The sequence below is a fragment of the Nocardia sp. NPDC052566 genome, from assembly GCF_044547285.1.
Taxonomy (GTDB): Bacteria; Actinomycetota; Actinomycetes; order Mycobacteriales; family Mycobacteriaceae; genus Nocardia.
In genome coordinates this window covers 114,634-344,055 of record NZ_JBIUAF010000003.1, presented here as the reverse complement: position 1 = coordinate 344,055, position 229,422 = coordinate 114,634, and the positions used below count along the sequence as shown (strand labels likewise).

Sequence of the window (229,422 nt, the reverse complement as noted above, 5' to 3'; positions counted from 1 at the left end):
CCTGCGTTGAGCTTCAGCGCCAGCCGCGCTCGCTGAAGTGCGGCCCGTGCGGATAGGCGCGGATACCGGCGAAGGAGTAGGCGATGATCGACTCGGGCAGCGCGTGCAACGGGAACCAGCGCAGCTCCCAGCACTTGTCGGGCTCACGATTGACCGGTTCGCCCGCCCAGCGGACCGCCTCGAAGAACAACCCGAGGCGCGATTCGTGGCCGGAGCCCACCACGTGGGCGGTGTGCAGATGGCGCAGATCGTCCGGATCGATGACGATCCCGAGTTCCTCGTGCGCCTCCCTGGCCGCAGCCGCGGTGGCGGACTCACCGGATTCCAGCTTGCCCGCGGGTAAGTGCCAGCGCCCGTCGAACTCGTCCTCGCTGCGCCGCTTACTCAACAGCAGTTCACCGTCGCGGACGAGCACGACGTGCACATCGACGAGGTGCCGGTCGCTCATGTAAGGCTCCTCCTTCACCCTCTGCCTGCCGCTCCAACCTACGCCCGAATCCACCGGCGGGACATCGGCCACCTGCACCGATAACCAACCGAGACGAGTCCCAGCTGGACGGCACGCTGGGCAGCCCGCCTACCTCTCCCTCTCTCTATCGAGCGCAGTCGAATGGCCCCCGGATACGGCGTGTCACAGGGCCATTCGACTGCGCTCGACGTTGCTGCCTGGGCATGCGACTACAGCCGGATGTCGGTTACTCGCCCCCTCTGGCGCACGGGCATGTAGCCACCACGCGGGCCGGACTGCCAATGCGGGCGACGACGCCTGGTGTGCCGAGCGCAGTCAATTGGCCCTCGATTGCGGCGTGTCACAGGGCCATTCGACTGCGCTCGGCGGGTTCGGCTAGTTGGCGCTGAGGATGAGGCCGGAGGTGGGGACGCCGGTGCCCGCGGTGACGATGATGTTCTGGGTGTCGGGTACCGGGTTGACCGAGGTGCCGCGGATTTGGCGGACGGCCTCGGCGATGCCGTTCATGCCGTGGATGTAGGCCTCGCCCAGCTGGCCGCCGTGGGTGTTGAGCGGTAGGCGGCCGCCTATCTCGATGGCACCGTCGGCGATGAAATCCTTTGCCTCGCCGCGGGCGCAGAAGCCGAGTTCCTCCAGCTGCATGAGGACGAACGGGGTGAAGTGGTCGTAGAGGATGGCGGCCTGCATGTCCTCTGGGCGCAGACCGCTTTGCGCCCAGAGCTGTGCGCCGACCAGGCCCATTTCCGGCAGGCCGGTCATCGCGTCGCGGTAGTAGCTGGTCATCACGTACTGGTCGGCGCCGGAACCCTGTGCGGCGGCAGCGATTACGGCGGGGCGCTGCGGCAGGTCACGGGCGCGTTCGGCGCTGGTGACCACGATGGCGACACCGCCGTCGGACTCCTGGCAGCAGTCGAGCAGGTGCAGCGGTTCGGCGATCCAGCGCGAATTCTGGTGATCCTCCAGCGTGATCGGCTTGCCGTAGAAGAAGGCGGCCGGATTCACCGCGGCGTGTTTGCGATCGGCGACGGCGACGCGGCCGAAATCGGCGCTGGTCGCGCCGTATACGTGCATGTAGCGCCTGGCGACCATGGCCACCTGAGCGGCGGGCGTGCCGAGGCCCTGTGGATAGGCCCAGCCCGCGTCGATGCCGGAGGAGGTGGGCGCGGTGGCCAGCGCCGTGGAGAACTGGCCGAAGCGCGAGACGGACCGCTCGTTGAAGGCGCGGTAGGCGACCACCACATCGGCGACTCCGGTGGCCACCGCCATGGCCGCCTGCTGGATGGTGGCGCAGGCCGCGCCGCCGCCATAACCGATGTGGCTGAAGAACTTCAGCTGCGGTATACCCACCGCGCGGGCGACCGCGGCCTGGGTGTTGGTGTCCATGGTGAAGGTGGTCAGCCCGTCCACGTCGGCGGGTGTCAGCCCCGCATCGGCCAGCGCCGCGGTGACCGCCTCCGCGGCGAGGCGCAGCTCGCTGCGCCCGGAATCCTTGGAGAAGTCGGTGGCGCCGATGCCGACGATAGCGGCGCGGCCGGACAGAGTTTGCTCACTCATGTGAACTCCGGTAGGCGATAACGGCTTTCGCCGTGATGTGGGCACCGAGGCTGTCGTTGCCGACCACATCGATGTGGATGTCGTCGCCCTCGACGGCGGAGACTGTTCCGGTCATCGTGAGGGTGTCGCCCGCATACAGCGGTACGCCCAAACGCAGCGAGATCGACTTCACGATGGCGCTCGGCCCGGCCCAGTCGGTGACGAAGCGCTGCACCAGCCCGGTGTCGGTGAGGATATTGACGAAGATGTCCTTGGAACCGCGCGCGACCGCCTTGTCCCTGTCGTGGTGCACATCCTGGAAGTCCCTGGTGGCCAGGGCCGTACTGACCACGAAGGTCGGATCGGCGTGGATGACCAGCTCCGGGAGTACCGTGCCCACCTGCACCCGCCCACCCGTCGCCCGACCACCACCCCTCACGGAATCGCTACGCGATGCTGTGCTCATTGGGAAACAACCTTCCAGTACGGCAGTGTGGCGTCGTCGTCGAGCTTCTCGAACGCGACCTCGACGGGCAGGCCGACGCGCACCTCGGCCGGGTCGATACCGCGCAGCTCGCCGAGCATGCGCACGCCTTCGTCGAGTTCCACCAGCGCCACCACGAACGGCAGCTGCCGCCCCGGCACTTTCGGCGCGTGGTGCACGACGTAGCTGAACACCGAGCCACGCCCGCCGGAGACGACGTAGTCGGTCTGCTTCGCCTTGTCCTGCCAGATGGCCGGGATCGGCGGATGCCGCAGCGTGCCGTCGGGCAGCCGCTGGATCCGCAGCTCGCCGAGCTTCGTTCCCTCCCAGAAGAATTCGGTATCCCAGGAGACAAGGGGTTTGACCCGCTCCCCCGCGGTGGCCTTCGCCGCGGTCCCCGGCGCGAACTTCAGCAGCCGGAACAGCATCTCGGCGACCACCTCGTCGCCGACCTTCCAGCTGGTCTGGAAGGTGACGAACCAGCCGTCGCCCAGCGCCGTGCGCTTGGGACCCTTGATCTCGGACAGCCTGCTGACCACCGAAACCTCTTCGCCCACTTCGAGATAGCGATGGTAGGTCTGCTGGCAGTCGGTGGCGACCACCGAGGTGAAACCCGCGGCGTCGAGCAGTTCGGTGGTCGCGCCCATCGGATCGTCGTCCGGCCGGGCACCGGCGAGCCCGAACATGGTCCACACCTGCGCCATGGCGGGCGGCGCGACGATGCCGTTGTGGCCCGCGGCTTTGGCGGCGGCCTCGTCGACGTAGATCGGGTTGGTGTCGCCGAGCGCCTCGACCCAGTTGTTGATCATCGGCTGGTTCACCGGATCCCGCCCGAAGCGGGGCGCGCAGTCGCCTGCCGCCTTGATCTGCTCGGCGGCGGCGATGATGGCTTCCGGATCAATGGTTTCCGGCACGCGTTGCTCCTTGGTCATCGGGGTACTCGCGGCAGCCGCAGCCCGGCGGTGGCGATGAGCTCGCGCATCACCTCGTTGACGCCGCCGCCGAAGGTCACCACCAGGTTCTGCTTGGTGCGCCGGTCCAGCCAGACCAGCAGGTCGGCGGTGGCCGGATCAGCCGGATCGCCGTAGCGCCCGATGATCTCCTCGGCCAGCCTGCCCGCCTCCTGCAGCGATTCGGTGGAGAAGACCTTGGTGGCCGAGGCATCCGCGATCACGGTGGACTGATCACCGTCGGACGCCGCGGCGTGAGCGCTGGGCCCAGAGGCGGTAGCGGAGCTTGACCACGCAGGGCCCCGGGAACGCCGCAAATCAGATGCAGCCGCGACCTGCCAGTTCAGCAATTCGTTGAGCCGGACCATGGCGTGGATGCGGCCGAGCGAACGGCGCACATCGGCCTCGCCGAGCACACCGTTGCGCTGCGCCCATGCCCTGGCCCGGTCGTAGAGCTGCTCGATCTTGCCGGACGGGCCGAGGCTGACCCGCTCGTGATTGAGCTGGGTGGTGATCAGCCGCCAGCCGCCGTTCTCCTCGCCGACCACCATGTCCGCGGGCACCCGCACATTGTCGAAGTAGGTGGCGTTGGTGTGGTGCGCGCCGTCGCAGGTGATGATCGGCGTCCACGAGTAGCCGGGATCGGTGGTGTCCACGATCAGGATGGTGATGCCGCGGTGCCGCGATTCGACCGAACCGGTGCGGCAGGCCAGCCAGATGAAATCGGCCTCGTGCGCGCCGGTGGTGAAGATCTTCTGCCCGTTGACGACCCAGTCGCCCGCGGCGTCGCGCACCGCGCTGGTGCGCAGCGAGGCCAGATCGGTGCCCGCCTCCGGTTCGGAGTAGCCGATCGCGAAATGGATATCACCGGAAAGGATTCCGGGCAGGAAGCGCCGCTTCTGCTCCTCGGTGCCGAACTGTTGCAGCGTCGGCCCCACCGTCAGCAGGGTGACCAGCGGCAGCGGCACGTCGGCGCGCACCGCCTCGTTGAAGAAGATCTGCTGCTCCATCGGCCCGAAACCCTGGCCGCCGAACTCCTTCGGCCAGCCGACGCCGAGCTTGCCGTCGCTGCCCATCCGGCGCACCACCGCGCGGTAGGCGTCGCCGTGCCGGTTGACCGCCATCTGCGCCTCCTCCTCGGGAGTGACGAGATCGGCGAAGTACGAACGCAATTCGTCGCGCAGTGCGCGCTGCTCGGTGGTCAGATCGATGAACATCTCGCCCCCAGCCTGTCGAGTCGGAACGCCCCGCCGCCGAGCCAGCGGGCGAGGTCCTTGGCCTGTGAGTAGTAGCGGTGCATCGGATGGGTCACATCGACGCCGAGACCGCCGTGCAGGTGATGACATTTCTGCATGGCGACGGGCAGGTCGGTGGCGACGGTGTAGGCCAGGATCTCCAGGTCGTCATCGACCCGTTCCTGGTGCTTCGGATCCGTATCCGCCTGCGCTAGCGCCCAATTCGCCGACAGCGTGGCGGCGTGCAGCGTGCGCGAGACCACGTAGAGGTCGGCGATCTGCTGGGCCACCGCCTGGAATTCGGCCAGCGCCCTGTTGAATTGCCTTCTGGTGCGCACATGTTCGGCGGTGAGCGTGATCGCGCCCTTCAGCAGCCCGTCCGCGACGGAGCCGATCGAGGCGAGCGCGAGCCGGTGCAGCTGCCCGAGCGCGCCCGGCATGAACTGCTCGGCCGGGATTTCGACCCGATCGAGCCGCACGCTGCACTCGGGCATGCCGCCCGATACCGGCGACGGCGTCTTGGTCAGCCCCGGCGCCTCCGAATCGATCAGGGCCACACCGGAATCGGTCGGGATGAGCAGCCAGCGCGCCTGTTCCGCGTACGGCACCGCGACCTTGTGGCCGGTGACGCGCACGGAGTTGCCGTCGGATACCGCATGCGTCTCCGGCTTGACCGCGAACGGCGCCGCTGGTTCGCTCAGCGCAGCGGTGAGCACCGCACCCGCCGCGACCTCGGGGAACACCCGGGCGGCAACGCTGTCCGGCAGCGTATCCAGCAGGGGAAGCACCCCGAAGCCGAGGGTCGGCAGCGCGGGCGCCGCCACCGCGTCGGTGGCCAATTCGGTGAGCAGCACCGATATTTCGGGCAGGCCCATCCCGTCGCCGCCGAAGCGCTCGGGGAGGGCCACCGATAGCAGTCCGGTCTCGATCAGGCTCGGCCACAGCTCGATATCGCGCGCCGGTTCCCGTTCCAGCAGGCTGACAACGACTTCGGCGACGGCGTCCTGGCCTTCGTCTCTGGTGAAGTCCACGCTTATCTCCCAGTACTTGGTCGGCTAGCTGTCGTCACGTGGCAGTCCGAGAATCCGCTCACCGGCCACGGTGAGCAGGATCTGTTCGGTGCCGCCCGCGATCGACAGACAGCGGGTGAGCAGGAATTCCTTGACGACGTCGGACTCGCGCGCGCCGGCGGCGCCCGCCGCCTCGACGGCGAATTCGGCCACCGCCTGCCGGTGCCGGACACCGACCAGCTTGCGCACACTGCTCTGCGCGCCGGGATCACCGCCCGCCAGCATCTTCACCGCCGCCCGCTGCTCGAGCAGCAAGCCGCCGATGGCCTCGGCGACGAAGGCGCCGAGCCGATCGTTGTTCAGCTCCGAACCAGGGCCGGTGGCGGGCAGCTTGGCGATGAGCTCCTCGAGCTCAGGGCCGATACCGTTGCCGCCCATGGCCACCCGCTCGGTGGACAGGGTGGACCGCGCGATCTTCCAGCCGCCGTTCAACGCGCCGACCAGGCAGTCGTCCGGCACGAAGACGTCATCGAGGAACACCTCGCTGAACCGCGCCTCGCCGGTGATCTGCACCAGCGGACGCACCTCCAGGCCCGGACTGCGCATATCGACCAGGAAGTAGCTGATGCCACGGTGTTTCGGCGCGTCGGCGTCGGTGCGGGCCAGGCAGATACCCCAGTCGGCCTTGTCGCCGAGCGAGGTCCACACCTTCTGCCCGCTGAGCCGCCAGCCGCCGTCGACCTTCTTCGCGCCGGCGCGCAGCGCGGCCAGGTCCGAGCCCGCTCCCGGCTCACTGAACAGCTGGCACCAGACCACCTCGCCGCGCACCGTCGGCCAGGCGAAACGTTCGATCTGCTCGGGTGTTCCGTACTGCAGCAGGGTCGGCACCGCCCAGCCGCCGATGGCCAGCTCGGGGGCGGCCAGTCCGGCGCGGCGCAGCTCCTCCGAAATCACCAGTCCCGTCATGGGATTCGCGCCGCGGCCATAGGGCGGTGGCCAGTGCGGCATGATCAGCCCGGCCTCGGCGAGCGCGTCGCGCTGCCGATCGACGGGCAGTGCGGCGATCGCGGCCACCTCGGCGGCCAGCTCGCCGGCGCTGGACTCGGCAACGGGGGCAACACCTTCGGCGGCGAAAACCCGATCCGCGCCGGTGCTCCGGCGCAGGCCGGCCCTGGTCAGCTCGGTCACCCTGGCCCGCCAGCGCGCGGAACCGCCGAGCAGCTGGCGCAGCGCGGTGGCCCTGCGCAGGTAGAAGTGCGCGTCGTGCTCCCAGGTGAAGCCGATGCCGCCGAGCACCTGGATACAGTCCTTCGCGGTCTCGACCGCGGCATCCAGCGATGTCGCCGCGGCGATCGCGGCCGCGATCGGCAGTTCGGCGCCGCCCTCGTCCACCGCGGCCGCGGCGTCGGCCGCGACGGCGCGGATCAGCTCGGTGCGGCACAGCATCCACGCGCAAATGTGTTTGACCGCTTGGAAAGATCCGATCTTCCTGCCGAATTGCTCACGCACCTTGGCGTATTCGACGGCGGTCTCCAGGCACCAGCCCGCAACACCGGCAAGTTCGGCGGCGGCGAGCGCGGCGATCAGATCGAGAACGTCGTACGCCGGAGCGAATACGCGCTCGGCGGGCACCGCGACTTCGGCGCACTGCACCCTGGCCAGCGGGGTACTCGGGTCGAGCGGCGCGAGCGTTTCGATCCGCAGGCCAGGGGTGTCCGCCGGAATCAGGCACCAGCGCAACCCATTCGGCGTCCGCGCGGGCAACAGCACCGCGGTGCCGGGTGCGGCGCCGAGCACCGATTCCCAGTCACCCGTGAGCAACACCGCATCGGCTGCCGATCCCGGCGCGACGGAGGGTACGCTCACTGCGGATTCGACAGCGCTGTCGAGACCGGGAAGCGCGATACCGCACGCGACACCCTCCTCGAGGCTGCCCGCGGTGACCAGATCGGCCACGGCGGTGGCGAGCACCGGCCCGCCGACGAGATCGTGTGCCGCCTGTTCGATCAGCACGGCGAGGTCGGCGACCGTCCCACCCGCGCCACCGGCGTCCTCGGCGACGGCGACGCGGAAGATTCCGATATCGGCGAGCCCCGGCCAATAGGCGCGCCAGAACTCGGGGGCATCCTCGCGCATTGTTGCAATTGGGTGGACCGATCCTGCCCACCCGCGCATCGACTCCTGGACGGCTTTATGCTCGTCAGTGGTGGCGATGGTCACACTCCATACCGCCTTTCCGGCGTGACTCCTGCACCTAGAACATGTTCTAATATCGTTCTAATATCAACGCTGGGCGGAAGTCAAGAGACCCTCCGCTCGGCGGACTCGGGTACGCCGCCGCGCAGCCGACGAAACGACGTTTCAGGAAAGGACTTTCACCGATGGCCAGTCCCTCCCGATCGCAGCCCGCCGATTCGAATGCCGCGGCGCGAGCGACGGCGACGGTTACGACGCTCAGCGAGGACGATCTGAGTTCGGCCGCGCAGCGGGATCGCCGGAAGCGAATCCTGGACGCGACGATGGCGCTGGCCTCCAAGGGCGGCTACGACGCGGTGCAGATGCGCGCGGTCGCCGAGCGCGCCGATGTCGCCGTCGGCACGCTCTACCGGTACTTCCCGTCGAAGGTGCACCTGCTGGTTTCGGCGCTGTCACGCGAATTCGAGCAGATCGAGGGCAAGCGCAAGCCGCTGGCCGGCCAGTCACCACAGGAGCGCATGCATCTGCTGCTCACCCAGATCACCCGGATGATGCAGCGCGATCCGCTGCTCACCGAGGCCATGACGAGAGCGTTCATGTTCGCCGACGCCTCGGCCGCCGCGGAGGTGGACCGGGTCGGCAAGGTGATGGACCGGGTGTTCGCCCGCGCCATGAACGATGGCGAGCCCACCGAGCGTCAACTCGCCATCGCGCGGGTAATAAGCGATGTGTGGCTGTCGAATCTTGTTGCGTGGCTGACCCGGCGTGCCTCGGCGACCGATGTCACCGAGCGCCTCGAACTCACCGTCGACCTGCTGCTGGGCGAGCGCAGCTAGCGGCGCGAGCGACGAGCCCGGAGGCACAACTCAGGGGCCGACGACGCCGCGCTGCGCAAAGTAGGCGCGCACACGCAGGGCTCCGGGAGCGCCGCGGATCAGGCAGAGCTACCGAAGGGCCACGCGGACAGCGGATTTCCGGCAAATCCGGCACGCCCGGAGACCTGGGCCACGCCGGAGGCAGAATGCGAGCCAGCACACGCTGGCGTTGTGCGCGACGGCGCGAACAGGGAAGATCGAGTTCCGCGCCGCTGCGGGCCCCGTGCAATCGTGCGCACGCATACCGGCGCGGGGATGTGCGGCAAATTCAACACAGTATTGTTTTGCCCGCCCCTGAAAAAACTCCTCCGATCACTAGGTTGGATGCGTGAGCGCACAGGATCTGCCACTGGAACTTCGCCGTGCATTGTCGACGGTCGCGCGCGTGCCACGGCTCTTGGTCGCATCGGATTACGACGGGACGATCGCGCCCATCGTGTCCGATCCGGCCAAGGCTTATCCCCATCGGGAATCGGTGAACGCGCTACGCGCACTCACCGGACTGACCGGCACGACGGCCGCCGTGATCTCCGGCCGCGCGCTGCGGGATCTGGCCGCGCTGTCCCGGCTTCCGGTCGAGGTACAACTCATCGGCAGTCACGGGTCGGAATTCGATGTCGGCTTCGTCCATGCCATCGACAACGACGCCAAACATCTGCTGCAGGAGGTGACCACGGCGCTCACTCGGATCGCCGAGGAGAATCCCGGCGTCACGGTGGAGACGAAACCGGCGAGTATCGCGCTGCACGTGCGCAATGCGAGTCCGGAGATCGGCCGCCGCGCGCTGAACACCGTCCGGCAGGGCCCGGCGTGCTGGGTCGGCGTGCAGGTGACCGAGGGCAAAGAGGTCATCGAACTCGCGGTGGTGCCCACCGACAAGGGTTCCGCGCTCGACACCGTCCGGCACGAGGCAGGGGCATCGGCCGCGGTGTTCTTCGGTGACGACGTCACCGACGAGAAGGCGTTCCGCGTGCTCTCCGGTCCCGATGTCGGTATCAAGGTCGGTCCGGGCGAGACGCTGGCCAAGTTCCGGGTGGACAGCACCGAGGCCGTGTCCTGCGCGCTCGCCTTCCTGCTCGAAGAGCGGCGCACCTGGCTGGCAGGCGCGAGCGCGCCGCGGATCGAGCGGCTGACCATGCTGGCCAGCCCGCGCTCGGTGGCGCTGCTGACGCCCGACGCGACCGTCACGTGGTTCTGCCATCCCGAGCCGGATTCCGCGGCGGTGTTCGCCCACCTGCTCGGCGGACCGCAGGCCGGGCACTTCACCATCGCGCCGGAGCGACCGGGCCTGCCGCTGTCGCAGCGCTACGTCGACTGCACCATGACCGTCGAAACCCGTTGGGCCAGCCTGCAAGTCGTCGACTACCTGCCGCACGACGTGGCGCCGGACCGCACCGACCTGACCCGCGTCATCACCGGTGACGCGAAGGCCGTCGTCACCTTCGCACCGCGTCCGGAATTCGGGCAGGTGCCGGTGACCATCAAGTGCGGGCCGACCGGACTGCGGGTACTCGGCACCAACGATCCGATGGTGCTGCGCTCCCCCGGCGTCGAATGGGAGATCATCGACGACGGCGTGCACCACTCCGCGCGCGCGGTCGTCGATCCGTCCAAGGGCCCGGTCGTGCTGGAAATGCGCTGCGGGACCGCCGATCTGGCGCCCGCGATGACCAGCGAGGCGGATCGCCGCCGCGAGGCCGAGCTCTACTGGTCGCAGTGGGCGGGCACGCTCGATCTGCCGCCGCTCAAGCCCGATCTGATGAAGCGCTCCGCGCTCACCCTGCGCGGGCTCGTGCACCGGCCGTCCGGCTCGATCCTGGCCGCCGCGACCACCTCGCTGCCGGAAGACCTCGGCGGCGTGCGCAATTGGGACTACCGCTACTGCTGGCTGCGCGACGCCTCGCTCACCGCACAGGCTCTGGTCTCGCTCGGCTCGCTCACCGAGGCCGAGGAATTCCTCGACTGGGTGCACCGGGTGCTGGAGACGCTGCAGGGGCCGGAGCGGCTGCACCCGCTGTACACCATCTACGGCGAGACGCTGCCGCCCGAGGCATCGATCGATCAGCTGCCCGGCTACGCGGGCTCGCGCCCGGTGCGCGTCGGCAACGCCGCGAATATGCAGGTGCAGCTGGACGTCTTCGGCCCGATCGTCGATCTCATCGCGAGCCTGGCGCACGGTCGCGAGAAGAAGGGCATCACCGATCCCGCCAAGGCGCTGCCCGACGCGGACTGGGAACTGGTGCACGCCATGGTTTCCGCGGTGCAGCGGCGCTGGCAGGAACCCGACCACGGCATCTGGGAGATCCGCGGCAACCCGCGCCACCACGTGTACTCGAAGGTGATGGGCTGGCTGACCGTCGACCGCGCGCTGAAGCTGGCGCGCCGGTTCGAGCGGGCGGCCGATCCGGAGTGGGAGCTGCTGCGCGAGACCATCGCCGACGAGGTGAAGACGAAGGGCTGGAACGACGAGGTCCAGTCCTACACCGCCGCGTACGACGGCATTGATCTGGACGCCGCGACCCTGCACATCGGGTTGAGCGGGCTGATCGATCCGTCCGATCCGCGCTTCGCGGCGACCGTCGTCGCCACCGAGGCCGAGTTGCGCAGCGGTTCCACGGTGTACCGGTACCACCACGACGACGGGCTGCCCGGCGGCGAGGGCGGCTTCCACCTGTGCGCCGCCTGGCTCGTCGAGGCCTACCTGCTGATCGGCAAGCGCTCGGACGCCGAGGCGCTGTTCGCACAGCTGGTCGATGTCGCGGGGCCGACCGGGCTGCTGAGCGAGGAGTACGACCCGGTCGCCGAACGCTCGCTCGGCAACCATCCCCAGGCCTACAGCCATCTGGGTTTGCTGCGGTGTGCCCAGCTGCTCGGCAAGCCCGTCGAGGCGCTGCTCGTCTGACCTGACCGACCGGATGCCCACGAACGCATGCGTTCGTGGGCATTGTCGTCTGTCCCGGCTTTTCGATGGAGTTGGCTACTGCTAAAGTGAAACGGAAACGATTTCCATTATGATGTAGAGCACTGCCAGGAGTACGCGCGTGAGAACCCGATTCGCCATCAGAACCGCCGCCATCGTCGCGGGGGTGGCGACCGCGCTGACGCTCACCGCCTGTGGCAGCGCGAAGGATTCGGATCGGCCGACGGTCATCGCGTCGACCAACGTGTGGGGCAATATCGCCGCGACCATCGCCGGGCCCGACGCGAAGGTGGAATCGATCATCAGCGATCCCGGCGCCGACCCGCATTCGCACGAGACCTCGGCCGTGGAGTCCGCCAAGATCAGCGATGCCGACCTGATCGTCTACAACGGCGGCGGCTACGACGAATTCATCGAGAAGGCGGTGGCGGGCCGCAAGAAGCGCACCGTCGACGCCTACGACTCCCGGGCCGACCAGAACGGAAAGAACGAACACGTCTTCTACGACGTGAACACCGTCGGCGTGGTCGCCGACCGGATCGCCACGGCGCTCGGCGAGATCGATACCGCGCACGCGAAGAACTACACCGACCGCGCCGCCGCCTTCAAATCCCAGCTATCCGGCATCACCGCGATCACCGCGAAGTTCGCCGCCGACCACCCGAAAACCCCGGTGCTGCAAACCGAACCGCTGGCCTACTACCTGCTGCGCGCCGCCGACGCCCAGGATTTGACACCGCGCGAATTCCAGGAGGCAATCGAGCAGGAGACCGACCCGGCACCCGCCGCGGTGGCGGCCACCCGGGATCTGCTGACCGGCAAGAAGGTTCGCGCGCTCGTCTACAACGTGCAGACCCAGGACAAGATCACTCGCGACCTGCGCGGCGTGGCGCAGTCGGCCGGTGTACCGATCGTCGAGGTCACCGAAACACTGCCCGCCGACACGGATTACGTGCAGTGGCAGACCAAGAATGCCCAGGCGCTCGCCGCCGCGCTGAGCTGAGTTTCCATGATGAGGGACATGCCGAGAACTGAATCCACCGTGCCACGGCCGGGCTCCGATCGGAGTTCGGCCGTTCGGCTGGACGGTGCACGACTGGCGTTCGGCGACCGAACACTATGGCAGGGACTGGATCTCGATATCGCGCCCGGCGAGTTCGTCGCGGTACTCGGGCCGAACGGGTCAGGAAAGACCTCGCTGCTGAAGGTGCTGCTCGGTCAGCTCGGGCTCAGCGGCGGCACCGCGACCATCGCCGGATCACCCGCGCGGACCGGTAATCCGGATATCGGCTATGTGCCGCAGCAGAAGACGATCGATGCGGGCGTGCAACTGCGCGGTGTCGACCTGGTCGGGCTCGGCGTCGACGGGCACCGCTGGGGACTCGGGCTGCGCGCGCGTGCCGAACGCAAGCGCAAGGTGGCCGCCGCCATCGCCGATGTCGGCGCGGAGAAATTCGCCCATGCGCCACTGGAATCCATGTCCGGCGGCGAACAGCAGCGGCTGCGGGTCGCGCAGGCATTGGTCGGCGATCCCAAGGTACTGCTCTGCGACGAACCGCTGCTCAGCCTCGATCTGGCCAACCAGCGCCTGGTCGCCGAACTGATCGACAAGCGCCGCCGCACCAGCGACACCGCGGTGCTCTTCGTGACCCACGAGATCAATCCGATTCTGCCGCTGGTGGATCGGGTGCTGTACCTGGTCGACGGCAAATTCCGGATCGGCACCCCCGACGAGGTGATGACCTCCGAGGTCCTGTCCGAGCTGTACCGCACCGAGGTCGATGTCCTGCGCGTGCGCGGCCGCCTGGTCGTCGTCGGCACCGGCGACACCATGGACGCCCTCGGCGAAGCGGGCGCCCACTGCCACGGCAACCACGGACCCAACGGATACGGTCCGCGCACGATGACCGAAACAGCGCCCGAAACCCTCAGCACACCTGCCGAATCCGGCGTGCGGCGCGACGCGAACGGGGTGCGGGCGTGATCGACAAGCTTTCCGATGTCTTCTCGAAGATGCTCGACTTCTCCACGACGGCCAACCTGCTGTCCTACGACTTCGTGCAGCAGGCGGTGCTCGCCGCGGCGCTGCTCGGGTTGCTCGCCGGGGTGATCGGGCCGCTGATCATCAGTCGGCAGATGTCGTTCGCGGTGCACGGGACCAGCGAGCTGTCGCTGACCGGCGCGGCGGCGGCGCTGCTGGCGGGCGTGGGGGTCGGGCTCGGCGCGATCGCGGGTTCGGTGGTCGCCGCCGTGCTGTTCGGCGTGCTCGGAACCCGTGCGCGGGAACGCGATTCGGTGATCGCGGTGGTGCTCTCGTTCGGACTCGGGCTTTCCGTGCTGTTCCTCTGGCTCGGCCCGGATCGGGCGGGTTCGAAGTTCTCGCTGCTCACCGGCCAGGTGGTCAGCGTCGGCAACAGCGGACTCGCGCTGCTGATCACCTGCACGGTCGCCGTGCTCGCGGTCCTCGCGATCGTCTACCGCCCACTGCTTTTCGCCAGCTCCGACCCGGAAGTCGCGGTCGCCCGCGGTGTTCCGGTGCGCGCGCTGTCGATCGTGTTCGCGGTCATGCTCGGCGTCACCGCCGCCTTCGGCGTCCAAATCGTCGGCGCCCTCCTGGTGCTCGCCCTGCTGATCACGCCGGCCGCAGCGGCCGCCCAGCTCACCGCGAACCCGGTCCGCGCGACGGTTCTGGCGGTGGTATTCGCCGAAACAGCCGCGGTCGGCGGCATCCTGCTGTCCCTCGCTCCCGGCGTCCCGGTCTCCACCTTCGTCACCGCCATCTCGTTCACCATCTACCTGGTCGCCCGCGTCGTCGGCGCCCGCCGCCGCCAACTCGCCCGCACCCGCTGACCCGCCCTCCGCCGTGTAGCGATTTCGGCGCCGCGCGCTCCTCCAGGCCGCCACTCGCACGACGGTAAGACCATTGTGGGCGGGTGCCTTCAGTTGGGTGGGTCACGTTTCGTATGCTCGGGGGACGCGAACGACGAACGAATGGTGACCAACGATGATCGACTTCTCGATTCCTGCCGCACTCGCCGCCGAACGCGATCGCGTCCGGCAGTTCGTGATCGACAAGATCGTGCCCTTCGAGCGGGATCCGCGGCTCACGTCGCACGGGCCGACCGATGAGCTGCGGCAGGAACTGGTCGAGCTCGCGCGGGCGGAGAAGCTGCTCACCGTGCAGGCGCCGGAGGCATTCGGCGGGCGCGGGCTGACCCACGTCGAGCAGGCGGTGATCTACGAGGCGGCGGGCTGGTCGACGCTCGGCCCGGTCGCGATGAACTGCGCGGCGCCGGACGAGGGCAATATGTACCTGCTCGGCAAGATCGCCAACGCCGAGCAGATCGAGCGCCATCTGCTGCCCGCCATCCACGGCCATCAGCGCACGGTCTTCGCGATGACCGAACCCGACGGCGCGGGCTCTGACCCGAATCAGCTGGCCACCGAGGCCGTTTTCGACGGCGAGAACTTCACCATCAACGGCCGCAAATGGCTGATCACCGGCGCGAACGGCGCCAAGACCTGGATCATCATGGCGCGAGTCGCGCCGAATCCGCACCTGCCGGAGGGCCCGACGCTGTTCCTGACCGACGGCGACCGGCCTGGCATCATCGTCGAGCGCACCATGAACACCATGGACCGCAACTATGTCGGCGGTCACGGCGTCGTGCGCTTCGAGAATCTGACGCTGCCGAAATCGGCACTGCTCGGCGAGACCGGTCAGGCGCTGCGCTACGCCCAGTTGCGGCTGGCGCCCGCCCGGCTCACCCACTGCATGCGGTGGCTCGGCGCCGCCGAGCGCGTGCAGAGCATCGCCGCCGACTACGCCAAGACCCGCACCGCGTTCGGCAAGCCGATCGGCGAGCACGAAGGCGTCTCGTTCATGTTGGCGGACAACGAGATCGCGCTGCACCAGTGCAGGCTCACCATCTGGCACGCCTGCTGGCTGATGGACCAGGGCGAGAAGGCGCGGCACGAGAGCTCGATCGCCAAGGCCTTCGTCTCCGAGGAGCTGTTCAAGGTCACCGACCGCTGCGTCCAGGTGCTCGGCGGCATCGGCATCAGCGATGAGACGGTCGTCGAAATGATCTTCCGCGATATGCGCGCCTTCCGCCTCTACGACGGCCCCACCGAAGTCCACAAGTACGCGATAGGCCGCAAAATCTTGCGGTAATTCGACCCACGCCGCGCTCGACTTGGCCCCGATGAGCACACTCAGGCGCAACCGCCAAAGCACCGCGCACCCCGTCCGGAGCGAGTCTTACGAGCGACCGTTGGCGGCCCGTCTCGCATCCGAGCGGCCGAAGCGCATGCGCCGCAGGCGCGAGTCTCGGCCGCTCGGATGCGAGACACAGGGGGCCGCCAACACGCAGCGCCGCAGGCGCTGCCAATTAGACACAGGAGGCGGCGCAATTGAACACATACGCGACTACGATCCGTGGCATGAGTTCGGAATTGCTCGTCGATGTCTCCGCGGGCATCGCCGTGCTCACGCTCAATCGGCCCGCACAGCAGAACGCCTTCACGCCCGCGATGGCGGCGGAGTTGAGTTCCGCGCTACAGCGGTGCGATGCCGAGGACACCATTCGCGCCGTCGTGATCACCGGGACGGCGCCCGCGTTCTGCGCGGGCGCCGATCTGTCCAACCGGGTCGGCGATGTCAGCGCGACGATCGATCCGCCGCCGTGGCGGGTGCGTAAACCGGTGATCGCGGCGGTGAACGGCCACGCGGTCGGCATCGGGCTCGCGCTGGCACTGCAGTGCGACCTGCGCTATATGGCGCGCGACGCGGTGTACGGCCTCAACCAGGTGCGCCGCGGCGTACTCGCCGACGGCTACGCGCACTGGACGCTGCCGAGGCTGGTCGGCATGGCCAATGCCGCCGACATCATGCTGACCGGGCGCACCTTCGACGGCGAGGAGGCCAAGGCGATGGGGCTGGCCAACGGCTGCCTCGCCGCCGGTGAGGTGCTGCCGACCGCGCTCGCCATCGCACACGACATCGTCAACGGCTCGGCGCCGCTGCCGGTCGCGCTGTCCAAGCGGCTGCTGTGGGAGGGCATCGAGATGAGCCCGGCCATGGTCGGGCAGTTGGAAACCGACCTGAACGAGCACGTCAGCAAGAGCGTCGACGGCGACGAGGCGATGGCGGCGTTCCGCGATCGCAGGCAGCCGAACTGGACGGGCAGCATCAGCGAGGAATGGCCCGCCTGGGACAGCAAGCCCGAGCGGCCCAGCCTGGACTGACCCGGCTTGGCTCAGGCCCGGCCGCCGATCAGGATCAGCAGGAACAGCACCGCGAGCACGATCATCAAGATCGTGCCGATGACACCGAGGGTGTATCCGACGATCACCTGGGTCCGGCCGCCGTACGCGCCGCCGGACTCCTCGATCTGATCCAGCGCCCGCTTGCCGAGTGCCCACGCCACCGGCCCGAGCACACCACAGCACAGCAGGCTGGCCGCCCCGAGAAACAGCACGGCCGTCGCATTGGGATGCTCGACCGGCGGCCCCGGCGGCTGGTTGGGTATGACCACGAGCCGAATTCTACGGGGATGTAGTCGATTTGCCGCCTAACAGCCGCGGCCGATTCGGGTTCGACGTCGCCACCGGCCTCAGCTCCGCCATCGCGGAGCGCTGAACACCGAATTGCGTTTCGCGACGACTGATTTCGTGAGCACATGGGTAACTCACCGGGGACGCCCAAAGCTCGGCACGCAGCCGACCGCCGGCCGCGAACGGCGGCCTGGCGGCACTCGGTCTGGCCTAGATACGCGGGGAGGCGGGCGAGCGACGTTGGCGAGCGATCTCCGAGAGCACGACGCCCGCGGCCACCGAAGCGTTCAGCGACTCCACCGGACCGGCCATCGGAATGCTGAGGATCGAGTCGCAGGTTTCGCGGACCAGACGGGATAGGCCCTTGCCCTCGGAGCCGACCACGATGACGGTGGGTTCGCTGCCGTCGAAATCGTCGAGGGTGGTGTCGCCGCCCGCGTCGAGGCCGACGACCTGGATGCCCTGGCTCGCCCAATCCTTCAGCGTGCGAGTCAGATTCGTGGCGCGGGCAACCGGGAGCCGAGCGGCGGCGCCCGCACTGGTGCGCCAGGCCACCGCGGAGACGCTCGCGCTGCGGCGCTGCGGGATGAGCACACCCTGCCCGCCGAAGGCCGCCACCGAGCGGATCACCGCGCCGAGGTTGCGCGGATCGGAGATGTTGTCCAGCGCGACGAGCAGCGCGGGCTCGGCCGAGCCGCGGACCCGGTCGAGCAGATCGTCCGGATGGGCGTAGCGGTACGGCGGCACCTGCAGCGCGAGGCCCTGGTGCATTCCGTTGGCGCTCAACCGATCCAGGTCGCCGCGCGGCACCTCGAGGATGGAGATGCCCGCATCGGCGGCCATCTTCACGCTCTCGGTGAGCCGCTCGTCGTTCTCGGTGCCGACGGCGACATACAGCGCCGTCGCGGGCACACCGGCGCGCAGGCATTCGACGACCGGGTTGCGGCCGAGCACCATCTCCGGGCTGTCGTCGCTCTTGCGGGTCGCCGTACGCGCACCGCCGCGCGGGTTCGAACGGCCCTGTGCCTGTTCGGCTTTCGCCTTCAGCTTGGCACGCTTGGCGGCAGGGTGCTTGGTCCGCGCCTCGGCGGGCGGTGTCGCACCGCGACCTTCGAGGCCGCGCCTGCGCTTACCACCCGAGCCGACAACGGCACCCTTCTTGGTGCCGCCCTTGCGAATAGCTCCTTTTCGCTGCGAATTCCCTGCCATCAGTCCGCCTTCCGTGTCTGTTGACGGCGTCCGCGGGGCCCTTCGTGGTTACGCACGCTGCCGCCTCCTGGCCCGTCGCTCCCGCCGTGTGGAGTGCCCAGCGACCACTCGGGACCGTTCTGGGTATCGGTCACTTCGATTCCGGCGGTCTGCAACCGGTCCCGCACCGCGTCGGCGGCGGCCCAATCCTTGTCCGCGCGCGCCTGCTGGCGGCGGTCGAGTTCGGCGCGCACCAGCACATCGAGTGCGTCCATGGTGTGCGAGGAGTCCTGCTCGGTGTGCCAGTGCGGGTCGAGCGGGCAGACGCCGAAGATGTTCAGCATGGCCCGCACCTGGCCGCACAGGTCGCGCGCGGTATCGAGATCGCCCGCGTCGAGCGCCTTGTTGCCCTCGGTCATCACGCGGTGGATCTCGGCCAGCGCGCGCGGCACCGCGAGATCGTCGTCGAGCGCCTCGGCGAAGGCGTCGGTCCACTTACCGACCGGCACCTCGCCCGCCCGCTCGATCACCCGGTGCACGAATGCCTCGATGCGCTGGTAGGACTGGGCGGCGTCGTTGAGCGCCTTATCCGAGTACTCCAGCATCGAGCGGTAGTGCGCGCTGCCGAGGTAGAACCGAAGTTCAACGGCGCGAACACGTTTGAGCACATTCGGCACCGAGAGCACATTGCCGAGCGACTTGGACATCTTCTCGCCGCCCATGGTCACCCAGCCGTTGTGCATCCAGTAGCGGGCGAAACCGTCACCGGCGGCCTTGGATTGGGCGATCTCGTTCTCGTGGTGCGGGAACACCAGATCCATACCGCCGCAATGGATGTCGAATTCCGGGCCGAGGTAGAACTCGGCCATGGCGGAGCATTCGAGGTGCCAGCCGGGGCGGCCGGGCCCCCACGGCGACGGCCAGGTCGGCTCGCCGGGCTTGGCCGCCTTCCACAGGGTGAAGTCGCGCTCGTCGCGCTTGCCCTCGCCGAGGCTGCGGCTCTCGCCCTGGTGCACGTCGTCGAGCCGCTGGCCCGAGAGCTGGCCGTAGGCCGGGTAGCTCTGCACGTCGAAGTAGACGTTGCCCTCCGAGGCGTAGGCGTGGCCACGCTCGATGAGGCGCTGCATCAGGTCGACCATCTGGGTGATGTGACCGGTGGCCCTCGGCTCCGCGGACGGCGGCTGCACGCCGAGCAGGTCGTATGCCTTGTCGAAGGCGCGCTCGTAGGTGGCGGCCCACTCCCACCACGGCCTGCCCGCCTCGGCGGACTTGGTCAGCACCTTGTCTTCGATATCGGTGACGTTGCGGATGAACCAGACGTCGTAGTCGTGCGCCTGCAGCCAGCGCCGCAGCACATCGAAAGCGACTCCGCTGCGCACATGGCCGATGTGCGGTTCACCCTGAACCGTTGCGCCACAGAGGTACACCGATGCGCGGCCGGGGACCAGTGGCGCGAAGTCGCGCAAGGTCCGCGTGTCGGTGTCAAACAGGCGCAGAGTCACGGAAACCCATCCTAGCTGGTATATGTACCGCACTTGCGCCCCGGCCGACGTCCGGGACAGCAGTGCGGTATACGACAGGAATCGAGTCGCGACGTACGAACACCGGGCGCCGCGACACGCGTATTTCGCACGCGGCGGGGCCCGGCGTTAACCCTGTCTATCCGAGAACGGGGAAATTGGCGCGAATCACATTGTGCGGATCGCGGGCGCGCTTGATCGCGCGCAGCCGATCCAGCGTCGCCGGATCGAAGGCAGCGGCGGCGCTCTCCCCCGGCGCCAGGAAGGTGTAGGGCTTCGATCCGGTGATGTGCGCGCCGAGATCGTCGACGATTTCGGCGAATCTGGCGCGGGCGCCGTCGGCCAGCGGCGGCAGGCCGGGGCCGAGCAGGTACAGCGCGTACGGCTCCGTAATCGGCCCGCGCGCACCGCCGTCCGCGCGGGTTTCGGCGAGCGCGCCACCGAGGCCACGGATCTGGATGTTGATCAGCGGCGCCACCGGTGCTTCGATCAGCGTCTTGACCACGGCATCACCGAGATCGGTGAGCAGCTCGCCGCGCGAGAGCGACGGGGTCGGGTCGGTGGGTTCCGCGGTGATCTTGCCGATCTGCGCAGGGGTCAGCTCGCCGCGGGTATCGGCGAGCACGCCGTCGATCGCGTCGAGACGGGCGGTCCGCGCCCGGCCCTCCTCCGGATCGCCCAGGTAGGCGAAGTCGATGGCGACGGACGGCGCGAGGCCGGGAATCTGGTAGCGCTGCAACCACACCGAGAGTTCGTTCGGCGCGTCGGCGGTGAGCTCGGTGAACAGCTCGAACACCGCGCGGGTGCGCTCGGCGGGCCACATCACCCGCCCGCCGTACAGGCGCGGCAGCTCGACCAGATCGAATTCGAGCGCGGTGACCACGCCGAAATCACCGCCGCCGCCGCGCAGCGCCCAGAACAATTCGGAATCGGACTCGCCGGTGATCCGGGCCCGGCGGCCGTCGGCGTCGACGATCTCGAAGGCGCGCACCGCGTCCGAGGCCCAGCCGTACTTGCGGGCGAACCAGCCGAAGCCGCCGCCGAGGGTGTAGCCGGTGATGCCGACCACCGGGTTGCTACCGGATCGCCCGGCCAGTCCGTGCGCCGCGGCCGCGGCCTGCACCCTGCCCCACTGCGCGCCGGTGCCGACGCGCGCCACCCGGCGCTCGGCATCGATCTCGATACCGTCGAGGCGGCCGGTGCGGATCAGGATCGCGTCATCGATATCGCCGGTCGCGCCGTGCCCGGTCGGCTGGGTGACCACTCGGCGGCCGGTCTGACGAGCGTGCTCCAGCGCGACGGCCACATCGAAGTCGTCGGCGACCTCGACGACCGCGGCGACCGACTGCGAAATGGCCAGGTTCCAGGGGCGCGCCGCCTGCTCGAATCCGTCGTCACCCGGCAGCAGCACCACGCCGTGCACCGCGCTGCGCAAACCCTGAATACTCATTACCCGCACCCTCGATCGCTGTTGTCTTCGTCGTTGCTACCTGATTGACGCAGCAGGACGGACAAGTGTGACACCGCGATTCGCGCGGGCGGATTCTTCCGGGGCAGGAAAGTCAGGAACGCGCGTTCAGCAGCGCGGTCGCGATCGCCGCGACCCCTTCACCGCGACCGGTAAGGCCGAGCCCGTCGGTGGTGGTGCCGGAGACCGAGACCGGCGCGCCGAGCAGATCGCCGAGCACCCGCTGGGCCTGTTCGCGGCGCGGCCCGATCTTGGGCCGATTGCCGATCACCTGGACGGCGGCGTTGACGATGTCGAAGCCTGCCTCGTCGAGCAGCCTGCGCACTTCCTTCAGCATGGCCGCGCCGGAGACGCCCGCCCATTCGGGGCGGCCGGTGCCGAAGACCGCGCCGACGTCACCGAGGCCCGCCGCCGAGAGCAGCGCGTCGCAGAGCGCGTGCGCGGCGACGTCGCCGTCGGAGTGGCCCGCGCAGCCGTCGTCGCCGTCGAACAGCAGGCCCGCCATCCAGCAGAGCCTGCCCGGCTCGATCGGATGTACATCGCTGCCGATGCCTACCCGCATGGTCATGATCGCACCGCCGTCGCGTCGGGCCGCAGGCCGTTGCCTGCCCGGCCGTTGTCCTGCGCCCGGCGCTTCGCCAGCACGGCCTCGGCCAGCAACAGGTCGAGCGGAGTAGTGATCTTGAAAGCCGATGGCTCTCCGGCAATGGTGCGCACCTCGGCGCCGAGCCGCTCGACCAGGCCCGCGTCGTCGGTGGCGTCGATCTCGGCCGCGTAGGCGGCGCGCAGCAATTCCGCCGCGAAACCCTGCGGGGTCTGGATGGCGCGCAGACCGGCGCGATCCGGCGTGCCGGTCACCGCACCGCGCGGGTCGACCGACTTGATGGTGTCGACGACCGGCAGCGCGGGCACCACGGCGGACTGCCCGGCGCGCAGCTCCGCCGCCACCCTGGCGATGAGCTCAGGGGGCGTGAGCGCGCGTGCGGCATCGTGCACGAGGAAGTAGGAGGCGTCGGGCGCGGCGGCGATACCGGCACGCACCGAATCGGTGCGCTCGGCGCCGCCGACAACCACCTGGACGGCCTTCGCCGACGGCAGCAGGGCAACTGCCGTCTCGACGAACTCGGCGGGGACTACGACGATGATCCGATCGACCGCCCCCGAGGCGATCAGGCCGTCGACGGCCAGCCGGACCATAGGTGTGCCGCCGACCGCGACGAACGCCTTGGGCGTGTTTTCACCCAGGCGAACGCCACGGCCGGCGGCAGGCACCAATGCGACTACATTATCGGCAGCGACACGGGGGCCGCTGTCAGAACTGTTCACGGTCAGGAAGCCGCGGCGAGAACCTCATCCAGCAGGATCTCGGCCTTGCCATCGTCGGTGCCCTCGGCAAGCGCGAGCTCTCCGACGAGAATCTGACGGGCCTTGGCGAGCATGCGCTTCTCACCGGCGGACAGGCCGCGGTCCTGTTCCCTGCGCCACAGATCGCGGACGACCTCGGCCACCTTGTTCACATCGCCGGAGGCGAGCTTCTCCAGGTTGGCCTTGTAGCGGCGAGACCAGTTAGTCGGCTCTTCGGTGTGCGGCGCCCGCAGCACCTGGAAGACTCGATCGAGACCCTCCTGGCCGACGACGTCACGCACGCCGACGTATTCGGCGTTCTCAGCGGGAACGCGAACAGTCAGGTCACCTTGGGCGACCTTCAGGACCAGATACTCTTTTTGCTCACCCTTGATGGTGCGAGTCTCGATTGCTTCGATCAGCGCCGCTCCGTGGTGGGGGTAAACGACGGTGTCTCCGACCTTAAAAATCATGTGTCCCGTGCCCCTTTCGATGTTCACAGTTTAACATGCGACTCGGTAACGGCGCGATCAACTGTGCAGGTCAGGGCCACAACGAGGCCACCGCGGGGGTTGACAGAACCCTATCGGTGTGCATTACGTTGTGCCAGAACGTGTTAGCCGCCGACCAGCCCCGACACACCGGCGGACGCCACGACCAGCAGCGCCCCCGCAACCCCACCGCCACCCGACCGAACCGTTATCCAACAGATGCCGAGCCCAATGTGGTGTCGTGCCCCCTCGACATATCCACACCCACGAAGGCGTGCCACCGCGACGACGCGGGGCCATCGAACACGCCGCGCGCGGGCGCGGCCGTCCCGACACAAGCCGCCCGCGCGTCTGTCGCGATACGGGAACTACTACGCTCCCTAGTTACTACTCTCCCTAGTGGAGTGAGCCCGGTCGACATGGAGGACAACCCGTGACTGCCCTGAAAGCTGTGACCGCCTCGAAGGTGGCGCGGACGCCGAAGCTGCGGCGTCGCATGGTGCCGGTTGCCGCGCTCGCCGCGGGCGCCGCACTCGCACTGTCCGGCTGTGGTGCGGGCCAGATCTCGCAGACGGCCGATCAGGTCGCCGCGGTGAACGGCAACGCCGCCAATGTCGGCCGGATCTCGCTGCGCAACGTGCACATCGTGTTCCCAGAGGCGGACGCGGGCGAGCACAACAACTCCAAGGGCGGCAAGGCCGTCATCGCGCTGTCCATCATCAACAACAGCGAGACGACGGCCGACGACCTCAAGAGCGTCACCACCGATCTCGGCACCGTGGTACTGACCCCGGCGCCGGGCAAGTCGTCCATCGAGATCGCGCCGCAGCAGACCGTCGTCGCCGCGGCCAAGGCGCCCGCGCACGCCGCCGCGCCCGCCGCTCCGGCCGCGGACAACCACGGCGCGCCCGCGACCGGCCACGCCGCGCCGTCCAATGACCCGGAGGCCAAGCCCGCGCTCATCGAGATCACCGGGCTGACCCGCGACATCACCCCCGGCCTGACCTACAACGTGCTGTTCAACTTCAACCACGCGGGCAGCGTCAGCGTTCAGGTGCCGGTCGACGCCGGCAAGTCCGAGCGCAAGGGCGGCGAGAAGTCCGCGAGCGCCGAGGGCGAGCACAAGGGCGGCGGGCACTGAGCCCCGCGTAACTTCAGACGAACGACCGTCGCATCCACGGATGCGGCGGTCGTTTTTCTTTGTGCCGCAGCCGGATTGTCGGTCGCGGTCCGTAAGGTGCGCGTGTGGCCAAGACCAAGCAGATCTTCCGCTGCTCCGCCTGTCAGCACGAGGTGCCCAAATGGGTGGGTAAATGCCCCGACTGCGGTGCGTGGGGCACCGTCGACGAGGTGGCGATGGCGGCGGCGCCCGCGGGCGCGTCCGCGGGGCGGCGGGCGATGCTGCCGAGCACGGCCGCCGCGCCGATCTCGCGCATCGATTCGAAGGTCACCCAGGCCAGGCCGTCGGGCGTGGACGAACTCGACCGCGTCCTCGGCGGCGGCGTCGTGCCCGGCTCGGTGGTGCTGCTTTCCGGCGAACCCGGCGTCGGCAAGTCGACCCTGTTGCTCGAGGTCGCCTACCGCTGGGCGGCCCAGCGTGAGGAAAAGTCGCTCTATGTGACCGCCGAGGAATCGGCGGGCCAGGTGCGGCTGCGCGCCGATCGCACCGGCGCGGTGCACGAGCGGGTCTATCTGGCCGCCGAATCCGATCTGTCGATCCTGCTCGGGCATGTCGAACAGGTGCGCCCGACGCTGCTCGTCGTCGACTCGGTACAGACCATGATCGCCCCGGATGCCGAGGGCGTGATCGGCGGCGTGACCCAGGTGCGCGCGGTGACCGCCGCGCTCACCTCGCTGGCCAAGGCGAGCGGTATCGCGGTGCTGCTGGTCGGGCACGTCACCAAGGACGGCGCGATCGCGGGCCCACGCACCCTGGAACATCTGGTGGATGTGGTGCTGCAATTCGAGGGCGACAAGAACTCGACCCTGCGGATGGTGCGCGGGATCAAGAATCGCTTCGGCAGCGCGGACGAGGTCGGCTGCTTCGAACTGCGCGGCGACGGGATCGTCGGGGTGGCCGATCCGTCCGGGCTGTTCCTGCACCACCGCACCGAGTCGGTGCCAGGCACCGCGGTCACCGTGGCGATGGACGGCAAACGCCCACTGGTCGCCGAGGTGCAGGGGCTCACAGTGAAGACCGAGATCCCCTCACCGCGCCGCGCGGTGAGCGGGCTGGAGTACAACCGCGTCGCCATGGTGCTCGCGGTGCTACAGAGCCGCTGCGGCGTATTTCTCGGCAAGAGCGATATCTACGCGGCCACCGTCGGTGGTATGCGGCTGAACGAGCCCGCCGCCGACCTGGCGGTGGCGCTGGCCATCAGCAGCGCGGCGAAGGACAAGGCGCTGCCCGCGGGCTGGGTGATCATCGGCGAGGTCGGCCTGGCGGGCGAGGTGCGCAGGGTGACCGGTATCGGGCGCAGGCTCGCCGAAGCCGAGCGGCTCGGCTTCACCACCGCTCTGGTGCCGCCAGGCAGCGACACCAAGGGCATCAAGATGAAGGTGCACGAAGTGGGCGACGTGGCTTCGGCGTTGCGCCTGGCTCGAATCGGCAAGGGCCGCAAGGACACCGGCAGGCACACCGACGCCGAGAAGGTACCGGTGGACGAGCTCTCCGTGGACGAGCTCCTGGCCGGGCACGGGTTCGGCACCTCCGGCCGCCATCTCGGCGTGCCGGACGAATCCGACGAGCCCGGCGATCCCGATCTACCGAAATTCGCCACCGACCCGGCCGAGATGGACGAGTTCACCGCGCGCAAAACCCGCAAGCAGCTCCGGCAGAGCGATTAATTACGCGATGTTGAACGGCTCGGCCGCGCTGCGGACCGTACCCAGCTGTGCGACAACGGCATACGCGCCGGGCGGCACCTGAACGCGCTCGCCCGCGCAGCTCGGCTGCGAGGTGGAACCCGACCAGGTGACGGTGAAGGCCGCCTGCTCACCGCGATTCAGCGTGCGCACATCGGGCTGGCCGTCCGGGTAGCAGTCGGTGCTCGACCACAGCCTGCGCTGGCCGTCGAGACTGTGCACGGAAACCTGCTGCAGGCCGGAACCCATGTCGCGGGCGCAGGACACCGACGAGATATTGGTGATGACGATGCCGAACACCGGCTGCTCACCAGTCTTGTACGTGGGCTGCTCGACCGTCACCTTCACGGCGAGCGACTGATCGGGACACTGACCCGGCGCGGCCGCCGAGGTTGCCGTCGCACTGCCGGAGGTCTTGGACGCGCTCGACTCACCGCTCGCCGACGGCTTGCTCGCGTCGGCGGGCTTGTTCGCCGACGTATCGGCGGGCTTCGACGAGGACGACGACGAACTCGACGCGGCAGCCTTCGTACTGCCGGGCGAGTCGCCTCCGCGCGAGACCATGATCGCCAGCCAGATGACCAGCGCGAGTGCCACTACCAGGGCTCCGATGGCGAAAGCACGGCGACGCCAGTAGATCTCCGGAGGCAGCGGTCCATTCGGTTCCAGCACGCCTCAACGGTAAGGGCACGGTCGGGCGCAGCGTCTCAGGGTCTCGGCGTGTCGGGTCGGAGAACGCTTCTGTGGCGGGTAAATTGCGGGCGGCACGCTGGGTGAACGCACCGGCCCGCCGCTAGCGACTGCTTGCAGGTCGCTCGAAACAACACCGCTAGCGACTGCTTGCAGGTCGCTCGAAACAACACCGATTCAGGCCAGCTCGCCGATGTTCCCGACGACACGCTGCAGCTGCACCTTGCCCTCGGCGAGTTTGTAAGTGACGCAGGCGATCGCGCATTCACCGGTCGCGACGCGCTGCGAAATGATCATGGAGCGCTGCATGAGCAGCCTGCTGGTCTCCACCACATGCCTGGCCTCTAGCTCGTCGACCGTGGTGAGCCCCTCGCGGCGGCCGACCAAGATCGACGGGGTGACCCGCTCGACCACGCTGCGAATGAACCCGCCGGGCACCTCGCCACCGTCGAGCGCGTCGATGGTCGCCTTCACCGCGCCGCAGCTGTCGTGGCCGAGCACGACGATCAACGGCACGTTGAGCACCTGCACGCCGTACTCGATGGAGCCGAGCACCGAACTGTCCACCACATGACCCGCGGTGCGCACCACGAACATGTCGCCGAGGCCCTGATCGAAGATGAGCTCGGCGGCCACCCGCGAGTCACCGCAGCCGAACAGGATCGCGGACGGGTGCTGACCGCTGACGAGCTTCGCTCGCTGGGCCGCCCCCTGGCTAGGATGCAGCAGCGTGTCGTTGACGAAACGCTCGTTGCCCTCGCGGAGGGATTTCCAGGCGCTGATCGGGTTGGAACCAGGCATAGCGTCCATTGTGCACAGGGCATTGGTTACCAGCGAGTCTGTTTCGTTACGGGTCGGCAAATATCGCCTGGCCGTGCACTGAGAACCAGCGTGAGGGGACCCGGGCGCGGCGCCGCGATGATCGCGAAGAAGACTGCGACAGCAACCGCGGGCACTGTGCCGCGACAATCGCGAGGGAGCTGCGTCAGCACACGCGAGCGCGGCAGCGAACACGAACGACAGTCGCGCGGGCGGCCGCGGCGGGCAATCCGCGACCATGCGGCGGAGACAATGCGGACGGCACAGCGGCAACCGCGAGCACGACGCAGAGACAACTACGAGGACACCGGAACAGCGATCACGAGCACAGTGCGGCGACAATCGTGAGAGACATGCATCAGCACACGCGAGCGCGAATCGCGCGGGACCCCGCGGCCGGCGACCACGAAGCGGAGACAGTGCGAGGACGGCACAGCGACCGGCGTGCGCGGAACTGACGCGGCAAACGCAAGCACGGCAGGGCGGCAATCGTTAGCACGGCACGGCAGGAGTGGTGAGGACAGTGCGGGACAGGGTCGAGGGCATCGACGCGGATGTGCTGCTGGATTGGTATCGCGAGACCGCGCGCGATCTGCCGTGGCGGCGGGCCGAGGTGACCGCGTGGCAGATCCTGATGAGCGAGATCATGCTGCAGCAGACGCCGGTGGTGCGGGTCGAGCCGATCTGGCGGGAGTGGGTGGCGCGCTGGCCGGTGCCGTCGGCGATGGCGGCGTCCACTCAGGCCGAGGTGTTGCGGGCGTGGGGCAAGCTCGGCTATCCGCGGCGGGCGCTGCGGCTGCACGAATGCGCGCGGGTGCTCGCCGAGGAATACGGCGACGAGGTGCCTGCCGATGTCGATGTCCTGCTCGGCCTGCCGGGTATCGGCGCCTACACCGCCCGCGCCGTCGCGTGTTTCGCGTACGGGCAGCGAGTTCCGGTGGTGGACACCAACGTTCGCCGCGTCGTCGCCCGCGCGGTACACGGCAAGGCGGAGGCGGGCAATCCGGCCGCCAGGGACCTCGCCGAGACGGAAGCCCTACTGCCGCAACGGATCGACCGTGCCGCGACCTTCTCCGCCGCACTGATGGAGCTGGGCGCCGTCATCTGCACCGCCCGCACTCCCGGCTGCGACCGCTGCCCGCTCCCCCGCTGCGCCTGGGTGTCGGCGGGCAAACCGGTCACCGAAATCGTCCGCCGCACACAGAAATACGAGGGCACCGACCGCCAGGCCCGCGGCCGCCTCCTCGACGTCCTGCGCGCCGCCACCGGCCCCGTCGAACGAATCCGCCTCGACATCGCCTGGACCCGCGACCCGGGCCAGCGCGACCGCGCCCTCGACTCCCTCCTCGTCGACGGCCTCATCGAACAAACCCCCGACGGCCTCTTCGCCTTAGCCGGAGAAGGGCAATAGCCGCACAGTGCGCGGCGGCACAATCGGTGCGCGGTATTGCGATCGACGTGCGGGACCACAGTACCTGCGCAGCCAGGGCCGTCCGCGGTCGCGCTCCGAATACATTGCCGCGCACGGAATTCGCGCGCAATCACTGCGCGGGAGCGCAATTGGTGCGCGGGGTCAGGGGGCGAGGATGCGGCGGAGGAAGTGTTCCACTTCGATGCGGTAGCGGGCGGGTTGGTCGTCGTGGACGAGATGGCCTGCGTCGGGGATTACGACGTGGTGGGCGTCCGGGTGGACCTCCGCCATTTCGCGCATTTGGCCGGGCGGGGTGATGGTGTGCTCGCCTTCGATGAGAAGGGCGGGCATGTTCAGGGATTTCCATTGGGACCAGAAATCGCGGGTGCCCCATTCCTCCGAGATATCGCGGAAGGTGGCGACGGAGCCGTGCAGGCGGTAGCCGTCGGGGCCGTGTGCGAACGAGTTGAGGAAGTAGCGGCCCGCGACCGGTCCGAAGTAGGCGAGTACGGCGGCCGAATCCGGGAAGGGCTGCGGCCATGCCTCGATCATCGCGACCCAGTCGGCGGCGGTGCGGCCGGTGAAATCGGGCGCGATGTCCTCGACCACCAGCGCGCGGACCCGCTCCGGATATTCGGCGGCGAACACCCAGCCGTGCAGCGCGCCCATCGAATGCCCGATCAGCACCATCGGTTCGGTGATGACGGAGGTGGCCTCGACCAGATCGGCGACGAACGCCTCGGTGGTCAGTTCGGCGGGTGCGGGCCTGCCGTGGCCCGCCGCGTCGAAGGTGTAGACGTGGCCGTATTCGCGCAGCCAGTCCAGCTGATCGCGCCAGGTGCGGGCACTGCCCATCAATCCGTGCAGCAGCAGGATCGGCACCCCTGCTCCACCTTCGTCATGCAACATCGGATCCGACGATACGGACAAAGCGGCGGCGACCGACAGGCAGGCAGCGCACCGCGGCCGCCCGACCCACCACGCGCGTCCACCTGCGGACCGAGCGCGGCAAGACCGAGCCGCAACATCGGGATCGGCGATACGGACCAAGGCCCTGCCAGCCAACAGGCGGGCAGCGCGGGCCCACGCGGCGGCATCGGGCACGACGGCACGGACCAGCGGCGGCACCCGCAGTGAAGCGGCGCACGTCGAGCGGCGGCCCCCTCGATGTCCGTTAGGCGTACCTCCGCATTCGCTCCGGCCATGCGCAGGCTGAGGACGGCAAAGCCGGTTGCGCCCATTAGGTTGGATCGCATGGCTGTTGTGAAGATCAATGCGATCGAGGTTCCCGAGGGCGCTGGCCCCGAACTGGAGAAGCGGTTCGCGCACCGCGCGCACGCGGTCGAGGGATCGCCCGGGTTCCTCGGGTTCCAGCTGCTGCGTCCGGTGGCCGGGGAGAACCGGTACTTCGTTGTCACGCAGTGGGATTCGGAGGACTCGTTCGCGGCATGGCGGGACGGGCCCGCGCGGGCGGCGCACGGCGGTGAGCAGAAGCCGGTATCCACCGGCGCCTCACTGCTCGAGTTCGAGGTGGTGCTCGACGTGGCGGCCAAACCGGCCTCCTGAGCCGTATTTCGCCGCTACCAGGTGGAACGGAATCTCGCGCGGCACGCGCACACCGTGTCGCGTGTCCGTTCTGCCGTGTTGACGTTCCCCGCCTCCAGGTGTCACAGTTCGAGTGACAACACGCGACGGTGTTGCGGTAATTCCGGTGCGAATCCGGAGCGGTCGCGCCACTGTGTTCCTCGCACCGAGTCCCGGTGCCGGAAGAGCCAGACACCGGCATCGTCGCACCGAACTCGACGGGACGCGTATCCCTAGGAGGACTCGAATGGCCATCGCGCATTCACCGAGCCGGGCAGCCGATTCGCTCTCGACGCTGCTCGTCGCCGTAGGTGTCGTACTTCTCGCACTGCTCACGCTGTACCTGGTCGGCTTCGATCAGGGCGTCATCTCGCGCAGCGGGATGTACCTGCACGAGCTGATGCATGACGGACGGCATCTGCTGGGCGTCCCGTGCCACTGATCGGTTCGCTCAAGACCCTGCTGCTGCGCGGTCTGCTCGCCGGCCTCGTCGCCGGCCTGCTGGCCGCCACGGTGGGCTTCACCATCGGTGAGCCCAAGGTGGAAGCCGCCATCGCCATCGAAGAAGCGGCCAGTGCCAAGGAACAGGCGCAGGAACCGGCCGGGCACACCCACGGTGACGAAGAGGAACCGCTGGTGAGCCGCTCCGGGCAGAAGGCGGGACAGTTCCTCGCGCTCGGCCTGGCCGGGCTCGCGCTCGGCGCGCTGTTCGCCACCGCCGCGCATTTCGCCCGCAGGCACACCGCGCTGTCCGGCCCGAAACTCGCACTGACACTCGGCCTCGGCGGCTGGGCGGCCATCGTCGCCGTACCGTTCTTCAAATATCCGGCGAACCCGCCTGCGGTGGGCGATCCGGACACCATCAATCAGCGCACCCTGCTCTGGGTCGCGGCGGTACTGCTCGGCTTCGCGGCCGTCGGCGCGGGCGTTTTCGTCTTCAAGCTGCTGCGCAACCAACTGGAGACGGTCCGGCTCATCGCGGGTGTCGCCGCGTTCGTGCTGATCGTCGCGGTGGGCTACATCCTGCTGCCCGGCATCGACGAGGTGAAGGACGACTTCCCCGCCTCGCTGCTGTGGCAGTTCCGTGCCGCATCGCTCGCCGAGACCGCCACGCTGTGGGCGGCTTTGGCGCTGGGCTTCGCGGCGCTCACCGAATTCGCTTCGCGCGGTAGCACTCCGGTATCAGAACCGGTCGCTACCGCGGGCTGATCCCGAGCGAGACCGAAGAGGGCAGTGTCGGCGATATGACCGGCACTGCCTTTTTCGTTCCCGCCCGCCGCACCGTCGAAAACCAGCCACCGCTTGCGATTTCGGTCGCCTTCCTCGCCTTCGTCGCCGCACTGCTCGCCGGTGTCGGCGAGGCCATCGTCTATGTCACCAGGGCACTGACGGATGCCGACGCCGACGTCGGCGACCTCGTCCCCGGCCTGTTGATGCGGACCGGCATCTACCTGATCGTCCTGCTCGTCGCCATTCGCATGACGCACGGGGACCGTTGGGCCCGAATCGTTTTGACCATCGGCATCGGCGTGGTCGGCTTGGCTTCACTGATCATCGAGCCCATCGGGGCGCTCCTGTCCGCCGACGACTTCGGCGACCTGTTCGCCGGAATCACCGCCGACTCGGTGCTCATCGGCATCCTGCGTGGTATCCACATCGTCGCGGTACTCATCGCCATCCCGGCCATGTACCGGCCGGACGCCCGCGCCTACTTCGGCTCCCGTTCCGCCGCATGACCACTCGGCTCCCCGCACACCGGATTCCGGTGTGCGAAGAACCGGGCAGCTATGCGGGCCTTCAGCCTTCGAAGGTGGCGTCCAGGCTGATGTCGTCGACACCGGCCAGCGCCTTGCTCACCGGGCAGCCCGCCTTCGCGGCGGCCGCGGCCTCGGCGAACTGGGCGGCATCGATGCCTGCGGCCTTGCCGCGGACGGTCAGCTTGATGGCGCTGATGCGGAAGCCGCCCGCCGGGTCGGGACCGAGGGTCACGTCGGCGGTGACGTCCAGGCTCTCCGGGGTGCCGCCCGCGTTGCCGATCTGCGCCGACAGCGCCATGGCGTAGCAGGAGGAGTGCGCCGCGGCGATCAGTTCCTCGGGGCTGGTGGTGCCGTCGGCGCTCTCGGCGGAGCGCTTGGGGAACGACACGTCGTACTTGCCGACACCGGAGCTGGCCAGCTCGACCTGGCCCGAACCCTCCTGCAGGGAGCCGGTCCAAGCGGTGCGCGCGGTACGTGTGGGCATCACAGTCCTTTCAACGATGATCGATTCAGCTCGAACCTACTCCGCGCGGCTCAGTCGGTCGCGGTGGTTCGCAGATCGAGCTGCTCGAGCACCAGCGGCCAGGCCTCCCGATGCCGGTCGCGCGCCGCCTCGCTGGCAAACCCGCTGTGCGTCAGGCGAAGTCGGGTTCCGGCGCCCTCGGCGATGAGCTCGACGGTGACCACGGTTTCCGCGCCATCGGTGCCGTCGGCGCCGGTCACCCAGGTCAGCTCGACCAGGCTGTCCGGCTCCAGCCGCAAGAAGCGGCCGTAATGGGGGTGCCGGGCGCCCTCGAAATCGGTTTCGAAGAAGAAGGGTTCGTCGACCGCGCCGCGCATCAGCACCGAGCCGGGCGCGGCGAACCAGCGGTCGAACTGCTCGGTCCACGCCAGATACAACTCGTCGGGCGACGCGATCATCAACCGTTCGACGGCGAGACCACTCGGCTGATCGGCCATGGTCAGCACCCTACTACCGCCCGCGGCGGGCTCACTCGGGATTGGTGACCCGTGCGAGCACGATGCCGCCGAGGATCAGCGACAGCGAGAGCAGCCTGCCCGCGCTCAGCGGATCCTTGTTGATCACGATGCCGAGACCGATCGCGCCGATCGCGCCGATGCCGGTGAAGATCGCGTAGGCGGTGCCGACCGGCAGTGTCTGCATGGCGCGGGAGAGCAGGTAGACCGCGAGGCTGCCGAGCACGAAGCAGATCACGGTCGCCACCGGCTTGGTGAAGTTCTCGGTCGGCTTGATGCTCTGTGACCACACGATCTCCACCAGACCGGCGACCCCTAGGACCACCCAGTTCATCTCAGTACTCCTTTGCCAGATCGCGGACCGCCTGCAGTGCGGCGGCGTAGGACTCGTCGTGTGCGGTGCGCAGGTGCGCGAGGTTGGGATCCATCCGGGAATTGGCCAGCTCGGCGTTGACGAACACCGAGTCCTGCACTGCGAAGTGCCCCGCGAAGAAGTCGCGCAGATAGCGCTCCTGGTAGTCGTAGGCCGCCTTGGGCGCGCCGGGCGAGTAGGCGCCGCCGCGGGCGGTGGTAACCACGAATCGCCGGTGCCCCAGCGACATTCGCGGGAAGGTCACCTGATCGAGCCAGGCCTTCAGCACGGCCGGAATCGAGTAGTTGTACATCGGGGTGCCGATCAGGATGACGTCGGCGGCGAGCACCTCGCCGAGCAGCGGTTCGACGATCGCCCACGCGGCGGCCTGCGCCGGGGTGCGCACCAGTTCGGCGAGCCGGTCCAGATCCGTGGCGGGCAGTGCGAGCACGGCATCGCACAGCTCGGTCCACGCCTCATCGATGAACGGGACCGGCTCGGCCGCCAGATCGCGGTAAAGGTAAGCGCCGTCCGGGTTTTCGGCGCGCCAGACATCGGCGAAGGCGGCGCTCAGCTCGCGGCTGATGGCGGCCCGGCGGGCGCTGGCGTCGAGGTGCAGCAGTGTGGTCATTTTCCGGTCCTCCAATTAACTGGACAGTTCGTCCGTTTGGTTTCGAGACGACGATATCCATAACTGGACAGCTTGTCCACTTATTCCGGGATGGGCTACAGTCGCGGGCATGGACACCCGATCCGACCTGCTCACCGGCGATCCGGCACCGGCGCCCGCCGAGCGCGCGGACGCGGCACGCAACCGGGCCAAGGTGCTCGCCGCCGCCGCCGATCTGTTCGCCACCCGCGATCCGCGCACGGTGACGATGGACGACATCGCCAAGGCGGCGGGCGTCGGCCGCGGCACGCTGTACCGGCGCTATCCCGACAAGAACTCGATCGCCGTCGCACTGCTCGACGAGCACGAGCGGGCATTGCAGGACAAGCTGTTACGCGGCCCGGCGCCGCTCGGCCCCGGCGCGCCGCCCGCCGAGCGGCTGGCCGCCTTCTACACCGCGATGGTCGAATTGCTGGACGCGCACGCGGATCTCGTGCTCGGGGCGGAAACCGGCGGCGCGCGGTTCGCCACCGGCGCCTACGGGTTCTGGTATCTGCATGTGCGAGCGCTGCTGGTGGCGGCCGGAATTCCGGAGCCGGACGCACTTGTCGATCCGCTGCTCGCGCCGCTGGCCGCCGAGGTGTACCGGCATCAGCGCGAGCGCGGGCTCGGCTCGGCGCAGATCACCGCGGCGCTGGTGCGGCTCGGGCGATCCGTGATCGGCGGATAGAAACGCCGAAAACCGCTGGGGACTGTTGTCCACCAACGGTTTTCGATTTCCGGATCAGCGCTCACACCATATCGCGCCGTTTGAACAGCCACAGGGTGCCTGCCACGAAGACCGCCGCGTAGATGCCGAGGAAGACCAGCGATTCGGTGCGGGACAGGATATCCAGCACGCCCGGTGTCGCCGCGCCCTTCACCGACCGCATCGCACCCGCCATCGACCCCGCCGCCGTACCGGGCAGGTGATCGGTGATGGCTTTGATCGGCTCGAAGATGCCTGCCACCCCGCGAAGCAGGTTCTCCACCACCAGCACCCAGACCAGCCCGAGGCCGACCGCGAGCGCGGGCCCACGGGCGATCGTGCCGATCAGCGCGCCGAGCAGGGTCCACATGCCGAGAATCGCTATGCCGGTACCGATTCCGAGCATCGAACGACCCAGCGGCGGCAGCGCGAGCGCCTGCCCCTGGGTGGCCCCGATGATCGACGCGACCCCGACGTCGACGACGAACACCACACACACCAGCCCGACCACGACCAGCATCAGGCTGAGCACAACGGCTCCGATCGCGGAGAACCGCGACGGCCCCTGGGTGAACACGGTCTTCCATGTGCCCCAGCCGAATCCGCTGCCGACCACGAGCGCGCCGAGGATCAGCATCAGCGCGCCGCCGAACATCGCCATGCCCTGGGTGAACACCTCGGGTACGGCGGCGGGCAGCATCTGTTGCAGCAGTGCGTCTTTGGGCAGCCCGTTCGACATCCGGCTGGATTGACCCGAGGTGTAGGCCAGGTAGTTGAACAGGTAGGCGAACACCAGGTTCAGCACCACCCAGCTGCCGAGCACGGTCCAGAACGCAGGCCATTTGCGCAGCCGCAGCAGTTCGGCCCTGGTGCTCGCGAACAGGTCGCGCGCGATCATTTCACTTCCTCCATCTGAGTCATCTCGAAAAACACTTCCTCCAGCGACTTTTCGTCGATCCGCAGCTCGAGCAGATCGGCGCCCGCCGCGACCACCGCACGGGCCACCTCGGGTGCGGCAGAGGCATCGGCCTCGATCCGAATCCCGTTGGCGGTCAGCAGGACCGAGCGCTCACCCATCGCCAGCCGGACGGCGGGGAAGGCCAGCTCCATCGGCTCGGCGCGCAGCAGCAGCGATGAGCCGCCGCGCAATTCGGCGACGGTGGATTCGGCGATCAGCTTGCCCTGGGAGATCACGCCGACCCGGTCGCAGATCTGCTGCACCTCGCTGAGCATGTGGCTCGACAGCAGCACGGTGTGCCCGTCGTCGGCGAGAGTCGTGATCAGCTCCCGCATTTCGGCCATGCCCTGCGGGTCGAGGCCATTCGTCGGCTCGTCCAGGATGAGCAGGTCGGGGCGGCCGAGCATGGCGGCGCCGACGCCGAGCCGCTGCTTCATGCCGAGTGAGTAGGTACGGAACTTGTCGTCGGCGCGCCCGGCCAGGCCGACCCGGTCGAGCGAATCATCGACGGCGTCGCGGCCGAGCCCGCGGTACTTGGCGAGCACCCGCAGGTTGTCGCGGCCGGAGAGGTATGGATAGAAGCCGGGGCCCTCGATGAGCACGCCGATGCGGCGCACCACGGCCGGATCGCCCGGCGTATGCCCGAGCACGGTCGCGGATCCGCTGGTCGGCCGGATGAGCCCGACCAGCATCCGCAGCGTGGTCGTCTTCCCCGCGCCGTTCGGCCCGAGGAACCCGTAGATCTCGCCGGCCTGGACGCTCATGCCCACGCCGTCGACGGCGGTGTGTGCGCCGTAGCGTTTGGTCAGCCCTGCGGTGGCAACAATGGATTGGTGGCGCTCCCGGGGCCCTGCGTGGTCACGCTCCGCTACCGCCTCCGGGCCCTGAGCTCGCGCCGCTGGAATTGCATCGTTCATGCACTGAGAATCCGCCGCGGACCTGCCCCGGCACATCCGTCGCGCGGCGACATCGCGCATACGTAGCGCGGCGGACGACGAGAGATAAGCCTGCCTAATAGGCTGCACTGGTGCGGGCAGGGAACATGAGCAGGGCGACGGCCGGTTTCGACATCGGGGTGGCGCTCGTCGTCGCCGCGATCCAGGTCGTCGGGGGCACCTTCGCCAATATGAACCAGCCCGACGTGCGTTCGCTCGATATCGCCGGTTACCTGCTGCTGCTCGCGGGGCCGATCGCACTGGCCTGGCGGCGCTCCCAGCCGGTGCCCGTCTTCCTGTTCACGCTCGGCATCTGTGTCGCCTACCTGGTGTCCGGCTACGGATACGGGCCGATCTTCATCTCGCTGCTGATCTCCTTCTTCACCGCGGCGACCACCGGATCCCGCTGGTGGACTTACCCATTCGTCCCGGTCGGCTACCTGATACTGGTCTGGCCGCTGCCGACGCTGCTCGGCCGCGATGTCAACGCGTGGCAGATCTTCGGCCTGATGGCCTGGCTGGCGGTGATCCTTTCGGTGGCCGAGGGCATCCGGCAGCGCAAGGCGGTGCTGGTGGCGCGGCGGCAGCGGGCCGAGGCCGCCCGCCGCGACGCGGAGGCGCAGCGCGAGCGGCGCGCGAGCGAGGAGCGCCTTGCCATCGCCCGCGAATTGCACGACGTACTCGCACACAGCCTTTCGCTGATCAACGTGCAATCCTCGGTCGCGCTCGAGCTGTTCGAGAAGAAACCGGAACAGGCCGAATCCGCGCTCGCCGCGATCAAGGCCGCGAGCCGGGACGCGCTCGCCGAGGTGCACACGCTGCTGCACGCGATCAGGACCGGTGGCGGCGTCGCGGGCGAGGCCACCGGCGAATCGAATTTCCCTGCGGCCGAGCCCGATTCGGTCCGCCAAGGACGCAGGAGCTGGCGCGATTCGCTCGGCCGCGGCGCCGAGCGCACCGAGGCGGAGCTCCCCCGGGAAGCACCCGCCCCGCCGCCCGTCGCGCCGCGTGCACCGGCGCCGAGCATCGATGACCTGGACGGGCTGCTGCAACGCGCACGCGCGGCCGGGCTGACGGTGAACACCCGGGTACTCGGCACCGCGCACAAACTGCCCAGCGTCATCGATGTCGCGGCCGCGCGGATCATCCAGGAGTCGCTCACCAATGTGCTGCGGCACGCGCCGGGCGCGGACGCCTCGGTGACCGTGCGGTACACGAACTACTCGGTCGACCTGACCATCGACAACAGCAGGCCGACCGGGACACAATCGAGGTCCGGGTCCAGCGGGGGAAACGGCATCATCGGCATGCGCGAGCGGGCGCACGCGCTCGGCGGTCAACTGACCGCGGGGCCGCGCCCGAGCGGCGGATTCCGGGTCGCGGCCCGGCTCCCCGCGCAGCCGCCCGCCGCCGACTCGCCCGCCGAACCCGCACCGCACGGCAGCGATCAGGCAACGTAGACGTGACCTAGGAGGCGCTATGAGACACAATCGCGAAGCGCTCATCGCGCCGACGGGGTGCGGGACCCCCCGCAAATCACAGGAGGCGTTGTGAGCATTCGGGTGCTGGTCGCCGACGATCAGGCGCTGGTGCGGGGCGGTTTCGTCGCCCTGCTCGGCGCCCAGGACGGCATCGAGGTGATCGGCGAGGCCGATAACGGCGAACAGGCCGTGCGGATGACCCGCAGCCTCACCCCCGACGTGGTCCTCATGGATATCAGGATGCCGATCCTGGACGGGCTGGCCGCCACCAGGATGATCGCCGCCGACCCCAAGCTGGCCGAGGTGAAGGTGGTGGTGCTGACCACCTTCGAACTCGACGAATACGTGTTCGAGGCAATGCGTTCCGGCGCGACGGGCTTCCTGGTCAAGCACACCGAGCCCGCCGATCTGGTGCGCGCCGTGCGCGTCGTCGCCGCCGGTGACGCGCTGCTGTCCCCCGGCGTCACCCGCAGGCTGATCGCCGAATTCTCCGCACACGCCAAACAGCCACCGCCCGCGACGTTTTCCGAACTCACCGACCGCGAGCGGGAGGTGATGACGCTGGTCGCCGAGGGGCTGACCAATGCCGAAATCGGCGAGCGGCTGTTCATGAGCCCGGCCACCGCGCGCACGCACGTCAGCCGGATCCTGATGAAGCTCGACGCGCGCGACCGCACTCAACTGGTGGTAATGGCCTACGAATCCGGCCTGGTCCGCCCCGGCTGGCAGTAGTTCAGCTGTCCGGATTCGCCTCGCGCCGTTGCGCTTCGGTGAAGACCGGCCGCGGCGCGCCCGCGGGCGCCGCCTGCGCCTGCGCGGAGTACTCGGCCGCCGCGCGGAAGACCGCGCCGACACCGCGTGAACTCGCCGCGTAGGTGATGGCCTGGCCGGGTGCGATGCCCATGTCGACCCCGATGGCGACCGCGTCCATGTTGGCGCCGAGGAACAGGAAGGTCCAGTTGTAGGTGTCCTCCTGCTGCTTGATCAGCTTGCGCACGGCGTCGTTGGACCACTCCCTGCTGGAATTCTCGTGGCCGTCGGTGAGCACGACGACGATGACGGTGCCGGGCCGCTCGTGTTCGGGCCGCTTCGCCAGTTCCGCGCCGACCTCGGTGACCAGCTTGCCCACCGCGTCGTAGAGCGCGGTCATCCCCCTCGGCTGCAGTTCGAGCGGTGGCACCTCGGCGATCGGACGGTTCGCGTAGACCACCTCGTATTCGGTGTCGAACTGCGCGAGCGTCACCTCGGTCGTCTTCGGCACCTGCCGCTGCTGCTCGATATACGCGGCGAAACCGCCCTCGGTGTCGGTTTTGATCGACTGCATCGAGCCGGATCGGTCGAGCAGGATCGCGATCAATGTCAGGTCTGAATTCGTCATCTTCTACCCCCGGGCCATGGGATTGGACCTCCTCCACCGTACGCCGATCGGGCGGCGACACACCGGCCGCGCATATACGTCCGCATACGTATCCGAGGTCGCGCCGCGCGGCCGATGTCGCAGGTGAGCGACCCGAGCAGGCTTAGGGCATGAGCATGCAGTTCGGAATCATCCTCACCCCGCGTTCGGCGGCCGAATGGGTAAGCACGGTGCAGAACGCCGAGCAGCAGGGCTATCGGGCCATTCTGCTACCCGACACACTCAACACCCCGTCGCCCTTCCCTTCGCTGGCGGCCGCCGCCGCGGTGACCACGACGATTCGGTTGCGTCCCAACGTACTTGCCGCCCCGCTGCGGACCACGGCCGTGACGGTGCGCGAAGTGGCCGCGCTGCAACTACTTTCGGACGGCCGGTTCGAACTCGGCATCGGCGTCGGCCGCCCGGATGCCGCCGGTGAAGCCGAGAAGCTCGGCACCACTTGGGGTTCGGCGGCACAGCGGCGGGCGCGGCTGTTCGAGACGGTGGCGGCGGTGCGCGCCGAGGTCGATCCCGCGCCGCGGATCGTGGTGGCCGCCAACGGCCCGAAGATGCTCGCCGCGGCGGCCGAGGTCGCCGACCGGATCCTGCTGGCCGCCATGCCGCAGGCCACCGAGGAGGATCTGGCCGCGATGGTGCGGGTGGTCCGCGATCACACCGACCGCGATATCCGCTTCACCCACCAGCTGGTCGGCGTCGGCGATCAGCTGCCGTATTGGACCACGACCCGGCTCGGCCTGACCGCGGCGGGCCTGCGGGCGGGCGGCGCCGCCGGGCTGCTCGACGCCGACCCGATCGCGGCCGCCGAAGTACTCGAATATCGCAGGGAGAAATACGGAATCGACGAGCTGATCGTCGCGGGTGAGTCGGCCCGCGCATTTGCGCCAACCCTGGCCAGGTTCGCCACTTCGTCCTGAATTCCCCTACGGCACTTCACTATTGGATTGCCGATCGGCCGGATCGACACCGCCGATCCGGCCGAAATCGTCGGCCGTCGCTGATACATTCGGATCGAGGCAACGAAAAGCACTACCTGGGGGAAAGATTCACAATGGGGACCATTCTGTCATTCAGACGCGTCACACCGGAGGAACTGGACCGAGCGCTCATCGACTCGGCGGCATTGAGCGAAATCATCTGGCGGGAGCGCCCCAACGGCGAACCGAGCGGCTATCTCGACAAGGCTTGGGGCGGTTTGTATTTCCTTTTCGAGGCCGCCGCCGTCCCGGTCAACCTGGCCTACGACGGCAGCCCGATCGGCGACGAGGGCACGTATTTCGCCTGGCCCGCCGCCACAGTCGAACGGGTCGCCCGAGTATTGCGCAGCACGCCATTCGAGCGGCTCGCCGCCTATTACGACCGGGCGGTTTTCACCGAACGCGGCGTATACCCGAACATCTGGTACGAGGGTTCGGGCGCGCTCGACTATCTACGGCACCACTACACGAGCCTGACCCGCTTCTTCGACACCGCGGCACGCACCGGCTCCGCCGCCATCATGCATTTCGGCTGAACCGCACGAAAAAGGTTCGCCCCCACTGGATTCCAGTGGGGGCGAACCTTTGCGGAAACTTACTCGCCGGAGGCCGCGGCCTCGGTGGCGGCATCGCCCGCGGCGGCCAGCACCGGAGCCTTCTCCTCCGTGGCGGACGCCTTGGTCAGCTTCGCCTTGCCGGTGAAGGTGAACTTGGCGTCCTCGCCCGCGCCTTCGCCGTTCCAGCCCTCGACGTCGACCACGATGGTCTGGCCGGGGCCGATCTCGCCGAAGAGGATCTTCTCCGAGAGCTGATCCTCGATCTCGCGCTGGATGGTCCTGCGCAGCGGCCGAGCACCGAGCACCGGATCGAAGCCGCGCTTGGCCAGCAGCGCCTTGCCCTGCTCGGACAGCTCGATCTCCATATCCTTGTTCTTCAGCTGCTTGGCGACGCGGCCGATCATCAGGTCCACCATCTGCACGATCTGATCGGTCGTGAGCTGATGGAAGACGATCACGTCGTCGATGCGGTTGAGGAACTCGGGGCGGAAGTGCTTCTTCAGCTCGTCGTTGACCTTGAGCTTCATCCGCTCGTAGTTCGAGCCCTCGGCGTTGGACTGGGTGAAGCCCAGACCGACCGCCTTGGAGATGTCCGAGGTGCCCAGGTTGGAGGTGAAGATCAGCACGGTGTTCTTGAAGTCGACCGTGCGACCCTGACCGTCGGTGAGACGGCCGTCCTCCAGGACCTGCAACAGGGTGTTGTAGATCTCCTGGTGCGCCTTTTCGATCTCGTCGAACAGCACCACGGAGAACGGCTTGCGGCGCACCTTCTCGGTGAGCTGGCCGCCCTCTTCGTAGCCCACGTACCCGGGAGGGGCACCGAAGAGCCGCGACGCGGTGAAGCGGTCGTGGAACTCGCCCATGTCGATCTGGATAAGCGCGTCGTCGTCGCCGAACAGGAAGTTCGCCAGCGCCTTGGACAGCTCGGTCTTACCGACACCGGACGGGCCGGCGAAGATGAACGAGCCGGACGGGCGCTTCGGATCCTTCAGGCCGGCCCGAGTGCGGCGGATCGCCTTCGAGACCGCCTTGACGGCGTCCTCCTGGCCGATGATCCGCTTGTGCAGCTCGTCCTCCATGCGGAGCAGACGGGTGGTCTCCTCCTCGGTGAGCTTGAAGACGGGGATGCCGGTCCAGTTGGCGAGCACCTCCGCGATCTGCTCGTCGTCGACCTCGGCCACGACGTCCAGATCACCGGAACGCCACTGCTTTTCGCGCTCGGCCCGCTTGGCGACGAGCTGCTTCTCCTTGTCACGCAGCCGCGCGGCCTTCTCGAAGTCCTGCGCGTCGATCGCGGACTCCTTCTCCCGGCGCGCCTCGGCGATCTTGTCGTCGAATTCGCGCAGGTCCGGCGGAGCGGTCATGCGACGGATGCGCATGCGCGCACCGGCCTCGTCGATCAGGTCGATCGCCTTGTCCGGGAGGAACCGGTCGTTGATGTAGCGGTCGGCCAGCGTCGCGGCGGCCACCAGCGCGCCATCGGTGATGGAGACGCGGTGGTGCGCCTCGTAGCGGTCGCGCAGGCCCTTCAGGATGTTGATGGTGTGCTCGACGGTCGGCTCGCCCACCTGGACCGGCTGGAACCGGCGCTCCAGGGCGGCGTCCTTCTCGATGTACTTGCGGTACTCGTCGAGGGTGGTCGCACCGATGGTCTGCAGCTCACCGCGGGCCAGCTTCGGCTTCAGGATCGAGGCCGCGTCGATGGCGCCCTCGGCGGCGCCCGCACCGACGAGCGTGTGCAGCTCGTCGATGAACAGGATGATGTCGCCGCGGGTGTTGATCTCCTTGAGCACCTTCTTCAGGCGCTCTTCGAAGTCACCGCGGTAACGGCTGCCCGCGACCAGGGAACCCAGGTCGAGGGTGTAGAGCTGCTTGTCCTTCAGCGTCTCCGGCACCTCGCCGTTGACGATGCGCTGGGCAAGGCCCTCGACGACGGCGGTCTTGCCGACACCGGGCTCGCCGATCAGCACCGGGTTGTTCTTGGTACGGCGGCTCAGCACCTGCATCACGCGCTCGATTTCCTTCGAGCGGCCGATGACCGGGTCGAGCTTGCCCTCGAGCGCGGCCTGGGTCAGGTTGCGGCCGAACTGGTCGAGCACCAGCGAGGTGGACGGCGTACCCGCCTCACCGCGCGAACCGGAACCCTCGACGGGCTCCTTGCCCTGGTAGCCGGACAGCAGCTGAATCACCTGCTGCCGCACCCGATTCAGATCGGCACCGAGCTTGACGAGCACCTGCGCCGCCACGCCCTCGCCCTCGCGGATGAGGCCGAGCAGGATGTGCTCCGTGCCGATGTAGTTGTGGCCGAGCTGCAGCGCCTCGCGCAGGCTCAGCTCCAGCACCTTCTTGGCGCGCGGGGTGAACGGGATGTGACCGGACGGAGCCTGCTGGCCCTGGCCGATGATCTCCTCCACCTGGCTGCGCACGCCCTCCAGCGAAATGCCGAGCGACTCCAGCGACTTGGCCGCGACACCCTCACCCTCGTGAATCAGCCCCAGCAGGATGTGCTCGGTGCCGATGTAGTTGTGGTTGAGCATCCGGGCCTCTTCTTGGGCCAGGACAACGACACGCCTCGCGCGGTCGGTGAACCTCTCGAACATCGCTCCCTCACTCTCCTGCTCCGACATTCTGGCGTCCGACGCTTCAGATCGACTGTGGCGTCAGCCTGCCATGAAGCCCGGGGGTTGCGGCCCCCGCCTCCACTCTAGTTGGCAGGGGATACGGCCGCCTCCAGTCCACCCTATTGGTGACCAGCGACAGCACGGTCATTCACTCATAACGTGAGCGTTGCAGCATTCGTTTCCACCTAGGTTTTGCCTAGAGCGAACACTGATTCTGGCCGCCGTACCGACTGTCAACCCGTGCCTGGTCTGTCGCATTCCGCCGATTCGCGCCGGTACGCGCGGTCAGCCGGTGAACGGCGGCACGAACTCGCACGGCACGGGCCGCGCGTTGGCCGGGTCGAGCGCGTTGAGGACGTAGGCGGCCGCGCGCGGGCTGCCCGCGATGGCCATGTGCTCGGAGAAGTCCTGCGCGCAGCCGTCCTGCACGACGATGTTGGTGGTCTTCGGCCCCGGCACCACGGCGGAGGTGTGCGGTACGACGATCTCCTCCAGGCTGCCCACGATATTGGTGTAGGTGAGGTCGGGGTGGTAGATACCGTCGGCGTTGATCGACCGGAAGTAGTCCGCGTCGCGGTACACCTGGCCGCAGGCCTGGCACAGCGAGCCTGCGATCGCGTCGAATGCGGGCCCGGCGCCCAGCGCCCTGCTGAACACCGCGATATCGGAGATCCCGAAGGCGTTCGAACCGAGCCACGGTGCGGCGATGCCGACCATCTTGTCCACCTTGGCGGCGCCGTCCAGCCGTTTCACGTAGTAGTTGCCGACCAGCGGGCCCTGCGAGTGCCCGACGAAGTCGACCTTGGCCGCGCCGGTCGCGGCGAGGACACGGTCGACGAAGGCGGAGACCTCCCCCGCGCTCTGCTCGATCGGGCGCATGCCGCCGATCGCGGAGATGGGCCACGGCAGGTTGTACGCGCCGTAGGTCAGCGAGTAGACGCAGTAGCCCGCATTGGCCAGCAGCGGGGCGTACACGCCCCAATTCGTCTGTGCGCCACCGCCGGTGCCGTGCAGCAGCACCACGGGGTTGGGATGGGCCGCGCTGGGGCGGCACGACCAGTCGTTGGATCCGGGCAGCGAGCCGCCGGGATCGAGCAGTTCATTGGGGATGCCCGCGAAGAAGTTGTAGTCGACCGGATACTCCGCCCGCGCCGGGGCGGCCGCGCCCGCCCAGAGCACGGCGAGCACCGCGATGATCAGTGCGGATCCTGGAACACGCCGCATGAGCCCTCCCAAATTGAAACGTGTTCCAGAAAGCTAACGCAGAGATGGCGGCGGCACATCGGAAACCGGCCAGTAGGACCGGAACTGGCGGCGATGGTCAATCGGCGCGAGAATGCCCGTCCACCTGCGGAATTCGTCCGGTGATCGGCCGAGAGGCGGTGCGGCGCCACCGGATACGGAACAGCCCGGAGCGTCGGCCGGCGCTCCGGGCTGTCGATCATGCGGTGTGGACTACCGCGGCGGGTTGTGCGGGAACTGCTGGCCTGCCTGCGGCGTACCGGCCTGCGGTGCGCCGTACTGCGGACCACCCTGCGGCACACCATATTGCGGTGCGGCCTGCGGTGCGAACTGCGCACCGGCGGCCACCTGCCGCGCAGCGGCCGAACCCGACGCCTGCGCCTTGCCCTGCTGGATACCGCTCACGAACAGGGCACCGCACAGGACGAGGAAGGCCAGTGCGTGCAGCACGCCGCGGACGATATTCCAACGGACCCAGGTCGATTCGAAGTCGGCGCGCACCTTGGCCAGATCGGCGATCGTCGCGGGATCACCCGCGGCGGCGAGCTGATCGTTCAATGGCACGTTCAGGCCCGAGGTGACGGCGAACGCGATGATGTTGAGCACCAACGCGATGCCGATCCAGATCAGCGTGGCGCGGTGTTCCTTGCCGAGGTGCAGCGCCGCCGCGAGGATGGTGAAGCCGACCGTCCCCATGAACCCGATCATGAAGACCGGGTTGATGATCACGACGTTGATCTTCTGCATCACGTCGATCATCGTGCGATCGTCGGCCTGGTTCAGTGCGGGCATCACCGAGTTGGCGTAGCCGTAGAACAAGCCTGCGATCAGACCGGTGGCCACGGTGGCCAATACCAGGGCGACAAGTCGCGTTGCGGACATGAGGTCCTCCTCCAAGCTCTACCGGGGCCCTCATCGCTCCGGTTTCATACCTCTTAGTCAACCGCCCAGCGAGGCACCAGAACATGGCCCAGACGCTCGGCCGGCTAAGCGATCGTCTACCGCATTGCGGCAGTCGGCAACCGGAGGGCTACAAATCTCGGTCGGAAATCAGACCGCTCTGCATGGCCAGGCCCGCGAGCCGCACCCGCTTCTGGTTCTGCGGCAGGTCTTCCACGCCGAACTTGGCGAACAACGCGCGCAGATGGGTCTTGATCGCGTCGACGCTGAGGAAAAGTTCCTCGGCGATCTGCTGATTGGAGGCAGGCGTCGCGAAACCCGCGCCGTGCTTGTACGGACGGCAGAGCGCGATCAGCACGGAGCGCTGCGTCTCGGTGAGCGAGCGCAGCGTCGGGATGGAACCGGTGGAGGTGCGGGTGGCGTCGTCGACGACACCGCCGAAATCATGGAAGGAGACCAGCGAGGTGCCGACCCGGATCCGGTCGCCCGCCATCAGCCTGCGCCTGCCGACAAGTCGCTCGCCGTTCACGAAAGTGCCGTTGCGCGAAAGGCCGTCGTCGACGATCGTCCAGTGCGCGCCGAGGTACTCGATCGCGGCATGCAGGCGCGACACTTCCGCGTCCCAGCGCAGGGCCAGATCCGCCTGCGGGGAGCGCCCGATGGTGACGCGCTGTTGTTCCGGACTGAGCAACAGCTCTTGCTGACGGCCCGCGTCATCGGTGAATCGCAACAATGATCCGACGAATCCAGTCACTGTGCCGATACCTCGCCTCTCCAGACCACCAGTGACCTTCGCACGTTTCCATGGTGCCGCGTCGGGGTACCGACAGCAAGATCGAGACCGGACGACCGTCCGGCCTGCTGTGCGCGCAGCGGTTACCTGATCTTGCTGCTATATCGAAGTCCTATGAAAACAAGACCGCCGCCCGGGCCTCGCACGTTTAGCCCGAGCGGCGGGAGCAAAAAGAAAACTAGCCCTTCGCGGCCTTGTTGTACGCATCGGTGATGTCGGCGGAGATACGACCGCGTGCGGACACCTTGTGCCCATTCCGGCGTGCCCACTCACGAATTGCCGCGCTTTGTTCGCGATCGATCGAGACCCGGCTCTTCGGCGCACCCGCCGCGGCTACCGCTGCCTTGACCCGGCGCCGGCCACTGACCCGGCGCGCACTCGAAACCCACTGCTCCAGACCGTCGCGCAGCTTCGCCGCATTTGCCGTCGACAGATCGATCTCGTACGACACACCGTCGATCGCAAACTCGATGGTCTCGTCCGCGATGGACTCACCGTCGACATCGTCGATCAGGCTAACGGTGACCTTCTTTGCCATGAGATGAACGTCCTCTCGAAATCGTGCGACCCGCATACTAGGTCGATTACCCGAGGCAAGAATACCCCGAATTCCAAAAATTCCAAGACGAGCCCTCCGCTATGCAAACGGAGTGCTCAGCGCGTGACCGGACGCACAATTGGGAACAGTATCGTTTCCCGGATTCCCAATCCCGTCAAGGCCATCAACAAGCGATCGATTCCCATACCCGTACCGGTTGTCGGCGGCATACCGTGCTCCATCGCGGCGAGGAAGTCCTCGTCCAGCGCCATGGCCTCGTCGTCACCCTGCGCGGCCAGTCGCGCCTGATCCACGAAACGCTCGCGCTGGATCACCGGATCGACCAACTCCGAATAGCCCGTTGCCAACTCGAAGCCGCGCACATACAGGTCCCACTTCTCGGTGACACCAGCCTTGCTGCGATGCTGCCTGGTCAGCGGTGATGTCTCCACGGGGAAGTCGCGCACGAAAGTCGGCGCGTACAGCTTGTCGCCGTACTGGTGCTCCCACAGTTCCTCGACCAGTTTGCCGTGGCCGTAGCCCTTGCCCTCCGGAATTTCCAGACCGACCCGTTCGGCGAGCGCGTGCAATTCCTCGATGGTCGTTTCCGGAGTGACCGGGACACCCAGCGAGTCCGACAGCGACGGGTACATCTCGACGGTCGCCCACTCGCCGCGCAGATCGTATTCGGTACCGTCGGCCAGCGTCACCACCTGGGTGCCGAACGCCTCCTGCGCGACTTCCTGGATCAATTCCCGGATCATCGTGGCCGAGGTGTCGTAGGTGCCGTACGCCTCGTACGTTTCCATCATGGCGAACTCCGGCGAATGCGTGGAGTCGGCGCCCTCGTTGCGGAAGTTCCGGTTGATCTCGAAGACCTTCTCCAAACCGCCGACCACGCAGCGCTTGAGGAACAGTTCCGGCGCAATACGCAGGTAGAGGTCCATATCGAGGGCATTCGAATGGGTAACGAACGGCCGCGCCGCCGCGCCGCCGTGCAGCGTCTGCAGCATCGGCGTCTCCACCTCGAGGAAACCGCGGCGCTCCATCGCGTTGCGCAGCGCGCGCATCACCGCGACCCTGGTGCGCGCCATTTCCCTGGCTTCTGGGCGGACGATCAGATCGACATAGCGCTGGCGAACCCGCGACTCCTCGTTCATCTCCTTGTGCGCCACCGGCAGCGGCCGCAGCGACTTGGCCGACATCGCCCAGGAATCGGCCATGACGCTCAATTCCCCGGTGCGCGAGGAGATGACCTCGCCGTGCACGTATACGAAGTCGCCGAGATCGACATCGGCTTTCCATGCGGCGAGCGCATCGGCGCCGACGCCGTTGAGACTGATCATCGCCTGCAGCTTGGTGCCGTCACCCTCCTGCAGCGTCGCGAAACATAGCTTGCCGGTATTACGAGTGAAAATGACGCGGCCGACGATGCCGGCCTGCAGGCCGGTCTGCGTGTCCGGCGCGAGGTCTGGATAGGCGGCACGAATTTCGGCGAGAGTATGCGTGCGCGGCACCACTACCGGATAGGGCTCACCGCCCTCGGCAAGCAGTCGCTCGCGCTTCTCCCGGCGAATCCGCATCTGCTCCGGCACGTCGTCTACTTCGACGGGGCGGTTGGATTGCCCCGCAGGAGCCGAGCCCGCGGAGCTACCGGACGAAGGGGAGTTGGAAGCGCTCACATCCAACAACCCTAGCGTGCACCGGAAATCGTTTTGCGGGCCGCCCGCACAGTTCACACCAGTAACGAATCGGTATCAGTTCGCGGCCGGATTTTTCGCCATCCGGCAACCGCCCGAAAACCGGCGCACAATCGAAACCGACTGTGCGCCTATGTATTTCGAGATGGAAGCGTCTGGCAGCCTTTTACAGGGCCGCCAGCGCGGCCACCTCGCGCGCGAAGTGCGGCGCCCGGATTCCGATCGACAGCAGGCCCGCCGCCTTCAACGCGTGGAAGCCGCCGACCAGATCGGTGGCCCTGCGCAATCCGAGTTGTTGCAACGAGGCCGCCGCGAGGCTGGAGGTATAGCCCTCCGAGCACGCGATGATCCATTCGACATCGTGATCGGTGGCCAGTGCCAGGCGCGCCGAACTCGTCGGATCGAGGCGCCATTCCAGGACATTCCGCTCGATCACCAGCGCGCCGGGCAGCGCACCTTCTCTGGCCCGCTGGGCCTGCGGCCTGATGTCCACCAGAATCGCGCCCCTGGCGAGCGCCTTCGGCAATTCGAAGGCATAGATCCGGGTCAGCTGCGCCCGCGCGTTCTCGAGCATCTGGTCGATGGTCAGAGTCATTACATGTCGCCTTCGGGCTGGTCGGTGAGAACGGTTCGGGTACGGCGCAAGGTGCCGTGGCCGGTGACTTCGTAATACGACATGGCGGTCAGCGGCGGGGAATAGGCGTGCACGCTGAGCGTCGGCTCGAGCGGGCCGGTGGATTGCGCGGTGACATTGATGGAAGACCCGGCGGTGTCGATTGATTGGGCGGGCGCGCGCATCACGTCGTGCACCCAGCCGATCGGAAACGAGGCCTGATCGCCCGCGGTGAGTGTGCGCCTGCGTAGTTCGGCGCCGTTCCAGCGGAATTCCGACAGTGCGCCGCTGAGCACGGTCAGCGCGCCGAGCGAGCCCGCATGATCGTGCAATTCGGTCGACTTGCCCGGCGTCCAGCTGATCAGCCAGACATCGACCTCGTCGTCGGCGAGCAATCGGGTCGCCCAGCGTTCGTCACCCGGCCAGATACCGTCCTGCGGCAGCAGGTGGTCATAACGGCCGGTGAGTACGTCCTCGGCGCCCTCATCGGTCAGCCGGAGCAAATCCGCGGGGCGCAGCCGGGTCGGCAATGCCGAAGCGACGGCACGGTCGAGCGGCGGCACCGCCGAAAAAGCGTCACGTGCGGAAGAAAGGGAAAGAACAGAAGAACGCATCGGCGAATCTCCAGGAGTTGTGTATCAACGGTCGAGGGAAAAAGCTCAGCCTCGAACGGTCGAGGCAGGTCAGCCTCGACAACACTCCTGGGTGCTCACGCGGGAATACACGGCAGCGAGTCTAGCAGCGACTCAGCCACAAGCAATACCCGCAATTCCAGTGGACTGACTCACAGCAGCTCCGGCGGGAGGTTATGGCCCACTCGGCGCAGCAACCACGAAAGCACCACGCACCCCGCTCGGAGCGAGTCTTACGAGCGACCGTTGGCGGCCGTCTCGCGTCCGAGTGGTCGAAGCGCATGCGCCGCAGGCGCGAGTCTCGACCGCTCGGACGCGAGACACCAGGGGCCGCCAACACGCAGCGCCGGAGGCGCTGCCATCAAACACTGGCATTCTTCCTACGCTGATTGCGCTCGTAGACCAGGCGAAGGCCGGTCTGTGTGAGATGCGGCTCATGGTGGTCGATGGTCTCCGATTCGGGCACGATCAGCGCCGCGGTCACGCCGGTCGCGACCACCGCGACATCGTCGCCGGAGAACGCGTCGAATTCGTCGCGGATTCGATCGATCAGGCCGTCGACCAAACCGGCGAAGCCGAAAACCGCGCCGGACTGCATGCATTCCATGCTGTTCTTGCCGAGCACCGAGCGCGGCCGCGCCAGTTCGGCGCGGCGCAGCGCGCTGCGTTCCACCAGCGCCTCGGTGGCGATTTCCACACCCGGCGCGATGACGCCGCCGAGGAACTCGCCCTTGGCCGACACCAGGTCGACACAGATCGCGGTGCCGAAATCGACGACGATCGCGGCCGAGTTGAAGTGGTGGTAGGCGGAGAGGCAGTTGATGATGCGGTCGGCGCCGACCTCTTTCGGATTGTCGACCAGGAGCGGAATACCGGTGCGCACACCGGGTTCCACCAGCACGTGCGGGATGTTGCCCCAATACTTGGTCAGCATCACCCGCAGTTCGCGCAGCACCGGCGGCACCGTCGACAGCGCGGAAATGCCGATCACCTGGTCGAGCTGATCGCCGACCAGCCCGCGCACCTGCATGGCGAATTCGTCGGCGGTCAGCAGCGGATTGGTGTGGATACGCCAGTGCCGCACCAGTTTCGAATGCGCGCCACTGCCCGAGAACAGGCCGAGTTCGATGCCGGTATTACGAACGTCGATGGTCAGCAGCATCGGATCAGGCGTCGACGAAAGCGGTGAGTGAACGCGGGGAGGTGAGGCCGGAGCCTTCCGGCGCGTGCGCCGGGTCCGAACCGAGTTCGATCGGGCGGTTGTGCTCGTCGACGAAGACGACCTTCGGGTCGTATTCGCGGATCTCCCGCTCGTCCATCATTCCGTAGGCGATCAGGATGACGAGGTCGCCCGGGTGGACCAGATGCGCGGCGGCGCCGTTGATCCCGATCACACCGGAACCGCGCTCACCCGCGATCACGTAGGTCTCCAGCCTGGCGCCGTTGGTGATATCGACGATGCAGACCTGTTCGCCCTCGAGCAGATCGGCGGCGTCGAGCAGATCCTGGTCGACGGTCACCGAACCGACGTAGTGCAGATCGGCGTGGGTCACCGTGGCGCGGTGGATCTTCGACTTCATCATGGTGCGCAACATCGTTGTCGCCTTTCTAGACCGATGCCTGGGCGGGCTGGGAGCTGAGGTTCGGGTGGCCGTCGATCGGTGCGCCGAGCACGACGGCGGCGTTATCGATGAGCCGGGTGGTGCCGACCCTGGCCGCGACGAGCAGTCGCGCGTTGCCCGCGGCCGGGGCGGCGTCGAGGGTCGAGGAGCGCAGCTCGAGGTAGTCGAGCTGCAGGCCGGGTGCGGTGTCGAGGACCGCGCGGGCCGCGTCGAGCACCGCCTGCGCGCCGAGGCCGCCCGCATGCCTGCCCGCGGCAAGCGCCGCGGACAGCGCGAGCGCCGATTCGCGCTGCGCCGCATCGAGGAAGCGGTTGCGCGAGGACAGCGCGAGGCCGTCCGCCTCGCGCACCGTCGGCACCGGGACGATCTTCACGTCGAAATTCAGATCGCGCACCAGCTGGCGGATGAGCGTGAGCTGCTGGTAGTCCTTCTCCCCGAAGAACGCCTCGGTGGGCCGCGCGATCTGCAGCAGCTTGGCCACCACCGTCAGCATGCCCGCGAAATGGGTCGGTCGGCTTGCCCCCTCCAATTCGGCGCCGAGCGGGCCCGCGTGCACGGTGGTGCGCTGGCCGTCGGGGTACATATCGGAGACGCTCGGCGCGAACACCAGCTCGACGCCCTCGGCGCGCAGCAGTTCGACGTCGGCGTCCAGGGTGCGCGGGTACTTGTCCAGGTCCTCGTTCGCGGCGAACTGCAAGGGGTTCACGAAGATCGAGACGATCACGTGCTGATTGGTCCGCTTGGCCCGGCGCACGATCTCGAGGTGGCCCTGGTGCAGCGCGCCCATCGTCGGCACCAGTGCGACCGTGCGGCCGACCTTGCGCAGCGCACTGGAAACGGCGGCGATCACTTCGGGATCGTGATGGATGGTCAGTTCGCCCGGCCGGAAGGTGCCGCGCATTTTCGGATCGAGCCCACCCGTCGCCCGACCACCGCCCCCCATGGAATCGCTACGCGATGCTGGGTTCATTTTCCCTCCAGGAGGTCGATTAGGTTCGGATGGGAATTGACACGCTCGGCGGTGCGCAGCGACAGCGCGCGATAGCCGGCGGCGAGTTTGGGATCCACGGCTTCGAGCGCTTCCAGATGTGCCGCAACGGCATCCGCGTCACCGCGGGCGACCGGACCGGTCAGCGCGGACTGGCCGCGGCGCAGCGCGTTGTCCAGCGCCGCCGAGGCCAGCGGGGCGAGCAGGCGTTCGGCGAGGCCGTTCGGCTGCTCGTCGACGGTCTGCTGACCGAGCAGCCCGGGGCCCGACAGCGCGACCCGCAGCGCGGCCACCGCGTCGACGATGACCGTGACCAGGTGGTTGCTGCCGTGCGCGAGCGCGGCGTGGTACAGCGTGCGGTGCTCCTCGGAGACACGCACCGGTTCGCCACCCATCTCGATCACCAGCGATTGCGCGATGGCGTAGCCGACCTCGTCGGCGGCGGTGATCCCGAAACACGCGTTGGCGAGCCTGCTCACGTCCTCGTCGTGGCCGGTGAAGGTCATCGCGGGATGGATGGCGAGGCCGAGCGCGCCCTTCTCGACGAGCGGCGCGAGCACGGTGACACCGTTCGCACCCGAGGTGTGCACGACGATGGTGCCGGGCCGCACCACGCCCGCGCTCGCCAAACCGCGCACCAGCCCGGCCAATTCGGTATCGGGCACCGCGAGCAGCAGCAGTTCGCTGCGGGCGGCCACCTCCTCGATCGGCAGGATCTCGGAATCGGGCAGCCTGGTCCGCGCCCGGTGCACCGATGCGTCGGAGATGGCGGAAACGCCGAACACCACATGCCCGGCACGCTCCAAAGCGACGCCGAGTGCGGAGCCGACGCGTCCCGCCGAGACGATGCCTACCGTCAGGCGTGCGGGCGCGGGGTCGTTGTCGGAAGTCAGACTTCTCGAGGTCAACGGTGTCCTCTCGATTTCGTTCCAGTCCCGCACCGCGGGTACCAGACGTACGCCTAGAGGATATCGGCCTCGTCTTCGCCGATGCCATGGAGCACGGGGGTGATCTCCGCCGCAGTATCGATAACCTGCGGTTACGCCGATCGCTCAGCGGCGGTCGCGGCCGTTTTCCTCGGACTGCAGGTTGGCCATGATCTCGGCCACCGAGAGGCGGCGCGAGGAGGTGTCCTCCTCGGTATCGGCCTCGCGGCGGCGCCTGCGCGAGCTCGCGCTACCCATCGTCGGTGCATCGGGCGCCGACAGGCGCGGCGCTTGCGGCGGCGCGGCGGGCGCCGCGGTCTGCGGCGCCGGGCGGATCGGTTCGGGCGGTGTCTCGGCGAACGCGTCGGCCCAGCTACCGGAACCGCTGATCGGGCCGGTGTGGCGATCGTCGTCGATGTCGACGTCGGTGATCTCGGCGTCACTCTCTTCGTCGTATTCGGGCGAGACGGCCGAGGTTTCGGCGGTGACCGGCTCGTCGAAGGGGCTGGCGAAGAGCGGTGGTTCCGGATGATCGGACACGAAAACCGGCGTTACGGTGCTGCGGGTTTGCTGTGCGGTCGATCTCGACCAGGCCTCGGCATCCGCGGAGCTATTGTCCGACAGGTCGGCCGCCGCGCTCGGCAGCTCCTGGATCCTGGTCGCGTCGGCGCGCAGCGCCGGTCGATCCATCGGCAGATCACCGTCGAAGAGCCGCTGCAGACTCTGGCGCAGCACGGTCAATTCGGCGCGCAGCGCGGCCATATCGGAGGCGTCGGCGCCGACTTCCTCGCGCACCCTGGCCTCGACGCCCAATTCGTACTCGCGACGGGCCGTGACCTCGCGTTCCAGCTGCAATTCGTAGACCGTCTGCAGGTCGCGGACCTTGGCCTTGTCGACCGTGGATTCCTTGCGATATCTGGTCGCGGCCAACGCACCGATCGCGGCGGCCCACAGGGCGGCGACCAGACCGATCCGGACAAACTGCAAGCTGTCGCTGAAGACCAGGAAAACGCTGGCAACCAGACCGAGCAGAATCAACACACCGATGAAGAATTTTCCCGCGTCGTCCCGCCGTCGACGGGAAGTGCTGCTACGGGAGGGTGAAACCATGCCAGCCAGGGTAGCTTGCTTGCCGGGCCGCGCCCAGAACCCCGATCGGCAATTCGACGAGCAAAATTAGCTATGTGGTAGCTGGATCATCGGTTGGGTCATCGGGTGCGCGGCAGCAGTACTCGAGCCACAGTGCGGCAGCAACCAACAGCAGACCGGCGAGCAGTCCGACCGTCGCACCGGAGACATCCGCGGCGGCCGCGCGCAGCGTGCCCCGCTGCGGGAACACCCAGCACAGGAAGCCGAGCCAGACGCCCGCCGCCAGCGAACCCACCTGCGCCGAGGCCTTGGCCAGCGCGACCGCGCGGGCCGCGGTGATCGGATGCAGCTGATGCGGACCGTCGCCGATCCGGTGCTCGTTGATCCGATTCCTGATCACGAAGCCGAGAACCAGTTCGATCGCCGACACCGGATACAGCGAGGCGCCCGCGTAGATCGAGATCGGCGGGAAGGCGGAGTACATCATCCTGGTGCCGACCCACGCGATCAGCGCGGCGACAACCACATTGGCCACCAGATCGAGCACCCGCGTCGGCTTCAGCTTCACACCGCTCCCCCGGCGCTCGTCGAATCCCCTTGCGCTGCCGTCAGGCTCAGCTCGGTGGGCCGCACGCCCGCGCGCTCGGTCGCATCGATGGCGTCGAGCAGTTCGCGTGCCGTCCGCGCGGCACCGTCGACCTCCAGCACCGCGTCAGGCTCGACCTCGAGCCAGGGAATCAGCACGAAGGCGCGACGGTGCGCCTGCGGATGCGGCAGGGTCAGTTCCGGATCGGCGCTGCGCAAAGCGCGCAGCTCGCCGTTCTCGTGCTCGGCGCACCAGACCACGTCCACGTCGAGTGTCCGTGCGCCCCAGCGCACCTCGCGCACCCGATCGGCGGCCCGCTCCAGCCGCTGCCCCTCGCGCAGCCAGTCGTGACAGCCGAACGCCGGATCGTCCACCACCACAATGGCATTCAGGTAGTCGTCCTGCGGAACCCCGCCCCACGGCGGCGTCGAGTACACCGAGGACACGGCGCGCACCCGGTGCCCGAAACCGTCGACGACGCTGCGCAGATGGCCCAGCCGATCGCCGAGATTGGCACCGATCGAGAGCACCGCGCGAGTCATACCGCCGGCCCTCGGTGCCGTGCGGTGACCACGCGGACATCGGCGAAGGAATGCGGGATCGGCGCGGAAGGCTTGTGCACCACCACTTCCACCGACTGGATGCGCGGATCGGTCATCACGTCGTCGGCGATCTCGGAGACCACCTTCTCGATGAGATTGCGCGGCGGGCCCTGGATGATCTGCACCGCGCGCTCGGCCAGCGCACCGTAGTCGACGGTGGCGACCAGATCGTCGGAGGCGGCCGCGACCGAGAAGTCGACCCAGACGGTCAGGTCGACGAGGAACTCCTGGCCGTCGCGCCGCTCGTGGTCGAAGCAGCCGTGATGGCCGAACGCGCGCAGGCCGCGCAGCTCGATCCGATCGAGCCCGCGCCGCACCTGCGTTTCGGTGCCTTCGGCGTGCGTGTCGGTCATCGGACCTCCCGTGATCGTGCGGCGCGCTGCCAGGCGTCGGTGACCTCGATGGCGTCGAGCGAGGCGCGCACATCGTGCACGCGCACGCCCCACGCGCCGTGCGTCGCGGCCAGGGCGGACACCGTCGCGGTGGCGGTCTCCCTGCCGTCGGGCGGACGCGGGCCGGACTCGTCGGCGAGCAACGCGCCGAGGAAGCGTTTGCGGGAGGCGCCGATGAGAATAGGCAGCCCGCCCGCGACCAGTTCGGGCAGCGCGCCGAGCAGCGCCCAATTGTGTTCGGCGTCTTTGGCGAAGCCGAGGCCGGGATCGAGGATCAACCGGGCCGGGTCGACACCGGCCGCGACCGCCAGGTCGACCTGCACGCCGAGTTCGGCGCGCACCTCGGCGACCACATCGTCGTAGTGATCGGCCGGGCCGGTGTGCCGGTAGTCGGCGGCCGCCCGCCAATGCATGAGGATCCACGGAACCTGTGCGGCGGCAACGACTTTCACCATATCCGGATCGGCGCGCCCGCCGGAGACGTCGTTCACCACCGAGACGCCCGCCGCCAGCGCCGCCTCGGCGACGCTCGCGCGCATGGTGTCCACGCTGGTCGGCACGCCCGCGGCGACCAGCCCGCGGATCACCGGGACGACCCGATCGGCCTCGGTCCGCGGATCGATGCGGATCGCACCCGGCCGCGTCGACTCACCACCGATGTCGACGATGTCGGCGCCCGCCGCGTACAGCTCGACACCGTGCTCGATGGCCAGCTCGGGATCGAGGTAGCGGCCACCGTCGGAAAACGAGTCGCTGGTGACATTGACGACGCCCATGACCACACAGGAGCGTCCGCCACGCGGCTCGATCACTTCCGCAGAATGAGGTCGAGCGCCTCGGCGCGGGTGGTCGCGGAGGACTGCAGCAGGCCGCGCACCGCGGAGGTGGTCGTGCTCGCGCCCGGCTTGCGGATACCGCGCATGGCCATGCACAGGTGCTCGGCCTCGATGACGACGATCGCGCCGCGCGGATCCAGCTTGCGCATCACCGCGTCGGCGATCTGGCTGGTCAGCCGCTCCTGCACCTGCGGACGCTTGGCGTACAGGTCGACGAGGCGGGCCAGCTTGGACAGGCCGGTCACCCGGCCGTGTGTGCCGGGGATGTAGCCGACGTGTGCGACACCGTGGAAGGACACCAGGTGATGTTCGCAGGTGGAGTACATCGGAATGTCGCGCACCAGCACCAGCTCCTGATGCCCCTCGTCGAAGGTGGTGTTGAGCACCGCGTCCGGTTCGACGTAGAGCCCGGCGAACATTTCCCGGTAGGCGCGGGCCACCCTGGCGGGCGTATCGGTCAGGCCGGGGCGGTCCGGGTCCTCGCCGACCGCGATCAGCAGTTCACGGATCGCGTTCTCGGCACGGAGCTGATCGAACGGCTTACCGGTTTCGAGCGCGGTGAGCGCAGGCTTGGCAGTACCGTTCGACGCCTCGGGACCATGGGACACTTTGATCCCGTTGGATTCAGCGCTATCGGACCCGGCGAGCGTGTGACCACCGACGTTTTTGTTGGCCGACAATCGAGGACACCTCCAAATCTCGGGCGCCGACACTCACTCGGCACCCCGATGGTCGAGCCTAATCGCCACTACTTCAGTGACGACCGTTCGGTCCATCCCACTCGCGGCTCTCACCCTCGTCGTGCTGGCGACTCGGCTCCTCGAAGCCGTCGTAGCCACCGCCCTCGGCGGCAGGCTGGGCCTGACCGCCCTGCCACGGTTGCTGCTGCTGGTATCCGTGCCTCGGCTGCGGTGCGGTCCAGCCGCCAGTGCCGTATCCGGACTGACCGGACGCGGGCTGCTGCGGCTGATCCTCGCGCGGCGGCCAGCCCGGCGCCGACCAACCGGCCGGGGCGCCGTAATCCGGGCGCGAACCGTGCGTGCCCGCGGCACCCTGACGCTGGTAGCCGGGGCCAGGTGTCTGCGGCAGCGGATAACCACCCGCGGGCGGCGCCGGGTAGCCCGCGCCGTACTGCGGCGGCTGCTGGTAACCGGCGGGCGGATAACCGTTGGCGGGCACCGGCTCACGCTGTGGCAGCGCGGGCTTGACCGGCTCCGGCGGCGGCCACGGCTCGCCGCGCTCCAGCGCGAGCTCGCCCGGGGTCTTCACCGGCGGCTTGTCCGAGGGCACCCGATCACCGAAATCGTTGAATGCGGTGATCCTCGGCCGCTTCTCCACCGTCGACAGCAGCTCCTCGAGCTCCTTGCGGTGCAGGGTCTCCCGCTCGAGCAGCGCCGTCGCCAGCACGTCGAGCACGTCGCGGTACTCGTTGAGGATGGCCCACGCCTCGGTGTGCGCGGCCTCGATCAGGTTGCGCACCTCCTCGTCGATCTCGCGGGCGACCTCGTGCGAGTAGTCCGATGCCATGCCCATCGACCGGCCGAGGAACGGGTCGCCCTGCTCCTGGCCGTAGCGCACGGCGCCGAGGCGGGCGCTCATGCCGTATTCGGTGACCATCGCGCGGGCGATCTTGGTGGCCTGGTCGATATCGGAGGACGCGCCGGTGGTCGGCTCGTGGAACACCAGCTCCTCGGCCGCGCGGCCGCCCATCGCCATGACCAGGCGGGCGATCATCTCCGAGCGGGTCATCAGGCCCTTGTCGTCCTCGGGCACCGTCATCGCGTGGCCGCCGGTGCGGCCGCGGGCCAGGATGGTGACCTTGTAGACCGGCTCGATATCGGGCATCGCCCAGGCGGCGAGCGTGTGGCCGCCCTCGTGGTAGGCGGTGATCTTCTTCTCGTGCTCGCTGATGATGCGGCTCTTGCGGCGCGGTCCGCCGATCACCCGGTCGACCGACTCCTCCAGCGATTCGCCGGTGATCACGTTGCCGTTCTCGCGCGCGGTGAGCAGCGCGGCCTCGTTGATCACGTTGGCCAGGTCGGCGCCGGACATACCGACGGTGCGCTTGGCCAGTCCGTCCAGGTCGGCCTCGGCCGCGATCGGCTTGCCCTGCGAGTGCACGCGCAGGATGGCGCGGCGACCGGCCAGGTCCGGATTGCCGACCGGGATCTGCCGGTCGAACCGGCCGGGGCGCAGCAGCGCGGGATCGAGGATGTCGGGCCGGTTGGTGGCCGCGATCAGGATGATGCCGGTGCGGTCGCCGAAGCCGTCCATCTCGACGAGCAGCTGGTTGAGGGTCTGCTCGCGCTCGTCGTGACCGCCGCCGAGGCCTGCGCCGCGCTGGCGGCCGACCGCGTCGATCTCGTCGACGAAGATGATGCACGGGCTGTTCTGCTTGGCCTGTTCGAACAGGTCGCGCACGCGCGAGGCGCCGACGCCGACGAACATCTCGACGAAGTCCGAACCGGAGATGGTGAAGAACGGGACGCCCGCCTCACCCGCGACCGCGCGGGCAAGCAGCGTCTTACCGGTGCCGGGCGGACCGTAGAGCAGCACGCCCTTCGGGATCTTCGCGCCGAGCGCCTGGTAGCGCACCGGGTTCTGCAGGAAGTCCTTGATCTCGTAGAGCTCTTCGACGGCCTCGTCCGCGCCCGCCACATCGGCGAAGGTGGTCTTGGGCATGTCCTTGGACAGCTGCTTGGCCTTGGACTTGCCGAAGCCCATCATGCCGCCGCGGCCACCGCCCTGCATGCGGACCATCAGGAAGATGAACAGGCCGAGCAGCACCACCATCGGCAGCACGAGGAACAGGATCTGGCTGTACCAGGTCTCCGTCTTGACCACGGTGTTGAACGGCGCGCCCGAGTTCTTCACGGCATCGAAGACCTGGTTGGAGGTCTCGCTGCCGCCCGGATACTTCGCGATGATCTGGGTCTTGCCGCCGGTGGCCTCGTTGCCGTTCTTCAGCTCGATGCGCAGCTGCTGTTCTTTGTCATCGATCTGCACGTTCTTGACGTTGGACTTATCGCTCAGCTGGCTCAACGCCACCGAGGTGTCGACACTCTTCCAGCCGCGCGTGTCACTACCGAAATAGCTGAACGCAACGATCACGAGCACGATGCCCGCGATTATGGCCAGGGTGCGAAACACTGTCTTGCGGTTCATAGAGCGTCGGCCGCGCGGCCAGTCCTTTCCGGTGATTCCGGTTCTTGCCTAAGCGATGCAGCGGGTGCGTCCTTCGCCCCGTCGGGGTTTCGGATGCGGACATGCCACGTTACCGCGTACGGTCTAGTCGATACATCGCGCAGTTCGACTGCTGGTGCAGTTAAAGAGGTAAACGGCCGAAGAACGACGGTGGTTCCCGAAGTCTGCGGTCTGGCTTACTCCAAGTGGTCACAATCATGGCATGTTCGGCCTATCGTGAGCGACGACACAGCACTTGCGGGGCGAAGCGACGGGCCCAATCAGACAGAGCGCAGGGGGTATGGACATAGTCGAGCTACGGACACCCACGGCGATTGTGCGCCACGGTCGCGGGCGATTGATCGTCCTGCGGCCCGGTAGCGACGGCGAGCGCGTGCTCGACGTCCCGGTCTCCGATCTGCTGAAGGTGCGGCTCAACCGACGCGCGGACGACGCGGTGGTCATCGAGATCTATCTGCGCTATCCCACGCCGGTGCTCACCGGTGTGCCCGCCGACCGCACGCCGCTGCCGGTGCTCATCGCCGAGCACGACGTGCCAGCGGCGACCGAGATCGTCGACCGGATCAACGACCAGATCCTGGCCACCCAGCGCATCGATGTGGCCGCTCCCGATCTCAACGCCCCCGCTCCCGTCTGGGGTAAGAGCGGGCCGACCAGGGCCGACGTCGACCGCGCTGTGCGCAGGATGGCGCCGCGCCGCGAGGCCAAGGCCGCGATCGCCGCGCTGCACCGCTACGTCACCCCGGACGAATACGTGCTGGAGACCGCGATCGCCGTCGCCAACCTGCCCGCGGGCGCCGGGCCGGGGCTGCTTGCCGCGACCACCGGGCGGCTGCTGTTCATCTCGATCGGCAACGGCGCCCGCTACGCGCACGAGCTGCCGATTCCGGCCGTACTGTGGGCGCGCACCACCGAGGGCTCGGCGCCGACGCCGGGTGAGATCGGCGCGGTGCGCGGTGAGACCGGCATCGACGTGCACGACGGCTATATGACGCTGCACTTCACCGGTACCGATCGGGCCGATACCGAGCGCGTCACCTGCGCGGTGAACTTCGCCGTGCGCCGCGATTCCGCCGACGGCGCCGCCGGTCCGGCCGATCCCGGTGTGGCACAGCTGTATTCGGAGTGGGAGCTGCTCGTCGAGCGGCATTCGCTCGGCATGGTCGACGACGGCCAGTTCCAGCGCTACGGCCGCGGCATCCTGCGCTCGCTCCCCGACGGCGGATAAGCCGACGGGGTAGCCGCGGCTCAGCTGCTCGGCTGATCGCCGTTGGCCGGCACCGAGGGTGGTGCGGGGATCTCGTTCAGCGTGATGCGCCGCCACGGGCTGGTCGGGCGCATCCACAGGCGGACCAGTTCCATCCTGCGGTCGACGCCGCCGTTCTTCAGCTCGGCCAGATCCTCACAGGCCTGCCAGTAGGTCCAGCCGGTGAGGTAGGCGTCGCCGAATTGCCGCCAGTTCCGGTATTTGCGCTGGGCCAGCGGTAGCGCGCGCATCAGGTAGTCCCATGCCACGTCGGCGTCGAGATAGCCTGCGGTGAACGCCATTCTGGCCACCGCGACCACCCGCGCCAGATCCCAGGCGTGGATATCGCTCGGCAGCGGGCGGGCCAGATGGTCGGTGAATCCGATCTTGATCGCCTGTGACCAGATGTCGTAATCGCGGACGAGCGCCTCCGGATTGTCCATCCCGCGAAACGATCCGACCTGCCGCAGGAACGCGCGGTGCCGGTCGGCGCGCTCACCGAAGCGGTCACGCTCGCTGGCATTGATCGAGGCCATCACCAGCGGATGCACCATCGCGTAGAGCGGCGCGTGCATCCCTTCGAGCAGCTGCTCCATCGACGCCTGCGCCTCGGTGCCGTCGGTGATGCCCCATGCGCCGGTGAGCGTATCGATGGCCAGCTCGCGACGGTCACCGAGCGGATGCTCGCGCTCGGGGCCGAGCAGCAGCGCATCGTGGAAGGCGTCCCAGCGGGCCGAATAGAAGGCGCCGAGTGCCAGCGCCCGCAGCTCGTCATCGGAGACGGCGGCCCCCGACCAGTGGTCTTCCTCCCGCTTGTCCAGCTCCTCGTAGGGGAAGGTCGTCATGGTGGGTAGACCGCGGGCAGGCATGCACCCGATTCTTCACCATCGATCGGGACACGGCCCGGTTATCGCCGCCGCTGTGTTGGATCGGCGGCTCCCCCGCGGCCCGCCCGCAGTCGGTCGCGTGAGATTTTCACATCGAATCTTTCTTGCCCTGCCGCAGCACGCGACTGCGGGTTACTGTGCACCATGCGTGAAAACATCACCGTCCTGCGGGGTATGGAGCCTGCCGCCACCGAGCAGGAAATCTATGCTGCCGCACTGCAGTACGTGCGCAGGGTCGGTGGCGTGTCCGGCCTCAGCTCGACCACCAAGGTCGCCGTCGACAAAGCCGTCGCCGCGGTCGCCGCCGCGACGACCCAGCTACTCGCCGATCTATCGGAGCGCCAGCTACCCCCGCCCGCCGAAACCCCCCTGCGCCGGTAGTCGGCTAGAGCCCGTAGGCCACGACACAGACCAGCGCGATCTCCAGCGCCAAGCTGCGCGCTTCGATCGGATGGCCGAGCAGCTCTTCGATGCGCTGGATCCGGTATCGCACCGTGTTCTTGTGCACCCCAAGCAGTTTCGCCGTGGCCTCCGGGCTGCGATGGCTCCTCAGGTACGCGTGCAGCGTCTCGCGCAGCCGGGCGGTATTGGCATCGTCGGCGGCAAGCGCGCGCAGTTCACGGCCGATCAGGCCGCGCATGGCCGCCTCGTCCGCACCGGTCAGGTAGGCGATCTCCACATCCCGATAGGCGATGACCCGCGCCGCGCCCGCCGGGCCGCGCTCGGCGACATGCCTTGCCGCGACGGCCTCCCGGTGGCTCTGCCGGAAACCCACGACCTGCGCGCCGGGCATCCCGAACGCGACACGGACCGGGGCCTCCACCTGGTCGAGCGCGAGCCGCAGTGCGTCGTCGTCGAGGCCGTCACCACCGTCGCCGAGCCCGGCCCACGCCCACATCCCGCTGGCTCCGGACGGCACGGTGAGCACCCGCGCGCTGCCCATCGCGGTCGCGACCCTGGTGGCGACGCGCTCCAGCAGACCGATGAATTCGCCTTCGCCGCCCGCGGGTTCGGCATCCCGATCGGTCCACAGCACGAATCCCAGATGCGGCTGGGACAGCCGGTAGCCGAGCCGGATCGAGGCCTGCTCGGTATCCAGTTCGTCACCGGCGAGCAGGGCGCGCACGGTCTCGGTGCGCCGGTTGAGCGCGGCGCGCAGCACCCGCTCGCGCTCCTCCATATAGGTGGCGGTGAGCGTCTCGACCGAAATGCTCACCCACTTCGTCGATCGGTCGAAAAGCCGCAGCAGCACCGCCTTTTCGATCTCGTACGGCGCGCGGCGCTGGTCTACGGCCTCGGTCATGTAGTCGAGTACCGCCTCCTGCCCGATGTGATAGGTGCGCAGCAGCACACGCAGGTCCAAACCGCGCCGGGCGATCGTGCGCGCGAAGGCGTGCGCCTCCTCCGGCAGCGCGAATTCGAAGGTGTCACTTGTCAATCCGCTCAGCACGATCCTGGCGTGCGCGCGGGTGCTCGCCGCGAGGTCGCGGCGCATGTCGCGGTCGGCGAGTTCGGGGATGCCTGCGATGATCGCGTTGTCGAGCCGTTCCACCACCTGTTCGAGTGACGCGGTGCGCATGGTCTCGTAGACGTATTCCGCCAGCCAATCGCGGACCAGCTCGCTGTCCGGCGCCACCGCGGTGATCGGTGCGGTCGCCGCGGAGCGGTCCGGCAGTGCGGGTGTCACGACTCCTCCGAATCATCGACGGCAGATTTGGTTCCAGAGCACAAAAATCGCCGATTTCGTTGACAAACTGGGCCAAGAATGTGCTGCGCGCTTGTGTCACGATCATAGTTCAGTGAACTGATTCACAGTCAGACCTGCGCTGTACAGCACAACGTCCGTGGGAGAGCAGCAGTGACCAACACCGAACCAGCGCCGGGCGCCGCCAAGAAGGCCGCACCGCGCAAGACGACCCCCAAGGCCGCCACGAAGACGCCCGAGCCCGCCGCCACCGTCATCGAGGTGCGCAATCCCGGCACCGGCGCGGTCGTCGGCACGGTGCCGAACCAGACCGCCGACGAGGTCGCGGCGGAGGTCCGCGAGCTGCGGCTCTACCAGCCGGAGTGGGAGGCGATCGGTCCGGACGGCCGCAAGGAATGGCTGCTGAAACTGCAGGACTGGCTGATCGACAACATCGAGCACCTGGCCGACGTCCTGCAATCGGAGACGTCCAAGCCACGCGCCGACGCGCTGATCGACCCCGCGTTCGGCAGCGACCTGGTCGGCTACTACGCCCGCCGCGCCGCCAAGTTCCTCGCCGACGATCACCCGTCGCCGCACAGCCCGCTGGCCAGGGTCAAGAAGCTGACCACCACCTACCGGCCGTATCCGGTGGTCGGCGTGATCACCCCGTGGAATTTCCCGCTGGCCATGCCGGTGATCGATGTGATTCCCGCGCTGGCCGCCGGCGCCGCGGTGCTGCTCAAGCCATCCGAGGTGACGCCGCTGTCCGCGCTCGAATTGGCAAGGGGCTGGGCCGAAATCGGCGCGCCGCCGGTCTTCGCCGTGGTCACCGGCGCAGGCGCGACCGGCGCGGCCGTGGTCGGCAACGCCGACTACATCCAGTTCACCGGCTCCACCGCGACCGGGCGCAAGATCGCCGCGGCCTGTGTCGAGCGGATGGTTCCCTACAGCCTGGAACTCGGCGGCAAGGATCCGGCGATCGTGCTCGCGGACGCCGATCTGGACCGGGCCGCGCACGGCATCACCTTCGGCGGCATGTTCAACTCCGGCCAGGTCTGCATCTCGGTGGAGCGGGTCTATGTCGAGGCGCCGGTCTACGACGAATTCGTGGCCAAGCTGACCGCCAACGTCAAGGCGCTGCGCCAGGGCATCGACGGCAGAGAGGCGAAGTTCGAACTCGGCGCGATGGCCAACGAGAATCAGGCCCAGATCGTGCAGCGCCATGTCGACGAGGCCGTCGCGGCGGGTGCGCGGGTGCTCACCGGCGGCAAGCGGGCCGGTTTCGGCACCGCGTTCGAGCCGACCGTGCTCGTCGATGTTGACCACACCATGTCCTGTATCACCGAGGAGACCTTCGGCCCGACGCTGCCGGTGATGAAGGTGGCCGACGAGGCCGAGGCGATCCGGCTGGCCAACGATTCGATCTACGGGCTGTCGGCCTCGGTGTGGACCGGCGACAAGGCGCGCGGCGAACGCGTTGCGCGCCAGCTGAATGCGGGCGCGGTCAATATCAACGACGTCTTCGCCAACCTGTTCAGCTTCGCGCTGCCGATGGGCGGCTGGGGGCTTTCCGGTGTCGGCGCGCGCTGGGGCGGCGCGAACGGCGTCCGCAAGTACTGCAGGCAGCAGGCGATCACCACGCCGATGCTGCCGACCCAGCAGAAAGAACTGGTCTGGTTCCCGTACTCGATGCCGAAGCTGCTGTTCGCGCTCGGTGCCATGCGCGCCGCGGGCGCACGCGGCCTGCGCCGCTTCGATATTCCGGCACTGCTGAAACTCAAGGGAGACAACAAGTGACAGATTCGGCAAAGGTTCGCGGCAAGGTCGTCGTGATCACCGGTGGCGCGCGCGGCATCGGCCTCGCCACCGCGACCGCGCTCACCGCGCTCGGCGCCAAGGTCGCGATCGGCGATATCGACGAGGCCGCCGTGAAGGAGTCGGGCACCACCCGCGGTTTCGAGCTGTACGGCAAGCTCGACGTCACCGATCCCGTGTCGTTCGAGAATTTCCTCGACGAGGTCGAGCGCACCGTCGGGCCGATCGACGTGCTGATCAACAACGCGGGCATCATGCCGACCGGCAGGCTGGCCGACGAGCCGGACCAGATCACCCGCCGGATCCTCGACATCAACGTCTACGGCGTGATCCTCGGTTCCAAACTGGCACTTGCCAAGATGCTGCCGCGCCGGGCCGGGCACGTCATCAATATCGCCTCGCTGGCCGGCGAGACCCACATCCCCGGTCTGGCCACCTACAACGCGAGCAAGCACGCGGTGCTCGGGTTCACCGACACGCTGCGCGAGGAGTACCGCGAGCACGGCATCCGGTTCTCCTCGGTGCTGCCGACGCTGACGAATACCGAACTGGGTTCGGGCATCAGCGGGCCGAAGCTGTTGCGCCCGGCGGAACCGGAGGAGATCGCCGATGCCATCGTCGCGCTGATCGCGGCGCCGAAGTCGAAGGTCAGGGTGACGACCATCGCTGGCATCGTCTCGCAGGTGGTCGGGCTGCTACCCGAGGCGGTCGGCGACGGCATCGCGCGGGCGCTCGGGTCCGGCCACGCCTTCCTCGACGACGTCGATGCGGCGCAGCGCAAGGCCTACGAGGAGCGGGCGAGAAGCGTCTGAGAAACGGACCTACGCGACATACCAAAACATTTTGTGACCAACCTCACACTATGACGCGGTGCTGGTCGTCGAAGCCCCTAACGCCGATTCCCCGTCGGTCGCTACCGCGATCGACGGGAGTCGGGCGCATCGCAGCAATCGCGCGCGGGAATCCATAACACCTGGTCAAGCGTCCACAAGCCCCGTTCGGCGCATCACGGCTACCGTCTGCCGAAGATTCGCAGACTCGATGGTGCGCCGCACCATCACAAGCAATATGCTGTCCCTAACAAACCTATCGACTGTTTCGGCCAGCATATCCGGACTTTCCGGCCTGATAAGGGTGGAAATTCAGGACTGATTCTGATAGCAAGGGGCTATGGACCCGCATTTGCGCGACCTGCGGTATTTCGTCGCCGTCGCTGAGGAACTGCACTTCACCAATGCCGCACAGCGGCTGCACATCGCTCAACCCACCCTCTCGCGACAGATTCGCCAGCTCGAGCGCCAGCTCGACGTGGTCCTGTTCGACCGCAACCAGCGCAGCGTCGCGCTCACCGTGGCGGGCAAGGAGCTGCTCGAGGGCGCGCGCAAGATCCTGGAGCTGTGGGAGGTCACCAACGCCTCGCTGCAGGAGGCGGGTGAGGTGCTGCGCGTCGGCGTCCAGTCGGCGCTCGGGCGCGGACTGCTCAACGACCTGGAGAGCGCGAGCGGCCACCGCCTCGCGCTGCACGCCGCCTCCTGGACCGACCCGTCCAGCGGGCTCGCGGGCCGCCAGGCCGATCTGGCCCTGGTCTGGCTGCCGCTGCCCGATTCGAACCGCTACCGCTGGCAGGTGCTGCGCACCGAGCCGCGCTGGGTGCTGCTGCCGGAGAGCCATCCGCTGGCCGACCAGGAGAGCATCGACTTCACCGATCTGCTCGACGAGTCGTTCGTCGCGCTGCCCACCGAAGCCGGTGCGGTGCGCGACTTCTGGCTCGGCAACGACGCACGTGCGGGCCGCCAGGTGAAGATCGGCGCGGAGGCCGCGACGCCGGAGGACAAGCTCGAGGCCGTCAGCCTCGGACTCGGCGTCTGCCTGCTCGCCGAGAACAACGTGCCGATGTACCGCTGGCCCGGCCTGACCGCGCGCCCGGTGAACGGGCTCGCGCCGTGCGAGCTCGCGGTCGCCTGGCGCGCCGACGACAACCGGCCGACCATCCTGGAATTCGCGGGACGCGCTGTGGCGGGCGGCTTTTCGACGCTGTCGGGTTCCTGAGAGCTGAGCGGTTCGGCGACGCTAGCGATGCACGGTGCGCCGCCACGGGTGCAGCGTTTCCAGTTGCGCGGCGAGGCGCAGCACCGTGGATTCGCTGCCCGGCGGGCCTGCCAGCTGCGCGGCGACGGGGGTGCGGGAACGGGGGTGGGTGCCCATCGGTATCGATGCCGCGGGCCAGCCGACCAGGTTCCAGATCGGCGTGAAGGGTGAATACCTGGCGCTGGTGAGCGCATTCGCCAGCCAGCCGCCTGCGTGCCAGGCCCGCGCCCGAGGCGGTGGGGTGGCGAGCGCCGGCGTGATCACCACGTCGTAGCGTTCGAAGAATTCGAGCAGTCGGGTTTCCACCCGATCGATCTGAGCGGGGCGCACCAGCCGTAGTCGTTGGACGAGGCGGCCGAGCGCGAGATGCCTGCGGGTACGGCGTTGTAGTCGATCAGGATGCGGGAGGGTCGCGGCGTCACGGGTGCCCGTGGCCAGCCAGCGTAGGAAGAGGGCGAGCAAGGCGTCGCCGTAGGGCAGCGTCGTCGGTTCGACGAGGTGGCCTGCCGCGGCGGCGGCCGATCCCGCGGTGCCGGCCGCCGCGGTCCAGTGCCGGTCGACCCGGAAGAACCGGGACGGCGGGGCGACGGCGAGCCCGATGCGTAGTCGGCCCGGTGGGTCGACCTCGGCTAGGTCAGGTCGCGCGGCGAGCACCGACAGCGTCAGCGCCGCATCGGCGACCGTCGTTGCGAGCACACCGTTTTCGGCCATGCCCGACCACGAGTCGACACCGATCTCGGCGGGCACGGTGTGGCGCCCCGGCTTGATGCCGAACAGCCCGCAGCAGGCCGCGGGGATACGGACCGAGCCGAGCCCGTCGATGCCGTGCGCCACCGGAACCAGGCCCGCGGCCACCGCGGCCGCCGCGCCACCGGAGGAGCCGCCCGCGGTGCGCCCGACATTCCACGGGTTGCGGGTGATCCGGCCCTGGCTGTCGGTCATCGCCCAAAGTCCCTGTTCCGCAACGGTGGTGAGGCCGACGATCACCGCACCGGCCGCGCGCAGCCTGCGCACCACCGGATGGTCGGCGCCCGCGGGCGCGGTATCGGTGGCGGCCGAGCCCGCCAGCACGGTCTCGCCCTCGACCGGGATGTGGTGCTCGAGCGCGATCGGCACGCCCGCCAGCGGCAGCACGTCCAGATCGGAGCGCTGCTCGAGCGCGGCGGCCTCGGCGCGCGCCCGCTCGGCGCGAACCACGCTGAACGCGTTCACCTTCCAGTTCTCGGCGGCGATCAGGTCGAGCGCGGCGGCGACGGCCTCGGTCGGGGTCGTCGAACCGTCGCGCACGCTCGCCGCGATCACGGCGGCCGGGCCGCGTGGCGTACCCGCGTCGGCCGGGGTGTTCGAGTCGACTTCATGGACCACAATTGAACCGTCTGCTACCACTGCAGCGTCGTTGTACATGTGCTGATTCGCCCCCGTCGCTTCGTTGTCGAAATTCGGGTGATCCGCTGTTCAGCGGCAAGTTATCATTCCGAATACTGCTCGGGGGACGATGCCGTCGGGTGTGGCGGGATTTATTCCGGTGCACCGACCGACCAGTGCGGATTCTCTGGCGTCCGCCGAGCCACAAGGTCACGAATATGAACCCCAGGTCCGATAGAAGTCCCGAATCCGGTATGGGTTCCGAAGTCGATTCCCGGCCGATCCATACGGAATTCAGCGTGGTCGAAGCGTTCGCCGCCGCATGGGAAACCGCCGCGCGCCAAACCACGCTGGCACCGCCGGAGATCGCCGCCTACCTGCCGGACGCGCAGACGCTGCGCCGGGAAGCGCTGCTCGAATTGATCAGGGTGGACCTGCAGCACCGCTGGATTCGCCGGTCCCCCGCGCCGCGAGCGTTGGAGGCGGCAGCGGAGCGTGACCGCGAAGAGGCACGCGAACCGAATACCGTGCCCGCGCCGCGCAAGCGTTTGATCGAATACTGCGCCGAGTTCCCCGAACTCGCACCGGGTGACATTCCCGCCGGCCTGGTGTACGAGGAGTTCGTCATCCGCAGGCACAGCGGCGATCGGGTCGATCCCCGTGATTGCCTGCGCGAATATCCCGCACAAGCCACGGAACTGCGTGAGCTGCTCAATGCCGACGAGGTGGATCAGAGCACCAGAAGGGCCGCGCTCGACGAATCCACACTGGTCGGTTTCGCCCGCACCAGGACGGCGCTGTCCGGCGAACTGAACCGAACCACCGAGTCCGTTCGTAATACCGAAGTGACCCGCACGTCCGTCGACCTCACCGGCACGGCGACCGCGATCCCGACCACGATCGGTACCGGCCCCGGTCGCTACGACGCGCTCGACCGGATCGAGATCGGCCAGCGGATCGACGACTTCGACCTGCTGACCGGCCTGGGCAGCGGTGCGTTCGCGCGGGTCTTCCTGGCCAGGCAGCGCTCACTGCAGCGGCTGGTCGCGGTGAAGATCTCCGCCGACCACGGCACCGAACCGCAGACGCTGGCCCAGCTCGACCACGACTACATCGTGCGGGTCTTCGACCAGCGGCTGCTCGACGCGGAGGGACCGAACAGCAAGTCGGTGCGGCGGCTGCGGCTGCTGTACATGCAGTTCCTGCCAGGCGGGACGCTGCTCGGCGTGCTGCGCTGGGTACGCTCCACCCCGCCCGCCGAACGCAGCGGACAGCTGCTGCTCGACGCGGTGGACGCGGCCATGGAGGAGAAGGGCGAGATCCGCCCGACCGATTCCAGCGTGCGCGCCGAGATCGCCGGGCTCAGCTGGCCGGAAACCGTTGCGTGGCTTGGCCGCAGGCTGGCCGACGCGCTCGACTACGCCTCGACCCACGGTGTGCTGCACCGCGATGTCAAACCGGCCAATGTGCTGCTCACCGCCGAGGCGGTGCCCAAACTGGCCGACTTCAACATCAGCTTCAGCCGCAATGTGGCCGGTACCAGCCCGGTCGCCTACTTCGGCGGATCGCTGGCCTACATGTCACCCGAGCAGCTGGAGGCCTGCCATCCCGGCCGCGAGCGCACCGCGGCCGATCTGGACACCCGCGCCGACATCTACTCGCTCGGCGTGGTGCTGTGGGAGCTGCTGACCGGCGCGAAGCCGTTCGACGATTCCACCGCGGGCGCCGACGAACACGGCGACGACACCACGCTGGAGGCCATGCTGGAGCGGCGCAGCGCGGGCGTGGATCCCGGCGCGCTGCAACGGGTTCCGGCCAACTGCCCGGCCGCGCTGCGGCGGGTGCTGCTGACCTGCCTGGATCCGGAGCGGGCCAGGCGCTGGGCGAGCGGCGCGGTGCTGGCCAAACAGTTCGACCTGTGCCTGGACGCGCGGGCCAGGGAACTGGTCGATCCGGCCCCGCACAGCTGGCGGCTGCGACTTCGGTCGTGGCTCATTCCGGTGGTGCTGCTCGGCCTCGGCATGCCGAACGTGCTTGCCTCCCTCTACAACATCCAGCACAACCAGCACCTGATCATCGACCGGCTGCCACAGGACGCGCAGCACAGCTTCGTGATCATCACCGGCGTGGTGAACGCGATCTTCTTCCCGCTCGGCATCGCCCTCGTCGCGTACATGTCCCGGCTGTTGCTGACGGTGCCACGCGGGCTGCGCAAAGGCCGCCGCTACGACCCGGAGACGCTGCGCAAAGCACGGGCCGACTCGCTACTGCTCGGCGATCGCGCTGTCACCGTGGCGTTTTCGCTGTGGACGATCTCCGGCATCACCTTCCCGATCGCTTTGCAACTCGCGGCGGGCGGCATACCGGGCCGCGCGGTGGTGCACTTCCTCGCCTCGATCATCGTGTGCGGCGCCATCGCGGTGGCGTACCCGTTCTTCCTGGTGACCTTCTACATGGTGCGCTGCATCTACCCGATCTTCCTGCGGCACGGCGAGATCAGCGCCGAGGACGCGGTGTGGTTACGCGGGCTCGACCGCCGGTGCAACGGCTACCTGGCGGTGGCCGCGTCGGTGCCGCTGCTCGCGGTGGCCGGGGTCACCTTCCTGCCGCCCGGCGATATTCCGATGGTGATCGTCGCGGTGCGGGTGCTCTGCGCGGGCGGCATCATCGCGTTCGTCGGGTCCTATGTGCTGTTCCGAGCGCTGGAGGCGGATCTGCAGGCACTGGAACGGGTTGTCGCGCCGACTGATTCGTTAACACTCGACGAGGCGCCCGCGGAAACGCCATCGTGAGAACCACGCGTGCCGAGGCCGTCGCCGAGTTCGCCGCCGATTGGCAACGCAGTCTGCGCAACGAGCGGGTCAACCCGCCGCGACTAGCCGACTACGTGCCCGACAGCACCAGGGCGCGGATCGCCGTGCTCACCGATCTGGTGCGCATCGACCTGCGCAGGCGCTGGGATCTGGACGGGCTCGGCAAGCGGATCGCGGAGTACCGCAAGGAGTTTCCCGAATTCGACCAGAGCCCGGCGCTGGCCGAGCTGGTGTGCGAGGAGTTCGTCGCGCGGTGCGCCAGGGAACCGATCACGGTCGAGACCTTCCTGGCCGAATATCCCGAACTGGCCGACGAACTGCGCGAACGGCTCGATGCCTTGGCGGGCGCCGACGCGGGCACGGCCACCGCCGAGATGCCCGGCGCCGCCGCCGCGCTGGCGCCCGGCCGCCGGATCGACGACTTCGATCTGCTCACCGATCTCGGCGCCGGCGGGACCGGACGGGTCTTCCTGGCCAGGCAGCTGTCCATGCAACGACTTGTCGCCGTTCGGTTTTCCGCGGGCGCGGTCGGTGCGCCGCGCACCATGGCCAAGCTCGACCACCCGCATATCGTTCGCGTCTTCGACCAGCGGGTGCTGACCGGGGCGCAACCGGTGGCGCGGCTGGTCTACATGCAATACCTGCCGGGCGGCACCGCGGTGGAGGTGCTCGCGGCCCGCCGCCGAGGGCCGGAGACGGCGGGTGGGGCGCTGCTGCTGCGCGCCGTCGACGCGGCGATAGAGACCAAAGGCGAAATCCGGCCCGCGGATTCGCGGATCAGGGCCGAACTCCGCGCACGCAGCTGGCCCGCGACCGTTGCCTGGCTCGGTATCCGGCTGGCGCAGGCGCTCGATTACGCTGCCGGGCAGGGCATCGCACATCGCGCGATCAAACCGTCGAATGTACTGTTCACCGCCGAGGGGTCGCCCAAATTGGCGGACTTCACCGTCGGCACCGCGAGCGCACCACCAGCCGACGCCGACCTCGATGTGCCCCACGACGATTCGTTGCCCTACCGCGCGCCGGAAGAACTGGCGGCCGCTCTCGGCCACACCGCGGCGCGGCCGGATGCCCGCAGTGACATCTATTCGCTCGGCGCGCTGCTCTGGGAATTGCTGACCGGCGCGGCGCCGTTCGGTGACAACGACGCATCGCTGGAAACCGCCTTGGCCCAGCGTTCGCGCGGCGTCGAAAGCACCGCGCTCGAACGCATTCCGGCCGACTGCCCGGCCACCCTGCGCCGGGTGCTGCTCACCTGCCTCGAGCCGGATCCGGACCGGCGCTGGCACAGCGGCGCGATGCTGGCGCAGCAGCTGGAGCTCTGTCTCGACGACCGCGCACGCGAACTCGTCGACCCGGCCCCCGGCTGGCGAATACGGCTGCGGCGGTGGCGAATACCGCTGATCACCCTGGCCATCGTCGTGCCGAACGCCTTCGCATCCCTCTACAACATCCAGCACTCCACCAAACTGATCCACAGCAAGCTGAGCCTGCAAGCACAGCACCAGCTCGATATCGGTACGGCGGTGGTGAATTCGATTCTGCCCGCCGCCGCGACGGCGCTGCTGCTCTACCTGTGCCGCAACCTGATCATCGTGCCGCACGGCCTGCGGGCCGGGATACGCTACGGCCCTGAGACATTGCGCCGCGCCCGCACCGACGCGCTGCTGCTCGGCGACCGCGCGGTGTCGATCATCTTCACGATGTGGATGCTCTCTGGCATCTCGTTCCCGATCGTCATCCGGGGCGCCGGCGACGCCATCACCGCCAGCGACTACGCCCACTTCGTGATCGCGCACGCGGTCTGCGGCGCCATCGCGGTGACCTACCCGTTCTTCCTGGTGAACTTCTACGTCATCAGATACATCTATCCGATGTTCCTCAGCCACGGCGAGCTCAGCGTGCAGGACGCCGGACGGCTGCATCGCCTGCGGCGCAGATGCGGCGTGTATCTGATCGTCGCGGCGTCGATACCGCTGCTCGCGGTCACCGGCGCGACGCTGCTGTCGGAACTCGAACTGACGCAGATCATCGTCGTGGTGCGGGTACTGAGCATCGGCAGTGTGGTCGCGTTCGTGATCAGCTATGCCTTGTTCCGCACACTGGAGCAGGACATGCACGCGCTGGAGCGCGTACTGGCACCCACCAAATCGGTTACCCTACCCGGATGACCGCGCAGCGGCCGTTCGGACGGCTGGTGAGCCTGTCGCATGTGCACGACCCCGCGACGACACCGCTGTTCCCCGGCGACCCGGAATTCCGCACCGATATCGTGGCAACCATCGCCGACGACGGGTACTACCTGCGCTACATCCAGCAGGGCGAGCACACCGGAACCCATTGGGGCGCACCGATTCACTTCCACGCCGACGGCTTGGCCGCCGACGAACTCGACCTGGACGACTTGCTGCTGCCCGCGGTCAAGCTCGATCTGCGCGAACCCTGTTCGCGCGACCGGGATTACGCGATCAGCGTCGCCGACCTGCGCCGGTGGGAAACCGAACACGGCCGCATCCCCGACGGTTCCGCGATCGTCGCCTGGACCGGCTGGGATGCGCTGTGGGGCACACCGGAATTCATCGGCACCGGCGAATCCGCCGAGCACCAGCCGGGATTCGCCGTCGACACGGTCGAATGGCTGCTAGACACCGGACGTCTCGGCCGCCGCGGCGCGCTCGGCATCGACACCTTCGGCCCCGACCTCGGCACCGACGACACCTACACCGTCTCCAAACTCCTCTACCGCGACCACCGCATCAGCCTCGAATGCCTCGCCAACCTAGCCGCCCTCCCCCCGACCGGCGCCTGGATCCTAGTAGGCAGCCCCCTCTACCGCTCCGGCTCCGGCGCCCCCGCCACCATCTACGCCCTCCTCCCCTGACCCCTCCCCCGCCGAGCGCAGTCAAATGGCCCCTCCCGCCAGCGTGTCGAAGGGCCATTCGACTGCGCTCGGCAAGAGAGATATCGCAGCAGCGGGGCACGGCTCTGGGTGCACGGCAGCGGCCGAACTGTGCGCCGAGCGCAGTCGAATGGCCCCATGACACGCCGGTGAGTGGGGCCATTCGACTGCGCTCGGCGCGGGGTTAGACGGGGGTAGTGGGTGGGTCCTCGCGGGGTTGGGCGGCGGTGGCGGCTACGGCGATGACTACGAGGGTGATGCCCAGGATTTCGACGAGTTGGGGGCGCTGGGTGAGGAAGATGGCGCCGACTACGGCGGCGGTGGCGGGGAGTAGGGCGAGCAGGACGGCGAAGCGGGCCCGGCCGACTCGGCGCAGCACCACCTGGTCGAGTGCGTAGGGAACCGCGCTGGCCATGACGCCGACGCCGACGCCGAGCAGCCAGGTGCGCGGGTCGGCGAAAACCGTTGCGTCGACGGCGAGTTGCGGAACGACCACGAACGGTGCGAGCACGCCCGCCGCCACCGCCATGCCGACCGCAAGCGAATCCAGCCCCTGTCCCGCGTCGGCGACTCGCTTGCCGACCAGGATGTATCCGGCCCACATCACCGCGGCGGCCACCGCGAAGCCGACGCCGATCGGGCTCACGTCGAGTTGCACACCGGCGAGCAGGAATACCCCGGCGGCAACCAGAACCACCGCGAATATGTCTCGCGCCCTGCGTGATCCGAAGGCGGCGACGGCGACCGGGCCGAGGAATTCGATGGCGACCGCGGTACCGAGCGGAATCCGCGCGATGGCCTCATAGAACACGATGTTCATGACCACGGTGACGATGCCGAAAGCGGTGGCGACCAACACTTCTCGCCTGGTCCACGCGCGCCGCCACGGCCGCCGCCACAGCACGAGCGCCAATCCGCCTGCGGCCGCGCGCAACCAGGCGACGGTGGTCGGCTCGATGGTCTCGAACAAGAATACGCCGATCGCGGCGCCGATGTACTGCGAGGTCGCGCCGACGACGAACAGCAGCGGCATCGACCACGCCGGAATCGCGAAGCCGGAACGCCGGTTTCGCGTCGCTACGGAAGTCATTGCCCCGGACCGGAAGTCACAGCGGGGGCGGGATACGGCGCGACCGTCCCGAAAGGCAGCCGCGCGGCGACCGGCCTGGTCATCGCGATCGAACTCGTTGACGGGTCCGGGTATTCACCACTGCGGACATCGCCGGGTACCGATCCCCCGGCGAGCATTCGTAGGATCACACCCTGGAAAGTAGCAGGGCGGTCGCCGGGTCAGTTACCGCCGTAGACCTTCGGGTCCAGTGTGCCGATGTAGGGCAGGTCGCGGTAGCGCTCGGCGTAGTCGAGGCCGTAGCCGACGACGAACTCGTTCGGGATGTCGAAGCCGACGTGCGCGACATCGACATGGGTGCGCAGCGCGTCCGGCTTGCGTAGCAGCGTGACGACCTCGAGCGAAGCCGGGTTGCGGGTGGACAGGTTGCGCTTGAGCCAGGACAGCGTGAGACCGGAGTCGATGATGTCCTCGACGATCAGCACATTGCGGCCCGCGATGTCCTTGTCCAGGTCCTTCATGATGCGGACCACGCCGGAGGACGAGGTGGACGACCCGTACGACGAGACGGCCATGAACTCCATCTGGGTCGGGATCGGCAGCGCCTTGGCCAGGTCGGTCATGAAGAAGATCGCGCCCTTGAGCACGCCGACCAGCAGCAGATCGCCCTCGGGGGCGTCGGCCGGGTAGCGCTTGGCGATGAGCTCGGCCAGCTCGCTGGTCTTTGCGGCGATCTCTTCCTCGGTGATCAGCACCGACGCGATGTCGTCCCCGTACACGTCAGCTGATGTCCTTCCAGGCGGTGTCGATCCCGATCGGCCGATCCATTACATCAGCCGTCACTCATACGCAGTGTCAGCCTGCCATGTTCGCGCGCCGCAACCAACCTGCTGTCCGGCCTGCCGCCGCCGACCGCGACGCCACCTTGGCCACGCCAAGCCGTCACCAGTTCGTCGACGGCCCGTAAATGCTTGTCGGTCAGCGCTTTCGCACCACCCGCGAGCAGCCATGCTCGAATCGCCCGCCTGCGCAGTGCGGGCGGCGCAGTGGCGAGCGTCTCGATCGAGAGGTCCGCCCCGACGGCCGCGGTGTGCAATAGCTCACTCGCCAGCACGTCGAGTACCGCGCCGTCCTCCCGCAACTGTTCGGCGGTACGCGCGAGCGCCGCGGCGACCCCGCCACCGAGCACCTCCTCCAGCAGCGGCAGCACCTCGGTGCGCAACCGCACCCGGGTGAACTCGGGCGCCGAATTGTGCGGATCCTCGTGCGGCGCCACCCCCACATCCGCACACAACTGCCGGGTGACCTCGCGCCGCACCCCGAGCAACGGCCGCCCCCACGGCGCCGCGTACGCCGCCATCCCCTGGATGGACCGCCCGCCCGAACCACGCGCCAATCCGAGCAGCACCGTTTCGGCCTGGTCGTCAAGGGTGTGCCCGAGCAACACCGGTAAACCTGCGCGCGCCGAATCCAGCGCCGCATACCGCGCCCGCCGCGCCGCTGCCTCCATCCCCCCGTCACTCCCCACGGCCACCGCGATCACCCGGGCCGACCGACACCCGAGCCCGAGCGCCTGCGCCACCGCCTCGGCCGCCACCGCCCCCGACCCGGCCTGCAACCGATGATCAATCACCAACGCATCCACCGACTCCGCCTCGACCACCGCGGCCGCCGTCAACGCCAGCGAATCGGCGCCACCGGACAACGCGACCGCGACCCCACCCCCGACCGAATACTCGGCCAGCCAACTACGCACCGCCCGACGCACCTCGAGCACCGCCCCCGTCTCCGGCAACCGCCGCACCGGAGCACCTGCCTCCGGCCACGCACGGCGCACAGGCGGCGCGGAGTCCGTCCCCCGGCCATTCCCCACCCCTTGCACCCCACGGCTCATGCTCGGAGACTACCCACCGCCCCCGCCAGCACTATTCGACGTCCCGAACACCCGTCACGTGCGATTCGGACCAGACGTATGCGACGAGTCGCGGGCACAAGGCCGCCCCGATCGCTCACACCCCCCAGACGCACCTTCGCACCCGGAGCGCTCGGACGTACAGCCGCATACGGTTTGACTTGCCGCGCACCGTTTCGCATGCGATTCCCTACGCGGGCGATCAGATGGTGTGCGGCTGTGCGTGCCCGGAGCGCTTGGGCACCCGGCTGCTCAGCCGACCACGCGGCCGATCCAGCGTTCGGGTGTGGCGATTTCCTCTGGGCGCGGGAGGGTTTCGGGGTTGGTCCAGATGGCGTTGAAGTTGGACATGCCGACTCGGCCCACGACTTCGTCCACGAAGGCCTTGCCTCGGACGTACTGGGCGACCTTGGCGTCGACGCCGAGCAGGGCGCGCAGGAGGCGTTGCAGTGGGTTGGTCGGGCGTTTGCGGCGCTGGTCGAAGGCGGCGCGGATCTGGTCGACCGAGGGGATGACGGCGGGGCCTACGGCGTCCATGACGTGGTCGGCGTGGCCCTCCAGGAGCGTGCCGAGGACGAGCAGGCGGTCGAGTGCCTCGCGCTGCGCGGGCGGTTGGGTGGCGCGCAGCAGCCCGACGACGCCGCGCGCGTTCGGATCGTCGGCCGAATCGCCGCGGCGGCGCTCGCGCAGCTCGTCGACCAGGCGCGAGAGCATATCGGTCAGCGGTTCGTCGCCGACCTCGCCGAGCACGTCCACATTGCCGCGCATGTAGTCGGCGAGCCAGGGCGCCGAGGAGAACTGCACCCGGTGGGTCACCTCGTGCAGGCAGACCCAGAAGCGAAAGTCGGTGGGCGACACGCCGAGTGCGCGTTCCACGGCCATGATGTTCGGCGCGACGAGCAGCAGCGTCCCGTCGGGACCGGTGAACGGGTCGTACTGGCCGAGGATCGCGGTGGACAGGAACGCGAGCATCGCGCCCGCCTGCACGCCCGCGGGCTTGCCCGCGAGCAGCCCGCGCTCGGCGGTATCGGGTGCGGCGCCGGTGAGCTGGGACATGGAGTCGGCGGCCGCGGCGATCCAGCCGGGCCGGTCGACGATGCGCGCGGCGGGTACCGGCTTGTCGTCGAGCATCCGGCTGACCTCGCGCACCGGCCCCTCGGCCCGCTCCGATGCGGACGCCAGTTCGGCGACCACCTGTTCGGCGGCATAGCGCGAGGTCCGCGGTCCGGCGGGGACGAGCGCCGCGCCGGTACGCGCCGCGAGTTTCCAGTCGACGGCGGCGGAGAGCGCACCGCGCCGCCGCGTCTCGGCGACCACTACCTCCTGACCCGATTCGGCGGCGGTACCGGATTCGGCATCGCCCGATTGATCAGTGCCTCGGTTCATGGTCATCCACCCGTCACGAGCATCCACAGTTACGCAGCGTGCCCGCGATAGCATCCAGGGCGGGCCTGCTCACCTCCGGCGGCCGATCGTTCGACATCAGCGCGAAGGTCAACACCCGTCCATCGGCATCGAGCACGTACCCGACCAACGTGCTGGAGACCGAGAGAGTTCCGGTCTTGGCACGCACCCAGCCCGCCGCCGCCCGATCCCGGTGGACGTAGCGGCTGGTGAGCGAGCCCGTCGCACCGGCGACGGGCAGGTCGTCGAGCATCGGCGCCAGTGTCGCGGTGAGCCGGTCGGGATCGGCGGCCGTCGTCGCGCCGGTCGGGGTCACCGCGACGGCGTTCGGGCGGGCGGCGGTCGCCAGGATGCGGTCGAGCAGCCGGGCGGGCACCCGGTCGTCCACCGACAGTCCGCTGTTGTCGTGCATACCCATGCCGGTCAGGTCGAACCCGGCCTTGCCGAGCACCGCGTTCAGCGCGACGACCGCGCCGTCGAAGGAGGCCGGGTTACCGGTGGCCACCGCGATCTCGCGGCCGATGGTCTCGGCGAGGACGTTGTCGGAGTGCACCATCGTGTCGCGCAGCCGATCGCGCAGCGGTGCGGAGCGCACGCTGGCGACCTCGGTCGCGCCGGGCGCGGCATTGCCGAGCCTGACCTTGGCCGGATCGAGCCCGAGTTCGACGGCGAGGCGCCTACCCGCGTCCAGCGCGGGCGTCGGGGTGCGCGGTGAGTATTCGACCAGCGGATCGAGCCTGCCGCCGTCGATCATCACCGATTCGATCGGCGCGATCGAGCCCTCGCGGATGTCGACCGGGTCCCAGCCCGGCGCCATCGTCGGTCCGGCGTAGGCGGAGGTGTCGACCACGATCGTGTCGACCTGGCGGCCCGAGGCCCGGATCTGATCGACCAGATCCGACAGACGAGGCCCGTTGGGGTAGTAGCCCTTTCCGTCCGGCTGCGCCGTCAGCGTCGGGTCGCCACCGCCGACGAAGACCAGTTCGTTCGGCGCCGCGCCGGTGACGACGCGGGTGATCACCCGATGGTCGCCCGGCAGCGCGAGCAGCGCGGCGGAGGTGGTCAGGATCTTGGCCGTGGAGGACGGGATCTGCGGCTTGCTCGGATCGCTCGCCCACAGCACCGCACCGGTCGCGGCATCGGTGACCGATCCGGTGAACGCGCCCAGGTCGGGATTGCCGACCACCGGCGCGAGCGCGGCCGCGACACCCGCGGCCGTCGGGGTGCGCGCGTTGTCCGGGGCGGGCCGCACCCGCGGCGTCGGCGCCACCGGCGCGGGCGGTGCGGCCGTGGTCAGCCCGCCGTGCCGGAATTCATCGGTCCACGGTTTGACCGTGACCAGCACGACAGCACCCGCCACCAGCAGAACAGCGAACGTGACACCGATCGCGATCCACGTCTTGCGGCGCCGCTTGGCGGCCAGTCCACCGATGTTCTTACTGCTCTGACCAACCACCTTGCCCGCCGTCTCTGCTCGAGGCCGCTCCTGCCGCACCCATCTGACCGTCGACCACACTATCCTCGTTGCGCAACCGTTCCCCCGAACAACCTGGCGCGTCGACAGACCGCGCCGCATAGGCACGTAAGGAGATGGCGTGGAGTTCGACGTCACCATCGAGATCCCCAAGGGTTCCCGCAACAAGTACGAGGTCGATCACGAGACCGGCCGCGTCCGGCTCGACCGGCACCTGTACACGTCGATGGTCTACCCGGCCGACTACGGCTACATCGAGAACACCCTCGGCGAGGACGGCGACCCGCTGGACGCACTGGTCCTGCTGCCCGAGTCGGTGTTCCCCGGCTGCCTCATCGAGGTGCGCCCGGTGGCGATGTACAAGATGGTCGACGAGGCAGGCGGCGACGACAAGGTGCTGTGTGTCCCGGCGGGCGATCCGCGCTGGGAGCACATCCAGGACCTGAAGGACGTCCCGGAGTTCGAGCTGGCCGCGATCAAGCACTTCTTCGAGCGCTACAAGGACCTGGAGCCCGGCAAGTACGTCAAGGGTTCGGAGTGGGTCGGTCGCGCCGAGGCCGAGGCCGAGGTGCAGGCGTCGATCAAGCGGCTGCAGGATCAGGGCGGCCACTGATACGCCAAGAGGGAAGTCCGCACGCGCGGACTTCCCTCTTTCGTTTCCGGGCGACTAGACCGGTGACGCGGTCTCGGTGATGCGCGCCCGCCGCTGCCGCCGCTCCTCGATCACCTCGTCGAGGTGCTCGCGCAGCAGGAACAGGATCGGGCCCTCCAGCTCGCCGTGCACCCGCTCATGGGTGAGGCGCGCATCCTCCATGGTCGCGAAAGATTCCGCGGCGGAGCGGAATACGCAGTAGGCCTGCTCGGAGCGGCCGAGCGCCTGGAGGATGAGCCCGTGCAGCACAAGCACTCTGGCGCGGTGCAGCGGCCCGGTGGCCCTGGTCAGCACCTGCTGCGAGGCGTCGACGGACGCCTCGGCGTCGATCAGGCGCCCCGCCATCATGTACACATGCCCCAGGCGCGAGAGCGCCCAGCCCTGACGCAGCACCAACCCGCTGCGCCTGGCCAGCTCGACTGCCTTTTCGCACAGCTCGATCGCCTGGGGGTAGTCGCCGACGTAGGCGCGGTTGGCGCCGAGCTCATGCAGCGCCGTGGCCTCCAGACCCGCATTGCCCATTTCCCGCGCCAGTGCGACACCCCGCCGCGCCCGCTCCTCGGATTCGGCGAATTTGCCCGCGTCGGACAGGGTTTTGGCGATGTGCACCAGGCAGGCGCACTCGATGGCCCGGTCGCCGAGCCTGCGCGCCAGCCGGATGGCCCGCTCGGCGTGCGCCAGTGAGGCGGCCGATTCGGTGCCCATCCTGGTCGACGAGGCGAGCAGGGCGGCGGCGAAGGCGGTCAGCCGCTCGCCGGTGCCCGAACCCACGTTGAGCGACAACGCGATCCGCTGATGATCGCGGCCCTCGCGCAGCGCGCCGAGCGCGTCGGTGCACAGCAGGCCGAGCGCGACCCTGACCCGGCATTCGACCTCGCGATCGGCCACCTGCAGCGCCGCGTCGAGCAGCTTCTCCAGCCCGCGGGCCAGCTCTTGGCAATTCGGCCCGCCGTCGTTCAGTTCCGCCGAGGCCCAAGCGATATCGGCGGCGATGGCCAGCGCGGGCCCGCGCACGTGCGCGGCCTGCTGGTACAGCGTGGCCAGGTTGGGTCGCTCGGCATTGAGCCAGGCCTGGGCGGCGCTGCTGGCGGCGAAGGACAGCCCCCTCGTGGTGGTCGAGCGCAGATGCTCGGGCAGCGTGGTACCCGGGTTCAACACCGCGACAACGGATTTCATGGTGGCCAGATAGAAGTCCAGCAGCCGCAGCAGCGGTGCGAACACCGGGTGGGCCGGATCCGGTTGCAAATCCCTGGCGAACAGCCGGAGCAGATCGTGGTAGGTGTAGCGGCCCTGCGCGGTGGTGTCGACCAGGTTCAGATCGACCAGCGATTCGCACAGTTCCTCGGCGATCAACCGATCGACGCCGAGCACCGCGGCGGCGCCGTCCAGCGAGATCTCGGCGACCTCGGGGACGCCGAGCACCTGAAATGCCCTGGCCTGCACGGGATCCAGCTGGTCGTAGCTGAGCCGGAACGCCGCCTCGACCGCCAGGTCGCCGGTGCGCAGCGCGGCGAGGCGCTGCTGTTCGTCGACGAGCCGTTCGGCCAGGCCGTCGATGGTCCACTTCGGCCTGGCCGCCAGCCGCCCGCCGACGATGCGCACCGCGAGCGGCAACCCGCCGCATGCGGCGAGCACGCTGTCCACCGCCTTCGGTTCCGCGGCGACCCGATGCGCGCCGATGATGCCGGACAGCAGGCTGCGCGCCTCGGCGGGGGTGAGCACATCGAGCCGGACGCCGAGCACGGCGGGCATTTCCGGCATGGTGGAGCGACTGGTGATCAACACCGCCGACCCCGGCGTACCGGGAATCAGCGGCGCCACCTGATCGACGTCGCGCGCGTTGTCGAGCACGACGAGCACCCGCTTGCCGTCCAGGCAGCTGCGGAACTGGGCCGACCGCTCGGCCAGCGACGGCGCGATCTCACCCTCCGGCACGCCGAGCGCGCGCAGGAAGTCGCCGAGTGTATCGGCGGCGGGCGTGCCGAAGCGTTCCACCTGATTCTGTTGCGTAGCAGGCGCGAACCCGTGCAGGTCGACGTGCAGCTGACCATCGGGGAACCGATCGCGCACCCGGTGCGCGACATGCACGGCGAGCGCGCTCTTGCCGATGCCGCCCATGCCGCCGATCGCGCACACCGGCACGAAGTTGCCGTCGGTATCGGTCAGCCAGTCGCCGATGCGGCGGATCGCGTCGGCCCGGCCGGTGAAATCGGCCACATCGGCGGGCAATTGGGCGATCCTGGCGACGGTGCGGCGCTGCGGTCCGCGCGGCGCGGCGGCGGACGGCACCGCGGCGGGGCTCTCGGCCTCGCGACGCGGTGCGGGCAGATCCCCGCGCAGTATTCGATGATGCAGCTCTGCCAGCTGCTGTCCAGGCTCGATGCCGAGCCGCTCGATGAGCACCCTGCGGGTGTCCGCGTACACCGCGAGCGCCTCGGCTTGGCGGCCCGCGTGATACAGCGCGGTCATCAGCAGCCCTCGGGTCTGCTCGCGCATCGGATGCTCGGCGCACAGCGGCGAGAGTTCGGCGATGATCTCCGGATACCGGCCGAGGCGCAGATCCAGTTCGATGCGCTGCTCGAGCAGCGCGAGCCGCCGCTCGACGAGCTGGATGCGCTGGCGATCCGCGTACGGACCGGGCAGCCCCGACAGCGGCGTGCCCGTCCACAGGCGCAGCGCGCTGTCGAGCCGGTCCCGCGCGGCCTCGACCGAGCCCGCGTCCTCGGCGAGCCGCTCGGCCTGCATCTCCAGCAGCAGTTCCTCGACCTGCTCCACGTCGACCGATCCCGGCACCAACCGCAGCGCGTAACCGCCGCCGAAGCCGACGAGCACGGTGGCCGGGCCGCCGGACGGGCGCTCGGGTTCCAGCACCCTGCGCAGATGCAGGATGTGGTTGCGCAGGGCGCCAACGGCACTCGGCGTCGGATGTTCGCCCCAGACACCGTCGATCAGCTCGGGCACGGTCGCCGAACGACCGCTGCGTAGTAGTAGTGCCGCCAGCAAGGCCCGGCGCTGCTTGGATCCCAAATCGAGTTCCAGCTCGCCGCGCCAAGCACGAACCTCACCGAGCACAGCGAACTTCAGCATGCGGTCCCCTCTCTGACCATGGAGCGTCGCTATAAAACCTAGACAATCGTTCGCGATGCTCGCATCCTCATGCCAGGGCGGTCACCGATGAGACAACGATGATTCCTGGCCAGCGGTTGCCCACTCAACCAGAGGCTTCATGAGATTTTCATGACGGGATCGGTGACGCGTGGGCATCGACCGGACACCACCTGGATGGTGGTGCTGGCACTACCGCACGGTGGCGCTGACGCTACTCCGCATTCGGGTGCCCGTGTCATGGGATGAATGTATTCGATTTCCTACGCTCGAAATCGTCCGGGACAACGGTCATTCCCGGCTCGAGCAGGAGGAACTTTTGCCTACCAACGCATGGCGGCGGCACGGCGGAAAGGCGGCCGTCGCGGTCGCCCTCGCGGGAGCGGTGCTCGCCGCGTCCGCGTGCGGCGAGGCGACGCGGTCGAGTAGCGCGGCGGATCCCGCACCGTCCGCGGCGATCGCCAAGGCGCTCGACGACGTCGTGCGTGCCGGATTCCCCGGCGCGCAGGTGGTGATCAGCGGGCCGGGCGGGCAGCGAACCATGACCGCCGGTGTCGGTGATCTGCGCACCGGAGCACCCATCGCGCAGGACGCGCAGGTGCGCATCGGCAGCAATACCAAGACGTTCGTGGCGACGGTGCTGTTGCAGCTGGTGGCCGAGGGCAAGGTGCAGCTCGACGCGCCTGTGGAGCGGTACCTGCCGGGGGTGGTGCACGGCAACGGCAACGACGGCAACCGCGTCACGGTGCGGCAACTGCTGCAGCACACCAGCGGCCTGCCCGAATATCTGGCCTCTGGTGATCCTTCCGTCGCGCCGGATCCGAATTCCCCACAGTTGCAGGTGGATTCGGAGGCTGTGCGCTGGCGGCACTACGACGACGCCGGGCTGGTGCGCATCGCGATGAGCCTGCCGCCGCGGTTCGAGCCCGGTGCGCGCCAGGTCTATACGAACACCAACTACATCCTGCTCGGCATGCTGATCGAGCGGGTGACCGGACAACCGGTCGCCACCGAGATCACCCGCCGCGTCATCGAACCGCTCGGCCTGCGCGCCACCTACTTCCCCGCGGCCGAGGACACGGGTATCCGCGATCCGCACCCGGTCGGCTATCAGGAAACCGATGGGCAGCGTGTGGATTTCACCGCCCAGAACACCACGTGGGCCGGCGCGGCGGGCGCGATGATCAGCACCGGCGCCGAGCTGAACAAATTCTTCACCGCACTGCTCCGCGGCGAACTGCTGCCCGCCGACCAGCTCGCGGAGATGAAGAAGACCGTCCCGTTCGACCGAATGCCCGGCGGCGGTTACGGATTGGGGCTGGTCCGGTATCCGACGGCATGCAAGGAGATGTGGGGGCACGGCGGCAGCATCCCCGGCTTCGAGACCCGCGACGCCGTCGCCGCCGACGGCACCGCCGTCACACTCACCGTCAACCAGCTGCCCGCGAGCCAGCAGAGCGCCGACGTGGTCGTGAAGGCGTTCGACGCCATCGCGTGCGCGGCATGACCGAAACCGGAGGAACGACAATGCATCGCGCCAAAGCCCTCATGGGCGTGCTCGCCGCCGGCCTGATCGCGGCGACCAGCGCGGCGTGCGCCACCGAGGCCGAATCCGGCCCGCCCGCGCTCGACCGCTTCCACAGCCAGAAACTGGACTGGAAATCGTGCGGGGATCCGCGCCTCGATCCGGCGGGCGCGCAGTGCGCCGACGTCACGGTGCCGCTGGATTATGCTGAGCCGCAAGGCAAGACCATGAAGGTCGCGATCTCGCGGATCGCCGCGACCGATCCGGCGCAGCGGCGCGGGGTCATGCTGTCCAACTCCGGCGGGCCGGGCGGACCAGGACTGGATTTCATGGTCGACGTCGGCGCCGCGATGACGCCGGACGTGCGCGCCCGCTACGACCTGATCGGCATGGACCCGCGCGGTGTCGGCCGCTCCGACCCGATCAACTGCCGCTGGCCGCAGGGCTTCGGCTTGCAATCAGGGGGTATCGACGCGGCGAGCTATGCCGAATCCGTGGCAACCCAGCGCGATCTCGCGCAGCGCTGCGCTGACGTGGAGGGTGATCGGCTGCGGCACATCACCACTCGCAACACCGCGCGCGATATGGATGTGATCCGCGCGGTGCTGGGCGAGGAGCGGGTCAGCTATTTCGGCACCTCCTACGGCACCTATCTCGGCGCGGTGTACACCCAGATGTTCCCGGAGCGCGCCGACCGGATCGTGCTCGACAGCTCGGTGGATCCGGACCGCTACGGCGCGGTCGAGATGACGCGGGATATGGGGCCCGCCAACGAGGCCGCGCTGGACCTGTGGGCCGACTGGGTCGCGCAGCGCGACGGCGAATACCACTTCGGCGCAACGCGCCAGCAGGTGCGCGCCACCGTCGAGGACCTGATCCGCCGCTCGGCGGCCACCCCGATTCGGTTGGGCGCCTACGACATCGACGATCACACCGTACCGATGGTGCTGTTCATCGGTCTCGATACACCGGCAGGCTACGCGGACGTCGCGGTCAACATGCGCCAGCTCGCCGACGCCGCCGCCGGCTTACCCGTCCAGATCTCCCCCGAGCTGGACAAGGCCCTCGCCTTCATGCTGACCGCCAAGCCGGAGGACGGCTCCGCGCAGATGGCGATCATGTGCGGCGATGTCGCGGCGCCGCGCGACACGGCGTGGTACCTGAGCAATATCGAGGCGGCGCGGGCGAAGGAGCCGGTGTTCGGCCCGTTCGCCAACAACATCACACCGTGCGCGTTCTGGGCGGCCCCGTCCGAACCGGCCACCGTGGTACGCAACGCGGTGCCGACGCTGATCGTGCAGGCCACCGGTGACACCCGCACCACCTATAACAACGCGCAGGGGATGCGGCGCGCGCTGAGCGCGTCACGGATGGTCACCCTGCAGGATGTGCCGGTGCACTGGATCTTCGGGCGCTTCCAGAACAAGTGCGTCTACGACAAGGTGAACACCTACTTCCGGGACGGGACACTGCCCGCCGAGGATGTCACCTGCCGGATCGACTGACCTCCCGACGCACAGCGCCCGAATCCGAACAGGTTCGGGCGCTGTGCCGTTCGATCACCTTGCCGCCGTTCGATTGCCTTGTCGCTCAGGCATTCAGATACGCGAGCACCGCGAGCACCCGCCGGTGCCCGACATCGTCGGCGGACAGGTTGAGCTTCGCGAAAATACTCCGAATGTGTTTGTGCACAGCGCCTTCGCTGACCACGAGCCGCTCGGCGATGGTGGTGTTGTTGTGCCCCTCCGCCATCAGCGCGAGCACCTCACGCTCCCGCGCCGTGAGCCCGGCCAGCGGATCATCGGCCTTGCGCCGCACCAGCAGCTGCGAGATCACCTCGGGATCCATCGCGGTCCCGCCATCGGCGACCCTGCGCAGCGAATCCAGGAACCGATCCACCTTGCCGACCCGTTCCTTGAGCAGATACCCGACGCCGCCCGCCCCATCGCCGAGCAGTTCGGCCGCATAGCTGTTCTCGACGTAGGCCGAGAGCACCAGAACCGGCAATCCGGGATGAACGGCCCGTGCCCGCACCGCCGCACGCAACCCGTCATCGGTGAACGTCGGCGGCATCCGCACATCGACCACCACGGCGTCGGGCCGATCCGCGGTCACCGCGGTCAGGAAGTCATCGGCATTGTCGAAGGCCGCGACCACCTCGATCCCCGCCGTACTGAGCAGCAGTACGAGTCCCTCCCGTAGAAGGGCATCGTCCTCGGCGATCATGACCCGCACGGCAACTCCACGCCCATCACCCTAAGGCCAACCGCCCACAACAGCCGACCCACGTGGCCACGCCCGCGCAGTGCCGTCGCACGGTCGGGTCACGACCCACACGGCAGCGCCACGCGCAGCACGGTGGGGCCGCCGGGCGGGCTGCTCAGTTCCATTTGCCCGTCCAATGCTTCGGCCCGGCGACGGATGCCCGCGAGCCCGCCGTCCTCGGTCTCCTCGGCATCGCCGATCCCGTCGTCGCGGACCTCGACCGTCAGCAACTCCGGCCCACCGCCGAGCACCACCGAAATAGCTTTGGCGCCAGAGTGTTTGGTCGCATTGGTCAGCGCCTCGGCGATGACGAAGTAGGCGGCGGCCTCGACGGCGGCGGGCCGCCTGCCCGACTCGCGCACCTCCAGCGTGCACGGGATGGGACTTCGCGCCGCCAGCGCCGACACCGCACTGGCCAGGCCCCGATCCGCAAGGACCGGCGGATACACACTGCGCAGCACATCGCGCAGTTCGGCGAGCGCGTCGGTGGCCGTGTCCTGTGCCTTGCGCACCAGCTCCTGCGCCTTACCCGGATCCCGTTCCCGCAGCTGATCGGCCAGCCCGAGCTGCATGATCACCGCGGCGATCCGCGCCTGCGCGCCGTCGTGCAGGTCGCGTTCGATCCGGCGCAGTTCCGCGCCGTGCGCGTCCAGCGCGGCCGCCCTGGTCGCGGTCAGCTCGGCCACCCGGTGCGCGAGCGCAGCACCCTCCGTCGGGCCGAGCAGTGCCCGCACGATCAGGGCCTGCCAGCGGGCGATCACCGGGATCTGCAGCACCAGCACGCCGACCGGGATCGCGATGGCCATATTCGCCAGCGCGGTCGGCCATGAGGTCGCCACGATGCCGAAGCTTTCGACGGATCCCTCCGGTACCGCCTGCCAGTAGAACGGAACCAGGAGCTGATTGATCGCGCTCAACGGCAAGGCGACCCCGAGCACCCCGACGATCATGCCGGTCACCGCGTGCAGCAGCAGCCACGCCAGGTCGCGTCCATTGGCCGGATCGGTGAACACCGTCGCGAGCCGCCGCCCGAGACCACCGGTCATCGGCCGGTACACCGCTTCGATCGGCGCGCCGAGCAGCCATCCCGCCCTGCGCCGCTCGGCGCCGAGCAGCGGCCGGACCACCCGCATCGCCTCGGGCAGCGCCGGAATCCCCACCCCGATCATGCACAGCGCGCCGACCACGAGCATCCCGAAGAGCGCGAAGATCGACAGCACCGAGGTGAGGCAGCCGAGCGCGAGAAAGCCGACCGACCGCGGCAGCCGTCGCAGCCGGTCGAGGAGATAGCGCACGGTCAGCGCCTCCGCAGCATCGTCACCGCTCGACGGTATCCCACGCAGAATCGCCACTGCCCGGCACCGGCGACGGCCGGTACCGGGCAGACTCGAGAAGGTGCTAAGCCGATCCGGTGCGCTCCACCAGATCCCCGGCCCCGTCGGCCGACTCGGCCTCCTTCGCCGCCTGGATACCGCTGACCATGCGCAGCGGCACTTCTTTCCAGAACAGCACCAGGATCAGCGCGAGCAGCGCAACCCCGGTAGCCGAAAGGAACACCGACGACATCGATTCCGCGAACCCGACCTGGAACGGCCGCGCCAGCTCCGGGCTCAGCTGCTGGATGATCGAGCTGTCCTTCAGCACCTCGCCTGCCGCCGAAGTATCCTGCGCGAGCAGGCCTTTCGACAGCGCGACATCGGCGGGGTTGCTGCTCTTCGCACCCTCGATCACCGCGTGCTGGAACTGCGGATCGCTTGCCGCCGAACGCATCTCCTCGGAGATGTTCGGTGTCAGCTGGGCGAACAGGATCGACAGGAAGACCGCGACGCCCAGGGTGCCGCCGATCTGCCGGAAGAAGGTCGCCGCCGCGGTCGACACGCCCATATCCTTGGGCGGCAACGCATTCTGCACCGCGAGCGTCAGCGGCTGCATCAGGTTGCCGAGGCCGAATCCGGTGAGCGCCATGAAGATCATGGCCAGCCACAGCGGGCTGTCGGCGTCGAGGTAGTGCAGCAGGAACAGCCCGAGCGTCAGCATGGTCGCGCCGATGAGCGGGAAGGCACGGTAGCGGCCGGTCTTCGAGATCAGCTGACCCGACACCACCGATCCGGTCATCAGGCCGAGCACCATCGGCAGCATCTGCAGACCGGCCAGCGTCGGACTTGCCCCGCGCACCACCTGCAGGTACTGCGGCAGCAGCGAGATACCGCCGAACATCGCCGCGCCGACCACGATCGAGATGACGACGCCGAGCGCGAAGGTGCCGTTGCGGAACATCCGCAGCGGGATCAGCGCCTTCTCCTTCAGCGACTTCTCGACGAGCACGAACCCGATGACGCCGAGCGCGCCGATCACATAGCAGGCAACGGATCGTCCACTGCCCCAGCCCCATTCACGCCCCTGCTCGGCCACGATGAGCAGCGGCACCAAACCGATCGCCAGCACGAGCACGCCCCACCAGTCGACCCGGTCGGTGGAATGCGGCCGCTTCGGCAGCTTCAGCACCTTGGACACCACCGCGAGCGCGATCAGCCCGACCGGCACGTTCACCAGGAACACCCAGCGCCAGCCGCTGACACCGAGGATGGTCTCCTGACCGGCGAGCACACCGCCGAGTACCGGGCCGACCACGCTGGAGGTGCCGAACACCGCGAGGAAATAGCCCTGATACTTGGCGCGCTCGCGCGGGCCGACGATGTCACCGAGGATGGTCAGCGCCAGCGACATCAGGCCGCCCGCGCCGAGGCCCTGGAACGCGCGGAACGCCGCGAGCTGGTACATCGACTGCGCCATCGTGCACAGCAGTGAGCCGATCACGAAGATGGTGATGGCGGCCATGAAGAACGGCTTGCGCCCGAACATATCGGACAACTTGCCGTAGAGCGGTGTCGCCAGCGTCGCGGTGATCAGATAGGCCGTCGTCGCCCACGCCTGCATCGAGTAGCCGTCGAGATCGTCGGCGATGGTGCGGATCGCGGTGGACACGATGGTCTGGTCGAGCGCCGCGAGCAGCATGCCGAGCATCAGGCCGCTGAGGATGGTCAGGATCTGCCGGTGGGTGAAGCCGCTGGACTCCTCCACCGTTGTTGTTGCCGGTGCTGTCACGAATCTTTCTCCGTCCCAATGGCGTACAGGTCTTGCCTGGGCCGGATGGCGGCAACCATGGCCGGCTTGGCTTGCTCGAAGTCGTCGACGAATCGGCGCAGCAGCCCGGCGAAGGCCGCCCGATCCTCGGCGGTCCATGCGGACATCACCATGGTCAGGTTCTGCTGCCTGCGCTTGCGGATCGTCATGGCCACCTCGCGACCGTGCTCGGTGACGGCGAGCACGCTCGCCCTGCCGTCGGCCCGATCAGCCTGCCGCTCGACCAGATCGCGCTCGACCAGCTGCGCGACCTGCCTGCTGACCGTCGACGCGTCCGAATGCACCGCGTCGGCGAGCGCACCCGAGCGCATCGGGCCGTCGCAGAGCAGCCGGAACAGGATCACGAACGCGGCGGGGTCGACACCTTCCGAGGTGCGCAGCTGCGCCGTGACCCGATCGCGGATCCGCTGCAGCCTGCTGAGTTGGGTCGCGATCGTGTCGACGGAACGATCGTCCTCGTCCACCTGAATCACCCTTACTTGTATCAATCAAATAGTTGGTGAATACAAGTATGTAGACGAGCCGACGGCTAGGGCAAACGTTTTTCCGGTCTTTACCGGCCCTTGAACTCCGGCGGGCGCTTCTCGAACACCGCCTGGATCGCCTCGGTCAGGTCCTCCGACGGCAGGAACGCCGAGTTCCACGCCGACACGTAGCGCAGCCCGGCGGCCACCTGATCCTTGGTCCGCTGATCGAGCACATCCTTGGCGCCCTGGACCACGAGCGGCGGATTCGCGGCGATCTCGCGCGCGGTGGCATGCGCCGCGTCGAGTACCGCGTCCTGATCGGCGAAGACGTCGTTGACCAGGCCGATCTTCTCCGCACGCGCGGCGTCGATGTCCTTGCCGGTGTAGGCGAGCTCCCGCAGGTGGCCCTCGCCGATGATGCCGGGCAGCCGGTGCAGCGAGCCGATATCGGCCACGATCGCGACCTTCGCCTCGCGCAGGCTGAACTTCGCGTCGGCGCTCGCGTAGCGAATATCGGCGGCGGCGATCAGGTCGAGCCCGCCGCCGATGCACCAGCCCGCGACCGCGGCGATCACCGGCTTGCGGCAGTCCGCCACCGCGGTGACCGCGGCCTGCATCCCGCGGATGCCGTTGAGCAGCTCGGTGCGCGGCGCGGCGAAGGCGCGGTCGGCGAGCACCGGACCGAACAGACCTGCCATCGCGGGCAGATCGAGACCGTAAGAGAAGTGTTTACCCGAACCGGTGAGCACGACGGCCCGCACCTCGGGATCCGCGTCGAGCGCGCGGAAGATCTCCGGCAGCTCACGCCAGAAGTCCGGACCCATCGCATTGCCCTTGCCGGGGCCGGTCAGCGTCACCTGAGCGACGTAGTCCTTGATTTCGACGGTGAAAGCCTGCCAGTCAGTCATTTGTACAGCGTATCGGGCGCGCTGCCAGGCCACACCGAACCGCTGGGATCCGGACACTCAGCAAAGGCGGCCGACCAGTTCTGTCCACGTGTAAAAGGTGTGCAAAATTGCTGGGCCACACTGGTTCTCGCGCCGGGACAGCCGGATCATGGTCGGTGTCAGCAACCCTCACACACCGGGTTCGGAGGCCACCAATGCTGATGCACCAAGGAATCGGCTTGGACCGCTTCAACGAAATCTCCCGCGGTCGCGCCGTACACGCGCTGTTCGAATGCTGCTGCAACGTCACCTGGGCCGCACAGATCGCCGACGCGCGCCCCTTCGCCGATCGCGAGGCACTGTTGACCATGGCGGATGTCGAACTGCTCGCGCTGTCCCAGTCGGATCTGGACCGTGCCATCGACGCCGTTGTGCACGAACAGGTTTCGCAACGCGGCGTCACCGAGCTCGCCCGCATCACGCGCACGCGGATCGACCGCATGCTCGGACCGAGCGAGGGCTATCCGGAGTACTGAGATCGACGGGCGTATCACCCGCAATCGCTCTACTCTGGTTGCCATGCGCAGGTCGTCGTTACCACCGGTCGCAACGCGAGTTGCGGACACCCTGATCGCGCGCGGTCATCACGGCGTCATCGTCAACCAGCCCGCTGCCACGCACACCGCCGCCGACGCGGCGCTCGCGCTCGGTGTCGAGTTGGGTGCCATCACCAAATCGCTGGTGTTCCTGCTCGACGACGATCCGGTGCTGCTGCTGGTTTCCGGTGCGCACCAAGTGGATCTGCACAACACGGGCAAGCGGCTCGAAGGCACGCTGACCCGCGCGCCCGCGGCGATGGTGCGCGAGGTGACCGGGCAGCCGATCGGCGGCGTCGCACCCGTCGGCCACCCCACCAACCTGCCGACCTGGGTCGACAACGCACTCGCCGAGCATCGCGAGGTGTGGGCGGCGGGCGGGCACCCGAACACGGTGTTCCGCACCTCGTTCCGCGAACTGGTGCGCATCACCGCCGGGCTGCCGATCGATGTCGACTAGCACGCCACGCTGAAACAAAGATCAGGTGTGATCGAACTGGTTTCAGTGCGCGAGCGTAGTTTCGTCATGTGACCGAAGCACAGCGGCCCGAGGCGGGATTCCAGATCCCCGACGATTTGAGTGGTATCGCCGCGGAGCAGTATCGCGCGGCGATGCGGCACTACCCGGCCGGCGTCACCGTGGTGACCCTGGACTCGGTGGACGGTCCGGTCGGCTTCACCGCCACGTCGTTCGCGTCGCTGTCGATGACGCCGCCGCTGGTCTCGTTCAATATCGCCAACAATTCGTCGAGCCTGTCCGCGATGCTGTCCGCCGATTCCGTGGTGATCCACTTCCTCGGCGAACATCAGCAGCACATCGCGCAGCGCTTCTCCCGCAGCGCGGAGCACCGCTTCCGCGACCGCTCGCTGTGGACCACCCTCACCACCGGCGAACCCGTCCTGCACGGCACCCCGATCTGGGTGCGCGCCGCGGTCGAGCAACTCATTCCGATCGGTGACCACACCTTCGTCGTCGGGCTGGTCACCCGGGTGCACGACAGCACCGACGACAAACCGATCGCCGCGCCGCTGCTCTATTACAACGGCAACTACCACCGGCCGTCCTCACTGGGCGACTGACAGTCGACGCATTCCCGTCGATGCGGCCGCTCAGCCGATGAGGCAGGGCGCAGCGCCGTCGGCGGAATCGGGGTTGAACGGCCGGGTTTCCGGAGTGGGGTTCCACAGGCCGTTGGTGGCGGCGTAATTCCAGCTGGGCCCGGTGGACACGAGAGACGCGACGGCATCGATGAGGCGATCCACATCGGCGGAGGTGGTGCCGAGGCCGATGCTGGCGCGCAGAGCGCCGTCGAGACCGAGGCGAGAAAGCAGCGGATGGGCGCAGAAGCGGCCGTCGCGGACGCCGATGCCGTGTTCGGCGGAAAGATAGGCGGCGACGTGGCCGGGCGCGAAACCGTCGAGGGTGAACGCGACGATGCCGACAACGTCGGGGCTGTCGTCCCAGATGCGCAGCAGGCTGACTCCGGGGATGGCGCGCAGGCCCGCGCGGAGGCGATCGGCAAGCAGGCGCTCGTGTGCGGCGAGTTCTTCCGCGTCGATCGCACACAGCGCGTCGCAGGCGGCGGCGAGCGCGGCGGCGCCGAGCACATTCGGGGAACCGGCCTCGTGCCGCTGCGGCGCGGGCGCCCACTCGGCGCGCTTGGTGGTCACCTCGCGCACGGCGCCGCCGCCCGCCAGGTACGGCTGCGCGGCGTCGAGCCAATCCCGGCGGCCGACGAGCACACCGGCGCCGAACGGCGCGTACAGCTTGTGACCGGAAAAGACCAGGTAGTCGATGCCACTGTCGCGCAGGCTGAGCCGCCGGTGCGGCGCGAGCTGCGCGGCGTCGACCAGGATGCGCGCGCCGCACTGATGCGCGATGGTGGCCAGCCGCTCCAGCGGCAGCACCTCGCCGGTCACATTGGACGCGCCGGTGACGGCGAGCAGCGCCGCGGGCTTGGTGCACAGTTCGGCGATCAGGCGACGGATGGTCTCGTCGACCGTATCCGCGGCCTGCACCACACGGCGGCCGTGCTTGGTCCACGGCAGGAAGTTGGCGTGGTGCTCGATGTCGAGCACCACCGTGTCGCCGGGCACGCAGGCGGCCAGCAGGTTCAGCGAGTCGGTGGTGTTGCGGGTGAACACCACCACCTGGTCGTCGGCGGCATCGAGGAATCGGGTCACCGATCCGCGCGCCGATTCGTAGCACTCGGTGGAGATGCGCGAGGCGTAGCCCGCGCCGCGGTGCACGCTCGCGTAGAACGGCAACAGCTGCGAAATCCGGTCGGTGACCTGCTTCAATGCCGGTGCGCTCGCGGCGTAGTCGAAGTTCGCGTACGTGGTGGTTCCGCCCTGAACGAGCGGGACGCGCAGGTCGGCGCCGGATACCTCGGCAATGGCGGCACAGGTCTGGTCGGCAACAGCGGTCATCACGAAATCCCATCGGCTCCGGGACCCGCAATCGGGGAGAATTGTCGAGTCCGCGCTTGCCGTGCCCGGTCGGACATCGGCCTGGTCGTCACCCGGAGCACCCCACCGCGGAGGAGGGTTGCCGACCAGCAAGCCGGGGCTATGCGCTGGTACTCATGACCTGTCCCCGAGATTGGCAGATGTCACGCCGACCTGTCAACCCGGGTTCGCGATCGGTCATCCGGGCGAACGGAGATCGTCCCGGCCCCGGCCACACGCCGTCGCTGACCTTCGCGACTTCCCGGCTGCCGCATCCGCCAGCGCGATTCAGCGGCGCGAAACACCCCGCTGCTCGCCTTCCAGCAACACGACCGCAAAGGGCGGTGCGCCCGATCCCGAGTTCCGCGCGGTGCGGTCACAGCGGCCGGAACGCTCGTGTCGACAGCCGCGCACCATGTCCACGTTCGCGCCGAACGGCCAGCTCAGTCGGTCGCGCGACCAGGATCGAGCAGGCCTGACACACGGAATTGTGTTGCCAATCGTGAGGATCTGGGGTGCGATCGGTGGGTGTCGCTTTCGCTGTTGCTCAGCTTTATCGGTGTGTGCATCCTACTGTCGATCACGCCAGGGCCGGATTCTTTTCTGGTGCTGCGCTTTTCGATTGTGAGTGCACGACCCGGCATCGCCGCGGCGATCGGATCGGCGCTGGGCGGCATGCTGTGGGCCGTGGTGGTCGCGGCCGGTGTCGCGGCACTGCTCGAGCAGTCGGCGACGGCGTATCGCGCGCTCAAGGTGATCGGCGGCATGTACCTGCTGTACCTGGGCGTTCGCGCCCTACTCGACCACCGCAAGCAGCGCAAGGCGGCGCAGGCCGCAGGCGATGAACTCGCCGCGGTCGAGCAGGCTCGAGCGGGAACCCCGGTCCGGCTGCGCAGCGCGTTCACTGCGGGCCTGGTGTCCTGCATGTTCAACCCGAAGGTCGGACTCTTCTACCTCGCGGTCCTGCCACAATTCCTGTCCGAAGTCACCTTCGCCAACACCCTGGCCCTCGGCGCCGTCGAATCCTCCATCGCCGCCGTCGAAATGGTGCTGCTCGCCCTCGCCGCCTCCCGCGCGGTTGCCATGCTTCGCCAGCCCCATGTCCGCGATCGCTTGGAACAGCTATCTGCGGGCATCCTCGCCGCACTTGGTATCGGCACCGCCGCATCCGCCGCCTGACCGCATCCGCCTCGCGGAGTCGAACGCCCTCCCTCGAATCCAGCACGGCGACGAATGCCTTGCCCACGAGGAACGGGCATCCCGCGCCCCCGGCACGGGCTGGGACACGGCTTCGAAGCGCCCGCACATGGTGACACCGGTTCGGCGCTACGGGATCCGGCGGGATTCCGCGCGCCACAGGAAGATCGAGCCGATCAGCGAGATCGACGTCGCCCCGGTCAGCCACCAGAACGCCTGGCGGAAGCCAGCATCGAGAGCAAGTCCGGCTGTCGTCGCACGATAGAGGACCACGGCAAGCAGTGCCGCGCCGACCGAACCACCAACGCGCTGCAGGATATTCACCATCGATGCCGCATCGGGCAACTGCTCGCGCCGCACCGACGCGTAGGCGGCCGAGACGACCGGCATACCGGTCAGCGCGGTGGCCATGCCGCGAATCAGCAGGAGTACCTGGACGAGCACGGCGTTCGTTGCGGCGTCGCCGAATGCGAACGGCACCGTGACCAGCACATTCAGCGCATTGCCTACCACCGCGATGACGCCGCCGCCGTAGCGGTCGGTGACGCGGCCCGCGATGGGCAGCACAAGGATGCCGCCGATACCGAAGGTCAGCAGCGACAGTCCGGTGGCGATCAGCCCCTGATGGTGCAGCAGCTGGAAGTACAAGGGCAGCAACAGCATCGCCCCGTACAGCGACGCACCGGAGAAGGTGTTCGCGATATTGGCCGTCACGAACACCGGGCTGCGGAACATCGTCATATCGAGCAGCGCACCGCGCCCGCGTGCCGAGCGCAGCACGAACCCGCCGAGCGCGACGGCGCCGACGAGCACCGAAACCCACACCGTCGGCGCGGAGAACGCACCGCGGCTTCCGTATTCACCCAGGCCGTAGACCAGCAGCGACAGCCCGGCGCCGATCAGCACGAACCCGGTGACATCGAATCGCGCGTCGGCCCGCGCGCCCTTGCCCAGCGGAAGCAGCCGCACCGCGAGCACGAAGGCGACGAGGCCGAGCGGAATATTGATCAGGAACAGCCACTGCCAGTCGAGATGGGCCAGCATCACCCCGCCCAGGGTCGGCCCGAAGGCGGGCGCCGAGACCACCGCGATGCCGACAACGCTCATCACCCGGCCGAGCCCACGCGGCCCGGCGACCTGCCCGATCAGCGCCTGCCCGGCGGGCACCAGCAATCCGGCAGACAACCCCTGCGCGATCCGTAATGCGATGAGCCACTCGATATTCGGCGCGAGCGCGCACAGCCCGGACGTGACGGTGAAGCCGACGAGTGCCGTCAGCCATATCCGGCCCATCCCGAACCGGCGGCCCAGCCAGCCGACCAGCGGCAGCGTCACCGCGAGCGCGAGCAGATAGGCACTGGCCACCCACTGCGAACTATCCAGTGTCGCACCGAGATCCGTGGCGATGGTGTTGAGCCCGATGTTGACGAGCGAGGTGTCGAGCATGCTCATCACCGCGCCGAAGACGACGACACCCGCGACCCGCCACACGTGCGCGGGGATGGCCTCGAGCACGGGCTCGGCGGGTGCGACCGCCGTCTTGGTATCCGTCATGGATCCTCCGCTATTTGTAGATCAACTAGATTGTGGAGGCTATCAACAATCTTGTAGCTCAACAATAGATATAATTTCCGGATGCCCCAGGAGCCCCTCCACCCCCGCGGCCTGCTTCGCTTCCCGACCTACGCGCTCGGCAGGCTGCACAAGGCCGTGCACGCCGAGCTGGGCACCTCACTGCGTGAACATTGGGTCCTGGTTTTCCTGGAGGAATCCGACGAGCTGTCCCAGCAGCAGGTGTCCACCGCGATGGGCATCGATCGCAGCGAGGTGGTCCGGCTGATCGACGGCCTGGAGAAGTCCGGATTCGTCGTGCGCACCAGAGATTCCGACGATCGCCGCAAGTACCGGCTCTCCGTCACCCAGGCGGGCCGGGCCGAGCGCCTCCGCACCGAGAAACTCATCGAAGAGGCCGCCGACCGCGTGCTGCACCGGCTCGACGCCGAGGAGCGGCGCACGCTGCACCGGCTCGCCCTCAAGGCGCTCGGCCAAGACGCCGAGCGGTAGCCGGGCACGGCAACCGTCCGACCACCCGGTTCGGTGAGCGGCAAAGACCTGATACCGCGAGTACCGTAGATCCCTGGTCAGCGTGGTGTTTGCCGTTTGGTAACCCTGCTGTGAAACAACGAACGGCGAAACCGAAGGCAGGTCTATGAGAGGTGGGCAGGACGTGACGCTCCAGCCGCAGGTCGACGCCGCGACGGGCGCGCTCCCCGGACAGCGGGCCGACGACCCGCTGCTGCGGGCGGCGCTCGCCGCACCGGCCCGCACCCTCGTCGACATCCTGGCCGCCACCGCACGCGCCACCCCGGACGCCGCCGCCATCGACGACGGCGAGGTGGTGCTCAGCTATGCCGAACTGCTCACCGAAATCGACACCGTCGTCGGCAGGCTCGGCGCCGCGGGCGTGCGCGCGGGCGATCGCGTCGGCGTGCGGATGCCATCGGGCACCCGCGATCTGTACGTCACCATCCTCGCCGTGCTGCACGCGGGCGCGGCCTACGTCCCGGTCGACGCCGACGATCCCGACGAGCGCGCCAGGCTGGTCTTCGGCGAGGCGAGAGTCACCGCGATCGTCACGGCCGCGGGCACAGAGACAGTGGCGCGGACGTCCGACACCGCCGGAACAGACACCGGTCCGGCCACCGGGACGGAGTTGCCCACGGCCGCAACGCACCTCGGCGCTGGCGATGCGATGACCGCGCCGACGGCATCCAGCACGGGGAACGGCGCACCACAGCACCTGTCGACGGCGCTACCGACCGTCGACGACGATGCCTGGATCATCTTCACCTCCGGCTCCACCGGCACCCCCAAAGGCGTTGCCGTCACCCATCGCAACGCCGCCGCCTTCGTCGACGCCGAGGCAAGGCTCTTCCTCCAGGACGCCCCCATCGCCCCCGGTGACCGGGTACTCGCCGGCCTCTCGGTCGCCTTCGACGCCTCCTGCGAGGAGATGTGGCTGGCCTGGCGGCACGGCGCCTGCCTGGTGCCCGCACCGCGCGCGCTCGTCCGCACCGGCGCCGACCTCGGGCCGTGGCTGGTGCGCCGCGGCATCAGCATCGTCTCCACGGTGCCGACACTGGCCGCGACCTGGCCGGTCCAGGCGCTCGAGCCGGTCCGGCTGCTGATCTTCGGCGGCGAGGCGGTACCGCCGGAACTCGCCGAACGCCTTGCGGGCGACCCCGATTCGGAACGCGAGGTGTGGAACACCTACGGCCCCACCGAGGCCACCGTCGTGGCCTGCGCCGCGCTACTGAACGGCGCGTGGCCGATCCGCATCGGCCTCCCGCTGGACGGCTGGGATCTCGCGGTGGTCGATCAGGCCGGAAATCCGGTGGGCGAGGGCGAATCCGGCGAGCTGGTGATCGGCGGCGTCGGCCTGGCCCGCTATCTCGATCCCGCCAAGGACGCGGAAAAGTACGCTCCCCTACCGTCGCTCGGCTGGGACCGCGCCTATCGCAGCGGCGATCTGGTGCGCAACGACAGCGCCGGGCTCATCTTCCTGGGCCGCGCCGACGACCAGATCAAACTCGGCGGCCGCCGCATCGAACTCGGCGAGATCGATAGCGCGCTGCAGCACCTGCCGGGTGTCACCGGCGCCGCGGCCGCGATCCGGACGACCAAGGCGGGCAACAAGATCCTGGTCGGCTACCTGACCGGACCGGACGGCGATTTCGACGTCAAGAAGGCGAGAGAGCTTCTCGCCGAACAACTTCCGGCTCCGCTGGTCCCCCGGCTCGCCGTGGTCGCCGAACTGCCGACCCGCACCTCGGGCAAGGTGGACCGCGACGCGCTGCCGTGGCCGCTGCCCAAGGACGACACCGCGAGCCACGGCCTCACCGGTACCGCGCAATGGGTTGCCGGACTGTGGGATTCGATCCTCGGCGCCGAGGTCACCGGCCTCGACATCGACTTCTTCGACCTGGGCGGCGGCTCGCTCGCGGCCGCGCAGCTGGTCGCCGCGCTGCGCGAACGGTATCCGTGGATCGCCGTCGCCGACCTCTACGACCATCCGCGCCTCGGCGCACTGGTCGAACTGCTCGACGAGAGCGCACCGGCCGCCGTCGTCGAGGAGCGCATCGTCGCGCCGACCCCGCTGGCCGCGCAGGCAGCGCAGGTGCTCGCCACCATCCCGCTGACCACCCTCACCGGATTGCAGTGGCTCACCTGGCTCGCCATCGTCGGCAATGTCGCGGCGTGGTCCGGTTCGCTGCCCTGGCTGCCCGCGCTGTCCTGGTGGTGGACGCTGATCGCGTTCCTGCTCTTCATCTCCCCGCCCGGCCGCATGACGCTGTGCGTGCTCGGCGCACGGCTGCTGCTGCGCGGCGTCGCGCCGGGCAGCTATCCGCGCGGCGGCCCGGTGCACCTGCGGCTGTGGGCGGCGGTCCGGCTCTCCGAGGCCAGCGGCGCCGAAAACCTCTCCGGCGCACCGTGGATGGTGCCGTTCGCGCGTGCGCTCGGCGCCAAGATCGGCAAGGGCGTCGACCTGCACACACTGCCGCCGGTGACCGGCATGCTCGAACTCGGCGACGGCTGCAGCGTGGAGCCTGAGGTCGACCTGTCCGGCTACTGGATCGATGGCGACCTGGTACACCTCGGCCCCATCACCATCGGACCGGGCGCGGTGATCGGCGCACGGTCGATCCTGTTGCCCGGCACGAAGATCGGCAAGAACGCCGAGATCGCGCCCGGCTCCGCCGTATCGGGCAAGGTCAAGCCGGAGCAGGAGTGGGTGGGCTCACCGGCGGCGAAAATCGGTAAGGCGCAGCACCGCTGGCCCGCCGAGACGCCGGCGCGGGCGGCGCACTGGGTCGGTATCTTCGGCATCACTTCGATGGCGCTCGCCGCCATGCCGGTGCTCGGGCTCGGCTCGGGCGGCATCTTCCTCGCCTGGTTCATCCGCGATACCCGCACGCTCGCAGGCGGACTCGGCCGCGCCTTCGCGATACTGCCGGTCGCCACCCTGCTCAGCCTGACCGTCTACGCGGTGACCACCATCCTCGCCGTGCGCCTGCTGAGCATCGGCCTCACCGAGGGCTACCACCCGGTGCGCAGCCGGGTCGGCTGGCAGGCCTGGGCCACCGAGCGACTGCTCGATTCGGCGCGCACCTTCCTGTTCCCGCTGTACGCCAGCCTGCTGACGCCCGTGTGGCTGCGCCTGCTCGGCGCGAAGATCGGCGAGGGTGTCGAGGCGTCGACGGTGCTGCTGCTGCCCAAGTTCACCACCGTCGCCGACGGTGCCTTTCTCGCCGACGACACCATGATCGCCAGCTACGAACTCGGCGGCGGCTGGCTGCGCATCGGCGAGGCGAAGGTCGGCAAGCGCGCGTTTCTCGGCAACTCCGGCATGACCGCGCCGGGGCGGCGAGTCCCGAAAAATGGTCTGGTCGCGGTGCTTTCGGCGGCACCGTCCAAGGCCAAGGCCGGTTCGTCCTGGCTCGGCAGCCCGCCGGTGCGGCTGCGCCGCGCCTCCGAGACCACCGATGTCGAGCGCACCTTCGCGCCGCCGCCGCGGCTGCGGGTGGCCCGCGGCATCGTCGAAACCTGCAGGCTCCTCCCGGTATTGGTGACCTTCGCCATCGGCATCGGCGTGCTGTTCGCCCTCGCCGCGATCGCCCAGGCGGCCGGGCATCTGGTCGCGGCGCTGCTGTCCGGGATCGTGCTGCTCAGCGCGGGCGCGCTGGCCGGGCTCAGCGCCGTCGTCGCGAAGTGGTTGCTGGTCGGGCGGATCCGCGCCGAGGAGCATCCGCTGTGGAGTTCGTTCGTGTGGCGCAACGAGGTTGCCGACACCTTCGTGGAAACCGTTGCCGCACCGTGGTTCGCGCGCGCCGCGACCGGCACCCCAGTGCTCAATCTGTGGCTGCGCGGACTCGGCGCGACGATCGGTCGCGGGGTATGGTGCGAGTCCTACTGGCTACCTGAGGCGGACCTGGTGACACTCGGCGACGGCGCGACCGTGGAACGCGGCTGTGTGGTGCAGACCCACCTGTTCCACGACCGGATCATGGCCATGGACACGGTCACGCTGGAAGCGGGCGCCACCCTCGGCCCGCACTGCGTCGCGCTGCCCGCCGCCGTCATCGGCGCAGGCGCGACCATCGGCCCTGCCTCGCTGGTCATGCGCGGTGACGCGGTGCCGCCGTCCACGCGCTGGTGGGGTAACCCGATCGCGCCGTGGACCGGTGATCCGACACCGTCGGGAGCGGTGAACTGATGCCGGACAAGTACTACGAAGAGCCGATCGACGAGTACCTGCCGCAGAACGGCAACCGCGGCTACCGGGTCTCGCGCTACGAACTCGATCTCGTCTACAAGGTCGCCAGCAACCGGCTGGCAGGCCGGGCCGAGATCACCGCGGTGACCACCACCGTGCGGCCGCGTTTCGCGCTCGACCTTTCCCAGGCGCTCACCGTCGCCAAGGTGTTCGTCAACGGCGCCAAGGTCGCGAGATACGCGCACCAGCACGGCAAGCTGGTCATCACCCCGCAGCAGCGGATACCGGCGGGCGGCGTGCTCTCGATCGTGGTCCAGTACGCGGGCGTGCCGAAGCCGGTGCGCGGCCCGTGGGGCGAGGTCGGCTGGGAGGAACTCACCGAGGGCGCCCTCGTCGCGAGCCAGCCCAACGGCGCCGCCTCCTGGTTCCCCTGCGACGACCATCCGAGTTCCAAAGCGAGCTACCGGATTTCGATCACCACCGACTCGCCGTACTACGCGCTGGCCAACGGCACCCTGGTGCGCAAGCAGACCAAGGCGAGCCAGACCACCTGGGTCTACGAGCAGTCCGAACCGATGTCGAGCTACCTGGCCACCATTCAGATCGGCCATTACGCCAAGTACCGGGTCGGATCGACGCACAGCCCGGTGCCGATGCAGGCGGTGGTCCCGCCGCGGCTGCGCGCGAACTTCGAGCACGATTTCGAGCGCCAGCCGCTGATGCTGGAGGTGTTCACCGAGCGGTTCGGGCCGTATCCGTTCGAGGGCTACACCGTCGTCGTCACCGACGACGACCTGGAGATCCCTATCGAGGCGCAGGGCATCTCGGTCTTCGGCGCCAACCACTGCGACGGCCGCCGTGGCGCGGAACGCCTTGTCGCGCACGAACTCGCGCACCAGTGGTTCGGCAACAGCCTCACCATCCGGCGCTGGCGCGATATCTGGCTGCACGAGGGCTTCGCCTGTTACGCCGAATGGATCTGGTCGGAGGCCGCGGGCGGGCCGACCGCGGATCAGCTGGCCCGCGCCGCACGGCACAACCTGTCGCGGCAGCCGCAGGACATCGTGGTCGGCGATCCGGGGCCGCAGCGCATGTTCGACGATCGGGTGTACAAGCGCGGTGCGCTCACCCTGCACACGCTGCGCCTGGAACTCGGCGATATGAAGTTCTTCGACCTGTTGCGCGAGTGGACAATTCGCTACCGGCACGCCTCGGTCGTCACCGAGGAGTTCACCGACCTCGCCGGGCACTACAGCAACGTGCCGCTGCGCCCGCTGTGGGACAGCTGGCTTTTCGGCGAGCCGCTGCCGCAACTACCGCCGTTCGGCGGGCAATCCATCGCCTGATCAGAACACGAGGTAGCGCGCGGCGATCTGATCGACCAGCGGGTCGTCGTTCTCGACGCTGTCCAGCGCGTCCAGATCGGCCTGCACCGCGATCCGGCGCGTGTCGTCCTGTTCCGGATCAGGGCCGTCCTCGGCGAGCTGGCGCAACAGTTTCGCCCTGACGCGGTCCTTCAATGAATCGGCCATGGCTGAATCCTGCTCTATACCGGCGCGAGCCACGTTCCCCACGGCGTGTTGCGCAGCACGGTGAAAGCGGCGACGAACGCGAGGAACACCCACAGCGTCGGCTTGGGGATGGTGACCACCGGTATCGGCTTGTCCTGCCAGGAGCGGACGATCCAGCTGCCGACCCATATCGCGAAGACGAGGACGAGCGGCAGCGCGATGATATTGCTGTGGATCGCGTCGAGCACCCGGCCGTCGGTCAGGTTGTGCACCGCGCGCATGCCGCCGCAGCCGGGACACCACCATCCGGTCAGCGCGTAGAACGGGCAGATGCCGTACGAGCCCTCCTGGTGCGGGTCACGGAAGTGCAGCAGCACGGCAGCTCCGATACCGGCGCCCGCCGCGAGGAGCGGCACAGTCCTTGCGCGCCACGGCGAAACGCGGGACGGACCCGGGGTGGGGTGCGTCGAATCGGACGCGGCGTGCGTGGTCTCCACAAGGACCAACGGTAACCGCGGGTGCGGCGGTGTCGCTACCGCGCTGGCCGGGTCCGAAAATGCGCGCCCGCGCCGCCGAGTCCGGGTCATGATCGCCGCAGCGCGCCAGCAAGATCAACTCCTGTTGCCGTTTACGCAGGTAGCGTACAATTTTCGGGGTGGGCGCCGCTGGTTCCACCCGGCTCGACGATTTCGGGTTCGCCGCGGTTCACAAGCTCGGATACGGGCACGTGGGCCATTGGTACGCACCCGCGGACAGCGATACCGCGGACTCCCGCACCCCACGCACCGTCGCCGTGGAGATCGATCCCGGCGACGGCTCCTCGGTCGTCGTCTTCGTCCAGGCCCCGAATCAGCGCGATCTGCCCAACGATTTCCATCCCGACGATCAGGTCTGCCTGGTGATGCCCGAGGACATCGAAGCGCTGCTCGACGAGTGTTCGGGCGACGTCGCATCTTCGTCACGATCGGCGATAACCAGGAAGAGCGCGCTCGGTACCCAGCGTTTGTCCAGGTAAACCTCGTTCATCGGAGTGAAGACCGGGGTATTCACCTACCGAGCCGGATTTCCGCCGACCACGCGCTTGCACTAGCAAGCACCTTGCTTGCACTGTTAGTGTGGCGGCAGACACAAAGGAGTGCTCGAATGCTGGCAATGTCGATGAAGACGTTGGCGGGGGTGCGTGGCACCGAGCCGCTGACCGCGGGCTACCGCGCCCGACTACGGACCCGCACGTTCGCGACCGCGTCGCTGAACAAGCCGACCGCCCCCCGCGAGGTCATCCCCGTCACCACCGTCGACGGCGCCAAGCTCCGTGTGCACGCCTACGGCCCGGCCGACGGCGAGACCATCGTGCTGATCCACGGGTGGAGCTGCAGCATCGAGTACTGGAATCCGCAGATCAACGCGTTCGCCGACCGCTACCGCGTGCTCGCCTACGATCAGCGCGGCCACGGCGAAAGCTCGCTCGGCACCAGCCCGCTCGGCGCGCAAACCCTCGCCGACGACCTGAACGCCGTCCTCGACGCCGCACTGCCGCGCGGTGCCCGCGCCATCTTCGCCGGCCACAGCATGGGCGGAATCACCTTGCAGGCGTGGGCCGCTCGCTATCCGGAACAGGTCGCCCAGCGCGCCGCCGCCGTCATGCTCGTCAACACGACCACCGGCGACATTCGCCACGAGACCGATATGCTCCCGCTGCTGAACAAGCCGCTCACCGTCGCGCACAAGCCGGTGACGGTATTCGGTTCGCCGGTGCGCGTACCGCAGCTGCTCTCGGAAACCGTACTGACCGTGCCGGTTCCGCTGCCGGGCCTCGCGCCGGTACGCGCGATCTTCAAAGCGCGCGTGATGAACAAGTACGCCACCGACGACGAGGTCGACTTCTCCCTCGGCATCGTCCGCTCCTGCCGCCCGCTCACCCGTGGCCTGCACGCGGCCGCACTGGCCGATCTCGAACTCGGCGACGCCGCGAAGTATCTGACGGTGCCGACCACCGTGATCGCGGGCAGCAACGACCACCTGCTCCCCGAGCGGATGAACCGCCCGATCGTCGAAGCGCTCACCCGCACCGGCCATCTCGCCGACTACCACGTCTGGCCCACCGGCCACCTGTCGAATATCGAAGCGGCACAAAGCTTCAACGCCGAACTGGCGGCCATCGCGGCCCGCGCCACCGCGCGCCGCGCCGCCGCAGGCTAGTCCACCTACCCTCTCCTGGGCCGATCAACGGCGCTCGGCCCAGGAGCTTCCCCCTCGCCCGGCTCTCCGGCGATGGTTGTTACCGTGGCTTATGACCAGCGGATCCCCTGCTGTGGCGCGACGCCGTGAGCAGCTCAGCGATTTTCTGCGCACCCGGCGGGCGCGGCTGACCCCCGCCGATGTCGACATGGTCGCCGTCGGACGGCGGCGCACACCCGGGCTGCGACGCGAAGAGGTCGCCGCGCTGGCCGGAGTCGGGGTGTCCTGGTACACCTGGCTCGAACAGGGCCGGGATATCAATGTCTCCAATGAAGTGCTCGACGCGATCAGCCGGGCGCTGCGGCTCAGCGAGCCCGAGCGCGCACACCTCTATCTACTGACCGGACTCAACCCGCCGCGCGTCGGCGGGGCCGACGCCGACGTCACCCCGGAACTGCGGCAACTGCTCGACGCATGGTCGCCGCGCCCCGCGCTGCTGCAAGACAAATACTGGAACCTGCTCGCGCTCAACGACGCCGCGAAAACCGTGCTCGGATACCACGACACCGACCAGAACTGCCTGATCACCTTCTTCACCAACACCCGCTACCGCGGCATGCACGGCCACTGGGCCACCATCGCCCCGGATATCGTCGCCGCATACCGCGCCGAAGCCGCCCACTCCCCCGGCGACCCCGAATTCGCCCGCGTCATCACCGAACTCACCGCCGCGAGCCCCGAATTCGCCGACCTGTGGGCCCGCCACGACGTCGGCGCTCCCATCCAAGCGGTGAAAGCCGTACACCACCCCGAAGCAGGCGACCTGCTTTTCGACACCACGAACCTGGCCGTGGCCAACCACCCGGATTGGCATGTGATCCTTTACAACCCGCGCCCCGGGACCGACACCGAGGCCCGGCTGCACCGACTCCAACGCATCCGCCTGGCCGCACCGGCCTGATCGGCGGCACGCCACGCGCGAATCGATCGGCCCGTCTCACGACTGCGTGAGCATCCCGATCAGCAGCCCGCCTCCTTCGACCTGCGGGGCCGCCGCTGTGGCTCGATCGGCCGTCCCACCCGCCAGCGCGGCTCGATCGGCGGCCCTGCACTGTGATCTGGTCAGCGGCTCTCGCTTGCTTCGTCGGCAACGGCCGAGGTCCAGGCTGGTGGTGACAGTCCCAGGTTGACCGCGCACTGTTTAGGGTTCGCGGCGATCGGCACGCTGAATCCCATGACACAGCACAACTCCCGCTTCGAGAACAAGATCGCACTCGTCACCGGCGGCACCAGCGGCATGGGCCTCGCCGCCGCGCACCGGTTGCTCGCCGAGGGCGCGCAGGTGGTGATCACCGGGCGCGACAAGACCAAGCTCGATGACGCCGTAGCCGAACTGAACGGCGGCGACCGCGTCCTCGCGATCCGCGGCGACGTCGCGAACCTCGCCGACCTCGAGGCGCTCACCACCGCGATCCGCGAACGCCACGGCCGCCTCGACGTCCTGTTCGCCAACGCGGGCGTCGCCTCCTTCGGCCCCTTCGCCGATATCACCGAAACCGAATTCGACCGCGTCGTCGACATCAACTTCAAGGGCGTCTACTTCACCATCCAGCAGACCGTCCCCCTGCTCGCCGACCACGCGTCCATCGTCATCAACGCCTCATGGACCCTGCACCGCGGCATGCCGGGCGGCTCCCTCTACGCCGCGACCAAGGCCGCGGTCCACAACCTCGCCCGCAGCCTCGCAGCCGAACTGGCCCCCCGCCGAATCCGCGTCAACTCGGTCAGCCCCGGCTACATCGAAACCCCCATGTACCACGCCAACGTCGCCGCCGAAGCGGAGGCAGCCCTCATCGCCACCGTCACCGCCGCCCGCCTCGGCACCGCTCGAGACGTAGCCGACGCCGTAGCCTTCCTGGCCTCCCCCGAAGCCTCCTACATCAACGGCCAAGACCTCATCATCGACGGCGGCCTGGTCGCCGCCATCAACGAATCCGCCGTCCGCTCCCACTGACCCGCAACGAAAAAAGGCCCCCGAAACACTGTCGCGTTGGAGACCTTTCCGAAGTGGAGCCGCCCAGGGGAATCGAACCCCTGACCTTTTCATTACGAGTGAAGCGCTCTACCGACTGAGCTAGGGCGGCGTGCCTCTCGGCGTGGCGAGTCTATCGTCTCGAGGTGCGGATCGCGAAAACGGGTGGTCATCGCGGGCATCAGGCGGATTGGGCGGACATGAGGGCGGCGGCCATGGCGGCGAGGGCGAAGCGGGGTTTGACATTGAGGTCGAGTGCTTCGCGGCAGGCGAGGACGGCTTCGATGGACAGGAGCAGGCCCTCGGGGCGGACTCGGTCGGCGAGGTCGTGGATCTGGTCGGCCAGGTCGGGGTGGGTGAGGGTGACGCCGGAGGTGCGGGTCGCCGCGCCGAAACGGACGGCGAGTGCGTCGCGGTAGACGCCCGCGACGTCGATGAGGGCGCGGTCGAGTGCGTCGCGGCCGGTGCGGGTGGCACGGGATTTCTGGCGGCGTTCCAGGTCTTTGAGTACGCCCGCCGAGCCGCGGGTCGCGCTCGCCGCGCCTTTGCCGGTGCCGCCGGCGCCGAGGGCGGTGGCCAGCTCTTCGCGTTCGCGTTCGTCGCGGGCCGCGCTCATCTGCTTGGCCTCGTCGTCCGCGGATTTCACCAGTTCGTCGGCGGCCGCGTACGCGCCGCCGGGTCGGGACGCCGCGGCCACCAAGGCGAGGGCTCGCTTGCGGCGTGCCCGCGCCTCCTCGTCGGTGGCCAGTCGCCTGGCACGGCCGACATGTCCGCCGCTGATGGCGGCCGCCCAGTTCGCGGTCTTCTCGTCGAGGTTGTCGCGCTCACGCAGCACCCGCGCGATGGCGGGCACCGACGGCGTCACCAAATGCACATGCCTGCAGCGGGAGCGCAGCGTGATGGAGATGTCCTCCGGATCGACCGACGGCGCGCACAGCAGGAACACGGTGCGGTCCGGCGGCTCCTCGACCACCTTCAGCAGCACGTTGCCCGCCGCCTCGGTCAACCGGTCGGCGTCCTCGATCACCACCACCTGCCAGCGCCCGGTGCTCGGCCTGCGCGAGGCGATCTGCACGATCTCGCGCATCTCCTTGGTGCTGATGCTCAGCCCCTCCGGCACCACCCGGCGCACGTCGCCGTGCGTTCCGGCCATGGTCGTCGTGCACGCGTGACACCGGCCACAGCCAGGCGTCCCCTCGTCGGTGCATTGCAGCGCGGCCGCGAAGCACAGCGCCGCAACGGATCTGCCCGATCCCGGCGGACCGGTGAACAGCCACGAATGGGTCATCGCACCGACGACGCCGCCCCCGCGCGCCGCGATCGCGGCAGCCGTCAGCTCGGACTCGACCGCATCCTGGCCGACCAACCGATCGAAGACACCTGCCACGCCGAACACCTTAGCCGCCCCCACCGACACCGATCCCGCGCGCGGTCACCCGAATTCCGCCCGCGGATCGCCGCGGTGGCGGATCCTCGACGTGGAGGTGGATTTCATCGTGAGAATTCTGTTGATCACCGGGGACGCTGCCGAAGACCTCGAGGTCATGTACCCGTACCAGCGCCTGCTCGAAGAGGGCCACGAGGTGGACATCGCGGCCCCCACCGTCAAGAAGTTGCAGTTCGTGGTGCACGACTTCGTCGACGGCTTCGACACCTACACCGAGAAACTCGGGCACAGCTGGCCCGCCGACCTCGAATTCGCGGCCGTCGAGCCGACGAACTACGACGCGCTGGTGCTGCCCGGCGGCCGAGCGCCGGAGTACCTGCGCAACAACGGGCACTGCCAGCGCCTCGTCCAATACTTCATCGATACCCGCAAACCCATCGCGGCGCTGTGCCACGGACCGCTGATCCTCGCCGCCGCAGGCGTTTTGACCGGCCGCTCGTGCAGCGCCTACCCCGCGCTCGCCCCCGATATCGAGGCGGCGGGCGCGAAGTTCGTGGACAGCGCGGCCCACGTCGAGGACAACATCGTCACCGGCCGGGCCTGGCCCGATCACCCGGCCTGGATGCGCGAATTCCTGAAGCTGTTGCGCGCGTAAGGCGGCTGCCTCCGACTCCGCTCCGCTCCGGCCCGGCGCGAACCGGACTCCGTCCGCTGATTACGCGATGCGCGTGTAGGTGCTGTTCTGCCCGTCGAGTTCCTCGCGGATGATGTCGGCGTGCCCCGAGTGGTGCGCGATCTCACGCAGGATGTGCAGCAGCGTGTAGCGCACCGTCCACCACACCCGCTCCGGAGTCCACGGCGCGGTCGGCGTCGGGATCGAGGCGTCGAGGCTGTCCACCGTGCGAATCAGCTCGGCGGTCGCCTCGGCCACCTCGTCCCAGGTCGCCAGCAGGCCCGCCACGGTTTCGTGCGGCGCCATCACGTACTCGCCGTCGAACGCCGCGACGTCGAGTTCGGCGTTCTCGTCCCGCTCGACGATGACGGTCGCCCAGTGCCGCTCGCAGTTGATCAGGTGGTGCAGCAGGCCGCCGAGGGTCAGCTCGCTGTTGGTGGTGCGCTTGCGTGCCTGGTCGTCGTCGAGATCCTTCAGGGTGATCCGAAACAGCTCACGCTGGTTGGCGAGGATGCTGATGAGATCCTCGCGCTCCTGGTCGGACATGGGCGATCCTTCACTGCTGATGCGGCGGTACGGACCGAGGTTACGACCAATACCCGCGAATCACCGAATGAATGAGCGGCTCAGGCCTTTCCGACACCCGTCTTCTTGGCGGCGGCCTTCTTCGCGGCGGACTTCTTGGCCACCGTCTTGGTGGTCGTCGCCCCCGCCTTCTTCGCTGCTGCCTTTGTCGCCGTGGCCTTCTTCGCGGGCGCCTTCTTGGCCGCCGCCTTCTTGGCGACCTTCTTCACCGGACCGCGCGCGCGTCGATCCGCGAGCAGTTCCGAGGCGCGCTCATCGGTGATCGATTCGACCTCGTCGCCCTTGCGCAGGCTGGCGTTGGTCTCACCGTCGGTGACGTACGGGCCGAAGCGGCCGTCCTTGATCACCATCGGCTTGCCGGTGGCCGAGTCGTTGCCGAGTTCGCGTAGCGCCGCCGCGCTTGCGGCCTGCCTGCCGCGCCGCTTGGGTTCGGCGTAGATCTTGAGGGCCTCCTCCAACGTCACGGTGAAGATCTGATCCTCGCTGTTGAGCGAGCGAGAATCGGTGCCCTTCTTCAGGTATGGGCCGTAGCGACCGTTCTGCGCGGTGATCTCGTCACCGGATTCCGGGTCGGCGCCGACCACCCTCGGCAGCGAAAGCAGTTTCAGCGCATCGTCGAGCGTGATCGTCGCCAGGTCCATCGACTTGAACAGCGACCCGGTGCGCGGCTTCGGCGCGACCGCCTTCTTCGCGGTCTTCTTGGCTGGGGCCGGATTCTCCTCGGCGGCGGGTTCGGGCAGCACCTCGGTGACGTACGGGCCGAAACGTCCTTCCTTGGCGACGATTTCGTGCCCGGACACCGGATCGGTGCCGAGCGAGCGGCCCTCCTGCGGAGTGGAGAACAGCTTCTCCGCGACCTCGGGGGTCAGCTCGTCCGGCGGCAGGTCATCGGGCAGGTTGGCCCGCTGTGAAACCGAATCCCCTTCGGGGTCATCGGGATTGACGACCATCCGCTCGAGGTACGGACCGTACCGGCCGACCCGGACCACCACATCGCGATCCTGATCGTCGGCGAACAGCTTGATCGAGTTGATCTCGCGCGCGTCGATGTCGTCGAGCCGCTCGCCGACCATCTTCTTCAGGCCGCCCGAGCGCGCGACCGAGCCTTCCACGCCGTGGTCGCCGCCGAAGTAGAAGCTGGACAACCAGTTTCCGCGCTGCTCGCGGCCGCCCGCGATGGCGTCGAGGTCGTCCTCCATGGCCGCGGTGAAGTCGAAGTCGACCAGCCTGCCGAAATGTTCCTCCAGTAGGCCGATCACGGCGAACGCCACCCACGACGGCACGAGCGCGCTGCCGCGCTTGTACACATACCCGCGGTCGAGGATCGTCTTGATGATCGACGAATACGTCGAAGGACGGCCGATGCCGAGCTCTTCGAGCGCCTTGATCAGCGAGGCCTCGGTGTAGCGCGCGGGCGGATTCGTGCTGTGCCCATCGGGATTCAGCTCCACCGCGGTGACGCCCTGGCCCTGCTCCAGCGCGGGCAGCCGGGATTCGGCATCGTCGGATTGCCCGCCCGCCTCCTCGTCCACGCTCTCCACGTAGGCCTTGAGGAAGCCGGGGAAGGTGATGGTGCGACCCGAGGCGGAGAACACGCATTCCTCGCCGGTGCTCGCGACGCCGGTGATCCGCAGCGTCAGCGTGGTGCCCCTGGCGTCGGCCATCTGCGAGGCGACGGTGCGCTGCCAGATCAGCTCGTAGAGCCGGAACTCGTCGTTGTCGACCCGCGAGTGCAGCTGGCCCGGCGTCATGAAGGTGTCGCCGGCCGGGCGGATCGCCTCGTGTGCCTCCTGCGCGTTCTTCACCTTGCGGTTGTACTGGCGCGGGGTCGGCGAGACATATTCCGCGCCGTACAGCTGCGTCGCCTGTGAACGCGCCGCGTTGATCGCCGACTGCGACAGCGTGGTCGAGTCGGTACGCATGTAGGTGATGTAGCCGTTTTCGTACAGCCGCTGGGCCACCCGCATGGTGCGCTCGGAGGTGAAGCGCAGCTTGCGCGCCGCCTCCTGCTGCAGGGTCGAGGTCATGAACGGCGCGTACGGCTTGCGCGAGTACGGCTTGGCCTCCGCCGACGACACGACCATGTCGGCGCCGTCGAGCGCCTCGGCCAGCCGCCGCGCGTAGCCCTCGTCGAGCACGATGACCTCGGTGCCCTTGAGCTGACCGTCGGACCCGAAGTCACGGCCGGTGGCGACCCGCGCGCCGTTGACGTTGACCAGCCTGGCGCCGAAGGTGCGCGGATTGGTGGCGTCGCCGTCGGCGCCGCCCGCGTCGAGTTTCGCCGCGATATCCCAGTATTCGGCCGAGCGGAACGCCATCCGCTCGCGCTCGCGCTGCACGATCACCCTGGTGGCGACCGATTGCACGCGGCCGGCCGACAGGCGCGGCATGACCTTCTTCCACAGCACCGGGCTGACCTCGTAGCCGTACAGCCGGTCCAGGATGCGGCGCGTCTCCTGCGCGTCGACCAGGTCGCTGTCCAGTTCGCGAGTATCGGCCGCGGCCGCCTGGATGGCGGGCTCGGTGATCTCGTGGAAGACCATCCGGCGCACCGGCACCTTGGGCTTGAGCGTCTCCAGCAGATGCCAGGCGATGGCCTCGCCCTCGCGGTCGGGGTCGGTGGCGAGGTAGAGCTCGTCGGCGTCCTTCAGCAGGCTCTTGAGCTCGGCGACCTTCGCCTTCTTATCCGGGCTGATGACATAGATGGCCTCGAAGTCGTTGTCGACGTCGACGCCGAGGCGCGCCCACGGCTGCCCCTTGTATTTGGCCGGAACATCCGCCGCGCCACGCGGCAGGTCCCGGATATGGCCGACGGAGGCCTCCACCGTGTAGTTGCGGCCCAGATAGGGCGCAATCTTGCGGGCCTTGGTCGGGGACTCGACGATCACGAGACGACGCAGGGGACGGCCCTGGTCGGCTGCACCGCGGTCTCGTGTTGCCACCGGCGAATACACCTTTCCTTCTCGACCCGCGCGGCGTTGGTGCGCCTGATGCGCGGCTGGGGCAAGCGGTCGCGACAACTGACGTCGCTACCAGACACGTTTATACCTTGACGCGCCTCGCGGTCGAGTGCTTGCGAACTCGAGCCACCAAACATACGCGCGTCTTGCCGATCAGTATGCCCTGCTCGCGCACTGCAGCTTCGCCACGGCGTGCCCGGATGTGTCTTCCCCTATATATAGCTCGTCCCCCACCTCCGTTGCCGGTGGTGAGGGACGAGCTGTGGAGATGATGCGTCGCTCAGCTGAGCGCGCGAACTCCGGTGGCCTGCGGGCCCTTGGTGCCCTGGCCTACCTCGAACTCGACCTTCTGGTTCTCCTCGAGGGTGCGGAAGCCCGTCCCCTGGATCTCGGAGTAGTGGACGAAGACGTCAGCGGAGCCGTCCTCGGGCGCGATGAAGCCGAACCCCTTCTCCGCGTTGAACCACTTCACAGTTCCCTGTGCCATTCTGTTCCTTCTCTTTTCTTACCGGAACGGCGGACAACTGGGTTCGTCCACCGGGTCCGTTCCGACCGCTGTACTGTTGGTTCCCCCTGCAGGAAAGCACCAAGCACACCGTTCGCAACATCGATCCTGCTGACGGTTTGGACTTTGGATCCGTCCCTCGAACACAGAAGCTTGCGACCAGGAACCAGTGAACCATGTCTTCGAGCAATTCAACAGTCGAGTTACCGACAATTTGCAAAAAAGTTGATCTTGCGAATGCGCAGGTGAGGGACACAATGCTGGAATCCAGACTTGAGGTTCGTTTGCCTCCCGATAACCGAGTGAGCGTCTGGCAAACCGCCTGTGACCCAGGTCGCTATTTGGTATCGAAATGGCAGGTGGGGCTTCCCAACCGCGCACGTTTCACACTTTCCCGGCGTGTCATGTCCACTGCCTCATGAATCCGACGTCGCAGACAAGCCGGATCGGGGTCGACAGCGGCCCGAGTTACGGTCGATCGTTGCTGAATCGTGTCCTATCCGGCGCACCCGAAGGTGACTCACGACTGACTCACGTAGTCGAGCTATCCGCCCGCTTCGGGGAAATCACCGAATGGCCCGAGTGGGTGGCGCCGGAGGTGATCGGTGCGCTGCAGGCCACCGGTATCGAGGCGCCGTGGGCGCACCAGAGCAGAACCGCCGACTTCGCCGTCGACGGCAGGCACGTCGTGCTCAGCACCGGCACCGCATCCGGTAAATCCCTCGGCTATCAGCTCCCCGTATTGACCGCGCTGCGCGACGACCCGAAAGCCACCGCGCTCTATCTCGCGCCGACCAAGGCGCTCGGCGCCGACCAGCTGCGGGCGATCAGCGAGCTGACCCACGAGGGGCCGCTGCGCGATATCCATCCGGCGACCTACGACGGTGACACCCCCGCCGAAATCCGCCAGTGGGTGCGGGCCAATGCCCGCTGGATCTTCACCAACCCGGACATGCTGCACCTCGGCATCCTGCGCTCACACCAGCGCTGGGCCAGGGTGCTGCGCAGGCTGCGCTACGTGGTGATCGACGAATGCCATGCCTACCGCGGGGTTTTCGGTTCACACGTGGCGCTGGTGCTGCGCAGGCTGCGGCGTATCGCCGCACGCTACGGCGCGGATCCGGTCTTCATCCTCTGCTCGGCCACCGCGGCCGAACCCGCGGCGGCCGCGTCCCGGCTGATCGGCGCGCCGTGCGTCGCGGTCACCGAGGACGCGTCACCGCAGGGTCCGCGCACCGTCGCGCTGTGGGAGCCGCCGCTACTGACCAGCGTGACCGGCGAAAACGGTGCGCCGGTGCGCCGGACCGCGACCGCGGAGGCGGCCGGGATCATGGCCGATCTGGTGGTCGAGGGTGCGCGGACGCTGACCTTCGTCCGCTCACGCCGTGCCGCCGAGCTGACGGCGATGGGCGCGCGGCGGCTGCTGGCCGAAACCGATCCTGCGCTGGTAGAGCGGGTCGCGGCATACCGCGCCGGCTATCTCGCGGAGGATCGGCGCGCGCTGGAAGCGGCGCTGACCAGCGGGGCACTGCTCGGTGCCGCGACCACCAACGCGCTCGAACTCGGCGTCGACATCGCGGGGCTCGACGCCGTGGTGATCTCCGGATTCCCCGGCACCGTCGCCTCGTTCTGGCAGCAGGCCGGACGAGCGGGCCGACGCACCCAAGGCTCACTGGTTCTGCTCGTGGCCAGGGACGATCCGCTGGACACCTACCTCGTGCACCACCCGGAAGCGCTGCTGGACAAGCCGGTCGAGGCCACTATCACCGACCCGCGCAACCCCTACGTGCTCGGCCCGCAACTGCTCTGCGCCGCACTGGAACTGCCGCTCACCGATGCCGAGGTGGATGAGTTCGGCGCGCTGGACGTGCTCACCGACCTGGCGAAAAAGGGACTGATCCGGCGACGGACGGCGAACGGATCCGGCGGGCGCTGGTACGTCACGGCCGAGGCGCAGCCGCACGACGCGGTCGATGTGCGCGGCGGCATCGGCACGCCGGTGGCCATCGTCGACGGGGAAACCGGCAGGCTGCTCGGCACCGCCGATGCCGCGCGGGCCATGGCCACGCTGCACGAAGGCGCGGTGCACCTGCATCAGGGCGAGGTCTACGTGGTCGACGAGCTCGACCTCGACGGCGGTGTCGCGTTCGTGCACGCGGGCGATCCCGGGTGGACCACCAGCGCGCGCGAGGTCACCTCCATCGCCATCGAAACCATTACCGACCAGCGCGAATACGGCCGGGTGCGCACCGCGCTCGCGCAGGTGCGGGTGACCGCGCAGGTGATCGCCTACCTCCGCACGCTGGTCACCGGGGAGGTGCTCGACCTGGTCGAGCTCGACCTGCCCACGCAGACACTGCCGACCCGCGCGGTGCTGTACACGGTGACGCCAGAACTGTTGGCGCTGGCCGGTATCGAGCCCGAGGACGTGCCAGGGGCGCTGCATGCGGCCGAGCACGCGGCGATCGGCCTGTTGCCGCTGGTCGCGACGTGCGACCGCTGGGATATCGGCGGGGTTTCCATCGCCGAGCACCCGGACACCGGGCTGCCGACGGTCTTCGTCTACGACGGCCAGCCGGGTGGCGCGGGCTTCGCCGAGCGCGGTTTCGCGCGGCTGCATCGGTGGCTGTCGGCGACGCTGGATGTCATCGACGCCTGCACGTGCATCGCGGGCTGCCCCTCCTGTGTCCAGTCACCCAAGTGCGGCAACGGCAATCATCCGTTGGACAAAGCGGGGGCGGTTCGACTGCTCAGCGCGGTGCTCACGGAGCTCGACGGCCCGTTCGATGACGTGACCAGGCACGATTCGTGACGAGCCCGAGCCTGGAGCGTGACCGATCGTCCACCTGGCCAGGCGATCACCAGCCGGGGCCAGGTCGTTCGGGCAGGTCACGATTTAAGAGGAAGGTATTCATGTTAACTGAGGTATTGCCACATGCCCCCGTGTCGATCTTTGGATTTCCTCGCATTCCTTATCCGCTATAACGCGCAGAATAACCAGAACGCGCAATTCTCCGAACAGGACAATTACCGATTTCCAATGGTCGCATCCGACTCTTCGACCGGTCCCGCGCCAGCAACCGAGCGTACGGTTCGATCACCGAACAGACCCATTGGTATTTTCCCAGCGACCGCGATGAACACATCCCAGCCGTGCACCTCGCATCCTTCCATCCGGAACTTCATGCGCCGCACGACTTCTCCCGCCGCGGCGCACCCCGCCTCCGCTCCGCCCGCCAGCGCACCCGCCCCCGCGAGCGCTCCCAGATCCGCCGCCGCCTGCGCCCGATGCCGCGCCACCACCCCCACCCCCACCTGACCGATCAACGCCGTCACCCCCACCAACCCAGCCAAGGCCAACGCCGCGAACACACTCGCCGCGCCCCGATCCCCTCGACCAAAACCTTCCCGGCGCACAGCCGCCGCACCGCTGCCACCGAACGAATACCGAAGCCACCACCCACGCACCTGCACCCACCAGCCGTTCACCGCATCAGCCCCTCGCTCGCGAACGGCACGCCCCAGTACGGCACCAAGCAGACGCACCAGCACGCAGACACGCCTGTCCGCAGACGCGCCCGGTCGCCGCACCGCTGCCCGCTCGCGAACGGTAAGCCCAGCACGCTGCCCGACGGGTCCCCGGCACTGCCCGCCGACGGACCCAATGTCGCTCTGGTTCGTGTGGCCACAGCCACGCCTCCGGTTCCACACCGCCGCTCCGATGTACGACGCCTGGCCGACGGATCCATCCACAGCCGCTGGCCAGTCAGCGGACTGGGTGCCGTCCCCAGTTCTCGGATGGTGACCGCTTCGACGCACGGTGCAGGGCACCAGGATCCGTCGGCTCGCCACCGGCAGGCCGCCGATCGCTGCCGCGTCCTCGGCGCAGCAGATCGCTGACCGCTCATAGCGCGCGGGAGCGCGAAGCCGAGCGGGCGGATACCCGTGCCGCGTCATGGCACCGGCCGCGGTCACGGTGTTGTCCCTGGTTCGCGAACAGCGACTGCTTCGGCGTGCAGGGTGAGAAGAGGGAGGAGATAAGTGTGGGCGGAGACGGTGGCGATCAGTCGGTCGCCTTCTTCACGCAGGACGATATCCGCGCCGGGCGGGGCTATCCGGCGAGCGGCGGGTATCGCGTTCGGCTGATCGCCGCGGGCGGCGAGCCTGGCCGCCTCGCGTGCGGCGTCGACGCAGCGCACCTGGGTGGATGCGGCGAGCAAAGCGCCGAGGCATAGCGCGACCACGATGACGATCGAGGTGAGCGCGATCGCCGCCTCGACCGTCACCGCACCCCGGTCGTCACCGAGATCTCTTGCGCCACAGCGCCTTCGCCGTGACCGATCGATCGCTACACGGCCGTGTTCAGCGCCTTGTCGATGATCTTCGTCAGCGCGTTCACGATATTGTCGCCGGTCACCACCCCGTACAGCACGGCACCGAACGCCGCCGCCGCGATCGTCCCGATCGCATACTCGGCCGTACTCATCCCCTCGTCGGCGATCAGCGCCCGCATCAGCCGCCAGCGCACCTCCGCCACCATCGACCTCGTCCTGCTCCGCAACCGAATCCCCTTTCACCACAGCCCACGCGGCCGATCCGCACAGGCACACTCCCACCGCGCCGGGCGCGGCAGCTGCCACGCCGCCGCTCAGCCGCGCCGCACAGCCCGAACTCCACGAGGCCCATGCACATCGCGCACCGGGATACGCCATCGGCGGTCGATCGGACTCCACATCAGAGCTCCCGCGCACCCGTCCACAGCGCCACCGCACGGACAGTCGGCCGTGCCGGTCAAGCAGTGCGCGTCTGGTCACGACCGACTCGCATCCGCACAGGGACACGCCATCCGCAGTCGATCCCGCTCCGCATCAGAGCTCCCGTACACCCGGCCACCGGGACACTGCACGGACAGTCGGCGTTGCTGGTCATGTAGTGCACGCCTGGTCACGGCTGTCTCGCATCCGCACAGCGACGACTCGTCGGCGCTCGATTCCGACGCGCCCGAAGCGCGTCGGCCACATCCGCGCACGACGACATCAGCATCAGCCATCGGCCCGCCACCCACAGCCGACAGCGCGAAGCACTCACAGCAGGCCATCGCCCAGTACTCGGCCCGCAAGGCCGATGACCACGGGGACGATGCCGAGGCAGAGGAAGGCGGGAAGGAAGCACAGGCCGAGGGGACCGCTGATCAGCACCCCGGCTCGCTCGGCGCGGGCCGCAGCCGCGTCCTCGATCGCACCGCGCCGCTGTTCGGCCAGCTCGCCGACGGCCACCGCCAGCGATGCTCCCGACCGTGCCGATCGGCGCGCCATCCTGGCCAGCGCCGCCACCTCCTCGGCATCCGCCTCCCGCTCCGCGCGCTCCCATGCCGTCGCCGCATCCGCGCCGAGCGCAAGCAGATCCGCCGCACGCAACAATGCCGCGCCCAGCCGTGCGGGCGCACCGGGCGCCACCGCCCGCGCCGCACCGGCCATCGGCAACCCCGCCCGCAGACAAGCCGCGAGCAGATCGAATACCGAAGCCACCGCCAACGGATCCGCCACCGACTTCTTCGACACCGCCCGGCCACTCTCCGCACCGGCGTCCCCCGGCCACACACGCCGCATCCGCCGCCGCACCGCAACCCGCCCCGGCCACAGCACCAGCGCCCCGGCGACCAAAAGCACCGCCACGGAAGAACTCCCGACAACTACTCCCACCTCCGCCCCCTTCCTGTCCGCCCTCCCATGACCGCCCGCCAACTCGAAACACCTCGGCACCGCCCCAGGCCCGGCCTTGCGGACCACCGCCACCGGGCACGGTCGAGGCAGCGCCAGATCTCGCCGCACCGCCGGAAACCGCACGAGCACGTCGGCTCGAGCCGGCATGACATGTCATGCCGACCATCCGGAACACACGAGCGCGCACCACGTCGGGACCGCGCCAGGGCCGAGATCCGTTGCCGACGCACGGACCTTCGGCCATGCTGTGCCACACGCGGCGGCGCATCGTGCTCGACCTTCGCCGGAGTGCACCGTCCCCTGACAGGAAGTCCGTGCCAGCCTCCTCCTGATGTTGGTCTCCGCCCACATGGCCCTGCGCAGGAACCCCCGCGGGCTGCACGAGGATCGGGCACGGGACGGCGGGAGCGGAAATGGACTCCTGGACAGGGGTTTCATGTCAGGACTCGGTGGGTGATGGCGTCTGTCCAGAGGAGGCCCGCACAGGCCAGGGTGGCGCCGAGTGGGAGGAGAACCGTTCCGGCGGGAGTGGTGAGGAGGACCGACAGTGGGGCGGCGCCCATCAGCTGGCCCAGAGCGATGCCGAGAAGTGGGAGGGTGGCGAGGACGGTGGCGGTGGCTCGGGCGCCTGCCAGGGCGGCGGTGGTTCGGGTGCGGAAGCGGGTGCGGCCGAGTAGGTCCGCGCGGGCGGCGGTGAGCAGTTCGGCCAGGGCCAGGCCGTGGTGTTCGGCGACGTGCCAGGCGTCGGCGATGCGGGTGAGTTCGGTGGAGATGACCGAATTCGGATCGCGCAGGCCGTCCGCGCCCGAACCGCCGAGTCTGCTGCGTGCCGCGCTCACCGCGAACGCGTGCGCCGCCGCGCCGGTGGATTCGGTCGCCGCGACCTCGGCCGCGATGCTGGGATGCGCGCCGACTCGCAGCTCACCGATGACGGCCTCCAGCGCATCGAGCAGATATCCGCATTCGGCCCCGCGCCGCCGCTCACGGCTCGCGCGCCGCATCCTGGTTCCGAGGGTGCCCGCGACGAGCACGGCGGCGAGCAAGGGGCCGATCCCGAGCAGCACCGTGGCGGCCACCACCACCCCGGCACCGACTCGAACCACGGTGCCGCGAGCAGGTTTTCGATCCACGCTCGATGCACCGAACACCCGCGCGAACCGACGGCGCGCCGCGGGCATGGGGACGGCGAGCAGTGCCAGCGCCAGACATCCGAGTGCCGCGCTCATCGATCGAGCCGTTCGGCGAGCAGGCGGGCGAGGTGTTCAGCGGCGGGTGCCGGGTGACCGTCGGCGTGCCAGGCCGGTGCGATGCGGACACGGTCGTCGGGACCTCGGGTGACGAGACCTATTTCGCGTAGGCCGCGGGAACCGTCGGGGCGGCGGTGCACGTGCAAGACCACCTGGATGGCGGCGGCGAGCTGGCTGTGCAGTGCGGCGCGGTCCATTCCACCAAGGGCGGCAAGGGCTTCCATGCGGGCGGGCACCTCGCTGGGCGAGTTCGCGTGCACGGTGCCGGCACCACCGTCGTGGCCGGTGTTGAGCGCGGTCAGCAGGTCGACCACCTCGGCGCCGCGCACCTCGCCGACGACGATGCGATCCGGTCGCATCCGTAGCGCCTGACGAACCAGGTCGCGCACGGTGACCTCGCCGACTCCCTCGACATTCGCGGTGCGGGCGACCAGGCGCACGACATGTGGATGCGGCGGAGCCAGCTCGGCGGCATCCTCGACGCAGATGATCCGCTCGGTGTGGTCGACCTTGGCGAGCAGACCCGACAGCAGCGTGGTCTTGCCCGCACCCGTGCCGCCGACCACCAAGAACGCGAGCCGGGCCCGAATGATCCGCTCCAACAACACCTTCGCCTCGGCGGGCACCGCACCCGTGGCGGCAAGCGCGTCGAGCCCCTGTGTCGCGGGCCGCAGTACCCGCAGCGACAGGCATGTACCTCCGTGCGCGATCGGCGCCAGCACCGCGTGCAGGCGCACCCCGAACGAATCCCCCAGCGCCCCTTCGCGTCCGGCGAGCCTGCCGTCCACCCACGGCTGAGCGTCGTCCAAGCGGCGCCCAGCCGACAATGCCAACCGCTGCGCCAGCCGCCGCACCGCTGCCTCATCCGGAAAGGTCACCGAGGTCCTCCGCAGTCCGTGCCCGCTGTCGATCCACACCGCATCCGGCCCCGTCACCAGCACATCGGCCACCCGAGGGTCATGCAACAGCGGCTCGAGCACCCCGGCCCCCGTCAACTCGGTCTGCAGCAGCCGCAACGCCCGCAGCAGATCCGTATCCCCCAGCACTCCACCGGCCTCGGCCCTGATCGCCGCCGCAACCTCCGCGGGCTCCGGCTCGCCCGGCCCACAAGCCAGCCGCTCCCGCACCCGATCCAGCAGCTCCGCCGTCACCAGCGCGCTCATGCTCGTACCTCGCCCACGGGGGCCGTCAGGACGGCGAGGATGGCGTCGGCGGCGGTTCGGAGAGGGCCGCGGCGGCGGAGGGTCAGGGGGCCGCGTTCGCAGCGATAGGCCAGGCCGGGTTGGGCGTTGACGGTGGCGAGCAGGGGGAGGTCGAGGACTTCGGCCACGTCGGCGCCCTCTAGGCCGCCGGGGGCGGGACCGCGGACGATCAAGCCCTGGTTGGGGTTTCGGTGGCGGATGTAGGCGGAGACGGCTTCGGCGGCGGCGACCGCGCGCAGGCGGGCCGGGACGAGCAGGACGACGAGATCGGCCGAATCGAGCATCTGATCGGCGTGCGGGCCGCGTTCGCCCGATACGTCGCATACCACCAAATCGCCTGCGGCACGGCATGCTTCGATCACGGCGCGCATCGCGGCCGGTCCGATCTCGCTCGGCAACCGGCCCGCACCGCCACGCCCGCAGGACAGTACGGCGACACCGGGTGCCGCGGCGGGGAGCGCATTGTGCAGTGCCGCCGCCGATACGCGCCCGTCCTCGACGACCAGGTCCGGCCAGCGCAGACCGGTTGTCGCCTCGAGGCCGAGCAGCAGGTCGAGGCCACCGCCGAGGGGCGCGCCGTCGACGAGCACGGTGTCGGGCCGGAAGCGGTGGGCGGCGGCGCGCAGCGCGGTCGCGACCGCGAGCGTTGAGGCGCCCGCGCCACCGCTCGCACCGGCGATCGCGACGACAACACCGTCTCCGGTGCGGTATTCGGTGTGCTCAGCAAACTTCTCGATAAGCCCGACGGCGGCACCGGGCAGCGCGATCACCCGCTCGGCGCCGACCGCCGCCGCGGCCTGCCAATCGAGCAGGCCCGGCTCGCCTTCGGTGACGATGACGATGCCGACACGCCGGAGATATCCGGCCGCCGCGCACTCACGGGCGGCGGCTGTGTCGAGGATCACCAATGCGGCCGCCGCCCACGCGTGCCTGCCGATGGGGGCGGCGCGTTCATCGAGGATCCGCTCCGCGGCGGCCGCGACCCGGCGCACCTCGTCCCTGAGCCCGGTGTCACGCACGAGCACGAGTACCGGCGGCGGCGTAGTCGCCTGCGCTGCTTGAAGATCCATACGAGTCAGCGTCGACCGGACGACGGGGCCGCAACAGACCCACTGCGCCGAATGTGGATAACTCCGGGGGTGTGGACAACTTCGACGGCGGACCGAGCCGGCACCTTCCCCGAAATAGAGGACGGCCCCAGCCGGGGGGGGAGGAGGCTGGGGCCGTCGGGTTCAGCCCCGGGGGGTCGGGCTGAACGCGCCTGGACCATGTCCAGGTGTCAGCAATACTACACCCAAGCCCCGCCCACAACGCAAGTCCGTCCGAGCAGAACTTTGCGCCCGTCACCGGCCCGGCGTCCGCGGGGCAAACTCCTGGGTACAGACCGTGCGACGACCTCACGCGGCTCGCGTTCGAACGCATCGGAAGCCGCCGCATATCCTGGACGCGTGATGGGCGAGGGCGACCGGACAGGGCTTGCGAACGATCCGACCACTCGGGGTGGACGCGTCGCCGCCTTCTTCGATCTCGACAAGACGGTGATCGCGAAGTCGAGCACGTTCGTGTTCAGCAAGCCGTTCTTCGCCCAGGGCCTGCTCAATCGCCGTGCCGTACTGGAGAGCAGCTACGCGCACTTCATGTTCCTGTTGTCCGGCGCCGACCACGACCAGATGGAGCGGATGCGCGCGCACCTGACGAGCATGTGCGCGGGCTGGGACGTCGAACAGGTGAAATCCATTGTCGCCGAGACACTTCACGAGCTGGTCGATCCGCTGATCTACGCCGAGGCGGCAGATCTCATCGCCGACCACAAGATTCGCGGACACGACGTGGTGATCGTCTCCGCCTCCGGCGAGGAGATCGTCGGGCCGATCGCCGAGGTACTCGGCGCCTCGCATACCGCGGCGACCAGGATGGTGGTCGAGGACGGCCGCTACACCGGCGAGGTCGAGTTCTACTGCTACGGCGAGGGTAAGGTCGCGGCGATCGAAAAGCTCGCTGCCACCGAGGGTTACGACCTATCGCGCTGTTACGCGTACTCCGACTCGATCACCGATCTGCCGATGCTCGGCGCCGTCGGCCACCCGACCGCGGTCAATCCGGATCGCGCGCTGCGCCGCGAGGCGGTAACCAGGGGCTGGCCGATCTTGACGTTCTCCAACCCGGTCTCGCTGTGGGCGCGATTCCAATCGCCGTCGTCGACCACCCTTGCGGCCACCGCGGCGGTCGGGTTGAGCGCGGTACTGGCCGGGGCGATCAGCTACCGGCTGCTGCGCCGACGCCGCTGAGGCTTAACTAACTCGGCGCACCCACCGACCGGCGCTGTTCGGGAGCGATACGGGATGGTTGCCGGAGTATTTGCCGACCAAGGGCGCCAGTCGGCACGACCAGGGATTTAACCACGAAACGCCGATCGACACGCCGATTTTTTAATGTTTTGCCAAGTCTTGAAGTGGGCGTCGTCACAGGGTAGAAAGGTAACTACGGAAGGACGGAAGGCCAAGGCGAAGCCGGAAGAGAAGGCCAGCCTCCCGACCAGACTTCCCAGCACGGACACCAGGCACCCACGCGGAGCGCGCCGCGACAAGGGCAGAAGCGTTGTGGGCCTGCGAGATACGGGTTTTCGACGGCGAGGGCCTCGCACAGGTTGCGGGGATGAACCACCGGAGTCCGCATTATCGCCGAGGCCGCAGAACACAACCCACCTAGCACGCTTGGTAACCGGGTAGTCCGTGCTAGCGGGCGGTGAAGTCGAGTACATCGGCACAACCGCCCGCTTTGATGTGTGCAGGGGGATTACCAGCCGCCGGTCGGTCAGACCGCTACGACGAGGCCGCGTCCGCGATCGAGGCCGCCTCGCGCGCACCGTCTTCGAACGCGCCGCAGCAGAGGATCACCCAGCCGCCTACCGCTTCGGGGGTGCCGGTGGTGAACGCGGCGGCGGATTCCTGATAGGCCTGCCTGCGGCGCAGCCAGAAGACCTCGGGGACGCCGAGACTGTGCGGATCCAGGCCACTGGACGCGGCAACCAGCCTCGACGCGGCGCGCGCGACGATCCCGTCGGCGGTGCCGAAGGGTTGCAGCGACAACAACTCCCCGTGCGCGACCGCGGCGATCACCGGGGCGGGCGCGGACGAGGTGAGGACGGTTTGCGCGAGCAGATCGAGCCGCTCGGCCACGCCGGGGGCGGAGCGCGGCCTGCCCAGCAGGGTCTCGTCGGTGACCAGATCGGCGGCGGCCAGCAGGTGCAGCCGGGCCAGCGCCTGCAGCGGCGCCCGCTGCCAGGTGGCGACGAGGTTGCGCAGGGCATCACCGTCCAGCGCCTGGCCGACGCGCAGGGAACCGGCCAGGATCGGATCGGCCACGCGGCCGTCGGCGGGCAGCTCGGTGCTGCCGCCGTCGATGGCGGCGGACGAGCGCGCGGCGCGGACCGCGGCCTCGGCGGCGGTGGTCGGCCAGCCGCGCCGGTTCGCTTTGTGCCGGTGCACCGCGGCGAGCGCGTCGCGCGCCTTGTCGGCGGCGTCGCGCACGCCGGGCAGGTCGACGAGGGGCTGTAGCGGATCGGTCACGGGATACGAGATTACGGTGCCGCGCCCGCGGCCCTGCGCTCGGCGACCGTCCGCTCGATGCCCGTAAGGGCGGCCAGCTGGGCCGGGGCGAGCAGATCGGTGAAGTGGCGATGTATCGAGGCACGATGGGCCGGAACCGCGCTGTCGAGCGCGTTCTGGCCCGCATCGGTCAGCAGGACGTCGTCGCCGCGGCCGTCGCGCTCGCATGGCTCGCGGGCGACGAGGCCGCGGCGTTCCATGCGGCCGAGCTGGCGCGAGAGCCGGCTGTGCGGCCAGTTCAGGTGGGCGGCGAGGCCGCGAACCCTGATGCAGGCCTGCGGATCCCGCAGCTCCGCCAGCGCTTCGAGCACCTCGTAGTCGGGCATCGAAAGTCCGGTGCCCTGTTCCAGATCGCGGGCGATCTCGGCATCGACGATCTGGCGCAGCCTGCGATAGGCGGCCCAGGCGTCGGCGGCACGTCGGTCGGCTGTTCGAGACATGCGGACAAGTCTAGGCCAACCGTTTACATGTAACGAATCTGCCGCTATGGTTCTCGTTACATGTAACAGACTTGAAGGGCAGTAGGCATGAGCATCGCGGAGCAGATCCTCGAGATCAACGGAATCCGGCTGTGCGCACAGAGTTTCGGCGATCCCCAGCACCCGGCGATCCTGCTGATCCATGGCGCGGGCGATTCCATGCTGGCCTGGGATCCGGCGTTCATCGAGCGGTTGACCAGCGGCGGCAGGCGCGTGATCCGTTATGACGCAAGGGATGCGGGCCGATCGACGACCTCGCCCGTCGGCGCGCCGACACACGGGCTGAACGATCTGACCGCCGACGCCGTCGGGGTGCTCGACGCGTTCGGGATCGAGCGGGCCACGGTGTACGGAATGTCGGGTGGCGCGGCGGCCGCCCAGCTCGTCGCCCTCGACTACCCGGATCGGGTTGCCGCGCTGGTTCTTTCGTCGGCGACACCGGGCGGGCCCGGGCACGCCGCCGCCGATCTGCCCGGGATGACCGACGAGCTGATGGCCTATTTCTCGGGCGAGGCGCCCACGCCGGACTGGTCGGATCGGGCAGCGGTCATCGAATATCTGGTGGACGCCGAGCGGCCGTTCGCCGCGGCAAGCAGGCCGTTCGACACCGAAGCACGGCGCGCGCTCGCCGGGCAGGTGGTCGACCGGGCAGCGGATATCGCTGCCCAGCTGACCAATCCGTTCCTCATGGACGCGGGCACACCGTGGCGTGACCGGCTCGGCAAGATCGACGTGCCCACGCTGGTACTGCACGGCGACGAGGACCCGCTGTTCCCGATCGAGCACGGAAGGGCTTTGGCCGCGGAGATTTCCGGCGCCCGCTTCCACACGCTGACACGCACCGGTCACGAGATGCCGCAGCGGTGGGATTGGGATGCGGTGACCGCGGCGATCCTCGCGCTGGCCGACTCCGCGGCATAGGACTCGGGTACAGCGCGGCATCCCGCTCGACACAGCGGACTTCCCCGCACGACCGAATGGTCATCGTCGCGGTCCCGGGCAGGCCGCACACCCTGGTGACCGTCGCGCTCGCCCGAATCTCCCGCACGAAAGATTCGGACGAGCGCAGCGGACTGTCAGGCCGAAAGCAGGTCGCGGCCGGGGATGGCGTCGAGCAGCCGCTGGGTGTACTCCTCCCGCGGATTGTCGAAGACCTCCTCGGTGGTCGCCGCCTCGACCACCTTGCCGTTCTGCATCACCAGCACGTCGTCGGCGATCTGGCGGACCACCGCGAGATCGTGGGTGATGAACAGGTACGACAGGCCGAGTTCGGCCTGAAGGTCGTTGAGCAGCTTGAGGATCTGCGCCTGGACGAGCACGTCGAGCGCGGAGACCGCCTCGTCGCAGACCACCACCTCCGGATTGAGCGCGAGCGCGCGGGCGATGGCCACACGCTGGCGCTGACCGCCGGACAGCTCGTTGGGGTAGCGGCGCATCACCGTCGACGGCAGCGAAACCTTGTCGAGCAGTTCGCGAACCGTGGCCTCCCGCTCCTTGTTGGTGCCGATCCGGTGGGTGCGCAGCGGCTCCTCGATGGTGCGGTAGATCGAGTACATCGGGTCGAGCGAACCGTAGGGATCCTGGAAGATCGGCTGCACTCGACGACGAAAAGCGAAGGCGCCCTTGCTGTCCAGCTTGGCAACCTCCTTTCCGTCGAAGGTCACCGAGCCCGAGGTCGGTTCGAGCAGCCCGAGCACCATGCGCGCGACGGTCGACTTGCCCGAACCGGATTCGCCGACGATCGCGGTGGTGGTGCCGCGATGCAACCGGAACGAGACATCGTCGACCGCGACGAAGTCCGTGGACTTCCACGGTGCGCCACCGCGAATCTTGAATGCCTTGTACAGGTTTCGCGCGACCACGACCTCGTCGGGCACCATCTGCAACTCGGCGTCCGCCGCCACCTGCTGCTCGGCGGCGTGGACGGCCTGCTCACGGACCTCGGCCCGCTTGTGCACCGACGACAGCCGCTGCGAGGCGAGCGAGGGCGCCGAGTTCACCAGCTTCTTGGTGTACAGATGCTGCGGGTCACGCAGAATCTTCAGTGCCGGACCGGATTCCACCACCCGGCCGCGGTACATCACCACCAGATGTTCCGCGCGCTCGGCGGCCAAGCCGAGATCGTGGGTGATCAGCAGCACCGCGGTGCCGAGATCATTGGTGAGCCCATCCAGGTGATCGAGGATCTGCCGCTGCACGGTGACGTCGAGCGCCGAGGTCGGCTCGTCGGCGATCAGCAGCTTGGGTCGGCAGGCCAGCCCGATCGCGATCAGCGCGCGCTGGCGCATACCGCCGGAGAACTCGTGCGGATACTGGTTCACCCGGCGCGCCGCGTCGGACATCCCGGCTTCCTCGAGCAGTTCGATGGACCGCTTCTTGGCGGCCTGGCCCTTGGCGATGCCGTTGGCCTCCAACGTCTCCCGGATCTGGAAGCCGATCTTCCACACCGGGTTCAGGTTGGACATCGGGTCCTGCGGCACCAGGCCGATGCCGTTGCCGCGCACCGCGATGACGTCCTTCTTCGACGCCGCCGCCAGATCCTTGCCGTCGAACATGATCTGGCCCGAGGTGACCTTGCCGGTACCGGGTAGCAGGTCGATGATCGCGTGCGCGGTCGTCGACTTCCCCGAACCGGATTCACCGACGATGGCCACCGTCTGTCCCGGATACACCGAGAGGTTCACATCGCGCACCGCGGGAACCTTCTTGCCCTCCGAGGAGAAGCAGACGTTCAGATCGCGAATGTCGAGCAGTGGTTCCGTCATCGCTTCCTCGCCTTCGGATCGAGTGCGTCACGCACCGCGTCGCCGAGCATGATGAAGCTGAGCACGGTGAGCGCCAATGCCGTCGCGGGATAGAACAGGATCGGCGAGGTGCGGATCTCGCGCTGCCCGGACGCGATGTCCGAACCCCACGAGACGATGGTGCGCGGCAGCCCGACACCGAGGTAGGACAGCGTCGCCTCGGTGACGATGAAGACGCCGAGCCAGATCGTGGTGACCACGATCAGCGGGCCTGCGGCGTTGGGCAGCACGTGACGCAGCAGGGTGCGGAATCGCGAGAGGCCCAATGCTTTCGCGGCCGTCACATAGTCGCTGTTCTTCGCCTCGATCACCGCGCTGCGCGCGATGCGCGCCGCCTGTGGCCAGGTGAAGATCGCCAGGATCAGGATGACGGTCCAGATCGTGCGCGAGTGCAGCAGCTGCATGATCACGATCGCGGCCAGCATCAGCGGGATCGCGTAGAAGATCTCCGCGACCCTGGACACGATCGAATCGAGCAACCCGCCGTAGAAGCCGGCGAGCGCGCCGAACGTGCCGCCGAGGAATACGAACAGGATCGTCGCGCCCACGCCGCAGAGCACGGAAGCCCTTGTGCCGTAGACGGTTCGGGCGTAGATGTCACAGCCCTGCTTGTCGAAGCCGAACGGATGGCCCGAGCCGCGCGGGTCCATGCTGAAGTCGCCGTTGCAGTAGCGCGGATCCTGGCTGGTGAACAGATCGGGGAAGGCGACGACCACCAGGATGAACAGGATCATCAGCGCGGCGACCACGAAGATCGGGTTGCGCCGCAGCTGACGCCACGCATCGGTCCAAATGCTTGTCGGCGAACCGGTTTCGTCGACCCGGTCGGTGGCGAGCACGACCACTTCGTCCGGCGGTGCGACGAAATACTCTTGCCTGCCCCGCAGGGGCTTTTCCGGTGCCTTCGTCAGGTCAGGCATAGCGAATCCTCGGGTCGAGGGAGGCGTAGAGCAGGTCGATGAACAGGTTGGAGATCAGGAAGATCACGATGAGCACCGTCACGAACGACACCACCGTCGGTGGCTCGCCCCTGGTGATCGCCTGATACAGCGTCCCGCCGACGCCCGGAATGTTGAAGATGCCCTCGGTGACGATCGCGCCGCCCATCAGCGCACCGAGATCGGCGCCGAGGAAGGTGATCACCGGGATCATCGAGTTGCGCAGGATGTGCACGGTCACCACCCGCCGCCTGCTCAGGCCCTTGGCCGTCGCGGTGCGGACGAAGTCGGCGGTCATGTTCTCCGCCACCGAGTTTCGCGTCAATCGCAGCACATAGGCAAACGACAGCGACCCGAGCACGAACGCGGGCACGAGCAGTTCGGTGAAGCTGGCTTTACCGGTCACCGTCACCGGGGCGATGCCCCATTTCACGCCGAGCAGGAACTGGGCGAGGAAGCCGACGACGAAGATCGGCACCGCGATGATGATCAGGCTGACCACCAGCATGGTCGAGTCGAACAGCTTGCCCTTGCGCAGGCCGGAGACCAGCCCGAAGAGCACGCCGAACACGCCCTCGACGATCACCGCCATGAAGGCGAGCCGGATGGTGATCGGGAAGGCGCGCGCGAGTTCGTCGCGCACCGGCCTGCCGGAGAAGGCCGTGCCGAAATCGAAAGTGACGATGCCTTTCAGATAGAGCAGATACTGCATGATGAACGGTTGATCCAGGTGGTACCTGGCGCGCAATGACGCCTCGACCGCGGGCGTCATCGGCTTGTCGCCGGCCAACGCCTTGATCGGGTCACCAGGAACCAGGAACACAAGCGCATAGATAAGCAGCGTCGCCCCAAGAAAAACGGGGATCATCTGGAGCAGGCGCCGCAGGACATACCAAGCCATATTTCCTCCGCGGTCGACCGGAGTGGCCGTGTCGTGTCATTCGGCGGCACGGCCGCGCCGGACTGCTGCCTCTATTTACTTCTCGATACCTTCGAAGTCGAACAGGCCATTCCAAGCCAGGTCGGCTTTCTTAACCTTGTCAGAACGACCGGCCGCGGCGACATAGTCGAGTACCGGAATGTCGGCCATCTGGTTGAGCATCATGGTCTGGGCCTGCGCGATGATCTTGTACGACTCCGCGTCGGTCGCCGCCGCCTGCGCCTTGTTCAGCAGGTCGTCGAACTCCGGAACCTTCCAGTCGACGTTGTTGGTCTCGGAGTAGCTGTAGTACTGCGAGGTCAGGAACTGCAGCATGGTCGGGTAGTCACCCTGCCAGCCGTAGCGGAAGGCCTTGCCGATGGTCTTGGCGTTGACCTCGTCGCGGATGTTCTTGAAGGTCGGGTACGGACGCCCGATCGCATCGATGCCGAGGGTGTTCTTCACGCTGTTGGCCACGGCTTCGATCCAGGCCTGGTGACCGCCGTCGGAGTTGTAGGCGATCTCGTAGCGGCCCGACCACGGCGAGATGGCGTCGGCCTGCGCCCACAGTTTCTTCGCCTCGGCGGGGTTGTACTTCAGGAACTCCGAGCCGGGCAGGTTCCCGTCGAACCCGGGCAGCGTGCTCGCGGTGAAGTCGCGGGCCGGGATGCGGACACCGTGGAAGATGTTGTCGCAGATCTGTTCCCGGTTGATCGCCATCGAGATGGCCTTGCGGCGCAGTACGCCTTCCTCACCGGCGAAGTGCGGGACGTTGCTCTGGATCCCGATGTGCTGGTTCTGCGCGGTCGGCTTGGTGATCGCGCGATCGCCGAGATCCTTCTTGTAGGAGGTCAGTGCGCTGTCCGGGATGGTGTCGAGCGCATCGAGGTTGCCTGCCTGCAGATCGGCGTAGGCCGTGTCGAAGGACTGGTACATGGTGAACCGCAGGCCCTTGTTCTTCGGCGCGCGGCCGCCCTTGTAGTCCGGGTTGGGCAGCAGGTCGATCTTGACGTTGTGCTCCCACGCGCCGTTGCGGGCGAACTTGTAGGGGCCGTTGCCGATCGGGTTCTCACCGAAGGCCTTGATGTCCTTGAACGCGGCATCGGGCAGCGGGTAGAAGGGCGCGTAGCCGAGCGCGGTCTCGAAGTCGATCGACGGCTGCTTGAGCTCGACGGTGAACGTGCGATCGTCGATCACCTTCAGGCCGGACATGGTCTGCGCCTTCGGCTTCTCCGCGGACACTTCGTCGAAACCGGCGATCGGGGTGTACACGTAGCTCTGCAGTTGACCGTTGGTGCCCAGTGCGCCGTAGTTCCAGGCGTCGACGAAGTTCTTGGCCTTGACGGTGGTGCCGTCGCTGAACTTCCAGTCCTTGAGGGTGATCTTGTAGTTCTTGCGATCGGTGGTCTCGATCTTGTCGGCCACCTCGTTGTGCGCTTTGCCGCTCGGGTCGTAGTACTTCAGGCCCGCGAACAACCGGTCGACGACGCGACCGCCGAAGAACTCGTTGGTATTGCTGGGGACCAGCGGATTCTGCGGCTCGCCACCGTTCACGGTGACGAGGTCGGCATCGGCACCGTCGTCGGACGAGCAAGCCGTTAGACCGAGACTCGTGGCCGCCAGCACTGCCGCTGATAGCGCGGCAACTCTGTTGAATTTCAACGCGTTCTCCCGTTTTCGAGATAGGGCGCAGGAACCTGTGACACACGTACGAGTTGTAGTCGCGCGCGCACCGACACGATCCGCTGAGGATTGTCTCGGAGGTTAGCCATCCTGAACGGTGTTGTCATCGGATTGACCCAGGTTCGTTCCACTTGTTCCCAATTCGGCAACACCGGCGAAACACGGGAACATCATCGAAAAATCATCGTTCTGTCAGAACAAACCGCGCGGAACTGATGGTTTCTACACAAATCTGCTATGTCGACCGGCTGTTTTGATCGATCTCGCCGGATGATTACCCGCCAGGTCGGAAGCTCCCCACCCGAACGCGACGGGGGTCACAGTTGAACTACTGTCGAACAGGCCTCACCGATTCGAGCGCTCAGGGTTACGTGAAAGAAGAGACGAGATGACCGATACCACCGCAGACCACCGGGACTCGTACCCGCCGACCGCCGAGTTCGCCGCCGCGGCGAACGCCGACGCCACGCTGTACCAGCGGGCCGCGGCCGATCGCGACGCGTTCTGGGGTACGCAAGCCGGTCGCCTGCATTGGCATCAGCCATGGTCACAGGTGCTCGACTGGAGCGACGCCCCGGTGGCGAAGTGGTTCGTCGGCGGCAGGCTCAACGTCGCCTACAACTGCGTGGATCGACACGTCATCGATGGTCACGGTGATCAGGTTGCCATCCACTGGGAGGGCGAGCCCGGCGATTCGCGTGATCTCACCTATAACGATTTGCTCGCCGAGGTCTCCAGGGCGGCAAACTATCTCACCGGGCTCGGGCTGGTGGCAGGCGACCGAGTCGCCATCTACATGCCGATGGTGCCCGAGGCCATCGTGGCCATGCTGGCGTGCGCGCGCCTCGGCCTGACCCACTCGGTGGTCTTCGCGGGTTTCTCCCCCACCGCACTGCGCCAGCGCGTCGACGACGCCGAGGCGCGGCTGATCATCACCACCGACGGACAATGGCGGCGCGGTAAGGCCGCTCCGCTGAAGGAGGCCGTCGACGAAGCGCTCGCCGACGGTGCGCACAGCGTCGAGCATGTACTCGTGGTGCGGCGCACCGGAATCGACGTGCCATGGACCGAGGGCCGCGACCTGTGGTGGCACGAGACCGTCGGCGCGGCCGCACCGGAGCACGAGGCGCAGGCCTTCGACGCCGAACATCCGCTGTTCATCCTCTACACCTCCGGCACCACCGGTAAGCCCAAGGGCATCCTGCACACCACGGGCGGCTACCTCACCCAGGCCGCCTACACCCACCACAACGTCTTCGATCACAAAGCGGGACAAGACATCTACTGGTGCACCGCCGACATCGGCTGGGTCACCGGGCACAGCTACATCGTCTACGGACCACTCGCCAACCGCACCACCCAGGTGGTCTACGAAGGCACCCCCAACTCGCCCAACGAGCACCGCCACTTCGAGATCATCGAAAAGTACGGCGTCACCATCTATTACACCGCCCCGACGCTGGTGCGCACATTCATGAAGTGGGGCAGGGAGATTCCCGCCGCGCACGACCTGTCCAGCCTGCGGGTACTCGGCTCCGTGGGCGAGCCGATCAACCCCGAGGCGTGGCGCTGGTACCGGGAAGTCATCGGCGCCAACCGGACTCCGATCGTCGACACCTGGTGGCAGACCGAAACCGGCGCCATCATGATCTCCCCGCTGCCCGGCGTCACCGCGACCAAACCCGGCGCGGCGATGACACCGCTGCCCGGTATCTCGTCGAAGGTCGTCGACGAAGAGGGCAAGCCGGTAGAGATAACGAAGACCGAGGCTGGATCTTCGGACGGCTCCGCCGTCGTCGGATACCTGGTGCTCGATCAGCCGTGGCCGTCCATGCTGCGCGGCATCTGGGGCGATATGGACCGGTACCGGTCCACCTACTGGGAGCGCTACGCCGAGCAGGGCTGGTACTTCGCCGGTGACGGCGCCAAGCTCGACGCCGACGGCGATCTGTGGGTCCTCGGCCGCGTCGACGACGTGATGAACGTGTCCGGCCACCGGATCTCCACCGCCGAGGTCGAGTCGGCACTGGTCGGGCACTCCGGCGTGGCCGAGGCCGCGGTGGTCGGCGCCAGCGACGCGACCACTGGGCAGGGCATCGTGGCGTTCGTGATCCTGACCGCCGAGGCGAAGGACACCGGCACCGCGCTGGTCGACGAGCTCAAGGCGGAGGTGTCGCGAGAGATCAGCCCCATCGCCAGGCCGCGCGAGATCCACGTGGTGCCGGAGCTGCCCAAGACCCGCAGCGGCAAGATCATGCGCAGGCTGCTGCGCGACGTGGCCGAGGGCCGCGAGCTCGGCGACACCTCGACGCTGGTCGATCCCAACGTCTTCGAGGCGATCCGGGCGGGCAAGAACTGATCGAGCGCACCAGCGCGCACAGGATACGACCGGTGGCCGGAATAGTCACCGGTCGTATCCGTTAGAATTGCGTAAGGTGTGCCGGGAAGTCTGGTCGGCATGCGGAGGTGTACCCGAAAGCCGATCCGGTGGATAGCACGTCCGCAGCCACGCCGGACTGCTGAAGGGGTTTCCCGTGATCACCCAAGTGCGCTCGGAGCTGACGCGTTACCTACGCACTGAAACCGTCGGCGGCGCAATCCTGCTCATCGCGGCTGCTACCGCGTTGCTGTGGGTCAACTCGCCCTGGGGCGACAGCTACGTCACGCTCACCGAGACCGTGCTGCCCATCAAACCGCTGCACCTCGAGCTGACCCTGGCCAACTGGACCAAGGACGGTCTGCTCGCCCTGTTCTTCTTCGTCGCCGGACTCGAGCTCAAACGGGAACTGGTGGTCGGCGAGCTCGCCGACCCCAAGCGGGCCGCGCTGCCGATCATCGCGGCGGTGGGCGGCGTGGTCACCCCGGCGCTGATCGCCTTCGCCGTCGGCTTCGGTACCCCGGGCATGGACCGGGCCTGGGCCATCCCGGTGGCCACCGATATCGCGTTCGCCCTCGCGGTGCTGGCGATGACCGGGTCACGCATTCCGGCCAGCGCGCGGGTGTTCCTGCTCAGCCTCGCCGTCGTCGACGATCTGCTCGCCATCCTGGTGATCGCGGTGCTGTTCACCACATCGCTCGCGCTGCTGTGGCTGCTGATCGCCGCCGCCTGCTTCGCGGGATGGGCACTGGCGCAATGGAAACGGGTGCGCACACCGCTGGTCTACGTCCCGCTGGCGCTGGCGGCCTGGTACGCGCTGCACGAGGCGGGCATCCACCCGACCTTGGCCGGTGTCGTACTCGGGCTGCTCACCAGGGTGAAAACCGATGCGGGCGAGGACGAAGCGCCCGCGACCCGGCTCGAGCACATGTTCCAGCCCATCTCGGCCGGGCTGTGCGTACCGCTGTTCGCGCTGTTCGCCTCCGGAGTTCCGTTGGACGGCAAGGTATTCGGGCAGCTGTTCAGCGACAGGCTGGCGCTCTCGGTCATTCTCGGGCTGCTGCTCGGCAAGACCATCGGCATCTTCGGGATCAGCTGGCTGGCAATCCGGTTGGGCATCGCTACCCGACCGGCCAGTCTCGGCTATCGGGACATGTTCGCCCTCTCGGTGCTCGGCGCGATCGGGTTCACCGTTAGCCTGCTCGTGGCAGAACTCGCACTCGCGGACGTCGGTGACGGCTCGGCCGTCGAATTGGCGAAGGCCGCTGTGTTGGTCACATCAATGGCCGCGTCCCTCGCCGGTTCGGCGCTACTGTTGCGGCGTGGGCGTGTCCACCAGGCACGGCGTGAGGCGCGTGCGCTAGAACGAGAAGAGTGAGGCCGACGAGTGCCGGGACAGGGAGAAGGGTCGATCAAGTGAGTTTCACACAGGGCGGCGAGGGACGTGACCGGAGCACGCTGACCTCCATTCCCCTCACCGACGCCAACCCGAACGGATCGGCCAGCTTCGGCAGCCTGGTCCGCGACGCGACCGAGCAGATGTCGACCCTGGTGCGCGCCGAGGTCGAGCTGGCCAAGACCGAGGTGACCGCGGAGATCAAGAAGGGGCTGCTCGGCAGCGTCTACTTCATCGCGGCGCTGACCATCCTGCTGTTCAGCCTGTTCTTTTTCTTCTTCTTCATCGCCGAACTGCTCGATGTGTGGCTGTACCGGTGGGCGGCGTTCGGCATCGTGTTCCTGCTGATGCTCATCGCGACCGGCGCGTGCGCCTTCCTCGGCTACCTGAAGGTGAAGAAGCTGCGGGCGCCGCAGAAGACGATCGATTCGCTCAAGGAAGCGCGCACGGTGCTGCCGCAGGGTCTCGGCGCGGCCGCACACGAGGAGTCGACCACCGCACTCGACAAAACCGCGCCCTAGCATGCCCAACTTGCCGACTGATTTCGCAAGGACATGGGTAACTCGCCGGGTACGCCCAAGACTCGGCCAGCATGGATCCGCCGGCCCGAGGACGAACGGTAGCGGCACCCACGACCGGCAAAAGTACGCGGAGAGGCGGGGGAGTTGACCTCTCCTCCCGATCCGTCCAGTGTCCGGTTCGACGGTCCGTGGACCCATCGGGATGTTCGCGCCAACGGCATCCGCTTCCATGTCGTCGAGGCGGCACCGGACCGGCCGGACGCACCACTTGTGGTGCTGCTGCACGGTTTTGCCGATTTCTGGTGGTCCTGGCGGCATCAGCTGACCGGGCTCGCCGAGCTCGGCTACCGCGCCGTCGCGGTCGACCTGCGCGGGTACGGCGACAGCGATAAGCCGCCGCGCGGCTACGACGGCTGGACGCTGGCGGGCGATGTCGCCGGGCTGATCCGCGCGCTCGGGCATACCGACGCCACCCTGGTCGGCCATGCCGACGGCGGGCTGGTGTGCTGGACGACGGCGGTGCTGCACCCACGGCTGGTGCGGTCGATCGCGCTGGTGAGCTCGCCGCATCCGGCGGCACTCAAGAGCGCGGTGCTGCGCAGCCGCAAACAGCGCAGGACCTGGCTGCCGAACTTCCTGCGCTATCAGCTGCCGCGCTATCCGGAGCATCTGCTCACCACCGGCGACGGCTTCGAGGTGGAACGGCTGCTGCGCGAGCGGGTCTGCGCATCCTGGTCCGGCACCGCCGAATTCGTCGACACGGCGCGGCGGATGCGCTCGGCCATCCGGATTCCCGGCGCCGCGCACTGTGCCCTGGAGTATCAGCGGTGGGCCTTCCGCAGCCAGTGGCGCCCGGACGGCCGCCGCTTCATGGCGACCATGCGCGAGCCGATCTCGATCCCGGTGCTCGCCATGCGCGGCGACCTGGACCGCTACCTACTCGCCTCGACTTTCCGCAGGGGACACGACCTTTCGCCGAACCGGCGCCTGGTCACCATCCCCGCGGCGGGCCATTTCGCGCACCAGGAGAACCCCGGGGCCGTCACCGCGGAACTCGCCGAACTCCTCTGTGTTTGATGGCAGCGCCTTCGGCGCTGCGTGTTCGCGGCCCCACAAAGTCAGCATCGCGAAGCGATTCGATGAGGGGTGGTGGTCGGGCGACGGGTGGGCCTCGCGTCCGAGCGCTCGGACGCGAGACGGCCGCTCACGTCGCTCGTAAGACTCGCTCCGTACGGGATTGCGTGGTGCTCTGAGTTCGATGGCAGCCGTGAGTAGGCGCTGCCATCGAACTCAGCTCAGTACACAGGCGCCGGTGCCGATCGGGGTCTGCGAGTTCGGCGCGGCATCCAGATCCGAGCGGACCTCGGCGAGGGTGAGCACATAACCGGTTTCGTCGTCGGTGACCGCGGCGCCGAACACCACGCCTAGCACCTTGCCCTCCGCATTCACCAGCGGCCCACCGGAATTGCCCGCGCGGACCTGACCGCGCACGGTGTAGACCTCGCGCTCGACCGTGCCGTTGCGGTAGATCGTCGGACCGGTCAGGTCGAGCGTCTCGCGGACACGGGCCGCCGCCGCCGAGTACGGGCCACCGCCCGGATACCCGAGCACGATGGCGCTGTCGCCCGACCTGGCGGGCACCTCGGCCTGCGGAACCACCGGCGCGGTGAGACCAGGTACCGCGAGCACCGCGACGTCCTTGGACGGATCGAACAACACGACCGTCGCCTCTAGCGCACCGCGCGCGGTATCCACCGAAACACTCGTGGTACCCGCGACCACGTGCGCATTGGTCATCACCCGCTCCGGCGCCACCACGAAGCCCGAACCCTCCAGCGCGCGCTGGCAACTCGGTGCGACGCCGCGGATGCGCAGCACGCTCTGTTGCAACGAGGCGGCGACCGGGCTACGCAGCACGGAGCCGTCCGGCGGTTCGACGTTCGCGATCGGCGCCCGGCCGAACGGTCCGATCACATCCGGCAGGCCGGAGGTGTTGAGCAGCTTGGAGAATTCGTTGGGCACCCGGCGCAGCCAGTTCGGCGCGACCTTGTTCACATCGGCGAGCACCCGGGAGCCGTTGATCGCCGCCGCGATGGCGGGCTGTGACGAGGTGGCCAGCGGCAGCGCGAGCAGCCACGCGGTCACCAGCACCGCGACGGCCTGCAGCACCGCACCGACCACACTGTCCACGCTGCGGGTGAACGGATGACGCATACCGCCGCGCGCGGCGCGGCCGAGCACCATGCCCGCGACCTCGCCGACGATCACGAGCAGCACGATGAGCACCACGCCGACGAGCACCCGTTTACGGCCCTCATCGATGTGGACCAGGATGTGCGGCGCGATCAGGATGCCGGCCACCGCACCGAGCACGACGCCGAGGAAGGCGAGCGCGGACGAGACCGCGCCCTGCCGCCACCCTGACGAGGCCGCGAGCAGCGCCAGGATCACCACCGCGATATCGAGCCAGGCCGAGGAGTTCATAACGTCATCCCCACGGCGGCGAGCGAGGATTCCAGGTCGCGCACGTCGGTGCGGTCCCATTCCAGTTCCCAGCCCGCGTGGCTGAAGATGCCGGCCAGTATGCCGCCGGTCAGGCCCCAGACGAGCAGGCCGTCCACCTGGAAGGCCGGGCTCTGATAGCCCATGGTGCCGCGCACCAGGAAGCGGTTCGCCGGATCGAGCAGCTCGGCGATCGGGACACGGACGACCCGTTCGGTTTCGCTCGTGTCGACCACGCGCACCTCACTGCGGGTGCGCCAGTAGGCGATCACGGGAGTCACGTCGAATCTGGACGGCGGCACGAACAACTTCGGCAGCACCACCAGTGGCTCGACGCCGGCGCGCGCCAGCCCGGTCTCCTCACAGGCCTCGCGTAGCGCGGTATCGATCGGGCCGTCGTCGTCCGGATCCACCTCGCCGCCGGGGAACGCGACCTGGCCGCGATGCTGGCGTAGCGACGACGCGCGCTGGGTGAGCAGCACGTCCGCATCGGCGGGCAAGCCGCCCGGCGCATCCGGATCGGACTCCGGCGACCCGCCGAACAGCACGAGCACGGCCGCCTGCCGCGGCTCGGAGGTGAAGGTCATGACCCGGCGCAGGGTGCGCGCCACCGACAGTGTGTCGTCGGCGTCCGCCCCCGCCGGCTCGACCGCTTTGCGCAGCCACTCCGGAACCGTCTGCGAGACAGGGGTTGTCATGCCGCCACCTTCACTTCACCCGTAATCGATCCGTGCTCCGACACCAGGATCTTGCCCCCCGCGCCGATGCGCGTCATGCTGGGTCCCTTTTCGTATGCCCGAGGGGCCCTGACTCGGTCATGCGGAGACCCCCAGTTCGCCCGCGACGGTCGCGGCGATGTCGTCCACTCCGGAGAACGCGCGAACAACCACCTTCGCGATCGTTCCGTCCGGTCGTACCAGCACGGTAACCGGAAGTACGGCGGGTGCGCCGACGGCCGTGCGCACCTTGGCGGCGGGGTCCTCGACCCCGGGCAGCGGCGTGCCCGCGGCGCCCGCCGCGGCGCGCAGACCCGCGAGCATGGCGAGCCCCTTGGCCTGATCCGGATCGGAGTGCACGGTCAGCACCGTAATGGCGCCGCCGGTGCGCGCGGCGAAATCGGCGAGATCCGGCAATTCCTTCCGGCACGGACCGCACCAGTATGCCCAGAGATTCAGGACCGCCGGCTTGCCTGCGAGTGCCGCGGCCAGGTCGACCGGGCGGCCGTCGGCGAGGCAGTCGAGGGTGATGCCGGCGAGTGGACCGCGCCCGACCGCGCCAGCGGCCGGCTGCGGGCACTGCGGAAGTCCGGCGGCGGCGCGATCGGCGGCGGAGACCTCGGCGACCGGCGGCCGCTGTCCGTCGGATCCGGTGGTCACGACGTTCTTTTCGCCGCGCGGCCACACCGCGACGGCGAGGGCGACGGCGACGATGACTCCCGCCAGCGCCCAACGCCACGCCACCGGAAACCGCCTCACCTGCCCACCAGCTCCAGCAGATGCGGCGCCTCGGGTCCCTTCACCAGCTTGGCGGCGATTTCCGGATCGGTCGGCCCCGCGCCGAACGAAGGGCAGTCGGCGGCGAGCAGGCAGGCGCCGCAGGCGGGTTTGCGCGCATGGCACACTCGGCGCCCGTGGAAGATCACCCGGTGCGACAGCATCGTCCACTCCTTGCGCTCGATGAGCGCGCCGACGATGTGCTCGACCTTCACCGGATCTTCCTCGGCGGTCCACTGCCAGCGCCGCACCAGCCGCCCGAAATGGGTGTCGACGGTGATACCCGGCACATCGAAGGCGTTGCCGAGGATGACGTTGGCCGTCTTGCGGCCGATGCCTGGCAGCGTCACCAATTCGTCGAGGGTGTGAGGCAATTCACCGTCGTAGCGCTCGAGCAGTGCCTGCCCGAGGCCGATCAGCGAGGTGGTCTTGTTGCGGTAGAAACCGGTCGGGCGGATGTATTCCTCCAGCTCGACGCGGTCCGCCTCGGCGTAGGCGCGCGCATCGCGATAGCGCGCGAACAGCGCGGGCGTGGTGAGGTTCACCCGCTCGTCGGTGCACTGCGCGGAAAGAATTGTCGCGACCGCCAATTCGAGCGGTGTGGTGAAGTTCAGCTCGCAATGCGCGTCCGGGAATTCGACGGTCAGCGTCCGGTACATCCGGCGGGCCCTTCGGACAAGTCCGAGCTGAGTTTCCGCCTGTCGGCCGCGGGATTTACGTTTGCGCGGCGCGGCAGCGGGCGGCTGCGCATCGGTCACCGCTTCGGCAGGCGAAGACGCGCTGACGGCGGCGGTTGCAGGGGTGACACGCACCCGTCCACCATACGGAACCGGCGGGCAACGTTGTCCTGTCAGTTCGGTTGCCGTGTTCCATCTGAGACCTAGACCGTGTTTACTGCTCGACATGCAAGGACTCGCTGTGGTGCTCTTCCCAGTGGTGTTGATGCTGTTCGCACTGGGCATGGAGCGGGTCGAGAATCGGCTCCGCAAACTTCTCGAACCCGATGAAGAGGTTCAGTTGTACCTGGACAAGGCGAGCAACGCCGAGGTGAAGGAGCTGACGAAGCTCGGTCTGCCCGCGGCCGTGGCCCGGATGCGCAAGCGCCGGTCCCGCGGCGAAGAACTGGATGTGGCACGCGCAAGCTGAGGAGTTTCCGGACACTGGTACGGTTTAACGCTGCGCCACGCAATCCACTCTTTACGTGGTGTCTGTCACTATGCGACCACCATGCCGCGTAGACTGCACTGTCGGCCGAATCGCTTCGGTCCAGGACAGAGCCATATCCCATAAGGAGCACATTCGTGGACGAGGCCCTCGCCAGAGCAGGCATCTTCCAAGGCGTTGAGCCCACCGCGGTGGCGGCTCTCGCCAAACAGCTGCAGCCCGTGGACTTCCCGCGCGGACATGTCATCTTCAACGAGGGTGAGCCGGGTGACCGGCTCTACATCATCACCTCGGGCAAGGTGAAGATCGGGCGACGGTCCCCGGACGGCCGGGAGAACCTGCTGACCATCATGGGCCCGTCGGACATGTTCGGCGAGTTGTCGATCTTCGACCCGGGCCCGCGTACCTCGACCGCCACCACGGTGACCGAGGTCCGCGCCGTCACGATGGATCGTGACGCACTCAAGTCCTGGATCGATCAGCGTCCCGAGATCGCCGAGCAACTGCTCCGCGTCCTCGCGCGCCGGTTGCGCCGGACCAACAACAACCTGGCCGATCTGATCTTCACCGACGTCCCCGGCCGGGTCGCCAAGGCGTTGCTGCAGCTCGCACAGCGTTTCGGCACCCAGGAAGCGGGCGCCCTCCGGGTCACCCACGACCTGACCCAGGAGGAGATCGCTCAGCTGGTCGGCGCCTCCCGCGAAACCGTGAACAAGGCGCTCGCCGACTTCGCGCACCGCGGCTGGCTGCGGCTCGAGGGTAAGAGCGTGCTCATCTCCGACTCCGAGCGTCTCGCTCGGCGCGCCCGCTAGCACAGATATATACGAAGAACCCGCCGGATTCGCCCCTGGGTGAATCCGGCGGGTTTCGTGTTCTCCCGCTCGGTCTAGGCCTCGGCTTCGGCGCGCAGGTACTCCAGCTGCGCCTGCACCGAGCTGCGCGCGGCGGGCCACAGCCGCTTGTCGACGTCCTTGTAGACCTTGCGTACCACCGCCATCGCGCCTGCGTCCGGTCCGAGCTCGGCCAGCGCCTGCCGCACCTGCTCGAGGCGCTCGCGCCGGTGCGCGATGTAGTACTTCGCGACCGGTGCGAGATCGGGATGGTCCGGGCCGTGCGCGGGCAGCAGCGCCTTACCCGCGCCCACCTCGACCAGGCGGTCGAGCGAACGCAGATAGTCGGCGAGGGTGCCGTCGGTGGAGTCGAGCACGGTGGTGCCGCTGCCGAGGATGGTGTCGCCGGTGAGCACGGCGTCCTCGAGCAGGAAGCTGACCGAATCACCCGTGTGGCCAGGGGTGTCCAGCGCGGTGATGGTCAGCCCGGCGGCCTCGATCACCTCGCCGTCGGTCAGCGCCTCGCCCGAACCGCGCAGATAGGCCGGATCTTTCGCGCGCACCGGAGTTCCGGTCAGCTGGACGAGGCGATCGATGCCACCGGTGTGATCATGGTGACGATGGGTGACCAGCGTGAGCGCGATATTGCCGTCGGTGACCCTGGCGATTTCCTCGCCGTGCGCCTTGTCCTTCGGACCCGGATCGATGACCACACACTCCGCTCGGCCCGGCGCGCGCAGGATCCAGGTGTTGGTGCCCTCCAGGGTCATCTGCCCCGGATTGTTCGCGAGCAGCACCGCCGCCGTCGCCGTGACCTGTCGTAGCTGCCCGTAGGCCGGATGAGTCAGTGTCATCGCGTTAACCCCAGTCGATCGAAAGCCGTTGCCTGAGAACCTGTCTAGCTCACTTCGGCGATGAGTTCGACCTCGACGGGGGTGTTCCTCGGCAGTTCGGCGACGCCGACCGCCGAGCGCGCGTGCACGCCCGCGTCACCGAAGACCTCGCCGAGGAACTCCGACGCGCCGTTGATCACGATCGGCTGATCGGTGAAACCCGGTGCGGAGGCGACGAATCCGACCACCTTGACGATGCGCACCACCGCGTCGAGCCCGACCAGGTCGTGCACCGCGGCCAGCGCGTTGACCGCGCACAGGCGCGCGGCTTCCTTGGCCTGCTCCACCGTCACCTCGGCGCCGACCTTGCCGGTCACCGGCAGCGCGCCGTCCACGAACGGGAGCTGGCCCGAGGTGTAGACCAGCGAGCCGGTCCTGATGGCGGGGGTGTACGCGGCGACAGGGGCCACCACCGGCGGGATGGTCACGCCGAGTCGTTCGAGATTGCTCTTCCAGTCGGTCATCTCGGGATCCCTTTCTTACTTCGGGCGCTTGAGGTAGGCGACGTGCTGCTCACCCGTCGGGCCGGGCAGCACCGTCACCAACTCCCAGCCGTCGGCGCCCCACTGGTCCAGAATCTGCTTGGTCGCGTGCGTCAGCAGCGGCACGGTCGCGTACTCCCACGTGGTCACATCACTCATGGTGCTGAGCTTATAGAGGGCGCGGGACGGCGTCCGAGTGACCAGTCTCACGACACTGTCTGGTACACGCGAGCAGGGAGAACAGGCTATCCCTCGGGCGCGATCTGTGAACGAGTTATAGGCTCGCGATCGTGGGAGTACCAACAGCAGTGCCGGTTTCGGCGGATCCGGGACTGGACACCGGATGGCCGGAGCGCGCCGAAAAAGCTCGGTTGCATTACGTCTCCGGTAAGGGCGGAACCGGAAAGTCAACGGTCGCCGCGGCTCTCGCGCTCGCGCTGGCCGCGGGCGGGCGCCGGGTGCTGCTGGTCGAGGTGGAGAGCAGGCAGTCGATTGCCCAGCTGTTCGATCTGCCGCCGCTGCCGCCGACCGAGACCAGGATCGCCGCCGCCGACGGCGGCGGCGAAGTGGTCGCGCTCGCGCTCGATATCGAGCACGCCTTCCTCGAATACCTCGACATGTTCTACAACCTCGGCTTCGCGGGCCGGGCGATGCGCCGGATGGGCGCCATCGAATTCGTCACCACCATCGCACCCGGCCTGCGCGATGTCATCGTGACGGGCAAGATCAAGGAGTGCGTGGTCCGGGTGGACAAGGCCGGTAAGCCGGTCTACGACGAAATCGTGGTCGACGCACCGCCGACCGGCCGGATCGCCAGCTTCCTCGATGTCACCCAGGCGATGGGCGAGATCGCCAAGGGCGGCCCGATCGCCTCGCAGGCGGAGGGCGTCTCCAAGCTGCTGCATTCGGATCAGACGATGATCCACCTGGTCACCCTGCTGGAGGCGCTGCCGGTGCAGGAGACGGCCGACGCGGTCGCCGAACTCGCCGCCAATGATCTGCGCATCGGCACGGTGATCGTGAACCGTGCGAGCGAGGGCAGGCTGCCCGCCGAGCTGCGCAACCGGGCCGCGGTGGGCGACATCGACACCGACACGCTGCGGGCCGGTCTGGCGGAGGCGGGGATCACCCTGTCGGACAAGGATTTCCAGGGCATCGTCAGCGAGGCCGTCGAGGATTCGGCGACGCTGGTCGCGCAGGACGAGAGCGCGGCCGAGCTCGCGAAGGTCGATGTACCGCAGCTCTACCTGCCCGCACTTCCCGACGGTATGGATCTGGGCGGCCTGTACGAGCTCGCCGAAAAATTGAGCGCACAGGGAGTCCGCTGACTATGACAACCCCCAGCACCGTTGCGCCGCTAGATATTTCGACCATCATCGCCGACCGCACCGCACGGGTGGTCGTCTGCTGCGGCTCCGGCGGCGTCGGCAAGACGACCACCGCCGCCGCGATCGCGCTGCGCGCGGCCGAGCAGGGCCGCAAGGTGGTCGTGCTCACCATCGACCCGGCGCGGCGACTGGCCCAGTCACTCGGCGTCGCCGATCTGGACAACAGCCCGCAGCGGGTCCCGCTCGGCCCGGAGGCCAAGGGCGAGCTGCACGCGATGATGCTGAACATGCGGCGCACCTTCGACGACATGGTGCTCGAGCACACCAGCCCGGACAAGGCCGAGCAGATCTTCGCCAACCCGATCTATCAGACGGTCGCGTCCTCCTTCGGCGGCACGCAGGAATACATGGCGATGGAGAAGCTCGGCCAGCTCGCGAACCGCCGGGAGTGGGACCTGATCGTGGTCGACACCCCGCCCTCGCGCAACGCACTCGACTTCCTCGACGCGCCGAAGCGGCTCGGAAACTTCTTGAACGGCAGGATGATCCGGGTGATCATGGCGCCGGGGCGCGGCGTCGGCCGGTTCGTCACCGGCGCGATGAGCCTGGCGCTACGCGGTGTGTCCACCGTCGTCGGCGGGCAGATGCTCAAGGACGCGTCGAACTTCCTGCAGTCGCTGGAATCGCTGTTCGGCGGTTTCCAGGATCGGGCCGATCGCACCTACGCGATGCTGTCCAAGCCGGGCACGCACTTCCTCGTCGTCGCGGCGGCCGAACCGGATGCGCTGCGCGAGGCGTCGTTCTTCGTCGACCGGCTCTCCACCGAGCGGATGCCGCTGGCCGGACTGGTGCTGAACCGGACCCACCCGGTGCTCAGCTCGCTGCCTGCGGAGAACGCGCTGACGGCGGCCGACCAACTGGCCGAAGCGAATCCGCTGACCTCGGCGGTGTTGCGCATCCACGCGCAGCGGGTCGCCACCGCGAAACGCGAACAGCATCTCCTGCACCGCTTCACCGGCGCGCACCCGAGGGTGCCGATCGCCGCGGTGACCGCGCTGCCGTTCGAGGTGTCCGATCTCGAGGCGCTGCGGGCGGTCGGCGCCCAGTTGGCGGGCGCCTGATCGGCACCCGATCGACGAAAGCACCCGCTTGGTACTGAAGTGCTTTCGCTATAACCGAAACGGAACCGGGCCCGCGTCGCGGGCCCGGTTCCGTTGTCCGACAAAGGACTAGATCGCCACCTGATGATGGCGCTGAGCCTGGAAGAAATCGGCCCAGGATGTCACCTCCGGATGCTGCTTCAGCAGCGCACGACGCTGCCTTTCGGTCATACCGCCCCACACGCCGAACTCCACTCGATTGTCGAGAGCGTCGGCTCCACACTGCATCAACACTGGGCAGTGCCTGCAGATCGTCGCCGCTTTGCGCTGAGCAGCGCCACGGACGAAGAGTTGATCGGGATCCACTTCCTTGCATCGGGCCTGGGCTACCCAGGCGATCCTTGCTTCGGCCTGCTCTACGTCCAATCGAGCGATGGGGGTTGTCATGTGCATTTGGTGTGCCCCTTTGCAGTCCGAACACCGGGTCAACGGCGCTCCAGAATCGCGTGTCGGCTCGCAGCAACCCAAACCCCGCTGCGAACTGCACCACATTCCACTTTGAGTGTTAGCTCTATCACACTGGGTTCTCAATCTAGGTAAAGGTATGGCGATTGCGCAAGACCGTCCCCGGAATTTTTGGTACGTCCGTCCCTGCAAAATCGGACGAGAACCGGGCGGTCCGGCCGACACACGGAACGCCCTCCTCGCGACACGCCAAACACAGAGCGGCGACACGCCGATTCATGGTTGCGAAAAGCGAGTTCGCGCCGACGATCAAACGCACCAGAGAGAGCCGAAACCTCACCCCGTAGGCTGGACATCGTGCCGATCACACATACGCTCGCGAGGCTGGCCGGCAGCATCGCGCTCGCCGCCGTGCTCGTCGCCGGGTTGTTGTTCCCGCTCGCAGGCGGTTTCGGATTCGTCTCCAACCGCGCCGCCGACGCCGTCGACAATGTCTCCGCGGAGTTGGTGGAGGGCACCGTGCCCGCCGTCTCGACGATGGTCGACGCAGCAGGGAATCCGATTGCCTGGTTGTACGAGCAGCGCCGGTTCGAAGTCCCCAGCGACAAGATCTCCAACGACATGAAGCTGGCGATCATCTCGATCGAGGACAGGCGCTTCACCGAACACGCTGGTGTCGACTGGCAGGGCACGCTACGCGCGTTCCTGACCAACACCTCGTCCGGCGAAGTCCAGCAGGGCGCGTCGACCCTCGACCAGCAGTATGTGAAGAACTACCAGCTGCTCGTGGTGGCCAAGACCGACGCGGAGCGCCGCGCCGCCATCGAGACCACCCCCGCGCGCAAGATCCGTGAGATCCGGATGGCGCTCACCCTGGACAAAGAGCTGACCAAGGACGAGATCCTCACCAGGTATCTGAATCTGGTGCCGTTCGGCAACTCCTCCTACGGCATCCAGGACGCCGCGCAGACCTACTTCGGCGTCGACGCCGCCGACCTGAACCTCTCGCAGTCGACGATGCTCGCGGGCATGGTGCAGTCGAGCTCCAAGCTCAACCCCTACACCAACCCCGAAGGCGTGATGCTGCGCCGCAACACCGTCCTGGACACCATGATCCAGAACATCCCCAGTCGCGCCGAGGAGTTCCGCAAGGCCAAGGCGGAGCCGCTCGGCGTGCTGCCGCAGCCCAAGGGCCTGCCGCGCGGCTGCATCGCGGCCAACGATCGCGGCTTCTTCTGCGACTACGCGCTGCAGTACCTGGCCAACGCAGGCATCAGCCGCGAGCAGATCGACAAGGGCGGCTACCTGATCCGCACCACCCTCGATCCCGCGGTGCAGGACGCGGTGAAGCGGTCGGTGACCGACGCGGCCAATCCCGGCCTCGACGACATCGCCCAGGTGATGTCGGTGGTCGCGCCCGGACAGGACTCGCATCCGGTCGTCGCGATGGCGAGTAGCCGCACCTACGGCCTCAACCGCGACGCCAACGAAACCGTGCAGCCGCAGCCGTATTCGATGGTCGGCGACGGCGCGGGCTCCATCTTCAAGATCTTCACCACCGCCGCGGCCATGGAGAAGGGCCTCGGCATCAACGCCCAGCTCGACGTGCCCGGCCGCTTCGAGGCCAAGGGCCTCGGCAACGGCGGTGCGCGCGGCTGCCCGCCCGCCACCTACTGCGTGCAGAACGCGGGCAACTACAAGTCGCCGATGTCGGTGACCGAGGCGCTGGCCACCTCGCCGAACACCGCGTTCGTCAAGCTGATCCAGGCCGTCGGCGTCACGCCGACCGTCGATATGGCGATCCGGCTCGGCATGCGCTCCTACACCGAGGCGGGCACCTCGGGCCACGGCAACCAGAGCCTCGCCGACATGATCAAGGAACAGAACCTCGGTTCGTTCACCCTCGGTCCGGTCGCGATCAACCCGCTCGAGCTGTCCAATGTGGCGGCGACGCTCGGCTCCGGCGGGCGCTGGTGCCCACCGTCGCCGATCAAGGAGGTCATCGACCGCTCGGGTAAGCCGGTGCCGCTCACCCAGCAGGCCTGCGAGCAGGTGGTCGAGCCCGGCCTGGCCAACACGCTCGCCAACGCGATGAGCAAGGACGACACCAGCGGCACCGCCGCGGGCGCCGCCGCGGCCACCGGCTGGCACTTCCCGATGTCCGGCAAGACGGGAACCACCGAAAGCCACCGCTCCTCGGCCTTCCTCGGTTTCACCAACTCGCTCGCGGCCGCCGCCTACATCTACGGCGACAGCCCGACGCCCGGCGAGATCTGCTCGTTCCCGCTGCGGAACTGCGGTGACGGCAACCTGTTCGGCGGTAACGAACCGGCACGCACCTGGTTCAACGCGGTCAAGCCGGTGGTCGACCGGTTCCCGCCGCCCGCGCTGCCGCCGCTGGACGACAAGTACGTGCGCGGCTCGAACAACGCGCAGGTGCCCGACGTCGTCGGCCTGACCCAGAGCGAAGCCACCTCGGCGCTGGTCGGCGCGGGCTTCCAGGTGACGCCGGTGAACAGCGCCGGATCCCACCCCAAGGGCACGGTGATGGGTACCGCGCCGAACGGGTCGGCGATCCCCGGTTCGGTGATCACCATCTACATCAGCGACGGCACCCAGGTCGCCGCGCCACCGCCGGGCCCGCCACCGCCGCCGGGGATTCCGGGCCTGCCACCGCCGCCGCGGTTGCCACCCATCCCCATCCCGATTCCGATCCCTCGGTAAGTCCACCGGATCCCTGACAAACGAAAGCCCGCAGCCTGAGGCCGCGGGCTTTCGTTTGTTCAAAGGAGGTTCTAGAGACGGTTACAGCCGGGCTTTCACGGCGGCGGAGATGCGCGAGCCGTCGGCCTTGCCCTCGGCGAGCGCGGTCGCGATCTTCATGACCTGGCCCATCTGCCGCATGCCCGGCCGCTCGCCGAGATCTTCGGCGACCTGCGCGATCGCGGTGTCGGCGACATCGGCCACCTCCGCGTCGGTCAGCTGAGTGGGCAGGTACTCGTCGATGATGCGCGCCTCGGCGTGCTCGTTGGCGGCGAGTTCGCCGCGGCCCGCCTGGGTGTACACCTCGGCCGACTCGCTGCGCTTCTTCGCCTCCTTCTGCAGGACCACGATCACCTCGGCATCGGAGAGCTCCTTGGCCTGCGGACCCGCGACCTCGGCATTCTGGATGGCGGCGAGCAGCATCCGCAACGTGGACAGCCGCAGCGTGTCCTTGGCCTTCATCGCGGCGGTCATATCCGTGCGCAGCTGCGATTTGAGTTCCGACATGTGCCTCACGGTAGCCGGTCCGCAGCAGGCGGCCCACCACATTATGCGCTGACGCCCGAATTAGGTCGCCCTTGTGCGGAAACACACTCGGCGATCCTCGCCGGGGTCACCTATGCTGGGCAAATGCCCGTTATCTCGACCTCCGCTGTCCGAGCAACCGCGTTGGGAGCCGCCGGGGCGGCGGTGGCCGGTATCGGCTACGCCTCGCTGATCGAACGCAACGCCTTCGTCCTGCGTGAGACGACCATGCCGGTGCTGCCGCCGGGGTCATCGTCGCTACGGGTACTACACATCAGCGATCTGCACATGATGCCGGGCCAGAAGCTCAAGCAGCAGTGGCTGCGTGAGCTGGATCGGCTGGAGCCGGATCTGGTCGTCAACACCGGCGACAACCTCTCGCACCTGAAGGCGGTGCCCGCGGTGGTCCAGGCCCTGGGCGGATTACTTTCCCGCCCGGGCCTTTTCGTTTTCGGCAGCAACGACTACTTCGCACCGGTGCCGAAGAACCCGGCCAAATACTTCAAGAAGGATCACCGCCGCGTCTACGGCGCTCCGCTGCCGTGGAAGGATCTGCGCGCGGCCTTCACCGAGCGCGGCTGGCTCGATCTGACCCACGTGCGCCGCGACCTCGAGGTGGCGGGCATCCGCATCGCGACCGCCGGCGTCGACGATCCGCACCTGCAGCGCGACCGCTACGACACCATCGCGGGCGCACCGAATCCGTTGGCGCAGCTGCGCATCGGCCTGACCCACTCGCCCGAGCCGCGGGTGCTCGACCGCTTCGCCGAGGACGGCTACGACCTGGTGATGGCGGGCCACACGCACGGCGGCCAGCTGTGCCTGCCCGGCTACGGCGCGCTCGTCACCAACTGCGGTATCGACCGTTCCCGGGTGAAGGGCCCGTCGCGGTGGGGTGAGCACACCCAGCTGCACGTGTCCGCCGGTCTCGGCACCTCGCCGTGGGCGCCCTACCGTTTCTGCTGCCGTCCGGAGGCCACGCTGTTGACGCTGGTCGCCGCGCCGCCGAAGCGCCCGGCCGCCGAGTCCGGCCAGGGCGTGTCGGCATCGGAGGCCGTCGCCCGCTAGGGTCCCTGCCTAGACGTCGGTCAGGCAGGGGTAGACAACTGTGAGTAGCGGATTCGGCGATCCGAACCAGCAACAGCCTTACGGCACAGCACAATCCGGCACCGCTGGACAATCCGGCACCGAAGGAGCGCAGACCGCAGCGGGTCAGGCGCCGGAGGGGCAGGCGCACAGCGCATTCGGCGACCCGGTTCCGCCGCCGTGGCAACACGGCCAGGCGCAACCGAATCCAGTCCTGCAGTGGCAGCCCGCATCCGGCGCTGCCGCGCCACAGGACGCTACGGCACCCACTCCGCCCGCGGCGGCACCGGCGCAACCTGCGGCCACACCGGCGCCGCCCGTAGCGCTGCCGACTCAGCAGGCACCCAGCGCAGCGTGGCGACCGGATCTGAGTCCACGAGTGCCAACGCAATCGGTACCGGCGCAACCCGATTCGCCATCAGCTCACCCGGCCTCGGCATCCACGCAACCGGGTTCGGCGATCACGCAACACACTTCGCCGGCCGGGCAATCGGGTTCGGCTGCGGGGCAGCCGGGTTCGGCGCAATGGCAGCCGAGCGCCGGGACGTCGTGGCAGAACAATGGGGTCTATCCGCCCACTCCTGCGCAGTATCAGGACGCCCCCGCCGCGCAGCCGTCGTTCGGCCCTCCGCCGCGTGAGAAGCGGCGCAGGGGGCTCTTGCTGGGCGGTATCGGAGTCGGGCTGGCGCTGACTGTCGGGGTCGTGGTGACCACGGTGGCGCTGAGCGACTCGGAACCGGCGACCTCGGCGAAGAAGGATGACGCTTCGCTGGTCAGTGCGCTGTCGACCAGCGCCAAATCGCCCGAGCGCAGCACCTCGGCCAAGCCGAGCCCGACCACTCCCGCGCGCTCGAACGAAACCCCGGTCGTCCCCGGCTATCAGGTCGTCGTCTCGCGCGAGGTCGGCGCGGCCTATGACGTACCGGCAGGGTGGACGGTCATCAACGACGGCAGGCTCGGCCCCGCGCCCAACGGCATCATCGGCAAGGGCTACGCGATCGACGGCAAGGGCTACTGCCCCGGCTCGACCCGCACCATCGCCCTGCTCACCGGCACCGACGACACCGATCCCACACAGGCCGCAACGGATCTCGGCATCAGGTCGGCCAAGCTGGCCTACTCCGACAACACCGGTGGCACCGTCGGCACGCCCCAGCCGCTCAGCTCGATCGACGGCGTCCAGCACGGGATGTTCGTGGAGACCACGGGCACGGTCGCCAAGGCGAAGCCGGGCTGCGCGACGCAGTACTCGATCTTCACCTTCGCCATGCCCACCGACGGCGAGAAGGGCAGCTTCGTCATGGTGATCGCCGCGGACACCGGCGTGCCCGACGCGCTCGACGCGGCCGCCGCCAAGCGCATATTCACCAGCATTCGCCCGCACGAAAGCTAGCTGACCAGCCGGTTTAATGTCTGACCCCTCCCTGTTGTAAGCTACTTCAGGTTCGCTTCACGGGGTGTGGCGCAGCTTGGTAGCGCGCTTCGTTCGGGACGAAGAGGTCGCAGGTTCAAATCCTGTCACCCCGACGTGTTGGTTGAGACACAGTAGAAAGGCCCTGGCCATCGGCCAGGGCCTTTCCTCGTTTTCACGGCATCAGCTCCGAGGTAGTCGAGATCCGCCGAACGCGGTCATACGGCCCCAACTGCGGCTTCGGTTTTGCTAGCAACCACAGTTACAGAAAGCAACCTTTCGGTTACTCTCCGATGGCATCCGAACCCGTAGAGCGAGGGCGAATGTCCGCCCAGCTATCAGGAGGATTGCCCGATGCCGATCGACAGCACGCGCGTTTCGGCGGCCGTTGGCCTTGCCGTAGTGGCGCTTGGGATTTCAGCCTGCTCGAGCGGAACCAACCGGCCACCACCCGCCCCGACCACCACCACGGTCAAGACCTCCACGATCGCCCCGACCACGACCAGCGCCGGACCCAGCAGCCCCGGGGCGCCCGTACAGCCTTCGCGCGTGCCACCACCGACACCGCTGCCCGCCTGCCACGACGGACAAGGACACGGACCGGATCCCGATCCCAACGCCCCCTGCACCAACCCCCCGGCGCCACCGACACCCTTCCTCGCCTGCGACGACGGACAGGGTCACGGACCAGATCCCGATCCCAACCTCCCCTGCACCAACCGCCCGGTACCGCCGCCGCCACTCCCGGACTGCACCGACGGACAAGGACACGGACCGGATCCCGGCTTCCCTTGCAAGCCATAGCATTTCCCGAGCTCCGTCGAGCGCAGTCAGATGACCCCTGGTTGCGGCGTGTCGCGGGGCCATTCGACTGCGCTCGGCGAGACGAGCGCTGCGCGGGTTCTCGGCCAGCTGTTCGTGGCGCCCCAGAGTGGTGCGCAGTTGTCTTACACATTTGTACTAGACAGATGTGTGAAACGTCTGTTAGAAATATGGCGAGACATTCGCTTCACGCAAGGGACAAGAACAATGGGCATCAACCACTCCGCCACTCCCGCAGGCCAGCTCCGCATCCTCGTTTCCGGTGGCGGCATCGGCGGCAATGCCGTTGCCCTGCAACTGCTTCGGGCCGGGATCCGGGCCACCGTTGTGGAGCGCGCGGCCGAGCCGCGGCCGGGCGGGCAGGCCGTCGACCTGCGCGGGCCGAGCCGCGAGGTGGCCGAGCGGATGGGGCTGATGCCGGGTATCCGCGAGACCCAGCTGGACGAGCGCGGCATCAAGTACATCGACGCCAAGGGCCGCACCACGCTGCGGATGCCCGCCGAGCTGTTCGAGGGCAAGGGCGCGGTCGCCGAGATCGAGATCACCCGCGGCGACCTGAACCAGGTGCTGCTCGACCTGATCGCCGAGGAGGGTGGAGTCGACTACCGCTACGGCGAGCACATCACCGGCCTGACCCAGGACGACAACGGCGTGGACGTGACCTTCGCCTCCGGCGCCACCGAGCGCTTCGACCTGGTGATCGGCGCGGACGGGCTGCACTCGGCCACCCGCAGGCTGGTCTTCGGTCCCGAGGAGCAGTTCGCCACCTACCTCGGCGGCTACATGTCGTTCTTCACCATGCCGACCCCGGAAAGCCTGGAGCCGCACTGGTTCTCGATGCACTCGATCGTCGGCGCCACCGGCCTCGGCCTGCGCCCCGACGCCGACCCCGCCACCTGCAAAGCGGTCATCATGCTGCGCGGCGACGCCGATCCCGCACTGCGCCGCGATGTTCCCGCGCAGCAGGAGCTGATCAGGCAGCGGCTGGCCGCGGGCGGCTGGGAGTCGGCGACGGTCGCCGAGGCGATGAAGCAGACCCCTGACTTCTATTTCGACGAGCTGGCCCGCATCACCATGCCGAGCTGGGTACAGGGCCGGGTCGCGCTGCTCGGCGACGCGGGCTACTGCGGCTCGCCGCTCACCGGGCAGGGCACCGCGATGGCGCTGGTCGGCGCGTACGTGCTGGCCGGCGAGATCGCCGGGCACAGCGGCGACGCGAGCCGGGCGCTCGCCCGCTATGAAGAGGTGCTGCGTCCCTTCGTCGCCACGGCGCAGGAGCTGCCCCCTGGCGGGCTTGCGGCGATGACCCCGAAGTCGGCCTTCGGTATTCGCGCAGGCCAGACCATCAGCAAGCTGATGACGCTGAAGGTGTTCAAGCCGCTGATGATGAAGATGCTCAGCAAGACCGAGGCGTACGAGCTGCCGAACTACTCGGCGCTGACCGCCGCGAAGTAATCCGATCCGCCGATGACCGCCACCGGAGCACCGGTGGCGGTCATCGCTTTCTGGACGAAACGGCGTCAGGACGAAACGGCGACCGCGGTGCGCTCGGTGCGTGGGTCGCCGACGGCGTCGAGCAGGTAGGCGGCGAGATCCGCACGCGCGGTGGCGGATCCGACCCTGGTGCGCGCGCCGATGGCGATGCGGGGTCGCCCGGTGGCGGGCCGATCGGTCAGCCGGGTCGGGCGCACCGCGGTCCACGCGAGGTCGCTCGCGGCGAGTAGCCGCTCCATGCGCGCCATATCGGTGTAGGTCTCGCGCATTATCCGGTGCAGCACAGCGCCGAGGGCGCTGGCGATACGGCCTGCGTCGCTGGGGATTTCGACTCCGGCGGAGGAGACGACGAGCAGTCGCCCGCCGGACGGCATCGCGTCGATGATCGCGGCGGTGCCGCCGGAGTAGAGGGTGGTCGGCCGGCGATCGGTGGCGCCGAGGGCGGAAAGGACGGCATCGTGACCGTCGAGCAGCCCGCGCAACGCGCCAGGTGCCGCGATATCGGCGACCACGATGGTGAGCAGCGGATGGTCCAGCCCGAGCGCGCCGGGCCCGCGGACGATCGCGGTGACGCGATGGCCGCGGTCCAGGGCCTGCTCGACGACGAGTCGCCCGGTGCGGCCGGTGGCGCCGAGTACGGCGAGGGCGGTCATGACGCGAGCACGGCCATGCCGACCCGGCGCGGGAGCAGCGCCAGCGCCGTGCCGAACACCCGGTTGGCGGGGCTGGTGAAGGCGATCGGCCCGGACCGGCCGACGATGGCGGCCAGCGCGCGATCGGCGACCTGCTCCGGCGTCTGCACCAGCCAGGGCGGAACATCCTCGGCCGTTTGGGATTCCGTCACCGTCACGCCGGGGCACAGCGCGAAGACCCGGATATCGCGGTCGCGCTGCTCGTGCCACAGCGCCGCGGAGAACGCGATGACGAACGCCTTGGTGGCGCTGTAGACGGCGAGTCCCGGCTTCGGCGTCAGCCCGAGCGTCGAGGCGACGTTCACCATCGTGTCACCGGGCCGCGCCGCGGCGAGGAAGGCATGCGCGAGCGCGACGACCGCCTGGCAGTTGAGATCCACTGTCGCGGTGGCGGATTCCAGCGACACCACGGCGAAGTCACCCTCGGCCGCGGTGCCCGCGTTGTTCACCAGCACCGTGTAGTGCCGCGCGCGCAGCAGTTCCGCCGCCGACGCCAGGCCCGCCGGTGCGCCGAGGTCGGCGACCAGATAGTCGTGCCCGGGACCGAGTTCGGCGAGCAGATCGATCAGCAGGTCCTCACGCCTTGCCACCAGGGTGACGGAGTAGCCCGCCGCCGCAAGGCTTCTCGCCGCGGCCCTGCCGATTCCCGCACTGGCGCCGGTCACCATGGCTCGCATCGCCACTCCTCCACTGTCTTCATCGAAGATGTTTCTTCTTCAATGCACTCTCTTCGTTAACGAAGAGAGTATGGACAGTGGCCGCCCTTGTCAACCGGTGATCGGCAGTCGGTCGTCGAGCAGGAACGGCAGCAGGAAGGTGTCGAGCATGGCGCGCTCGTCGCCCTCCCCCGCACCGGGCAGGGTCAGCAGGGAGACCACCACTCGCACCGTCCACTGCCCGAGGCGATGCGCCGCCGGTTCCGGCAGCTCGGGACGGAGAGCGGCGACGAAGTCGGCGGAGAGCGCCTCGATGATGGCCGACGAATTCGACAGCCGCGCAACGATGCCCGCGTTCGAGGCGTCGAACCAGACGGCGAGGTGCGGCGTCTTGCGCACCTCGGCGATGACCGCGGTCAGCCCGTCGAGCAGCCGCTCCCGCTGATCGGCGCCCGCGTCGAAACGGTGGCCGCGCCACACTCTTTCGACGAGCTGGCGGGTTTCGCGGCCCGCGAAGGCCACGTACAGCGACTGCCTGCTGTCGAAGTAGCGATAGAGCGTCGCCCTGGAACAGCCTGCCGCCTCGGCGACCTCGGCCATTCCGATCCCGGCGACGCCCCTGTCGATGAACAACGCGCGGACCGCGTCGAGTATGCGCTCGGCGGCGAGCTCGGCGCGGCCATCGGACAACCAATCCTTCATGCCGCGCACCGGAATTCGATCGCGGTGGGGCGGCGGACGTACGGGCCCGGCGCGTATTCGACCGCGTCGATGTCCACCGCGTATCCAGGGAAGCGCGCCAGCAGCTCCTCGAGCGCCACCCTGGCCTGCATCCGGGCGGCGGCCGCGCCGAGGCAGTGGTGCGGACCGTGCCCGAAGGTGAGGATGCGCTGCGGATCGCGGGCGATATCCAGCTCGGCGGCGGTTGCGCCGTATGCCCTTTCGTCACGGTTGGCGGAACCATAGACCAGCAGCACCTTGCGCCCCGCCGGGATGACGACGCCGTCGAGTTCGACATCGCGGGTCACGGTGCGGGCCAGCCCCTGCACGGGCGAGGTCAGCCGCGCGAATTCCTCGACCGCCGTGCGGATCCGGTCCGGCTCGGCGGCGAGCACGGCGCGCTGCTCCGGATGGTGTTGCAGCAGTTGGACCGCGCCGCCGAGCAGCCCGGTGGTGGTGTCGTTACCGCCGGCGACCATGGTCCAGGTGTAGGCCAGGATCTGCACCAGGCCGCGCACGTCGGCGTCGTCGGCGGCCATGCCCGCCCGCACGAGCAGCGAGACGGTGTCTTCGCCCGGATCGGTGCGGCGGCGTTTGACGAGTTCGGCGAAATAGCCGAGCATTTCGCCCGACGCGGCCTGCGCGTCGGCGCGGCTGCGATCGGTACTGCCCGCGACCACCGCATCGGTCCAGCCGTCGAAGCGGGCACGGTCGGCCTCCGGCACCCCGAGGTAGTACGCGACCACCATGCTCGGCAGCGGTTTGAACAACTCGGCGACGATGTCACCGCCGCCGCGCTCGGCCAGCCGGTCGAGGCGGGCACGGACGAACGCGCGCACCACCGGTTCCACCTCGCTCACCTGACGCGGCGTGAAGCCGCGGGCGACCAACTTGCGGAAATCGGTGTGCCGCGGCGGATCCTGCATCACCAGCGGCGGGTTGTCGGTCAGCCCGATCTGTTCGAGCTCGCCGTACTCCACGGTCAAACCGTCACGGGACGAATAGGTTTCGGTGTCGCGCGCCGCAGCGTACACGTGCTCGTGCCTGGTCAGCACCCAATAGTCGTGCGCGGGGCGGTCTTTCGGGACGACGTGATGCACCGGATCGTGATCACGCAGTGCGGCGTACATCCCCCACGGCGAGCGCCAGCTCGCACCGGAACGAAGCTCGAAAACCGGAGCTTCGCGATACTCATCGAGCAGCATGTATGGACGGTAAGACAAAATAGCAATTCTGTCTACAGCGGGCATTCCGGCCATGAGGTGACGATCGGCCACGGCGACTGCCATGCTGAGAACCACCGTCGGTACGTCGAAAGGCCATCTCATGACCACCAGTCCGCTGACCGGCAAGACGGCCCTGGTCACGGGGGCCGAGACCGGAATAGGCAGGGATATCGCCAAAACCCTTGCGGCACAGGGTGCTCAGGTGGCGATCAACCATCCGCACATCCCGGAGGCCGCGGCCGACGTGGTCCGCGAGATCGAGCGGCGCGGCGGCACCGCGGTCGCGCTGGCCGCCGATATCGGCGATCGGGACGAATACGAGGAACTGGTCGAGGCGCTGCTGGAGACCTACGGCCACTGGGACCTGCTCGTGCACAGCGGTGCGGTGACCCTCACCGAGCCGCCGACCGGCGACGACCTGTCCGAAGCGGCGAAAAGCGTGGCCAACGGCCTGGAACTGGCCTGGCGGCATATGGCCGACGGCGGCAAGGTGGTCACCGTCTCGGCGGAGCCCGACGCCACCGAGCGCGCGCTCGAGCAGTTCACCGGAACGCTGACACAGGAGTATGGGGCGCGGCCGATCACCCTCGACACGGTGCGGGCCGACGCCGAGCGGACGGGCACGCCCGGCGAAATCGCCTCGGTGCTCGCGTTTCTCACCGGTGACCCGAAGGATGGACCGGGCACGTCGCATGCGACCGTCCCGGGCGAGACGGTTCCCGCCCTGCCGACCCCTGACCCCGCGACCTCATCCGACGCGGACGAGGGCGAGGTCGTGATCCTGACGCCGACGGCCTCGACCAACAATCCGCCGCTAACCCGCGGCAACGGTGGCACCGTCATCTAAAAGGGGTAGTCAGGCAGTAAAACGGCTGGGAGATCCGCCCGGCGCGTCGGCGCGCGGCCGCTTAGACTACTGCGATCCGACTCGATCGTGCGGCTGCCCGCTGCGGCCTGCCGAAGGACGCTTAGGCTTGGGATTATGACCTCCGTCACAGCACAAGGGAGCGCATTGGACATCGCGACGTCACCGACGCCTGTGTTCCGCCTTGCTGCACGGGCCGACCTCGACCCGGTGGCGCAGATCGAAGCCGAGCGCTTCGGCGAGCACTCCTACCCCTATTTCGCACTGCGCCAGCTATTCGATCTTCACCAGGCGACCTGGCTGGTGGCCGAGGCCGACGGCAGGGTGCTCGGCTATGTGCTGATCGCCCTCGCCCCGCAGCGGCGGGCCTGGCTGCTGAGTCTCGCGGTGGCCGCGGACAGTGCGGGCCACGGCCTCGGCACGGAACTGGTGCGGCAGGCGCTGCGCAAGTGCCGCTCCCTCGATGTCGCGAGCGTGCTGATCACGGTGCGGCCGACCAACGAGGCCGCGTACACGATCTACCAGCGGGAAGGCTTCGAGTGGGCCGACCACGAGGAGCGCTACTTCGGTGCGGGCGAGCCGCGCGACGTCCTGGAGTGCAGGCTCGATCGCTGAGCATACGGGCGCGCACCGAGATCGCTATTCTTGAATAGGGCCGCTCCCGGGGGTGGTGCGCACCCCATGGAGCGAGTACATGCCCGAAGACGAACCGCGGCAACCGCATTCGGAGTTCGTCGCGTCGATCACCATCCGGATCCTGCGGCACGCGGCCAGATACGCGGACGAGGCGCAACCGTTCCTCGCCCACCGGGCCGGACCGCCGACCGAGCAGGAACTGCTCGACTCCTTCAACATCCACGTCGAATCCGTACTCGCCAGCTTCGATCCGCCCGGCATCCGGCGCCGCGGTGACAGCCTGGTCTTCGCGCACATCTACGACGACGCGAAAGACGTCCCGGTGCGCACCGAAGAGGACGCCGCGGTGGAACAGCTGGCCGCGCTGCTGGCGGCCGAGGTGGAATTCCGTGGGCCCCTTCGCCTGAGCCGCACCCAGGCCACACTGCTCGCCGAGGTGTACGAGCGGCTCGGCGACGCACTCACCGCGCTCGGCCTGCACGCGCACACGGTACTTTCCCTGCGGCGCGCGGCTTTTCTGCATCGCCAGAACGAGGAACTCGACGCGGCGGACCGCTGCGGACTGCGGCTGGCGCGCGCCCGCTGCCTGACCAGGCCCCGCGGATGGCACCGCGTCGGACCTCGGCTGTCGGATCTGTTGTGCGGCTACGGATATCAGCCGTTCCGGCTGCTCGCCTGGATCGCGGCGCAGCTGATCCTGTTCGCCGTGGTCATCCTGCTGTTCGCCGACGGGCCGGTCGGCGAAACCCTGTACCTGAGCATCACCAGCTACCTGAATCCGACAGGGCTCGGCGACACCGCGAGCCTCGGGGAGGGCGGGCGCGCGATGCTCGCCGTCGAGTCGTGGGCGGGCACGGTGTCGCTGTCGGTGTTCTTCGCGCTGCTGGTGCGACGGTGGTTCCGGCTGTAGCGATTTCACCAATTGGTACTGCTGACCCGCGCCTTGCGGGAATGCTCCGACTGCATGACCCGCAGCCGGTCGCGCACCTGCCCGATCAGCGCCGTCCACTGCCGGGAGAAGCCGGGATCGGTCTGCAGATCCTTCCACAGCGCGCGCAGCTGCGGCGGCGCGTGCGCACCCGGCATCCATAGGTGCGCAAGGTGTTTCAGCACCGCGCCGAGCAGCTCGGCCTCCTCGTCGCTCGACGGCGGAAAGCGGTCGGCCTCCTCGATCGCGGCGTCACCGATGGTCAGCAGCCAGTCGTGCGCCGCGAGGTCCTCGCAGAAGCGCTGTGCCGCATCGAGATCCTTCTCGCTGCGCACGGTGATGGCGGCCGAACGCACCGACTCGTCGTCCAGGCAGAACGCCATATCGGGCGCCGCGGCGCCGCCGACCCGCGCGGTCCAGCGCAGCCGGGTGGTGCTGGTCTGCATGGGAGCCCGCTGATCGAGCGAGGCGTCGGTGCGCAACCGCGCGAGCAGCCGCTCACCGATCGAGGCCAGGTCGAGCGTATCGGGGGTCGGCACGCCGTTGAGATAGCCGTCGGCCAGCCCGTCACAGGCGTCGGCGCGGTCACCGACCTTGCTGATCAGCTCGGTGACGCCGGCCCGGCTCAGGTAGTGCGACCAGGTCTGACGCCGCCGCTCGTCGACCCGGACCACCTGGGTGCGCACCGAACTCTGCAGCATCCGCCCGCCGACCACGATCGCGCGCGAGGCCACGGTGCCGACCACCCTGGCGGGCGCGGCACCGGTCAGCAGCAGCTCGCAGTCGACGCCGACCGGCGTCGCGGGCGAAACCGCGAGCGTCCCTGGGCGTTGCCGCCAGAGCACCCGCCTTCCCGGTACCAGCGATAGCAATTCGCTCGCCTCGGCCCGGTGCAGGGTGGCCGAGGTCGGCACCAGGCAGGTGCGCACCTCGCCGAGCGCGATCAGCGGCGTGGTGGAAGCACCCATACTCAGGATCCTTTGAGCAGGAGATGGGATAGTCGCTCGGTGACCTTGCGCGACACCGTCACCGGGACTTCGTCGCGGCGCCCGCGCTCGACGATCTGATCGACCACATCGCCGTCCAGATCGATGTGGTCGAGGATGAGCCGCACCGAATGTTCGATTCCCAGATAGCGTTTCGGCAGCATGGACAGCGTCTCGTAGGCCGCGAACGGCGCCGCGCGCGGATTCAGCTGCACCACCGCCGGCATCTCCGACCAGCGCTTCGGCCAGCCGTCGTCGGAGCGCCACGGCTGCGGCACCACCACCGCCGCGCCGTCGTTGCGCAGCATGCCGAGGCGAAGCAGATGCCAGACCGAGGCGAGGAAGGCGCACGACCACTTGGTGCGAATCTCGCTGTGCCCGTTCTTGATCTCGGGATATTTACTCCACAGCTGCACGTCGAGGAAGATCGAGTGCTCACGCCTGCCGAACTCCTCCGGCGGCCGGTACGGCTGCACCCGCATCGCCTGCGTCGGTTCGTCCAGTGAGGACCGTCTGCCGTTGCACAGCCAGCCGGATTCGGCTGTCGGCGGCCGCCTTCCGGTCGACGAGGAGATCTCCGGTTCGGCGACGATCCTGGCCGCCACCAGCTCGGCCAGGAGCAGCGGTTCGTCCAGCGGCACGCCGTCGGCGAACGGCTTGGTCTCCGCGCAGGCCGACTCGCGCGCGAGATAGTCGATGCGCAAACCGGTTTCGTCCGCCGCGGTGAGCAGCTTGTCCAGGATCGCGCGCGGTTCGGTATCCGGCTGGAAATAGTCGTCGATCAGATAGCAGGTGCTCACTCGCGCCCGCTGGCCGAATTGCACACGGGCGGAGGTGATGAACGCGTCGACGAGCGGCACGATCCGGCGGAACTCATTGACCACCTGATCCATATCGTTGGCGATCTCGTTCATGTAGAAATGCCCGACCTCGATGGACAGATGCGAGAGCGGCACCTGATCGATCCGCGCGTGCTCGGTCGTCTCGCTGTACCCGACACCATTTCTCACCGCGAATCAGAACCTTTCCCACGTGGCCTCGTTGAGCAGGCGCAGGGCCAATTCGGTGTATGCGTCGACGGTGGCCGCGTTGGCGATCTTCGCGTCCACGTCCATATCCAGAATCACCTGCTCACGCCACTGCAGCACCGGCTCGACGGGCGTCTCGCCGAGCATCGTGCTCGCACCGAGCTGATTCGCCGACGCCAGCCGCTTGAGTGCCGCGTTCTGCTCGAGCAACCACGCGGTCTGCGCGGGCCGCAGGTCGACGGGGCCCTGCTTCGCGTTCGTCCCGTCCTTGGCGGGCGGCGGCCCATCCTTCGCGGGCGGCCCGCCCTTCGCCTGCCGCGGCGTCTCCTTGGTGGTCGGCGGCACCGCGGTGCGCACGTAGCGCACCGATTCCAGCAGCGCGGCCGGGTCGTGCCCGCACTCCTTGCCCATCTGCATCAGACCGTGCGGACCGTGCACCAGGCCGTTGGCCGCGAGAATGTGCTGGCGGGTCCAGCGGTGGTAGACGAGCCAGCGCGCCGTGAACGACTGCAACTGGGGCAGGGCGGTCGCTTTCAACGCCAGCTGCAGCGCCACCGAACGACCCGCGCTGAGATCGACGATGATCACCTTGAATTCGTGCTCGAGGGTGAGCAGCAGTTCGGCACAGCGCGACACCACCCCCTCGTCGGCGGTGAGGAATTCGGCGCCGCCGAGATCGCCGGGGAGCAGCACCAGCTTGCCCGCCCGCGGGCCCATCCTGCGCAACGCCTGCCGATCCGACGCCGTGCGCACGTCGATGCGCGCCGCGACACCGGTCTCGCCGAGCAGATACGAATGCAGCCCGACATCGTTCGGCACGCCGCGCTCGACGGCGCTGATCTCGAACAGCGCACCCGCGGTCGGCGAGCCGAAATCGAAGTCGACATAGGCGACATTGCGGCCGCTCATACACAGTCGATAGGCCAGGTTGCAGCTGGTCACCGAGCGCCCGGTGCCGCCCTTGTCCGAGGTGGAGAAAACCAGCATGGTCTAGGCCCTCTTCGCATCCCGCCGGGCGTACGCCAGCTCGTAGAGCTGCAGCAGTGCCTGTTCGGCCAGCGTGAACGAGGTGGCGGGCTGCTCGCTGAGCAGCCTGCGCGCGTCGTCGAGCTGCAGCTCGATGCGCGAGAGCATGGCCTGCGATATCTCGGGGTCGCCGACCTCGAGCATCTCCTGATTGAGCAGATGTTCTGCCTCGCTGCGCATTTCGATGGCGCGGCTGATCATCGACGAGGTGGCCAGCGGTGGCTCGCGGAAGTTTCGATCGGCGCTGACCAGGCATTCGACGATGCGTTCGGTCAGGTACCAGGACGGCTGGAACGCGGCATCGGACGGCTCGGTCTCGGCCGTGGTCGCCAGGCCGGGCGCCTGACTGCCCGCGACCTTCGCCGCGTCATCCCACAAGCCCGCCGCGGGACCGTGCGTGAGCCGGCGCCTGGTCAGGTGGTCCATGGTCAATTCGGCCATCGACATCAGCCGGTCGCGGGTGGCGACATCACCGGACAGCTGCCAGGCCTGCAGGCAGCGTTTGAGCAGCATGGTCGCGAAGTCCGGCACGATCCAGACCAGCGCGGGCCCGCCGCCGATGCCCTCGCTGCCCGGCATCGGCACCGGGACACCGGGAAAGTGCAGTCCGCCCGCCGGATCGCCCGCCGTCAATCGGCTGATGATCCGCCCGCGCCTGGCCAGCTGATCGAAAACCGCTACCACCTGCGGTAATTCGTCGGTCGCCTGCCGATTGACGAAGTCCTGCAGCACCATTGCCGAGACGGCGAGGGTGTAGTAATCCGACTCCTCACCGTCGGAGGTGCGCCACGGGATGTCCTCCAGCGGCCAACGGCCCGGCCCGTAGCGGGCGACGGTGGACCAGTAGCGCTGGGTCAGATCCCAGCGCAGCTCCAGCGCGTCCGCGAGCTGGCGCTGTTCGTCGTTGAGCAGGTCCATTTCCCTGGTGCGCCGGGAGGTCAGGTCGTTGATGCCGTCGAGTGCGACGATGGTGTAGTACAAGTCGGGGCGCGATGCGGCGTAACCGGGTTGGTTGCCGATCCTGGTCGGGACGAAGTCGATGGGCGATGCCTTGACATCGATGCCCCAGCTCCAGCCGCATTCGAACAGCAGCAGGTCGTCGGCGAGGTCGATATCCGGTGTCTGGCCGAGCTTCACGTCGTTGGCCATCTGTACCCGGACGCGATCGAGCCTGCGGGCGATGCCGGCGATCACCGCGTCGTCCGGCGCGCCGATCTGGTTGAGCATGCCGAGGATGGACTGTCCCGCTCCGGATTTCGGTTCGGGGGTGTGCACGACGAAGCTGCGCACCAGACCGGTCATCGCGGCGGTGAGCCTGGTGCTGATCCGCGGAATGAGCTCGCGGATCCGTACCGCGAGCTCCTTGGCCTCGCGACGCACCTGCTTGTCGACGAAGCGCTGGAAGACGCGAAGGAAGCGCAGCGCGGCGATGCACAGCGTCAGCGACATCGAATACGCGTCGACGACCTCCAGTTGGTACTGCTGCGCGCTCGGTTCCTTACCGTCGGCGGAGCGCAGGTAGCTGCCCGCCGCGAAGATGGGCTCACCGTCGGGGTCGGTGTAGCGGGCGAGATAATCCTCCAGCACGGTGACCAGCGCGCCGCCGATCCTGGTCTCCTCGCCGAGCGGGGCGAGCACCGCGCGAATGTCATCGGCCATGTCGTCGGGCTGGTCGAGGGCGAACGCGCCGATCTCGGTGGCCGGATACAGCAGGCACAGTAGCTGTTCGGTATCGCTGATCGAATTGGCGCCGTCGCGCCCGCCCCACTGCCACTTGCGGTCCTGATAACAGCTGGCCAGGACGGCCCGCCACACGTCCAAGAGTTGCTGCCGCGGCTGAATTCTCATCAGCCCCCCGTTCTGACGCGAACACTGACTCTTCAAAGTGTGCGCTAGTTCAGGTCTTTCGCCAAGCATATTGGCGGACAACATGATCGGTGATCCCCACTCGATCCCCAGTCGATATGGAACTCGCACGGTGGTACCGGTCCGTGCGCCGTCGAGGGTTTCGGGATGCCCGCGGGCACGCACTGTGAGCAAGTGCTTACGCCTCGTTTACCTGAGGTCACCGCGCGCTTACGCGAGGTGATCTTGTGGAAACGCGAGGTCAATAGCGTATACAAGCATGTCGACACGGGTGGACACGCTGTCCGGAGCCGCGGGTAAGCCCCTGCGGGATGTGGTGTACGCGCGGCTGCGAGCGGAGTTGATGAACGGTGACATCAAGTTCGGGGAGCGGCTGACCGAGCCGAAATTGTCGGCACGATTCGGAATTTCGCGCACGCCCGTCCGGGAGGCGCTCACCGTGCTGTGCTCGGACGGGCTACTGCGCCGCGAGGAATTCGGGTTCAGCCCCGTGCGGCCGAGCATTCCACTCATCCGTGATCTGTACGAGTTGCGAATCACACTGGAACTCAGTGGTTTACAGCGGGCAATCGACAATTCCACAATCGTGCACGATCGCGGAATGCTGCTCGCCGAGCGGGCGAGCTGGCTGGCTTTGCGGGCGAATCCGCCGGCGCAGGAGCCCGGATTCGTGGTACGGGACGAGGAATTCCACGTCACGCTGCTCACCGCGTCAGGCAATGCCGAAATGGTGCGCACGCTCGTCGGAGTGAACTTGAGGATCCGGCATGTGCGGATGTACGACTTCATGGTCAACAACCGGATCGAGACCACCATCACCGAGCATCTGGGGATTCTGGATGCCGTTCTCGCCGAGGATCTTCCGCTCGCCCATCGGTTGCTGCACGCGCATATCGGCGAATCGCTGGACGTGGTGCTGGAACGAGTGACCCGTGCCATCGCGGCGATGTCGCTGGCAAACGATTAGAACTGCATAGGGAGTAGCACGTGAGCTTGGACTTCGATACCGTACTCGTCGCCAATCGCGGCGAAATCGCGTGCCGGATCATGCGAACGGCCCGGCGCCTCGGACTGAAGACCGTCGCGATCTATTCGACGGCCGATATCGGCGCGGCGCATGTCGAAATGGCCGATGCGGCAGTAGAACTCGGCGCGGGCCCGGCCGCGGAATCGTATCTGCGGGCCGATCGGGTGATCGACGCGGCACTGACGGCGGGCGCGGGCGCCATCCACCCTGGATACGGATTCCTCTCGGAGAACGCGGATTTCGCCACCGCGGTGGGCGCGGCGGGTATCGCGTTCGTCGGTCCGACCCCGGATCAGCTGCGTATCTTCGGCGACAAGCACACCGCCCGCGAGGCGGCCCGCGCGGTGGGAGTACCGCTGATTCCCGGCAGCGGACTGCTCGATTCGGCCGAGCAGGCGATCGCGGAGGCCGCGCGCATCGGCTATCCGGTGATGCTCAAGGCGGTCGGCGGCGGCGGTGGCATCGGCATGCAGGCCTGCTGGAACGCCGAGGACCTGCGTGCCGCCTACGAGCGCGTCCGGCGGCTCGCCGCGACGAACTTCGCCTCCACCGGCGTGTTCCTGGAACGGTTCGTGGCGCGGGCCAGGCATGTCGAGGTGCAACTGTTCGGGGACGGGGATGGCAGGGTACTCAGCCTCGGCACCAGGGACTGTTCGCTCCAGCGCCGCAACCAGAAGGTCATCGAGGAGGCGCCGGCGCCGGGGCTCACCGCGGCACTGTCCGAGCGGCTGCTCGCGACATCGCGGGAACTCGCGCGCTCGGTCGACTACCGGTCGGCGGGCACCGTGGAGTTCGTCTACGACACCGAGCTCGGCACGGCGTCGTTCCTGGAGATGAATACCCGCCTGCAGGTGGAACATCCGGTGACCGAGGCGGTAACCGGCGTCGACCTGGTCGAGTGGATGCTGCGGCTGGCCGGTGGCGATCGCGCCATGCTCGAGGGATTGCCCGACAGCGGACCGGATATCAGCGGATGGGCGGTGGAAGCGCGGGTCTACGCCGAGGATCCCGGTCACGACTACCGGCCGAGCGCGGGCCGGATCACCGCGGTGCGATTCCCCGCCGCCGTGCGCGTCGACAGCTGGATCGATACCGGCAGCGAGGTCAGCTCCTACTATGATCCGTTGCTTGCCAAGGTGATCACGCACGCCGATGACCGCGACACCGCTTTCGGGCAGGCGCACGCCGCTCTGTCGGACACCCGGATCTACGGCGTGCAAACCAATCTGACGCAGCTGCGTGGCGCGACCGCGGACCCGGTCGTGCTCGACGCCGGGCACACCACCACCACGCTGGCCGATATCCGGCCCATCGGTCACCGGATCGACGTGCTGCGCGGCGGGACGATGACGACGGTGCAGGATCATCCCGGCCGAATCGGGCTGTGGCAGGTCGGTATTCCACCCTCGGGCCCGATGGACGATCTGTCGTTCAAACTGGCCAATCTCGCGGTCGGCAACCAGGCGGGTGCGCCCGGGCTCGAATGCACCCTGCACGGTCCGCGATTGCGGTTCTCCGAGACCACGGTGCTCTGCGTGACGGGCGCACCCGCGCCGGTCTCCGTCGACGGCGAACCCATCGAGATGTGGCGCCCGATCACCGTCGCCGCGGGCTCGGAGCTCGATATCGGCGCGCCCACCGACGTCGGGCTGCGCACCTATCTCGCGATCCGGGGCGGCATCGACGCGCCGCTCTATCACGGCAGCTCCGCCACCTTCACCCTCGGCGGCTTCGGTGGCGTCACCGGCAAGGCCGTCGCCACCGGCGATGTGCTCGGCATCGTGCGCGCACCCGCCACGCCGCTGCGCGACCCGCGCGAAGTGCCGATCGCCGAACGCCCCGATTTCACCAATGATTGGCAGCTCGCCGTCGGCGAGGGACCGCAGACCTCCCCCGCGTATTTCACCGACGCGGATATGACCCAGTTCTATACGCACCCGTGGAAAGTCGGCAGCCACGCCAACCGCACCGGCATCCGGCTGGAGGGTCCGAAGCCGACCTGGTCGCGCACCGACGGCGGCGATGCCGGCCTGCATCCGTCCAACCTGCACGACAACCCTTACAGCGTCGGCACTTTGAACGTATCCGGCGACACCCCGATCCTGCTCGGCCCCGACGGCCCCAGTCTCGGCGGCTTCGCCTGCCCGCTCACCGTCGTCTCGGCGCAACGCTGGAAGCTCGGCCAGCTGCGCCCCGGCGACACGCTTCGATTCGTCCCCATCGATGACGCCGACGCCGCCGAGCTGCGCGCGTCGAACAGCGCGAGGGCGCGCGACATTGTGGCGAATCCACGTGCCGCGCTGCGTGATCGGGGCATTCTCGGCACCGTGGACGGCGGCGCGGACCGACCGCGTGTCGCCTACCTACGCGGCGGTGACGACAACATCCTTGTCGAATACGGTGAGATGGTGCTCGATCTCGGCCTGCGCATGCGCGTGCACGCACTCGCCGAAGCACTCACCGCCAGCGGCCTGCCCGGCATCATCGACATCACCCCCGGTGTGCGCTCGCTGCACATCCACTTCGATCCCGGCGTACTCGCCCAGTACCGGTTGCTCGGCGCACTCACCGAGCTCGAGTCGACGCTGCCCGCCACCGACGATCTGGTGGTGCCGAGCCGCACCATCCGCCTGCCGCTGTCCTTCGACGACCCGTCCATCGCCGAGGCGATCGACCGCTACCGCAGCGGCGTCCGCGATACCGCCCCGTGGCTGCCGTCGAATATCGAATTCATCAGGCGCATCAACGGACTCGGCAGCGTCGACGAGGTGCGCGCCGCGGTCTTCGACGCCGAATACCTGGTGCTCGGCCTCGGCGATGTCTATCTCGGCGCGCCGCTCGCGGTTCCGCTCGATCCGCGGCACCGGTTGGTGACCACGAAATACAATCCGGCCCGCACCTGGACCCCGGCGGACGCGGTCGGCATCGGCGGCAAGTACCTATGCGTATACGGCATGGAATCGCCGGGTGGCTATCAGCTCATCGGACGGACCGTGCCGATCTGGTCGAGCTACCGCCAGTCGCCGCCGTTCGAGGCCGGAACGCCGTGGCTCTTCCGGTTCTTCGACCGCATCGTCTGGGAGCCGGTGAGTACCGAGCAGCTGCTCGAGCATCGCGCGGCGGCGCGGGCAGGCAGATTCGACGCCGAGGTCAGCCACGGAACCTTCGCACTCGCCGACCATCTGCGGCTACTGCGCGACGAGGCCGACTCCATTGCCGCGTTCGAGGCCAACCAGGCCATGGCGTTCGAGGCGGAAAAGCGGGCCTGGCAGGCGGCGGGCGAATTCGAGCGCGGCACAACGGCGGTCGCCGCCCCGGAACCAGCCGATGATCCGCTCGCCGGGCTGCCCGCGAACGCCACGGTGGTGACCGCGCCCATGACCGGCAATGTATGGCGGGTGGAAGTGGAAGCGGGACAGCGGCTCACCGCCGGCGCACCGGTCGCGGTGCTGGAAGCGATGAAACTGGAACTGCCGGTGCACAGCCCGGGCACCGGCACAGTATTGAAGGTGCTCGCCACGCCGGGCGCCACCGTGGAACCGGGAACCCCGCTCGCAGTGATCGGAGTCGACTGAATGACGCAAGGACCATCCCCTACCACCCGAGTCGCGGCCGCCTATCGGCGCATCACAGAGGTCGACCGGCCGGAGGTATGGATCACGCTGCGCGCCGAAGCCGATGCCGCCGCCGACGCCGCCGAGGTCGAGCGGCGCCTCGCCGCGGGTGAATCGCTACCGCTGGCCGGACTTCTCGTGGCGGTCAAGGACAACATCGACATCGCCGGACTGCCTACCACCGCGGGCTGCCCGGAGTTCGCCTATTCTCCCGAGCGCACCGCGGCCGCGATCGAGCGGCTGGTCGCGGCGGGGGCTGTTGTGCTCGGCAAGACGAATATGGATCAGTTCGCGACCGGGTTGGTCGGGACGCGCAGTCCGTATGGGGCGGTGCGCAATGCGCTCGATCCCGAACTCATTTCCGGTGGATCCTCGTCGGGGTCGGCGGCGGCCGTCGCGCTCGGGATCGCCGATATCGGGATCGGGACCGATACCGCGGGTTCCGGCCGGGTGCCCGCGGCACTGCACGGAATCGTCGGTGTCAAAGCCACTTTGGGCATTATTCCGGCACACGGAGTGGTCCCGGCCTGCGCGGACTACGACGCTGTCACGGTGTTCGCACCGGATCTCGACGGCGCGATCGCGGCGGCGGCCGTACTGGCCGGGCCGGAGGCGCGCGATCCGCGCAGCCGGGCGTGGCCCGCCGATGTGCGCCTCGCCGCGCCGCTGGCGCCGTCGGTCGCGATTCCGCGCGCCGAGGACCTGGCCGCGCTCAGCCCGCCGTATCGGGAGGCGTTCGCCCGAACCGTCTCCGCCGCAGCGGATTCCGGCCTCACGCTGAAGGAGGTCGATGTCTCCGGGCTGCTCGGGGCCGCGCTGCTGCTCTACGACGGCGCGATCGTCGCCGAACGCTACGCTGCGGTCGGCGCCTTTCTCGAAACTGCGCCCGCGAGCGCGGATCCGGCCGTTGCCGCGATCATCGGCGCGGCGCGCGCGGCGACCGGTCACGAATTCGCCGCTGATCTCGACGCGCTCGCGCGGGCGCGGGCCGCGGCAACGGCGCTGCTGAGCGAATTCGACGCGCTGCTGCTGCCGACCACCACCGAACATCCGAGTATCGCCGCGGTGCAGGCGGATCCGTTCGGCGTCAACCGCAGGTTGGGTACCTACACCAACTTCTGCAATCTGCTCGATATGGCGGCGATCGCGGTGCCCGGACGGCCCTGTGCCGATGGCGCCCCGTTCGGCGTAATGGTCGTCGCGCCCGCATTCGCCGACCAGGTCGCCGTGGATATCGCGGCCCGCATCACCGGTTCGGTTGCGCCGCTGCTCATTCGGGACGGTGTCGAACTCGCGGTATTCGGCGCGCACCTGCGCGGCCAGCCACTGCACTGGCAACTGGAAGAGCTCGGCGCGCGGTTCGCCGGAGAGATCGAAACCTCCGACGCCTACCGGTTGACCGCATTGGACACCACACCGCCGAAACCAGGTCTGGTCCGCCACGGCCCGGGTCTAGGGGCCCCGATTCGCGGTGAACTGTTCCTGGTTTCGGCGGCCGGGCTCGGGCGATTCCTCGCCGCACTACCCGCTCCGATGGCCCTCACCAGTGTCGAACTGGCCGAGGGCCGCGCTGTGGTGGGCTTCTCGTGCACCTTCGATGCCGCGCGATCCGCCACCGACATCACCGAATTCGGCGGCTGGGCGGCCTATCTGGAACGGGCACAGTGAAAACCGGTCGGACCGGTCACCCCTCGTGAGGCCGGTCCGACCGGCATTGATACCGGAAGGGATCGTTGGCAAGCACAGAATGGTTACCTTCGGCAGGCGCGATGCCGATGCCGGGGCGCGGGTGCGGATGAACTCCCGCCGCGGTCGTTGCTGCTCAGCTCCAGGAAGAGCCAATCGAACGTGTTGCCGCAGTAGTGCCATCCGGGCCGGTCACCCCTCGTGGACCGGCCCGGCGGCCTTATCCCCTGGGCGCGACCTGTCAACCCCTCGAAGACAGGTCGTGCCCGGTTCCCCACCCCCGGTGGTGGCTTGCTCCCCCGATCTCGGCTACCTGATGGGGCGGCCGGAGTTGTCGTGGCTGTGGTTGGTATCGGTGGCGGCGGCGGTGCCGTTCATCGTCGTGGTGTCCCTTTCGGGTTCCGAGGTCTTTCCGGTGTGTTCCGGTGTTGGCTTCAACAATGCAGGCCAGCTCTTGCCACGCCCTTAAAAAGACCTTGCACGGGCCGACTGCGGGAAGGTTGAAACGCTTCGCCCGCGAGCGGGGATGATGGAGGTAAGCGCGCCAAACAGATTGGGAGCAACGATGGAGACGTTCGTGGTTTGGGTGCTGGCCTGCCTCGTGTACTGGTGGGGCCTGCTGTAGGGCTAGCTGCGCAAGGCGCTCATCAGCGCGACGATGAGCTCAGCGAGTCGATGACGATCTTCGCTGCCTCGGCGAAGACGGCGTTGTCCACCTGCGCGTCCTCGGCGGATTTGCACGTCTGTACGGCGATGACCAGCGGCGGACGGCCATCGCCCGGCCAGGTGATGGCCGCATCGTTCGCACAGCCGTAGGAGCCGGTATCGGTCTTGCCACCGGTGGTCCATCCGGCCGGGACGCCGGCGCGAATTCGCTTGTCGCCGACGCGATTCGCCTTCAACCAGCTGATCAGCAACTGTTGTTCGGGCCAATCGGCGGGCCGAATTTCCAGGAAGACGCGACGGTAGTCGGCGGCCAGCGCGGCCGGGGTCGTGGTGTCCCGCTCGTCGCCCGGGATCGCGGTGTTCAGATCCGGTGCCCAGCGGTCCAGCCTGCTCTGGTGATCACCGATCGAACGCAGGTGTTCGGTGAAGTTCTGCGGCTCGAGGATCATGCGCAACAGGAGATTGCCCGCGGTGTGGTCATTCTGCGTGATCGCGGCCTCGGCGAGTTGGGCGATCGTCATCCCCTCGGCCACCCTGGTGCTCGCCACCGGCGAATGATCGACCACATCGGCTTCGGTGTAGTGGATGACGCGGTCGGCGTCGCCGGAGTGCAGGTCATACACGCTCAGGATCCACGCCGCCAGCAACGGCGTGAAGGTCGACAACATCGGGAAGCGCTCATCGGCGCGGTTGGTCACGGTCGCGCCGGTCATGGTATCGACCGCCAATACACCGATCCGGGCGTTGTACCGCTTCTCCAGATCGGCGAACCGCGCGGCGTGCTGCTCGGTCGGGCGTGCCGACTTGGCCGGAACACCTTGCACCACAGTAGCGCCAGGATCACACGCGGCAAGAAACGGGAGGGCCAGCATGGCGGCGATGGCCGAACGACTGCCACCCGTCAGATGAAACATCCCATCACGATGCCAGCGGACAGCGTTATCAGCAATCCGGGGAGGCGCCCGCTCCCGCGGACACCTCCCCGGCCTATCCGGTCAGAACCCTCAGCTCTGGGCGCCGTGGCCCGCGCGGACGCCCTCCTCGACCCGCTTGCCGAGGTCCTGGTCGACGTTCTTCCAGTAGTCGAACACCCGGCTCAGCACCGGTTCCTGCACGCCGCCGAGTACGTGGCCGACGATGTTGTCCACCAGGCGATCTCGCTGCTCATCGGTGAACACCTCGCGCACCAGGGTGCCTGCCTGAGTGAAATCGCCGTCTTCCGCGTGCTCGAGGTAGCCCGCGCGGACGACGGTCGGCTCGAAGTCCCAGATGCCGCCGTCGGGCGCCCTGTCCGCGTCGGCGTGCGGACCGCCGAACGAATTCGGCGCGTACACCGGCACATTCGCGTCGTTGTAGTCGTAGCGCATCGAACCCTCCTTGGAGTAGGAGTTCACCTCGGCGGCCCGTGCCCGGTTCGGCGGCAGCTGCGCGTAGTTGGTGCCGATGCGGTAGCGGTGCGCGTCGGCGTAGGCGAAGACGCGGCCGAGCAGCATCTTGTCCGGCGAGAAGCCGATGCCGGGAACGACATTCGACGGCTCGAAGGCGGCCTGCTCGATATCGACGAAGTAGTTGCCGGGGTTGCGGTTCAGCGTGTACTTGCCGACCTCGATCAGCGGGTAGTCGTGGTGCGACCACACCTTCGTCAGGTCGAACGGGTTGAACCGGTAGCCCTCGGCCTCGGCCACCGGCATCACCTGTACGTGCAGGGTCCAGCTCGGGAACTCGCCGCGCTCGATCGATTCGTACAGGTCACGGCGGTGGTAATCGCCGTCGGCGCCGGCCAGGCGGTCCGCCTCGGCCTGGGTCAGGTTCTCGATCCCCTGATCGGTCTTGAAGTGGTACTTCACCCAGAAGCGCTCGCCTTCGGCGTTGATCCACTGATAGGTGTGCGAGCCGTAGCCGTTCATGTGCCGGTAGGTCTTCGGGATGCCTCGGTCACCCATCAGCCAGGTCACCTGGTGCGCGGTCTCCGGGCGCAGGGTCCAGAAGTCCCACTGCATGTTGTTGTCGCGAAGTCCGCTGCCCGGCAGGCGTTTCTGCGAACGGATGAAGTCGGGGAACTTGATCGGATCCTTGATGAAGAAGATCGGGGTGTTGTTGCCGACCAGGTCGTAGTTGCCGTCCTCGGTGTAGAACTTCACCGCGAAACCGCGCGGATCGCGCCAGGTGTCGGGGCTGCCCTGCTCACCGGCCACGGTGGAGAAGCGGATCAGCGATTCGGTGCGCGCGCCCGGCTGGAACAGCTTGGCCTTGGTGAAGCGGCTGACGTCGTTGGTCACGACCAGCTCGCCGTAGGCGCCCGCGCCCTTGGCGTGCACGATCCGCTCCGGCACCCGCTCCCGGTTGAACTGGGCGAGCTTCTCGATGAGGTAGTGGTCGTGCAGCAGGATCGGGCCCTGAGTGCCCGCGGTGAGCGACTCGTTGTCGCTCTGGACCGGCGTGCCGGTGTTGGTGGTGGTCGGCTTGGACATACAGCCTCCTAGATTTCGAGTTCGAACGGCTCCGGGCAAGGGCTGACCCCGGACTTTGTCAGGAAGAAATCCGTTGGTGCGAACGGCATTTCGAGCACAGACCCCAGAAGACGACTTCCGCCTCGTCGATGACGAAACCGTGGTCGTCCTCCAGCTCCAGACATGGAGCGGCGCCGACGACGCAGTCGATATCGACGACCGTGTCGCAGCTGCGGCACACCAGGTGGTGATGGTTGTCACCGATGCGGGTCTCGTAGAGCGCCGCCGAGCCCGCAGGCTCGATCCGGCGCAGGATCCCGGCGTGCACACAGGCACGAAGTACGTCGTACACGGCCTGCGTGGACACCGAACCCAACGACTCCCGCACGGTGGCGGCCACCCGATCGGCATCCGAATGCGGCCGCGTCGCGACCGCCTCGAGCACCGCGACGCGAGGAGCGGTGACCCGCAGGCCTGCCGCCCGCAACCACTCGCGGGGATCGGTGCCGTTGGTGTGCATGAGACCTAGTTTGCCCCTTTTCTGGAATTAGTCAAGAAAAGGATTCTGAGAGTTCGCGGCCACCGCGCGTCGAGCTCACCCACCAACCGTTTCGGCAACAGCAAACTTGCCGCGAATGCACTTAGGGACCGCAGCGCGGCCGCCCCTAAGGAGATCGCGGCGGAGCCGGCGTCCGCGGTGGCGGCACATTCGGTGGCGGCCACCCCGGCGGCAGCGGGTAGTCCGACGACCACTGGCGCCCCGTCGGCCATGGCCGGACCGTCGGCGGCTGGATGAGGGTTGGCCGGTCACGCAGGTACGACGAGACGATGTCGTCGGGGGTCTCCTGCCGACGCTTGTCAGCGCTCGATCCCATGTTGAGCGCCACGTAGACGAGTAGCGCTATCAACCCCGCAGTCAAGCAACCGACAAGCGAACCCATCGAGGACCTCTTGTCAGCGCTCGCGACCGATGCGCTGGTAACGCGTCGGTCGAGCAAAGCGAGGCGAGCGCGCACCGACGCCGCCCGACTCGGGTCGAGCTCTGCGACCCTGAGCAGTCCACGCCGTCCCGCTTCGATCCGTCCAGAGGCCAGGTCGTTCAGCGCGAGTTCGAGATGGGCCTCGACGTGCTCCGGATCGAGGTACAGCGCCTCGCGCAATGCGGCATCGGCGGCACTGGAACGACGGGGCCGGTACATGCGCAGAATCGAGCCGCGCACCGTGTGGTGGACCGGGCTGTCCGGATCGAGCTCGATCGCCCGATCAATGGCCTCCAGTGCCAGTTGTTCGGCCTTCGTGTCCCGCAGCGCCACGGCGAGCACCCGATAATGATCGGCGCACGACGGATCGAGTTCGACCAGCTCACGAGCCGTCGCCACCGCATCGGCACCATGTCCGGTATTGATCAGACCGAGTGCCAGCATGCTCATCGCATACTCGTAGCGAGGCGAAATGCCCAGTGCCGCACGAGCATGGCGGATCGACTCCTCGTACTCCTCCTCCGCGAACGCGGCCCGGCACAGCAATGCCATAGCCCAGGCGTTGTCGGGTTCGGTGGCCAGTACCGCCGCGATTTCGGTGCGTGCCGCGGCGGGGCGACCCAGATCGAGCAGGGTGGCGGCTCGGGCGAGCCGATCCGTCATCGGATCTTCTTGGTCCGCATGTATTTCGCGAGCTCGTCGTAGGTGCCGTCGGCGTTGGCGAATTCGACTACGTTGCGGGCGGATTCGAACCAGGCGCCGGCGCTGGGCTTGATCTGGGACAGCGCGAGATCGATATCGCCCATGGTGATCGGGCGGACCGCGCCGGTGCGGATCGAGTCGGCCATCGCCAATTGGGTTGCGGAGGTGGCGATGTGGGCGAGATCGGCGCCGGAGAAGCCGTCGGTGCGTTTGACGATCGACTTCAGATCGATCCCGGCGACCGGGCGGTCGCGCAGGTGGTAGCGCAGGATCGCGGTGCGCGCCTCCGGATCCGGCAGGGTCACCAGGATCATCCGGTCGAAGCGGCCTGGCCGGCGCAGGGCGACGTCGAGGTCCCACGGATGGTTCGTCGCGCCGAGGATGTACACGCCCTCGTTGCTGCTCGTCGCCGAATCCATCTCGTTGAGCAGCTGATTCACCACGTTGCGCATCCAGGCGGCGCCGCCCATCTGGCTGCGCTTGAAGCCGAGCGCGTCCACCTCGTCGAGGAACAGCACGCACGGCGCGTTTCGCCGGGCGAGCTCGAACACCTCGTGCACATTGCGCTCGCCGGAACCGTGATAGATATCGAGGATGTCGGCGATCTCGATCGGATAGAAGTTCGCGCCGAGCTCACCGGCGACCGCGGACGCGAGGAAGGTCTTGCCGCATCCGGGCGGGCCGTACAGCAGCAGACCGCCGCGAGCCGACGTGCCGAATGCCTTGGCCAGCTCGGGATTACGCATCGGGCCGAGCAGCGTCAGCTCGAGCTGGCGCTTGACGTCCGCCATGCCGCCGACGTCGGCCAGCGAGACAGTGGGTCGCTCGAGCACGCCGACGTCACCGTCGGTGACGAATTCGGCCGGGCCGTCGTTGATGAACGCGGGCGCGATGATGTCGCCGACCTGGTCTTCTGCCGCCGCCCAGTCATAAGTTTCACCGAGTTCGGGATCGGACCCATCCACCCCCGGGTGATGCTCCGAATCAACGTGCGGCACAGGCTGATTCGCGGCGTCCGACAGCCTCCCCGATCGATCCGTGGCGGTCGGGACCTGCTCGGATGCCGTCGATCGGCCTGTGCTTTCCGTTGTGCGAGCTATCGATTCGGCAGGAGGTGGGGCGGCGTTCGTGGGCGTGGCGGCGCCTGCGAGGGCAATTGTGCACTGCTGCAACAATTCCAGCGTGCGGGCATGCTGGGGATCCTGAGTCAGGGCGGTCGCGCACTGGGCCAGCGCCTCGGCGTGCCTGCCGCGGTCGGCCAGCAGCTCGATGACGTGGACGCGCAGCGCGAGCACGTCGGGGCTGTGGCCGAGCGCGGCGAGCATTTCGGTCAATACCGGATCATCGGTCATGGCGGCACCCTCCCCCTATTTCGCTGCCTGAGCCGTTGATTCTAGAGGGTTGCCGAGCCACCGGCCGGAGTAGCGCTCGTCACATTCCGGCCCAGGGAATAGCCGAGGGCGTGTGCCCGTTGAAGCACACTGTCGGCGTCCGGACAGCCCCGGGCCTCACCCCATTTGTCGCTTCGAGCGACCACTCGCCGAGAGGCGCTTGTGGGACGTCGGCACCGAGTCGTGACGCTGGCGTGGCGTCCGGCGACTCGACGCCGCCAGGTCCCCCCGACCTGGCGGCGTTTCGCATATCTGGGCCGACCCTTCATGCACACTCGACCAGCGGACAGGGGCCGGGTGGTTCAGGATGCCGGTATGGCGATGGCTGATGGTGAGCTGCGGCGACGGCTGGGGCTCACCGATTCGGTGGTGATCGGCCTCGGGTCGATGGTTGGTGCGGGGATCTTCGCGGCGCTGGCGCCCGCGGCCACCGCGGCGGGCAGCTGGCTGCTGCTCGCACTGGCGGTGGCGGCGCTGCTGGCCTACTGCAATGCGACGTCGTCGGCGCGGCTGGCGGCGCTGTTTCCGGTGTCGGGCGGCACCTACATCTACGGCCGGGAGCGGCTCGGGCCGTTCTGGGGGTATCTGGCCGGATGGGGGTTCGTCGCGGGAAAGACCGCCTCGTGCGCGGCGATGGCGTTGACGGTGGGCAGTTATGCGTGGCCGGAGCATGCGCGGGTGGTCGCGGTCGGTGCGGTGGTCGCGATCACCGCCGTCAATTACACCGGGGTGCAGAAGTCGGCGACGGCCACCAGAATCATCGTCGCGGCGGTGCTGGCGGTGCTCAGCCTGGTCGTCGCGGTCGGGCTGTTCGGAAATCATTCGGCGGCACTGTCATTGCCCGATCGGGTCGGTCCGCGCGGGGTACTGGAGGCGGCCGGGCTGTTGTTCTTCGCCTTCGCGGGATACGCGCGCATCGCCACCCTCGGCGAGGAGGTGCGCGAGCCGCGCCGAATCATCCCGCGCGCCATCATGATCGCGCTCGGCCTCGCGCTCGCGGTCTACGCGCTGGTGGCGATCGCGGCGCTGCTCACGCTCGGACCGGCCGGGCTCGCGCGGAGTATCGATCCGCTGGCCAGAGTCGTATCCGCGGGCGGGGCAAGCGGATTGGCACCGGTGGTTCGCATCGGCGCGGTGCTCGCGGCCGCCGGATCACTGCTCGCCCTGCTACTCGGGGTGTCGCGCACGACGCTCGCGATGGCGCGCGATCGATATCTCCCGAGCATGCTGGCCGCGGTGCATCCCCGATACGGTGTGCCGCACCGGGCCGAGCTGGCGGTCGGCGCGGTCGCCGCGGTGGTCGCGGCGAGCTTCGATCTGCGTACCGCCATCGGCTTCTCGTCGTTCACCGTGCTCGTCTACTACCTGATCGCCAACCTCTCGGCGGCCACGCTGAGCACGGCGGAGTCGCGTCCGGCCCGCTGGATTCCGATCGTCGGCGCTGCGGGCTGCGTAATAGTCGGCCTCGCACTACCTTTCGCCTCGGTACTCACCGGATCGGCGGTATTGCTCATCGGCGCGGCCTGGTACGTGATCCGTATCCGATCGGCACGCTGAAGCGAGCCAGCGAGTGCACCGGAGTCGCTCGTCGAACCGATTTCTGGCAGCAGCACAGTGGGATTGCGGCACCGCCGTCTCGCGGCGATGTGATCATCCAGCAAGTCGGTCGGCAGAGGCGCGGCCATCCAACGGCGCGGCCACCAGCGAGGCCGCCGTCCCAGCGGTGCGGCCCGATGAGAGCGCTCGGTCACGCCATGGTGCGGCTGCGCGCGGCCTCGCCGAGCGGCACGCCTGGAGAAGCGATCATGGTTCGGCGTGTCCGAGTATCGGTGCTGATCTCCCCGCCGGTTGCCGGGTGCACGCGCGGCATGCGCGATAGCCTTTCGCGCATGGGGCGACTTGGGTTCCTTGCGGGGATCGCGGTGGTATCGCTGGTGGCGGGGAGCGTACTGGCCGGGCCCGCGCAGGCGACTCCCCGCGCGGCGACCGGGGCGACGCGGTGTCAGGAACAGTCCGGGCGGGAGTTGGAGCGGGCGGCGCCGGAACAGGTCGGCCTGAACGCGCAACGGCTCGAGGAGGCACTGCGGTTCGCGGCCGGGCGAAATCGGTTCAACGTCCAGGTGTTCCGGCACAACTGCCTCGTCGGCGAGGGACCGACGAACGAGGTGACCGGCGATGTCGCGTGGAACATCTGGAGCGCGACCAAGAGCGTCGTCTCGGTACTCGCCGGAATCGCCTGGGACCAAGGCAAACTCGACCTCGAAGCGCCCATCGACCGCTACCTGCCGCCCGGCCTCGGCGACGCGGAGCACCGCTCGATCACCGTGGCGAACCTGCTGACCGAATCGTCCGGCATGAAGGTCGGCGTGCTCACCGAGGGGGTCACCGGCGTGATTCCGCTCGACCCGGACAGCGCCGTGCAGGCTCTCGGTGTGCCGCTGGACAATCCGCCGGGTGCGGCGTTCAGCTACAGCCAGCGCAATGTCGACCTGCTCACCTACGTCATGGAATTGGCCGTCGGCGAGCCGCTGCAGCAGTTCGCGCAGCGTGAACTGTTCGATCCGCTCGGCATCGAACGCGGCGACTACTACTGGGCCAGGGACCGAGCCGGGCACACCTACGGCTACGCGCACCTGATGATCCCGCCGAACGATTTCGCCAAGCTCGGCCTGCTGGTGAGCAACAACGGTCGGTGGGGCGCACAGCAACTCGTCTCGGAGCAGTACCTGTGGAAGGCGCGGCAGCCGTCACCGGCGAACCAGTGCTACGGCTATCTGTTCTGGCTCGGACCCGGCTGCGCGGAGACCGCGAAATACCTGCCCGCCGATACGTATTCGATGTCGGGCCTCGGCATGCAGAACGTCTTCATCGTGCCGAGCCTCGATCTCACGGTGATGTGGACCGGCGTCTTCGGAAACGTCAGCAGCCAAGGCGTTTCCGGCATCGTGCAGAACCAGTCCGAGCTGCCGCACGAGTTCTTCCGCCGCCTGCTCGCCGCCTTCGAGGACAACACCTTTCCGGATCCCGGCCCGTACGTCGAACCGCCGCTGACGCTGGACCCGAGCCGATTCGTCGACACCAACTTCCTGCTCGCCGTCTTCGGCGTCGGACCGTACGCCTACCCCGGCTGCAACGTCTTCGCCTGCCTGAACTACCCGCTGGCCGCGCCGTTCGCCGACACCGCACCCGGTTGCGTCATCGTCGTCTGCCTCGGCCCCGACCCCCGCACCCCCGGCATCCGCTGAGCGCCGATCGGGCGCAGTCGAATGGCCCTCGATTGCGGCGCGCCGCAGGGCCATTCGATTGCGCTCAACAGCCATGGTCCGGCGGCTAGACACCGAAGAAGGGGATGTCGCCCTCCTGCGCGCCGTTGGCGAAGAAGTGCTCGGGCGTGACAACGATGAACAGTGCGCGCGCATCGGCGACGAGTGCGCCGTCGAGTTCCAGGCGGGCGGTGATATGGAGTTTGCGTTCGCCTTCGCGGCGGGCGAGTACCGCGGATACGATCATCGGCCGGTGCAGTGGGGCGGGCCTGGCGTAGTTGACCTCGAGTTTCGCGGTGACGGCGGGCACGCACATGGTGGTCGGTACGGTGCCGGACGCCTCGTCCAGCACGGCGGCGACGACACCGCCGTGCGCGACTCCCGGTGCGCCCTGGTGTCTTTCGTCGAGGGTGAACCGGCCGATGATGCGATCGCCCCGGAGTTCCAGCGCCATTCCCACGGCGGCCGGGTTGCGGTGACCACACCCGAAGCAGCTGTCCACATGCGCGGGCAGCGGCCCCTCCGGCATCGGACTGTGCAGCGGGATCACGCGGCCGCCGCGCCGCGCCGCATGGTGGCCATGATCTTGTCCTTGCGCCGTATCGCGACGGTGCGGGTGATTGTGCGCAGCGGTGGCGGGAGCACGCGATCGACACCGCGAATCACGGTGGCGTAGCGGCTAAGCCAGCGTTCGTCGCGCGCCGTCCACACCAGATCGAGCCGGTCACGCACGACCGGAGGGAGGACGCCGACATTGACCCACACCGCGAGCGGACCGACCATGCGCCACATCACCAGCCGCCACAACCACGCGGGGACCGGTCCCGGCACCGGCGGCCTCGACATGGTCGCCAGCACGTCGTCCACGCTCTGATGATGTTCGAGCCGGTCACGCAGTACCCGATCGAACCACTCCTCGAATGACGGAAGGTCAACGGGCGCAGCGCGTTCCGGCAGTCCCGCGAGCAGGGCGGTCTGCCGCCAGCCCGCGTAGAGTTCGGCCCGCTGCTCGTCGGTGAGGCCGCGCCCGAAGCGCGTCGCGGCGATCTCGCTGGCGAAATGGGCGGTGGCGAGCACGAAGAAGTAGGCCTCCGGCTCCCACGCGTGATAGCGCCTGCCCGCGCTGTCGATGCCGCCGATCGGTTTGTGCATCGCTTTGATGTCGCGACCGTAGGCCGCGGTGTCGTCGCCGTAGAAGGCGAGCGCGAGGGTCGGCCAGTACGACCGGTCGAAGCGGCCGAGCGGATCGGCCTTGAAGACCGAATGGTCGGCGACTCCCGACCCGATCACCGGGTGCGCGACCTGGAGCAGCAGCGCACTCGGCGCGAGCATGATCAACCGCCAGTCCGCGGCCCATCGGGCGGTCAGCGAATCCGGGCGCAGACCCGGCCGATGCTGCTCCGCCGCGGCGAGATCCGGCGACTCTGCCAGCTCCGTCATGCCAACTCCCTCAATCAGGAATCATTCGTCTCCGGAATCAAGCTAGATTCAGGAAACACTTGTGTCAAGATTGTTCGATGACGAAGCAGGTGCGGGCATACGGCGGCATATCCGCGGATCAGCGCCGCGCCACCCGCCGCGACCAGCTACTGGAGGCGGCGTTCGAGGTGATGGCACTGGAGGGCCCCGGCGGCCTGACCATCCGTACCGTCGCCAAACAGGCCGGACTCTCCACCCGCTTCGTCTACGAGAGCTTCACCGACCTGGACGACCTGGTGGTGGCGGCCTTCGAACTGGCCTTCCGGCAGATGTCGGACGCGGTCGCGTCTGCGGTGGCGGACGCGAACACAGCCAGGCGAGCCACGGTGACCGCCTGCATCGAGGCGATGGTCGACTTCTTCCTCACCGCACCGGCCAAGGGAAAACTGTTGTCCACCAAGGCATACGGGCACCCCGCCGTCGCCGAGCGCAGGCTCGCCCGATCCGAGGACGTCTACCGCACCTTCGGCTCGATACTCCAGCAGCTCGTACCCGACCGCGACGCCGCCGATCCCGCCATCGATCTCACCGCACGCTTTCTGGTCGGCGCCTTCGGCGAAACCATCACCGCCTGGATCCAGCAATCCCTGCCCTATCCCCGCGACAAGTTCGTACACGACAATGTCGAACTCTTCCTCTCTGCCATCACCACCCTCGAACGCCTCTAACGCCGGGGCCCAGCTGTCGATCGAACAGGCCGGTGCGGCGGTTATGTGCTTGCTCAGCCCGATCATCGTGTTCATAATTTTTCCATGTTCATTCATAATGAACGCGACCTGGCAGTGAACAGGCTCCTCCGGGGCGCCCGGCCCATCCTGGAGGCACATGGCATCACCGCCGAAGTCATCGAGCCGAACCCATCGGACCGTCACTTCGATCTGATAGCCCGACTCGATGCGGGCCGACGGGGGCACCAGACCTATGCCGTCGAGTTGAAGTCCCGACTCGATCGCGCGGGTGCAGCAGCGCTACCGCCGACCGAACTCCCCATGCTCGTCATCGCACCGTACATATCACCCCCCACCGCGGCCGTTCTCCAGCAGAACAAAGTGGACTTCGTCGACCACGCCGGCAACATGACAATCAGCTGGCCACAGTTGCTGATCATCATCACCGGGAATCGCCGCCCTGATAAAGAGCAGGCTCCGCCGACGCGTGCGCCACGCGCCTTCAGCCCCGCCGGATCCAAAGTCGTCTTCGCACTTCTGAGCTGGCCGGACACCGTCACACTCCCCCTGCGCGACATCGCAGCCCGTAGCGGGGTCTCGCTCGGCACAACGCAGATCGTGATCAACGAACTGGAAGTCAGCCGGTATATCTACACCGTCGAGAATCAACGAACGCTGGCCAATGGCCGCGAACTTCTGGACCGATGGACCGAGGCGTTCACGACCTCGGTCGCCCACAAGCTGACACTGGCCGAATTCCGTGACGTCCCCGACCGCTGGTGGCAGGAGACACGAAAACTTCTGGTGGAAAACAGGATTCAGATTGGCGGCGAGGCCGGCGGAAGCCTTCTGGACTCCGACCTGATACCCACTTCGACGACGCTCTACTGTGATGCCATCCCCGGTCCGCTGATCGCGGCGCGCCACTGGCGCAGGACACACACCGCTTCGAATATCTCGGTACGCAAACGCTTCTGGTCACCGCCCGAACCCTTTGATCCACTTGTCCCGAGCACGCTGATCTACGCCGATATGTGGACTTCCACCGACCCTCGGCAACGAGCCCATGCGGAAAGGATCCGCCGACATGACGATCGACTTGTCCAGCTCGACGGATCCTGAGATATCCATAGCGGCTACCGCCCTCGAGCACCTCGGCCCACTGATGACGGCGCATCACATCAATTATCTCGTGGTCGGCGCGACAGCTCGCAACATCACGTCGATCGGACTCCTCGGCCGCACCCCCGAGAGGGCGACCCGCGATGTCGACATCGCAGTGGCCGTAGCGAACTGGCGAGAGATTGATCAACTGCGGTCGGTGCTGACTCCGATCCGGCAGTCTTGCCACAGCTTCGATGTACAGGGCATTCCCGTCGACATCATCCCGTGCGGATCGATCGAAAACGACGACCGCACAGTCGATTGGCCCAACGCGTTCACCATGAACGCCCTCGGATTCCGTGAGGCATTCACAGCAGCCGAGAGGGTCCTTCTTCCAGGACAGGTCGATATCCGCATCCCGTCGATGGCCGCGCAGGCACTGTTGAAGCTCGTCGCGTGGTTCGATCGACATTGGGACAACAAGAAGGACGCCATCGACTTTGACAACCATGCTCGACTGGTACGACTCCGAGCAGCATCTCACTCTGTTGTACGAGAAGGACCTCGACCTGGTCGTCACGTACGACTACGACACCACCCTCGCCAACGCCCACAGACTCGGCCGAGATATCGCATGCCTGCTGGATGCCGCAGCCCTGTCCAGAATCCGACGGCTACTGGACGATCAGACAGCTTCGGAACGTCTGGCGAACGATATGTCCGGACCGTTCGAGCGCACCTACCCGCGAATATCCGCGATGTGCGCTGGCATCAGATCCGAGGCTGCCTCTTAGCGCATACCCGCCGCTCCAGCTGAGCGCTACGCGTACTTCCTCGCCGTTCGGTCACAGGAACAGTGCGATGAGTCCCCAGCTTCGGCGCTGCGCTTGGCGGACGGCGTTGCCCCAGTCTTCGAGGTAGACAGCGAGTTCGTCGAAGTTGTCGAGGTAGCCGGGGGCGAGTTCCGGGTCGATGTAGGGACGTAGGTCGGGGATACGGTCTGCCAGTTCGGTCCAGTGCCTGGCCAGGTCGGCGATCTCGGTCGGCGTGCACGCGATGCGCAGCGGCTTGTCGATGGAGTCGAGGGGTGGCTCGAAATCTCCGAGCAGGTTTGCCGTGCCGTTGTAGTCCGTCCACAGCAGGCGGCCGATGAATTTCTCCATGTCCTGACGCAGCGGAGCGGGCATGGCCTTGCGCGCATCGTCCCAGATGCTGTCGAAGTGGAAGTACGGTTTGGCCGTGCCGCTGGATGCGGCGCCGCGAAACTCGTACCTGGCCAACCAGTGTTCCGTCGGCGAAACCTGCACCAGCTGTGCCGCATCCGGTTCGAGGTCGGGATCCCAGTCCGGACCGGCGAGGGACCAGATGCCGTCCAGCGGTACGCGATTCAGCGTCTCCAGCAGGCGGTTCCAGTCACAGATGACGACATCGACATCGATCCCCACTCGTATCCTCCCCCGATAGCGCTTACCGCGCCCATCTTGGCGGCCGAATGGCCTGCGACGCCAATGATTTATACACGGCTGCCGAAACACCGGTGGCGAGCGCGGCGGTCGGCCGCGCTCGCCACCGGCGAACAGGTGCTGAGGGGTCAGCGGTCGGCGAGGATTACCTCGGCGATCTGGATGGTGTTGAGGGCGGCGCCCTTTCGCAGGTTGTCGCCCGAAATGAACAGGGCGAGGCCGCGGCCGTCGGGGACGCCCGGGTCCTGGCGGATGCGGCCGACGAGCGACTCGTCGATACCCGCCGCCTGCAGCGGGGTCGGGACGTCGACCAGCTTGACGCCGGGCGCCTTGGCCAGCAGTTCCCTGGCGCGCTCCACCGAAATCGGTTCGGCGAATTCGGCATTCACCGACAGCGAGTGGCCGGTGAACACCGGGACGCGCACGCAGGTGCCGCTGACGAGCAGTTCGGGCAGGCCGAGGATCTTGCGGCTCTCGTTGCGCAGCTTCTGATCCTCGTCGGTCTCACCGGAACCGTCGTCGACCAGCGAACCGGCCAGCGGCAGCACGTTGAACGCGATCGGCGCGACGTACTTGTTCGGCGCGGGGAACCGCACCGCGCTGCCGTCGTGCACCAGCTGCTCGACATCGCCGATCACCGCACGCGCCTGGGTGGCAAGCTCTTCCACGCCGGCCAGCCCGCTACCGGACACCGCCTGGTAGCTGGACACGATCAGCCGCTGCAGGCCCGCGACGTCGTGCAGCGGCTTGAGCACCGGCATCGCGGCCATGGTTGTGCAGTTGGGATTGGCGATGATGCCCTTGACCAGGTTGCGGGTCTGCTCCGGGTTGACCTCGCTGACGACCAGCGGGACATCGGGATCCTTGCGCCAAGCCGAGGAGTTGTCGATCACGGTCACGCCCGCCGCGGCGAAACGCGGCGCCTGCACGCGAGACATGGTGGCGCCCGCGGAGAACAGCGCGATATCGAGCCCGCTCGGATCGGCGGTCTCGGTGTCCTCGACGACGATCTCACCGCCGCGCCACGGCAGGGTCTTACCCGCCGAGCGCGCCGAGGCGAAGAAACGCACCTCGTCGGCCGGGAAGTCGCGCTCCTCCAGCAGCTTGCGCATGACGGCGCCGACCTGTCCGGTCGCGCCGACGACGCCTACTCGAATCCCCATCCGCTCTACCGTCCTGTTCCGCCGTGCACCACGGCGACCTCGTCGCCGCCGAGATCGAAGGCCTTGTGCAGCACCTTGACCGCCTCGTCCAACTCGGTGTCGCGCACGAGCACCGAGATCCTGATCTCCGAGGTGGAGATCAGATCGATGTTGACGCCCGCCTCGGCGAGCGCCTCACAGAACTTGGCGGTGACGCCGGGATGGCTCTTCATGCCCGCGCCGACCAGCGACACCTTGCCGATGTGGTTGTCGAAGATCACCTGCGCGAAGCCGATCTCGTCCTGGCGCTTGGTGAGCATCTCCACCGCGCGGGACACATCGGTCTTGGGCAGGGTGAAGGTGATGTCGGTCTTGCCGGTCTCGACCTTGGAGATGTTCTGCAACACCATGTCGATGTTGATCTCCGCGTCGGCGACGGCACGGAACACCTTGGCCGCGTAGCCCGGCTCGTCCGGCAGTCCGACCACGGTCACCTTGGCCTCGCTGCGGTCGTGCGCGACGCCCGTGAGGATTGCTTGCTCCAAGGGAATGTCCTCCATCGATCCGTAAACGTAGGTGCCGAGCTTGTCGGTGTAGGACGAGCGCACGTGCACCGGAACGTTGTAGCGGCGCGCGTATTCGACGCAGCGCAGCATCAGTACTTTGGAACCGCAGGCCGCCATCTCCAGCATCTCCTCATAGGAGACCTGCTCGAGCTTCTGCGCGTCGGAGACGATCCGCGGGTCCGCGGTGAAGACGCCGTCCACATCGGTGTAGATCTCGCAGACGTCGGCCTCCAGCGCCGCGGCCAGCGCGACCGCGGTGGTGTCGGAGCCGCCGCGCCCGAGCGTGGTGACGTCCCTGCTGTCCTGGCTGACGCCCTGGAAGCCGGCGACCAGCACGATCTGACCGTCGTCCAGCGCGTCGCGTAGGCGGCCGGGGGTGACATCGATGATCTTGGCGTTGCCGTGCGCGCCGGTGGTGATCACACCGGCCTGCGAGCCGGTGAACGAGCGCGCCTCGGCGCCGAGCGAGTGAATGGCCATGGCGACCAGCGCGTTCGAGATGCGCTCACCCGAGGTGAGCAGCATGTCCATCTCGCGAGCGGGCGGCGTCACCGCCACCCGCTGGGCCAGATCGAGCAGCTCGTCGGTGGTATCGCCCATGGCCGAGCAGACGACCACCACGTCGTGGCCCTGCTTCTTCGTTTCGACGATCCGTTCAGCGACGCGCCGGATACGGTCGGCGTCCGCGACCGAGGATCCTCCGTACTTCTGAACAACGAGAGCCACGACCGGGTCCTCCAAGATCGACAATCAGCTGGTAACAGCCATCAAGACTACCGGCCGACGTCGAGCGAGTTCACCCCTACCTCCTAGCGCGCGACCTCGGACGGCCGCGCGCTCGAATCCGATTCCCCCGCAAGCTTTGCCATCAACCAGCGGTATTTGGTGTTCTGGAAGGCGGCGATCAGCCACTCACCGTCGTGGCGCACCACGACGGTGGTCTGCACCTTGGTGTTGCGGGGCGTACGGCGCCGCCTGCCTTTGAGCACCGCGCCTCTGCCGTGGATCACCGCGACATCGTCGGTGAGAAAACGAAGCTGGGTGATCTCGCCGTCCAGATGCGTGCCCTTCAGGTACTTGGCGAACAGCGGCACGTGCACCGCCTCGATCTGCGCCCGCCCCTTGGATCGCGTACCGAACCAGGTGACGTAGTCCGCGTCCGGCGTGAACACCGCCGCGAAGGCCGCGGCGTCACCGGAAGCCCACGCCGCACTCTGCCGCTCGAGCAATAGGTGGATCGCGGCCTCGTCGGCCCGGTGGTCGATGGTCATGGCATCCCCTCGATATGATCTGAGCAGTTCATCAACTGCGCCAATCAATAGTTGACTGAGTAAGATACTGATCGAGTGAGACGAGGCTGTCAAGGGATGACGAAGAGGATCGAGCCCGAGCTGGGCACCGCGCTGACCATGGCGGCGCAGCGCAGCGCCAACGACGCGGTGATGATGCATCAGGCGGTCGCCGATCGGCTCGGCCTGCACGTGACCGACCTGCGCTGCCTCAATCTGCTCCGCCTCAACGGCCCGGCGACCGCGGGCGAGCTGGCCGTTACCACCGGACTGACCACCGGGGCCATCACCCGGATGATCGACCGGCTGCTGAAGTCGGGATTTGTGCGCCGCGAGCACGATGCGCAGGACCGGCGGCGGGTGATCATCACGGCGGTGCCGGAGCGGATCACCGAGATCGCACCGCACTACGCGCTGCTGGCAACGGAATTCGGCGCGGCGATGGCGGACTACACACCGGATCAGCTGGCCCTGTTCCTCGAGCTGTTCAACCGGATGCACGACACCTCGGTGCGCGTCACCGGGCTGCTACGCCAGGGTGATGCGCGACCATAGTGGCATGCAGAGCACGGTAGTAGCGGTGACCACCGGGCGGACCGAGGTCGTGCACGACCTGACCCCGCAGTGCGCGTCGTTCGTCGACGCGACGGCGGCGGGCGGTGACGGGCTGCTGCACATCTTCGTGCCGCACGCGACGGCCGGGATCGCGGTACTCGAACTCGGCGCGGGCAGCGACGAGGATCTGCTCTCCGCGCTGCACGACCTGCTGCCAGCGGACGACCGCTGGCTGCACTCACACGGATCGCGCGGCCACGGCCGCTCGCATGTGCTGCCCGCGCTGATCTCGCCGTACGCCACCATCCCCGTCCTCGGCGGCGCGCTGGCCCTGGGCACCTGGCAGTCCGTCGCGCTGGTCGACCTCAATATCGACAACCCGGAACGCCAGGTGCGGCTCTCGTTCCTGCGCGGCTGATCAGTTCCTGGTGCACCAGGTGACCTGGCTGCCGTTCTCGAAACCCATGCGCCGGGTCGGGGTGAACAGCGTCGGCCGGAATCGGCCCGCGAAGGCGGGGATGCCGGTGCCCAAGACAACCGGGTAGCTCTTGATGATGAGCTCATCGATCTCGTCGAGCAGCGCGGCGGCGAACCGGCCGCCGCCTGCCAGCCAGATATCCATGCCGTCTTCGGCTTTGAGCTCGCGCACCACGGCAATCGGGTCGCCGGACACCAGCTCGACCGCCGGATCGTCGATCGCGCCGAGCGTGCTGGACGCCACGTACTGCCGCATGTGGCCGTAGGGGCTGGTCACCCCGATGGCGAGCGCGGGCTCGTAGGTGCCGCGACCCATCACCAAGGTGTCGAAGTGACGGCTCGGCGCGTCGGCGGCCAGCCCGAAATGCGGACGGGCATGGGTCGGCAGCGTTTCCGGATATTCGGCGGCGATCCAGGCCGCCATATCCGCGCCGAGCGGATGATGTTCGATCTCGCCGGACGGGCCGGCGATGTAGCCGTCGAGGGACATACCGACGAAATAGACGAGCTTTCGCATGGATTTCCGCTTTCTTTCGTTGTGCCGCTTACTAATTCGAGAATGTGCTCAGGCGCGACGAAACCAGGTGGCCTGGGCGCCGGTGCCGAATTCCACGCGCCGAGTCGGCACGAACAGGGTTGGGCTGAATTCGCCGGTGAACGCCGAGATTCCGCCGCCCGCCACCACCGGGTAGCTCTTGATGATCATCTCGTCGATTTCGCCGAGCAGCGCTGCGGCCAGCGTGCCACCGCCGCATAGCCAGATGTCCGCGCCCTCGTCCTGCTTCAGCTTGCGCACGAGCTCCAACGGATCACCGTCGACGATGGTGACCTCCGGATAGTCGGCCTGGCTCAGCGTGCTGGACACCACGTACTGCGTCAGGTGGGCGTACGGGTTGGTCGCGCCGACGGCCAGCCCCGGCTCGTAGCTCCCGCGGCCCATCAGCACGGTGTCGAATCGCTTGTTCGGCTCGCCCACCGGCATGCCGACCTGCTCCCGCACGAACGTGGGGACGAACTCCGGGGTCTCGCCATTGATCACCGACAGCATGTCCGGATCGTGCGGATAGAAGTCGTACTCGCCGCCCGGTCCGGCGATGTACCCGTCGAGCGACACAGCGACGTAGTAGACAAGGTTTCGCATTCCGGTACCGCCTCAATCGTTGTACTCTGTTCGAAGTGGTTTGAAATGTAGTACTACGAATGGAGTGGTGTCAAGTGCGGACCAACCCCGAGCGGCGGAACGCCCTGCTGGATGCGGCACTGGAGGTGCTGGCCCGTGATGGCGCGCGCGGCTTGACCTTTCGCGCGGTCGACAAGGAGGCGAGCGTGCCAGCGGGCACGGCATCGAACTACTTCGCCAACCGCGACGACCTGCTGACCCAGGCGGGCAGCCGCTTCTACGAGCGGCTGCAGCCGGACGCGACGGTGGCCGTGAGCCAGCTCGCGACCGGACCGAAGACCCGCGAGCACGTCGTCGAGCTGATGAAGCAGGTGGTCAGCCGCATCGAGGCGTTCCGCACCGGCTACCTGGCACTGCTCGAGCTGCGACTGGAGGCGACGCGGCGACCGGAGCTGCGGGCCGTGCTCACCGCACGGGTGCGCGCCGACATCGACTACAACGTGACCAACCACCTCGCCTCCGGCATGCCCGGCGACGCGAAATCGGTGGAGCTGCTGTATCTCGCACTGAACTGGCTGATCGTCGACCGTCTGACACTGCCGGGGGTCTTCACCGAGCAGCAGAGCCAGGAGTTGATCACCGCGGCGGTGCTGCGGTTGATCGAGGAGGAAAAGTAGCGGCATCCGCACGGGGCGACCAGTCGGTACTTGTGACACAGATCACCAGCCCCTGATAATGGGGCGATGTATGCGAACGTCGGAGACCGGCTGCTCGTGCACGGACACGTTGTGGGACAAGGCGATCGACAAGGCGAGATCATCGAGGTGCGCCGCGCCGACGGCGCGCCGCCGTATCTGGTCCGCTTCGACGACGGGCATGAATCCCTGATGTATCCGGGCCCGGACGCGGTCATCGAACCAGCCACCGCGGAGTGATCCGCGGGCCGAGCCCCTACGCCCGTTGCTTGCGCAAGCGCAGCACGGCGAATGCGATGATGCCCGCGATCAGCACGCGACCAGCGGTTTCGATCACGATCGTGACATCGACCGCGGGATGCCAGGTGAGCTGACCATCGCGCACCACATACGCGCCGACCGGTCGCGCGCCACCACCGAAACCGACGCCCTCCCCGCCGCCACCGCCGTCCGCACCCGTTCCCTCGCCGCCGCCACCGCCACCACCGAATCCGAGTGATGCCGCCGGAATCACCGTGACACCGTCGACCTGATGCGGTTCGCCGTACACCCGGCGCGAGGTGAACGCATCGCGCGTCTGCGCAAGCAACTCCGCGTATTTCATGACAACCTCCCATGTTCGGCGCGACGGCTTGTTCGCTGTCACAACGCCGGCCCTTTTTCGATCGTAAGACCCCTACTCGACCGCATGAGGCGGTTGACGAATCGGACAGCGCGTGGGAAGAATCGGCCGCGATGGTCCAACGGGGGGCGGAGGTATGGCATGCGCACGAAAACCGATATTCGATTCGTCGTCGACAGTGACCCCGCGCAGGTATTGGATGCGTTGGCGGCAGTGGAAATGCTCCCGGAATGGTCGACGTCCTACCAGGACGCCAGGGTCGCGACGCGAGACGACGAGGGGCGGCCGCGGCGGGTCTTCGTCAAGGCCGAACTGATGGGCAGCTCGGATCTGCAGGTCCTGGAATACGACTGGGACGACAATCGCACGTCCTGGACGGTCACCGACAGCACCCGCGGCGTCAAGGGGGGTGGCTGGTTCGAGGTCACCGAGGGCGCGGACGGCACCGAGGTCTGGTACCACGTCGAGCTGTACCTCCCGATCCCGATGCCGGGCTTCCTGATCAAGCGGACCGTCCGCAAGGCGAACGAGGCCGTGGTGCAGAACTTCATCGAATTCGCCGACCGGTATCCCGAATCCGACAGCTATCAAACCGAATCCGTATAACCGCTGGCACACCACCACGCAATAGCACCGAACGCGAATACTGCCGACGCGCACCCTTTCCAGCACGCGCCGGGCACTTCCGAATGCGACTATGTGCACCATGATCGGTTCCAAACGGGTGCGATTCCTACCGGTGGCCGAGGGTGCGTCGGTGACGCAACTCGAGCTGTTCTTCGACCTGGTCCTCGTTTTCGCCTTCACCATGGTCACCGACCTGGCCGCGGAGGAGACCAGCGCCAAGAACATGTTGCGCGCGCTGCTGGTGCTCGCCCTCATGTGGTGGGTCTGGATCTCCTACTCCTGGCTCGGCAACGTCATCAAGGCCGACGAGGGTCTCGCCCGGATCGGCATGTTCGCCGCGATGGGCGCCGCCTTCATCGCCGCGCTCACCATTCCCGAGGCGTTCCACGACATCCCGGGCGGCTGGTACGGGCCGCTGGTCTTCGCCATCGCGTACATGACCGTGCGGCTGGTGCACCTCGGCATGTTCTGGCTGGCCAGCGCCGAGGATCCGCAGTTGCGCGGCCAGGTGGCGCGGTGGGCGCTCGGTTCGATCACCATCGGCACCACGCTGCTCGTCATCGCCGCGATGACAACGGGCTGGGTGCAGCTCGGCCTGTGGATCGCCGCGATCGGCGGCGACATGCTGTGGACGCAGTTCGCGGGCAGCGACTGGCGGTTGAATTCGGTCAGCCACTTCGCCGAACGGTACGGGCTGATCATCATCGTCGCGCTCGGCGAATCGATCGTCTCCATCGGCATCGGCGTGGCCGGTCATCCGATCTCGTGGCCGATCATGGTCGGGTCGCTGCTCGGGCTCGCGATCTCCGGCCTGCTGTGGTGGGCCTACTTCGACGTCGCGGCACTCGCGGTCGAGCACGCGCTGAAGAACGCGACGGGCGCGCGGCAGATCAGGATCGCCACGAATTCCTATACCTACTGGCATTTCCCGATGATCGCCGGTGTCATCGGGCTGTCGCTCGGCCTGAAGAAGGTGCTGAACTACGTCAGCGACGACTCCCACCACACGCTGACCGACGCGCTGCACGGCATCCCACTGTTCGCGCTCTACGGCGGCCCGGTGCTGTACCTGATCGGGCTCGTCGGCTTCAAGCACTACGCGACCGGCACGGTCAGCGTGCACCGCGTGGTGACCGCCGTGGTACTGCTCGTGCTCATCCCGCTGGCCAACGTGCTGCCCGCGCTGGCGGCGCTGGTCATCCTGTTCGTCGTGCTGGCCGCGCTGATCGTCTGGGAGACAACGCGGCTCGCCTCACCGCGCGACGAGATCAGGCACCACGAGGGGGCCGGTAACGCAGCGCCATTGTAGGTTTACGCGCATATCTCAGCGCTTGGACAGCGGCACCTTCGAAAGATGGTGCCGCACCGTGTGTTCGTGCGGTGTCGGCCCGTAGGCGGAGGGCGGCACGCGGACGCCGTGGCGCACCGCCGTCCTGATCTGATCCACGTTCTCCCTGATCATGTCCGAGACCAGCTCGTCGGTGCGCGGATCCTCCAGCACCTGGAAGACGATGCGGAATGTGGTGTCGACGATCAGCCGGATGATCTCGTCGTGGAACGGGATGTAGCGGACCTTGCCCGCGGCCGGATCGTCCTTGATGTGCTGCAGGATCATCTCGTCCATCTCGGCGCGGTTCTCCTGCAGCGCGGCCGCGATATTGCGGGTGTAGTGGCCGGTGCGCAGCACGTGCGCTACCTCGTCCATCACCGCGATGGTCATCGGGCGCTTGATCACCTCGACGATGGTCTGCACGAAGCGGTTCACCACCGCGGCGGTCACCCGGTCACCGAACGCGCGATCGGCGACGCGGGCCAGCCGCACCACGATCACCACGATCCGCAGCAGTCGGAAGCCGCGGAAGAACGGGCTCGTCACCGGGATCATGCCGAGCACCTCGTACCAGTAGACGAACGGGAACGTCCACGGCCAGCCCGCGCGGCGCCAGCGCCATAGGAATTCGACGGCGAATATCGCGCACACCGAATAGTCCACGAGCACGATCGCCCGCGAGGTCTCCGGCGAGACCTCGAAGAAGCTGATCCAGACGACCAATCCGACCGAAACGACGGCAAGGCCGAGCATCACGAAGTCGGTCCACAGCGCGGGCGGTTTGCGCGGGTAATCGCCCTCCGGCGGCGCACCGCCATCGGCCTCCGGATAACTGCCGGGAACTGCCACCTACGGACCCCTTCCACGCCGAACGGTCCAGGCCGAGCGTAATCGCGATCACGCTCGGATGACCGGTGACGGGGTCAGCGTCCGGTGCGCAGGATCGCTTCGATATTGCGTTCGGCGATGGCGGTGATGGTCAGCGACGGGTTGACCGTCGCGGTGCTGCCCGGGATGCCCGCGCCGTCCATCACATAGAGGCCGGGATGACCGTGCACGCGACCGTAGTTGTCGGTGGCACGCCCGAGCACCGCGCCGCCGAGCGGATGGGCGGTGAACACCGCGTTGGCGTCGTAGCCGAGCAGGCCGTATTCCGCTACCGCACCGGCACGTTCGGCGATCCGGTGATCGACCGCGCGCGCCGCGGCGACGATCTCGTCGCGGTTCCTGGTCGACCAGCCGAGCCCGACGCCGTTGTTGGCGGGGTTGTAGCCGAACCGTGCGCGCGCCGGATCGAGCACCATGCCGAGCGAGGCCAGCGCGCCGGTCTCGAACGGGATGCCGGGGATATACCAGTTCTCCAGGGTGAGCGGCGGGCCCGACTCGTCGTAGATGCGGCTCGCGCTCGGCACGCCCTGGCCGTGACCCGCCAGCGAGCTCGCGCCGCGGGCGAGCACCACGTCACCGTTGGTGCCCCAGCCGTCGCCCACGTGTTCGTTGAGATTGGGCAGCGTGCCGGTGGCCTGCGCGCGGACCAGCAGTTCCGAAGTGCCGACGGAGCCGGCGCCGAGGAACAGCCTGTCGCAGGTGAGTGTGCGGGTGACGAGCACGAAACCGGACGGGTCGAGCTTGGTCACGGTGATGACGAACCGGCCGCCTGGCTCCTGCGCGATGGTGTCGACCCGATGACCGGGGAAGATCGCGGAGCGGCCGGTCTCCTGCGCGTAGCGCAGGTAGTTCTGGTTCAGGTCGAACTTCGCGCCGTTGGAGTTGCCGAGATTGCTGCGTGCGGCGATTGCCGAGGGCCTGGTGGCCCCGGATAGCTCGCCGCGCACGATATCCCAGTTGAAGATCGAGTCGTTGGCCTGCGGCTCGTAGCCCGCCCTGCGCACCTGATCGTCCCAGGCGCGGGAATGGGAGAACGGGCCCGCGCCGTAGACATCCGCGGGCATCGGGCTCAGCCGCAGCATCTCGCGCACCCGCGGGTAGTAGACGCTGTCGAGCTCGCCGTAGTCGACGGTGCCGCCGAAGACGTGGTCGAACAGGCGGCGCGGCGGCGCGACCATCGCACCGGTGAAGATCACCGAGCCGCCACCGACCGCGGCGGCGCGCCACACATCGATGCCCGGGTACTGGGTGCAGTCGAGCACACCGCCGAAGCTGGCGAAGCGCAGCGGCACCTTGTTGACGCCGGTGAAGGTCGTGCGATGCCAGAAGCCGCGGCCGTCGGGCAGGTCGTCGCCGGTGAAGGTCTCCCGCCACGGATCATTGGGCCAGCGCGAACCGCGCTCCAGCACGCTGTTCTGGATGCCGGCCTCGGCAAGGCGCAGCGCGGTGACCGCGGCGCCGAAGCCGGAGCCGATCACGATGGCGGGCGAGTGCTCCGGCGGATCGGGAAGTGGCGCAAAGATTTCCGGCACCCAGGCACGGAAGAGCGCGTCCCACAGCAGGTCGGCATGCGCCGGGCGCGCGGTCAGCGCCGTGCCTGCGGCACCGAATAGCGCGGCAGCTCCGGCCGCTTTGAAGAAGGCACGTCTACGCACCAGGCCACCTCCCTCATCACACATGGCCGAGCGCAGATTACCGGGCGTGGCGGTCGCTTGAACAGTTCTTCGGCAAGGACGTGACGGCGGCAATAGCCCGCGGGTGAACGGCGCCTGAATCGTGGTGCACGGCAACGTATCGTCAACGGCCGACGCGGCATGGCCGTGGCACCGCGAAACCCCACGTCACCGCTGGTGCGTGCGATGCGGGTCCGCGGCCGCCGAGTCACTCGGCGAAGGGCAGTCCGCCCGGTGCGCAAGTGGTGCCGATGGTGGGGAGCTGGAGATCGATCAGATAGCGCTCGCGGGTGGCGGTGACACAGGCGCCGACGGGTTTGTGGCCGTAACCGTCCACCAGGACCAGCCGGGCGTTGCCGAGCCGCAGCTGCGCGCGTTCGGCGAAGGCCATCCGGGTCACCGGATCGAAGCGGTTGTTGAGCAGGAGGGCGGGAGTTTGCGAGCGCAATGTCCACGGCCCGGTGTAGCGCTGTGGATAACCGCCCTCCGGTGCGGGCCAGGCCGCGCACGCCTGGTTCATATACAGCCAGAACGGCCCGAAATTCGGTGCGACAGTAGCGAAATCGCGTGCGAGCGCGGGCCACTGCCCCGGATTTCGCGGAACACTGTAGTCCGCACAGGTGATAGCGGTGAACGCGTCCATATAGTCGTATCCCAGGTTGCTCGCCGCCAGTATCTTCCGCACCACCTCGGGGTCACCGTCGGCGCCGCGTTCGAGCTGAATCAGCAACTGCGCGAGGGCAGGCCAGCCGATCGCCTGGTCGTACAGCAGCCCCGCGTGCAGGGGCGCGACATCGGTATAGCGCACCGCCAGCGCCTGGGCAGCGCGCCCGACCACGATCGGCGCCGCCTGTAACCGTTGCAGCACAGCGGAATCGCGGTCCCGCAGCGCCTGCGCCGCGGGACCGCTCGCACCGTGCCCCTCCCGGCCGACCCCTCGTCCGGCCGGTGAGGCATCCCCGTCTCCCGCGAAAACGCAACGCGGACGGCCCACTTCGGCGCAGCGGCGGAAGAATTCGCCGAGCACCTCCTCGGTGCCCACCGCGATATCCCTGACATCACCGAGCGAGTCGTTGGTGTAGGTCTCCGGGTCGATCATCGAGGTCAGCTGCAGTGCCCGCACTCGGTCACCGAAGAGCGCGCCGTACACCTCGCCCAGGTAACTCGCGTAGGAGCCGCCCGTATAGGTCAGCCGCTCCTCGCCGAGCCCGCGGCGCAGCAGGTCCATGTCACGCGCGGCATCCGCGGTGGTCAGATGCGCGAGCAGTGCGCCGCCGTTGGCCGCGCAGCCCGCCGCCAGTTCCCGCGCGGCGCGCTCGGCGGTCCGCTCCTGCTCCGCGCCGACCGGCGGCAGCAGCGCGGCGGACCAGAACCGTTGCTGCTCTTCGGCATTCGAAAAGCACCTGATCTGACCGCTGCGCCCGATGCCGCGCTGATCGAAGGTCACCACATCGAACCGCGCGGCGAGCTCACCAGGGAACAACTGCTCTCTGCGCGCCCAGTCGAAGCCGGAACCGCCGGGCCCGCCCACCGCGGTGACCAGCGTGCCGATTCGGCGCGCCGGATCCGTCGCCGGTTGCCGGATCACCGCGAGCGCCAATGTCGCACCACGCGGGTTCGCGTAGTCGACCGGAACCGTCGCGGTCGCGCACTGATACCGGCTCAGCTCTGGTTCGCCGCACGGCACCCAGTCGAGCTTCGGCGTCGGCGCCGCATCGGCCTGCGCCACCAGCTCGTCCCGCGTCGGGCCGGGATGACTCACCGAATCCCGTTGCGCGGGACCGGCACAACCGGCCAGCACCAATCCGGCCGCCATCGCGCCTACGACAATCCTCCAGCTGCCCATAGCGGTTATCGTGCGCGACGATGCCCCGCGCGGTCGTCCTTCTATAGGACGAGACCGCACCGGGGATTCGCCAGGGTTGTCCCCCAGCCGCTACCCCCGCACCAGGCCGAAAAGGGTGCTAGGTCATCAAAAGCCGGACGACGGCGATCGTGCCGACCACCACGATGACGCCGCGCAGCACGGTCGGCGACATCTTGCGCCCCACCTTCGCGCCGAGCTGGCCGCCGATGATCGAGCCGATCGCGATCATCGCGACCGCGGGCCAGGAGATTTCGGCGATGGCGATGAAGATGATCGCGGAGACACCGTTCACGATCGTCGCGAGCACGTTCTTGACCCCGTTGAGCCGCTGCAGGTCGTCGTGCACGAAGACGCCGAGCAGCCCGAGCAGCAGCACGCCTTGTGCCGCACCGAAATAGCCACCGTAGATGCCGGTGCCGAAGACCGCGGCGAACAGGATCGGCCCGCCGTGTTCGGGCACCGCGCTGTCACCGTTGGCGCGCCGCTCCTTGACCCACTTCGCCAGCCGCGGCTGCACGACGACGAGCACGAGCGCCATGATGATCAGCACCGGCACGATGCCCTTGAACGCCTTTTCGGGCAGCGCGAGCAGCAGTACCGCGCCGACGATGCCGCCGAGTAGTGACGCGGTGCCGAGCTGCAGCAGCCTGGCCCGCTGCCCGGCCAGCTCACGCCGATACCCGTATGCCCCGCTGATGGTGCCCGGCACCAGGCCGATGGTGTTCGACACGTTCGCCGTCACCGGCGGGATGCCGAATGCGAGAAGTACCGGGAAGGTGATCAGGGTGCCCGATCCCACCACGGCGTTGATCGCGCCCGCCCCGATGCCGGCGATCAAAACGGCCAGCATTTCCAACCAAGTCATATGAAATTCCTTCGACGTCCCGTCGGGCCGGAACCCGTACAAGCGTTGTTTCCTTCAGGACGCTACGTGGAGACATGGGACGTATGCGAGGGGGGTCACACTTTTGTGCTCTTGTCGTGGCACGGTAAACTCGCCGACATCATGCAGCGGGCACTTCTTCTCAGCCGCCGCGACGGGTTCTGACTGGACCGGCTCCCGTCGCGGGGTTTCGCCGCGCCGGTCGACCCATAACGGGAAACACCACACCTCTCGGAGAATCGCATGTCCCCCGCTGACGCTTTCGTATCCGGTTCGCGCACCATCACGCCGCCGTCCAAGCCCGCCCCTGCCGACCAGGCCGCCTGGAATCAGCAGAAGAACTCCTCGATGCCGACCTTCCGCTACCGGCCGTTCGCCGAGGAGGTCGAGCCGATCGAGGTGCCGGACCGCACCTGGCCGGACAGGATCATCGACCGGGCGCCCGGCTGGTGCGCCGTCGACCTGCGCGACGGCAACCAGGCGCTGATCGACCCGATGAGCCCGGCGCGCAAGCGCCGCATGTTCGACCTGCTGGTCCGGATGGGCTACAAGGAGATCGAGGTCGGCTTCCCGTCCGCGAGCCAGACCGATTTCGATTTCGTCCGCGAGATCATCGAGGACGGCGCGATCCCGGACGACGTCAGCATCCAGGTGCTGACCCAGTGCCGCCCCGAACTGATCGAGCGCACCTTCGAGGCGTGCGCCGGCGCGGCCAACGTGATCGTGCACTTCTACAACTCCACCTCGATCCTGCAGCGGCGCGTGGTGTTCCGCGCGGATCGCGACGCGGTGAAGAAGATCGCCACCGACGCGGCGACGCTGTGCCTGCAGATCGAGAAGAACTACCCGGACACCAACTGGCGCTACGAGTACAGCCCGGAGTCCTACACCGGCACCGAGCTGGCCTACGCCAAGGAGGTCTGCGACGCGGTCTCCGCGATCATCGCGCCGACCCCCGAGAAGCCGCTGATCATCAACCTGCCGGCGACCGTCGAGATGGCGACCCCGAACGTCTACGCCGATTCGATCGAGTGGATGAGCCGCAACCTGGCCCGCCGCGACTCGATCGTGCTGTCGCTGCACCCGCACAACGATCGCGGCACCGCCGTGGCCGCCGCCGAACTGGGCTACCAGGCCGGCGCGGATCGCATCGAGGGCTGCCTGTTCGGCAATGGTGAGCGCACCGGCAACGTCTGCCTGGTCACCCTGGGCATGAACCTGTTCTCCCGCGGTGTCGATCCGCAGATCAACTTCTCCGATATCGACGAGATCCGCCGCACCGTCGAATACTGCAACCAGCTGCCGGTGGCCGAGCGGCACCCGTACGGCGGCGACCTGGTCTACACCGCGTTCTCCGGCTCGCACCAGGACGCGATCAACAAGGGCCTGGACGCGATGAAGATCGCGGCCGACGGCGCGGGCGCCGACGTCGACGACATCGTCTGGGAGGTGCCCTACCTGCCGATCGATCCGAAGGATGTCGGGCGCACCTACGAGGCCGTGATCCGGGTGAACTCGCAGTCCGGTAAGGGCGGCGTCGCCTACATCATGAAGACCGACCACGGGCTGGCGCTGCCGCGGCGGCTGCAGATCGAGTTCTCCCAGGCGATCCAGAAGATCACCGACGGCGAGGGCGGCGAGGTCACGCCGAAGGAGATGTGGGACGTCTTCTCCACCGAATACCTGAGCCCGATCATGCCGCTGGAGCGGATCAGGCAGAAGGTGACCGCCTCGGAGACCGACGGCGGCACCGACTCCATCGTGGCGACGGTGAAGGTCGACGGCGTCGAGCAGGAGATCACCGGTACCGGCAATGGGCCGCTGGCCGCGTTCGTCGACGCGATCGCGACCGTCGGCTTCGACGTGCGGGTGCTGGATTACTCCGAGCACGCCATGTCCGCGGGTGACGACGCGCAGGCCGCGGCCTACGTGGAATGCGCGATCGGCGACAAGGTGGTGTGGGGCGTCGGCATCGCGACCTCCATCACTACCGCATCACTGCGCGCGGTGGTTTCCGCGGTCAACAGGGCACGCGGATAAACGAGGACGAGTAGGATGGTCGCGGTATCCGAGCAGGTAGCCGCCGCGACTTCCGGCTCTCGATCTTGTTGCCGGAGACGATAATCGGGCGGCGTGTCATCCGGCGCGTCCGCCGTACACACCGGGACGCGGGCCACATAACACCGTGCTAGCGTTGATTCGCATTCAAGCGCCGAGCTCTCTGCTCGCTCCCGAGCAGATGGGGGAACTGTGACCACAAACGACCACAACCCGACTTCTCCGCCCTGGCTGCAGAGTCATTCGGTGGATACGGCCGAAGCCGAATCCACCGGACAGCACGCCGCGCCGGACGAGGCAGGCGAGCAGGCACCGGCCGAGCAGGCCGACGGCGGCACCGCGCGGGAGTCCGCCGAGGCGCCCGAGCAGTCGGCGGCGGAGGAGTCGCCGAAGCAGGATCCAGCGCAGTTCGCCGGATTCCCCGGGCAGTCGGATCAGACCATGGCATTCCCGCAGGCGGGCATGCCGTCGTACGCCGCACCCACCGGGCCCGAGCCGTACGGCCCCTACCCGACCGGGCAGTTCGCGCCGCCGCCGTACGGCCCGCCCGCGGGCGAACCCTTCCCGACCGGGCAGTACCAGCCGGTCGATCACAGCGGTAACCACCAAACCGTCACCATGTCGGATCAGCAGGGGCCGGGTTACGGCGAATACCGGCAGGAGATCGGCCCGGACGGGCTGGTCCGCCGGGTATTCCCGGAGGCGCCGCAGCCCGATGCGCAGGAGCATCCGGCGGGCCCGATCTACAGCTGGGCGCCGCCGCCTCCGCCGATGCATCAGCCCGCGCCACCGCAGATGTATCAGCAGCCGCCCGTCGGGCCGCCGCCCGGGCAGGGCCAGCCGTGGCAGCAGCCGAATCCGCATCAGCCGCAACAGCCTTTCCAGCCGCAGCACGTGCCCGCGCCGGGGCAGCCCGGGCATTCGGTCAACGACCTGAACCTGCTCAAGCGGGCGCGCAAGGCGCCGCGCAGCGGCTGGCGGCGCGCGGTGCACAAGGCGTCCGGCGGCATCATCAATCCGGGCGAGTCCGCCGCGGACGTCGTCTTCCGCGACCTCGTCGACCGGGTGAACCAGCCGGTGCGCGGCGACTACCGGATCGCGATCCTGTCGCTCAAGGGCGGCGTCGGCAAGACGACGACCACCGTCGGGCTCGGATCGACCTTCTCCTCGCTGCGCGGTGACCGGGTCATCGCGATCGATGCCAACCCCGACCTGGGCACGCTGGCCCACCGGGTGCCGAGGCAGACCCGCTCCACCGTGCGAAACCTGCTGGAAGATCAGCACATCACCAGGTACTCGGACGTGCGCGCGCATACCTCGCAGGCGCCGAGCCGACTGGAAGTGCTTGCCTCCGAACAGGATCCGGCGGTCTCCGAGGCGTTCAGCGAGGCCGACTACCGCAAGGCGATCGGCATCCTGCAGGCGTTCTACAACATCATCCTCACCGACTGCGGCACCGGCCTGATGCACTCCGCCATGGCCGGCGTGCTCGATATGGCCAGCTCGCTGGTGCTGGTGACCTCGCCGGCGATCGACGGCGCGCGCAGCGCGTCGGCCACCCTGGACTGGCTCGACCACCACGGCTACGGCAAGCTCGTCGAGCGAACCGTGGTGGTGGTCAACGCCTCCCGGCGCGGCGCATCGACCGTCGACCTGGATCAGCTACGCAAGCTGTTCCTCGACCGCACCCGCGCCGTCCAGGTGGTCCCCTTCGACGATCACCTCGCCGAGGGCGCCGAGATCGACCTGGAACTGGTGAGCAAGCCGACCCGCCGCGCCCTGCTGGAACTGGCCGCCATGGTCGCCGACGACTTCGGCTACGTCGGCTCCCAGCAGTACGGCACCCCACCGCATATCGGTCCCGGCCACCCGAACCAGCACGGTCACGGTCGGCACCACTAGCACGCGAAGATCTTGCGGCCCGGCACTTTTCAGTGCCGGGCCGCATGTCTTCGCCGACAACGCTATTCGGCAGTGGCTCGGTGGGCGGCGGCGCGGAACGCAGTGAGGACGGTGCCGATGGCGGGGCGCTTGTCGGCGTGCGGGCGGGTGGCCATTTCGTAGATGCGGGCGGCGCGGACACCGGACAGGCGCAGCACGGAAAGGCCGGGATGGGCAACCGCGAAGCGTGGCATCAGCGCGACGCCGTAGCCGGACGCGACGACCGCCTCGATGACGCGGAAATCCAAGAGGCGCTGCACGATTCGCGGTTGCACGCCGGTGAAGGTGGCGATCGAGTTGAGTACGTCGTCGACCGGGAAGCCGCCGCGCACGCTGAGCCAGGCCTCGTCGGCCAGTTCGGCGGGGGCGACCGAGGTGCGGCCCGCCAGCGGGTGGGTCGGCGCGACGATCACATCGAGTGGTTCGCGCATCAGGTGATGGACCACAACCCGCGGCCCGGCCACCGGCGCGGCGTATTCGTCGCGATGGGTCAGCACGATGTCGTGATCGGCGAGCAGCCGCTGCGTTTCCGACGGCGGCACATCCTCGTCGCGGGCGATGACCTCGACGCCGCTGTCGGCCAGTGTCGACAGCACATGCGGCAGCAGCAGCGAACCCGCGGACGGGAACAGCGCGACCCGCACCTGCCCGCGCGGCGAACCGCGGTAGTGCGTCATCTCGGCGACGGCGCGGTCCATCGCGGCGAGCACCTCGTCGGCGCGGACCACCAGCGCCCGGCCCGCGTCGGTGAGCCGGACCCGGCGGCCGTCCGGCTCGAGCAGCGGTACGCCCGCCTCCTTGGCCAGCACCTTGAGCTGCTGCGATACGGCCGAGGGCGTCATCGACAGCGCGGCGGCGACCGCGCCGACGGTGCCGCGATCGGCCAGTTCGCGCAGCACACGCAGCCGCTCCACCGACATGGCGGGCCCGCCCGAAATCGCCGACATCGGCCCTCCTTCATTAAGTATCGCTACATCGATTATCCATATTTATTCGATTGTTCTGATAGTTTGCCTGGCTCACGATGGACGCATGACCAACCGCGATCGCCTGCTAGGCCTCACCGTCGTGCTGCTCTGGGGCCTGAACTTCCTGGCCATCCGGGTCGGCCTCGACCACTTCCCACCCTTCTTCTTCGCCGGCCTGCGGTTCGCCGTCATCGCGATTCCCGTCCTGCTGTTCATTCCGCGCCCGCGGGTGCGGTGGCGCTGGATCCTGCTGTACGGCATCGGATTCGGCATCCTGCAGTTCGCCTTCCTGTTCACCGCGATGCGGGTCGGCATGCCGACCGGGCTCGCCTCGCTGGTGCTGCAATCCTCCGCGCCGTTCACCGTGCTGCTCGGCGCACTGCTGCTGCGCGAGCGGATCCGCCCGGTGCAGATGGCCGGTATCGCCGTCGCGGTCGCGGGCATGGCCGTGATCGGCTGGGACCGGCTCGCGCACGCCACGCTGCTGCCGGTGCTGCTGACGCTGGCAGGCGGGCTCGGCTGGGCCTTCGGCAATATCGGTGCGCGCCAAGCCGGTAGCGATTCCCCCGGCTTCAACCCGCTGCACCTCACGCTCTGGATCGCGGTGATCCCGCCGCTGCCGATGTTCGCGCTGTCCGCACTCACCGAGGGGCCGACCACCGGGTGGCGCGCGCTCGGCGACTCCTTCTCCGGCACCGGGTGGCCCGCGCTTGTCGCGCTGGCCTATATCGCGATACTGGCCACCATCGTCGGCTCCGGCTTGTGGACCTTCCTGATGGGCCGCTACCCGGCGGGCATGGTCGCGCCGTTCTCGCTGCTGGTGCCGGTCGTCGGCATCGCGGCGGCGTGGGCCTTCCTCGGCGAAACCCCGTCCGCCGCATCGCTGATCGGCGGTGTCATCGTGATCGCGGGCGCCTTCGCGGCGACCTCGGCCCGGCCGAAGCCCATCCCGAGCGCGGACGTCACCGAGCCGGAGCCGGTGGCCGTCGGATCGGCCGAGCGCCTGGTCGCCTGACCCGCACCGCGGCGATCTACCGCAAAGCCGCACGCGCGCACCGCATCCTCGGTAGCGTCGGTCGCGCGTGATCGCGGATCGAATGGCTATAACGCCGACCGCGATTCGAGTGCAACCGGGGCGGCGGGTGCGGCGGGATACCTGTCGTCATACAGTGTTCGCGTCTTTGTACACAGCACGATCGAGCGGTTCGACACGCGATAGGGCGGCAAAGAAGCGCCATGGTGAATCAGCGATGGACCGTCTCGCGGCGGGCAGTGCTTCGCGGGACGGTCGCGGCGGGAGTAGCGACAGCGGGCGCCTTGACGGCGGGCGCGCTGAGACCGGGGCCTGCCGCCGGAAGTCCGGTCGGCAGGCGGGTAGCGGTACTCGGCGGCGGGATCGCCGGATTGACGGCGGCGCACGAATTGAGCGAGCGCGGATTCGACGTCACCGTCTACGAACGACGGGCGCTCGGCGGAAAGGCGCGCAGCATCCCGGTGCCCGGTACCGGATCGGGCGGCAGGCCCGACCTACCCGGCGAACACGGCTTCCGCTTCTTTCCCGGCTTCTATCAGCACATTCCCGACACCATGCGCCGGATCCCGTTCGGCGACAATCCGAATGGCGTCTGGAACAACCTGGTCGCGGTGCCCGAGGCGCGATTCGCCCGCGGCGACGGCGACGATTTCCGCCTACCGCTGCGCTCGGGCCTGCGCACGGCGACCCCGGACGCCTTCCGCGAGACGCTCGCCGCACTGTGCTCGACGGCGCTGAAAATGCCCGTCGCCGAGGGCTTCTACTTCGCCGATCGGCTACTGGTGTTCAACACCAGTTGCGACGCACGCCGTTTCGGCCAGTGGGAACACACCTCGTGGCGCGATTTCGTCGGCGGGCATCAGCGCTCGCACGAATTCCGCGCGCTGCTCTCGCGCACGCTGACCAGCATCATGGTCGCCGCGAAGGAGGACGTCGCGAGCGTGCGCACCATCGGCACCATGGGCGAGCAGTTCCTCGGCAACCCCATGGAGATCGGCAACGACGGCGGCATCGACCGGGTGCTGAACGGCCCAACCAACGCGGTGTGGATCGAACCGTGGGTGCGGCGGATGCGCGAGCTGGGCGTGAAGTTCGTGCTCGGCGCGCAGGTGCGCGGACTCACGGTGCGCGACAAGCGAATCAGCGGCGCGAGCATCGTCGACGAGCACGGCGCGCAGCGCACCGTCGACGCGGACTATTTCGTCGTCGCGCTCTCCGCCGATCAGGCGCGCACCCTGTGGTCACCCGATGTGCTCGCGGTGCGGCCGGAACTGGCCGCGATGGAACGGCTGACCTTCGACTGGATGAACGGCATCCAGTTCTACCTGCGCAGGCCCGCCGAGATCGCGCGCGGGCACACCGCGTACATCGACGCGCCGTGGTCACTCACCTCGATCACCCAGAACCAGCTGTGGACGAACAAGCTCACCAGCTTCGGCGACGGGTCCGTGCAGGACTGCCTCTCGGTGGACATCTCCGACTGGAACACACCGGGCAAGCTGTACGGCAAGCCCGCCAAGGAATGCACGCCCGACGAGATCGCCAGGGAGGTCTGGGCGCAGATGGCCGCGCACCTCGACGACCGCGGCGATCTGCTGCGCGATCAGGACCTGCACTCCTGGTTCCTCGATCCCGGCATCACCTGGCAGGGCGCGCAGGGCCGCAACGCCAACACCGATCCGCTGCTGATCAATACGGCGGGCTCGTGGGAGGCGCGGCCCGAACCGCACGGCGCGCTGGAAAACCTGTTCCTGGCCGGTGATTACGTGCGCACCAACGTGGACCTGGCGACCATGGAGGGCGCCAACGAATCCGCGCGCGCCGCGGTGAACGCCCTACTGGACGTGGCGGGTTCGGACGCGCCGCGCTGCCGGATGTTCAAGCTCTACCGCGCCGACGAGCTGGAGCCGATGCGCCGGGTCGACGCGGACCGCTATGCGGCGGGGCAGCCGAACATGTTCGAGGTGCACCTCTGAGATCGGCGCGGATGTGATCGATCTCCGCACAGTGGAATCGAATTCGATCGCCGCGCGGCGGGTATCGGTGCTTTGATCGAGGGCATGCGCGACACCACCGGCATCGACGAGATCACCGACCCGACCCAACTCAGGGAGCTGCTCGGCGAGGTCGGATCCCGCGCGCTGACCAAGGAGCGCATCGCGCTGCACCCGCGGGATCGCGAATGGATCGCCAACTCCCCCTTCCTCGTCATGAGCACAAGCGACGCCGACGGCACGTGCGATGCCTCGCCGAAGGGCGACCCGGCCGGCTTCGTGAAGGTGCTCGACGACACCACCCTCGCGGTGCCGGAGCGCCCCGGAAACCGCAGGGCCGACGGCTATTTCAATGTCCTGAGCAACCCACACGTCGGCCTGCTCTTCCTCGTCCCCGGCCGCAGGGAAACGCTGCGGATCAACGGCCGCGCCCGCCTGGTGCGCGACGCACCGTATTTCGACGACATGATCGTGCGCGGCAACCGGCCCATCCTCGCGCTGGAGGTGGAGATCGAGCAGATCTTCTTCCACTGCGCCAAGGCCTTCATCCGCAGCTCCCTGTGGCAGCCCGAAGGCTGGCCCGAGGTCACGCTGCCGAGCCATGCCCGCCTGGTCAAGGAGCTGCAATCGGAGGTCACCGAGTCGGTCGAGGACCTCGAGCGGTACTACGCGCCGGAGAACTACGAGACCGACGCCAAGCTCTACGGGGGCTGAAGGGCGCACGGCCGGAGCGAATGCGGAGGTACGCAAAAAGGGCGCAGCCGGACGAAGTCCGCCCTCAGACCGCGCACGGCCGGAGCGAATGCGGAGGTACGCCTTTAGACTCGCGGGCGTGGCAGACATAACGGTGCGCGGGCGGATCGCGCTGTGGGCGGCGGCGGCAGCGTCGTGGGCCTCACAGAAGGCGGGCCGAGGTAAGGGATCGATGATCGGCGGCCTGATCGCGCTGCAGATCGATAAGACGATCATGGATCAGCTCGGGCGCGGGCGGCGCACGGTGCTGGTGACCGGCACCAACGGCAAGTCGACCACCACGCGGATGACCACCGCGGCGCTGAGCACGCTCGGCCGAGTCGCCACGCAGGCCGACGGCGCCAATATGGATGCGGGCATCATCGCCGCGCTCAACGCGCACCGGACCGCTCCGCTGGCCGCGATCGAGGTCGACGAGCTGCATCTGCCGCACGTCACCGATGCGTTGAATCCGGCGGCGGTGGTGCTGCTGAACCTGAGCCGCGACCAGCTCGACCGGGTCGGCGAGATCAACATGATCGAACGCAAGCTGCGCGCGGGGCTGGCACGGCATCCGGACACCGTGGTGATCGCCAACTGCGACGACGTGCTGGTCACCTCGATCGCCTACGACCACCCGAACGTGGTCTGGGTGGCCGCGGGCAGCGGCTGGGCGGTGGACGCGACGAGCTGTCCGCGCAGCGGCGAACCCATCGTGTGGGAGGGTCAACACTGGCGTAGCACCGGCACGGATTTCGAACGGCCGGAACCGAACTGGTGGCTCGACGGCGAAGAGCTCTGCGGGCCGGACGGCGTGCGCCTGCCGCTGACGCTCGCACTGCCCGGCCGGGCCAACCGGGGCAATGCCGCGCAGGCGGTGGCCGCCGCGGTCGCGCTCGGCGCCGAACCGGCGAAGGCGGCCGCCGCCGCGGGCACCGTCAAGGAGATCGCGGGCCGCTACCGGACCGTGCAGGTCGGCGAGCACGCCGCCAGGCTGCTGCTCGCCAAGAACCCGGCGGGCTGGCAGGAGGCGCTGTCGATGATCGAGCCGACCGCCGCGGGCCTGGTGATCGCGGTGAACGGGCAGGTGCCCGACGGCGAAGACCTGTCCTGGCTGTGGGATGTGCGCTTCGAGCACTTCGAGGGCGTGCAGGTGGTCGCGGCGGGCGAGCGCGCCACCGACCTCGCGGTGCGCCTCACCTACGCCGGTGTCGAGCACACCACGATCGCGGATCCGTTGCGCGCCATCGCTTCCTGCCCGGCGGGCAAGGTCGAGGTGCTGGCAAACTACACCGCGTTCCGCGATCTCAACCGTGACCTCGAGGTGACCGCATGACCGAGTCAGGGCCCGGAGGAGGCAGCCTGCGTAACCACGGAGGGCCCGTCGGGCATGCGAAGAAGGGCACAGCATGACGGAATCGACCGTGCGCATCGGGCTCGTCCTGCCCGATGTGATGGGCACCTACGGCGACGGCGGCAACGCGCTGGTGCTGCGCCAGCGGCTGCGGATGCGCGGCTACACCGCGGAGATCGTGGAAATCACGCTGGCGGAACCGGTTCCGGCGACGCTGGACATCTATACCCTCGGCGGTGCGGAGGATTCGGCACAGCGCCTGGCCACCAGGCATCTGCAGCGCTACCCCGGGCTGCAAGAAGCGGCGGCGAAAGGCGCACCCGTACTTGCCATCTGCGCGGCCATCCAGGTGCTCGGGCAGTGGTACGAGACCTCGTCGGGTGAACGCGTCGACGGCGTCGGGCTCATCGATGTCACCACCGCGCCGCAGGCCAAGCGCGCGATCGGCGAGGTGACGACCACACCGCTGCTCGACGGCCTCACCGTGCCGCTGACCGGCTTCGAAAACCACCGCGGCGGAACGAAACTGGGCGGCGACGCGACCGGACTGGCGCGCGTCACCCGCGGCGTCGGCAACGGCGTCGGTGACGGGCTGGAGGGCGTGGTCCAGGGTTCGGTGCTCGGCACCTACATGCACGGTCCCGCGCTGGCGCGCAATCCGGAGCTCGCCGACCTGATCCTGACTCGCGCGCTCGGCGTCACGGAGCTGGCACCGCTGCACCTGCCCGAGGTCGAGCAGTTGCGACGGGAACGCCTGCGCGCCTGACGGCGCCGCATCGGCGGAGCGCCCGCGGCGGGCGCTCCGTTGCCGCGCTCGTCGCGGCGCCGTCGTCCCACCGATTGATCGCGCAGCTCCCGCGGCGAAAGTCCGGACCGACACCGCCGACCCGGCTGCGAGTGAACTCCGGAATGACGCGCCTACGGTGGCGAAACCTACGCTGTCGTAGGGCGCGACGTGGGGAAAAGCACTGGCGTTACGGATTTGTGATAGTCAGCTCAGCGGGCCTGAATTTATTGCCGGAGTCCGCCGCCACGGGCCTAGGTTGGATTCTCGTGGGAGACGTGAGCGGTAAGCGGTCGATGATGATGCGCCGCACCCTGGTGTGCGCCGCGCTGGTGGCGGGTTCGCTGGCCACGGCGCCGCTGGCGGCGGCCGAACCGGGCGGCGGCCCCGCGGGGTGTGTGCCGTTCGGTACCGCGCAGCTGCCGCCCGGTGTGCCGTCGTTCGGCGGGCACGAGGGGCTGGCCGGGCTGCCCGCGTTCGCCGGCGACGCACCGCGCAGCGTCGAATTGCGCACGCAGACCACCCAATTCAACAACTACTGGGAATTCGCGCTGGTCGACCACGCGCTGCTGGCGCGCCCGCGCGGCGCGGCGGAGCCGTGGCGCTACGCGCCCCTGCCCGACTGCCTGCGCGGCAAGCTGGCAGGGATATCGGTGGACGACGACGAGCTGGCGGCCGTCGACGACGCGGGCTGGCTCTACACCATGGACAACGTCACCCAGGGCCCGCTGTGGTGGAACTGGACCTCGGCGTTCGGCGCACCGCTGTGGGCGGGCACCGGTAAGCGCATGCCCGCCAGCGCGCCGGGCACGTGGGCGTTGAGCGTGTCCTCGCCGTTCAACAACCAGACCTACACCGATGTCGCGGGCCGGGTGCACAACTCCGGCTGGGCCAAGATGACCATGGTGCCGATGCTGACCGGCGACGGCAGCCGGATCACCTACGCCGATCCGTGGCTACCGAACGACGACAGCTACGAGATCGGCGGCCCGCTCGGCGGGCGCTTCCGTTCCGTCGCGCTGTCCTCGGCGGGCTCGACCACGTTCGTCATGAACGCCTACGGCGACATGTACACGCGCAACTTCGATTTCGACGGCTCCGGCAGCGATTCGGTGTTCTTCCGCTACAGCTGGGACGATCAGACGGGCAAGCCGTCCGCGCCGAACGCGGCGGCCGAACTGCTCTCGCCCGAATACGCCGCGATCCAGCTGCCCGCACCGGACTGGGTGCGCCAGCCGAAGATTCCCGGCGAGATCACCTCGGCCATCAGCGTGCACGCCACCGGCATCGGACCCGGCAGACGCGAGCTACGGGTCGCCGGGCGCGACGGCGGCCGCACCGGCTTCTGGCACAAGAACCTGAGCGATGCGGCGTGGGCATTCACCGCGACCGACGCGGAGCTGCCCGGCGACGCCATCGCGAACAAGGCGCAGGACCGCTCCGCCGATACCTTGGCGCCGCGGGCGCCGTGGCGGCTCGCGGCGGATCTGCCCGCCCGCGACACACTGATCGAGGGGCAGACCCTCATCAACAGCGTGGTGCCGTACTCGATCATCGACCCGCGCGTCTTCGATCAGCTCGGCCAGTCCGCGCGTCCGTCCGGATACCGGCTGACCGTCGAGCATTTCGACCCGGTGGCCACCACGCGCCGTGCGACGGTCACCACGCCCGACGGCGCCGCCATCCCGGTGCTGCTGCACACCGCCGACGGTTTGCGCGGCGCGACACGCGGCCCCGGCCTCGACGGCAACCCGCGGCATCTGGTCGGCGCGATCGAAATCGACCGCGATGCTTACGATTCCCGCGCGGCCGATCCGGCCCTCGACGAATTCGTGCGCAATTGGATGCACGGAAAACGCATTATTCCGCTGAGCCTCAGCGCCACCGATCACGATCTGATCGTGCGCTGAATCGGCGCGCGGGCGCTGTTTTCCGCGCGACTCGATAGGCACGGGCAAGGCGCTTAGGGGATACCGGGCGAACGGCACGCTACGCTCCCCGCTATGACGACGATCACGCCGCCGCGGCGGCCATGGGCGAATTGGCGGAGCTATCTCAAGCCCCGGCCGCTGCATGCGTCGCTGATTGTTACCGCCACCGTGGCTTTCAAAGCCTTCGAGATGTCTTTTGCCGCATTGCACGATCTGGCGGTGCGCAATCTGGTGCAGCCCGACCTCGCCTCGAATGTGCCGATCGCCATCGATGGTTTGGTGGTCGGCTCGATCATCGCCACCGCCTCGTTCAAGAAAGGCGGCGCGGGCTGGTGGTACGCGACCGGGCTTTTCGTGCTGTCGACGCTGGTTTCGGTCGGCGGCAATATCGAATACGCGCGCGAGATCGGCGGCGGCCCGGTGTCGTTGGGCATCTATGCGGGCATGCCGCTGACGCTGCTGTTCGCCGTGCACCTCACCCTCATGCTCTGGTCGCGCGGCCGTGACGGCAGGCGCGGTCAGCTACGCGCCCCGCAGCTCGAGACCACGATCGCCGTACCGGATATCGCCGTGCCCGATATTCCCGAGCAGATCGCGCCGCCGCGGATCGATGCGCTGGAAGTCGCCGCGCGCGCGGGAATGGCGGCCGCCGCGCCGCTCGCGGCCAGACAGGAGTTGATCGAAAACCGCACGCTCGTCACCACCGGAGGCAACTCGTAATCAGCCGCCGGCCGAATATTTCCGTCCGATACCACAATTCAGCGATGGAGTAGACCGATGCCCCTGACCGTCTGGCAAGACCTTGGTGTTGATCAGTTCCGTGAGGTCGCATTACGACTGGCGTCCGTGATCCAGAGCAGCCCCGACAAAGCCGCCGCACTGAATCAGCTCACCGAAGCGGCCGACAGCGGGGAATCGTTCACCGACCTGTTGATCGAATACTCCGGGCGCTGGTTCAACGAGACCGGCGGGCAATCGATTCTGATCGGGCCGGAACTGTTCTGGCTGCTGTCCGAGCCGACGCCGCGCAAAATCATCAACGGCGGTGCACGCGGTCAGGAAATAATGACCGAACAGGAACACACGGTGAGTCATCGCGGGCGCAAACTGCTGCTGGTCTGCGTGCTGGAAACATTGGCGCAGAATCAGTGGGTGTCGAATGGGCTCAGCGAGCCGTACGCGGTGAACGGGATCGGGTGACCGCCTGAACCGAACTCTGTGACCGGCCGTCAGCGCGCCGCGGCGGCCGCGCAGAGCTCGTGCACCACCCGCATCTTCTCCAGCACCGGATCCGGCAGCACGAACGGGTACAGGTCGGGATGACCCATGGACCGGTTGACCATATTGAGCGCCCAGGCCAGCGGCAGCCACAGATCGATGATCTTGTCGAAACCCGAACGGCCGACCTGTGGGCGATCCAGCGTCGCGCCCGCCGGTGCGAAGCCGAACGCGGCCGCGGTATCGAGGGTGTCGCGGATGTGCAGGTAGTGGGCGAAGGTTTCGGCCCAGTCCTCGGCGGGATGCATGGTGGCGTAGGAGGACACGTAATCGGTCTCCCAGCCGCGCGGCGCGCCCTGGGAGTAGTGGTGCTGCAGCGCCGCGCGGTAATCGATGAACGGGTCACCGAAGCGCTCCTGGATCCGTTGCAGCGCTTCGTCGTCGGTGACCAGGACGGTGAAGTAGTAGTGGCCGATCTCGTGCCGGAAGTGGCCGAGCAGCGTGCGGTACGGCTCGGCCATCTCGATGCGCAGCTGCTCACGGTGCGGATCGTGCGCCTCGGCCAGATCCAGGGTGATCACGCCGTTCTCGTGGCCGGTGATGACCCGATCGCGCACGCTGGACAGCAGATCGAAGGCCAGCCCGCCGTCCGGGTTCTCCTCACGGCCGACGATCGGCAGACCCAGCTCGACCAGCTCCAGTATCAGCCTGCGCTTGGCCTGTTCGGCCTCGGCGAAGGCGGCCAGGCCCGCGCTGTCGTCGTCGTTCGGGCGGGTGCGGGTCAACCGGCAGGATTCGCACAGTCCGGATGCGCCGCCGTTGTTCGAGGCGGGCGCGGGATCGAGCACCGACTCCGCGCCCGAGTCCACGAAATCGTCGGACGGCGCGCTCGCCCGCTCATCGGACTCCGCCTCCGGTCTCGGCGTCGCATCGGTGCGCGGGACCAGCCAATTGCACTGCGCCACATGGAGGTTGTCGCAGAGGCGGAACCTGGTCCGGTCCACCACGCCCTGCGCCGAGTCGATCCACGCGTCGCCCTCCGGATCGCCGAGCACCACCAGCGCGCGTTCGGCGAGGCTGAATCCCAAAGGGCTGGAACAGGACAGGCACATCGAGTTCTCGAAGGCCAACTGCTGCCCGCAGTTGGGACAGGCGAAATCGCGCATGGCTACACCTCCACCGGGGCTACGTCGACCGAAACGGTAATCGTGCTCTCCCTGGCATCGGTGTAGATGATGCCGCGCAGGGGCGGCACGTCAGCGTAGTCCCGGCCCCACGCCACGGTGACGTATCGCTCGTCGGCGAACTGATCGTTGGTCGGATCGAAACCGATCCAGCGCCCGGTCCGATCGTGGCCGGCCTCACCGGGCACCCAGACCGCGGACCAGGCGTGCGTGGCGTCCGCGCCGACCATCCGCTCCTTACCCGGCGGCGGATCGGTGGCCAGATAGCCCGAGACGTAGCGGGCGGCCAGTCCGTGCGAGCGCAGGCAGGCCACGCCGATCCTGGCGAAATCCTGGCAGACGCCCTCGCGCTCGGCGAACACGTCGGCGACCTTGGTCGAGACGGTGGTCGACCCGGATCGGTAGGTGAAATCGGCGTGGATGCGGGTATTGAGTTCGGTCACCGCGTCGAGCAGCGAGCGGCCCGGCGTCAGCGATTCGGCGGCGTACGCGGTGACCTCGGGGGTGATCTCGGGCGGGCGCAGGTCGAGGGCGAACTCGACCGCCAGCGGACCGGTGGCGCCGGTCGGGCGGGCGTCCTCCCACGGCTGCCGCGCCGGGCCCGCCGTCAGCCGCTCCGGTTTGTCCACCTCGACCAGCGATTCGCCGGTGACCACCAGCTTGCGATGTTCGGCGGTGACATGGAAATACGAGCTGGTGTTGCCGTAGACGTCGGTGCCGATCGAGCGGTCCGACGGCAGCGGATCGACATGGATATCGTGCGAAAGCAGGCGCTGCCCGGGGAATTCGCGCGGCGTCAGGTACGCGCGGCCATAGGAGCTCGTGACGTCGTCGGAGTAGCAGTAGGTGGTGCGATGCTGCACGCGATAGCGCCGCGCCGAGCCGTTGCGGCCGATCATCCAACCACCCTCGTACTACCCCATAGCGGCTGAATGCCAAGCGGCACGGACAGTTTCGTCGCCTCGAAGGATTCGGACAGTTTGCGCAGCCGCAGGTGCACACCCTCGAGCAGATCGGCGAATTCGGCGCGCCTGCCCTCGTCGTCGGTCAGTTCCAGATCGGCCGGATCGACCCGGCTCAGCATCCGCTGCGCGTCGGCGAGCAGCCGCTGCGGCCGCGACGAACCGGTGGCGGCGGGCAGCGCCTGGAAATCCTCGTCCAGTCGCGCCAATTGATAGGCCAGCGACCGCGGATTGGTCGCGTCGAAGAGCAGCAGCCCGGCCACCGCCGAGATGCGCACCGAATCACGGTGGCGCCGACGGTAACTCACCAGCGATTCGGCGGCGCGCAGCACCGACTCGGTCACCACGTGTTCGACCTCGGCCGGATAGGTGTCGGTGAGCGCGGCCGACAGCAGATCCGTCAGCGCCAGCCCGCGCTCGATGCGCTTGCCGATATCCATGACGTACCAACCGGTGTCGCGCACCAGCGATTCGGATCCGATGCCGGACAGCGCGAGCAGCGCGGCGAGGGAGAGCGAATGCACCGCGGTCAGCGCGGCCTCCTGATCACCGCCCGAGCCACGGTATTCGGCGAGCGCGCGCTCCATCGCGCTGAGGATCATCCAGGTGTCGACCGAGAGCTGATCGCGCACCGCCCGCGCCGCCGACCCGTACCGATCGATCGCGAACGCCAGCGACCCTGGCAACTCCCGATCAATCGTCAACGCCTCCATATAGTCGTGCCCCTCCCGCGACGCTCCCGCCACCGCGGGCCACCGTGTCGCCACCACCGCCGTCCACGCTTCCTCCACCCGCGCCAGACTTCCCGCAGGGTCGGACTGCGACTGTGATTGCACGGCCCCGCCCTGCTGCTGTCCACCGGCCGATTGTGACCGCGCGGCAGCCGAACTCGATGCCGCCTGCTGCTCGCCTGCCGATTGCGCGGACACATCAGAACCTTGTCGCTGCCCACCCGCCGACTGCGACTGTCCGGACACACCAGAACCCTGCTGCTGCCCACCCGCCGACTGCGACTGTCCGGAAGCACCAGAACCCTGCTGCTGCCCACCCGCCGATCGCGACAGGCCGGATGCACCGGCCTGCGACGGCGATTGCTCCGGAGCGGGGGGTGCAGCGGCCGAACTCGACTCTCGCGCACCCGAACTCGCCGCGGCCGCGGCATCCGCTTCGTCGGCAACGCCGCTCGCGGTCGCCGACACCGGCGATTGTGGTTGTCCCGCATCCGCATCCGGCTCGGCGTCGTCCAGCGAGGCGCCGAAGACCACGGAGGCCGGGGCGATCGTCGCGGTGGATCTGGCCAGGGCCGACATCAGGACCGGGAGCGCTTCGGCGCCTTCCAGCCAGGGGCGGTAGCGGTAGTCCTGGTAGCACTCGTGGGTCGCGATGAGCAGGCGGGCAACGGATTCGGCGCGCTCGCTGTAGCGGCCCATCCAGAACAGGTCGTTGAGTACGCGGGGTGAGCTGACCGGCTCCAGCATCGGCGCGTAGGGCCGCGCGCGCTCTTCGTGCGGCGGTTCGGTGCTGATGGCGGTGACCGCCGTCGGTGCGGCGCGAACCCACACGTCCTTCGCCGCGACCTTGATCACGCTGCGATTCGGCTCCAGGCGCTGGCGCAGCTGCCCGAGCCCGCCCGCCATCGCCGTGTACCCGCCGCGGCGGGCCATCGAGAACAGCCGCATGCCGACGGGTGCGGAGGCGAGCCCGCCGTAGCCCTGCACGGCCGGGGCCACCGAGAACTGCGCCGGTTCCTGGCCGACCCACTCCCAGCCGCGCGCGGTGATCCGCGCCGCGATGTCCGCGCGTTCGGCCTCGCTCAGCTCGGGCCCGAAGCGGGTGCTCCCGTCCACCGCGGAGCGGATGATCAGCCGGTGCAGGTTCGCGATCAGGTGCGATCGCTCGAGATCGTCACCGCCCCAATACGATGGCGCGCCGTCGAGCAGCAGTTCCTCGCTGAGCAGCGCACGCGACACCCGCGGCAGGAATCCGGCCAGCGCCGGATTCTCCAGCAGCCCGCTGCCGAGCGTGTTCACCACGGTCACCGCGCCACGGCGCAGCACCTCGACCAGCCCGACCACGCCGAGGCGCGAATCCGGGCGCAGGTCAAGGGGATCGGAGAATTCCGCGTCCACCCGGCGCAGCACCACGTCGACCCGCTTCAGCGTGCCGAGCGAGCGCATCCACAGGAACCCGTCGCGGACAACGAGATCCGCGCTCTCCACCAGCGGGAAGCCGAGCGTCGACGCCAGATACGCCTGATCGAAGGCGGTTTCGGAATGCACGCCAGGGCTCAGCACCACCACGACGGGATCGTCGTCGTCGGCCACCGGCGCCGACTCGATCAGCATCAGCCGCATGGCCCGCGCGAACGGCGTCAACGGGCGCGGGCTGGAATGCTCGAACGCCTCCGGGATCGCCGTCGAGACCACCCGCCGGTCGGCGAGCGCGTACCCGGCCCCGGAGGGTGCCTGCGCCCAGTCGGCGATCACCCGGAACTGCCCGTCGCTCCACCGGCTGATATCGCAGGCATGCAGGAACAGCTGATGCCGCCCGGGAATCGTGATGCCGTGCGCGGCACGGACATACCCGCTGTTGCCGAACACCACCTCCGGCGGCAGCAGTCCGGAGGTGATGGTGCGCCGCGCGCCGTAGATATCGGTGAGCACCTCGTCGAGCACCCGCGAGCGCTGGACGAGCCCGGCCTCCAGCCTGGTCCAGTCGTCCGCGGAGACGAGCAATGGAATCGGGTCGAGCCGCCACGGCATGGGGCCCGCGGGGTCGCCGGGTCCCGCGGTCTCGATGTAGCTGATGCCGTCGTCCTCGATCAGCCTGCGTACCCGGCTGTCGAGCCTGCCGAGCCCGGTGGTGCCGAGCTCGACGAAATCGGCGGACAGCTCCGACCACATCTGCCGCACCCGGCCCTCGGTGTCGACGAGTTCGTCGTAGTAGCCCTCGGTCGGGCCGCCGCATTCGTCGTAGGCGGCGTACTGCCCGCCCTCGGCGCGATAGCGCGCGAACTGCGCGGCGATCTGCTCGCGCACGTCCGAGCCCGCCTCCATGGTCACCGCGCTGGCCTCTCTTCCACTGCCCGAGGTGTCTACCGGTCGCTGGCCGTTGTCCACACCGTCCGAGCCCGGCGAAGATCGAGGAGGCCCTGCGCTCCGACGTCGATGGACTGCGCTGCTATCTTCGCACGTAAATCCGCGAGATCGGCGCGACCGGTGGTATGTCCCCGCGCTTCGAATCGACGGTTGCGGCGAGATTGCGCAGTCACCGCGTTCACCGGTGGGTCGGCCCAGTACTGCCCGCCGGGATGAGAGACGTGATACGTGCAGCCGCCGCGCGACAGCCCGGTTTCGGCATCGAACAGGTCGAAGACCAGGGGCGCGTCCACCGTGATCGACGGATGCAGCGAATTCGGCGGCTGCCATGCCCGGTAGCGCACGCCCGCCACTTGGACGTCGGCCTTGTCGGTGGCCAGCAGCGGCACCGGCATGCCGTTGCAGGTGAGCACGTGGCGGCCGCGGTCGGCGCCGGTCACCCGCACCTGCAGGCGCTCCACCGAGGAGTCGACGTAGCGGGCGGTGCCGGTGGCGACGGTCTGCTCGCCGAGGGTGTTCCACGGTTCGATCGCGCCGCGCAGTTCGATCTCGACGGTGCCGAGCTGCACGGTGCCGATGCGCGGGAAACGGAATTCGGTGAACGGCTCGAGCCAGCTGAGCTCGAAGTCGATACCGTGCGCGCGCAGATCGGCGACCACGTCGGCGATATCGGCGAATACGAAGTGCGGCAGCAGGTAGCGGCCGTGCAGGTTCGCGCCGTGCCTGATCAGCTCGGCCCGCAGCGGCTGTGCCCAGAACCGGGCCACCAGCCCGCGCACCAGCAGCGATTGCACCATCGCCATCTGGAAGTGCGGCGGCATCTCGAAGCCGCGCAGCTCGACCAATCCCTGCCTGCCCCTTGCCGATTCGGGACTGTAGAGCTTGTCGACGCAGAATTCGGCGCGGTGGGTGTTGCCGGTGAGATCGGTGAGCAGATGCCGTAGCGCGCGGTCGATATGCCATGGTGCGCTGATCATTTCGCCGCCCGGCGCCGAAATGCCGCTCAACCTGGCGATTTCGGCGAAGGCGATCTCCAGTTCGTAGAGCGCCTCCTCGCGGCCCTCGTCGACCCGAGGCGCCTGTGAGGTCGGTCCGATGAACCGGCCGGAGAACAGGTAGGACAGCGACGGATGCCGCTGCCAGTGGGTGAGCAGCGAGACGAGCAGGTCAGGACGGCGCAGCAGCGGTGAGCGCGCGGGCGTCACGCCGCCAAGGGTGATGTGGTTGCCGCCGCCGGTGCCGCCGTGCGTGCCGTCCACATCGAACGATTCGGTGCTCAGCCTGGCCAGCCTGGCCTGCTCGTACAGGGTGGACAGCAACTCGGCCTGCTCGGCGAACGAGACCGTGGGCTGCACGTTCACCTCGATCACACCCGGATCCGGGGTCACCGAGAAGGTGCGCAGCCTGGCGTCGGCGGGCGGCGCGTAGCCCTCGAGCACCACCGGCTGATCGACCGCTACGGCGGCCGCTTCGACCCGCGCCACCAGGTCGAGGAAGTCGCCGAGCTCGCTCAGCGGTGGCAGGAAGACGTGCAGGCGGCCGTCGCGCACCTCGCCGACCAGCGCGGTCGTCGGCGCCCACGCGCCGGGCTGCACCACCGCCCGCGGCTCCGCGCGCTGATCCGGCAGCGGGCGCTGGAACAGCGGATCGCTGTCCGGCGGCACCGGCGCCCTTCGCCAGGAAATCGAATCCAGCGGCAACCGCAGCCCGACCGGAGAATCCCCCTCCGCCAGCACGATTCGCCCGGCGGGCTGATCATCCGAACGTCCGCGCCGCAACCGCCAGTCCGCGCTCGCCCACCCCGCGCCGTCGTCGCGCCGATACAGCGGCAGCACATAGGCGACCGGCTCGGTCACTGTCGCATCGAGCCGAGCGAGCATTTCGTAGCGCGCCCGCGCCGAATCGTCCTCCGGCTCGAGATCGGCGTCAGCCGGATCCCCTTCCGGCGCACGCATCGTCGCCGCCAATCGCACCAGCGGATCCTCGAACGCCGGTCGCACCTGCGTATCCGGCAGACCGAGACCGTCCGCGACATGCGCGATGAACGCCCGCGCCGTCTCGGCATCCGCCGCCCGCCGCCGAACCCGTTGCGCCACCCTGGTATCCACCGCGTGCTGCACCGGAATCTCCGACGGGACCCTCCCGCCGACCGCTCGCGGATGCCCATGCCCGGCAGAGGAGCTGCCATTCGGCGAACGATCCGCATTGCCGTCCAGCGCCTCGACTTCGCCCTCCACCGAGCCGCCATCCGTCGAGCGGCCCGCCAGCCCACTGACATCGACCGATCGCGGATTCGAATTGCCTTCTCGCAGTGCGTCGTCGCCGTCGGCTCCCGGTGGCGCAGCGGTTCCTCCCATGGCATCGCCCCTAACCACCGGCACGCTGCCAGCCGATGCGGCGCGAGCGAGCGGAGTCCACGGATCGGCGAGCAAATCTTGGCGGGTCCAGAGGGGTTGGTTGTCGGCGCGCCAGGCGACCGCGATTTCCCAGCGGGGCAACGGTTCTCCCGGGTACCACTTGCCTTGGCGGTACTGGGCGATACCGGTGGGGGCGTAGATACGGCGCAGGCGATCGGCCAGGTCGACCGCGCGTTCGCGCTTGTGCGGGCCGTCGGCCTCGGTGGTCCACTCGGGGCTGTTCTGGTCGTCGATGGAGAGGAAGGTGGGTTCGCCGCCGAGGGTGAGGCCGACATCGGCCGCGGCCATGCGGGTATCGATGGCGGCGCCCGCGGCGGTGATACGTGCCCACTGGGCCGCGTTGTACGGCAACGTGACTCGCGGGTCCTCATGCACCCGCCGGACGATATTGGCGAAATCCATGGTGGCTTCGGTGATTCCGGTAGAACCGGTGATCGGCGCCGAGGAACTCGGATGCGGTGTGCACGCCAGCGGTATGTGCCCCTCGCCCGCGAACAGGCCGGATGTCGGATCGAGCCCGACCCAGCCCGCGCCGGGCAGATACACCTCGGCCCACGCGTGCAGATCGGTGAAATCGGCAGGCGGGCCGGACGGTCCGTCCAGCGACGGCACGTCCTGCGCCAGCTGCACCAGATACCCGGAGACGAACCGCGCCGCCAGCCCGAGCTCACGCAGAATCGACACCAGCAACCAGGCCGAATCCCGGCAGGACCCGAGCGCGGCGCGCAGCGTGTGATCGGGCGACTGCACCCCCGGCTCCATCCGGATCGTGTAGTCGACATCGCGGCGCAGCGCCTGATTCAGTGCGACCAGGAAATCGATGCTGCGCGGTGCCTCGACCGCAGCGTGCGCGCGCACCCACTCCCGCACCAGCGGCCCCGGCCCCGAATTCGGCTCGGCCTCGTCCACGGGCCGCAGATACAGCTCCAGATCCGCCGCGAGCGACGGTGCGTAAGTGAACGGGAAATGCTCGGCGTACTCCTCGACGAAGAAGTCGAACGGGTTGATCACCTCGAGGTCGGCGATCAAGCCGACGGTGATCGACAGCTCCCGGCACGGCTCCGGAAACACCAGCCGCGCAAGGAAATTCCCGAACGCGTCCTGCTGCCAGTTGAGGAAGTGCGCGGCGGGGGTCACCCGCATCGAGTAGGCATCGATCCGTGTCCGCGAATGCGGCGCCGGCCGCAGTCGCACCACATGCGGGTGCACCTGCACCGACCGATCGAAGGTATAGGTTGTCCGGTGTTCGAGCGACACCTTGATGCCCATCCTCCTATTAGACAGCATGCCCTGAGCTGCACGAACGACTTCGCCGACGCCCGCGCGACCGGTTGCCGAATCGCCGTCGGCGCGACACACAGGCGGCCTCCCCCACGCGCACCCGCGCGGGTGATATGACCGAATGACAAATCGATCTCCCGGGAGGTCTCATGCGTGCGCTACTTTGTTCGGCCTGCGAATCCGCGGTGGACCACTGCCACGGCACCCTGATCGTGCATCTCGGCCGCATCGGCGAATGCACCGAGTCGGACTGTGCCGATCTCGACCAGGCTCGGCACACCTTCGTCGTCGACTGCGCGGATATCGCGGGCGGTTGCGCCTGTTCTGCGCGGATCGACGAGCTGGTGCGCCCCGCCTGATTTACCGGCTTGACAGGCGGAATGCCGCCGCCGCGACGGCGCCTCGTACGCTGATCGGATGAGCTACGACCACGTCTTGCTGCCGTCCGGTGCCGCCTCGACGCTCGCCGAGGTCGACGCGTACCTGAGTAGTCAGCAGGGCATCGCGGAGACGGAAGTGGTTGCGGCGCTGGCTGCCGCGCTGAACAAGCGCAATGCCGAACTACCCCAGGACGACACCTTCCTCAGCACCGAATCTGTCGGCGGCGCCGCCACCGGGGCCGCACTGCACGTGGCGTGCCCGTACGACGCGATCGGCTATGTCAGGCAGCTGCTGTTCGCGCTCGCCACCCCGCTGGACTACGCGGTCTACGATCCGCAGCTGGCCTGGCTGATGGATCCGGCGGACCACGTGCCCGCCACGGTCACCCACGGCGGCGCGGGCGAATTCCCGTACCTCACGAAATCACTCGCCTACCAATGGGTTTCCGGGCTGACCCCGCCGAACCCGTACCTGATCGTCGAACGCGGCGACCAGTTCTACGTCCAGACCTACCGCGACAAGTCGGGCAGCTACACCCTCGAATACCGAGATGGCGCCCCCGACAAGCACTTCGGCATCACCATCCCCGACGCGCCGACGGTCTCCGCCCTCATCTGGGACTGGGCGACCAACGACCGCACCCGTTTTCAGGCCCTGCCGTGGACTCGCGTCACCCTCTGAGACTCAGCGGTTCTGGAGAGCTCACTGGTTCTGGAGAGCGAGGCGACCGGCGAGTGCGATGAAGGACGCGCCGAAAACGCGGCGCATCCAGGTGACCACGGCGGGGCGGGAGATGACCTGGTTGCGCACCGCGGCGGCGCACACGCCGTAGACGGCGAAGACGACGAAGGTGGCGAGCATGAACACGCCGCTCAGTTCGAGCATGCGCGCCAGCGCATTCGGCGCGTCGTTCGGCACGAACTGCGGCAGGAACGCGAAGAAGAAGATGGTCAGCTTGGGATTGAGGATATTGAGCAGTACCGCCGAGGTGATCACCTTGCGCGCCGAGGAGGTATCGGCCTGCGCGTCCTCCGGCACGGTGAGCGCGCCCTTGTCGCGGAACGTGCTCCACGCCATGTACAGCAGGTAGGCGACGCCGAGGTACTTCAGCGTCTGGAAGGCGACGGCGCTCGCGTTGAGCAGTGCGGCGAGGCCGGTGATCGCCGCGATCATGTGCGGGACGACGCCGAGGGTGCAGCCGAAGGCCGCGATCACGCTCGCCCGCGTCCCCCTGGACAGCCCGGCGGCCAGCGTGAACAGCGCGCCGGTGCCCGGTGTGGCGACGATGACGAGCGTGGTAAGCCAGAACTCGATGCTCATCTCCGTCACAGTAACCTGCGGCGGCCGAAGCGCAAGCCCCAAGATCAACTAGGGCGCGGTTACAGCGCGCGCCGCCCCGAAAGCGCCCGCCCCAGCGTCAGTTCGTCCGCGAACTCCAGATCGCCGCCCATCGGCAGACCCGACGCCAGCCGAGTCACGCTGAGCCCGGGGAAGTCTCGCAGCATCCGCACCAGATAGGTGGCCGTCGCCTCGCCCTCGGTATTCGGATCGGTCGCGATGATCACCTCGGTGACATCGACGCCGTCCTCCTGATTGCCGATGCGCGCCAGCAACTCTCGAATGCGCAGCTGATCCGGCCCGATACCGCTGAGCGGATCGAGCGCGCCGCCGAGCACGTGATAGCGCCCGCGGAACTCCCTGGTCCGCTCGATGGCCTGCACGTCCTTGGGCTCCTCGACCACGCAGATCATCGTGCGGTCGCGCCGCGGATCGGCGCAGATGCGGCACAGTTCGCCGTCGGAGACGGTGCCGCACACCACGCAGAACTGCACGCCGTCGCGCACCTTCTGCAGCGCGGCCTGCAGCCGGTCGATCTCCGGCGGCTCGACCTGCAGAAAGTGAAAGGCGATGCGCTGCGCGCTCTTCGGACCGATGCCCGGCAGTTTGCCGAGCTCATCGATCAGATCCTGGACCGGACCTTCGTACAACTGGCGCGCCTCAGAAGTCGGGCAGGCCGGGCAGCGAACCGCCGAGCCCTCCGGACAGCGGACCGAGCCGTTCGGCGGCGACCTGCTGCGCGTTGGCCATGGCGTCGTTGATCGCGCCGATAACCAGATCCTGCAGGCCCTCCACGTCCTCCGGATCGACGACCTTGGGGTCGATGGTCAGCGAGACCACCTCGCCGGTGGCCTTGATCGTCACCTTGACCAGGCCGTTGCCCGCCTGCCCCTCGACCTCGGACGCCGCGATCTCGGCCTGGGCGGCCATCACCGCCTGCTGCATCTGCTGTGCCTGCGCGAGTAACTGCTGCATGTCGAACTGACCACCGGGCTGCACGGCATGTTCCTCTCTGCGGAATGTGTCGTCCGCCAGCGTAGTCGGCAGGCGGGCGTCGCACGGAGCCGCATCGCGGGTAGCGAACACCGCGGCGGGCGCCGACCGTTGGTTATGCCTAACTGTTATCGAGGGTTACAGCTTGGGATCGAACGACCGAGTGCCATCAAGATCGCCCTACCATCGAATGTGGGTCGGCTATCGGTGCGGCGATTCTGGGAGATCAGATATGAGCACAAACCGAGTTCGTCTGCTGAGCACTCTGGTGGTTTCGCTGGGAGTTCCCGGCATTTTCCTCGGCGTCGGCGGCCCTGCCTCGGCCGATTCCGGCGTCACCGCGGCGGCGGCCGATTACGGCGGCGGCTGCGTCCTCTATCCGGACGACAAGGCGGCCACCCTCGATTCGCTGCGCTTCCGATGTTCGCCCGAGCAGCAGGACGCCATCTTCCGCGACGCACCGCGCGGCGCGGTGCCGATGGGCGTGAAGGACGGCTGGGTCACCCGCCCGCCGAACCTCCAGGGCATCGCGCCCGCCCTGTGGATCGGCAAGACCTTCTACACCGGCCCCGACGGCGGGCGATTGATGAACCGGGTCACCGGCGCGGGGATCGAAGGCTTCCCCGCGGACGTCTACACCGCGCCCGCCCTGCTCGACGGACGGCCGACCTGGGCGCTGAACTACGCCCCGTCGATCGTCCCGCAGGTCTACGACGAGATCCGCGAGATCACGCCGGGCGTCTGGTTCGGCTACTCGTGGTGGCGCGGCGCCATCCAAACCACCCTGCTGCTGACATTCGCCTTGGCCTGACGCGAGATTCGCGCGACCTGCGGAGGAACTACTAGCCGCGCGGTAGCCGCATGTGCTGATACCCGGGATGCACACCGGGCGTCAGCCCCTGCTGCCCCGCGATGCGCCCCAGTAGATCGGCCAACTGTTCGTACTCCGCGTCCGATAGCGCGCCGCGGATATCGCTTTCGTGCGCGAGTGCCACCTCCGCCATACGGCCGAGCAGCTTCTGCGCCTCCGGCGTCAGGTGCAGTTCGTGATTGCGGCGGTCGGTAGGGCTGCGCCTGCGCTCGACAAGTCCCCTGCTGTCGAGTCCATCGATCAGCGCGACCACCCGGCTCGGCACCACGCCCAACTCAGCGGCCAGCGAACGCTGACTGCGCCCCGGCTCGCTCGCGATCATCCGCAAGAGCCCCACATCCGGCGGGGTCAAACCGATTTCGCCGATCCGCTCGGCGAATCGCTGCGCCGCGTGCGCACCGAGTTGCGCGAGCTGGAACGCCACCGCGCGCATCGGCGGTCGCGGCGCATCGCCCCCTTGCTCCACTTCGGTCACCGGGCTATCGTACACACCATGCAATCGTTCACTAGTCAGAACGATTCACTTCTGAGAACGGATAGCCATGGCCACTCATGCCGCCTCCCGCATAGATCACCCGCCGCGCGCGCTCGAACCGCCGCTCGGCGTACTCGGCGCCGTCGCCGCGGCCCTGTTCGTGGCCGGGCTGGTCATCAGCACTGTTCGCGCCGGTGGGAGCCCCTTTCCGTCACCGTTCAGCGACCCGGCCGACGCGCTCGCCTACTTCCGCGAGCACTCCGGCGCGGTGCGCACCGGCGCGGTGTTGCAGTTCGCCAGCGCGATTCCGCTGGCGATCTACGTGGCGACCATGGCCGCGCGGCTGCGCGCACTCACCCGGGCGCCCGGCGCGGCGCTCGCACTGGTCGGCGGCGCGCTCGCCGCGACCTTCCTGATCTGCTCCGGCCTGGTCAGCTGGGTGCTGACGGTGCAGGAGGTGACCGAGGATCCGGCGCTGGTGCGCGCGCTGCACACCCTCGCCTTCCTGTTCGGCGGGCCGGGCAATGTCGTCTCGACGGGCCTGCTGATCGCGGGCATCGCGATAACCGCCCTGCGCGCAAGGCTTTTC

The 229,422-nt window shown here is 68.3% G+C and carries 212 protein-coding genes, 2 tRNA genes, 2 pseudogenes and 2 riboswitches (2 of these 218 cut by a window edge); of the genes and pseudogenes, 91 read left to right on the top strand and 125 right to left on the bottom strand.

The window, feature by feature from the left end; genetic code table 11:
- Positions 1-10, top strand: the 3' end of a protein-coding gene (locus ACIG5A_RS15735; protein ID WP_397240914.1) for a TetR/AcrR family transcriptional regulator. 665 nt of this gene lie to the left of the window's left edge; the window shows 10 of its 675 coding nt (coding positions 666-675); its start codon lies beyond the left edge, outside the window; its stop codon occupies positions 8-10.
- A gap of 3 nt (positions 11-13) precedes the next feature.
- On the opposite strand, the gene ACIG5A_RS15730 is transcribed toward ACIG5A_RS15735, so the two are convergent.
- The 7 genes from ACIG5A_RS15730 to ACIG5A_RS15700 all read right to left on the bottom strand — a co-directional run bounded on the left by ACIG5A_RS15730 (position 14) and on the right by ACIG5A_RS15700 (position 7,901).
- A complete protein-coding gene (locus ACIG5A_RS15730) occupies positions 14-448 on the bottom strand; it encodes an NUDIX domain-containing protein (RefSeq protein WP_397240913.1) in 435 nt (144 codons plus the stop codon).
- A 396-nt stretch (positions 449-844) separates the two neighbouring features.
- On the bottom strand, positions 845-2,023 hold the full coding sequence (locus ACIG5A_RS15725) for a lipid-transfer protein (protein ID WP_397240912.1): 1,179 nt from the start codon (positions 2,021-2,023) through the stop codon (positions 845-847).
- Positions 2,016-2,468, bottom strand: a complete 453-nt coding sequence (locus ACIG5A_RS15720; protein ID WP_397240911.1) for a MaoC family dehydratase — start codon at positions 2,466-2,468, stop codon at positions 2,016-2,018. The genes ACIG5A_RS15725 and ACIG5A_RS15720 overlap by 8 nt, the downstream gene beginning before the upstream one ends.
- Entirely contained in the window at positions 2,465-3,418 is a 954-nt protein-coding gene (locus tag ACIG5A_RS15715; RefSeq protein WP_397240910.1) for a bifunctional MaoC family dehydratase N-terminal/OB-fold nucleic acid binding domain-containing protein, read from the bottom strand. The genes ACIG5A_RS15720 and ACIG5A_RS15715 overlap by 4 nt, the downstream gene beginning before the upstream one ends.
- Positions 3,415-4,653: an acyl-CoA dehydrogenase family protein gene (locus ACIG5A_RS15710; RefSeq protein WP_397240909.1), complete on the bottom strand. Its 1,239-nt coding sequence runs from the start codon at positions 4,651-4,653 to the stop codon at positions 3,415-3,417. The genes ACIG5A_RS15715 and ACIG5A_RS15710 overlap by 4 nt, the downstream gene beginning before the upstream one ends.
- A complete protein-coding gene (locus ACIG5A_RS15705) occupies positions 4,638-5,702 on the bottom strand; it encodes an acyl-CoA dehydrogenase family protein (RefSeq protein ID WP_397240908.1) in 1,065 nt (354 codons plus the stop codon). Before ACIG5A_RS15705 ends, ACIG5A_RS15710 begins: the two co-directional genes overlap by 16 nt.
- 24 nt (positions 5,703-5,726) lie before the next feature.
- Positions 5,727-7,901: an acyl-CoA dehydrogenase family protein gene (locus ACIG5A_RS15700; protein WP_397240907.1), complete on the bottom strand. Its 2,175-nt coding sequence runs from the start codon at positions 7,899-7,901 to the stop codon at positions 5,727-5,729.
- A gap of 161 nt (positions 7,902-8,062) precedes the next feature.
- On the opposite strand from ACIG5A_RS15700, the gene kstR reads away from it, so the two are divergent.
- The 7 genes from kstR to ACIG5A_RS15665 all read left to right on the top strand — a co-directional run bounded on the left by kstR (position 8,063) and on the right by ACIG5A_RS15665 (position 16,919).
- A complete protein-coding gene (kstR, locus tag ACIG5A_RS15695) occupies positions 8,063-8,713 on the top strand; it encodes a cholesterol catabolism transcriptional regulator KstR (protein ID WP_397240906.1) in 651 nt (216 codons plus the stop codon).
- 367 nt (positions 8,714-9,080) lie between these two features.
- Entirely contained in the window at positions 9,081-11,654 is a 2,574-nt protein-coding gene (otsB, locus tag ACIG5A_RS15690; RefSeq protein WP_397240905.1) for a trehalose-phosphatase, read from the top strand.
- Between the two features lie 139 nt (positions 11,655-11,793).
- On the top strand, positions 11,794-12,675 hold the full coding sequence (locus tag ACIG5A_RS15685; RefSeq protein ID WP_397240904.1) for a metal ABC transporter solute-binding protein, Zn/Mn family: 882 nt from the start codon (positions 11,794-11,796) through the stop codon (positions 12,673-12,675).
- A gap of 18 nt (positions 12,676-12,693) precedes the next feature.
- Positions 12,694-13,656, top strand: a complete 963-nt coding sequence (locus ACIG5A_RS15680; RefSeq protein ID WP_397240903.1) for a metal ABC transporter ATP-binding protein — start codon at positions 12,694-12,696, stop codon at positions 13,654-13,656.
- A gap of 29 nt (positions 13,657-13,685) precedes the next feature.
- Positions 13,686-14,522, top strand: coding sequence for a metal ABC transporter permease (locus ACIG5A_RS15675; RefSeq protein WP_397241796.1), 837 nt, complete (start codon positions 13,686-13,688; stop codon positions 14,520-14,522).
- A gap of 154 nt (positions 14,523-14,676) precedes the next feature.
- The gene (locus ACIG5A_RS15670; protein ID WP_397240902.1) at positions 14,677-15,846 is read left to right on the top strand and encodes an acyl-CoA dehydrogenase family protein; all 1,170 of its coding nucleotides are present in this window, start codon (positions 14,677-14,679) and stop codon (positions 15,844-15,846) included.
- Positions 15,847-16,115: 269 nt separating this feature from the next.
- Entirely contained in the window at positions 16,116-16,919 is an 804-nt protein-coding gene (locus ACIG5A_RS15665; protein ID WP_397240901.1) for an enoyl-CoA hydratase/isomerase family protein, read from the top strand.
- An 11-nt stretch (positions 16,920-16,930) separates the two neighbouring features.
- On the opposite strand, the gene ACIG5A_RS15660 is transcribed toward ACIG5A_RS15665, so the two are convergent.
- From ACIG5A_RS15660 to carD, 7 genes are all read right to left on the bottom strand, one after another.
- Complete coding sequence (locus ACIG5A_RS15660; protein WP_397240900.1) at positions 16,931-17,209, bottom strand: DUF4190 domain-containing protein; 279 nt, start codon at positions 17,207-17,209, stop codon at positions 16,931-16,933.
- Positions 17,210-17,438: 229 nt separating this feature from the next.
- Entirely contained in the window at positions 17,439-18,437 is a 999-nt protein-coding gene (gene rlmB, locus ACIG5A_RS15655) for a 23S rRNA (guanosine(2251)-2'-O)-methyltransferase RlmB (RefSeq protein WP_397240899.1), read from the bottom strand.
- Positions 18,437-19,918, bottom strand: coding sequence for a cysteine--tRNA ligase (cysS, locus tag ACIG5A_RS15650; RefSeq protein ID WP_397240898.1), 1,482 nt, complete (start codon positions 19,916-19,918; stop codon positions 18,437-18,439). Before cysS ends, rlmB begins: the two co-directional genes overlap by 1 nt.
- Before the next feature lie 157 nt (positions 19,919-20,075).
- Positions 20,076-21,386 (bottom strand): FAD-binding oxidoreductase, encoded by a 1,311-nt coding sequence (locus ACIG5A_RS15645; protein ID WP_397240897.1) that lies wholly within the window; start codon positions 21,384-21,386, stop codon positions 20,076-20,078.
- 112 nt (positions 21,387-21,498) lie between these two features.
- The gene (gene ispF, locus ACIG5A_RS15640) at positions 21,499-21,966 is read right to left on the bottom strand and encodes a 2-C-methyl-D-erythritol 2,4-cyclodiphosphate synthase (protein ID WP_397241794.1); all 468 of its coding nucleotides are present in this window, start codon (positions 21,964-21,966) and stop codon (positions 21,499-21,501) included.
- 2 nt (positions 21,967-21,968) lie between these two features.
- Positions 21,969-22,730, bottom strand: coding sequence for a 2-C-methyl-D-erythritol 4-phosphate cytidylyltransferase (ispD, locus tag ACIG5A_RS15635; protein WP_397240896.1), 762 nt, complete (start codon positions 22,728-22,730; stop codon positions 21,969-21,971).
- A 2-nt stretch (positions 22,731-22,732) separates the two neighbouring features.
- Positions 22,733-23,221, bottom strand: coding sequence for an RNA polymerase-binding transcription factor CarD (gene carD, locus ACIG5A_RS15630; protein ID WP_397241792.1), 489 nt, complete (start codon positions 23,219-23,221; stop codon positions 22,733-22,735).
- Between the two features lie 451 nt (positions 23,222-23,672).
- Between carD and ACIG5A_RS15625 the strand changes: the two genes are divergently transcribed.
- Positions 23,673-24,380: a hypothetical protein gene (locus tag ACIG5A_RS15625; RefSeq protein WP_397240895.1), complete on the top strand. Its 708-nt coding sequence runs from the start codon at positions 23,673-23,675 to the stop codon at positions 24,378-24,380.
- A gap of 104 nt (positions 24,381-24,484) precedes the next feature.
- Positions 24,485-25,843, top strand: a pseudogene (radA, locus tag ACIG5A_RS15620) (DNA repair protein RadA); the annotation flags it as partial.
- Between the two features lie 243 nt (positions 25,844-26,086).
- Here the strand turns inward: radA and ACIG5A_RS15615 are convergent.
- Positions 26,087-26,776, bottom strand: coding sequence for a hypothetical protein (locus tag ACIG5A_RS15615; protein WP_397240894.1), 690 nt, complete (start codon positions 26,774-26,776; stop codon positions 26,087-26,089).
- A gap of 195 nt (positions 26,777-26,971) precedes the next feature.
- Complete coding sequence (locus ACIG5A_RS15610; RefSeq protein ID WP_397240893.1) at positions 26,972-27,595, bottom strand: carbonic anhydrase; 624 nt, start codon at positions 27,593-27,595, stop codon at positions 26,972-26,974.
- Positions 27,596-28,136: 541 nt separating this feature from the next.
- On the opposite strand from ACIG5A_RS15610, the gene ACIG5A_RS15605 reads away from it, so the two are divergent.
- The gene (locus ACIG5A_RS15605) at positions 28,137-29,024 is read left to right on the top strand and encodes an A/G-specific adenine glycosylase (protein WP_397240892.1); all 888 of its coding nucleotides are present in this window, start codon (positions 28,137-28,139) and stop codon (positions 29,022-29,024) included.
- A 162-nt stretch (positions 29,025-29,186) separates the two neighbouring features.
- Here the strand turns inward: ACIG5A_RS15605 and ACIG5A_RS15600 are convergent, their stop codons facing one another.
- Positions 29,187-29,933: an alpha/beta fold hydrolase gene (locus ACIG5A_RS15600; RefSeq protein WP_397240891.1), complete on the bottom strand. Its 747-nt coding sequence runs from the start codon at positions 29,931-29,933 to the stop codon at positions 29,187-29,189.
- A gap of 345 nt (positions 29,934-30,278) precedes the next feature.
- Here ACIG5A_RS15600 and ACIG5A_RS15595 point away from each other — a divergent pair, with 345 nt between their 5' ends.
- The 4 genes from ACIG5A_RS15595 to ACIG5A_RS15580 all read left to right on the top strand — a co-directional run bounded on the left by ACIG5A_RS15595 (position 30,279) and on the right by ACIG5A_RS15580 (position 32,344).
- Positions 30,279-30,590 (top strand): antibiotic biosynthesis monooxygenase family protein, encoded by a 312-nt coding sequence (locus ACIG5A_RS15595; RefSeq protein WP_397240890.1) that lies wholly within the window; start codon positions 30,279-30,281, stop codon positions 30,588-30,590.
- Positions 30,591-30,683: 93 nt separating this feature from the next.
- A riboswitch (cobalamin riboswitch) is annotated at positions 30,684-30,828 on the top strand.
- Between the two features lie 27 nt (positions 30,829-30,855).
- Complete coding sequence (locus tag ACIG5A_RS15590; RefSeq protein ID WP_397240889.1) at positions 30,856-31,050, top strand: CbtB-domain containing protein; 195 nt, start codon at positions 30,856-30,858, stop codon at positions 31,048-31,050.
- On the top strand, positions 31,041-31,817 hold the full coding sequence (locus ACIG5A_RS15585; protein ID WP_397240888.1) for a CbtA family protein: 777 nt from the start codon (positions 31,041-31,043) through the stop codon (positions 31,815-31,817). The genes ACIG5A_RS15590 and ACIG5A_RS15585 overlap by 10 nt, the downstream gene beginning before the upstream one ends.
- A gap of 35 nt (positions 31,818-31,852) precedes the next feature.
- Complete coding sequence (locus tag ACIG5A_RS15580; protein WP_397240887.1) at positions 31,853-32,344, top strand: hypothetical protein; 492 nt, start codon at positions 31,853-31,855, stop codon at positions 32,342-32,344.
- Between the two features lie 61 nt (positions 32,345-32,405).
- Here the strand turns inward: ACIG5A_RS15580 and ACIG5A_RS15575 are convergent, their stop codons facing one another.
- Genes ACIG5A_RS15575 through ACIG5A_RS15560 form a run of 4 tightly spaced genes read right to left on the bottom strand, consistent with a single transcriptional unit; the run spans position 32,406 to position 34,326 of the window.
- Complete coding sequence (locus ACIG5A_RS15575; protein ID WP_397240886.1) at positions 32,406-32,849, bottom strand: OsmC family peroxiredoxin; 444 nt, start codon at positions 32,847-32,849, stop codon at positions 32,406-32,408.
- A 50-nt stretch (positions 32,850-32,899) separates the two neighbouring features.
- Positions 32,900-33,325 carry an SRPBCC domain-containing protein gene (locus ACIG5A_RS15570; protein WP_397240885.1) on the bottom strand — a complete coding sequence of 142 codons (426 nt, stop codon included), beginning with the start codon at positions 33,323-33,325 and terminating at the stop codon, positions 32,900-32,902.
- A gap of 31 nt (positions 33,326-33,356) precedes the next feature.
- A complete protein-coding gene (locus ACIG5A_RS15565; protein ID WP_397240884.1) occupies positions 33,357-33,677 on the bottom strand; it encodes a DMT family transporter in 321 nt (106 codons plus the stop codon).
- A 1-nt stretch (position 33,678) separates the two neighbouring features.
- Positions 33,679-34,326 (bottom strand): FMN-dependent NADH-azoreductase, encoded by a 648-nt coding sequence (locus tag ACIG5A_RS15560; RefSeq protein ID WP_397240883.1) that lies wholly within the window; start codon positions 34,324-34,326, stop codon positions 33,679-33,681.
- A 109-nt stretch (positions 34,327-34,435) separates the two neighbouring features.
- On the opposite strand from ACIG5A_RS15560, the gene ACIG5A_RS15555 reads away from it, so the two are divergent.
- Positions 34,436-35,035 carry a TetR/AcrR family transcriptional regulator gene (locus ACIG5A_RS15555; RefSeq protein WP_397240882.1) on the top strand — a complete coding sequence of 200 codons (600 nt, stop codon included), beginning with the start codon at positions 34,436-34,438 and terminating at the stop codon, positions 35,033-35,035.
- A gap of 61 nt (positions 35,036-35,096) precedes the next feature.
- Here ACIG5A_RS15555 and ACIG5A_RS15550 read toward each other — a convergent pair whose 3' ends face one another.
- Both ACIG5A_RS15550 and ACIG5A_RS15545 read right to left on the bottom strand, forming a co-directional pair.
- Complete coding sequence (locus tag ACIG5A_RS15550; protein WP_397240881.1) at positions 35,097-35,951, bottom strand: ABC transporter permease subunit; 855 nt, start codon at positions 35,949-35,951, stop codon at positions 35,097-35,099.
- On the bottom strand, positions 35,948-36,928 hold the full coding sequence (locus ACIG5A_RS15545) for an ABC transporter ATP-binding protein (protein WP_397240880.1): 981 nt from the start codon (positions 36,926-36,928) through the stop codon (positions 35,948-35,950). Before ACIG5A_RS15545 ends, ACIG5A_RS15550 begins: the two co-directional genes overlap by 4 nt.
- A gap of 110 nt (positions 36,929-37,038) precedes the next feature.
- On the opposite strand from ACIG5A_RS15545, the gene ACIG5A_RS15540 reads away from it, so the two are divergent.
- Positions 37,039-38,406: a sensor histidine kinase gene (locus ACIG5A_RS15540; protein WP_397240879.1), complete on the top strand. Its 1,368-nt coding sequence runs from the start codon at positions 37,039-37,041 to the stop codon at positions 38,404-38,406.
- Between the two features lie 90 nt (positions 38,407-38,496).
- On the top strand, positions 38,497-39,159 hold the full coding sequence (locus tag ACIG5A_RS15535) for a response regulator (protein ID WP_397240878.1): 663 nt from the start codon (positions 38,497-38,499) through the stop codon (positions 39,157-39,159).
- Position 39,160: 1 nt separating this feature from the next.
- On the opposite strand, the gene ACIG5A_RS15530 is transcribed toward ACIG5A_RS15535, so the two are convergent.
- Positions 39,161-39,805: a VWA domain-containing protein gene (locus tag ACIG5A_RS15530; protein WP_397240877.1), complete on the bottom strand. Its 645-nt coding sequence runs from the start codon at positions 39,803-39,805 to the stop codon at positions 39,161-39,163.
- A 149-nt stretch (positions 39,806-39,954) separates the two neighbouring features.
- On the opposite strand from ACIG5A_RS15530, the gene ACIG5A_RS15525 reads away from it, so the two are divergent.
- Positions 39,955-40,758, top strand: coding sequence for an LLM class flavin-dependent oxidoreductase (locus ACIG5A_RS15525; RefSeq protein ID WP_397240876.1), 804 nt, complete (start codon positions 39,955-39,957; stop codon positions 40,756-40,758).
- 134 nt (positions 40,759-40,892) lie between these two features.
- On the top strand, positions 40,893-41,354 hold the full coding sequence (locus ACIG5A_RS15520; RefSeq protein WP_397240875.1) for a YfbM family protein: 462 nt from the start codon (positions 40,893-40,895) through the stop codon (positions 41,352-41,354).
- 59 nt (positions 41,355-41,413) lie between these two features.
- On the opposite strand, the gene ACIG5A_RS15515 is transcribed toward ACIG5A_RS15520, so the two are convergent.
- The 19 genes from ACIG5A_RS15515 to ftsH all read right to left on the bottom strand — a co-directional run bounded on the left by ACIG5A_RS15515 (position 41,414) and on the right by ftsH (position 60,620).
- Positions 41,414-43,975 carry an ATP-dependent Clp protease ATP-binding subunit gene (locus ACIG5A_RS15515; RefSeq protein WP_397240874.1) on the bottom strand — a complete coding sequence of 854 codons (2,562 nt, stop codon included), beginning with the start codon at positions 43,973-43,975 and terminating at the stop codon, positions 41,414-41,416.
- A gap of 306 nt (positions 43,976-44,281) precedes the next feature.
- Complete coding sequence (locus ACIG5A_RS15510) at positions 44,282-45,220, bottom strand: esterase/lipase family protein (protein ID WP_397240873.1); 939 nt, start codon at positions 45,218-45,220, stop codon at positions 44,282-44,284.
- A 231-nt stretch (positions 45,221-45,451) separates the two neighbouring features.
- The gene (locus tag ACIG5A_RS15505) at positions 45,452-46,120 is read right to left on the bottom strand and encodes an anthrone oxygenase family protein (RefSeq protein WP_397240872.1); all 669 of its coding nucleotides are present in this window, start codon (positions 46,118-46,120) and stop codon (positions 45,452-45,454) included.
- 148 nt (positions 46,121-46,268) lie between these two features.
- The gene (locus ACIG5A_RS15500; RefSeq protein WP_397240871.1) at positions 46,269-46,892 is read right to left on the bottom strand and encodes an FHA domain-containing protein; all 624 of its coding nucleotides are present in this window, start codon (positions 46,890-46,892) and stop codon (positions 46,269-46,271) included.
- 217 nt (positions 46,893-47,109) lie between these two features.
- Entirely contained in the window at positions 47,110-47,469 is a 360-nt protein-coding gene (locus ACIG5A_RS15495; protein WP_397240870.1) for an Lsr2 family protein, read from the bottom strand.
- 116 nt (positions 47,470-47,585) lie between these two features.
- A complete protein-coding gene (gene lysS, locus ACIG5A_RS15490) occupies positions 47,586-49,052 on the bottom strand; it encodes a lysine--tRNA ligase (RefSeq protein WP_397241790.1) in 1,467 nt (488 codons plus the stop codon).
- 283 nt (positions 49,053-49,335) lie between these two features.
- Positions 49,336-49,758: a rhodanese-like domain-containing protein gene (locus tag ACIG5A_RS15485; protein ID WP_397241788.1), complete on the bottom strand. Its 423-nt coding sequence runs from the start codon at positions 49,756-49,758 to the stop codon at positions 49,336-49,338.
- Between the two features lie 5 nt (positions 49,759-49,763).
- Positions 49,764-50,396: a cysteine dioxygenase gene (locus ACIG5A_RS15480; RefSeq protein WP_397240869.1), complete on the bottom strand. Its 633-nt coding sequence runs from the start codon at positions 50,394-50,396 to the stop codon at positions 49,764-49,766.
- A gap of 379 nt (positions 50,397-50,775) precedes the next feature.
- Positions 50,776-51,576 (bottom strand): type III pantothenate kinase, encoded by an 801-nt coding sequence (locus ACIG5A_RS15475; RefSeq protein ID WP_397240868.1) that lies wholly within the window; start codon positions 51,574-51,576, stop codon positions 50,776-50,778.
- Positions 51,577-51,580: 4 nt separating this feature from the next.
- The gene (gene panD / locus ACIG5A_RS15470) at positions 51,581-52,009 is read right to left on the bottom strand and encodes an aspartate 1-decarboxylase (protein ID WP_397240867.1); all 429 of its coding nucleotides are present in this window, start codon (positions 52,007-52,009) and stop codon (positions 51,581-51,583) included.
- Positions 52,010-52,022: 13 nt separating this feature from the next.
- Positions 52,023-52,979: a pantoate--beta-alanine ligase gene (panC, locus tag ACIG5A_RS15465; RefSeq protein WP_397241786.1), complete on the bottom strand. Its 957-nt coding sequence runs from the start codon at positions 52,977-52,979 to the stop codon at positions 52,023-52,025.
- A 23-nt stretch (positions 52,980-53,002) separates the two neighbouring features.
- Entirely contained in the window at positions 53,003-53,932 is a 930-nt protein-coding gene (locus ACIG5A_RS15460) for a Rossmann-like and DUF2520 domain-containing protein (RefSeq protein WP_397240866.1), read from the bottom strand.
- Between the two features lie 144 nt (positions 53,933-54,076).
- Entirely contained in the window at positions 54,077-55,060 is a 984-nt protein-coding gene (locus ACIG5A_RS15455) for a DUF6779 domain-containing protein (protein WP_397240865.1), read from the bottom strand.
- Between the two features lie 70 nt (positions 55,061-55,130).
- On the bottom strand, positions 55,131-55,601 hold the full coding sequence (locus ACIG5A_RS15450; protein WP_397241784.1) for a DUF3180 domain-containing protein: 471 nt from the start codon (positions 55,599-55,601) through the stop codon (positions 55,131-55,133).
- 2 nt (positions 55,602-55,603) lie between these two features.
- Positions 55,604-56,167, bottom strand: a complete 564-nt coding sequence (gene folK / locus ACIG5A_RS15445) for a 2-amino-4-hydroxy-6-hydroxymethyldihydropteridine diphosphokinase (RefSeq protein ID WP_397240864.1) — start codon at positions 56,165-56,167, stop codon at positions 55,604-55,606.
- Positions 56,164-56,580: a dihydroneopterin aldolase gene (gene folB / locus ACIG5A_RS15440; RefSeq protein ID WP_397240863.1), complete on the bottom strand. Its 417-nt coding sequence runs from the start codon at positions 56,578-56,580 to the stop codon at positions 56,164-56,166. The genes folK and folB overlap by 4 nt, the downstream gene beginning before the upstream one ends.
- Positions 56,577-57,395, bottom strand: coding sequence for a dihydropteroate synthase (gene folP, locus ACIG5A_RS15435; protein WP_397241782.1), 819 nt, complete (start codon positions 57,393-57,395; stop codon positions 56,577-56,579). Before folP ends, folB begins: the two co-directional genes overlap by 4 nt.
- A gap of 32 nt (positions 57,396-57,427) precedes the next feature.
- Positions 57,428-58,063, bottom strand: a complete 636-nt coding sequence (folE, locus tag ACIG5A_RS15430) for a GTP cyclohydrolase I FolE (protein WP_397241780.1) — start codon at positions 58,061-58,063, stop codon at positions 57,428-57,430.
- Between the two features lie 145 nt (positions 58,064-58,208).
- A complete protein-coding gene (gene ftsH, locus ACIG5A_RS15425; RefSeq protein ID WP_397240862.1) occupies positions 58,209-60,620 on the bottom strand; it encodes an ATP-dependent zinc metalloprotease FtsH in 2,412 nt (803 codons plus the stop codon).
- A 319-nt stretch (positions 60,621-60,939) separates the two neighbouring features.
- On the opposite strand from ftsH, the gene ACIG5A_RS15420 reads away from it, so the two are divergent.
- A complete protein-coding gene (locus tag ACIG5A_RS15420) occupies positions 60,940-61,887 on the top strand; it encodes a hypothetical protein (RefSeq protein WP_397240861.1) in 948 nt (315 codons plus the stop codon).
- Between the two features lie 20 nt (positions 61,888-61,907).
- On the opposite strand, the gene ACIG5A_RS15415 is transcribed toward ACIG5A_RS15420, so the two are convergent.
- Positions 61,908-62,774 (bottom strand): DUF1266 domain-containing protein, encoded by an 867-nt coding sequence (locus ACIG5A_RS15415; protein WP_397240860.1) that lies wholly within the window; start codon positions 62,772-62,774, stop codon positions 61,908-61,910.
- 162 nt (positions 62,775-62,936) lie between these two features.
- On the opposite strand from ACIG5A_RS15415, the gene ACIG5A_RS15410 reads away from it, so the two are divergent.
- Positions 62,937-63,173: a DUF2277 family protein gene (locus tag ACIG5A_RS15410; protein ID WP_397240859.1), complete on the top strand. Its 237-nt coding sequence runs from the start codon at positions 62,937-62,939 to the stop codon at positions 63,171-63,173.
- Between the two features lie 4 nt (positions 63,174-63,177).
- On the opposite strand, the gene ACIG5A_RS15405 is transcribed toward ACIG5A_RS15410, so the two are convergent.
- Entirely contained in the window at positions 63,178-64,479 is a 1,302-nt protein-coding gene (locus tag ACIG5A_RS15405; protein ID WP_397240858.1) for a PucR family transcriptional regulator, read from the bottom strand.
- 171 nt (positions 64,480-64,650) lie between these two features.
- On the opposite strand from ACIG5A_RS15405, the gene ACIG5A_RS15400 reads away from it, so the two are divergent.
- The 3 genes from ACIG5A_RS15400 (at position 64,651) to ACIG5A_RS15390 (ending at position 68,343) form a co-directional block, all read left to right on the top strand.
- Positions 64,651-66,276: an aldehyde dehydrogenase family protein gene (locus ACIG5A_RS15400; protein WP_397240857.1), complete on the top strand. Its 1,626-nt coding sequence runs from the start codon at positions 64,651-64,653 to the stop codon at positions 66,274-66,276.
- Entirely contained in the window at positions 66,273-67,106 is an 834-nt protein-coding gene (locus tag ACIG5A_RS15395) for an SDR family oxidoreductase (protein ID WP_397240856.1), read from the top strand. Before ACIG5A_RS15400 ends, ACIG5A_RS15395 begins: the two co-directional genes overlap by 4 nt.
- A 358-nt stretch (positions 67,107-67,464) precedes the next feature.
- Positions 67,465-68,343: a LysR family transcriptional regulator gene (locus ACIG5A_RS15390; RefSeq protein WP_397240855.1), complete on the top strand. Its 879-nt coding sequence runs from the start codon at positions 67,465-67,467 to the stop codon at positions 68,341-68,343.
- 21 nt (positions 68,344-68,364) lie between these two features.
- Here ACIG5A_RS15390 and ACIG5A_RS15385 read toward each other — a convergent pair whose 3' ends face one another.
- On the bottom strand, positions 68,365-69,747 hold the full coding sequence (locus tag ACIG5A_RS15385; protein ID WP_397240854.1) for an amidase: 1,383 nt from the start codon (positions 69,745-69,747) through the stop codon (positions 68,365-68,367).
- A gap of 218 nt (positions 69,748-69,965) precedes the next feature.
- Here ACIG5A_RS15385 and ACIG5A_RS15380 point away from each other — a divergent pair, with 218 nt between their 5' ends.
- Genes ACIG5A_RS15380 through ACIG5A_RS15370 form a run of 3 tightly spaced genes read left to right on the top strand, consistent with a single transcriptional unit; the run spans position 69,966 to position 75,441 of the window.
- Positions 69,966-72,539: a serine/threonine-protein kinase gene (locus ACIG5A_RS15380; RefSeq protein ID WP_397240853.1), complete on the top strand. Its 2,574-nt coding sequence runs from the start codon at positions 69,966-69,968 to the stop codon at positions 72,537-72,539.
- Positions 72,536-74,731 (top strand): serine/threonine-protein kinase, encoded by a 2,196-nt coding sequence (locus ACIG5A_RS15375; protein WP_397240852.1) that lies wholly within the window; start codon positions 72,536-72,538, stop codon positions 74,729-74,731. Before ACIG5A_RS15380 ends, ACIG5A_RS15375 begins: the two co-directional genes overlap by 4 nt.
- Positions 74,728-75,441 (top strand): cyclase family protein, encoded by a 714-nt coding sequence (locus tag ACIG5A_RS15370; RefSeq protein WP_397240851.1) that lies wholly within the window; start codon positions 74,728-74,730, stop codon positions 75,439-75,441. The genes ACIG5A_RS15375 and ACIG5A_RS15370 overlap by 4 nt, the downstream gene beginning before the upstream one ends.
- Before the next feature lie 202 nt (positions 75,442-75,643).
- Here ACIG5A_RS15370 and ACIG5A_RS15365 read toward each other — a convergent pair whose 3' ends face one another.
- From ACIG5A_RS15365 to dacB, 5 genes are all read right to left on the bottom strand, one after another.
- Complete coding sequence (locus ACIG5A_RS15365; protein ID WP_397240850.1) at positions 75,644-76,549, bottom strand: EamA family transporter; 906 nt, start codon at positions 76,547-76,549, stop codon at positions 75,644-75,646.
- A 200-nt stretch (positions 76,550-76,749) separates the two neighbouring features.
- A complete protein-coding gene (hpt, locus tag ACIG5A_RS15360; protein WP_397240849.1) occupies positions 76,750-77,307 on the bottom strand; it encodes a hypoxanthine phosphoribosyltransferase in 558 nt (185 codons plus the stop codon).
- A 53-nt stretch (positions 77,308-77,360) separates the two neighbouring features.
- Entirely contained in the window at positions 77,361-78,332 is a 972-nt protein-coding gene (gene tilS, locus ACIG5A_RS15355; RefSeq protein WP_397240848.1) for a tRNA lysidine(34) synthetase TilS, read from the bottom strand.
- Positions 78,333-78,692: 360 nt separating this feature from the next.
- Entirely contained in the window at positions 78,693-79,826 is a 1,134-nt protein-coding gene (locus ACIG5A_RS15350) for a zinc-dependent metalloprotease (protein WP_397240847.1), read from the bottom strand.
- A gap of 13 nt (positions 79,827-79,839) precedes the next feature.
- Entirely contained in the window at positions 79,840-81,300 is a 1,461-nt protein-coding gene (dacB, locus tag ACIG5A_RS15345; protein ID WP_397241778.1) for a D-alanyl-D-alanine carboxypeptidase/D-alanyl-D-alanine-endopeptidase, read from the bottom strand.
- A 139-nt stretch (positions 81,301-81,439) separates the two neighbouring features.
- Between dacB and ACIG5A_RS15340 the strand changes: the two genes are divergently transcribed.
- On the top strand, positions 81,440-81,931 hold the full coding sequence (locus ACIG5A_RS15340) for an inorganic diphosphatase (RefSeq protein WP_397240846.1): 492 nt from the start codon (positions 81,440-81,442) through the stop codon (positions 81,929-81,931).
- Between the two features lie 54 nt (positions 81,932-81,985).
- Here ACIG5A_RS15340 and ACIG5A_RS15335 read toward each other — a convergent pair whose 3' ends face one another.
- Positions 81,986-85,057, bottom strand: a complete 3,072-nt coding sequence (locus ACIG5A_RS15335; protein ID WP_397240845.1) for an AfsR/SARP family transcriptional regulator — start codon at positions 85,055-85,057, stop codon at positions 81,986-81,988.
- Between the two features lie 337 nt (positions 85,058-85,394).
- Between ACIG5A_RS15335 and ACIG5A_RS15330 the strand changes: the two genes are divergently transcribed.
- On the top strand, positions 85,395-86,582 hold the full coding sequence (locus ACIG5A_RS15330; protein ID WP_397240844.1) for a serine hydrolase domain-containing protein: 1,188 nt from the start codon (positions 85,395-85,397) through the stop codon (positions 86,580-86,582).
- On the top strand, positions 86,579-88,105 hold the full coding sequence (locus tag ACIG5A_RS15325; RefSeq protein WP_397240843.1) for an alpha/beta fold hydrolase: 1,527 nt from the start codon (positions 86,579-86,581) through the stop codon (positions 88,103-88,105). The genes ACIG5A_RS15330 and ACIG5A_RS15325 overlap by 4 nt, the downstream gene beginning before the upstream one ends.
- Before the next feature lie 85 nt (positions 88,106-88,190).
- Here the strand turns inward: ACIG5A_RS15325 and ACIG5A_RS15320 are convergent, their stop codons facing one another.
- The 5 genes from ACIG5A_RS15320 to ACIG5A_RS15300 all read right to left on the bottom strand — a co-directional run bounded on the left by ACIG5A_RS15320 (position 88,191) and on the right by ACIG5A_RS15300 (position 93,384).
- Positions 88,191-88,835, bottom strand: a complete 645-nt coding sequence (locus tag ACIG5A_RS15320; RefSeq protein ID WP_397240842.1) for a response regulator — start codon at positions 88,833-88,835, stop codon at positions 88,191-88,193.
- A gap of 89 nt (positions 88,836-88,924) precedes the next feature.
- Complete coding sequence (locus ACIG5A_RS15315) at positions 88,925-90,217, bottom strand: sensor histidine kinase (RefSeq protein ID WP_397240841.1); 1,293 nt, start codon at positions 90,215-90,217, stop codon at positions 88,925-88,927.
- A 46-nt stretch (positions 90,218-90,263) separates the two neighbouring features.
- A complete protein-coding gene (locus ACIG5A_RS15310) occupies positions 90,264-91,970 on the bottom strand; it encodes an MDR family MFS transporter (protein ID WP_397240840.1) in 1,707 nt (568 codons plus the stop codon).
- Positions 91,967-92,473 (bottom strand): MarR family winged helix-turn-helix transcriptional regulator, encoded by a 507-nt coding sequence (locus ACIG5A_RS15305; RefSeq protein ID WP_397240839.1) that lies wholly within the window; start codon positions 92,471-92,473, stop codon positions 91,967-91,969. The genes ACIG5A_RS15310 and ACIG5A_RS15305 overlap by 4 nt, the downstream gene beginning before the upstream one ends.
- A gap of 89 nt (positions 92,474-92,562) precedes the next feature.
- A complete protein-coding gene (locus ACIG5A_RS15300) occupies positions 92,563-93,384 on the bottom strand; it encodes a crotonase/enoyl-CoA hydratase family protein (protein WP_397240838.1) in 822 nt (273 codons plus the stop codon).
- 194 nt (positions 93,385-93,578) lie between these two features.
- Between ACIG5A_RS15300 and ACIG5A_RS15295 the strand changes: the two genes are divergently transcribed.
- From ACIG5A_RS15295 to ACIG5A_RS15285, 3 genes are all read left to right on the top strand, one after another.
- Positions 93,579-93,899 (top strand): 2-oxo-4-hydroxy-4-carboxy-5-ureidoimidazoline decarboxylase, encoded by a 321-nt coding sequence (locus tag ACIG5A_RS15295; RefSeq protein ID WP_397240837.1) that lies wholly within the window; start codon positions 93,579-93,581, stop codon positions 93,897-93,899.
- Positions 93,900-93,942: 43 nt separating this feature from the next.
- Positions 93,943-94,419 carry a YbaK/EbsC family protein gene (locus tag ACIG5A_RS15290; protein WP_397240836.1) on the top strand — a complete coding sequence of 159 codons (477 nt, stop codon included), beginning with the start codon at positions 93,943-93,945 and terminating at the stop codon, positions 94,417-94,419.
- A 68-nt stretch (positions 94,420-94,487) separates the two neighbouring features.
- Complete coding sequence (locus ACIG5A_RS15285) at positions 94,488-95,039, top strand: flavin reductase family protein (RefSeq protein ID WP_397240835.1); 552 nt, start codon at positions 94,488-94,490, stop codon at positions 95,037-95,039.
- Between the two features lie 30 nt (positions 95,040-95,069).
- Here the strand turns inward: ACIG5A_RS15285 and ACIG5A_RS15280 are convergent, their stop codons facing one another.
- On the bottom strand, positions 95,070-96,389 hold the full coding sequence (locus ACIG5A_RS15280; RefSeq protein ID WP_397240834.1) for an aminotransferase class V-fold PLP-dependent enzyme: 1,320 nt from the start codon (positions 96,387-96,389) through the stop codon (positions 95,070-95,072).
- 47 nt (positions 96,390-96,436) lie between these two features.
- Positions 96,437-96,550, bottom strand: a riboswitch (SAM riboswitch).
- A 481-nt stretch (positions 96,551-97,031) separates the two neighbouring features.
- Between ACIG5A_RS15280 and ACIG5A_RS15275 the strand changes: the two genes are divergently transcribed.
- The gene (locus ACIG5A_RS15275) at positions 97,032-97,586 is read left to right on the top strand and encodes a LysE family translocator (RefSeq protein WP_397240833.1); all 555 of its coding nucleotides are present in this window, start codon (positions 97,032-97,034) and stop codon (positions 97,584-97,586) included.
- A 147-nt stretch (positions 97,587-97,733) separates the two neighbouring features.
- On the opposite strand, the gene ACIG5A_RS15270 is transcribed toward ACIG5A_RS15275, so the two are convergent.
- Positions 97,734-99,158: a DHA2 family efflux MFS transporter permease subunit gene (locus ACIG5A_RS15270; protein ID WP_397240832.1), complete on the bottom strand. Its 1,425-nt coding sequence runs from the start codon at positions 99,156-99,158 to the stop codon at positions 97,734-97,736.
- Positions 99,159-99,239: 81 nt separating this feature from the next.
- On the opposite strand from ACIG5A_RS15270, the gene ACIG5A_RS15265 reads away from it, so the two are divergent.
- The 3 genes from ACIG5A_RS15265 to ACIG5A_RS15255 all read left to right on the top strand — a co-directional run bounded on the left by ACIG5A_RS15265 (position 99,240) and on the right by ACIG5A_RS15255 (position 105,224).
- A complete protein-coding gene (locus ACIG5A_RS15265; protein ID WP_397240831.1) occupies positions 99,240-99,668 on the top strand; it encodes a MarR family winged helix-turn-helix transcriptional regulator in 429 nt (142 codons plus the stop codon).
- Between the two features lie 229 nt (positions 99,669-99,897).
- Complete coding sequence (locus ACIG5A_RS15260; protein ID WP_397241776.1) at positions 99,898-103,878, top strand: Pls/PosA family non-ribosomal peptide synthetase; 3,981 nt, start codon at positions 99,898-99,900, stop codon at positions 103,876-103,878.
- Complete coding sequence (locus ACIG5A_RS15255; protein WP_397240830.1) at positions 103,878-105,224, top strand: M1 family metallopeptidase; 1,347 nt, start codon at positions 103,878-103,880, stop codon at positions 105,222-105,224. Before ACIG5A_RS15260 ends, ACIG5A_RS15255 begins: the two co-directional genes overlap by 1 nt.
- On the opposite strand, the gene ACIG5A_RS15250 is transcribed toward ACIG5A_RS15255, so the two are convergent.
- Together ACIG5A_RS15250 and ACIG5A_RS15245 are read right to left on the bottom strand one after the other, a co-directional pair.
- Positions 105,225-105,410, bottom strand: a complete 186-nt coding sequence (locus ACIG5A_RS15250; RefSeq protein WP_397240829.1) for a hypothetical protein — start codon at positions 105,408-105,410, stop codon at positions 105,225-105,227. It abuts the gene before it with no gap.
- A gap of 14 nt (positions 105,411-105,424) precedes the next feature.
- Positions 105,425-105,805, bottom strand: a complete 381-nt coding sequence (locus ACIG5A_RS15245) for a DUF2752 domain-containing protein (RefSeq protein ID WP_397241774.1) — start codon at positions 105,803-105,805, stop codon at positions 105,425-105,427.
- Between the two features lie 239 nt (positions 105,806-106,044).
- Between ACIG5A_RS15245 and ACIG5A_RS15240 the strand changes: the two genes are divergently transcribed.
- The 4 genes from ACIG5A_RS15240 (at position 106,045) to ACIG5A_RS15225 (ending at position 109,581) form a co-directional block, all read left to right on the top strand.
- Positions 106,045-106,404: a hypothetical protein gene (locus ACIG5A_RS15240; protein WP_397240828.1), complete on the top strand. Its 360-nt coding sequence runs from the start codon at positions 106,045-106,047 to the stop codon at positions 106,402-106,404.
- Between the two features lie 128 nt (positions 106,405-106,532).
- On the top strand, positions 106,533-107,588 hold the full coding sequence (locus tag ACIG5A_RS15235; protein WP_397240827.1) for an alpha/beta fold hydrolase: 1,056 nt from the start codon (positions 106,533-106,535) through the stop codon (positions 107,586-107,588).
- Positions 107,589-107,679: 91 nt separating this feature from the next.
- On the top strand, positions 107,680-108,528 hold the full coding sequence (locus tag ACIG5A_RS15230) for a helix-turn-helix transcriptional regulator (RefSeq protein WP_397240826.1): 849 nt from the start codon (positions 107,680-107,682) through the stop codon (positions 108,526-108,528).
- Positions 108,529-108,801: 273 nt separating this feature from the next.
- Complete coding sequence (locus tag ACIG5A_RS15225) at positions 108,802-109,581, top strand: glucose 1-dehydrogenase (RefSeq protein ID WP_397240825.1); 780 nt, start codon at positions 108,802-108,804, stop codon at positions 109,579-109,581.
- A gap of 54 nt (positions 109,582-109,635) precedes the next feature.
- On the opposite strand, the gene ACIG5A_RS15220 is transcribed toward ACIG5A_RS15225, so the two are convergent.
- Positions 109,636-109,711 (bottom strand) — tRNA-Thr (locus ACIG5A_RS15220).
- A gap of 69 nt (positions 109,712-109,780) precedes the next feature.
- Positions 109,781-110,986, bottom strand: a complete 1,206-nt coding sequence (locus ACIG5A_RS15215; protein ID WP_397240824.1) for a DNA polymerase III subunit delta' — start codon at positions 110,984-110,986, stop codon at positions 109,781-109,783.
- 109 nt (positions 110,987-111,095) lie between these two features.
- On the opposite strand from ACIG5A_RS15215, the gene ACIG5A_RS15210 reads away from it, so the two are divergent.
- Positions 111,096-111,641, top strand: a complete 546-nt coding sequence (locus ACIG5A_RS15210) for a DJ-1/PfpI family protein (protein ID WP_397240823.1) — start codon at positions 111,096-111,098, stop codon at positions 111,639-111,641.
- 60 nt (positions 111,642-111,701) lie between these two features.
- Here ACIG5A_RS15210 and ACIG5A_RS15205 read toward each other — a convergent pair whose 3' ends face one another.
- The 3 genes from ACIG5A_RS15205 to ACIG5A_RS15195 all read right to left on the bottom strand — a co-directional run bounded on the left by ACIG5A_RS15205 (position 111,702) and on the right by ACIG5A_RS15195 (position 115,691).
- Positions 111,702-112,205 (bottom strand): DinB family protein, encoded by a 504-nt coding sequence (locus tag ACIG5A_RS15205; RefSeq protein ID WP_397240822.1) that lies wholly within the window; start codon positions 112,203-112,205, stop codon positions 111,702-111,704.
- An 80-nt stretch (positions 112,206-112,285) separates the two neighbouring features.
- Positions 112,286-115,132 (bottom strand): type I DNA topoisomerase, encoded by a 2,847-nt coding sequence (gene topA / locus ACIG5A_RS15200; RefSeq protein ID WP_397241772.1) that lies wholly within the window; start codon positions 115,130-115,132, stop codon positions 112,286-112,288.
- A 352-nt stretch (positions 115,133-115,484) separates the two neighbouring features.
- Entirely contained in the window at positions 115,485-115,691 is a 207-nt protein-coding gene (locus ACIG5A_RS15195; protein WP_019044597.1) for a cold-shock protein, read from the bottom strand.
- A gap of 436 nt (positions 115,692-116,127) precedes the next feature.
- On the opposite strand from ACIG5A_RS15195, the gene ACIG5A_RS15190 reads away from it, so the two are divergent.
- The gene (locus ACIG5A_RS15190) at positions 116,128-118,521 is read left to right on the top strand and encodes a DEAD/DEAH box helicase (RefSeq protein WP_397240821.1); all 2,394 of its coding nucleotides are present in this window, start codon (positions 116,128-116,130) and stop codon (positions 118,519-118,521) included.
- A 215-nt stretch (positions 118,522-118,736) separates the two neighbouring features.
- Here the strand turns inward: ACIG5A_RS15190 and ACIG5A_RS15185 are convergent, their stop codons facing one another.
- From ACIG5A_RS15185 to ssd, 7 genes are all read right to left on the bottom strand, one after another.
- Entirely contained in the window at positions 118,737-119,261 is a 525-nt protein-coding gene (locus tag ACIG5A_RS15185; RefSeq protein WP_397240820.1) for an Rv3654c family TadE-like protein, read from the bottom strand.
- 419 nt (positions 119,262-119,680) lie between these two features.
- Positions 119,681-119,995 (bottom strand): TadE family type IV pilus minor pilin, encoded by a 315-nt coding sequence (locus tag ACIG5A_RS15180; RefSeq protein ID WP_397240819.1) that lies wholly within the window; start codon positions 119,993-119,995, stop codon positions 119,681-119,683.
- A gap of 62 nt (positions 119,996-120,057) precedes the next feature.
- Positions 120,058-120,249, bottom strand: coding sequence for a DUF4244 domain-containing protein (locus tag ACIG5A_RS15175; RefSeq protein WP_397240818.1), 192 nt, complete (start codon positions 120,247-120,249; stop codon positions 120,058-120,060).
- Between the two features lie 544 nt (positions 120,250-120,793).
- The gene (locus ACIG5A_RS15170; protein WP_397240817.1) at positions 120,794-121,384 is read right to left on the bottom strand and encodes a type II secretion system F family protein; all 591 of its coding nucleotides are present in this window, start codon (positions 121,382-121,384) and stop codon (positions 120,794-120,796) included.
- Between the two features lie 482 nt (positions 121,385-121,866).
- Complete coding sequence (locus tag ACIG5A_RS15165; RefSeq protein WP_397240816.1) at positions 121,867-122,658, bottom strand: type II secretion system F family protein; 792 nt, start codon at positions 122,656-122,658, stop codon at positions 121,867-121,869.
- A complete protein-coding gene (locus ACIG5A_RS15160; RefSeq protein ID WP_397240815.1) occupies positions 122,655-123,842 on the bottom strand; it encodes a TadA family conjugal transfer-associated ATPase in 1,188 nt (395 codons plus the stop codon). The genes ACIG5A_RS15165 and ACIG5A_RS15160 overlap by 4 nt, the downstream gene beginning before the upstream one ends.
- Positions 123,839-124,951 carry a septum site-determining protein Ssd gene (gene ssd, locus ACIG5A_RS15155; RefSeq protein WP_397240814.1) on the bottom strand — a complete coding sequence of 371 codons (1,113 nt, stop codon included), beginning with the start codon at positions 124,949-124,951 and terminating at the stop codon, positions 123,839-123,841. The genes ACIG5A_RS15160 and ssd overlap by 4 nt, the downstream gene beginning before the upstream one ends.
- A 381-nt stretch (positions 124,952-125,332) precedes the next feature.
- Here ssd and ACIG5A_RS15150 point away from each other — a divergent pair, with 381 nt between their 5' ends.
- A complete protein-coding gene (locus ACIG5A_RS15150; RefSeq protein ID WP_397241770.1) occupies positions 125,333-126,169 on the top strand; it encodes an HAD-IB family hydrolase in 837 nt (278 codons plus the stop codon).
- A 534-nt stretch (positions 126,170-126,703) separates the two neighbouring features.
- On the opposite strand, the gene ACIG5A_RS15145 is transcribed toward ACIG5A_RS15150, so the two are convergent.
- Positions 126,704-127,450: an oxidoreductase gene (locus ACIG5A_RS15145; RefSeq protein WP_397240813.1), complete on the bottom strand. Its 747-nt coding sequence runs from the start codon at positions 127,448-127,450 to the stop codon at positions 126,704-126,706.
- 11 nt (positions 127,451-127,461) lie between these two features.
- Positions 127,462-127,929 (bottom strand): MarR family winged helix-turn-helix transcriptional regulator, encoded by a 468-nt coding sequence (locus ACIG5A_RS15140; protein WP_397240812.1) that lies wholly within the window; start codon positions 127,927-127,929, stop codon positions 127,462-127,464.
- 87 nt (positions 127,930-128,016) lie between these two features.
- On the opposite strand from ACIG5A_RS15140, the gene ACIG5A_RS15135 reads away from it, so the two are divergent.
- Positions 128,017-128,889 carry an alpha/beta fold hydrolase gene (locus tag ACIG5A_RS15135; protein WP_397240811.1) on the top strand — a complete coding sequence of 291 codons (873 nt, stop codon included), beginning with the start codon at positions 128,017-128,019 and terminating at the stop codon, positions 128,887-128,889.
- A gap of 155 nt (positions 128,890-129,044) precedes the next feature.
- Here ACIG5A_RS15135 and ACIG5A_RS15130 read toward each other — a convergent pair whose 3' ends face one another.
- The 4 genes from ACIG5A_RS15130 to ACIG5A_RS15115 all read right to left on the bottom strand — a co-directional run bounded on the left by ACIG5A_RS15130 (position 129,045) and on the right by ACIG5A_RS15115 (position 134,291).
- Positions 129,045-130,733: an ABC transporter ATP-binding protein gene (locus tag ACIG5A_RS15130; protein WP_397240810.1), complete on the bottom strand. Its 1,689-nt coding sequence runs from the start codon at positions 130,731-130,733 to the stop codon at positions 129,045-129,047.
- Entirely contained in the window at positions 130,730-131,692 is a 963-nt protein-coding gene (locus ACIG5A_RS15125; RefSeq protein ID WP_397240809.1) for an ABC transporter permease, read from the bottom strand. Before ACIG5A_RS15125 ends, ACIG5A_RS15130 begins: the two co-directional genes overlap by 4 nt.
- Positions 131,685-132,611, bottom strand: a complete 927-nt coding sequence (locus ACIG5A_RS15120) for an ABC transporter permease (protein WP_397240808.1) — start codon at positions 132,609-132,611, stop codon at positions 131,685-131,687. Before ACIG5A_RS15120 ends, ACIG5A_RS15125 begins: the two co-directional genes overlap by 8 nt.
- Positions 132,612-132,686: 75 nt before the next feature.
- Positions 132,687-134,291, bottom strand: a complete 1,605-nt coding sequence (locus ACIG5A_RS15115; protein ID WP_397240807.1) for an ABC transporter substrate-binding protein — start codon at positions 134,289-134,291, stop codon at positions 132,687-132,689.
- A 409-nt stretch (positions 134,292-134,700) separates the two neighbouring features.
- Between ACIG5A_RS15115 and acs the strand changes: the two genes are divergently transcribed.
- The 4 genes from acs (at position 134,701) to ACIG5A_RS15095 (ending at position 139,683) form a co-directional block, all read left to right on the top strand.
- Complete coding sequence (acs, locus tag ACIG5A_RS15110) at positions 134,701-136,671, top strand: acetate--CoA ligase (RefSeq protein ID WP_397240806.1); 1,971 nt, start codon at positions 134,701-134,703, stop codon at positions 136,669-136,671.
- 178 nt (positions 136,672-136,849) lie between these two features.
- Positions 136,850-138,067, top strand: coding sequence for a Na+/H+ antiporter NhaA (nhaA, locus tag ACIG5A_RS15105; RefSeq protein WP_397241768.1), 1,218 nt, complete (start codon positions 136,850-136,852; stop codon positions 138,065-138,067).
- Positions 138,068-138,105: 38 nt separating this feature from the next.
- Positions 138,106-138,606, top strand: a complete 501-nt coding sequence (locus ACIG5A_RS15100; protein WP_397240805.1) for a phage holin family protein — start codon at positions 138,106-138,108, stop codon at positions 138,604-138,606.
- Between the two features lie 144 nt (positions 138,607-138,750).
- Positions 138,751-139,683 carry an alpha/beta fold hydrolase gene (locus ACIG5A_RS15095; RefSeq protein ID WP_397240804.1) on the top strand — a complete coding sequence of 311 codons (933 nt, stop codon included), beginning with the start codon at positions 138,751-138,753 and terminating at the stop codon, positions 139,681-139,683.
- Between the two features lie 213 nt (positions 139,684-139,896).
- On the opposite strand, the gene ACIG5A_RS15090 is transcribed toward ACIG5A_RS15095, so the two are convergent.
- The 4 genes from ACIG5A_RS15090 to nth form a co-directional block, all read right to left on the bottom strand.
- The gene (locus ACIG5A_RS15090; RefSeq protein ID WP_397240803.1) at positions 139,897-141,090 is read right to left on the bottom strand and encodes a MarP family serine protease; all 1,194 of its coding nucleotides are present in this window, start codon (positions 141,088-141,090) and stop codon (positions 139,897-139,899) included.
- Positions 141,087-141,806, bottom strand: a complete 720-nt coding sequence (locus ACIG5A_RS15085) for an NUDIX hydrolase (RefSeq protein ID WP_397240802.1) — start codon at positions 141,804-141,806, stop codon at positions 141,087-141,089. Before ACIG5A_RS15085 ends, ACIG5A_RS15090 begins: the two co-directional genes overlap by 4 nt.
- Before the next feature lie 117 nt (positions 141,807-141,923).
- Positions 141,924-142,568 (bottom strand): TlpA family protein disulfide reductase, encoded by a 645-nt coding sequence (locus ACIG5A_RS15080; protein WP_397240801.1) that lies wholly within the window; start codon positions 142,566-142,568, stop codon positions 141,924-141,926.
- Between the two features lie 11 nt (positions 142,569-142,579).
- The gene (gene nth, locus ACIG5A_RS15075; protein ID WP_397241766.1) at positions 142,580-143,260 is read right to left on the bottom strand and encodes an endonuclease III; all 681 of its coding nucleotides are present in this window, start codon (positions 143,258-143,260) and stop codon (positions 142,580-142,582) included.
- Positions 143,261-143,504: 244 nt separating this feature from the next.
- Here nth and ACIG5A_RS15070 point away from each other — a divergent pair, with 244 nt between their 5' ends.
- Together ACIG5A_RS15070 and ACIG5A_RS15065 are read left to right on the top strand one after the other, a co-directional pair.
- Positions 143,505-143,747 (top strand): hypothetical protein, encoded by a 243-nt coding sequence (locus ACIG5A_RS15070; protein ID WP_397240800.1) that lies wholly within the window; start codon positions 143,505-143,507, stop codon positions 143,745-143,747.
- A gap of 155 nt (positions 143,748-143,902) precedes the next feature.
- Positions 143,903-144,577, top strand: coding sequence for a Crp/Fnr family transcriptional regulator (locus tag ACIG5A_RS15065; RefSeq protein ID WP_011206875.1), 675 nt, complete (start codon positions 143,903-143,905; stop codon positions 144,575-144,577).
- Positions 144,578-144,651: 74 nt separating this feature from the next.
- Here ACIG5A_RS15065 and ACIG5A_RS15060 read toward each other — a convergent pair whose 3' ends face one another.
- Genes ACIG5A_RS15060 through ACIG5A_RS15050 form a run of 3 tightly spaced genes read right to left on the bottom strand, consistent with a single transcriptional unit; the run spans position 144,652 to position 146,129 of the window.
- Positions 144,652-145,449 carry an MBL fold metallo-hydrolase gene (locus ACIG5A_RS15060; RefSeq protein WP_397240799.1) on the bottom strand — a complete coding sequence of 266 codons (798 nt, stop codon included), beginning with the start codon at positions 145,447-145,449 and terminating at the stop codon, positions 144,652-144,654.
- A 44-nt stretch (positions 145,450-145,493) separates the two neighbouring features.
- Entirely contained in the window at positions 145,494-145,952 is a 459-nt protein-coding gene (locus ACIG5A_RS15055; protein WP_397240798.1) for a RidA family protein, read from the bottom strand.
- Positions 145,953-145,967: 15 nt separating this feature from the next.
- Positions 145,968-146,129, bottom strand: coding sequence for a hypothetical protein (locus ACIG5A_RS15050; RefSeq protein WP_397240797.1), 162 nt, complete (start codon positions 146,127-146,129; stop codon positions 145,968-145,970).
- 149 nt (positions 146,130-146,278) lie between these two features.
- On the opposite strand from ACIG5A_RS15050, the gene ACIG5A_RS15045 reads away from it, so the two are divergent.
- The gene (locus tag ACIG5A_RS15045) at positions 146,279-147,298 is read left to right on the top strand and encodes an ArsA family ATPase (protein ID WP_397241764.1); all 1,020 of its coding nucleotides are present in this window, start codon (positions 146,279-146,281) and stop codon (positions 147,296-147,298) included.
- 2 nt (positions 147,299-147,300) lie between these two features.
- Positions 147,301-148,419: an ArsA family ATPase gene (locus tag ACIG5A_RS15040; protein WP_397240796.1), complete on the top strand. Its 1,119-nt coding sequence runs from the start codon at positions 147,301-147,303 to the stop codon at positions 148,417-148,419.
- Positions 148,420-148,527: 108 nt separating this feature from the next.
- On the opposite strand, the gene ACIG5A_RS15035 is transcribed toward ACIG5A_RS15040, so the two are convergent.
- On the bottom strand, positions 148,528-148,851 hold the full coding sequence (locus ACIG5A_RS15035) for a WhiB family transcriptional regulator (RefSeq protein ID WP_397240795.1): 324 nt from the start codon (positions 148,849-148,851) through the stop codon (positions 148,528-148,530).
- Positions 148,852-149,220: 369 nt separating this feature from the next.
- On the opposite strand from ACIG5A_RS15035, the gene ACIG5A_RS15030 reads away from it, so the two are divergent.
- Positions 149,221-151,587, top strand: a complete 2,367-nt coding sequence (locus ACIG5A_RS15030) for a penicillin-binding protein (protein ID WP_397240794.1) — start codon at positions 149,221-149,223, stop codon at positions 151,585-151,587.
- An 81-nt stretch (positions 151,588-151,668) separates the two neighbouring features.
- Here ACIG5A_RS15030 and ACIG5A_RS15025 read toward each other — a convergent pair whose 3' ends face one another.
- Positions 151,669-152,133 carry a GatB/YqeY domain-containing protein gene (locus ACIG5A_RS15025; RefSeq protein ID WP_397240793.1) on the bottom strand — a complete coding sequence of 155 codons (465 nt, stop codon included), beginning with the start codon at positions 152,131-152,133 and terminating at the stop codon, positions 151,669-151,671.
- Positions 152,134-152,256: 123 nt separating this feature from the next.
- Here ACIG5A_RS15025 and ACIG5A_RS15020 point away from each other — a divergent pair, with 123 nt between their 5' ends.
- From ACIG5A_RS15020 to ACIG5A_RS15010, 3 genes are all read left to right on the top strand, one after another.
- Complete coding sequence (locus ACIG5A_RS15020; RefSeq protein WP_397240792.1) at positions 152,257-153,219, top strand: metallophosphoesterase; 963 nt, start codon at positions 152,257-152,259, stop codon at positions 153,217-153,219.
- A 721-nt stretch (positions 153,220-153,940) separates the two neighbouring features.
- Entirely contained in the window at positions 153,941-154,630 is a 690-nt protein-coding gene (locus ACIG5A_RS15015; protein WP_397240791.1) for a hypothetical protein, read from the top strand.
- A gap of 60 nt (positions 154,631-154,690) precedes the next feature.
- A tRNA-Pro gene (locus ACIG5A_RS15010) sits at positions 154,691-154,764 on the top strand.
- 222 nt (positions 154,765-154,986) lie between these two features.
- Here ACIG5A_RS15010 and ACIG5A_RS15005 read toward each other — a convergent pair.
- Positions 154,987-155,124, bottom strand: a complete 138-nt coding sequence (locus ACIG5A_RS15005) for a hypothetical protein (protein WP_397240790.1) — start codon at positions 155,122-155,124, stop codon at positions 154,987-154,989.
- A gap of 553 nt (positions 155,125-155,677) precedes the next feature.
- Between ACIG5A_RS15005 and ACIG5A_RS15000 the strand changes: the two genes are divergently transcribed.
- Positions 155,678-156,925: an FAD-dependent monooxygenase gene (locus tag ACIG5A_RS15000; RefSeq protein WP_397240789.1), complete on the top strand. Its 1,248-nt coding sequence runs from the start codon at positions 155,678-155,680 to the stop codon at positions 156,923-156,925.
- Positions 156,926-156,990: 65 nt separating this feature from the next.
- Here ACIG5A_RS15000 and ACIG5A_RS14995 read toward each other — a convergent pair whose 3' ends face one another.
- From ACIG5A_RS14995 to ACIG5A_RS14980, 4 genes are all read right to left on the bottom strand, one after another.
- Complete coding sequence (locus ACIG5A_RS14995; RefSeq protein ID WP_397240788.1) at positions 156,991-157,617, bottom strand: NAD(P)-dependent oxidoreductase; 627 nt, start codon at positions 157,615-157,617, stop codon at positions 156,991-156,993.
- Positions 157,614-158,333, bottom strand: a complete 720-nt coding sequence (locus ACIG5A_RS14990) for an SDR family NAD(P)-dependent oxidoreductase (RefSeq protein WP_397240787.1) — start codon at positions 158,331-158,333, stop codon at positions 157,614-157,616. The genes ACIG5A_RS14995 and ACIG5A_RS14990 overlap by 4 nt, the downstream gene beginning before the upstream one ends.
- Before the next feature lie 90 nt (positions 158,334-158,423).
- Positions 158,424-159,014 (bottom strand): TetR/AcrR family transcriptional regulator, encoded by a 591-nt coding sequence (locus tag ACIG5A_RS14985; protein ID WP_397240786.1) that lies wholly within the window; start codon positions 159,012-159,014, stop codon positions 158,424-158,426.
- A complete protein-coding gene (locus ACIG5A_RS14980) occupies positions 159,011-160,237 on the bottom strand; it encodes a cytochrome P450 (RefSeq protein WP_397240785.1) in 1,227 nt (408 codons plus the stop codon). The genes ACIG5A_RS14985 and ACIG5A_RS14980 overlap by 4 nt, the downstream gene beginning before the upstream one ends.
- A gap of 121 nt (positions 160,238-160,358) precedes the next feature.
- Here ACIG5A_RS14980 and ACIG5A_RS14975 point away from each other — a divergent pair, with 121 nt between their 5' ends.
- The 3 genes from ACIG5A_RS14975 (at position 160,359) to ACIG5A_RS14965 (ending at position 162,669) form a co-directional block, all read left to right on the top strand.
- The gene (locus ACIG5A_RS14975; RefSeq protein ID WP_397240784.1) at positions 160,359-161,105 is read left to right on the top strand and encodes an SDR family NAD(P)-dependent oxidoreductase; all 747 of its coding nucleotides are present in this window, start codon (positions 160,359-160,361) and stop codon (positions 161,103-161,105) included.
- A 135-nt stretch (positions 161,106-161,240) separates the two neighbouring features.
- On the top strand, positions 161,241-161,738 hold the full coding sequence (locus ACIG5A_RS14970) for a GNAT family N-acetyltransferase (RefSeq protein ID WP_397240783.1): 498 nt from the start codon (positions 161,241-161,243) through the stop codon (positions 161,736-161,738).
- Positions 161,739-161,817: 79 nt separating this feature from the next.
- On the top strand, positions 161,818-162,669 hold the full coding sequence (locus tag ACIG5A_RS14965) for a hypothetical protein (RefSeq protein WP_397240782.1): 852 nt from the start codon (positions 161,818-161,820) through the stop codon (positions 162,667-162,669).
- A 5-nt stretch (positions 162,670-162,674) separates the two neighbouring features.
- Here the strand turns inward: ACIG5A_RS14965 and ACIG5A_RS14960 are convergent, their stop codons facing one another.
- Genes ACIG5A_RS14960 through ACIG5A_RS14945 form a run of 4 tightly spaced genes read right to left on the bottom strand, consistent with a single transcriptional unit; the run spans position 162,675 to position 167,575 of the window.
- Positions 162,675-163,655: an SCO2521 family protein gene (locus ACIG5A_RS14960; RefSeq protein WP_397240781.1), complete on the bottom strand. Its 981-nt coding sequence runs from the start codon at positions 163,653-163,655 to the stop codon at positions 162,675-162,677.
- 2 nt (positions 163,656-163,657) lie between these two features.
- Entirely contained in the window at positions 163,658-164,683 is a 1,026-nt protein-coding gene (locus tag ACIG5A_RS14955) for an SCO2522 family protein (RefSeq protein ID WP_397240780.1), read from the bottom strand.
- A 6-nt stretch (positions 164,684-164,689) separates the two neighbouring features.
- Positions 164,690-165,688: an SCO2523 family variant P-loop protein gene (locus ACIG5A_RS14950; protein ID WP_397240779.1), complete on the bottom strand. Its 999-nt coding sequence runs from the start codon at positions 165,686-165,688 to the stop codon at positions 164,690-164,692.
- Positions 165,689-165,691: 3 nt separating this feature from the next.
- Positions 165,692-167,575, bottom strand: coding sequence for an SCO2524 family protein (locus ACIG5A_RS14945; protein ID WP_397240778.1), 1,884 nt, complete (start codon positions 167,573-167,575; stop codon positions 165,692-165,694).
- 277 nt (positions 167,576-167,852) lie between these two features.
- On the opposite strand from ACIG5A_RS14945, the gene ACIG5A_RS14940 reads away from it, so the two are divergent.
- From ACIG5A_RS14940 to atzF, 3 genes are all read left to right on the top strand, one after another.
- Complete coding sequence (locus ACIG5A_RS14940) at positions 167,853-168,560, top strand: GntR family transcriptional regulator (RefSeq protein WP_397240777.1); 708 nt, start codon at positions 167,853-167,855, stop codon at positions 168,558-168,560.
- 80 nt (positions 168,561-168,640) lie between these two features.
- Positions 168,641-172,195: an urea carboxylase gene (gene uca / locus ACIG5A_RS14935; protein ID WP_397241762.1), complete on the top strand. Its 3,555-nt coding sequence runs from the start codon at positions 168,641-168,643 to the stop codon at positions 172,193-172,195.
- Positions 172,196-173,902 (top strand): allophanate hydrolase, encoded by a 1,707-nt coding sequence (atzF, locus tag ACIG5A_RS14930; protein ID WP_397240776.1) that lies wholly within the window; start codon positions 172,196-172,198, stop codon positions 173,900-173,902.
- A gap of 327 nt (positions 173,903-174,229) precedes the next feature.
- Here atzF and ACIG5A_RS14925 read toward each other — a convergent pair whose 3' ends face one another.
- The 6 genes from ACIG5A_RS14925 to ACIG5A_RS14900 form a co-directional block, all read right to left on the bottom strand.
- A complete protein-coding gene (locus ACIG5A_RS14925; protein ID WP_397240775.1) occupies positions 174,230-174,358 on the bottom strand; it encodes a hypothetical protein in 129 nt (42 codons plus the stop codon).
- Positions 174,359-174,567: 209 nt separating this feature from the next.
- Positions 174,568-175,500 carry a class A beta-lactamase gene (gene bla, locus ACIG5A_RS14920; protein ID WP_397240774.1) on the bottom strand — a complete coding sequence of 311 codons (933 nt, stop codon included), beginning with the start codon at positions 175,498-175,500 and terminating at the stop codon, positions 174,568-174,570.
- Between the two features lie 90 nt (positions 175,501-175,590).
- Complete coding sequence (locus ACIG5A_RS14915) at positions 175,591-177,057, bottom strand: catalase (protein ID WP_397240773.1); 1,467 nt, start codon at positions 177,055-177,057, stop codon at positions 175,591-175,593.
- 58 nt (positions 177,058-177,115) lie between these two features.
- Positions 177,116-177,556, bottom strand: coding sequence for a Fur family transcriptional regulator (locus ACIG5A_RS14910; RefSeq protein ID WP_397240772.1), 441 nt, complete (start codon positions 177,554-177,556; stop codon positions 177,116-177,118).
- A 145-nt stretch (positions 177,557-177,701) separates the two neighbouring features.
- Positions 177,702-178,679, bottom strand: coding sequence for a tetratricopeptide repeat protein (locus tag ACIG5A_RS14905; RefSeq protein ID WP_397240771.1), 978 nt, complete (start codon positions 178,677-178,679; stop codon positions 177,702-177,704).
- Positions 178,676-180,070, bottom strand: coding sequence for an AAA family ATPase (locus ACIG5A_RS14900; protein WP_397240770.1), 1,395 nt, complete (start codon positions 180,068-180,070; stop codon positions 178,676-178,678). Before ACIG5A_RS14900 ends, ACIG5A_RS14905 begins: the two co-directional genes overlap by 4 nt.
- 354 nt (positions 180,071-180,424) lie before the next feature.
- Here ACIG5A_RS14900 and ACIG5A_RS14895 point away from each other — a divergent pair, with 354 nt between their 5' ends.
- The gene (locus tag ACIG5A_RS14895; RefSeq protein ID WP_397240769.1) at positions 180,425-181,666 is read left to right on the top strand and encodes an APC family permease; all 1,242 of its coding nucleotides are present in this window, start codon (positions 180,425-180,427) and stop codon (positions 181,664-181,666) included.
- Positions 181,667-181,998: 332 nt separating this feature from the next.
- A complete protein-coding gene (locus ACIG5A_RS14890) occupies positions 181,999-183,354 on the top strand; it encodes a serine hydrolase domain-containing protein (RefSeq protein ID WP_397240768.1) in 1,356 nt (451 codons plus the stop codon).
- Positions 183,355-183,439: 85 nt separating this feature from the next.
- Here the strand turns inward: ACIG5A_RS14890 and ACIG5A_RS14885 are convergent, their stop codons facing one another.
- Positions 183,440-183,922: a PaaI family thioesterase gene (locus ACIG5A_RS14885; protein WP_397240767.1), complete on the bottom strand. Its 483-nt coding sequence runs from the start codon at positions 183,920-183,922 to the stop codon at positions 183,440-183,442.
- Positions 183,919-184,812: an oxygenase MpaB family protein gene (locus tag ACIG5A_RS14880; RefSeq protein WP_397240766.1), complete on the bottom strand. Its 894-nt coding sequence runs from the start codon at positions 184,810-184,812 to the stop codon at positions 183,919-183,921. Before ACIG5A_RS14880 ends, ACIG5A_RS14885 begins: the two co-directional genes overlap by 4 nt.
- A gap of 77 nt (positions 184,813-184,889) precedes the next feature.
- On the opposite strand from ACIG5A_RS14880, the gene ACIG5A_RS14875 reads away from it, so the two are divergent.
- The 4 genes and pseudogenes from ACIG5A_RS14875 (at position 184,890) to ACIG5A_RS14860 (ending at position 187,417) form a co-directional block, all read left to right on the top strand.
- The gene (locus ACIG5A_RS14875; RefSeq protein ID WP_397240765.1) at positions 184,890-185,519 is read left to right on the top strand and encodes a TetR/AcrR family transcriptional regulator; all 630 of its coding nucleotides are present in this window, start codon (positions 184,890-184,892) and stop codon (positions 185,517-185,519) included.
- An 84-nt stretch (positions 185,520-185,603) separates the two neighbouring features.
- A complete protein-coding gene (locus ACIG5A_RS14870) occupies positions 185,604-186,641 on the top strand; it encodes a type IV toxin-antitoxin system AbiEi family antitoxin (protein WP_397240764.1) in 1,038 nt (345 codons plus the stop codon).
- Positions 186,586-187,074 (top strand): annotated as a pseudogene (locus ACIG5A_RS14865) (hypothetical protein); the annotation flags it as partial. The gene ACIG5A_RS14870 and the pseudogene ACIG5A_RS14865, both read left to right, overlap by 56 nt.
- A gap of 58 nt (positions 187,075-187,132) precedes the next feature.
- Positions 187,133-187,417: a hypothetical protein gene (locus ACIG5A_RS14860; protein WP_397241886.1), complete on the top strand. Its 285-nt coding sequence runs from the start codon at positions 187,133-187,135 to the stop codon at positions 187,415-187,417.
- Between the two features lie 51 nt (positions 187,418-187,468).
- Here ACIG5A_RS14860 and ACIG5A_RS14855 read toward each other — a convergent pair whose 3' ends face one another.
- From ACIG5A_RS14855 to ACIG5A_RS14840, 4 genes are all read right to left on the bottom strand, one after another.
- Complete coding sequence (locus tag ACIG5A_RS14855) at positions 187,469-188,068, bottom strand: hypothetical protein (RefSeq protein WP_397240763.1); 600 nt, start codon at positions 188,066-188,068, stop codon at positions 187,469-187,471.
- 146 nt (positions 188,069-188,214) lie between these two features.
- A complete protein-coding gene (locus ACIG5A_RS14850) occupies positions 188,215-189,249 on the bottom strand; it encodes an aspartate-semialdehyde dehydrogenase (RefSeq protein WP_397240762.1) in 1,035 nt (344 codons plus the stop codon).
- Between the two features lie 5 nt (positions 189,250-189,254).
- Positions 189,255-190,520 (bottom strand): aspartate kinase, encoded by a 1,266-nt coding sequence (locus ACIG5A_RS14845; RefSeq protein ID WP_397240761.1) that lies wholly within the window; start codon positions 190,518-190,520, stop codon positions 189,255-189,257.
- Positions 190,521-190,603: 83 nt separating this feature from the next.
- Positions 190,604-191,065, bottom strand: coding sequence for an SgcJ/EcaC family oxidoreductase (locus ACIG5A_RS14840; RefSeq protein ID WP_397240760.1), 462 nt, complete (start codon positions 191,063-191,065; stop codon positions 190,604-190,606).
- Positions 191,066-191,161: 96 nt separating this feature from the next.
- Here ACIG5A_RS14840 and ACIG5A_RS14835 point away from each other — a divergent pair, with 96 nt between their 5' ends.
- Together ACIG5A_RS14835 and ACIG5A_RS14830 are read left to right on the top strand one after the other, a co-directional pair.
- Positions 191,162-191,638: a MarR family winged helix-turn-helix transcriptional regulator gene (locus ACIG5A_RS14835; RefSeq protein WP_397240759.1), complete on the top strand. Its 477-nt coding sequence runs from the start codon at positions 191,162-191,164 to the stop codon at positions 191,636-191,638.
- A 4-nt stretch (positions 191,639-191,642) separates the two neighbouring features.
- Entirely contained in the window at positions 191,643-192,056 is a 414-nt protein-coding gene (locus tag ACIG5A_RS14830) for a YjbQ family protein (protein WP_397240758.1), read from the top strand.
- Here ACIG5A_RS14830 and ACIG5A_RS14825 read toward each other — a convergent pair whose 3' ends face one another.
- Together ACIG5A_RS14825 and ACIG5A_RS14820 are read right to left on the bottom strand one after the other, a co-directional pair.
- A complete protein-coding gene (locus ACIG5A_RS14825) occupies positions 192,057-192,632 on the bottom strand; it encodes a dihydrofolate reductase family protein (RefSeq protein ID WP_397240757.1) in 576 nt (191 codons plus the stop codon). It lies immediately after the preceding gene.
- A gap of 48 nt (positions 192,633-192,680) precedes the next feature.
- The gene (locus ACIG5A_RS14820) at positions 192,681-193,256 is read right to left on the bottom strand and encodes a dihydrofolate reductase family protein (RefSeq protein ID WP_397240756.1); all 576 of its coding nucleotides are present in this window, start codon (positions 193,254-193,256) and stop codon (positions 192,681-192,683) included.
- 59 nt (positions 193,257-193,315) lie between these two features.
- On the opposite strand from ACIG5A_RS14820, the gene ACIG5A_RS14815 reads away from it, so the two are divergent.
- Positions 193,316-193,912, top strand: coding sequence for a TetR/AcrR family transcriptional regulator (locus tag ACIG5A_RS14815; protein ID WP_397240755.1), 597 nt, complete (start codon positions 193,316-193,318; stop codon positions 193,910-193,912).
- Between the two features lie 66 nt (positions 193,913-193,978).
- Positions 193,979-194,170 carry a DUF1918 domain-containing protein gene (locus ACIG5A_RS14810; RefSeq protein ID WP_397240754.1) on the top strand — a complete coding sequence of 64 codons (192 nt, stop codon included), beginning with the start codon at positions 193,979-193,981 and terminating at the stop codon, positions 194,168-194,170.
- A 16-nt stretch (positions 194,171-194,186) separates the two neighbouring features.
- Here ACIG5A_RS14810 and ACIG5A_RS14805 read toward each other — a convergent pair whose 3' ends face one another.
- A complete protein-coding gene (locus tag ACIG5A_RS14805) occupies positions 194,187-194,534 on the bottom strand; it encodes a spore germination protein GerW family protein (RefSeq protein WP_397240753.1) in 348 nt (115 codons plus the stop codon).
- Between the two features lie 159 nt (positions 194,535-194,693).
- Here ACIG5A_RS14805 and ACIG5A_RS14800 point away from each other — a divergent pair, with 159 nt between their 5' ends.
- Both ACIG5A_RS14800 and ACIG5A_RS14795 read left to right on the top strand, forming a co-directional pair.
- Positions 194,694-195,158: an SRPBCC family protein gene (locus ACIG5A_RS14800; protein WP_397240752.1), complete on the top strand. Its 465-nt coding sequence runs from the start codon at positions 194,694-194,696 to the stop codon at positions 195,156-195,158.
- Positions 195,159-195,258: 100 nt separating this feature from the next.
- Positions 195,259-196,488, top strand: a complete 1,230-nt coding sequence (locus ACIG5A_RS14795) for a low temperature requirement protein A (RefSeq protein WP_397240751.1) — start codon at positions 195,259-195,261, stop codon at positions 196,486-196,488.
- Between the two features lie 15 nt (positions 196,489-196,503).
- Here the strand turns inward: ACIG5A_RS14795 and ACIG5A_RS14790 are convergent, their stop codons facing one another.
- The 4 genes from ACIG5A_RS14790 to ACIG5A_RS14775 all read right to left on the bottom strand — a co-directional run bounded on the left by ACIG5A_RS14790 (position 196,504) and on the right by ACIG5A_RS14775 (position 201,802).
- The gene (locus ACIG5A_RS14790; RefSeq protein ID WP_397240750.1) at positions 196,504-197,358 is read right to left on the bottom strand and encodes an ion transporter; all 855 of its coding nucleotides are present in this window, start codon (positions 197,356-197,358) and stop codon (positions 196,504-196,506) included.
- Positions 197,359-197,432: 74 nt separating this feature from the next.
- Positions 197,433-199,052, bottom strand: a complete 1,620-nt coding sequence (locus ACIG5A_RS14785; RefSeq protein WP_397240749.1) for a GMC oxidoreductase — start codon at positions 199,050-199,052, stop codon at positions 197,433-197,435.
- 226 nt (positions 199,053-199,278) lie between these two features.
- Positions 199,279-200,916, bottom strand: coding sequence for an alpha/beta hydrolase (locus ACIG5A_RS14780; protein WP_397240748.1), 1,638 nt, complete (start codon positions 200,914-200,916; stop codon positions 199,279-199,281).
- Positions 200,917-201,034: 118 nt separating this feature from the next.
- Positions 201,035-201,802, bottom strand: coding sequence for a sulfite exporter TauE/SafE family protein (locus tag ACIG5A_RS14775; RefSeq protein WP_397240747.1), 768 nt, complete (start codon positions 201,800-201,802; stop codon positions 201,035-201,037).
- A 261-nt stretch (positions 201,803-202,063) separates the two neighbouring features.
- Between ACIG5A_RS14775 and leuA the strand changes: the two genes are divergently transcribed.
- On the top strand, positions 202,064-203,860 hold the full coding sequence (gene leuA, locus ACIG5A_RS14770) for a 2-isopropylmalate synthase (RefSeq protein ID WP_397240746.1): 1,797 nt from the start codon (positions 202,064-202,066) through the stop codon (positions 203,858-203,860).
- A 264-nt stretch (positions 203,861-204,124) separates the two neighbouring features.
- Positions 204,125-205,780, top strand: a complete 1,656-nt coding sequence (locus ACIG5A_RS14765; protein WP_397240745.1) for an AAA family ATPase — start codon at positions 204,125-204,127, stop codon at positions 205,778-205,780.
- Positions 205,781-205,842: 62 nt separating this feature from the next.
- Here ACIG5A_RS14765 and ACIG5A_RS14760 read toward each other — a convergent pair whose 3' ends face one another.
- The gene (locus ACIG5A_RS14760) at positions 205,843-206,739 is read right to left on the bottom strand and encodes a LysR family transcriptional regulator (protein ID WP_397241760.1); all 897 of its coding nucleotides are present in this window, start codon (positions 206,737-206,739) and stop codon (positions 205,843-205,845) included.
- A gap of 112 nt (positions 206,740-206,851) precedes the next feature.
- On the opposite strand from ACIG5A_RS14760, the gene ACIG5A_RS14755 reads away from it, so the two are divergent.
- From ACIG5A_RS14755 to ACIG5A_RS14720, 8 genes are all read left to right on the top strand, one after another.
- Positions 206,852-207,802, top strand: coding sequence for an EamA family transporter (locus ACIG5A_RS14755; protein WP_397240744.1), 951 nt, complete (start codon positions 206,852-206,854; stop codon positions 207,800-207,802).
- A 221-nt stretch (positions 207,803-208,023) separates the two neighbouring features.
- Positions 208,024-209,796 carry an FAD-dependent oxidoreductase gene (locus tag ACIG5A_RS14750; RefSeq protein WP_397240743.1) on the top strand — a complete coding sequence of 591 codons (1,773 nt, stop codon included), beginning with the start codon at positions 208,024-208,026 and terminating at the stop codon, positions 209,794-209,796.
- 84 nt (positions 209,797-209,880) lie between these two features.
- On the top strand, positions 209,881-210,528 hold the full coding sequence (locus ACIG5A_RS14745) for a pyridoxamine 5'-phosphate oxidase family protein (RefSeq protein WP_397240742.1): 648 nt from the start codon (positions 209,881-209,883) through the stop codon (positions 210,526-210,528).
- 118 nt (positions 210,529-210,646) lie between these two features.
- Positions 210,647-211,882 carry a MurT ligase domain-containing protein gene (locus ACIG5A_RS14740; RefSeq protein WP_397240741.1) on the top strand — a complete coding sequence of 412 codons (1,236 nt, stop codon included), beginning with the start codon at positions 210,647-210,649 and terminating at the stop codon, positions 211,880-211,882.
- A 73-nt stretch (positions 211,883-211,955) separates the two neighbouring features.
- Complete coding sequence (locus ACIG5A_RS14735) at positions 211,956-212,666, top strand: type 1 glutamine amidotransferase (RefSeq protein ID WP_397240740.1); 711 nt, start codon at positions 211,956-211,958, stop codon at positions 212,664-212,666.
- A gap of 314 nt (positions 212,667-212,980) precedes the next feature.
- The gene (locus ACIG5A_RS14730) at positions 212,981-214,594 is read left to right on the top strand and encodes a hypothetical protein (RefSeq protein ID WP_397241758.1); all 1,614 of its coding nucleotides are present in this window, start codon (positions 212,981-212,983) and stop codon (positions 214,592-214,594) included.
- A gap of 93 nt (positions 214,595-214,687) precedes the next feature.
- Positions 214,688-215,335, top strand: coding sequence for a DUF2637 domain-containing protein (locus ACIG5A_RS14725; protein WP_397240739.1), 648 nt, complete (start codon positions 214,688-214,690; stop codon positions 215,333-215,335).
- 57 nt (positions 215,336-215,392) lie between these two features.
- A complete protein-coding gene (locus ACIG5A_RS14720; protein WP_397240738.1) occupies positions 215,393-215,815 on the top strand; it encodes a hypothetical protein in 423 nt (140 codons plus the stop codon).
- Between the two features lie 29 nt (positions 215,816-215,844).
- Here ACIG5A_RS14720 and ACIG5A_RS14715 read toward each other — a convergent pair whose 3' ends face one another.
- From ACIG5A_RS14715 to ACIG5A_RS14700, 4 genes are read right to left on the bottom strand one after another with little or no spacing between them, the layout of a single operon-like run.
- Positions 215,845-216,999 (bottom strand): putative zinc-binding metallopeptidase, encoded by a 1,155-nt coding sequence (locus ACIG5A_RS14715; RefSeq protein WP_397240737.1) that lies wholly within the window; start codon positions 216,997-216,999, stop codon positions 215,845-215,847.
- Positions 217,000-217,001: 2 nt separating this feature from the next.
- Positions 217,002-217,916, bottom strand: coding sequence for a transglutaminase N-terminal domain-containing protein (locus tag ACIG5A_RS14710; protein WP_397240736.1), 915 nt, complete (start codon positions 217,914-217,916; stop codon positions 217,002-217,004).
- Entirely contained in the window at positions 217,913-221,035 is a 3,123-nt protein-coding gene (locus tag ACIG5A_RS14705; RefSeq protein ID WP_397241756.1) for a circularly permuted type 2 ATP-grasp protein, read from the bottom strand. The genes ACIG5A_RS14710 and ACIG5A_RS14705 overlap by 4 nt, the downstream gene beginning before the upstream one ends.
- Before the next feature lie 38 nt (positions 221,036-221,073).
- Positions 221,074-224,763 (bottom strand): DUF2126 domain-containing protein, encoded by a 3,690-nt coding sequence (locus ACIG5A_RS14700; RefSeq protein ID WP_397240735.1) that lies wholly within the window; start codon positions 224,761-224,763, stop codon positions 221,074-221,076.
- Positions 224,764-224,924: 161 nt separating this feature from the next.
- Between ACIG5A_RS14700 and ACIG5A_RS14695 the strand changes: the two genes are divergently transcribed.
- Together ACIG5A_RS14695 and ACIG5A_RS14690 are read left to right on the top strand one after the other, a co-directional pair.
- Positions 224,925-225,134 (top strand): hypothetical protein, encoded by a 210-nt coding sequence (locus ACIG5A_RS14695; RefSeq protein ID WP_397240734.1) that lies wholly within the window; start codon positions 224,925-224,927, stop codon positions 225,132-225,134.
- Positions 225,135-225,192: 58 nt separating this feature from the next.
- Positions 225,193-225,837, top strand: a complete 645-nt coding sequence (locus ACIG5A_RS14690) for a hypothetical protein (RefSeq protein ID WP_397240733.1) — start codon at positions 225,193-225,195, stop codon at positions 225,835-225,837.
- A 21-nt stretch (positions 225,838-225,858) separates the two neighbouring features.
- Here the strand turns inward: ACIG5A_RS14690 and ACIG5A_RS14685 are convergent, their stop codons facing one another.
- From ACIG5A_RS14685 to ACIG5A_RS14675, 3 genes are read right to left on the bottom strand one after another with little or no spacing between them, the layout of a single operon-like run.
- Positions 225,859-226,476 (bottom strand): LysE family translocator, encoded by a 618-nt coding sequence (locus tag ACIG5A_RS14685; RefSeq protein ID WP_397240732.1) that lies wholly within the window; start codon positions 226,474-226,476, stop codon positions 225,859-225,861.
- Positions 226,477-226,535: 59 nt separating this feature from the next.
- On the bottom strand, positions 226,536-227,144 hold the full coding sequence (gene recR, locus ACIG5A_RS14680; protein WP_397240731.1) for a recombination mediator RecR: 609 nt from the start codon (positions 227,142-227,144) through the stop codon (positions 226,536-226,538).
- A 10-nt stretch (positions 227,145-227,154) separates the two neighbouring features.
- The gene (locus ACIG5A_RS14675) at positions 227,155-227,493 is read right to left on the bottom strand and encodes a YbaB/EbfC family nucleoid-associated protein (protein WP_397240730.1); all 339 of its coding nucleotides are present in this window, start codon (positions 227,491-227,493) and stop codon (positions 227,155-227,157) included.
- Positions 227,494-227,719: 226 nt separating this feature from the next.
- On the opposite strand from ACIG5A_RS14675, the gene ACIG5A_RS14670 reads away from it, so the two are divergent.
- A complete protein-coding gene (locus tag ACIG5A_RS14670) occupies positions 227,720-228,298 on the top strand; it encodes a hypothetical protein (protein WP_397240729.1) in 579 nt (192 codons plus the stop codon).
- Positions 228,299-228,329: 31 nt separating this feature from the next.
- On the opposite strand, the gene ACIG5A_RS14665 is transcribed toward ACIG5A_RS14670, so the two are convergent.
- Positions 228,330-228,833: a MarR family winged helix-turn-helix transcriptional regulator gene (locus tag ACIG5A_RS14665; protein ID WP_397240728.1), complete on the bottom strand. Its 504-nt coding sequence runs from the start codon at positions 228,831-228,833 to the stop codon at positions 228,330-228,332.
- Positions 228,834-228,900: 67 nt separating this feature from the next.
- Between ACIG5A_RS14665 and ACIG5A_RS14660 the strand changes: the two genes are divergently transcribed.
- Positions 228,901-229,422, top strand: partial view of a hypothetical protein gene (locus ACIG5A_RS14660; RefSeq protein ID WP_397240727.1) — the 5' portion only. Its footprint extends 180 nt past the window's final position; only the first 522 of its 702 coding nucleotides appear in the window; the start codon lies at positions 228,901-228,903; its stop codon lies off the right edge, out of view.

Excerpts from the sequence above, each read along its gene's own strand:
- ACIG5A_RS15725 (WP_397240912.1), bottom strand. The coding sequence starts at position 2,023 with ATGAGTGAGCAAACTCTGTCCGGCCGCGCCGCTATCGTCGGCATCGGC.
- ACIG5A_RS15530 (WP_397240877.1), bottom strand. The coding sequence starts at position 39,805 with ATGACGAATTCAGACCTGACATTGATCGCGATCCTGCTCGACCGATCC.
- ACIG5A_RS14695 (WP_397240734.1), top strand. The coding sequence starts at position 224,925 with ATGCGTGCGCTACTTTGTTCGGCCTGCGAATCCGCGGTGGACCACTGC.
- ACIG5A_RS14905 (WP_397240771.1), bottom strand. The coding sequence starts at position 178,679 with ATGACGGATCGGCTCGCCCGAGCCGCCACCCTGCTCGATCTGGGTCGC.
- folB (WP_397240863.1), bottom strand. The coding sequence starts at position 56,580 with ATGACCGACACGCACGCCGAAGGCACCGAAACGCAGGTGCGGCGCGGG.
- ACIG5A_RS15325 (WP_397240843.1), top strand. The coding sequence starts at position 86,579 with ATGACCGAAACCGGAGGAACGACAATGCATCGCGCCAAAGCCCTCATG.
- ACIG5A_RS15085 (WP_397240802.1), bottom strand. The coding sequence starts at position 141,806 with ATGACAACCCCTGTCTCGCAGACGGTTCCGGAGTGGCTGCGCAAAGCG.
- ACIG5A_RS14915 (WP_397240773.1), bottom strand. The coding sequence starts at position 177,057 with ATGTCCAAGCCGACCACCACCAACACCGGCACGCCGGTCCAGAGCGAC.
- ACIG5A_RS15420 (WP_397240861.1), top strand. The coding sequence starts at position 60,940 with ATGGACATAGTCGAGCTACGGACACCCACGGCGATTGTGCGCCACGGT.
- ACIG5A_RS14745 (WP_397240742.1), top strand. The coding sequence starts at position 209,881 with ATGCGCGACACCACCGGCATCGACGAGATCACCGACCCGACCCAACTC.
- ACIG5A_RS15265 (WP_397240831.1), top strand. The coding sequence starts at position 99,240 with ATGCCCCAGGAGCCCCTCCACCCCCGCGGCCTGCTTCGCTTCCCGACC.
- ACIG5A_RS14895 (WP_397240769.1), top strand. The coding sequence starts at position 180,425 with ATGGCGATGGCTGATGGTGAGCTGCGGCGACGGCTGGGGCTCACCGAT.
- ACIG5A_RS14890 (WP_397240768.1), top strand. The coding sequence starts at position 181,999 with ATGGGGCGACTTGGGTTCCTTGCGGGGATCGCGGTGGTATCGCTGGTG.
- ssd (WP_397240814.1), bottom strand. The coding sequence starts at position 124,951 with ATGGATCTTCAAGCAGCGCAGGCGACTACGCCGCCGCCGGTACTCGTG.
- ACIG5A_RS14805 (WP_397240753.1), bottom strand. The coding sequence starts at position 194,534 with ATGAAATACGCGGAGTTGCTTGCGCAGACGCGCGATGCGTTCACCTCG.
- ACIG5A_RS15515 (WP_397240874.1), bottom strand. The coding sequence starts at position 43,975 with ATGTTCGAGAGGTTCACCGACCGCGCGAGGCGTGTCGTTGTCCTGGCC.
- ACIG5A_RS14685 (WP_397240732.1), bottom strand. The coding sequence starts at position 226,476 with ATGAGCATCGAGTTCTGGCTTACCACGCTCGTCATCGTCGCCACACCG.
- kstR (WP_397240906.1), top strand. The coding sequence starts at position 8,063 with ATGGCCAGTCCCTCCCGATCGCAGCCCGCCGATTCGAATGCCGCGGCG.
- ACIG5A_RS15580 (WP_397240887.1), top strand. The coding sequence starts at position 31,853 with ATGACCGGCACTGCCTTTTTCGTTCCCGCCCGCCGCACCGTCGAAAAC.
- ACIG5A_RS15025 (WP_397240793.1), bottom strand. The coding sequence starts at position 152,133 with ATGTCGGAACTCAAATCGCAGCTGCGCACGGATATGACCGCCGCGATG.
- ACIG5A_RS15125 (WP_397240809.1), bottom strand. The coding sequence starts at position 131,692 with ATGCCTGACCTGACGAAGGCACCGGAAAAGCCCCTGCGGGGCAGGCAA.
- ACIG5A_RS15290 (WP_397240836.1), top strand. The coding sequence starts at position 93,943 with ATGCGCAGGTCGTCGTTACCACCGGTCGCAACGCGAGTTGCGGACACC.
- leuA (WP_397240746.1), top strand. The coding sequence starts at position 202,064 with ATGTCCCCCGCTGACGCTTTCGTATCCGGTTCGCGCACCATCACGCCG.
- ACIG5A_RS14735 (WP_397240740.1), top strand. The coding sequence starts at position 211,956 with ATGACGGAATCGACCGTGCGCATCGGGCTCGTCCTGCCCGATGTGATG.
- ACIG5A_RS15590 (WP_397240889.1), top strand. The coding sequence starts at position 30,856 with ATGGCCATCGCGCATTCACCGAGCCGGGCAGCCGATTCGCTCTCGACG.
- ACIG5A_RS14835 (WP_397240759.1), top strand. The coding sequence starts at position 191,162 with ATGACGAAGAGGATCGAGCCCGAGCTGGGCACCGCGCTGACCATGGCG.
- ACIG5A_RS15120 (WP_397240808.1), bottom strand. The coding sequence starts at position 132,611 with ATGGCTTGGTATGTCCTGCGGCGCCTGCTCCAGATGATCCCCGTTTTT.
- ACIG5A_RS15230 (WP_397240826.1), top strand. The coding sequence starts at position 107,680 with ATGACCAGCGGATCCCCTGCTGTGGCGCGACGCCGTGAGCAGCTCAGC.
- ACIG5A_RS15550 (WP_397240881.1), bottom strand. The coding sequence starts at position 35,951 with ATGATCGCGCGCGACCTGTTCGCGAGCACCAGGGCCGAACTGCTGCGG.
- ACIG5A_RS14810 (WP_397240754.1), top strand. The coding sequence starts at position 193,979 with ATGTATGCGAACGTCGGAGACCGGCTGCTCGTGCACGGACACGTTGTG.
- ACIG5A_RS14950 (WP_397240779.1), bottom strand. The coding sequence starts at position 165,688 with ATGCTGGTTTTCTCCACCTCGGACAAGGGCGGCACCGGGCGCTCGGTG.
- ACIG5A_RS14760 (WP_397241760.1), bottom strand. The coding sequence starts at position 206,739 with ATGTCGGTGGAGCGGCTGCGTGTGCTGCGCGAACTGGCCGATCGCGGC.
- ACIG5A_RS15380 (WP_397240853.1), top strand. The coding sequence starts at position 69,966 with ATGAACCCCAGGTCCGATAGAAGTCCCGAATCCGGTATGGGTTCCGAA.
- ftsH (WP_397240862.1), bottom strand. The coding sequence starts at position 60,620 with ATGAACCGCAAGACAGTGTTTCGCACCCTGGCCATAATCGCGGGCATC.
- ACIG5A_RS15165 (WP_397240816.1), bottom strand. The coding sequence starts at position 122,658 with ATGAGCGCGGCACTCGGATGTCTGGCGCTGGCACTGCTCGCCGTCCCC.
- ACIG5A_RS15545 (WP_397240880.1), bottom strand. The coding sequence starts at position 36,928 with ATGAACGATGCAATTCCAGCGGCGCGAGCTCAGGGCCCGGAGGCGGTA.
- ispF (WP_397241794.1), bottom strand. The coding sequence starts at position 21,966 with ATGCGGGTAGGCATCGGCAGCGATGTACATCCGATCGAGCCGGGCAGG.
- ACIG5A_RS15020 (WP_397240792.1), top strand. The coding sequence starts at position 152,257 with ATGCCCGTTATCTCGACCTCCGCTGTCCGAGCAACCGCGTTGGGAGCC.
- ACIG5A_RS15670 (WP_397240902.1), top strand. The coding sequence starts at position 14,677 with ATGATCGACTTCTCGATTCCTGCCGCACTCGCCGCCGAACGCGATCGC.
- ACIG5A_RS15475 (WP_397240868.1), bottom strand. The coding sequence starts at position 51,576 with ATGCTGCTGACCATCGACGTTCGTAATACCGGCATCGAACTCGGCCTG.
- ACIG5A_RS15610 (WP_397240893.1), bottom strand. The coding sequence starts at position 27,595 with ATGCCTGGTTCCAACCCGATCAGCGCCTGGAAATCCCTCCGCGAGGGC.
- ACIG5A_RS14985 (WP_397240786.1), bottom strand. The coding sequence starts at position 159,014 with ATGAAGGATTGGTTGTCCGATGGCCGCGCCGAGCTCGCCGCCGAGCGC.
- ACIG5A_RS14875 (WP_397240765.1), top strand. The coding sequence starts at position 184,890 with ATGACGAAGCAGGTGCGGGCATACGGCGGCATATCCGCGGATCAGCGC.
- ACIG5A_RS14825 (WP_397240757.1), bottom strand. The coding sequence starts at position 192,632 with ATGCGAAAGCTCGTCTATTTCGTCGGTATGTCCCTCGACGGCTACATC.
- ACIG5A_RS15390 (WP_397240855.1), top strand. The coding sequence starts at position 67,465 with ATGGACCCGCATTTGCGCGACCTGCGGTATTTCGTCGCCGTCGCTGAG.
- ACIG5A_RS15415 (WP_397240860.1), bottom strand. The coding sequence starts at position 62,774 with ATGCCTGCCCGCGGTCTACCCACCATGACGACCTTCCCCTACGAGGAG.
- ACIG5A_RS15565 (WP_397240884.1), bottom strand. The coding sequence starts at position 33,677 with ATGAACTGGGTGGTCCTAGGGGTCGCCGGTCTGGTGGAGATCGTGTGG.
- ACIG5A_RS15480 (WP_397240869.1), bottom strand. The coding sequence starts at position 50,396 with ATGCGTTCTTCTGTTCTTTCCCTTTCTTCCGCACGTGACGCTTTTTCG.
- panD (WP_397240867.1), bottom strand. The coding sequence starts at position 52,009 with ATGTTGCGCACCATGATGAAGTCGAAGATCCACCGCGCCACGGTGACC.
- ACIG5A_RS14820 (WP_397240756.1), bottom strand. The coding sequence starts at position 193,256 with ATGCGAAACCTTGTCTACTACGTCGCTGTGTCGCTCGACGGGTACATC.
- ACIG5A_RS15255 (WP_397240830.1), top strand. The coding sequence starts at position 103,878 with ATGCCGGACAAGTACTACGAAGAGCCGATCGACGAGTACCTGCCGCAG.
- ACIG5A_RS14995 (WP_397240788.1), bottom strand. The coding sequence starts at position 157,617 with ATGACCGCCCTCGCCGTACTCGGCGCCACCGGCCGCACCGGGCGACTC.
- ACIG5A_RS14725 (WP_397240739.1), top strand. The coding sequence starts at position 214,688 with ATGACGACGATCACGCCGCCGCGGCGGCCATGGGCGAATTGGCGGAGC.
- ACIG5A_RS15575 (WP_397240886.1), bottom strand. The coding sequence starts at position 32,849 with ATGCCCACACGTACCGCGCGCACCGCTTGGACCGGCTCCCTGCAGGAG.
- ACIG5A_RS15205 (WP_397240822.1), bottom strand. The coding sequence starts at position 112,205 with ATGTCCGACCAGGAGCGCGAGGATCTCATCAGCATCCTCGCCAACCAG.
- ACIG5A_RS14800 (WP_397240752.1), top strand. The coding sequence starts at position 194,694 with ATGCGCACGAAAACCGATATTCGATTCGTCGTCGACAGTGACCCCGCG.
- ACIG5A_RS14815 (WP_397240755.1), top strand. The coding sequence starts at position 193,316 with ATGGAGTGGTGTCAAGTGCGGACCAACCCCGAGCGGCGGAACGCCCTG.
- ACIG5A_RS15040 (WP_397240796.1), top strand. The coding sequence starts at position 147,301 with ATGACAACCCCCAGCACCGTTGCGCCGCTAGATATTTCGACCATCATC.
- ACIG5A_RS14870 (WP_397240764.1), top strand. The coding sequence starts at position 185,604 with ATGTTCATTCATAATGAACGCGACCTGGCAGTGAACAGGCTCCTCCGG.
- folK (WP_397240864.1), bottom strand. The coding sequence starts at position 56,167 with ATGACTCGCGCGGTGCTCTCGATCGGTGCCAATCTCGGCGATCGGCTG.
- ACIG5A_RS14975 (WP_397240784.1), top strand. The coding sequence starts at position 160,359 with ATGACCACCAGTCCGCTGACCGGCAAGACGGCCCTGGTCACGGGGGCC.
- ACIG5A_RS15665 (WP_397240901.1), top strand. The coding sequence starts at position 16,116 with ATGAGTTCGGAATTGCTCGTCGATGTCTCCGCGGGCATCGCCGTGCTC.
- ACIG5A_RS14730 (WP_397241758.1), top strand. The coding sequence starts at position 212,981 with ATGATGATGCGCCGCACCCTGGTGTGCGCCGCGCTGGTGGCGGGTTCG.
- ACIG5A_RS14900 (WP_397240770.1), bottom strand. The coding sequence starts at position 180,070 with ATGACCGATGATCCGGTATTGACCGAAATGCTCGCCGCGCTCGGCCAC.
- ACIG5A_RS15510 (WP_397240873.1), bottom strand. The coding sequence starts at position 45,220 with ATGCGGCGTGTTCCAGGATCCGCACTGATCATCGCGGTGCTCGCCGTG.
- ACIG5A_RS15370 (WP_397240851.1), top strand. The coding sequence starts at position 74,728 with ATGACCGCGCAGCGGCCGTTCGGACGGCTGGTGAGCCTGTCGCATGTG.
- ACIG5A_RS15175 (WP_397240818.1), bottom strand. The coding sequence starts at position 120,249 with ATGGTGGCGGAGGTGCGCTGGCGGCTGATGCGGGCGCTGATCGCCGAC.
- ACIG5A_RS14840 (WP_397240760.1), bottom strand. The coding sequence starts at position 191,065 with ATGACCATCGACCACCGGGCCGACGAGGCCGCGATCCACCTATTGCTC.
- ACIG5A_RS15150 (WP_397241770.1), top strand. The coding sequence starts at position 125,333 with ATGGGCGAGGGCGACCGGACAGGGCTTGCGAACGATCCGACCACTCGG.
- folP (WP_397241782.1), bottom strand. The coding sequence starts at position 57,395 with ATGGGCGTCGTCAATGTCACCAGCGACTCGTTTTCCGACGGTGGCCGC.
- ACIG5A_RS15135 (WP_397240811.1), top strand. The coding sequence starts at position 128,017 with ATGAGCATCGCGGAGCAGATCCTCGAGATCAACGGAATCCGGCTGTGC.
- ACIG5A_RS15410 (WP_397240859.1), top strand. The coding sequence starts at position 62,937 with ATGCGTGAAAACATCACCGTCCTGCGGGGTATGGAGCCTGCCGCCACC.
- ACIG5A_RS15130 (WP_397240810.1), bottom strand. The coding sequence starts at position 130,733 with ATGACGGAACCACTGCTCGACATTCGCGATCTGAACGTCTGCTTCTCC.
- ACIG5A_RS14720 (WP_397240738.1), top strand. The coding sequence starts at position 215,393 with ATGCCCCTGACCGTCTGGCAAGACCTTGGTGTTGATCAGTTCCGTGAG.
- ACIG5A_RS15195 (WP_019044597.1), bottom strand. The coding sequence starts at position 115,691 with ATGGCACAGGGAACTGTGAAGTGGTTCAACGCGGAGAAGGGGTTCGGC.
- ACIG5A_RS14795 (WP_397240751.1), top strand. The coding sequence starts at position 195,259 with ATGATCGGTTCCAAACGGGTGCGATTCCTACCGGTGGCCGAGGGTGCG.
- rlmB (WP_397240899.1), bottom strand. The coding sequence starts at position 18,437 with ATGGCAGGGAATTCGCAGCGAAAAGGAGCTATTCGCAAGGGCGGCACC.
- ACIG5A_RS15090 (WP_397240803.1), bottom strand. The coding sequence starts at position 141,090 with ATGAACTCCTCGGCCTGGCTCGATATCGCGGTGGTGATCCTGGCGCTG.
- ACIG5A_RS14775 (WP_397240747.1), bottom strand. The coding sequence starts at position 201,802 with ATGACTTGGTTGGAAATGCTGGCCGTTTTGATCGCCGGCATCGGGGCG.
- nth (WP_397241766.1), bottom strand. The coding sequence starts at position 143,260 with ATGTACCGGACGCTGACCGTCGAATTCCCGGACGCGCATTGCGAGCTG.
- ACIG5A_RS15060 (WP_397240799.1), bottom strand. The coding sequence starts at position 145,449 with ATGACACTGACTCATCCGGCCTACGGGCAGCTACGACAGGTCACGGCG.
- ACIG5A_RS15350 (WP_397240847.1), bottom strand. The coding sequence starts at position 79,826 with ATGAACCGAGGCACTGATCAATCGGGCGATGCCGAATCCGGTACCGCC.
- ACIG5A_RS14860 (WP_397241886.1), top strand. The coding sequence starts at position 187,133 with ATGCTCGACTGGTACGACTCCGAGCAGCATCTCACTCTGTTGTACGAG.
- acs (WP_397240806.1), top strand. The coding sequence starts at position 134,701 with ATGACCGATACCACCGCAGACCACCGGGACTCGTACCCGCCGACCGCC.
- ACIG5A_RS15235 (WP_397240827.1), top strand. The coding sequence starts at position 106,533 with ATGCTGGCAATGTCGATGAAGACGTTGGCGGGGGTGCGTGGCACCGAG.
- ACIG5A_RS15160 (WP_397240815.1), bottom strand. The coding sequence starts at position 123,842 with ATGAGCGCGCTGGTGACGGCGGAGCTGCTGGATCGGGTGCGGGAGCGG.
- ACIG5A_RS15050 (WP_397240797.1), bottom strand. The coding sequence starts at position 146,129 with ATGAGTGATGTGACCACGTGGGAGTACGCGACCGTGCCGCTGCTGACG.
- ACIG5A_RS15140 (WP_397240812.1), bottom strand. The coding sequence starts at position 127,929 with ATGTCTCGAACAGCCGACCGACGTGCCGCCGACGCCTGGGCCGCCTAT.
- atzF (WP_397240776.1), top strand. The coding sequence starts at position 172,196 with ATGACGCAAGGACCATCCCCTACCACCCGAGTCGCGGCCGCCTATCGG.
- ACIG5A_RS15675 (WP_397241796.1), top strand. The coding sequence starts at position 13,686 with ATGCTCGACTTCTCCACGACGGCCAACCTGCTGTCCTACGACTTCGTG.
- ACIG5A_RS15190 (WP_397240821.1), top strand. The coding sequence starts at position 116,128 with ATGAATCCGACGTCGCAGACAAGCCGGATCGGGGTCGACAGCGGCCCG.
- ACIG5A_RS14940 (WP_397240777.1), top strand. The coding sequence starts at position 167,853 with ATGTCGACACGGGTGGACACGCTGTCCGGAGCCGCGGGTAAGCCCCTG.
- ACIG5A_RS15730 (WP_397240913.1), bottom strand. The coding sequence starts at position 448 with ATGAGCGACCGGCACCTCGTCGATGTGCACGTCGTGCTCGTCCGCGAC.
- ACIG5A_RS14705 (WP_397241756.1), bottom strand. The coding sequence starts at position 221,035 with ATGGAGGCGGGCTCGGACGTGCGCGAGCAGATCGCCGCGCAGTTCGCG.
- ACIG5A_RS15505 (WP_397240872.1), bottom strand. The coding sequence starts at position 46,120 with ATGTCCGCAACGCGACTTGTCGCCCTGGTATTGGCCACCGTGGCCACC.
- ACIG5A_RS14960 (WP_397240781.1), bottom strand. The coding sequence starts at position 163,655 with ATGGGTGCTTCCACCACGCCGCTGATCGCGCTCGGCGAGGTGCGCACC.
- ACIG5A_RS15645 (WP_397240897.1), bottom strand. The coding sequence starts at position 21,386 with ATGAGTATTCAGGGTTTGCGCAGCGCGGTGCACGGCGTGGTGCTGCTG.
- ACIG5A_RS14850 (WP_397240762.1), bottom strand. The coding sequence starts at position 189,249 with ATGGGGATTCGAGTAGGCGTCGTCGGCGCGACCGGACAGGTCGGCGCC.
- ACIG5A_RS15070 (WP_397240800.1), top strand. The coding sequence starts at position 143,505 with ATGCAAGGACTCGCTGTGGTGCTCTTCCCAGTGGTGTTGATGCTGTTC.
- ACIG5A_RS15365 (WP_397240850.1), bottom strand. The coding sequence starts at position 76,549 with ATGACTTCCGTAGCGACGCGAAACCGGCGTTCCGGCTTCGCGATTCCG.
- ACIG5A_RS15595 (WP_397240890.1), top strand. The coding sequence starts at position 30,279 with ATGGCTGTTGTGAAGATCAATGCGATCGAGGTTCCCGAGGGCGCTGGC.
- ACIG5A_RS15270 (WP_397240832.1), bottom strand. The coding sequence starts at position 99,158 with ATGACGGATACCAAGACGGCGGTCGCACCCGCCGAGCCCGTGCTCGAG.
- ACIG5A_RS15495 (WP_397240870.1), bottom strand. The coding sequence starts at position 47,469 with ATGGCAAAGAAGGTCACCGTTAGCCTGATCGACGATGTCGACGGTGAG.
- ACIG5A_RS15455 (WP_397240865.1), bottom strand. The coding sequence starts at position 55,060 with ATGGTTTCACCCTCCCGTAGCAGCACTTCCCGTCGACGGCGGGACGAC.
- ACIG5A_RS14715 (WP_397240737.1), bottom strand. The coding sequence starts at position 216,999 with ATGCGCGATTTCGCCTGTCCCAACTGCGGGCAGCAGTTGGCCTTCGAG.
- ACIG5A_RS15600 (WP_397240891.1), bottom strand. The coding sequence starts at position 29,933 with ATGTTGCATGACGAAGGTGGAGCAGGGGTGCCGATCCTGCTGCTGCAC.
- ACIG5A_RS14910 (WP_397240772.1), bottom strand. The coding sequence starts at position 177,556 with ATGCACACCAACGGCACCGATCCCCGCGAGTGGTTGCGGGCGGCAGGC.
- ACIG5A_RS15055 (WP_397240798.1), bottom strand. The coding sequence starts at position 145,952 with ATGACCGACTGGAAGAGCAATCTCGAACGACTCGGCGTGACCATCCCG.
- ACIG5A_RS14700 (WP_397240735.1), bottom strand. The coding sequence starts at position 224,763 with ATGGGCATCAAGGTGTCGCTCGAACACCGGACAACCTATACCTTCGAT.
- lysS (WP_397241790.1), bottom strand. The coding sequence starts at position 49,052 with ATGCGGATTCGCCGGGAGAAGCGCGAGCGACTGCTTGCCGAGGGCGGT.
- ACIG5A_RS14780 (WP_397240748.1), bottom strand. The coding sequence starts at position 200,916 with ATGGGCAGCTGGAGGATTGTCGTAGGCGCGATGGCGGCCGGATTGGTG.
- ACIG5A_RS14690 (WP_397240733.1), top strand. The coding sequence starts at position 225,193 with ATGAGCTACGACCACGTCTTGCTGCCGTCCGGTGCCGCCTCGACGCTC.
- ACIG5A_RS15280 (WP_397240834.1), bottom strand. The coding sequence starts at position 96,389 with ATGACCGCTGTTGCCGACCAGACCTGTGCCGCCATTGCCGAGGTATCC.
- ACIG5A_RS15520 (WP_397240875.1), top strand. The coding sequence starts at position 40,893 with ATGGGGACCATTCTGTCATTCAGACGCGTCACACCGGAGGAACTGGAC.
- panC (WP_397241786.1), bottom strand. The coding sequence starts at position 52,979 with ATGGGGGGCGGTGGTCGGGCGACGGGTGGGCTCGATCCGAAAATGCGC.
- ACIG5A_RS15000 (WP_397240789.1), top strand. The coding sequence starts at position 155,678 with ATGGGCATCAACCACTCCGCCACTCCCGCAGGCCAGCTCCGCATCCTC.
- ACIG5A_RS15720 (WP_397240911.1), bottom strand. The coding sequence starts at position 2,468 with ATGAGCACAGCATCGCGTAGCGATTCCGTGAGGGGTGGTGGTCGGGCG.
- ACIG5A_RS15525 (WP_397240876.1), top strand. The coding sequence starts at position 39,955 with ATGAGCATGCAGTTCGGAATCATCCTCACCCCGCGTTCGGCGGCCGAA.
- ACIG5A_RS15225 (WP_397240825.1), top strand. The coding sequence starts at position 108,802 with ATGACACAGCACAACTCCCGCTTCGAGAACAAGATCGCACTCGTCACC.
- carD (WP_397241792.1), bottom strand. The coding sequence starts at position 23,221 with ATGATTTTTAAGGTCGGAGACACCGTCGTTTACCCCCACCACGGAGCG.
- ACIG5A_RS14670 (WP_397240729.1), top strand. The coding sequence starts at position 227,720 with ATGAGCACAAACCGAGTTCGTCTGCTGAGCACTCTGGTGGTTTCGCTG.
- ACIG5A_RS15710 (WP_397240909.1), bottom strand. The coding sequence starts at position 4,653 with ATGTTCATCGATCTGACCACCGAGCAGCGCGCACTGCGCGACGAATTG.
- ACIG5A_RS15555 (WP_397240882.1), top strand. The coding sequence starts at position 34,436 with ATGGACACCCGATCCGACCTGCTCACCGGCGATCCGGCACCGGCGCCC.
- ACIG5A_RS15250 (WP_397240829.1), bottom strand. The coding sequence starts at position 105,410 with ATGGCCGATTCATTGAAGGACCGCGTCAGGGCGAAACTGTTGCGCCAG.
- ACIG5A_RS15560 (WP_397240883.1), bottom strand. The coding sequence starts at position 34,326 with ATGACCACACTGCTGCACCTCGACGCCAGCGCCCGCCGGGCCGCCATC.
- ACIG5A_RS15680 (WP_397240903.1), top strand. The coding sequence starts at position 12,694 with ATGCCGAGAACTGAATCCACCGTGCCACGGCCGGGCTCCGATCGGAGT.
- uca (WP_397241762.1), top strand. The coding sequence starts at position 168,641 with ATGCGAACGGCCCGGCGCCTCGGACTGAAGACCGTCGCGATCTATTCG.
- ACIG5A_RS14755 (WP_397240744.1), top strand. The coding sequence starts at position 206,852 with ATGACCAACCGCGATCGCCTGCTAGGCCTCACCGTCGTGCTGCTCTGG.
- ACIG5A_RS14980 (WP_397240785.1), bottom strand. The coding sequence starts at position 160,237 with ATGCTGCTCGATGAGTATCGCGAAGCTCCGGTTTTCGAGCTTCGTTCC.
- ACIG5A_RS14990 (WP_397240787.1), bottom strand. The coding sequence starts at position 158,333 with ATGCGAGCCATGGTGACCGGCGCCAGTGCGGGAATCGGCAGGGCCGCG.
- ACIG5A_RS14830 (WP_397240758.1), top strand. The coding sequence starts at position 191,643 with ATGCAGAGCACGGTAGTAGCGGTGACCACCGGGCGGACCGAGGTCGTG.
- ACIG5A_RS15295 (WP_397240837.1), top strand. The coding sequence starts at position 93,579 with ATGCTGATGCACCAAGGAATCGGCTTGGACCGCTTCAACGAAATCTCC.
- ACIG5A_RS14965 (WP_397240782.1), top strand. The coding sequence starts at position 161,818 with ATGCCCGAAGACGAACCGCGGCAACCGCATTCGGAGTTCGTCGCGTCG.
- ACIG5A_RS15335 (WP_397240845.1), bottom strand. The coding sequence starts at position 85,057 with ATGCTGAAGTTCGCTGTGCTCGGTGAGGTTCGTGCTTGGCGCGGCGAG.
- ACIG5A_RS14710 (WP_397240736.1), bottom strand. The coding sequence starts at position 217,916 with ATGATCGGCCGCAACGGCTCGGCGCGGCGCTATCGCGTGCAGCATCGC.
- ACIG5A_RS15300 (WP_397240838.1), bottom strand. The coding sequence starts at position 93,384 with ATGACTGACTGGCAGGCTTTCACCGTCGAAATCAAGGACTACGTCGCT.
- bla (WP_397240774.1), bottom strand. The coding sequence starts at position 175,500 with ATGTTTCATCTGACGGGTGGCAGTCGTTCGGCCATCGCCGCCATGCTG.
- ACIG5A_RS15035 (WP_397240795.1), bottom strand. The coding sequence starts at position 148,851 with ATGCACATGACAACCCCCATCGCTCGATTGGACGTAGAGCAGGCCGAA.
- ACIG5A_RS15570 (WP_397240885.1), bottom strand. The coding sequence starts at position 33,325 with ATGGCCGATCAGCCGAGTGGTCTCGCCGTCGAACGGTTGATGATCGCG.
- ACIG5A_RS14970 (WP_397240783.1), top strand. The coding sequence starts at position 161,241 with ATGACCTCCGTCACAGCACAAGGGAGCGCATTGGACATCGCGACGTCA.
- ACIG5A_RS14750 (WP_397240743.1), top strand. The coding sequence starts at position 208,024 with ATGGTGAATCAGCGATGGACCGTCTCGCGGCGGGCAGTGCTTCGCGGG.
- ACIG5A_RS14880 (WP_397240766.1), bottom strand. The coding sequence starts at position 184,812 with ATGACGGAGCTGGCAGAGTCGCCGGATCTCGCCGCGGCGGAGCAGCAT.
- ACIG5A_RS14945 (WP_397240778.1), bottom strand. The coding sequence starts at position 167,575 with ATGAGAATTCAGCCGCGGCAGCAACTCTTGGACGTGTGGCGGGCCGTC.
- ACIG5A_RS15715 (WP_397240910.1), bottom strand. The coding sequence starts at position 3,418 with ATGACCAAGGAGCAACGCGTGCCGGAAACCATTGATCCGGAAGCCATC.